The organism is Dactylosporangium sp. CA-152071, from assembly GCF_050936335.1.
In the GTDB taxonomy this organism is placed as follows: Bacteria; Actinomycetota; Actinomycetes; order Mycobacteriales; family Micromonosporaceae; genus Dactylosporangium; species Dactylosporangium maewongense.
This window is the reverse complement of record NZ_JBNJMZ010000001.1, coordinates 113,641-344,326: the sequence shown is the minus strand read 5'-3', so window position 1 is coordinate 344,326 and position 230,686 is coordinate 113,641. Positions and strand designations below refer to the sequence as shown.

186 protein-coding genes and 1 pseudogene (2 of these 187 running past the window's edge) are annotated in these 230,686 nt (G+C 72.0%); 87 read left to right on the top strand and 100 right to left on the bottom strand.

All coding sequences use genetic code 11. The features are described from left to right. Together ACQEVZ_RS01300 and ACQEVZ_RS01295 are read right to left on the bottom strand one after the other, a co-directional pair. Window positions 1-48, bottom strand: the beginning of a protein-coding gene (locus ACQEVZ_RS01300) for a hypothetical protein (protein WP_433360080.1). The gene continues 303 nt to the left of window position 1, outside the view; the window shows 48 of its 351 coding nt (coding positions 1-48); its start codon is at window positions 46-48; the stop codon falls past the left edge of the window. Window positions 49-81: 33 nt separating this feature from the next. Then, a complete protein-coding gene (locus ACQEVZ_RS01295) occupies window positions 82-426 on the bottom strand; it encodes a hypothetical protein (protein ID WP_433360077.1) in 345 nt (114 codons plus the stop codon). Window positions 427-755: 329 nt separating this feature from the next. Between ACQEVZ_RS01295 and ACQEVZ_RS01290 the strand changes: the two genes are divergently transcribed. Next, entirely contained in the window at window positions 756-1,100 is a 345-nt protein-coding gene (locus ACQEVZ_RS01290; protein WP_433360074.1) for a hypothetical protein, read from the top strand. A gap of 177 nt (window positions 1,101-1,277) precedes the next feature. Here ACQEVZ_RS01290 and ACQEVZ_RS01285 read toward each other — a convergent pair whose 3' ends face one another. Further along, the gene (locus ACQEVZ_RS01285) at window positions 1,278-1,952 is read right to left on the bottom strand and encodes a cytidylate kinase family protein (RefSeq protein WP_433360071.1); all 675 of its coding nucleotides are present in this window, start codon (window positions 1,950-1,952) and stop codon (window positions 1,278-1,280) included. A gap of 168 nt (window positions 1,953-2,120) precedes the next feature. Then, on the bottom strand, window positions 2,121-3,155 hold the full coding sequence (locus ACQEVZ_RS01280) for an AI-2E family transporter (protein ID WP_433360068.1): 1,035 nt from the start codon (window positions 3,153-3,155) through the stop codon (window positions 2,121-2,123). Window positions 3,156-3,688: 533 nt separating this feature from the next. On the opposite strand from ACQEVZ_RS01280, the gene ACQEVZ_RS01275 reads away from it, so the two are divergent. The 3 genes from ACQEVZ_RS01275 (at window position 3,689) to ACQEVZ_RS01265 (ending at window position 6,838) form a co-directional block, all read left to right on the top strand. Further along, window positions 3,689-4,570 (top strand): helix-turn-helix transcriptional regulator, encoded by an 882-nt coding sequence (locus ACQEVZ_RS01275; RefSeq protein WP_433360065.1) that lies wholly within the window; start codon window positions 3,689-3,691, stop codon window positions 4,568-4,570. 161 nt (window positions 4,571-4,731) lie between these two features. Next, window positions 4,732-5,766, top strand: a complete 1,035-nt coding sequence (locus ACQEVZ_RS01270) for a zinc-binding dehydrogenase (RefSeq protein ID WP_433360062.1) — start codon at window positions 4,732-4,734, stop codon at window positions 5,764-5,766. Between the two features lie 55 nt (window positions 5,767-5,821). After that, a complete protein-coding gene (locus ACQEVZ_RS01265) occupies window positions 5,822-6,838 on the top strand; it encodes an aldo/keto reductase (RefSeq protein ID WP_344506468.1) in 1,017 nt (338 codons plus the stop codon). On the opposite strand, the gene ACQEVZ_RS01260 is transcribed toward ACQEVZ_RS01265, so the two are convergent. Next, a complete protein-coding gene (locus tag ACQEVZ_RS01260) occupies window positions 6,824-8,365 on the bottom strand; it encodes an MFS transporter (protein WP_433360058.1) in 1,542 nt (513 codons plus the stop codon). The genes ACQEVZ_RS01265 and ACQEVZ_RS01260 overlap by 15 nt on opposite strands. A gap of 106 nt (window positions 8,366-8,471) precedes the next feature. Between ACQEVZ_RS01260 and ACQEVZ_RS01255 the strand changes: the two genes are divergently transcribed. From ACQEVZ_RS01255 to ACQEVZ_RS01245, 3 genes are all read left to right on the top strand, one after another. Next, window positions 8,472-9,041, top strand: a complete 570-nt coding sequence (locus tag ACQEVZ_RS01255) for a TetR/AcrR family transcriptional regulator (protein ID WP_344506465.1) — start codon at window positions 8,472-8,474, stop codon at window positions 9,039-9,041. A gap of 141 nt (window positions 9,042-9,182) precedes the next feature. Continuing rightward, the gene (locus ACQEVZ_RS01250) at window positions 9,183-9,506 is read left to right on the top strand and encodes a GYD domain-containing protein (RefSeq protein WP_433360055.1); all 324 of its coding nucleotides are present in this window, start codon (window positions 9,183-9,185) and stop codon (window positions 9,504-9,506) included. Window positions 9,507-9,609: 103 nt separating this feature from the next. Beyond that, window positions 9,610-9,933: a GYD domain-containing protein gene (locus tag ACQEVZ_RS01245; RefSeq protein WP_354902802.1), complete on the top strand. Its 324-nt coding sequence runs from the start codon at window positions 9,610-9,612 to the stop codon at window positions 9,931-9,933. A 65-nt stretch (window positions 9,934-9,998) separates the two neighbouring features. Here the strand turns inward: ACQEVZ_RS01245 and ACQEVZ_RS01240 are convergent, their stop codons facing one another. After that, window positions 9,999-14,576: a LamG domain-containing protein gene (locus ACQEVZ_RS01240; RefSeq protein ID WP_433360052.1), complete on the bottom strand. Its 4,578-nt coding sequence runs from the start codon at window positions 14,574-14,576 to the stop codon at window positions 9,999-10,001. A gap of 127 nt (window positions 14,577-14,703) precedes the next feature. Beyond that, the gene (locus ACQEVZ_RS01235; protein WP_433360049.1) at window positions 14,704-17,367 is read right to left on the bottom strand and encodes a DUF6493 family protein; all 2,664 of its coding nucleotides are present in this window, start codon (window positions 17,365-17,367) and stop codon (window positions 14,704-14,706) included. A 192-nt stretch (window positions 17,368-17,559) separates the two neighbouring features. On the opposite strand from ACQEVZ_RS01235, the gene ACQEVZ_RS01230 reads away from it, so the two are divergent. Continuing rightward, window positions 17,560-31,368: a hemopexin repeat-containing protein gene (locus ACQEVZ_RS01230; protein ID WP_433360046.1), complete on the top strand. Its 13,809-nt coding sequence runs from the start codon at window positions 17,560-17,562 to the stop codon at window positions 31,366-31,368. Between the two features lie 138 nt (window positions 31,369-31,506). Here ACQEVZ_RS01230 and ACQEVZ_RS01225 read toward each other — a convergent pair whose 3' ends face one another. Continuing rightward, window positions 31,507-31,779 (bottom strand): hypothetical protein, encoded by a 273-nt coding sequence (locus tag ACQEVZ_RS01225; RefSeq protein ID WP_433360043.1) that lies wholly within the window; start codon window positions 31,777-31,779, stop codon window positions 31,507-31,509. 3 nt (window positions 31,780-31,782) lie between these two features. Then, complete coding sequence (locus ACQEVZ_RS01220) at window positions 31,783-32,067, bottom strand: hypothetical protein (RefSeq protein WP_433360040.1); 285 nt, start codon at window positions 32,065-32,067, stop codon at window positions 31,783-31,785. Here ACQEVZ_RS01220 and ACQEVZ_RS01215 point away from each other — a divergent pair. Beyond that, window positions 32,048-32,455 (top strand): hypothetical protein, encoded by a 408-nt coding sequence (locus tag ACQEVZ_RS01215; protein WP_433377277.1) that lies wholly within the window; start codon window positions 32,048-32,050, stop codon window positions 32,453-32,455. The genes ACQEVZ_RS01220 and ACQEVZ_RS01215 overlap by 20 nt on opposite strands. Before the next feature lie 28 nt (window positions 32,456-32,483). On the opposite strand, the pseudogene ACQEVZ_RS01210 reads toward ACQEVZ_RS01215, so the two are convergent. Continuing rightward, a pseudogene (locus ACQEVZ_RS01210) lies at window positions 32,484-33,143 on the bottom strand (LysR family transcriptional regulator); the annotation flags it as partial. A 72-nt stretch (window positions 33,144-33,215) separates the two neighbouring features. Between ACQEVZ_RS01210 and ACQEVZ_RS01205 the strand changes: the two are divergent. Next, entirely contained in the window at window positions 33,216-34,439 is a 1,224-nt protein-coding gene (locus tag ACQEVZ_RS01205) for an MFS transporter (RefSeq protein ID WP_433360037.1), read from the top strand. Between the two features lie 5 nt (window positions 34,440-34,444). On the opposite strand, the gene ACQEVZ_RS01200 is transcribed toward ACQEVZ_RS01205, so the two are convergent. Then, window positions 34,445-35,713, bottom strand: coding sequence for an enoyl-CoA hydratase/isomerase family protein (locus ACQEVZ_RS01200; protein WP_433360034.1), 1,269 nt, complete (start codon window positions 35,711-35,713; stop codon window positions 34,445-34,447). Window positions 35,714-35,764: 51 nt separating this feature from the next. On the opposite strand from ACQEVZ_RS01200, the gene ACQEVZ_RS01195 reads away from it, so the two are divergent. Next, entirely contained in the window at window positions 35,765-36,136 is a 372-nt protein-coding gene (locus ACQEVZ_RS01195; RefSeq protein ID WP_433360031.1) for an ArsR/SmtB family transcription factor, read from the top strand. Window positions 36,137-36,305: 169 nt separating this feature from the next. Further along, window positions 36,306-36,962: a sporangiospore maturation cell wall hydrolase GsmA gene (gsmA, locus tag ACQEVZ_RS01190; RefSeq protein ID WP_433360028.1), complete on the top strand. Its 657-nt coding sequence runs from the start codon at window positions 36,306-36,308 to the stop codon at window positions 36,960-36,962. Between the two features lie 2 nt (window positions 36,963-36,964). Here the strand turns inward: gsmA and ACQEVZ_RS01185 are convergent, their stop codons facing one another. Beyond that, window positions 36,965-39,178 carry a S8 family serine peptidase gene (locus ACQEVZ_RS01185; protein WP_433360025.1) on the bottom strand — a complete coding sequence of 738 codons (2,214 nt, stop codon included), beginning with the start codon at window positions 39,176-39,178 and terminating at the stop codon, window positions 36,965-36,967. Between the two features lie 103 nt (window positions 39,179-39,281). On the opposite strand from ACQEVZ_RS01185, the gene ACQEVZ_RS01180 reads away from it, so the two are divergent. Beyond that, on the top strand, window positions 39,282-39,992 hold the full coding sequence (locus tag ACQEVZ_RS01180) for a helix-turn-helix domain-containing protein (RefSeq protein ID WP_433360022.1): 711 nt from the start codon (window positions 39,282-39,284) through the stop codon (window positions 39,990-39,992). On the opposite strand, the gene ACQEVZ_RS01175 is transcribed toward ACQEVZ_RS01180, so the two are convergent. Both ACQEVZ_RS01175 and ACQEVZ_RS01170 read right to left on the bottom strand, forming a co-directional pair. Then, the gene (locus tag ACQEVZ_RS01175) at window positions 39,974-40,552 is read right to left on the bottom strand and encodes a dihydrofolate reductase family protein (RefSeq protein WP_433360019.1); all 579 of its coding nucleotides are present in this window, start codon (window positions 40,550-40,552) and stop codon (window positions 39,974-39,976) included. The two genes, ACQEVZ_RS01180 and ACQEVZ_RS01175, sit on opposite strands and share 19 nt — an antisense overlap. A 152-nt stretch (window positions 40,553-40,704) precedes the next feature. Continuing rightward, window positions 40,705-41,187: a hypothetical protein gene (locus ACQEVZ_RS01170; protein WP_433360016.1), complete on the bottom strand. Its 483-nt coding sequence runs from the start codon at window positions 41,185-41,187 to the stop codon at window positions 40,705-40,707. A 103-nt stretch (window positions 41,188-41,290) separates the two neighbouring features. On the opposite strand from ACQEVZ_RS01170, the gene ACQEVZ_RS01165 reads away from it, so the two are divergent. From ACQEVZ_RS01165 to tal, 4 genes are all read left to right on the top strand, one after another. Continuing rightward, window positions 41,291-41,863 carry a peroxiredoxin family protein gene (locus ACQEVZ_RS01165; protein WP_433360013.1) on the top strand — a complete coding sequence of 191 codons (573 nt, stop codon included), beginning with the start codon at window positions 41,291-41,293 and terminating at the stop codon, window positions 41,861-41,863. Further along, window positions 41,863-42,750 carry a cytochrome c biogenesis CcdA family protein gene (locus ACQEVZ_RS01160; RefSeq protein ID WP_433360010.1) on the top strand — a complete coding sequence of 296 codons (888 nt, stop codon included), beginning with the start codon at window positions 41,863-41,865 and terminating at the stop codon, window positions 42,748-42,750. Before ACQEVZ_RS01165 ends, ACQEVZ_RS01160 begins: the two co-directional genes overlap by 1 nt. Before the next feature lie 152 nt (window positions 42,751-42,902). Next, window positions 42,903-44,966 carry a transketolase gene (gene tkt / locus ACQEVZ_RS01155; RefSeq protein ID WP_433360007.1) on the top strand — a complete coding sequence of 688 codons (2,064 nt, stop codon included), beginning with the start codon at window positions 42,903-42,905 and terminating at the stop codon, window positions 44,964-44,966. A gap of 80 nt (window positions 44,967-45,046) precedes the next feature. Beyond that, the gene (tal, locus tag ACQEVZ_RS01150) at window positions 45,047-46,120 is read left to right on the top strand and encodes a transaldolase (RefSeq protein ID WP_354902846.1); all 1,074 of its coding nucleotides are present in this window, start codon (window positions 45,047-45,049) and stop codon (window positions 46,118-46,120) included. 19 nt (window positions 46,121-46,139) lie between these two features. On the opposite strand, the gene zwf is transcribed toward tal, so the two are convergent. Together zwf and ACQEVZ_RS01140 are read right to left on the bottom strand one after the other, a co-directional pair. Further along, window positions 46,140-47,579 (bottom strand): glucose-6-phosphate dehydrogenase, encoded by a 1,440-nt coding sequence (gene zwf, locus ACQEVZ_RS01145; protein WP_433360004.1) that lies wholly within the window; start codon window positions 47,577-47,579, stop codon window positions 46,140-46,142. A 145-nt stretch (window positions 47,580-47,724) separates the two neighbouring features. Continuing rightward, a complete protein-coding gene (locus ACQEVZ_RS01140; protein ID WP_433360001.1) occupies window positions 47,725-49,074 on the bottom strand; it encodes a dihydrolipoyl dehydrogenase family protein in 1,350 nt (449 codons plus the stop codon). A gap of 228 nt (window positions 49,075-49,302) precedes the next feature. On the opposite strand from ACQEVZ_RS01140, the gene ACQEVZ_RS01135 reads away from it, so the two are divergent. Next, the gene (locus ACQEVZ_RS01135) at window positions 49,303-49,677 is read left to right on the top strand and encodes a DUF488 domain-containing protein (RefSeq protein ID WP_433359998.1); all 375 of its coding nucleotides are present in this window, start codon (window positions 49,303-49,305) and stop codon (window positions 49,675-49,677) included. 81 nt (window positions 49,678-49,758) lie between these two features. Here the strand turns inward: ACQEVZ_RS01135 and ACQEVZ_RS01130 are convergent, their stop codons facing one another. Next, a complete protein-coding gene (locus ACQEVZ_RS01130) occupies window positions 49,759-50,550 on the bottom strand; it encodes a hypothetical protein (RefSeq protein ID WP_433359995.1) in 792 nt (263 codons plus the stop codon). 108 nt (window positions 50,551-50,658) lie between these two features. Next, on the bottom strand, window positions 50,659-50,913 hold the full coding sequence (locus tag ACQEVZ_RS01125) for a hypothetical protein (RefSeq protein WP_433359992.1): 255 nt from the start codon (window positions 50,911-50,913) through the stop codon (window positions 50,659-50,661). 30 nt (window positions 50,914-50,943) lie between these two features. On the opposite strand from ACQEVZ_RS01125, the gene ACQEVZ_RS01120 reads away from it, so the two are divergent. The 11 genes from ACQEVZ_RS01120 (at window position 50,944) to ACQEVZ_RS01070 (ending at window position 62,168) form a co-directional block, all read left to right on the top strand. Then, window positions 50,944-51,201: a hypothetical protein gene (locus ACQEVZ_RS01120; protein ID WP_344506393.1), complete on the top strand. Its 258-nt coding sequence runs from the start codon at window positions 50,944-50,946 to the stop codon at window positions 51,199-51,201. A gap of 493 nt (window positions 51,202-51,694) precedes the next feature. Continuing rightward, window positions 51,695-52,888: a hypothetical protein gene (locus ACQEVZ_RS01115; RefSeq protein ID WP_433359989.1), complete on the top strand. Its 1,194-nt coding sequence runs from the start codon at window positions 51,695-51,697 to the stop codon at window positions 52,886-52,888. A 243-nt stretch (window positions 52,889-53,131) separates the two neighbouring features. Then, a complete protein-coding gene (locus ACQEVZ_RS01110) occupies window positions 53,132-53,851 on the top strand; it encodes a hypothetical protein (RefSeq protein WP_433359986.1) in 720 nt (239 codons plus the stop codon). Between the two features lie 108 nt (window positions 53,852-53,959). Then, the gene (locus tag ACQEVZ_RS01105) at window positions 53,960-54,922 is read left to right on the top strand and encodes an ATP-binding protein (protein WP_354901029.1); all 963 of its coding nucleotides are present in this window, start codon (window positions 53,960-53,962) and stop codon (window positions 54,920-54,922) included. A 15-nt stretch (window positions 54,923-54,937) separates the two neighbouring features. After that, on the top strand, window positions 54,938-55,330 hold the full coding sequence (locus ACQEVZ_RS01100) for an SCO5389 family protein (protein WP_433359982.1): 393 nt from the start codon (window positions 54,938-54,940) through the stop codon (window positions 55,328-55,330). Next, window positions 55,320-56,378, top strand: coding sequence for an LLM class flavin-dependent oxidoreductase (locus ACQEVZ_RS01095; protein ID WP_433359979.1), 1,059 nt, complete (start codon window positions 55,320-55,322; stop codon window positions 56,376-56,378). The genes ACQEVZ_RS01100 and ACQEVZ_RS01095 overlap by 11 nt, the downstream gene beginning before the upstream one ends. A gap of 173 nt (window positions 56,379-56,551) precedes the next feature. Further along, entirely contained in the window at window positions 56,552-57,505 is a 954-nt protein-coding gene (locus ACQEVZ_RS01090) for a metal ABC transporter substrate-binding protein (protein WP_433359976.1), read from the top strand. Next, window positions 57,498-58,313: a metal ABC transporter ATP-binding protein gene (locus tag ACQEVZ_RS01085; protein ID WP_433359973.1), complete on the top strand. Its 816-nt coding sequence runs from the start codon at window positions 57,498-57,500 to the stop codon at window positions 58,311-58,313. The genes ACQEVZ_RS01090 and ACQEVZ_RS01085 overlap by 8 nt, the downstream gene beginning before the upstream one ends. Further along, window positions 58,306-59,193, top strand: coding sequence for a metal ABC transporter permease (locus tag ACQEVZ_RS01080; RefSeq protein WP_433359970.1), 888 nt, complete (start codon window positions 58,306-58,308; stop codon window positions 59,191-59,193). Before ACQEVZ_RS01085 ends, ACQEVZ_RS01080 begins: the two co-directional genes overlap by 8 nt. Beyond that, window positions 59,180-60,124, top strand: a complete 945-nt coding sequence (locus ACQEVZ_RS01075; RefSeq protein ID WP_433359967.1) for a metal ABC transporter permease — start codon at window positions 59,180-59,182, stop codon at window positions 60,122-60,124. The genes ACQEVZ_RS01080 and ACQEVZ_RS01075 overlap by 14 nt, the downstream gene beginning before the upstream one ends. Before the next feature lie 43 nt (window positions 60,125-60,167). Continuing rightward, the gene (locus ACQEVZ_RS01070; RefSeq protein WP_433359964.1) at window positions 60,168-62,168 is read left to right on the top strand and encodes an amino acid transporter; all 2,001 of its coding nucleotides are present in this window, start codon (window positions 60,168-60,170) and stop codon (window positions 62,166-62,168) included. A gap of 63 nt (window positions 62,169-62,231) precedes the next feature. On the opposite strand, the gene ACQEVZ_RS01065 is transcribed toward ACQEVZ_RS01070, so the two are convergent. Further along, window positions 62,232-65,873 (bottom strand): hydantoinase B/oxoprolinase family protein, encoded by a 3,642-nt coding sequence (locus ACQEVZ_RS01065; protein ID WP_433359961.1) that lies wholly within the window; start codon window positions 65,871-65,873, stop codon window positions 62,232-62,234. Window positions 65,874-65,965: 92 nt separating this feature from the next. On the opposite strand from ACQEVZ_RS01065, the gene ACQEVZ_RS01060 reads away from it, so the two are divergent. Next, window positions 65,966-67,021 carry an NAD-binding protein gene (locus tag ACQEVZ_RS01060; RefSeq protein WP_433359958.1) on the top strand — a complete coding sequence of 352 codons (1,056 nt, stop codon included), beginning with the start codon at window positions 65,966-65,968 and terminating at the stop codon, window positions 67,019-67,021. Here the strand turns inward: ACQEVZ_RS01060 and ACQEVZ_RS01055 are convergent. The 3 genes from ACQEVZ_RS01055 to ACQEVZ_RS01045 form a co-directional block, all read right to left on the bottom strand. After that, entirely contained in the window at window positions 67,001-67,630 is a 630-nt protein-coding gene (locus ACQEVZ_RS01055) for a hypothetical protein (protein WP_433359955.1), read from the bottom strand. The genes ACQEVZ_RS01060 and ACQEVZ_RS01055 overlap by 21 nt on opposite strands. A 383-nt stretch (window positions 67,631-68,013) precedes the next feature. After that, window positions 68,014-68,358: a hypothetical protein gene (locus ACQEVZ_RS01050; protein WP_433359952.1), complete on the bottom strand. Its 345-nt coding sequence runs from the start codon at window positions 68,356-68,358 to the stop codon at window positions 68,014-68,016. 163 nt (window positions 68,359-68,521) lie between these two features. Next, window positions 68,522-68,986 carry an FMN-binding protein gene (locus tag ACQEVZ_RS01045; RefSeq protein WP_433359949.1) on the bottom strand — a complete coding sequence of 155 codons (465 nt, stop codon included), beginning with the start codon at window positions 68,984-68,986 and terminating at the stop codon, window positions 68,522-68,524. Between the two features lie 273 nt (window positions 68,987-69,259). On the opposite strand from ACQEVZ_RS01045, the gene ACQEVZ_RS01040 reads away from it, so the two are divergent. After that, the gene (locus ACQEVZ_RS01040) at window positions 69,260-70,711 is read left to right on the top strand and encodes an NF041680 family putative transposase (protein WP_433359946.1); all 1,452 of its coding nucleotides are present in this window, start codon (window positions 69,260-69,262) and stop codon (window positions 70,709-70,711) included. 31 nt (window positions 70,712-70,742) lie between these two features. Here the strand turns inward: ACQEVZ_RS01040 and ACQEVZ_RS01035 are convergent, their stop codons facing one another. After that, window positions 70,743-71,597: an IS5 family transposase gene (locus ACQEVZ_RS01035; protein ID WP_433376559.1), complete on the bottom strand. Its 855-nt coding sequence runs from the start codon at window positions 71,595-71,597 to the stop codon at window positions 70,743-70,745. Between the two features lie 141 nt (window positions 71,598-71,738). Here ACQEVZ_RS01035 and ACQEVZ_RS01030 point away from each other — a divergent pair, with 141 nt between their 5' ends. The 3 genes from ACQEVZ_RS01030 (at window position 71,739) to ACQEVZ_RS01020 (ending at window position 76,104) form a co-directional block, all read left to right on the top strand. Then, a complete protein-coding gene (locus tag ACQEVZ_RS01030; protein WP_433359943.1) occupies window positions 71,739-72,413 on the top strand; it encodes a response regulator transcription factor in 675 nt (224 codons plus the stop codon). After that, window positions 72,410-73,651 carry a sensor histidine kinase gene (locus ACQEVZ_RS01025; RefSeq protein ID WP_344506352.1) on the top strand — a complete coding sequence of 414 codons (1,242 nt, stop codon included), beginning with the start codon at window positions 72,410-72,412 and terminating at the stop codon, window positions 73,649-73,651. Before ACQEVZ_RS01030 ends, ACQEVZ_RS01025 begins: the two co-directional genes overlap by 4 nt. Window positions 73,652-73,758: 107 nt before the next feature. Beyond that, a complete protein-coding gene (locus tag ACQEVZ_RS01020; RefSeq protein ID WP_433359939.1) occupies window positions 73,759-76,104 on the top strand; it encodes a heavy metal translocating P-type ATPase in 2,346 nt (781 codons plus the stop codon). A 52-nt stretch (window positions 76,105-76,156) separates the two neighbouring features. Here the strand turns inward: ACQEVZ_RS01020 and ACQEVZ_RS01015 are convergent, their stop codons facing one another. Next, entirely contained in the window at window positions 76,157-76,939 is a 783-nt protein-coding gene (locus ACQEVZ_RS01015; RefSeq protein WP_433359936.1) for a polysaccharide deacetylase family protein, read from the bottom strand. Window positions 76,940-77,205: 266 nt separating this feature from the next. Here ACQEVZ_RS01015 and ACQEVZ_RS01010 point away from each other — a divergent pair, with 266 nt between their 5' ends. Continuing rightward, window positions 77,206-78,936, top strand: a complete 1,731-nt coding sequence (locus ACQEVZ_RS01010) for a tetratricopeptide repeat protein (RefSeq protein WP_433359933.1) — start codon at window positions 77,206-77,208, stop codon at window positions 78,934-78,936. A 76-nt stretch (window positions 78,937-79,012) separates the two neighbouring features. Here ACQEVZ_RS01010 and ACQEVZ_RS01005 read toward each other — a convergent pair whose 3' ends face one another. The 4 genes from ACQEVZ_RS01005 to ACQEVZ_RS00990 all read right to left on the bottom strand — a co-directional run bounded on the left by ACQEVZ_RS01005 (window position 79,013) and on the right by ACQEVZ_RS00990 (window position 83,502). Next, entirely contained in the window at window positions 79,013-82,234 is a 3,222-nt protein-coding gene (locus tag ACQEVZ_RS01005) for a BTAD domain-containing putative transcriptional regulator (protein ID WP_433359930.1), read from the bottom strand. 82 nt (window positions 82,235-82,316) lie between these two features. After that, window positions 82,317-82,715, bottom strand: coding sequence for a hypothetical protein (locus ACQEVZ_RS01000; protein ID WP_433359928.1), 399 nt, complete (start codon window positions 82,713-82,715; stop codon window positions 82,317-82,319). Then, window positions 82,712-83,128 carry a hypothetical protein gene (locus ACQEVZ_RS00995; RefSeq protein ID WP_344513778.1) on the bottom strand — a complete coding sequence of 139 codons (417 nt, stop codon included), beginning with the start codon at window positions 83,126-83,128 and terminating at the stop codon, window positions 82,712-82,714. The genes ACQEVZ_RS01000 and ACQEVZ_RS00995 overlap by 4 nt, the downstream gene beginning before the upstream one ends. Further along, complete coding sequence (locus ACQEVZ_RS00990; RefSeq protein WP_344513779.1) at window positions 83,128-83,502, bottom strand: hypothetical protein; 375 nt, start codon at window positions 83,500-83,502, stop codon at window positions 83,128-83,130. The genes ACQEVZ_RS00995 and ACQEVZ_RS00990 overlap by 1 nt, the downstream gene beginning before the upstream one ends. Before the next feature lie 246 nt (window positions 83,503-83,748). Between ACQEVZ_RS00990 and ACQEVZ_RS00985 the strand changes: the two genes are divergently transcribed. After that, window positions 83,749-85,212 carry an Hsp70 family protein gene (locus ACQEVZ_RS00985; RefSeq protein ID WP_433359923.1) on the top strand — a complete coding sequence of 488 codons (1,464 nt, stop codon included), beginning with the start codon at window positions 83,749-83,751 and terminating at the stop codon, window positions 85,210-85,212. 24 nt (window positions 85,213-85,236) lie between these two features. Here ACQEVZ_RS00985 and ACQEVZ_RS00980 read toward each other — a convergent pair whose 3' ends face one another. The 6 genes from ACQEVZ_RS00980 to ACQEVZ_RS00955 all read right to left on the bottom strand — a co-directional run bounded on the left by ACQEVZ_RS00980 (window position 85,237) and on the right by ACQEVZ_RS00955 (window position 93,751). Next, a complete protein-coding gene (locus ACQEVZ_RS00980) occupies window positions 85,237-86,967 on the bottom strand; it encodes a vWA domain-containing protein (protein ID WP_344513783.1) in 1,731 nt (576 codons plus the stop codon). A gap of 219 nt (window positions 86,968-87,186) precedes the next feature. After that, the gene (locus tag ACQEVZ_RS00975; protein ID WP_344513785.1) at window positions 87,187-87,516 is read right to left on the bottom strand and encodes a hypothetical protein; all 330 of its coding nucleotides are present in this window, start codon (window positions 87,514-87,516) and stop codon (window positions 87,187-87,189) included. After that, window positions 87,507-90,029, bottom strand: a complete 2,523-nt coding sequence (locus ACQEVZ_RS00970; RefSeq protein WP_433359918.1) for a thiopeptide maturation pyridine synthase — start codon at window positions 90,027-90,029, stop codon at window positions 87,507-87,509. The genes ACQEVZ_RS00975 and ACQEVZ_RS00970 overlap by 10 nt, the downstream gene beginning before the upstream one ends. Then, complete coding sequence (locus ACQEVZ_RS00965; protein ID WP_433359915.1) at window positions 90,026-90,967, bottom strand: lantibiotic dehydratase C-terminal domain-containing protein; 942 nt, start codon at window positions 90,965-90,967, stop codon at window positions 90,026-90,028. The genes ACQEVZ_RS00970 and ACQEVZ_RS00965 overlap by 4 nt, the downstream gene beginning before the upstream one ends. Continuing rightward, window positions 90,964-93,567, bottom strand: a complete 2,604-nt coding sequence (locus tag ACQEVZ_RS00960; RefSeq protein ID WP_433359912.1) for a lantibiotic dehydratase — start codon at window positions 93,565-93,567, stop codon at window positions 90,964-90,966. The genes ACQEVZ_RS00965 and ACQEVZ_RS00960 overlap by 4 nt, the downstream gene beginning before the upstream one ends. A gap of 4 nt (window positions 93,568-93,571) precedes the next feature. Further along, window positions 93,572-93,751 (bottom strand): thiomuracin/GE37468 family thiazolyl RiPP peptide, encoded by a 180-nt coding sequence (locus tag ACQEVZ_RS00955; protein WP_344513792.1) that lies wholly within the window; start codon window positions 93,749-93,751, stop codon window positions 93,572-93,574. A 134-nt stretch (window positions 93,752-93,885) separates the two neighbouring features. Here ACQEVZ_RS00955 and ACQEVZ_RS00950 point away from each other — a divergent pair, with 134 nt between their 5' ends. Beyond that, window positions 93,886-95,562, top strand: coding sequence for a TOMM precursor leader peptide-binding protein (locus ACQEVZ_RS00950; protein ID WP_433359908.1), 1,677 nt, complete (start codon window positions 93,886-93,888; stop codon window positions 95,560-95,562). Beyond that, on the top strand, window positions 95,559-97,238 hold the full coding sequence (locus ACQEVZ_RS00945; RefSeq protein WP_433359905.1) for a hypothetical protein: 1,680 nt from the start codon (window positions 95,559-95,561) through the stop codon (window positions 97,236-97,238). The genes ACQEVZ_RS00950 and ACQEVZ_RS00945 overlap by 4 nt, the downstream gene beginning before the upstream one ends. 86 nt (window positions 97,239-97,324) lie before the next feature. Here the strand turns inward: ACQEVZ_RS00945 and ACQEVZ_RS00940 are convergent, their stop codons facing one another. Both ACQEVZ_RS00940 and ACQEVZ_RS00935 read right to left on the bottom strand, forming a co-directional pair. Beyond that, window positions 97,325-102,835, bottom strand: coding sequence for a protein kinase domain-containing protein (locus tag ACQEVZ_RS00940; protein ID WP_433359902.1), 5,511 nt, complete (start codon window positions 102,833-102,835; stop codon window positions 97,325-97,327). A gap of 125 nt (window positions 102,836-102,960) precedes the next feature. Beyond that, complete coding sequence (locus ACQEVZ_RS00935) at window positions 102,961-104,451, bottom strand: hypothetical protein (RefSeq protein ID WP_433359899.1); 1,491 nt, start codon at window positions 104,449-104,451, stop codon at window positions 102,961-102,963. Window positions 104,452-104,794: 343 nt separating this feature from the next. Here ACQEVZ_RS00935 and ACQEVZ_RS00930 point away from each other — a divergent pair, with 343 nt between their 5' ends. Then, the gene (locus ACQEVZ_RS00930; RefSeq protein WP_433359896.1) at window positions 104,795-105,079 is read left to right on the top strand and encodes a hypothetical protein; all 285 of its coding nucleotides are present in this window, start codon (window positions 104,795-104,797) and stop codon (window positions 105,077-105,079) included. A 287-nt stretch (window positions 105,080-105,366) separates the two neighbouring features. Here the strand turns inward: ACQEVZ_RS00930 and ACQEVZ_RS00925 are convergent, their stop codons facing one another. The 10 genes from ACQEVZ_RS00925 to ACQEVZ_RS00880 all read right to left on the bottom strand — a co-directional run bounded on the left by ACQEVZ_RS00925 (window position 105,367) and on the right by ACQEVZ_RS00880 (window position 119,528). Continuing rightward, window positions 105,367-106,863: a cellulose binding domain-containing protein gene (locus ACQEVZ_RS00925; RefSeq protein ID WP_433359893.1), complete on the bottom strand. Its 1,497-nt coding sequence runs from the start codon at window positions 106,861-106,863 to the stop codon at window positions 105,367-105,369. A 230-nt stretch (window positions 106,864-107,093) separates the two neighbouring features. Then, the gene (locus tag ACQEVZ_RS00920; protein WP_433359890.1) at window positions 107,094-107,762 is read right to left on the bottom strand and encodes a hypothetical protein; all 669 of its coding nucleotides are present in this window, start codon (window positions 107,760-107,762) and stop codon (window positions 107,094-107,096) included. A gap of 137 nt (window positions 107,763-107,899) precedes the next feature. Next, on the bottom strand, window positions 107,900-108,958 hold the full coding sequence (locus tag ACQEVZ_RS00915; protein WP_433359887.1) for a polysaccharide deacetylase family protein: 1,059 nt from the start codon (window positions 108,956-108,958) through the stop codon (window positions 107,900-107,902). A gap of 231 nt (window positions 108,959-109,189) precedes the next feature. Then, on the bottom strand, window positions 109,190-110,188 hold the full coding sequence (locus ACQEVZ_RS00910; protein WP_433359884.1) for a S66 peptidase family protein: 999 nt from the start codon (window positions 110,186-110,188) through the stop codon (window positions 109,190-109,192). Between the two features lie 193 nt (window positions 110,189-110,381). Then, window positions 110,382-111,185: a hypothetical protein gene (locus ACQEVZ_RS00905; RefSeq protein WP_433359881.1), complete on the bottom strand. Its 804-nt coding sequence runs from the start codon at window positions 111,183-111,185 to the stop codon at window positions 110,382-110,384. Window positions 111,186-111,352: 167 nt separating this feature from the next. Further along, window positions 111,353-113,026, bottom strand: coding sequence for an allophanate hydrolase (gene atzF / locus ACQEVZ_RS00900; RefSeq protein ID WP_433359878.1), 1,674 nt, complete (start codon window positions 113,024-113,026; stop codon window positions 111,353-111,355). Continuing rightward, window positions 113,023-116,517, bottom strand: a complete 3,495-nt coding sequence (locus ACQEVZ_RS00895; RefSeq protein WP_433359875.1) for a 5-oxoprolinase/urea amidolyase family protein — start codon at window positions 116,515-116,517, stop codon at window positions 113,023-113,025. The genes atzF and ACQEVZ_RS00895 overlap by 4 nt, the downstream gene beginning before the upstream one ends. Before the next feature lie 4 nt (window positions 116,518-116,521). Continuing rightward, window positions 116,522-117,160 carry an urea amidolyase associated protein UAAP2 gene (locus tag ACQEVZ_RS00890; RefSeq protein WP_354900922.1) on the bottom strand — a complete coding sequence of 213 codons (639 nt, stop codon included), beginning with the start codon at window positions 117,158-117,160 and terminating at the stop codon, window positions 116,522-116,524. Further along, entirely contained in the window at window positions 117,157-117,954 is a 798-nt protein-coding gene (locus tag ACQEVZ_RS00885; RefSeq protein ID WP_433359872.1) for an urea amidolyase associated protein UAAP1, read from the bottom strand. Before ACQEVZ_RS00885 ends, ACQEVZ_RS00890 begins: the two co-directional genes overlap by 4 nt. Then, window positions 117,951-119,528 (bottom strand): amino acid permease, encoded by a 1,578-nt coding sequence (locus tag ACQEVZ_RS00880; RefSeq protein ID WP_354900918.1) that lies wholly within the window; start codon window positions 119,526-119,528, stop codon window positions 117,951-117,953. The genes ACQEVZ_RS00885 and ACQEVZ_RS00880 overlap by 4 nt, the downstream gene beginning before the upstream one ends. Window positions 119,529-119,718: 190 nt before the next feature. On the opposite strand from ACQEVZ_RS00880, the gene ACQEVZ_RS00875 reads away from it, so the two are divergent. Continuing rightward, entirely contained in the window at window positions 119,719-120,330 is a 612-nt protein-coding gene (locus tag ACQEVZ_RS00875; protein WP_344513826.1) for a TetR/AcrR family transcriptional regulator, read from the top strand. A 144-nt stretch (window positions 120,331-120,474) separates the two neighbouring features. Here ACQEVZ_RS00875 and ACQEVZ_RS00870 read toward each other — a convergent pair whose 3' ends face one another. Together ACQEVZ_RS00870 and ACQEVZ_RS00865 are read right to left on the bottom strand one after the other, a co-directional pair. Then, a complete protein-coding gene (locus ACQEVZ_RS00870) occupies window positions 120,475-120,672 on the bottom strand; it encodes a winged helix-turn-helix transcriptional regulator (RefSeq protein ID WP_433359867.1) in 198 nt (65 codons plus the stop codon). 221 nt (window positions 120,673-120,893) lie between these two features. Next, complete coding sequence (locus ACQEVZ_RS00865) at window positions 120,894-121,457, bottom strand: MarR family winged helix-turn-helix transcriptional regulator (protein WP_433359864.1); 564 nt, start codon at window positions 121,455-121,457, stop codon at window positions 120,894-120,896. A gap of 133 nt (window positions 121,458-121,590) precedes the next feature. Between ACQEVZ_RS00865 and ACQEVZ_RS00860 the strand changes: the two genes are divergently transcribed. Continuing rightward, the gene (locus ACQEVZ_RS00860) at window positions 121,591-122,841 is read left to right on the top strand and encodes an amidohydrolase family protein (RefSeq protein WP_433359861.1); all 1,251 of its coding nucleotides are present in this window, start codon (window positions 121,591-121,593) and stop codon (window positions 122,839-122,841) included. A 65-nt stretch (window positions 122,842-122,906) separates the two neighbouring features. Here ACQEVZ_RS00860 and ACQEVZ_RS00855 read toward each other — a convergent pair whose 3' ends face one another. Further along, on the bottom strand, window positions 122,907-123,485 hold the full coding sequence (locus ACQEVZ_RS00855) for a TetR/AcrR family transcriptional regulator (RefSeq protein ID WP_433359858.1): 579 nt from the start codon (window positions 123,483-123,485) through the stop codon (window positions 122,907-122,909). Between the two features lie 90 nt (window positions 123,486-123,575). Here ACQEVZ_RS00855 and ACQEVZ_RS00850 point away from each other — a divergent pair, with 90 nt between their 5' ends. From ACQEVZ_RS00850 to ACQEVZ_RS00810, 9 genes are all read left to right on the top strand, one after another. Further along, window positions 123,576-124,022 (top strand): anthrone oxygenase family protein, encoded by a 447-nt coding sequence (locus tag ACQEVZ_RS00850; protein ID WP_433359855.1) that lies wholly within the window; start codon window positions 123,576-123,578, stop codon window positions 124,020-124,022. A gap of 155 nt (window positions 124,023-124,177) precedes the next feature. After that, the gene (locus ACQEVZ_RS00845) at window positions 124,178-125,257 is read left to right on the top strand and encodes a hypothetical protein (RefSeq protein WP_433359852.1); all 1,080 of its coding nucleotides are present in this window, start codon (window positions 124,178-124,180) and stop codon (window positions 125,255-125,257) included. 535 nt (window positions 125,258-125,792) lie between these two features. Beyond that, window positions 125,793-127,058 carry an ABC transporter substrate-binding protein gene (locus ACQEVZ_RS00840; RefSeq protein ID WP_433359849.1) on the top strand — a complete coding sequence of 422 codons (1,266 nt, stop codon included), beginning with the start codon at window positions 125,793-125,795 and terminating at the stop codon, window positions 127,056-127,058. Between the two features lie 18 nt (window positions 127,059-127,076). Further along, complete coding sequence (locus ACQEVZ_RS00835) at window positions 127,077-128,057, top strand: carbohydrate ABC transporter permease (protein ID WP_344513843.1); 981 nt, start codon at window positions 127,077-127,079, stop codon at window positions 128,055-128,057. A 26-nt stretch (window positions 128,058-128,083) separates the two neighbouring features. After that, window positions 128,084-128,947 carry a carbohydrate ABC transporter permease gene (locus ACQEVZ_RS00830; RefSeq protein WP_425552447.1) on the top strand — a complete coding sequence of 288 codons (864 nt, stop codon included), beginning with the start codon at window positions 128,084-128,086 and terminating at the stop codon, window positions 128,945-128,947. Next, window positions 128,944-132,942 (top strand): NEW3 domain-containing protein, encoded by a 3,999-nt coding sequence (locus ACQEVZ_RS00825; protein WP_433359845.1) that lies wholly within the window; start codon window positions 128,944-128,946, stop codon window positions 132,940-132,942. The genes ACQEVZ_RS00830 and ACQEVZ_RS00825 overlap by 4 nt, the downstream gene beginning before the upstream one ends. 172 nt (window positions 132,943-133,114) lie before the next feature. Continuing rightward, complete coding sequence (locus ACQEVZ_RS00820) at window positions 133,115-134,518, top strand: MBL fold metallo-hydrolase (RefSeq protein ID WP_433359842.1); 1,404 nt, start codon at window positions 133,115-133,117, stop codon at window positions 134,516-134,518. Beyond that, window positions 134,518-135,096 carry a rhodanese-like domain-containing protein gene (locus tag ACQEVZ_RS00815; protein WP_433376555.1) on the top strand — a complete coding sequence of 193 codons (579 nt, stop codon included), beginning with the start codon at window positions 134,518-134,520 and terminating at the stop codon, window positions 135,094-135,096. The genes ACQEVZ_RS00820 and ACQEVZ_RS00815 overlap by 1 nt, the downstream gene beginning before the upstream one ends. A gap of 108 nt (window positions 135,097-135,204) precedes the next feature. Next, window positions 135,205-135,981: a sulfite exporter TauE/SafE family protein gene (locus tag ACQEVZ_RS00810; protein ID WP_433359839.1), complete on the top strand. Its 777-nt coding sequence runs from the start codon at window positions 135,205-135,207 to the stop codon at window positions 135,979-135,981. Window positions 135,982-135,991: 10 nt separating this feature from the next. Here the strand turns inward: ACQEVZ_RS00810 and ACQEVZ_RS00805 are convergent, their stop codons facing one another. After that, a complete protein-coding gene (locus ACQEVZ_RS00805; RefSeq protein WP_433359836.1) occupies window positions 135,992-136,261 on the bottom strand; it encodes a metal-sensitive transcriptional regulator in 270 nt (89 codons plus the stop codon). A 252-nt stretch (window positions 136,262-136,513) separates the two neighbouring features. Here ACQEVZ_RS00805 and ACQEVZ_RS00800 point away from each other — a divergent pair, with 252 nt between their 5' ends. After that, window positions 136,514-141,847: an AAA family ATPase gene (locus ACQEVZ_RS00800; RefSeq protein WP_433359833.1), complete on the top strand. Its 5,334-nt coding sequence runs from the start codon at window positions 136,514-136,516 to the stop codon at window positions 141,845-141,847. Between the two features lie 30 nt (window positions 141,848-141,877). On the opposite strand, the gene ACQEVZ_RS00795 is transcribed toward ACQEVZ_RS00800, so the two are convergent. Further along, on the bottom strand, window positions 141,878-143,752 hold the full coding sequence (locus ACQEVZ_RS00795) for a sensor histidine kinase (protein ID WP_433359830.1): 1,875 nt from the start codon (window positions 143,750-143,752) through the stop codon (window positions 141,878-141,880). Between the two features lie 386 nt (window positions 143,753-144,138). Here ACQEVZ_RS00795 and ACQEVZ_RS00790 point away from each other — a divergent pair, with 386 nt between their 5' ends. Continuing rightward, on the top strand, window positions 144,139-145,068 hold the full coding sequence (locus ACQEVZ_RS00790; RefSeq protein WP_433359827.1) for a phosphotransferase family protein: 930 nt from the start codon (window positions 144,139-144,141) through the stop codon (window positions 145,066-145,068). Between the two features lie 76 nt (window positions 145,069-145,144). Here ACQEVZ_RS00790 and ACQEVZ_RS00785 read toward each other — a convergent pair whose 3' ends face one another. The 5 genes from ACQEVZ_RS00785 to ACQEVZ_RS00765 all read right to left on the bottom strand — a co-directional run bounded on the left by ACQEVZ_RS00785 (window position 145,145) and on the right by ACQEVZ_RS00765 (window position 148,956). Then, complete coding sequence (locus ACQEVZ_RS00785) at window positions 145,145-145,876, bottom strand: phosphotransferase (protein ID WP_433359824.1); 732 nt, start codon at window positions 145,874-145,876, stop codon at window positions 145,145-145,147. A gap of 57 nt (window positions 145,877-145,933) precedes the next feature. Continuing rightward, complete coding sequence (locus ACQEVZ_RS00780; protein WP_433359821.1) at window positions 145,934-146,794, bottom strand: ABC transporter permease; 861 nt, start codon at window positions 146,792-146,794, stop codon at window positions 145,934-145,936. After that, window positions 146,754-147,542, bottom strand: coding sequence for an ABC transporter ATP-binding protein (locus ACQEVZ_RS00775; RefSeq protein WP_344513869.1), 789 nt, complete (start codon window positions 147,540-147,542; stop codon window positions 146,754-146,756). The genes ACQEVZ_RS00780 and ACQEVZ_RS00775 overlap by 41 nt, the downstream gene beginning before the upstream one ends. A gap of 68 nt (window positions 147,543-147,610) precedes the next feature. Further along, window positions 147,611-148,306 carry a CPBP family intramembrane glutamic endopeptidase gene (locus ACQEVZ_RS00770; protein ID WP_433359817.1) on the bottom strand — a complete coding sequence of 232 codons (696 nt, stop codon included), beginning with the start codon at window positions 148,304-148,306 and terminating at the stop codon, window positions 147,611-147,613. 122 nt (window positions 148,307-148,428) lie between these two features. After that, window positions 148,429-148,956: a hypothetical protein gene (locus ACQEVZ_RS00765; RefSeq protein ID WP_433359814.1), complete on the bottom strand. Its 528-nt coding sequence runs from the start codon at window positions 148,954-148,956 to the stop codon at window positions 148,429-148,431. Between the two features lie 164 nt (window positions 148,957-149,120). Here ACQEVZ_RS00765 and ACQEVZ_RS00760 point away from each other — a divergent pair, with 164 nt between their 5' ends. After that, the gene (locus ACQEVZ_RS00760) at window positions 149,121-149,879 is read left to right on the top strand and encodes a DUF4118 domain-containing protein (protein ID WP_433359811.1); all 759 of its coding nucleotides are present in this window, start codon (window positions 149,121-149,123) and stop codon (window positions 149,877-149,879) included. A 34-nt stretch (window positions 149,880-149,913) separates the two neighbouring features. Here ACQEVZ_RS00760 and ACQEVZ_RS00755 read toward each other — a convergent pair whose 3' ends face one another. From ACQEVZ_RS00755 to ACQEVZ_RS00735, 5 genes are all read right to left on the bottom strand, one after another. After that, window positions 149,914-150,099: a response regulator transcription factor gene (locus ACQEVZ_RS00755; protein WP_433359808.1), complete on the bottom strand. Its 186-nt coding sequence runs from the start codon at window positions 150,097-150,099 to the stop codon at window positions 149,914-149,916. A 74-nt stretch (window positions 150,100-150,173) separates the two neighbouring features. After that, the gene (locus tag ACQEVZ_RS00750; protein WP_433359805.1) at window positions 150,174-151,613 is read right to left on the bottom strand and encodes a carbohydrate-binding protein; all 1,440 of its coding nucleotides are present in this window, start codon (window positions 151,611-151,613) and stop codon (window positions 150,174-150,176) included. A 136-nt stretch (window positions 151,614-151,749) separates the two neighbouring features. Beyond that, the gene (gene modA / locus ACQEVZ_RS00745; RefSeq protein ID WP_433359802.1) at window positions 151,750-152,592 is read right to left on the bottom strand and encodes a molybdate ABC transporter substrate-binding protein; all 843 of its coding nucleotides are present in this window, start codon (window positions 152,590-152,592) and stop codon (window positions 151,750-151,752) included. Between the two features lie 93 nt (window positions 152,593-152,685). Next, window positions 152,686-153,402: a lytic polysaccharide monooxygenase gene (locus ACQEVZ_RS00740; RefSeq protein ID WP_433359799.1), complete on the bottom strand. Its 717-nt coding sequence runs from the start codon at window positions 153,400-153,402 to the stop codon at window positions 152,686-152,688. A 270-nt stretch (window positions 153,403-153,672) separates the two neighbouring features. After that, a complete protein-coding gene (locus tag ACQEVZ_RS00735) occupies window positions 153,673-154,509 on the bottom strand; it encodes a DUF4253 domain-containing protein (RefSeq protein ID WP_433359796.1) in 837 nt (278 codons plus the stop codon). Window positions 154,510-154,950: 441 nt separating this feature from the next. Here ACQEVZ_RS00735 and ACQEVZ_RS00730 point away from each other — a divergent pair, with 441 nt between their 5' ends. After that, window positions 154,951-157,848 carry an AfsR/SARP family transcriptional regulator gene (locus ACQEVZ_RS00730; RefSeq protein ID WP_433359793.1) on the top strand — a complete coding sequence of 966 codons (2,898 nt, stop codon included), beginning with the start codon at window positions 154,951-154,953 and terminating at the stop codon, window positions 157,846-157,848. Here the strand turns inward: ACQEVZ_RS00730 and ACQEVZ_RS00725 are convergent. From ACQEVZ_RS00725 to ACQEVZ_RS00705, 5 genes are all read right to left on the bottom strand, one after another. Next, window positions 157,785-158,267: a S26 family signal peptidase gene (locus ACQEVZ_RS00725; RefSeq protein ID WP_433359790.1), complete on the bottom strand. Its 483-nt coding sequence runs from the start codon at window positions 158,265-158,267 to the stop codon at window positions 157,785-157,787. The genes ACQEVZ_RS00730 and ACQEVZ_RS00725 overlap by 64 nt on opposite strands. Next, window positions 158,264-160,144 carry an ABC transporter ATP-binding protein gene (locus ACQEVZ_RS00720; protein WP_433359787.1) on the bottom strand — a complete coding sequence of 627 codons (1,881 nt, stop codon included), beginning with the start codon at window positions 160,142-160,144 and terminating at the stop codon, window positions 158,264-158,266. Before ACQEVZ_RS00720 ends, ACQEVZ_RS00725 begins: the two co-directional genes overlap by 4 nt. Further along, window positions 160,141-160,665: a hypothetical protein gene (locus ACQEVZ_RS00715; protein WP_433359784.1), complete on the bottom strand. Its 525-nt coding sequence runs from the start codon at window positions 160,663-160,665 to the stop codon at window positions 160,141-160,143. Before ACQEVZ_RS00715 ends, ACQEVZ_RS00720 begins: the two co-directional genes overlap by 4 nt. Next, window positions 160,662-161,243: a MauE/DoxX family redox-associated membrane protein gene (locus tag ACQEVZ_RS00710; RefSeq protein ID WP_433359781.1), complete on the bottom strand. Its 582-nt coding sequence runs from the start codon at window positions 161,241-161,243 to the stop codon at window positions 160,662-160,664. Before ACQEVZ_RS00710 ends, ACQEVZ_RS00715 begins: the two co-directional genes overlap by 4 nt. 165 nt (window positions 161,244-161,408) lie before the next feature. Next, window positions 161,409-161,606, bottom strand: a complete 198-nt coding sequence (locus tag ACQEVZ_RS00705) for a hypothetical protein (RefSeq protein ID WP_344513126.1) — start codon at window positions 161,604-161,606, stop codon at window positions 161,409-161,411. 215 nt (window positions 161,607-161,821) lie between these two features. Between ACQEVZ_RS00705 and ACQEVZ_RS00700 the strand changes: the two genes are divergently transcribed. The 5 genes from ACQEVZ_RS00700 (at window position 161,822) to ACQEVZ_RS00680 (ending at window position 166,647) form a co-directional block, all read left to right on the top strand. Continuing rightward, a complete protein-coding gene (locus tag ACQEVZ_RS00700) occupies window positions 161,822-162,751 on the top strand; it encodes an ABC transporter ATP-binding protein (protein ID WP_433359777.1) in 930 nt (309 codons plus the stop codon). 19 nt (window positions 162,752-162,770) lie between these two features. Beyond that, entirely contained in the window at window positions 162,771-163,493 is a 723-nt protein-coding gene (locus ACQEVZ_RS00695) for an ABC transporter permease (protein WP_433359774.1), read from the top strand. A gap of 20 nt (window positions 163,494-163,513) precedes the next feature. After that, window positions 163,514-164,773, top strand: a complete 1,260-nt coding sequence (locus tag ACQEVZ_RS00690) for a sensor histidine kinase (RefSeq protein ID WP_433359771.1) — start codon at window positions 163,514-163,516, stop codon at window positions 164,771-164,773. Next, on the top strand, window positions 164,770-165,399 hold the full coding sequence (locus ACQEVZ_RS00685; RefSeq protein ID WP_344513118.1) for a response regulator transcription factor: 630 nt from the start codon (window positions 164,770-164,772) through the stop codon (window positions 165,397-165,399). The genes ACQEVZ_RS00690 and ACQEVZ_RS00685 overlap by 4 nt, the downstream gene beginning before the upstream one ends. 129 nt (window positions 165,400-165,528) lie before the next feature. Beyond that, the gene (locus tag ACQEVZ_RS00680) at window positions 165,529-166,647 is read left to right on the top strand and encodes a hypothetical protein (RefSeq protein ID WP_433359766.1); all 1,119 of its coding nucleotides are present in this window, start codon (window positions 165,529-165,531) and stop codon (window positions 166,645-166,647) included. 117 nt (window positions 166,648-166,764) lie between these two features. Here the strand turns inward: ACQEVZ_RS00680 and ACQEVZ_RS00675 are convergent, their stop codons facing one another. Next, window positions 166,765-168,006: a COG4705 family protein gene (locus ACQEVZ_RS00675; RefSeq protein WP_433359763.1), complete on the bottom strand. Its 1,242-nt coding sequence runs from the start codon at window positions 168,004-168,006 to the stop codon at window positions 166,765-166,767. A gap of 243 nt (window positions 168,007-168,249) precedes the next feature. Between ACQEVZ_RS00675 and ACQEVZ_RS00670 the strand changes: the two genes are divergently transcribed. Beyond that, window positions 168,250-169,878: a sensor histidine kinase gene (locus tag ACQEVZ_RS00670; protein ID WP_433359760.1), complete on the top strand. Its 1,629-nt coding sequence runs from the start codon at window positions 168,250-168,252 to the stop codon at window positions 169,876-169,878. A gap of 82 nt (window positions 169,879-169,960) precedes the next feature. On the opposite strand, the gene ACQEVZ_RS00665 is transcribed toward ACQEVZ_RS00670, so the two are convergent. The 3 genes from ACQEVZ_RS00665 to ACQEVZ_RS00655 are packed head-to-tail and all read right to left on the bottom strand — an operon-like array spanning window position 169,961 to window position 172,779. Further along, on the bottom strand, window positions 169,961-171,004 hold the full coding sequence (locus ACQEVZ_RS00665; RefSeq protein ID WP_433359757.1) for an ABC transporter substrate-binding protein: 1,044 nt from the start codon (window positions 171,002-171,004) through the stop codon (window positions 169,961-169,963). Between the two features lie 28 nt (window positions 171,005-171,032). Further along, entirely contained in the window at window positions 171,033-171,986 is a 954-nt protein-coding gene (locus ACQEVZ_RS00660; protein ID WP_433359754.1) for an ABC transporter permease, read from the bottom strand. Next, a complete protein-coding gene (locus ACQEVZ_RS00655; RefSeq protein WP_344513105.1) occupies window positions 171,976-172,779 on the bottom strand; it encodes an ABC transporter ATP-binding protein in 804 nt (267 codons plus the stop codon). The genes ACQEVZ_RS00660 and ACQEVZ_RS00655 overlap by 11 nt, the downstream gene beginning before the upstream one ends. A gap of 377 nt (window positions 172,780-173,156) precedes the next feature. Here ACQEVZ_RS00655 and ACQEVZ_RS00650 point away from each other — a divergent pair, with 377 nt between their 5' ends. Both ACQEVZ_RS00650 and ACQEVZ_RS00645 read left to right on the top strand, forming a co-directional pair. Then, complete coding sequence (locus ACQEVZ_RS00650; RefSeq protein WP_433359750.1) at window positions 173,157-173,852, top strand: response regulator; 696 nt, start codon at window positions 173,157-173,159, stop codon at window positions 173,850-173,852. A gap of 42 nt (window positions 173,853-173,894) precedes the next feature. Next, entirely contained in the window at window positions 173,895-174,242 is a 348-nt protein-coding gene (locus ACQEVZ_RS00645) for a VOC family protein (protein WP_354902993.1), read from the top strand. A gap of 191 nt (window positions 174,243-174,433) precedes the next feature. Here ACQEVZ_RS00645 and ACQEVZ_RS00640 read toward each other — a convergent pair whose 3' ends face one another. The 3 genes from ACQEVZ_RS00640 to ACQEVZ_RS00630 form a co-directional block, all read right to left on the bottom strand. Further along, window positions 174,434-175,624 (bottom strand): IS4 family transposase, encoded by a 1,191-nt coding sequence (locus tag ACQEVZ_RS00640; RefSeq protein ID WP_433359745.1) that lies wholly within the window; start codon window positions 175,622-175,624, stop codon window positions 174,434-174,436. A 111-nt stretch (window positions 175,625-175,735) separates the two neighbouring features. Continuing rightward, window positions 175,736-176,518, bottom strand: coding sequence for an SDR family NAD(P)-dependent oxidoreductase (locus ACQEVZ_RS00635; protein ID WP_433359742.1), 783 nt, complete (start codon window positions 176,516-176,518; stop codon window positions 175,736-175,738). Between the two features lie 57 nt (window positions 176,519-176,575). After that, window positions 176,576-177,550 carry a DUF6292 family protein gene (locus tag ACQEVZ_RS00630; protein WP_433359739.1) on the bottom strand — a complete coding sequence of 325 codons (975 nt, stop codon included), beginning with the start codon at window positions 177,548-177,550 and terminating at the stop codon, window positions 176,576-176,578. A gap of 57 nt (window positions 177,551-177,607) precedes the next feature. On the opposite strand from ACQEVZ_RS00630, the gene ACQEVZ_RS00625 reads away from it, so the two are divergent. The 3 genes from ACQEVZ_RS00625 (at window position 177,608) to ACQEVZ_RS00615 (ending at window position 179,568) form a co-directional block, all read left to right on the top strand. Beyond that, entirely contained in the window at window positions 177,608-178,612 is a 1,005-nt protein-coding gene (locus ACQEVZ_RS00625; protein WP_433359736.1) for a hydroxymethylglutaryl-CoA lyase, read from the top strand. A gap of 96 nt (window positions 178,613-178,708) precedes the next feature. Beyond that, a complete protein-coding gene (locus ACQEVZ_RS00620) occupies window positions 178,709-179,158 on the top strand; it encodes an FAS1-like dehydratase domain-containing protein (protein WP_433359734.1) in 450 nt (149 codons plus the stop codon). 41 nt (window positions 179,159-179,199) lie between these two features. Further along, a complete protein-coding gene (locus ACQEVZ_RS00615) occupies window positions 179,200-179,568 on the top strand; it encodes a MaoC/PaaZ C-terminal domain-containing protein (protein WP_354903000.1) in 369 nt (122 codons plus the stop codon). A 31-nt stretch (window positions 179,569-179,599) separates the two neighbouring features. Here ACQEVZ_RS00615 and ACQEVZ_RS00610 read toward each other — a convergent pair whose 3' ends face one another. From ACQEVZ_RS00610 to ACQEVZ_RS00595, 4 genes are read right to left on the bottom strand one after another with little or no spacing between them, the layout of a single operon-like run. Continuing rightward, window positions 179,600-180,790, bottom strand: coding sequence for a thiolase family protein (locus tag ACQEVZ_RS00610; RefSeq protein WP_433359729.1), 1,191 nt, complete (start codon window positions 180,788-180,790; stop codon window positions 179,600-179,602). Window positions 180,791-180,803: 13 nt separating this feature from the next. Then, window positions 180,804-181,892, bottom strand: coding sequence for a CaiB/BaiF CoA transferase family protein (locus tag ACQEVZ_RS00605; RefSeq protein WP_433359726.1), 1,089 nt, complete (start codon window positions 181,890-181,892; stop codon window positions 180,804-180,806). Beyond that, window positions 181,885-182,766: an SDR family NAD(P)-dependent oxidoreductase gene (locus ACQEVZ_RS00600; protein ID WP_433359723.1), complete on the bottom strand. Its 882-nt coding sequence runs from the start codon at window positions 182,764-182,766 to the stop codon at window positions 181,885-181,887. Before ACQEVZ_RS00600 ends, ACQEVZ_RS00605 begins: the two co-directional genes overlap by 8 nt. Continuing rightward, on the bottom strand, window positions 182,763-183,974 hold the full coding sequence (locus ACQEVZ_RS00595; RefSeq protein ID WP_433359720.1) for a CaiB/BaiF CoA transferase family protein: 1,212 nt from the start codon (window positions 183,972-183,974) through the stop codon (window positions 182,763-182,765). Before ACQEVZ_RS00595 ends, ACQEVZ_RS00600 begins: the two co-directional genes overlap by 4 nt. A gap of 112 nt (window positions 183,975-184,086) precedes the next feature. Between ACQEVZ_RS00595 and ACQEVZ_RS00590 the strand changes: the two genes are divergently transcribed. The 11 genes from ACQEVZ_RS00590 to ACQEVZ_RS00540 all read left to right on the top strand — a co-directional run bounded on the left by ACQEVZ_RS00590 (window position 184,087) and on the right by ACQEVZ_RS00540 (window position 197,651). Continuing rightward, window positions 184,087-185,637, top strand: a complete 1,551-nt coding sequence (locus tag ACQEVZ_RS00590; protein WP_433359717.1) for an AMP-binding protein — start codon at window positions 184,087-184,089, stop codon at window positions 185,635-185,637. Then, window positions 185,634-186,803: an acyl-CoA dehydrogenase family protein gene (locus tag ACQEVZ_RS00585; protein WP_433359714.1), complete on the top strand. Its 1,170-nt coding sequence runs from the start codon at window positions 185,634-185,636 to the stop codon at window positions 186,801-186,803. Before ACQEVZ_RS00590 ends, ACQEVZ_RS00585 begins: the two co-directional genes overlap by 4 nt. A gap of 83 nt (window positions 186,804-186,886) precedes the next feature. Next, window positions 186,887-188,074 carry an acyl-CoA dehydrogenase family protein gene (locus ACQEVZ_RS00580; RefSeq protein WP_360567498.1) on the top strand — a complete coding sequence of 396 codons (1,188 nt, stop codon included), beginning with the start codon at window positions 186,887-186,889 and terminating at the stop codon, window positions 188,072-188,074. A 36-nt stretch (window positions 188,075-188,110) separates the two neighbouring features. Beyond that, entirely contained in the window at window positions 188,111-188,515 is a 405-nt protein-coding gene (locus tag ACQEVZ_RS00575) for a nuclear transport factor 2 family protein (RefSeq protein WP_360567497.1), read from the top strand. Window positions 188,516-188,522: 7 nt separating this feature from the next. Beyond that, window positions 188,523-189,476 (top strand): acyl-CoA dehydrogenase family protein, encoded by a 954-nt coding sequence (locus ACQEVZ_RS00570; RefSeq protein ID WP_433359709.1) that lies wholly within the window; start codon window positions 188,523-188,525, stop codon window positions 189,474-189,476. 17 nt (window positions 189,477-189,493) lie between these two features. After that, window positions 189,494-190,051 carry a VOC family protein gene (locus ACQEVZ_RS00565; protein WP_344513068.1) on the top strand — a complete coding sequence of 186 codons (558 nt, stop codon included), beginning with the start codon at window positions 189,494-189,496 and terminating at the stop codon, window positions 190,049-190,051. An 83-nt stretch (window positions 190,052-190,134) separates the two neighbouring features. Beyond that, the gene (locus tag ACQEVZ_RS00560; RefSeq protein WP_433359706.1) at window positions 190,135-191,349 is read left to right on the top strand and encodes an ABC transporter substrate-binding protein; all 1,215 of its coding nucleotides are present in this window, start codon (window positions 190,135-190,137) and stop codon (window positions 191,347-191,349) included. Window positions 191,350-191,364: 15 nt separating this feature from the next. Further along, window positions 191,365-194,874, top strand: coding sequence for an ABC transporter permease subunit (locus tag ACQEVZ_RS00555; RefSeq protein WP_433359703.1), 3,510 nt, complete (start codon window positions 191,365-191,367; stop codon window positions 194,872-194,874). Further along, a complete protein-coding gene (locus ACQEVZ_RS00550; protein ID WP_433359700.1) occupies window positions 194,867-196,399 on the top strand; it encodes an AMP-binding protein in 1,533 nt (510 codons plus the stop codon). Before ACQEVZ_RS00555 ends, ACQEVZ_RS00550 begins: the two co-directional genes overlap by 8 nt. Next, a complete protein-coding gene (locus ACQEVZ_RS00545; protein WP_433359697.1) occupies window positions 196,396-197,298 on the top strand; it encodes a phosphotransferase family protein in 903 nt (300 codons plus the stop codon). The genes ACQEVZ_RS00550 and ACQEVZ_RS00545 overlap by 4 nt, the downstream gene beginning before the upstream one ends. 14 nt (window positions 197,299-197,312) lie before the next feature. Beyond that, window positions 197,313-197,651, top strand: coding sequence for a DUF6285 domain-containing protein (locus ACQEVZ_RS00540; RefSeq protein WP_433359694.1), 339 nt, complete (start codon window positions 197,313-197,315; stop codon window positions 197,649-197,651). Here the strand turns inward: ACQEVZ_RS00540 and ACQEVZ_RS00535 are convergent. Continuing rightward, a complete protein-coding gene (locus ACQEVZ_RS00535) occupies window positions 197,648-198,274 on the bottom strand; it encodes a TetR/AcrR family transcriptional regulator (protein WP_344513056.1) in 627 nt (208 codons plus the stop codon). The genes ACQEVZ_RS00540 and ACQEVZ_RS00535 overlap by 4 nt on opposite strands. A 79-nt stretch (window positions 198,275-198,353) precedes the next feature. Between ACQEVZ_RS00535 and ACQEVZ_RS00530 the strand changes: the two genes are divergently transcribed. Beyond that, complete coding sequence (locus ACQEVZ_RS00530; RefSeq protein WP_433359690.1) at window positions 198,354-199,358, top strand: NAD(P)H-dependent flavin oxidoreductase; 1,005 nt, start codon at window positions 198,354-198,356, stop codon at window positions 199,356-199,358. Beyond that, the gene (locus ACQEVZ_RS00525; RefSeq protein ID WP_433359687.1) at window positions 199,355-200,134 is read left to right on the top strand and encodes an enoyl-CoA hydratase/isomerase family protein; all 780 of its coding nucleotides are present in this window, start codon (window positions 199,355-199,357) and stop codon (window positions 200,132-200,134) included. The genes ACQEVZ_RS00530 and ACQEVZ_RS00525 overlap by 4 nt, the downstream gene beginning before the upstream one ends. A gap of 180 nt (window positions 200,135-200,314) precedes the next feature. Here ACQEVZ_RS00525 and ACQEVZ_RS00520 read toward each other — a convergent pair whose 3' ends face one another. From ACQEVZ_RS00520 to ACQEVZ_RS00505, 4 genes are all read right to left on the bottom strand, one after another. Next, entirely contained in the window at window positions 200,315-201,139 is an 825-nt protein-coding gene (locus ACQEVZ_RS00520) for a crotonase/enoyl-CoA hydratase family protein (RefSeq protein ID WP_433359684.1), read from the bottom strand. After that, on the bottom strand, window positions 201,136-202,317 hold the full coding sequence (locus ACQEVZ_RS00515) for an acyl-CoA dehydrogenase family protein (RefSeq protein WP_433359681.1): 1,182 nt from the start codon (window positions 202,315-202,317) through the stop codon (window positions 201,136-201,138). Before ACQEVZ_RS00515 ends, ACQEVZ_RS00520 begins: the two co-directional genes overlap by 4 nt. 4 nt (window positions 202,318-202,321) lie before the next feature. Continuing rightward, window positions 202,322-203,506: a thiolase family protein gene (locus ACQEVZ_RS00510; protein WP_433359678.1), complete on the bottom strand. Its 1,185-nt coding sequence runs from the start codon at window positions 203,504-203,506 to the stop codon at window positions 202,322-202,324. 65 nt (window positions 203,507-203,571) lie between these two features. Further along, entirely contained in the window at window positions 203,572-204,330 is a 759-nt protein-coding gene (locus tag ACQEVZ_RS00505) for a 3-hydroxyacyl-CoA dehydrogenase (protein WP_344513047.1), read from the bottom strand. Window positions 204,331-204,440: 110 nt separating this feature from the next. Here ACQEVZ_RS00505 and ACQEVZ_RS00500 point away from each other — a divergent pair, with 110 nt between their 5' ends. Both ACQEVZ_RS00500 and ACQEVZ_RS00495 read left to right on the top strand, forming a co-directional pair. After that, a complete protein-coding gene (locus ACQEVZ_RS00500; RefSeq protein WP_433359675.1) occupies window positions 204,441-205,064 on the top strand; it encodes a TetR/AcrR family transcriptional regulator in 624 nt (207 codons plus the stop codon). Further along, complete coding sequence (locus ACQEVZ_RS00495; protein ID WP_433359672.1) at window positions 205,061-205,825, top strand: SDR family NAD(P)-dependent oxidoreductase; 765 nt, start codon at window positions 205,061-205,063, stop codon at window positions 205,823-205,825. Before ACQEVZ_RS00500 ends, ACQEVZ_RS00495 begins: the two co-directional genes overlap by 4 nt. A gap of 21 nt (window positions 205,826-205,846) precedes the next feature. Here the strand turns inward: ACQEVZ_RS00495 and ACQEVZ_RS00490 are convergent, their stop codons facing one another. Beyond that, entirely contained in the window at window positions 205,847-206,470 is a 624-nt protein-coding gene (locus ACQEVZ_RS00490) for a GNAT family N-acetyltransferase (RefSeq protein ID WP_433359669.1), read from the bottom strand. Window positions 206,471-206,632: 162 nt separating this feature from the next. Here ACQEVZ_RS00490 and ACQEVZ_RS00485 point away from each other — a divergent pair, with 162 nt between their 5' ends. Further along, window positions 206,633-207,289, top strand: a complete 657-nt coding sequence (locus ACQEVZ_RS00485) for a GntR family transcriptional regulator (protein WP_354903025.1) — start codon at window positions 206,633-206,635, stop codon at window positions 207,287-207,289. Between the two features lie 3 nt (window positions 207,290-207,292). Here ACQEVZ_RS00485 and ACQEVZ_RS00480 read toward each other — a convergent pair whose 3' ends face one another. From ACQEVZ_RS00480 to ACQEVZ_RS00430, 11 genes are all read right to left on the bottom strand, one after another. Then, a complete protein-coding gene (locus ACQEVZ_RS00480; protein WP_433359665.1) occupies window positions 207,293-208,414 on the bottom strand; it encodes a hypothetical protein in 1,122 nt (373 codons plus the stop codon). After that, entirely contained in the window at window positions 208,411-209,286 is an 876-nt protein-coding gene (locus ACQEVZ_RS00475) for an enoyl-CoA hydratase/isomerase family protein (RefSeq protein ID WP_433359662.1), read from the bottom strand. The genes ACQEVZ_RS00480 and ACQEVZ_RS00475 overlap by 4 nt, the downstream gene beginning before the upstream one ends. Beyond that, window positions 209,283-210,749, bottom strand: coding sequence for a 4-hydroxyphenylacetate 3-hydroxylase N-terminal domain-containing protein (locus ACQEVZ_RS00470; RefSeq protein ID WP_433359659.1), 1,467 nt, complete (start codon window positions 210,747-210,749; stop codon window positions 209,283-209,285). The genes ACQEVZ_RS00475 and ACQEVZ_RS00470 overlap by 4 nt, the downstream gene beginning before the upstream one ends. Window positions 210,750-210,783: 34 nt before the next feature. After that, the gene (locus tag ACQEVZ_RS00465; RefSeq protein ID WP_433359656.1) at window positions 210,784-212,319 is read right to left on the bottom strand and encodes a class I adenylate-forming enzyme family protein; all 1,536 of its coding nucleotides are present in this window, start codon (window positions 212,317-212,319) and stop codon (window positions 210,784-210,786) included. Between the two features lie 12 nt (window positions 212,320-212,331). Continuing rightward, complete coding sequence (locus ACQEVZ_RS00460) at window positions 212,332-212,607, bottom strand: hypothetical protein (protein WP_433359653.1); 276 nt, start codon at window positions 212,605-212,607, stop codon at window positions 212,332-212,334. Beyond that, window positions 212,604-213,770, bottom strand: a complete 1,167-nt coding sequence (locus tag ACQEVZ_RS00455) for an acyl-CoA dehydrogenase family protein (protein ID WP_344513143.1) — start codon at window positions 213,768-213,770, stop codon at window positions 212,604-212,606. Before ACQEVZ_RS00455 ends, ACQEVZ_RS00460 begins: the two co-directional genes overlap by 4 nt. 2 nt (window positions 213,771-213,772) lie before the next feature. Next, entirely contained in the window at window positions 213,773-214,990 is a 1,218-nt protein-coding gene (locus ACQEVZ_RS00450; protein WP_433359650.1) for an acyl-CoA dehydrogenase family protein, read from the bottom strand. 47 nt (window positions 214,991-215,037) lie between these two features. Then, complete coding sequence (locus tag ACQEVZ_RS00445) at window positions 215,038-217,743, bottom strand: ABC transporter permease subunit (protein WP_433359647.1); 2,706 nt, start codon at window positions 217,741-217,743, stop codon at window positions 215,038-215,040. Between the two features lie 2 nt (window positions 217,744-217,745). Next, window positions 217,746-218,453, bottom strand: coding sequence for an ABC transporter ATP-binding protein (locus ACQEVZ_RS00440; protein WP_433359644.1), 708 nt, complete (start codon window positions 218,451-218,453; stop codon window positions 217,746-217,748). Window positions 218,454-218,483: 30 nt separating this feature from the next. Continuing rightward, a complete protein-coding gene (locus ACQEVZ_RS00435) occupies window positions 218,484-219,692 on the bottom strand; it encodes an ABC transporter substrate-binding protein (protein WP_433359641.1) in 1,209 nt (402 codons plus the stop codon). 65 nt (window positions 219,693-219,757) lie between these two features. Further along, window positions 219,758-220,909, bottom strand: a complete 1,152-nt coding sequence (locus ACQEVZ_RS00430) for an LLM class flavin-dependent oxidoreductase (RefSeq protein WP_433359638.1) — start codon at window positions 220,907-220,909, stop codon at window positions 219,758-219,760. Window positions 220,910-221,244: 335 nt separating this feature from the next. Here ACQEVZ_RS00430 and ACQEVZ_RS00425 point away from each other — a divergent pair, with 335 nt between their 5' ends. Both ACQEVZ_RS00425 and ACQEVZ_RS00420 read left to right on the top strand, forming a co-directional pair. Further along, entirely contained in the window at window positions 221,245-221,973 is a 729-nt protein-coding gene (locus ACQEVZ_RS00425) for a TetR/AcrR family transcriptional regulator (protein WP_344513018.1), read from the top strand. Between the two features lie 20 nt (window positions 221,974-221,993). Then, window positions 221,994-223,169, top strand: coding sequence for a flavin reductase (locus ACQEVZ_RS00420; protein ID WP_433359635.1), 1,176 nt, complete (start codon window positions 221,994-221,996; stop codon window positions 223,167-223,169). A gap of 50 nt (window positions 223,170-223,219) precedes the next feature. Here the strand turns inward: ACQEVZ_RS00420 and ACQEVZ_RS00415 are convergent, their stop codons facing one another. Next, the gene (locus ACQEVZ_RS00415) at window positions 223,220-225,337 is read right to left on the bottom strand and encodes a cellulase family glycosylhydrolase (RefSeq protein WP_433359632.1); all 2,118 of its coding nucleotides are present in this window, start codon (window positions 225,335-225,337) and stop codon (window positions 223,220-223,222) included. Window positions 225,338-225,612: 275 nt separating this feature from the next. On the opposite strand from ACQEVZ_RS00415, the gene ACQEVZ_RS00410 reads away from it, so the two are divergent. The 3 genes from ACQEVZ_RS00410 to ACQEVZ_RS00400 all read left to right on the top strand — a co-directional run bounded on the left by ACQEVZ_RS00410 (window position 225,613) and on the right by ACQEVZ_RS00400 (window position 227,141). After that, on the top strand, window positions 225,613-225,915 hold the full coding sequence (locus ACQEVZ_RS00410; protein ID WP_433359629.1) for an STAS domain-containing protein: 303 nt from the start codon (window positions 225,613-225,615) through the stop codon (window positions 225,913-225,915). Between the two features lie 405 nt (window positions 225,916-226,320). Further along, window positions 226,321-226,608, top strand: a complete 288-nt coding sequence (locus ACQEVZ_RS00405) for a hypothetical protein (protein ID WP_433359626.1) — start codon at window positions 226,321-226,323, stop codon at window positions 226,606-226,608. A 32-nt stretch (window positions 226,609-226,640) separates the two neighbouring features. Then, a complete protein-coding gene (locus ACQEVZ_RS00400; RefSeq protein ID WP_433359623.1) occupies window positions 226,641-227,141 on the top strand; it encodes a GNAT family N-acetyltransferase in 501 nt (166 codons plus the stop codon). Here the strand turns inward: ACQEVZ_RS00400 and ACQEVZ_RS00395 are convergent. Next, the gene (locus tag ACQEVZ_RS00395; protein ID WP_433359620.1) at window positions 227,095-227,517 is read right to left on the bottom strand and encodes an NUDIX hydrolase; all 423 of its coding nucleotides are present in this window, start codon (window positions 227,515-227,517) and stop codon (window positions 227,095-227,097) included. The two genes, ACQEVZ_RS00400 and ACQEVZ_RS00395, sit on opposite strands and share 47 nt — an antisense overlap. A 7-nt stretch (window positions 227,518-227,524) precedes the next feature. Beyond that, window positions 227,525-228,151, bottom strand: a complete 627-nt coding sequence (locus ACQEVZ_RS00390; protein ID WP_433359617.1) for a class I SAM-dependent methyltransferase — start codon at window positions 228,149-228,151, stop codon at window positions 227,525-227,527. Between the two features lie 104 nt (window positions 228,152-228,255). On the opposite strand from ACQEVZ_RS00390, the gene ACQEVZ_RS00385 reads away from it, so the two are divergent. Then, entirely contained in the window at window positions 228,256-228,648 is a 393-nt protein-coding gene (locus ACQEVZ_RS00385; RefSeq protein ID WP_433359614.1) for a DUF5713 family protein, read from the top strand. A 304-nt stretch (window positions 228,649-228,952) separates the two neighbouring features. Here the strand turns inward: ACQEVZ_RS00385 and ACQEVZ_RS00380 are convergent, their stop codons facing one another. The 3 genes in view from ACQEVZ_RS00380 to ACQEVZ_RS00370 are tightly spaced (each overlapping or abutting the next) and all read right to left on the bottom strand, a layout consistent with a single transcriptional unit that may run on beyond the window. Next, window positions 228,953-229,750 carry an ABC transporter permease gene (locus tag ACQEVZ_RS00380; RefSeq protein ID WP_433359611.1) on the bottom strand — a complete coding sequence of 266 codons (798 nt, stop codon included), beginning with the start codon at window positions 229,748-229,750 and terminating at the stop codon, window positions 228,953-228,955. Continuing rightward, a complete protein-coding gene (locus tag ACQEVZ_RS00375) occupies window positions 229,747-230,667 on the bottom strand; it encodes an ABC transporter ATP-binding protein (RefSeq protein ID WP_433359608.1) in 921 nt (306 codons plus the stop codon). The genes ACQEVZ_RS00380 and ACQEVZ_RS00375 overlap by 4 nt, the downstream gene beginning before the upstream one ends. Continuing rightward, window positions 230,664-230,686 carry the final stretch of a hypothetical protein gene (locus ACQEVZ_RS00370; protein ID WP_433359605.1) on the bottom strand. 229 nt of this gene lie beyond the right edge of the window, so the window shows 23 of its 252 coding nt (coding positions 230-252); its start codon lies off the right edge, out of view — the gene reads right to left on this strand; its stop codon occupies window positions 230,664-230,666. Before ACQEVZ_RS00370 ends, ACQEVZ_RS00375 begins: the two co-directional genes overlap by 4 nt.

Here is a 230,686-nt window from a genome sequence, read left to right as displayed (position 1 = left end):
GGCCGGGCCGGTGAAGTCGGGGACGTCCCGGCGGTACAGCTGCGCCACCGGCACCAGAGGAACAAACTCGTCGATGAGATCCTACGGCTCGGAGAAGTCGTAGCGCGGCAGCTCCGCCCGCTCCTCGTCGGTCAGCTCGTACCGAGTGCCGCCCGCGGCCGCCCGAGCCTGCGCCGCCGCGTAGATCTCCCGGCTACGACGGACCATCGCCGGCGTCCGGAGATGGGAGACGTAGTGACCCGCCCCGTCCGTGCATACCGGCCAAGGCTCATCAGCCGGCCACAGCAGCGGGCCGCCGACCGAACTGTCGGCGATCCCAGGGTTGCCGGGCCGGGGATGCAGCCGAGTCGCCGTCGCCGCATGCTCGGCCAACTCGGGGAACAGTTCCATGAGGTCTACCCGGCGCGGCGGCGTCGTGCGAGTCATAGCGAGGATCGTAGGGCGCCTGACCATGCGGTTGAGCGGCCCCACCGAAGCAGTCGTTCGACGGCTATCCTCTCGGCGTGTTGATCAGCGTTACGACACTCGTCTGCCGCCGGTACGCCGTCGCCGGTCTCGCATGCTCGGTCTTCGCTCTCGCCGGGTGTGACGCCGCTGATCCGAAGGCGACGGGTCCGACGCCGGCATCAGCCGACCGCACGGCACCGCCGTCTGCCGGGCCGCCATCGATGGCCCCTCGCAGTCCCTCGCCGGCCGGGCGAGTCAGCCCCGCGCCGCCTCCCCGGAGACCCGCGAGTGTCCGCTCAGTCCGCGCAGTGCCCGACCAGATCAACCCCTTCGGGTGTACGCCACCCGCACCCGAGCGCCCCGAAGTCATCGCTGACGTCTGGCCCGGCGACTACCGCCCCGAGGAACTCACCGTGACGCTCGACTACAACGGTGATCCGACAGGCGACAAGTACCGCGGCACCGTACGCATGCAGTACAACACCGCCACCAAACGCTTCACCTACAGACTTCCGCCGGCCAGTCAGGCGACCCTGCCGCCGCGGGCACGGGACATCTCCCTGAACGTTCGCGTAGACCCGGGAGACGACTCGACACCGCCGCCGCCAGGGCAGTACATCCGAATCATTGAATACTGCCTGGTCCAAAACTGATCATCGCGCACAGCAGCACCGAGCCGCACGCAGCCGCCAATCGTGCGGGCAAGGTCCCAGACGCCGGTTCCTCAGTGCGACAGTCGTCCGGCGGAGGCCGGTATGCGTTCATGTCGATGAGAGGACTCCCGGACAGCTCGACCTCTGGTGAACCGTTCGCGCCGTAGTCGGGTGCGTTCAGTGTGTTTGGGTTTCCCAGGCTGGCTGCCGGGGTTCGTCGTTGTGCACGATGATGTCGGCGTGGTGGGTCGGGCGGGCCGTGGCGAAGTACAACTGTTGGGCGGGGATGTAGCGCTCGCGCCAGCGCCGTTCGATGTCGGCACGTGCTGACACCCCGTGCTCTCGGATGACGGCGCGTTCCACGGTCTTGTCGAGCGTCGTCGACACGAGGATGCGCAGTTCCCACCGATCGATCAGTTCCGGGCGCATGAGGAAGACGCCGTCGAAGAGCAGCACGGCGTCGGCCGGGGCGGTCGTGACCGGCGGGGACAGCACGGTATCCGCGACGTGGTCATAGACCGCGGGTTGGAAGCGTCGATCTCCGCCCGGGCCGAGCGGGTCGAGCAGGACCCGGTTCAGCGCGTCGTTGTCGTGGGTGTCGAAGTAGCAGCCTTCGGCCGAGTACTCGCCGCGCGGATAGCGCTGTGCCCGGGGGAAGAGGAAGTCGTCGATCGTCGCTCGGATGACCTCGCGGCCCTGCGCGCGCAAGATGACGGCCAGTTCGTCGGCGAGCGTGGTCTTGCCCGCTGCGGGCGGTCCGTCGACGGCGACCCGCGTCGGGTGCGTGACGGTGACGGACCCGACCGCCTCAGCCAGCCGGTCGAGCATCTCGTTGCGGGTACCTTGGTTCATGTCCGCCCCGTCCTGGTCTCACGAAGGTCGCCGTGTCGGGCCGACCCTATGCGTGTCAGGCCGTTGGCGCTTGCCCATGCCAGAGTGACGCGGAAGTGGCTGCGGTCGAACGCGTAGCCGTCGGTGGGGTCGGACGAGACGTCCGGCGGTTCCTTCACCGGCCTTCAGCTACGTTGCCGGGCCGGGTGGTGGCGTGTCGGCTGCGTCGGCCGCAGGAGGTGGCTCCCTCAGCAGTTCGATGCTGCGGGCCACGATCGCAGTCACCGGTGTGGCGAGCGCGAGGCCGGCGACGCCTGCCAGTGCGCCGCCGATCAGGGTGGCGAGGAGGACGACCGGTGGGCTCATGCGCAGCGTGGCGCCGAAGGCGATCGGGCTGACGAGGTTCTGGAGCAGGACGTTGGCGAAGACGACGACCAGGATCATCCAGAGTGCGGCCGATTGGCCGCCGCCGCCGAGGGCGATCAGCACGGCGAACAGGGCGGCGACCGCGGCGCCGAGGTAGGGGACGTACGCGCCGAGGAACGTGATGACCGCGATCGCGCCCACCAGCGGCACCTGCAGCAGCAGCGCGGCGAGGGCGACCACGGCGGCGTTGAACGCGCCGATGAGGGTCAGCCCGCCGTAGTAGCGGCGCACGACCATGGCGGCCCGGCCGAGCAGGCGCTGGCCCAGTTGTCCTGGCAGCGGGAGGTGGCCGGCGGCCCGGGCGGTGATGGCGTGGCCGTTCATGAGCAGGAAGAAGCAGACGAACAGCGCCACGAACAGGCCGAGCAGGACGTTGACGCCGGCGCCGAGCAGGTTGCTCAGTGCCGGCAGCAGGCCGGCCACGAGGATGTCACCCGACTGGTGCACGGACTGCCGGCCGGCCTCGGCAGCGTTGCCGTCGACTCCTGCCGAGTCGAGGATGCGGTGCAGCTGGCTGACGGCCGCAGTCAGGTTCCGGCTGATCTGTTCCCGCTGGCTCGCCACGCCCCACACGACCAGCACGATCGCGCCGGCGCCCAGCGCGACCACGAGCAGGAGCGTGGCGGCCGCGCCGGCAGCGCGGGGCACGCGGCGCCGCGCGAGGCCGTCGACGACCGGCAGGAACGCGATGGCCAGGAACAGCGCGACCAGCAGCGAGATCACGATGGGCCGCAGGATGACGAGCAGGAGGATCGCCCCGACCACCAGCAGCGCCATACCGACGAGCGCCCAAGCCACGGAGCCCACCGCCCGCAGGCGGTGCGACAACCGCTGTGACGGTGGGCGACGGGGTCCCGGTTGTTGATGCATGCGCTCGTTCGTGTGGCGTTGAGCTGAAGTCCTAGCTGCAAAGGTCATCGCTTCGTCGCCGGACCGCCTCGCTCTGAACGAGTGACGATACGAGTGACGATCGTGGCAGGGTGATGGCCGCGGCTCACTGAGGAGACGACCGACGGTCTCTCGTGTGAGCCTCGGTACGGTTTGATGAACTTGTGCTGGTGTCGTTGGGCATGCCGCATACGTTGTTCGCGCTGTCGGGCGAGCCGGGATGCGACGCGGAGCGACGCCACGGCGCAGGCGAACACGAGAGCCGCGAGGACCAGGACGCCCGTCAGGACCACCTTGACCACCTCAGCGGGTCGTCCCGGGCGGTGGCTGGGCCCGGGGATCGGCTACCACCAAATCTACTCGCGACCGGACCGGCGGCAGCTGGCGTTCGGGGTACTGGCAGAACCTCCCAGACCGGGCCCGGCGGTCGTAGCGTCGAGAGCGTGGACAGCCGAGCCGAGATCCGTGACTTCCTCACCACCCGCCGGGCCAAGGTCACGCCGGAGCAGGCGGGCCTGCCGGCCTACGGCGGGCACCGCCGGGTGCACGGGCTGCGGCGGGAGGAGGTGGCGCTGCTGGCCGGGGTGAGCGTCGACTATTACACCCGCCTCGAGCGCGGCAACCTCTCCGGTGTCTCCGACGGCGTCCTGGAAGCCGTGGCCCGGGCGTTGCAGCTCGACGACGCCGAACGGGCGCACCTGTTCGACCTGGCCCGCACGGCCAACACCACCGCCGCGAACACGCGCGGGCGGCGGCGTCCGACGTCGCAGCTGCGCCCGGTGGTGCAGCGGCTGCTGGACGCGATGACGATGGCGCCGGCGTACGTGCGCAACGGCCGCCTGGACGTGCTCGGCGCGAACGCGTTGGGTCGGGTGGTGTTCGCGCCGCTGTTCGACACGGCGGTGGCCACACCGAACATCGCCCGGTTCATCTTCCTGCACGCGGCGAGCCAGGAGTTCTACCGCGACTGGGAGACCCTCGCCGGGGACACGGTGGCGCTGCTGCGCGCCGAGGCCGGACGCGACCCGTATGACCGGGCGCTGACCGACCTGATCGGGGAGTTGTCCACCCGCAGCGATGTCTTCCGTACCTGGTGGGCCGCGCACAACGTGCGGCTGCACCGCTCCGGGGTCAAGCGCCTGCACCACCCGGAGGTCGGTGACCTGACCCTGGCCTACGAGTCCCTCGACCTGACCACCGACGTCGGGCTGCGGCTCAACGCCTACACGGCCGAACCCGGATCCAGCTCACAAGAGGCGCTGAACCTCCTCGCCAGCTGGACCGCGGCGCCGGACGAGCGGTCCGTCGCCCGCCCGGCCGACTGAGCACGCCGACTGACCACGCTGGCTGGGGGGTTCTGCCGGTACCTGGAACACCAGCCACTGCCACCTCGGCTTCGGTGCCGGTTGGATGGAAAGCACAGGGGTAGCGGTCACCGAGAGTGGCGCATCGCGGCCATCGAACGGACATTCCGGAGGAAACAACCATGCGTGCATCCCTGATCTACGGTGCCGGTGACGTCCGGATCGAGACCGTGCCCGACCCGGAGCTGCGCGAACCGAGCGACGCGATCGTCCGCGTCGTGCGCTCATGCATCTGCGGCAGCGACCTGTGGCCTTACGGGTCCCGGCCGGCCACCGGCGACGGCGAACGGATCGGCCACGAGTTCCTCGGCGTCGTCGAGGACATCGGCCGCGACGTGTCCGGCCTGGCCGCCGGCGACCTGGTCGTGGCGCCGTTCGTGTGGGCCGACAACACCTGCGACTTCTGCCGCGAAGGGCTGCAGACCTCCTGCCGGCACGGCGGGATGTGGGCCCGCGACGGGATCGACGGCGGCCAGGGCGAGGCGGTCCGCGTGCCGCAGGCGCAGGGCACCCTCGTCAAGCTGCCCGTCGGCGAGGACTCGGCGCTGCTGCCGTCGCTGCTGGCGCTGTCCGACGTGTTCCCGACCGGGCACCACTGCGCGGTCACCGCCGGCGTCGGCCCGCGCACCTCGGTCACGGTGATCGGCGACGGCGCGGTCGGCCTGTCCGCGGTCCTCGCCGCGAAGCGGCTCGGTGCCGAGCGGATCATCCTGATGGGCCGGCACAAGGACCGCACCGACCTCGGCCGCGAGTTCGGCGCCACCGACGTCGTGGCCGAGCGCGGCGAGGAGGGCGTCGAGCGGGTCCGGGAGCTGACCGGCGGCGACGGCACCCACACGGTGCTGGAGTGTGTCGGGCTGCGCCCGGCGATCGAGACCGCGTTCGCCGTGGTCCGCGACGGTGGCACGGTCAGCCGGGTCGGCGCGCCGCAGTACCCCGACGTGCCCGCCGACTTCGGGGTGTTCTTCCGCAACATCACGCTCACCGGCGGGGTCGCCCCGGCCCGCGCCTACATCGACGAACTGCTGCCCGACGTCCTCGCCGGCCGGGTCCAGCCGGGCAAGGTCTTCGACCGCACCGTCACCCTCGACCAGGTCCCTGACGGCTACCGGGCGATGGCCGACCGCAGCGCGCTGAAGGTGCTGATCCAGCCATGACTGGTTGAGCGCGCCCTCCCATCTCCACATCGACAGCATCCCGAAAGGAACCACCGTGAAGCAGCGAACTCTCGGCACCGGCCTGACCGTCTCGGAGATCGGCTACGGCTGCATGAGTCTCACCGGCGCGTACGGCAACACCGGTGGCCCCGCGCGCCAGGACTCGATCGCGCTGATCCGTCGCGCCGCCGAGCTCGGCGTCACCTTCTTCGACACCGCCGAGGTGTACGGGCCCTTCAGCAACGAGGACATCGTCGGGGAGGCGCTGGAACCGCTGCGGGACCAGGTGAAGATCGCCACCAAGTTCGGGTTCGCCTTCGCCGAGAACGGGGTGGAGCCGGGCGGGCTGTGCAGCCGCCCGGACAGTATCCGCCAGGCGGTGGAGCATTCGCTGCGCCGGCTCCGCACCGACCACATCGACCTGTACTACCAGCACCGGGTCGACCCCGACGTGCCGATCGAGGACGTCGCCGGCACCGTCAAGGAACTGATCGAGGCCGGCAAGGTCCTGCACTTCGGCCTGTCCGAGGCCGCCGCCGCCACGATCCGCCGGGCGCACGCGGTGCAGCCGGTCACGGCCGTGCAGAGCGAGTACTCGATGTGGTGGCGCGACCGCGAGCAGGACACGATCCCCGTCCTGGCCGAGCTGGGCATCGGCCTGGTGCCGTACAGCCCGCTGGGCAAGGGCTTCCTGACCGGCACCATCGACACCACGACCACGTTCGCCGACAGCGACTTCCGCGGCCAGACGCCACGCTTCCAGGGCGAGGCACTCGCCGCCAACCTCGCCCTGGTCGACGTCCTCAACCAGATCGCCGCCAAGGCCGGAGCCACCCCTGCCCAGCTGGCACTGGCGTGGCTGCTGCACCAGCATCCCTGGATCGTGCCCATCCCCGGCACCAAGACCCTGCGGCGGCTGGAGGAGAACACGGCCGCCGCATCGGTGGAGCTCACCGCCGACCAGCTGGCCGACCTGCGGGCCGCGGCCGATCAGGTCAGCATCGTCGGAGCCCGGTACCCCGAGGCCCAGGACGCCATGACCAACCGCGACGCGCCACTACCGACCAGATAGCCCCGGCTGCCGGCTGGACGGCACGACCTTCCAGGCGATGACGGCGGCGACGACGAGCAGCGCGGCGGCGATCAACGAGGTGACCTGCATGCTCTGTGCGAAGGCGTCCCGGGCGGCGGCGAGGATCTGCTGCTGCCCGGCGCCGGCCAGGGACTGGCTGCCGGCGGCGAGGGATTCGGTGACCGCCGTCCGGGCGGGGTCCGACAGGCCGGCCAGGTCGGGCAGGCCGCCGCGGTAGAACACCGCGTGCAGGGTGCCGAGCACCGCGATGCCCAGGGCGACGCCGAGCTCGTACGACATCTCGGAGATCGCTGACGCCGCCCCGGCCCGTTCGCGGGGGACCGCGCTCAGGACGGCGTCGGTGGCGGCGGTGTAGGCGATACCGATCCCGACACCGACCAGCACCAGCGCGAGTGCCAGCCCGAGGTAGCCGGTGAACCCCTCGGCGAGCGCGAGCACGCCGAAGCCGGCTGCGGTGAGCAGCAACGACGCGCCCAGCGTCGCGCCGACGCCGAGGCGGGCGATGACACGGACGGCGACGACCACGACCGCGATCGAGGCGAGGGTGCCGGGCAGCTCGCGCAGCCCGGCCTGCAGGGGCGAGTAGCCGCGGACGAGCTGCAGGTACTGGGAGAAGAAGAACAGCAGGCCGCTGAACGCGAACACCGCGACGAGCGAGGCGAGCACGGTGCCGGTGAACGCGGGCCTGGTGAACAGGGTGACGTCGATCAGCGGAGTGCGCAGCGCCCGCTGCCGGCGGACGAAGACGACCGCGGCGGCGGCACCGATGAGGACGGCGATCAGACCGGCGAGGTCGATGCCTGACGTGGCGCAGTGTTTGACCGCCCACACCAGCGGCACGATGGCGGCGATCGACAGCGCGGCGCTGAACGGGTCGAACCGGCCCGGTTCGGGATTGCGCGACTCCGGCACCAGCACGGCGACGCTGATCAGCACCAGCAGCATGATCGGCAGGTTGATGATGAACACCGAGCCCCACCAGTAGTGCTCCAGCAGCGCCCCGCCGACCAGCGGGCCGAGCGCCGCGCCGCCGGAGGCGCCCGCCGACCACACGGCGACCGCGCGCGTGCGCTGCCGGGGGTCGGTGAACATGTCGCGGATGATCGACAGCGTCGACGGCATCACGGTGGCCCCGGCGACGCCGAGCAGCGCACGGGCGGCGATCAGCCATCCTGCCGTCGGCGCGAACGCGGCGAGCGCCGACGCGGCGCCGAAGCCGGCGGCTCCGAGCAGCAGCAGCCGCTTACGGCCGATGCGGTCGGCGAGGGTGCCCATGCTGATGAGCAGGCCGGCGAGGGCGAAGGAGTAGACGTCGCCGATCCACAGCACCTGGCTGGAGCTGGCGGCCAGATCCGCGCTGAGGGCGGGCATCGCGAGCGCGAGCACGGTCCCGTCGACGGCCAGCAGGGTCACGGTCAGGGCGAGCGCCGCCAGCGCGGCCCACTGGCGGGAGCCGGCCTTCGCGGTCGGGACGTCGGCGGTGCGCGTCGGTGAGGGGATCGCCATGCGCTCGACTGTACTGACCATTTGGTCGGCTGAGCAATCCAGATGGTCGGTTAGTATGCTGTCGGTACGGTGCGCCGCACCACACCGAGCTGTGGAGGACGTCTGCGTGGAGGCCCGGGGACGCAACACGGACAAGACGCGCCGGATGGTGCTGGACGCCGCCGCGAAGGTCGTCGGCACGCAGGGCGCCGGCGCCAGCGTCGACACGATCGCGCGGCACGCCGGGGTGTCGAAAGGCGGCGTCCTGCACCACTTCAAGTCCCGCGACCAGATGCTGCTGGCACTGGCGGAGGACCTGATCGAACAGTTCAGGGCGGCCGTCCACGCGGCGATCGACCCCCACGACAACGCACCGGGCCGCCTGGTGCGCGGCTACGTCAACGCGACCTTCGACGAGCTCGTCAGCGGCGACGGGAACTCCGAGTTCGCGGTCCTCGTCGCGACGCTGTTCAGCGTCCCCGGCGTCGACGAACTCCTGCGGCAGGACAGCAGACGGTGGGCGGACGCCTTCGACGCGGACGGCCTGCACCCGCAGCGAGCACGCCTGATCATGCACGCGGCCGACGGCGCGTCCATCGCCGGCCTGTACGGGGGCGGCGACCTGGCTTCGCTGGAACAGTCCCGCCAGCTGCTGCTCGCACTGAGCCGCCAGGACGGCCCACTCATTGCACCGTGACAAGGCACCGTGACAAGGCACCGTGACACGGTGCTGAGAACGCGCCCTCGGAAGGTTTGTGCCGCCGGTATGAGGAAATTTCGGCCTTGGTCGCAGGTGGCCGCCGGCAGCGGAAACGAACCTGGAAGAAGGTGAGTCGCGATGGCGAAGTACCTGTTCCGAAGTTCCTACACCACCGAAGGCGTTCGGGGCCTCCTCGACGAAGGTGGCAGCGGCCGCGTCAAGCAGACCGAGGAGTTGGTCGGCCGTCTCGGAGGCAGCGTGGAGTCGTACTACTTCGGCTTCGGCGCTGCGGACACCTACATCGTCGTGGAACTGCCCGACAACTCGACGGCCGCCGCGGTTCGCCTTGCCGTCACCGCCTCCGGGGCGGTCGAAACGGAGGTGATCGCACTGTTGACGCCGGACGAGATCGATCGGGCCGCCCGGCAGAAGGTCGGCTACCGGCCGCCCGGCGCCCGGTAGGCCAGATACAGGACCGCTCTGTGGGGGCATCGGCGCCGGGGCGCTTGTCGGGGCCGCACTGTCGTCCCGCTCCCGGCAACGAACCTGGAAGAAGGTGACAGACGTGGCGAAGTACCTGTTCCGAAGCGCGTACACCGCTGAAGGTGTTCAGGGCCTCCTCGACGAAGGTGGCAGCGGCCGGCTCAAGGAATGTGAGCGATTGATCACCAGTCTCGGCGGCCACCTGGAGTCGTTCTACTTCGGCTTCGGCGGTGCGGACACGTACATCATCGCGGACCTGCCCGACAACGCGACGGCCGCCGCGTTCCGCCTTGCCGTCACCGCCTCTGGCGCGGTCGGCACGGAGACGGTCGTATTGCTGACATCGGACGAGATCGATCAGGCCACCCGGCAGAAGGTCGGCTACCGGGCACCCGGTGCCCGATAGGCAACTGGAGGCCGCCCGGCGGAGGACAGGGATGGATCACCTGTGCCCCCGCCGGGCGCCGGCGGTCAGGTGCTGGAGAAGTACCCCAGGCAGTCCACCACCAGATGTGTGCTGCCGCCGCCGGCGTTGTAGAAGTCCGTGACCCCGCCACCGGTCCTCGGCAGTGACAGTGCGGCGATCGTCTGGCCGGCGAACCAGTTGATGGTGGAGGCCGCGGGCGGGGTGGTGCCGCTGGCGTAGGCCACGGCGAACCCCGCGGTGGTTCCCTGGGTGACCGTGAAGTTCAGGACGAGGGTCGCGTCGTCGGCGATGACGTTGGGGCCCTGCCCGATGGACCGGACGCCGAACGCGGCGACCGGGGTGTTGTCCTGGCGGGTGTCCAGCAGCCGGGTGGCACTGACCGCGTGGTACTTGCTGCCGCTCGTGCCGGCGGTGAAGTAGCCGACCACGTCGCCGACGACGTCGGTGCTGCCGACCCCGCCCTGCATCGTGATGTCGATCTTGCCGTTGCCGGCCACGGCCACGATCGCGAGGTCGGCGAGCACGACACCGGTGGTCAGTTGCAGCCCGGAGACGGTGGGCAGGGGTGTGCCGTCGGCCCGGGTGATGAGGTGCCCGCCCGAGGTCGCGTTCGCCGAGGTGAGGTTGATCGCCACCGCGGTGATGCCGGTGGGGATGCCGTTGACGCCGCCGACCTGCAGCGCGATGGTGTTGCCTCCCGCCAGCGGAGCGGTCGGCGCCCCCAGCCCCGACCTCGTGTCGAGGATGCGGGTCGGGTGGAGCGAATGGTAGCTGCTGTTGCCCGCCTTCGCCTCGTCGGAGGTGAAGTAGCCCGACACGTCGACCACGACGTGCGCGGTCCCGCCGCTGCCGTTGAAGATGCTGATCGTGCCGTCCGGTCCGACCGGGACGATCGCGAAGTTGGCCAGCACGGCGTTCGCCTGGAAGTACACGTTCGACGTCACCGGCTGCGGCGTGTTGGACGGGTACAGCGTCAGGTAGCCGGATGCCGTCGGCGAGATCACGGTCGCGTTGACCGCCACGGCGGTGACGTCGGCGGCCGGGACGCCGTTCGCTCCGGCGATCGTCAGCCTGACCGTGCCGCTCGGCTGGATCGGCGCGGTGTTGCCGCCGTTGCCGAGACCGCTGCGGGTGTCCAGGAACCGGGTCGGAGTGATCGTCTGGTAGTAGCCGGCCGGGGTCTGCGTCTGTGCGACGCCGGTGACCACCCGGACCTCGTCGATGTCGCCGGCGAAGAACTCCGCGGCGGCGCCGGCCCGCAGCGTCCGGCCGATGTTGAACGTGCCGCCGGCGTTCCAGACCGCGGCGACGCTCGCCTCGCTCTGGAACTGCCGGTCGACGTACAGCCGGATCCGTCCGGCGTGGGCGTCGTAGACGGCCTGCAGATAGGTCCAGCTGTTGAGCAGCGGCGCCGCGAGCGAGTTCACCTGGACCACGGTCGGGGTGTCGGTGTCGGCGCCGGTGACCGCGAACGACCACCGGTTGGCGGTCTTGTCGTAGCGGACGGTGTACGCGGCGCCCCGGCTGCCCTGCTGGGAGAAGGCGGCACGGGACACGGTGGTGTCGGTGAGCCGGACCCAGCCCTCGACCGCGAACGACTGGTCCGTGCGCACCGCCGGGTCGGCCGTGGCGACGCCGGAGGTGCCGTTGAAGCAGAGGCCGGTGCTGAAGTTGTACCCGTCGCACAACGTCACGGTCGGGTCGGCGGACAGCGTCAGCGGGTGCTGGTACCTGCTGTTGTCGGTGACCTGCCGGGGCTCCGCGGTGGTGTAGTCCTCCATGTCCCAGTCGCCGGTGGTGACGGGTGCGGCGAGCGGCTTCAGGTCGAGCGCCGGGACGACCACGCGGTCCCAGACCTGGACCTCGCCGATGTCGCCGAGGAACGTGCCGGTCCGGGATCCGTTGAGCTTGCCGCGGCCGGCGAGGAGCGCCCCGGTGGCGTTCCAGTTCGTGGCGCGGGTGGACTGACCGGCCAGGATGCCGTTCACGTACAGCTTCGCGGTCTTCATGCCGGCGTCCCACGACGCCGCCAGGTGCGTCCACTGGTTGAGCACCGGCGGCGCGCCCGACGTCGTCTGCGCGACCGGCGCGTTGACCGTGTCCGAGCCGTACATGGTCAGCGTCCACCGGTTGACCGGCGCGGGGGCGTAGGTGACCGCGAACCCGCACGCGGAGGCGCCTTCCTGGCACAGGACGGTGCGGGTGGTGTCGAGGCCGCCGGTCGGCCGGACCCAGGCGGCGGCGCTGAAGCTCTTCGACGTGTCGAGCACGGCGCCGGCGGTGGCGGCGAGGTCGTCGACCCCGTCGAACCGCAGACCGCGGTCCTTGCCGGTGACGGCGTGCGTGCCCGGGACGCGGCCGTCGGTCCACGCCGGGCCGTTGGCCGCCGTCATGGCCGGGCCGCCGGCCGGCGACGTGGCCAGGCTGGTGCCGCTGCCCTCGTCCATCTTCCAGACGGCCTTCGGCGCGGCCGGGACGTCGACGAGGAACCGGTAGTCCTTCGGTGGCGACGCGTTCTGGGCGCCGTCACGGGAGCGGACCGTCAGGACGTGCTCGCCGACGTGGGTCGGGGTGACCCAGACCGTGGCCGTCCCGCCGGTGGTGACGGCGTTGACCCACGACTTCGGGCCGGCGTCGAGCTGGTACTCGTAGTCGACGACGTCGGTCTCGCCGTTGGCGCCGAAGGTGAACTGGCCGCTGCGCCCGGCCGAGCCGCGCATGGTGTCGTTGGGCGGCGACTCGAGGTACAGGCCGTCGGCCGCGGCGACGGTCGGTCTGGTGCCGGGCGGGGTGATGTCGAGCGTGAACTCGCACCACGGCGACCAGCCCGAGCTGCCGCCCAGGCCGTCGCTGACCTGCACCTGCCAGCGGGCCATCGACCCGGTGATCGCGCCGTCCTGGACCCCCACCTCGGCGAGGGTCCCGGACGGGACGCCGGTGTCGCTCTTCGGCCAGCCGGCGACGGCGGCCCAGGCGGTGCCGTTCCACTGCTGGAGCGCGAACGACGCGGACAGTTGGCCGCTCTGGTCGCCGTCGGGGTCGGAGACGCTGGCCTTGAGCCACGGCGCCGTCGACCGCACGGTTGGCCGGCCGCTGCCGGTGGCGCAGGCCTGCCCCGCGGCGGTGTAGTCGGGGTGTGTCGTCAGCGCCGACGCCTGCGGTGTGTTGGGCAGGGTGTTGTACTCGACGGACATGGCGGTGGAGGCCTGGTCGAACTTCTTCCAGCGGTTGCCGGTGCTCTCGTCGGTGCCGTCGCTGTCGCGGGCGGACAGGCCCAGGGTGTAGCTGCCGCGGCCCTGACCGAAGTTGATGACGTCGTTGACGAGGGTCTGGTTGGAGAACTCCATGTACATGTTCGGCTGCGGGTCGTTGCTGCAGCCGGCGCCGGTCGAGGGCTTGTGGGCGTTGCCGGACTTCGTCTCGACGAACAGGTTGAGGGCGGGGCCGGACCAGGTCTGTTTGCCGCTCGTGGTGAGGTCGCCGGTGCGGTACAGGCTGACGGGGGTGGCGGTGCAGGACCAGGAGTGGGTCATGGTGGTGATGAACTTGGCGCCGCGGATCTGTTTGCCGGGCAGCCAGCTGAGGTCGAACGCGAAGAACGACCGGTAGGTGCCGGACCCGTCGGTGTTGACGCCGACGCGGACGATGCCGTCGTCGCGGTTGGCGTTCGTGGAGTTGGTGTAGCCCCAGCGGGCGCGGCCGACACCGGTCCACGGGTCGATCACGACCGGGTACGTGACGCTCGGGTCGGCGAGCATCGCGGCGTCGGGGACGATGACGAGCGATCCGCCCTCGACTGTGGTCGGGAGGTCGGCCTTGCGCGCGTTGTCGGGCACGTGCCGCAGCGCCGAGTTCCGGCCCGCGGTCAGGGACCGCTGGGCACCCGGTACGCCGGCGGAGTCCCACATGAGCGCCTGCCCGGCGGAGGCGGTGACCTTCCCGGCGCTGTCGCGGGCCTCGTAGCCGCCGCCCGGCTTGTTCCGCAGCGACCAGCCGGTGCTGGTGAGACCGAACTTCAGCTTGGCGAGTGCGGGGTTCGCCGCTGCCTGGCGGGTCTTGACGATGAGGGAGTACCCGAAGCCCTCCACTGTGGACTGCACCTGCAGGTCGACATCGGGCAGCACCGACTCGTAGACCGCGGTGTCGCCCTCGATGCGGGGCGCGGGCAGCTTCGACGGCCAGGTCAGCTTGAGCGCGCCGCCGGCGCCGTTGAGGGTGACCAGGGGTTCGGTGCCGCCGGCGGAGAACCGCACGTCCGCCACCGACGCGGCGGGTGCGATCGTCGCGCCGTCACGGCGCAGGTTCAGGTCGATCTGCCGCCACGCGCCGTCCTTCTTCGTCCAGTGCGGCACCGCGTAGCTCTCCCGCACCAGCGTCCCGCGCGGCGTGGCCACGACCCGCGCGAGCTCGGACTTCGAACCCTGGACCTCGACGTCGCGGCCGCTGTCCACGGCCTGCCGGATGGCGGCGGTCTCGGCCGCCCGCTGGTTCGTGGTCGATTGTCCTGTTGGTGTAGGCGCGGGTTCCGCGCCGGCCGGCGCGCCGGCCGCGAGCGCGACCACGGTGCCGACCGCGGCGACCGTGAGCGAAGTGGTGACGGCGAATGAGCGGCTTCTGCGCACGGAACGACAGAACTTGATCACTATGAGCCCCCGCGAAAGTGAAAGTGAGCGAAACGTAGGGGCCACGCACCCGCCATGTCAATCGATGCCCGCGATGTCGGCACACCGCCGGCACCGTCCGGCGGGGTCAGTCAGGGTTCAGGTGGCTGAGAAGGGATCGCGCGGCGGCGGCGGTCTTCGACTTGCCAGTGGTCGCGAGCAGCCATTGCCGCAGGGCGGGATCGGTGACCGGCACGCCGGCGCGCAGGTGTTCGTCGCGGAGGAGCTCCACCAGGGTGTGCAGGCCGCGGCCGGTCCGATCGAGGGACGGCAACAGGGCGGTCAGCACCGCCCGGACCTGTGCGCCGTGCCCGGCCAGGGCCAGGTCACCCAACGCGTCGGCCCACCGGTGCAGCGGCACCGCGGGAGCCAGCGTCGCCATCGCGGATGCCACCGCCGCCGGGTCCATCCGGTGGGGCAGCAGCGCCGCGGCGGTGTCGACGGCGGCGGTGCGGTCGCTGAGGCCGGCGCCTCCAAGCCCGGCCGCGACGACGTACGGGCTCAGTGGCGGCAGCTCGGCGACCGTGCGGTCGAGCAGGTGCATGGCGTGGGCCGAGACGCCGCCGTCGACGGTGCCGTCGAGGGACGCGAGCTGGAACCGGAGCGCCATGGCCAGGAGCGGTTCGATGTTGCCGGGCCACATCGACGCCAGCCACGGGTGCCACGGCCCGCCGGGAAACCGGTCGAACGGTCCCGCGTAGGCGAGCGCCACGGTCGGCAGCGCCGGATCGGGGGGTTCCGGCGCGGCGGGCGGTCCGAGCGCGCCGACCCGGATGGGCCGGTAGGAGGACCATTCGGGATCGAACGACACCTGCCACGCGGGTGCCCGTCCCGCGCCGGCCGCGTCGAAGCCGGGTCCGCGGCCGATCAGCGGCGCGTCGTCGCCGCGCGGTGCGCGCGCCCGGGCCGCGGCGATCCACAGTGGACGGTCTGAGCGGCTGAGCGGCTCCGGTGGCGTGCCGCCGAGGGCGTACCGGAGGGCGGTGCCGGCGGCGCCGGGCACCGCGGCCGCCGCGTCGCGGACCGCCGCGGACGCGCCGGCCGGGTCGGGCCCGAGCCGCAGGAGCGCGGCGACCAGGTCGAGCGGATCCGGCGCGGCACCAATGGAGGGCGGGCCGGCGGTGGCGCCCATGGAGAGCGGATCCGCAGTGACGCCGGTGGTGAGCCGCTGGACGAGCACGTCCGGCGCGATCCAGCCGCCGGCGTGGGTCGGCTCCGCGCACGGGGCGAACCGGCGCCCGGCGCGCAAGGCCGACTCCACGGCGGCCACCCGCCCGGCGAGCAGCTGCACCTGCGGCGGTAGCGACGGCAGCTTGCGTACCGGCTTCGCGTGGGCGGCGGCGAGGACCAGTCCGGCGACGACGTCCAGGAGCAGGTCCCACTCGTACGCGGGGCCGTCGCGCAGCAGGCGGGCCGCCCGGCGGGCCAGGCCGGCGTACTCGCCGGGGTCCGGGCCGAGCCGGGCGGCCGCGCAGAGGGCGCGTTCGAGCAGCTCGGCGTCGGTCGGGTCGGCCAGCAGGATGGCGAACGCCTCGGCCAGCTCCGCCGGGTCCGTGATCGGCGCCACCGCCTCCAGTGCCGGCGCGGCGACCTCGGGCGAGGCGACCGGTGCCGTGGCCGTGGGTGGCGCGTCCGCGCCGAGCCAGCCACGGACCTCGGCCGCGACCGCGGGCGCCAGCGCCGGCAACGCGGACAGGACCGGCCCTGGCTCACCACGCAGCCGCAACTGCTGGACGGCGGCCGCCTGGACGTCGGGGTGCGGATGGCCGAGCGCGGCGACGATGACGGACGACTGCCCGTCGCCGGCCCGCGCCGCGAGGGCGAGTGCTTTCGTCGCGGTGGATTTCGCGGGCACGAGGACCGCGGCGCCGAGCCCGTCGGCGAGCGTGACGCCGTCGTGGTCGAGCCGGCCCGCCTTCTGCACGGCGGTGAGGGCGTCGACGGCGAGCGCGGCGGTCGGCCCGACGGAGCTGCGCAGCAGCGTCACGTAGCCGGCCTGGCGGGCGGCGAGTTCCTCGACGGACGGCGCCAGCGCGGCATGCAGGCGCGAGTACCAGCCGGCGCGGTACTGCGGGAACCCGAGCCCGAGCGCGGCGACGGTCGCGTCCAGCACCCGCGCGCGGTCGATGGTGGCGTCCGACAGCAGGTCGAGGACCGTGTCGTGCCACGTCTGCACGGACCGGCCACCGTACTTGTCGACGTTGGCCAGGCTCACCTGCCGGTTGCCCTCGATCTCGAAGATCCGCCAGAAGGCCCGGGCCAGCAGATCCGGGTCGGCCCGCAGCCGATCCGCCCGGCGCGCGCCGGCGCTGTACCGCCCACCGAAGTGGCCGACCATCGCCAGCACGTAGTCGTCGTCGGCGTCCAGCGTGATGAGGCCGTCGCGTTCCGCCGCGCGGATGACGTGGAAGTCCGGGCCGAAGTCCGCGGTCGCCATCGTGCGCATCGCGTGCCGGGCGAGCGCGTGCACGAACCGGCCGCCCCGCGCGCGGGCGATCCGCATCTGCTGGTCGTCCCGGGGCCAGTACAACCCGTCGGCGGGTGCCGCGGCCATGAGGATCAGCTCCAGCCGCCGTCCCTCCTCGGGCGTGTACCGATCCTCGCGCCCGTCGATCGCGTCCCGCCACGCGTACCGCTCCCAGGCGCGCTGCACCGGCCGGTGCAGCGCCGCCCGCTCGTCCGCGGTGAACGCACACACCCGGTCGAGCAGGACCCCGTCGTCGAGCGTCAGGAGTTCGGTCAGCGTCGCCACAGCACGCAGGGTAGCCGCCCCGTCGTGACGATCGCGTCCGGTGGCCAGCCGGGAGAACGTCCTTCCAATACCTCATCGCCCTCGGCCTTGTCAGGTCCGGAAGCGGCCTGTGACGGGAAACCGACTCGCCGTATCTGGCGCTGCCGCACATCCGTCCTTCGACCGCTGATTGCCCATCGGAGGAGGAGCGCAATGCATCCGTCCCTGCCCGACTACCAGAAGCTGTTCGGAGATCTGGACTTCCGCGGCAGCGATGCGTCGCGGTCCGTGTACTCGCCGGCCGCGTACCTCGCCGACCTGCTGCAGCTCCTCACCGGCAGCGACCTGCCAGGGCGGCGGCCGGACCTGCGCGACGTGCGGCTCGACGGCGCGAACAGCTACACCGAGGTGCCGTACCTCGACATCGTCAACGGGATCCTCGCCGACGAGCTCGACCCCGACGGCGGCGCCCACGACGCGCTCGCCGGGCTGCGCCACCCGTTCGGGCTGCCGTTCTCGCTGCGGCACGAGCGGCTGCGGCGGCTCCTGCACCACCTCGGCACCACCCCGCTGGAGCTGTACCGCCGGTTCGCGGTGGACGAGCAGCCCGACGTCGTCGTCCGCGAGTACCTGGGACTCAACCAGGACGAGGCCGACCTGTACTCCACCGTGCTGGACGACGCCGCGCTGCGGGAATGCTACGGGCTGCGCGACGGCGAGACGTTCACCGACCTGGCCGCCGTCGACCGGTTCCGCCAGGCCGTCGGCCTGACCCACGAGGAGCTCCTCGCCCTGCTGCACGGCGACCTCGCCGAGGCGGAACGCGGGGCGGCCAACCGGTGCTTCATCCACCATGACGACGAGGTCGTCACCCTCGACACCGACGAGCGCCGGCTGGTCCGCGCCGGCAGCAAGCCCATCCCCGTCGCCTGGTTCGAGCGCGTCAACCGGTTCGTCCGGCTGGCCCGGCGCGCCGGCCTGCGGTTCCAGGACCTCGACCTGGTGCTGCGGTCCTGCTGCGGCAACGTCCTCGACGCGACCGCGCTGCGCCGCATCGCCGCCCTGCGCTTCCTGCAGCAGGGCTACGACCTGCCGCTGGACGTCGTCGTCGCGCTCGTCGCGCCGGTGAACGCGCTCGGCGTCGGTGACGGCGACACCCCGCTGGACCTGTTCAACCGCGTCTTCAACGTGCCGTTCGTCGCCACCGAACGCACCGTGCTGCGCGGCGCCGCGCACCTGCCCGCCGCCTACGCGGGCCTGCCGGAGCTCGCCGCCCCGCACGACCTGCTGGAGAAGAAGCCGACGTACCGGCAGCGGACCGGGGTCGCCGACGCCGACGTGCAGACGATCGTCACCCGCTACCGGGACCGGTCGGCCGACGGTGTGTCCGGCCCGCTGGACCGAGGCCGTGCCGGCGTCGGCGCGCTGACCCTGCTGTACCGGGTCGGGCAGCTGACCGCCGCGCTGGACGTGACCGCCGAGGAGCTGTTCGACATCCTGGACGCGCTGCAGAGCGACCCGTCGCTGCGCCGCCACCCCGCCTTCCCGGTCCTGCTGAGCCCCGCCGAGCCCGTTTCCGCCGACGTGTACGACATCCTGGCCGGCACGGACGTCGAGGCCGGGCTGTGGCTGCTGCAGACCCTGCTCGGCGTGGTGCGCTGGACGCAGGCGACCGGCCTGGACAGCCGCGGGCTGCTCGAGGTCCTCGGCGTCGGCCCCGAGCGGCGTGGCCCGGCCGCCGACGAGGAGCGCGCCGCCCTGCTCGACGCCCTGCGCGCGCAGTTCGAGACCGTCCAGCTCACCCCGGACGCGTTCCGCTCGGCCCGCTTCGGGCCGCGCGCGGCACAGGTGATCCACGATGTCGTGGCCGGAGCCGAGGACGTCGGCTCGCCGGTGCTGCGCCTCACGCCGGGCGTCCGGGACGCCGCCTACGCCGCCGTCACCGACCTCGGCCGGGTGACCGCCGACGACTTCCGCGGCATCGGCCTCGACGAACGGTTCGCCACGAAGATCCACACGAACCTGGTCCTGCGCGGGTACCTCGACCCGTCCGGCACCCTCGACGCCGCCACGCTCCCCGAGACACCGGAGGAGCTGTGGCTCACCGGGGAATTCGGCGCGTACCGCGACGCGATCGCCGCCGACCTCGCCGCGGCGGTGGACCGCGCCGGCGAGGACGAACCCGCCGCGTTCTACCCGTCCGACCTCGCCAGGTACTCGGAGCTGACCGCCGCCGAGCAGGCGGAGCTGTACGACAACCTGGTCTTCAACGGGCGGATCGACGCTGAGGGCCGGATCCTGGCGTCCGACGACGACGCCGTGGACCCGGTGGACGCCGACCTCGCCGACCTGGTCTGGCCCGTGTACGAGCGGCTCCTCGAGGTCGCCGACCGGTTCCCGGGCGCCTGGATCACCCTCGACCCGGCGGTGTTCGCCGACGTGCCGCTGAACGACCAGCAGCGGGCCGCGCTCCTGGAGAGCCTGCGGTTCAACGGCTACCTCGACGACGAGGGCGCCTACACCGACCCGGTCGCCGCGCTCGGCCTGACCCTGCCCGAGCTCACCCTGGACGTGGCGTTCCACCCGTACCGGCGGCAGATCCTCGACGCGATCCAGGGCCAGCTGACGGCCGCGCTGACGGCGATGAACACCCTGATCCCCGACGACTTCCGCGACCTCGGCGACGACGCCGCGGCGCAGCGCGTCGCGGGCGTGCTCGACGCCGGGCTGCTCGTCGACGGACGGATCCCGGACGACGCCGTGCCCGGCCTGACCGACCCGGCGGCCGTGCTCACCCTCGCCGGGTTCACCGAGGCGGAGAACCTGCTCGTGCTGCAGCGCCTCGTCGAGGCCATCCGCGACGCGGCGCCGTTCCGGGTGGACGTCGCCGCCGTCGACGCGCTCGGCTTCACCGCCCAGGAACGCGACGACCTGCTGCGGGTGCTCGTGGAGGCGGGCGACCTCACGCCCGGGCTGACCGTGCCCGCCGACCGGCTGAACTGGTTCGGGCACGTCCACCACGCGCTGGACTTCGCGCTGCCGGGCCTCACCGACTACAGCCGCGACGTGTTCTTCCTCCTGCACGCCGTGGCCGTGGCCGTCGACGCCGCCACCGACGAGGTCGTCGCGGTGCTCACCGCCCGCGAGGCGGCCCAGCGCGCGGCGGTGTTCGCGACCCTGCAGGACGCGCTCGGCGTCCCCGCCGCGACCGCCGAGGCGATCTGCGCCGCGGTCGTCGGAGGCGCCGCCGAGACCCTCGACCTGCTCGTCGCGCCCGCCCTGGGCGACCCGTTCGCCGCCGCGGCGGACCCGGACGTGCGCCGCGCGGTGCGCCGCATCCGCGGCTTCGCCGCGCTCGCCGCGCGGCTCGGGCTCGGCGCCGACGAGGTCGCCGTCGCCTTCCAGGACCAGGACCTGACCGGCAAGTTCGCCGAACCGCTGACCCTGCCGCCCGGCGTCGACCGCATCGACGCGCTGCTGGAGAGCCCCGACGGCGACGTGTACCTGTTCCGCGGGCGCGGCTTCTGGCGGTACGAGCCGGGGGCGGACACCCCGGCCGACCCGCGGCCGCGGGCGCTGACCGAGCTGTCGGACCGCTTCGGCGGGCTCGCCTCCGTCGACGCGGCGTTCACCGACGCCGACGGCACCGCGTGGATCGTCGGCCGCGACGACGCCGGCACCTCCCGCACGTTCGTCCGCCCGCTGGAGCACACCCGGTGGACGCCGCGGACGCAGGCGTGGGGCACGGTCCGCAACGCGTTCAGCGACGGCACCCGCATCGACGCGGCGTTCGTCGACGAGGAGGGCCGCACGTACCTGTTCCGCGGCGACCAGTACGTGCGCTACTCCGGCCCCGGCTACGCCGCCGTGGACGAGGGCTACCCGCGCCGGCTCGGCGAGTGGTGGGAGGGCGAGCAGCGCCGGCCCGGCGACGCGCCGCTGCCGCCGAGGTTCCGTTCGGCGCTGGACGCGGCGTTCCTCGGCCACGACGGCGTCACGTACCTGTTCTCCGGCGACCAGTTCGTCGCGTTGGGCGGCCCGGCCGACCGGTCCGCCGCGGAGCGGCCGATCGCCGGCGCGTGGGGGACCGTCGTCAACAACCTCGCGACCGCGGACCGGGTCGACGCCGCGTACGTCGACGGCTCTGCGCTGTACGTGTTCTCCGGCGACCAGGTCGTGCGGCACAGCGACAGCGTCGAGAACGACGGCCTGCGCGCCGACGACGGCTACCCGCGCCGGATCGCCGCCCACTTCGACAACGCCGTCCCGGCGGTGTTCGAGCCCGGCGTCGATGCCGCGCTCGCCGAGCCGGGCGGCGGCGTCGTCCACCTCTTCCGCAACGGCAAGACGGCCGCGGTCGGCGCACCCGACCCGAGCGTCGTGCCGACCGCGCAGCGCTGGGGCGTGCTCGGCCCGGTCCTGCCCAGCGGCACCGTCGACGCCGCCCTCCTCGGCCTCGACGGCCGGACCTACCTGTTCAGCGGCGGCCAGTACCTGCGGTACACCGGCGCCGACTACACCACGGTCGACCCCGGGCACCCCCGCGCGATCCCCGACGACTGGGGCGGCCTGTGCCGGGTCGACGCCGCGTTCGTCATGGACGGCGCCACGTACGTCTTCGGCACCGGCGGGAAACTGTTCGACCTGCCGCTGGACGAGGGCCCGCGGACCGCGTGGTCCCGGGACCGGCTCGCCCCCGTGCACCGCGCCGACCTGGACGAGGGCCGGCCGCCGGGCGCGCTGCGTGACCGGCTCGCCGAGCACGGCATCCCCGTCGCCTCCGACGCCGCTGTCACCGCCGCAGTTTCTACCGCCGGGACCGCCGCCGGCGCGCAGTGGCGGCTGACCGCCACCGACGGGCTGAGCCTCACCCTGCGCAAGGCCGGGCGGCGCCTGCAGGTGCACGTCACGCCCGACAGCGAGGACCCGTCGCGCCCGTACTGGGAGGAGGTCCGCCCGCGGACGTTCTTCGTGAAGTACTCGACCCGCGACTACACCACCCCCGACGCCGGCTACCCACGGCCGATGACCGAGAACTGGTGGAACCTGCCCGACGACCTGATCGGCGGCGATGCGGAGGCCCCGTTCGCCCGCGTCGACGCGGTCTTCACCGCCGCCGACGGGCGCATCCACCTCTTCGCCGGCGGCCAGTTCGTGGTCTTCGACGCCAAGCGCCGCTGGTGGTCGGCGCCGAGGCCGATCGCCGACGGCTGGGACAGCCTGCCGTTCGGGCACGTCGACGCCGCGTTCGTCGGCGCCGACGGGCGCACGTACGTGTTCAGCGGCCCGCAGTACGTGCGCTACACCGACACGTACACCCGCGTCGACGACCGGTTCCCGGCGCGGATCACGTCGATGTGGGGGACCGTCGCCAACACGATCGCCCGGACCGGGCGGGTCGACGCGGCGCTCGTCGTGCAGCGCCCCGCCACCGGCGGCACCGCCACAGATCCCGGCACTGAGGCGCCGCTCACCGACGGCTCCCTCGACACCCCGGACCTGCCTGTGGACGGGCGCATGGTGCGGCGCACGTACCTGTTCTCCGGCGGCCAGTACGTCCGCTACACCGACACCGCCGGCGGCACCCGGCCGGCGACCGTCGACCTCGGATACCCGCGGCAACTCGCCGCGCTGCGCGAGGAGCCCGGCTTCGAGCACCTCGCCGCCGACCTCACGCGGGTCGACGCCGCCTTCGCCGACCGCGGCAACGTCTACCTGTACAGCGGCCGCGACTGCCACGTCGTCTCCCTCGACGTCCACCGCCGCCTCACCGACGTCGCCCGCGCGGACGTCGCCTGCGCGCTCGTCGAGGACGGCACGGTCTACCTGGAGCACCCGGAGGGCTGGCACCGCTACAGCTCCCTGGAGGGCACCACCGTCGCGTCGGAGCCGGCGTTGCCGCGCGGGCTGCGGACCGTGCCCGCCGAGTACCGGACCGGGCTCGACGCGGTCCTCGCCGGCACCGACGGCACCACCTACCTGTTCAAGGGCGCGACCTGCTACAACACCACCCTCGACCGGGCCTACCCGCTGGCCGAGGAGTGGGGCCGGCCGAGGAACACGATCTACCACGACAACGCCGTCGACGCGGCGTTCGTCGCCGCCAACGGCAAGACCTACGTGTTCAGCGGCGACCAGTTCGTCGTGTACGACGGCCCCGACTATCTGGAGGCGGAGGTCACGGCCGGCCCGCTGCCGATCACGGAGCACTTCGCCGGGCTGCGGCGGGTCGCCCTCGCCTACGTCCGCGACGGCGTCACCCACCTGTTCGAGCCGCCGGACAGCACCGGCCTGATGCGCCTGGTCACGTACTCCGGCAAGGAGTACGACCAGCCCGACGACGCCGAACCCCGCTTCGTCGACGCCGAGTTCTGGGGTGTACCGCAGGCGTACCGGCTGGCCGGGTTCACCGTACCGGACGCGGTCCTGTTCACCGGCGACGCCACGCTGCTCCTGACCGGCGGCACCGTCGTGCAGTACGACGAGGTCGACCGCGTCTGGTCCGCGCCGCGGCCGCTGGACCGCATCTGGCGCTGCATCGGCGACGTCGAGGAGCTCACGACCGCGTTCACCGGCCGCGACGGCGCGACGTACTTCTTCTTCGCCCACGAGTTCGCCCGCTACCAGGGCCGCGCGTTTACCCCGCGGCAGCCGATCCAGGACCGCTGGGGCCGCACCCGCAACACGTTCCTGAACGGCAGCGGCGTCGACGCCGCCTTCGTCCACCAGAGTGCCGTGAGTGGCGCCGTGACGTACCTGTTCGCCGGCGAGCAGTACGTGCGCTACTCCACCTCCGACTACCGCTGGGTCGACCCGGGCTACCCGAGGCCGATCGCCGGCAACCTGGGCACCGAGGAGCCGTTCGCGGGCCTGCCGGTGGCCGTCGAGGACGAGCTGGTCGCACGGGCCGGCACCGGCGGCAGTGCCGTGCTCGACGCGGTCGTGGCCGGCGGCCGCAACACCTACCTGTTCGCCGGCCGGACCTGCCATGTCGTCTCCGCCGCGCCCGCCGCCGTCTATGACATCGGCGGGGACATCAGCGGGCTCGGGCAGGTGCGCAACACGATCGCCGACCGGCGGCGGGTCGACGCGGCGCTCGTCACCGCCGGCTACACGTACCTGTTCTCCGGCGACCAGTACGTGCGCTACACCGGCGCCGACTACACCCGCGTCGACGACGGCTACCCGCGCACCATCGCCGGGTCGCTCGCAGAGGAGCTGGACGTCGAGCGGCTGCCGGAGGAGTTCCACGCCGGCATCGACGCGGCGATGCGCGCCCCCGACGGCTGGACCTACCTGTTCGCGGGCGGCGGGCAGAGCCTGCGGTTCCGGGACGGCACCGCCGAGGTGACCCCGATCGCCGGCGCGTGGGGCGCGGTCCGCAACGACCTCACCTCCGCCGGCGGCCCGCGCGCCGCGTTCGTCGCGCCGGGCGGCGAGCTGTACGCGTTCGCCGGCGGCCAGTACGTGCGCTACGCGCTGCCGCCGGTGCCCGCCGAAGGGGAGCCGGTGCCCGCCGCCACCGCGTACGCCACCGTGGACGACGGCTACCCGCGGCTGGTCCACGACGCGTGGGGCGCGCTGCCCACGGACTTCGAGGCGGCCATCGACGGCGCGTTCACGCTGCGCGGGCACACCTACCTGTGCAGCGGCGGGCGGTACGTGCGCTACGCCGGCGGCCGGTACGACCCCGACGGGCAGGCTTCCCCGCAGGCGTTCGCGGACCGTTGGGCCGACGTCGCCGACTACCGGCTCGGCGACCTGCGGACCGTGACCCGCTTCGCCGCGCTGGTCCGCACCCACCGCGCCGGCGGCGTCGACCTCGCCGCCGCGCTCGCCCCGGAGGCCCGTCCGAGCACCGACCTCTACCGTTCTGTCGCCGACCTGTTCGGCTGGGACGTCGACGAGCTGCGCTGGTGCCGGCGCAACAGCCGGTTCCTCACCGACGGCGCGGACGACGAGGACCGGTTCGAGCTCGAGTTCCTCCTGGAGCTGGTGGAGCTGTTCGGGTTCGTCGGGCCGCTCGGCGCCGGGCCGTCGAAGCTGCGCGCCGACGTGTGGACGAAGCTGCACCCGGCCGCGGGCCGGCCCGCCGACGCCGCGCTCGACGCCGCGGCCGCGGCCCTGACCCTGCTCCTGGCCCGCAAGATGGGCGCCGACCGGTGGCCGGTGCTGGCCCGCACGCTGCACGACGAGCTGAACCTGGCGCTGCGCGACGCGCTCGTCGGCGCCGTCCTCGCCCGCGACCCAGGCCCCGCCGCGCACCCGCGGACCGCCCGCGACCTGTTCGAGCGCTACCTCATCGACGTCGAGATGGGGGAGAAGGGCATGACGTCGCGGGTGCGGGAGGCGATCGCCGCCGTGCAGCTGTACGTGCACCGCTACCTGCTGAACCTGGAGCCCGCCGATGGCGGGGAGGAGCAGCGGCTGCGGGTCAAGCAGTGGTGGACGTGGATGCGCAACTACCGGGTGTGGGAGGCCAACCGCAAGGTCTTCCTGTACCCGGAGAACTACCTGCGCCCCGAGCTGCGCGACACGAAGACCCCCGCGTTCGAGGCCCTGGAACGGGACCTGCTGCAGGGCGAGATCACCGCGCAGGGCGTCGAGCGGGCGTACAAGCGCTACCTCGACGAGTACACCGAGGTGTCCCGGCTCACGATCGCCGGCGGCTACGTCTACACCAAGGACCAGCTGCCGGACGGGCCGCGCCGGCTGGTGCTGTTCGGCCGGACGAAGACCGACCCGCGCCGCTACTACTTCCGGCGGGCCGAGTTCGGCAGCCGGGAGAAGCTGTCCGCGACGTGGGAGCCGTGGCAGCCGGTCGGCGTGCGCATCGACGCCGACCTGGTGCACCCCGTCCACGCGTTCGGCCGCGTCTTCGTCTTCTGGACCGTCGTCGAGCCCGTCGCCGCCGACGACCCGGCCAGCGGCACCGTCGTCGCCCGCAGCGACGGCGCGGAGCAGCACGTGACGGCGTCGGCGAAGTCGACCCGGGTCCGGATCGCCTACTCGTTCCAGAACCTCAACGGGGAGTGGGTGCCGGCCCAGGAGCTCGGCACCGGTCCCGCGGAGGCCGGGACGATCGGCGACGTGCAGCTGCTGGTGCTGCCGCGGATCAAGCCCGACACGGGCCGGATGTCTGTCGTCGTGTCGTGCACGTACACGACCACCCCGCCGACCCCCGCGGGTGCGGAGACGCCGCCGGAGCCGAAGCCGGCCGCGGTGCTGTACGAGCTCAACCCCGAGCTGTACGCGGAGCGGATCCCGGTGCCGCCCAAGGCGGTCGCCGGCACCGGCACGACCCCGGCCGAGGTCGCGGCGTCGATCATCGCGTCCATCATGGCCGCCGCTGCCGCCGCCGCGGGCCTCCCGCTGCCGGCGGGGCCCGCCGCGGCCGACGCCGACACCGACGCGGCTCTCGCTGAGCTCGCCACCGCGGTGGCCGCCGCCGCGGCCGCCAAGGCCGCCACCGCCGACCGGGTCGCGCAGATCTTCCTCGACCAGGTCCAGCCGGCCGACGTGGTGCGCTTCGACGCGCCGACCGGCGCCGAGTCGTGGCCGTGGTTCAGCGTCGACCACAAGGGCGGCAGCTTCCTGTGCCGGCCGGTGACGATCGAGCAGGTCACCGTGGCCCCGGTGAAGCTGAGCACCACCGGGGTGCGCTTCCCGAGCTGGAGCGCGGTCGACGCCGCCGTCGAACTGCCCGACGGCACGGCCACCACCCCCGGCACGCAGCTGTTCTTCTCCACCGCCCGCAACCGGTCCGTGGTCGTCCCGCCGGCCGGGCGGATCCCGGGGGCGGTGCCGATCGGTGAGCAGTGGGGGCTGCCCCGCACCGTGCTGCCCGCCGCGAACAGTGCCGTCGACGCGGTCCTCGTCCGCGGCGAGCACACGTTCGTGTTCTCCGGCAGCCAGTACGTGCGGTTCACCGGCACCCTGTTCGGCAAGATCGACAAGGGGTACCCGCGGGCGATCCTCGGCAACACCGAGACGCTGCCGCAGTGGGACCGGGTCGACGTCGCGTTCACCCTGCCCGGAAACGTCGAGGTGTTCCTGAACCAGGCGCTGGAGCAGGTCGTCACCGTCACCGACGGAAAGCTCGGCACGCCCGCGACGTGGAAGGACCACTGGGTCCGCAAGCACCTCAACGGCCTGGACGCCGTCATGGTCACCGACACCTACGTGTTCCTGTTCGCCGGCGACCGGTACGCGCGCCTGGACCACACCAAGAAGCCGAACAAGGGCAACTGGTTCGACGCGCCGGACAAGGACTACCCGCGCCCGATCGCCGGCAACCCCGACAGGATCCCCACCGACGTCCGCGTCGACGCGGCGGTGTGGCGCAACGGCACCGCGTACTACTTCGACAACACCGACCACCGCTACGCCGAGGTGCCGGCCGCCGGCGCGCGCACGTACCGCGCGACCTACGCCGCGCCCAGCGCGATCGCCACGTCCCAGATCGTCGACGCGGCGTGGGTCGGCGGCGGCAAGCTGTACCTCACCCGCGCCGGCGAGTACGTGCGGTACACGCTGAACGCCGACAACACCGTCCCGGAGTGCATCGACGACGGCTACCCGAAGCCGCTGGCGGTGCCCGTCGACACCGTCCTGCGGCGCGGCGCCGACCTGTACGTGTTCAGCGGCCCGCTGTACACGAAGATGCCGGCCACGCAGGAGCCGTCGAAGATGCCGGGCTTCCGGCCGGTCGCCGGCGCGTGGGGCGAGCTGCCGGCGTTCGACTCGGCGCTGACCTCATCGACCGGGCTGTACCTGTTCGTCGGCGACACGTACCTGCTGCACGACCAGACCCTCGAACCGCCGCGCCCGTACGAACGCACGGCGCTGCCGTTCGAGATCGTCCGGCTGACCACCGGCACCGCCTCGGACCTGAACCGCAAGCTGCTGTCCGGCGGGATGCCGGCGCTGCTGGACCTGAGCACGCAGGAGACGGACGAGGTCGCCTTCAGCACCGACCCGCTCGACGTCAAGGCGATCCGGGTCAAGGCGGAGCTGGTCGACCCCGACCGGCTGCCGTCCGGCTCGCACCTGGACTTCCGCAGCGCCAACGGCCTCTACTACTGGGAGATCTTCTTCCACGCGCCGCTGCTCATCGCGAACGCCCTCAACGGCGCGCAGCGCTTCGAGGACGCGCGCCGCTGGTACGAGTACATCTTCGACCCCACACACCCGACGTCCTACTGGCGGTTCCTGCCGTTCCTGACCATCGACCCGGCGGCGCTCGCCGACAGCCTGACCGCCGAGTTCGCCGCGACCGGCAGCACCGGCCTGGACGTCGGGACCCTCGCACCGTCGCCGACGTCGACGAAGCTCGGGCCCGCGCTCGCACCGGTCGTGACCGCGCTGCGGACCCTGGCGCCGGCGGTTGCCGAGCACCGGGACCCGCGGACCGCGCAGGAGCTCGCCGCGCTCGGCACCGTCAAGGCGGCCGCGACGCACAAGCGGATCGCCGGCGCGCTGGCGGCGCTGCTCGCCGGCACGCCGACGGCCGCGCAGCGCGCAGCGGTCGCGGCGCTGGAGGAGCGGACCCTCATCGCCGCCGACCTCGGCGCCCTGTTCGAGGCCAACGGCGACGAGGAGGACCTGCTCAAGGCCTACCGGGAGGACCCGTTCGACCCGCACGCGATCGCCGCGTTGCGCCCGGTCGCCTACCGCCGCGCCGTCGTCATGGGCTACGTCGACAACCTGCTCGACTGGGCGGACATGCTGTTCCGGCAGTACACCCCGGAGAGCGTCGACGAGGCGCGGATGCTGTACGTGCTCGCCTACGACCTGCTCGGCGAGCGCCCCGAACGGCTCGGCGTCCGGCTCCTGCCGCAGGGCAAGAGCCTGGCCGAGCTCGGCACCGCGGACCTGACCGGCTACTTCAGCCGTGGCGGCGTGATGCTCGACGGCCCCGGCGAGGTGCACGCGGGCGTCGGCGACGCGTACTTCTCCATCCCCGAGAACAGCGTCTTCCTCGACTACTGGACCCGGGTCGAGGACCGGCTGCACAAGATCCGGCAGTCGCTGGACATCCTCGGCATCAGCCGGCCGCTGCCGCTGTTCGCGCCGCCGATCGACCCGATGGCGCTGGTGCAGGCCGTCGCGTCCGGGGCGGGCCTGGACCAGGTGACCGCGGCCGCCGCCGCCCAGCCGCCGCACTACCGGTTCGCCGCCGTCTACCGGCGCGCCCAGGAGGTCGTCGACAAGCTCGGCCAGCTCGGCTCGGAGCTGCTCAGCGTCCTGGAACGCGGCAGCGCGGAGGAGCTGAGCCTGCTGCAGAACCGGCAGGAGCACACCATCCTCACCATGTCCCTCGCGGTGAAGGAGGCGCAGGTCCGCATCGCCGAGGAGGGCGTCGCGGAGCTCGCCGCCGGCCGGGTCGGCGCGCAGGAACGGGCCGCACACTACGACGCGCTCATCGCCACGGGCATGACCGCGCTGGAACGGGCGCAGATCGCGACGATGTCCCTCGGCGCGACGATGCACATGTCCTCCAGCGTCCTGCAGATCGCCTCCGCCATCAGCCACGCGCTGCCGCAGATCAAGATGGGTCCGTTCATCATGGGCGCGGAGGCCGGCGGCGACCAGGCCGGCAGTTCGCTGGACAGCACGGCGCAGATCCTGCAGTCGCTCGGCGAGGGCTTCCAGGTGATCGGCGAGGTCCTCGGGGTGTCCGCGCAGTACGAGCGGATGTCGCAGGACTGGACGCTGCAGCTGGCCACCGCCCGCAACGATCTGGAGCAGCTGGAGCACCGCATCGCCGCGGCCGACCAGCAGCTCAGCATCGCCCGGCGGGAGGCGGACATCCAGGCGCGGCAGCTGGAGCACTCCGACGCCGTCGCGACGTTCCTGCAGGACCGCTTCACCAACGCCGAGCTCTACGGCTGGATGGCCGCGCGGCTGTCCGGCATGTACTTCCAGGCGTACAGCCTCGCCTACGACCTCGCGAAGGCGGCGGAGCGGGCCTACCAGTTCGAGCAGGGCGTGACCGACGAGTTCATCCGGGCGACGTACTGGGAGAGCCGGCGCAACGGCCTGCTCGCCGGGCAGAGCCTCGCGCTGGACCTGCAACGGCTCGGCAAGGCGCAGCTCGACGGCGACGCGCGCCCCCTGGAGATCACCCGCCAGGTGTCGCTGCTGGACACCGACCCGGTCGCGCTGCTGCGGCTGCGCACGGCCGGCAGCGCCGACTTCGCGCTGAGCGAGGCGCTCTTCGACCGGGACTTCCCGGGCCACTTCCGCCGGCAGATCCGCACGGTGACGGTGACCTTCCTGGACGCCGAGGGCCAGCCGGTCGGTGTCAACGCGACGCTGACCCAGCTGAGCAACAAGACCGTGCTGGCGCCGGACCCGGCCGCCGTCAAGCACCTGCTCGACCCGAAGGGCAGCCCGCCGGACGCGATCCGCGCCGACTGGCGGGCCAGCCAGCGCATCGCGCTGTCCCAGGTGGACTACGGCAAGGAGAACAACGGCCTGTTCGAGCTGCGCTACGACGACGAGCGCTACCTGCCGTTCGAGGGCACCGGAGCGGTGTCGACGTGGCGGCTGGAGCGCTCCGCCCACCGCGCCCCCGACGTGTACGACGTGCTGGTCACCGTGAAGTACACGGCCGAGTACGGCGGCGACCCGTTCGCCGCGGCGGTCAAGGGGATGCTCAAGCCCTTCACCGCCGCCCGGTTCTTCGACGTGGCGCGGGAGTTCCCCGAGCAGTGGGAGGACTTCATCGGCAACGGCGCGTCCCGGCTCGTGCTGCCCTTCTCCACCACCATGTTCCCCGACATGGCCGGCCGCCGGATCACCGGCGTCGTGCCCGCGTACGAGCTGACCAACGGCACCCCCGCCCGCCTGGTCATCAACGGCGATCCGAAGCTCACGCTCACCGAGGTGACGCTCCTGCCGACGCCCGGTCTCACCGTCCGCGACGACGGGCCGGGGTGGGCGTTCGCGCTCGACGGCGACAAGGCCGACCTCGGCAACGTCGGGCTCGTCCTGACCTACCAGGCCCGCGTCCAGTAAGGAGACTGCGATGACCAACCCATACCGTTCGAGCTCGTCCGGGTACAACCCGAGCCGGCGGCAGCAGCCGGTGCCCCGGTACACCCCCCGGACCACGTCCAGCATGAGCACGACCACCCGGATCGGGTCCAGCTACGGCTACAGCGGCTGGTACAGCCCGCCCATCACGGCCTCCTCCTCGTCCTCTTCGTCTTCGCGGTCGGCGTACGGGTACCGCCCGCGCCCGGCGGCCTCGTCCTCGACCTCGGTGTCCCGGTCGACGCCCGTGCGGTCGACCCCTGTGCGGTCGACGCCCGTGCAGTCGGCGTCGTCGCGGTCCACTCCGTCGCGCTCGACCTCGTCGCGGGCAACCCCGTCGCGGGCGACCGAGGTGTGGCGGCCGGTGGCGCGGACGACGACCGGGCGGTCCACCGCCTACACGCCGCCGCGGTCCACGCGGCTGCCGGACCGGTACCCGACGATCCGCGAGGCCGAGGCGTCGCGCTCGGCCCGTCCGACGAGCTCGACGCGCAACCCGGTCACGGTGTGGCGGCCGGTCGGCAGCACCACGAAGCCCTCGACGGTGCGTGACACGCCGGCGGACGCGGGCCCGCCGGTGGCCGCGCCGCAGCAGCCCTCGCCGGCGGCCCCGCCGCCGCCCGGCCCGCCGCCGCCGAAGTCGACGGTGAAGACGGGGTTCTTGTCGCGGGTCAAGGCCACGGGCGAGCCCGGCAAGACCAAGCACGGCGAGCTGCCGGTCAGCGACCCGCGCGAGGTCATGCGGGAGCAGACCGAGGTGATCAGGGACTTCCTGACATGGCACGAGGGCCTGCGCACCCCGGTCGCCGACGACATGGAGCTCGCCGCGCTGAAGAAGATCGGCGACGAGGCGGAGGCGCTGCTCGACAACAAGGGCCAGGCGCCCGACGAGGACCTGGTGGGCCGGGTCGCCCAGGCGTTCGCGACCACGATGGCGCTGAACGTCCGCCCGCTGCCGGAGAACGACGAGCTCGACCTCGAGGAGGAGTTGAAGCGCGTCGCGGAGGCAGGGTGGGCAGGGCGTCCGCGTCGTGGCAGGCCATGGCCGGCTCGAGGTTCGCGGGCATGAGCGCCGCGACACCGAGCCCGGCCCGGAGCGCGGCGAGCACACCGATCAGGCTGTTGCTCTCGAACGCCACCCGCCAGCGCCGACCGGTGCGGTGCAGCGTCTCCACCACCGACGTGCGCCACGCGCACGTGTTCGAGAACAGCACCACCGGCAGCGGATCGGCGGCGACGTCCACCCCGTGGCCGACCGCCCAGACCAGCGGGCGGCGCACCGTCCAGCGGGGCGGCCCGGGAAGGTCCGGCACCTCGTCGAGCACGAGGTGGACGCGGCCCGCGTCGTACGCCTCCCGCATCGCGGCCGTGGAGACGCTGAGCACCTCCAGGGTCGCGCCGGGGTGCAGCCGGGCGAGGTCGGCGAGGGCCTGCGGCAGCTGGGAGGCCGCGAGGTCCTCGAGCAGCCCGACGCCGCAGTGGCCGGTGAGCGCGCGCGAGGTCTCGGTGAGTGCCTGCGCGGAGAGCGAGAGGATGCGCTCGGCGTACGGCAGCAGCTCCTCGCCCGCCCGGGTCGGCGAGACGCCGGACGGTGACCGGTGCAGCAGCGGGCGGCCGACCACGCTCTCCAGCTTGCGCAGCTGCTGGCTGAGCGCGGGCTGGGTGTGCCCGAGCGCCGTGGCGGCGCGGCTGATGCTGCCCGCCCGCACGGCGGTGACGAACGACCGCAGCAAGACGATTTCGAGATCCCTTGCCATAAGCGTTCATTATGCCTGCCCCAACTGAATGAGGCGTTCCTATGGCGTACCGGATGACCTAGCGTCAGGTGAGTGACCGGATACCGGCAGGTGCTCGCCGTGCCAGGGATGGCCTCGTTGCTCGGCATCTCGCTGCTCGCCCGGACCGCGATCACCGCCGACGTGATGGCGCTGACGCTGTACGTCGTGCTGGGCCTGGACCTGAGCTACGCGGCGGCGGGTGGGGTCGCGGCGGCGCTGACCGCCGGGCTGGCGCTCGGCGGGCCGCTGCTCGGCCGCATGATCGACCGGCGGGGCACGCGGGTCGTGCTGCTGGCCACCGCCGCCGTGCAGGTCGTGTTCTGGATGAGCGTGCCGGTCCTGCCGTACGGCGTCCTGCTGGGCGCCGCCTTCGTGGCGGGTCTGCTGATGGTGCCGGCCCAGTCGGTGACCCGGCAGGCGATCGCCGCGATGACGACGGCGGGGCAGCGCAGGGCCGCGTTCGCGCTGGAGTCGGTGCAGGGCGAGCTGTCGTACATCGTGGGCCCGTCGGTCGTGATCCTCTGCGCGGCGCAGACGTCCCCCGACGTGGTGGCGTGGGGCGTCGGCGCCGCGATCGCGGCCGGCGGCGCCGGGATCGCCGTGCTCGATCCACCGGTGCGGGCCGAGGGCGAGGCGGATGCCGCCGCGGCCGGACGGCCCCCGCGCCGGCAATGGCTGGGCGCCGCCATGATCGCCGTGCTGATCATGGCGGTCGGCACCACGACCCTGCTCAGCGGCGTCGATCTCGCCATCGTCGCCACGCTCACGGAGGCGGGCCAGGTGTCCTGGGCCGCCGGCGTCGTCGCCGTGTTCGGCGTGGCGTCCGTCGCCGGCGGGCTGATCTACGGCGCGCTGCCCCGCCCGCTGCCCACGTGGCTGCTGCTCGGCCTGCTCGGGCTCGTGACGATTCCCGCCGGGCTCGCCTCCGGCTGGCCCTCGCTGTGCGTGGCCGTCGTCGGCGCCGGGCTGCTCACCGCGCCGACCCTGTCCACGGTCGCCGACACGGTGAGCCGGCTGGCACCGGCCGGCGCGCGGGGCGAGGCGACCGGTCTGCAGTCCTCGGCGCAGAGCGCGGGCTTCGCGCTCGGCTCCCCGGTGGTCGGCGTGGCCGTCGACCTCTCCACTCCGGCAGGCGGCTTCGCGGCGGCGGGGCTGGCCGGCGTCGCCGCCGCCCTGACCGGATGGCTGCTGTCCCGCCGCCCGCCGTCTCCGTCCAGCGACCCCGCCCGCGCCGAGGCACCGGACCTCGAACCGCAGGGACAGGGCCCCTGCTGACCTGCTCACCGGATGCCTCCGGCGTGCAGGACGCCGCCGGTCCAGGCGGGGAAGCCGGCCGCGAGCACCGAGGCGACGTCGGCGGCGGCCGGGTCGATCTGCAGGCCGTTGTCGAGGGCGTGGCGGGCGGCGGCGGCCATGGCGGCGGGGTCGGGGCCGGCGTCCAGGAGGGTCTGCACGAAGGAGACGTGACCGCGGCGGATCAGCACGGGGATGCCGCCCTTCGCGCGGATCTCGGGGACGAGGTCAGCGTCGGTGGTCTCGACGATCGGGGCGTCAGGCGCGAAGAACACCGCTGCCAGGGGGTTGGCGACGATCTGCGGGAACTCCCGAATGGCGGCCTGCGAGCCGGCCGGGGGACGCTCGGCGGGTGCCGTGGCGACCGCGCGCATCGCGAAGAAGAGATGCGCCAGGTCCGGGATCTCGGGCGCGCTCAGCAACGCCCGGCAGGCCGCCGTCTCGAGCTCGAACGCCTCATCCAGCGGCGCCGCCGCGCTCCGCGCCGCCACCTCCAGAACCGCGGCGAGCGCGCGTACCGGCGAGCCCGCCGATCGGCGTCCCACCTCGTCGGCAAGGCCCGGCGGCTCCGCGGTCCCTCCGGGAACCTCGTAGCCGGGCCGCTCCCACCGCTGCACGAAGTGCCCGGCCGGCTGCGCCAGCACCCAGGCCCGCGCCGCGGCGACCACGTCGTCGGCCAACTCGTCCACCAGGCCGGCGGCCAGCGCCTGCGCCGGGTGATACGCCGTGCCCGGCCCGACGATGTCCAGCACCGTCGCGGCGATCCCGAACATCCGCGTGGCCCGGACCGTCCCGCCACCGCCGGGAATGATGCCCATGCCGGTCTCGGCGAGTGCCCACACGACCGACGGGTCGTTCGGGCCGACCCGGTAGTGGCAGGCCAGCGCGAGTTCGAAGCCGCCGCCGAGGGCCGAGCCGTTGAGCGCGGCGGCGACCGGCCGCCCCAGGGTCTCCAGCCGGCGCGCCTGGTCGCGCAGCGGCGTCAGCAGGTTGTAGGTGCCGGCCGCCTCGTCCGGGGTGATCTCGCCGGGGACGAAGTCGGGGCCGGCGATGAACGAGCGCTTCGCCGAGGTGAGGATCACGCCGCGCAGCCGGCCGAGCTGCGAGGTGAGGTCGTCGAGGCAGGCGCCGAGCCCGTCGTGGTGGCGCTGGTTGAGCATGTTCGTGGTCCGGCCGGGGTCGTCGAGGGTCACGGTGACGACGCCGTCGGCGTCCCAGGACCAGCGCGCCGAACCAGATTGTTGGACATCCGTCATACCGTCAACATAGGCGATGGTATGACGGATATCCAACTGTAGGGTGGGGCTATGGCGCGGGAGGACGACGCGATGCCGGACATCGCCGACGTGACGATGGTCGACGTGCTGCGGGCGGTCGCCGACCCGATCCGCCTGCGCATCGTGCAGACGCTCGCCGACGGCCTGCCGCACGGCAAGTGCGGCACGCACTGGGACTTCGGCGTGCACAAGTCGACCATGACGCACCACTTCCGCACGCTGCGGGACGCTGGCCTGACCCGCACCGTCGTGGCCGGCCGCACGCACACCGTCGAGCTACGCCGCGACGAGCTCGACGCCCGCTTCCCCGGTCTGATCGACGCCCTCACCGCGACCATCTGGGCTCCGGCGCGATCGTCCGTCGGACCCGGCGGCTCTCCGGCCGACCAGCCGGGCCGCTGATCGAGCCCCCGGCCCGGCCGTGATGACAGTCCTCGGCCGGGCGCTCCGACGTATCGGGTAGCTGCCCTGATCGCGCGCAACCGGTCCGCAACGCCGGGCGAACCGTGGTGCGCCTCGCCTGTCCGACGGTTGGTGGAGCCGATCACCAGCCGTCCGACAGGAGCCGCCCATGTTGCCCGCAATCCGGCGTACGATCGCCGTCGCCATCGCGGCGACGTTCGCCTCGCTGGCCGTGGGGGCCGGTGTGCCCACGGTCGCGCAGGCCAGCGACCCGCTGTTCTCGTGCCGCTCGCGTGGACCCGAGTGCCGCCAGCCCGGCGGGCCGTCCGTGAGCCTGCCGGAGCCCGACGGCACCATGAGCCCGGCGGAGTTCATCGCCGCGTCCGTGCCGGGCGCCCAGCAGAGCCGCCGCGAGGACGGGGTGCCGGTGTCGGTGACGATCGCGCAGGCGATCCTCGAGTCCGGCTGGGGCAAGAGCGCGCTGTCTACTGTGGACAAGAACTTCTTCGGCATGAAGTGCAACGGGCAGGGCAAGTACGCGACCGGCTGCCGCAGCCACGCCACGAGCGAGTGCACCGCGGCCGGGGCGTGCTTCGGGACCACGGCGTCGTTCCGGGTGTACGCCAGCGCGGCGGACTCGTTCCGCGACCACGGCTACACGCTGGCCACGCTGCCGCGGTACAGCGTCGCCTTCCAGTACCGCAACGACCCGAACCGCTTCGTGGCCGAGATGCACAAGGCCGGCTACGCGACCGACCCCGAATACACGGTCAAGCTGACCGGCATCATGGCCAAGTACGGCCTGTACCAGTACGACCTGCCCTGAGGTCAGGCGGTCAGGTCGAGAAGGCCGGACCAGCCGCCCGCGTAGAACGTGTAGTAGGCGTGCCCGTCGCGCCCCGCCGTGTACGCCTCGGTGGTGCCGAAGCTCGGGTTGTACAGGACCGAGGGCGCCCCCGCCATCGCGCCGCCCAGGCTGTTCCAGCCCGACCAGCCGCCCAGGTAGTAGATGTACCGCAGCTCGTCGGCCGGCGTGTGGACGTACACCTCCGTGGTGCCGGAGGTGGGGTTGTAGACGACGCCGGGGTCGGAGTCCACGGAGCCGCCGAGGTCGACCCAGGAGGACCAGCCGCTGAGGTAGTAGCGGTACTTCAGGGTGCCGTCGGCGGCGCGGGTGTATGCCTCGGTCGTGCCGTAGCGCGGGTTGTAGAGGACGCCGGGAGTGCCCTCGACGGTGCCGCCGAGGTTGATCCAGCCCGCCCAGCCGTTGAGGTAGTAGCGGTACGCCAGAGCCGCGCCGACCTTCGCGTAGACCTCGGTCGTGCCGTAGCGCGGGTTGTACAGCACCGCCGGGTCGGCCGCGGCCGGGCCGCCCAGGTCGATCCACGAGGACCAGCCGTTGAGGAAGTAGCGGTACGCGAGGTCGCCGCTCGCGAGCCGGGCGTACACCTCGGTGGTGCCGAAGCGCGGGTTGTACAGCACGGCCGGGGTGCCCGTGCCGTCGCCGCCGAGGTCGATCCAGTCCGCCCAGCCGTTGCTGAAGTAACGGTAGGCGACGTGACCGTTGGCGAGGCGGGCGTAGACCTCCGTGGTGCCGAAGCGCGGGTTGTAGAGCACCGCCGGGTCGGCCTGGGTGGTGCCGCCGAGGTCGGTCCAGCCGGACCACTCGCCGGACCGGTAGGCGTAGGCGAGCGAGCCGCCGGTGGTGCGGGCGTACACCTCGGTGGCGCCGAAGCGGGGGTTGAACAGGCTCACGGTCCGCGAGCCCGGGCGCGGCGGGTCGGCCTGACGGACGTAGAGCAGGCGGTTGGCGGTGGACGCGGCGGCGTACGCCGGGTACGTCGACATGTCCAGGGCGCCGACGGTCGAGCTCTGCACGAGGGCGGCGCGGACCAGTTGCGGGCTGTAGTCCGGGTGCGCCTCGAGGATGAGCGCGGCGGCGCCGGCCACGTGCGGGGATGCCATCGAGGTGCCGTCGAGCCGGCGGGTCGCGCTGTTGTCGGTGTTCCAGGCGGACAGGATGCCCTCGCCCGGCGCGAAGAGGTCGACGCAGGGGCCGTAGTCCGACCAGCGGACGGGGTGGTCGGAGGAGCTCGACGCGCCGACGACGATGGCCTCGGCGACGTCGCCGGGCGAGTTGTCGCAGGCGTTGAGCGGGTTGTCGTCGGCGTCGCCGTTGCCGGCGGCGACGGTCCAGGTGAGGCCGGAGTTGATGGAGCGGCGCACGGCGGTGGCGAGGATCTCGGTCTTCTCCCCGCCGAGGCTCATGTTCACCACGGCCGGGCGGGCCGCGTGGGCGGTCACCCAGTCGACGCCGGCGACGACCTCTGAGAGGTAGCCGTCGCCGCCGCAGTCCAGCACCCGCACGGCGACCAGGTTGATGCCCTTGGCCACGCCGTACGTGGTGCCGCCGATCGTGCTGGCGACGTGGGTGCCGTGCCCGTCGCAGTCGTTGGCGTTGGCCGGGTCGTTGCTGTTGCCGGCGTTCGCCGGGATCGGGTTGGGGTTGGTGGCCCGGTCGACGAAGTTGCGTCCGTAGCTCGCCCGGCCGCCGAACTGGGTGTGCGCGATGCGGATGCCGCTGTCGACGCTGTACGCGGTGACGTGGCCGGCGGTGTTGGGGTAGGTGTACACCGTGTCGGTGCCGCTGCGGTCGTCGATGCGCCCCAGGCTCCACGGCGCGTCGGCCTGCGTCGCGGTGGCGTGCAGCAGGATGTTGCGCTCGACCCGGGCCACCCCGGCCGCGGCCGCGAGCCGCCGCGCGTCGGCCTCGTCGAGGCCGTCGATCGCGAAGCCGTGCACGGCCGCGCTGAACTGCTCCTGCACCTCGCCGCCGAACCGCCCGGCGAGGTCGGCGGCGGCAGCGGCGACGGCGGCCCGGGCCTGTCCGGCGCTCTGAATCCCTGGCTGCTGCTCGAGCAGCACCACGTAGCCGGCGGCGGCGCCGGTCGGCGCCTCGCCGTACACCACGCCCTCCGGCGGCGCCGCCGGGCCGGGGGCCAGCAACGCCGCGAAGGTGGCCAGAGCGAGGGTGCCGATCACGCGTCATCACCTCAGGTGCTCGTTCGACTACGTGGAGTCACCATACCCGAGGGTGGCAGGCTGACACCTGATCAGTGCTCCGTTCGGCGGGCACAATACGTCGGTGGGACTTCTGTTCCAGACGCGCGCGTCGGACTCCTCGTGGATCGGCACCGTGTGGACGTGCACGAGCGAGCGCGTCGCGGAGATGACCTCGGTCGCCGGCGTGTCGTGGGGTCTCGTCTTCTGGCAGCGCGACGGCATCGCGTACACGAGCATCAGTGGACCCGAGACCAGGACCGGCACCGCGCCCGTGCCCGAGGGCGCGACGTTCGTCGGCATCGAGTTCGCCGTCGGCACGTCACTGCGGGTCGTGCCGACGCCCGCCCTGGTCGACGGCGGCGTGGAGCTGCCCGACGCCCACAGCCGCAGCTTCCGGCTGGACGGCGCCCGGTGGGAGACGCCCGGCGCCGACGACGCCGAGGCCCTCGTCGCGCGGCTCGTCCGCGCCGGCGTCGTGATCCGGGACCCGCTCGTCACAGGCCTGCGCCGCGGCGACCGGCCGGTGGCGACCGCGCGCACCGTCGAGCGCCGCTTCCGCGAAGCGACCGGCCTCACACAGGGCGCCGTCCGGCAGATCGAACGCGCCCGCATCGCCGCCGCGTGGCTCGCCTCGGGCGTCCCGGTCGCCGAGGTGGTCGCGGGCCTCGGCTACTTCGACGAGCCGCATCTGGCCCGGGCGCTGCGCCGGTACGTGGGCCGCACCGCCCGCCAGCTCCGCGACGGCACCGGCGGGCCGATCGCCCTGGCCCTGGATCAGCGGGCGACGTCGTAGATCAGCTTGACGACGCCGTTCGGGTACGCCGCCGACTCCCGCAGCCGCAGCACCTGCTTGGCCTTGTCCGCGTCGCTGAACAGGCGCTTGCCGGCACCGAGCAGGACCGGGAAGACGAGCAGATGATACCGGTCGATGAGCCCTTCGTCCGACAGGCGCCGGGCCAGCTCCGCGCTGCCGTGGATGAAGATCGCGCCACCGTCGCCGCGCTTGAGCTCGGCCACGTCCCCGGCCGACCGCAGAATCGCCGTCGATCCCCATCCGTCGACGAGGGCGTCGCCGGCCAGCGTCGCCGAGACCACGTACTTCGGCAGGTCCTTGTACGCGGCGTGGTCCTCCGAGCCGCGCCACACCGGCGCGAACACCTCGTAGCTGCGCCGCCCGAACATCAGCGCGGTCGTCTCCTGCAGCTCCTCGCCCTTGAGCGAGAACGCCTCGGGCAGGAACTCGACGTCGTTGACCACCCAGCCGCCGCTGCGGTGCTCCTCACCGGGCCCGCCGCCGGGCGAGTCGACCACCCCGTCGAGCGACACGAACCCTGTGTAGACCAGCTCACGCATGACCCTGCTTCTCCTCAGCCCGGCAACGAGATCGACAAGGATGCTAGGACCCGCCGCCGTGACCGTCTTGTACAGAAACGACGCACCGCCGCCCCGTTGTCGAGAGCGGCGCCTGCCGGTCGGCCGGGTTGGTATGCCGAGGTGCGGGCGCGTCAGGAGGCGGGTTGTGACCGGTCGGCCAGGTGCGATCGGACAGCGCTGAGGAATGCCTCTGTCCGGGGCTCAGGTCCGGGGCCGTAGTTGATGTGACCGCCGTCCTCGGTCCACTCGCCCAGAACGGTGTACCTGGTGCCGTCGATCACTGAGCGAGCCTCCTCGAGGACGATGTACCGCACGCGGGCGTCATGGGCCGACACTGCCATGGCGGCGAAGTGCGCTTCGGCCGGATGCTGCGCGGCCGGGAACACCACGAGGAGCACGTGGTGGTCGGCAACGAGGTGGTGACTCACGGCCAGGCCGGTCGCGGGCAGCCGTTCGTGATCGGGCAGCGTCTGCCCCACGCGGTCCCAGACCGCGTCGAGGTCGAGCCGGCCATCCCGCCCGGCGCTCACCAGGTCGATGCCGAGCCGGAACAGCCCTGAGGGCAGCTCGCGATGCGCGAAGAGGTAGTGATGGCGGCGCGGACCGTCGGACATGCGCCGACGCTAGCAAGGCCCCTCATGGCTCGTTTCGGGGGGCGCGGCGAAAGGACATCGGTTCGTAAGAATCACGGCGGGGCGGGGATCGTAGGGTCGTGTCGTGGTCCTCAGACGTCTTGGCGCATCCGTCATTGCCGCGCTCGCCGTGCTCGTCGTCGCGGCCGGCTGCGCAGACGGCGCCTCCACCGGCGCGGCCGGGCCCGGGAGTCCATCCGCGCCGGCCCCGGCTGTCACGGCTGGCGCCTCACCCGCCACCTCCGGCGCCACGGCGGCCCCGCCGACGCTGTCGTTCACCGCGCGGACCGTCGGTGGCGGCGAGTTCAACGGCGCCAGCCTGGCGGGGAAGCCGGCCGTGCTGTGGTTCTGGGCGCCGTGGTGCCCGACGTGCGCCGGTCAGGCCAAGGGGGTGAAGGCGACCGCCGAGCAGCTGGCCGGCAAGGTGAACGTCGTGGGCGTCGGCGGCCTCGACGACGAGCCGGCGATGCGCCGGTTCATCACCGAGTGGAAGCTGGACGCGGTGCCGCACCTGTCCGACGAGGCGGGCACCGTGTGGAAGAAGTTCGGGGTCACCTCGCAGAGCACGTTCGTGCTGCTGGACAGCCGCGGGACGGTGGTGCACAAGGGCGTCCTGCGAGGCGATGACCTCCCCGGCCGGGCCGCCGCGCTGACCTGATGGCCGACCTCGGGCTCGCGCTGGCGGCGGGGCTGGTCGCCGCGATCAATCCTTGCGGGTTCGCGCTGCTGCCGGTGTACCTGACGCTGCTGGTCCTCGGTGACGACAGCCCCGGCCGGGCGGTGGCGGTGCGGCGGGCGCTCGGCGCCACGGCCGCGATGACGGCCGGGTTCGTCGCGGTGTTCGGGGTCGTGGGGTTGGTGATCTCGCCGGTCGCCGGTGCGCTGTACCGGTTCCTGCCGTGGTTCACCGTCGGGTTCGGGCTGCTGCTGGTGCTGCTCGCCGGTTGGCTGCTCGCCGGTCGGCACCTGCCGTCGTTCGGGCTGCGGCCGGTGCGGGGTCCGCGGGTGCGGCGCTCGGCCGGCTCGATGACGCTGTTCGGTGCCGCGTACGCGTCGGCGTCGCTGTCCTGCACCATCGCCCCGTTCCTGGCGATCGTCGCCTCCAGCTTCCGCGCGGGCTCGGTCCTGGCCGGGGTGGGCCTGTTCGTCGCGTACGCCGCCGGCATGGGCCTGCTGGTCGGTGTCGCGGCGCTGGCCGTGGCCCTGGCCCGGCCCACGGCGCTGACCGGGCTGCGCCGGTTCGGCCCCGCACTGTCCCGGATCGGCGGTGCGGTCCTGCTCGTCGCCGGCGGGTACGTCGCCTACTACGGCTGGCACGAGCTGAGCGGCGCGGTCGACGACCCGGTCATCGCGGCGGCGCAGCAACTGCAACAGGCGCTGGTCCGCGCGGTGGAAGCGTCCGGCACCGCGTGGATCGCGGCGCTCTTCGGCCTACTGCTCACCGGCGTTCTGACAGCACGAACGATCCGCGTCCGCCGTGCCGGACGGACCGCCGCCCCCGGACAGGAGCCTGGCGACGCCCCGCACACAGACGCAGGACGGTGACGTGCCCTCTCACCCGGAGCGCCGGACAATCGCTCGGTCCGGGTGAGTTTGGCGGGACCGAGCGGATATTGGTTTGTACGGTACGGCTCGGGGCGCCGACGCGCGGACCCGTGGCGCAAGGTCTACACCAAGATCTACGATCCTTGGAGGCCATGTTGACTACCACGGCCATCGATCTGGACACCCTTTCCGTCAACACCATCCGCGGCCTGTGCATGGACGCGGTCCAGCGGGCGGAGTCCGGACATCCGGGCACGCCGATGGGGATCGCGCCGGTCGCGTACACCCTGTGGCAGCGGTTCCTGCGGTTCGACCCGGCCGATCCGATCTGGCCGAACCGGGACCGGTTCGTGCTGTCCGAGGGCCACGCCTCGGCCCTGCTGTGGTCGCTGCTCCACCTGACCGGGGCACGGGCGGTCGACCCGGACTACGAGGTGCTCGGCCGTCCCTCGATCACGCTCGAGGACCTCAAGACCTTCCGCCAACTCGACTCGCGCGCTCCCGGCCACCCCGAGTACCGGTGGACGAGCGGCGTCGAGGCCACCACCGGGCCGCTCGGCCAGGGGGACGCGACCTCGGTGGGGATGGCCATCGCCGGCCGGTGGCTGGCTTCCCGGTACAACCGGGACGACTTCCCGATGTTCGACTTCGACGTGTACTCGATCACCGGCGACGGCGACATGATGGAAGGCGTCGCGTCGGAGGCCGCCTCGCTCGCCGGTCACCTGCGGCTGGCCAACCTGTGCTGGATCTACGACTCGAACCGGGTGACGATCGAGGGCTCCACCGACCTCGCGTTCACCGAGGACGTGGCCGAGCGGTTCCTGGCGTATGGCTGGAACGTCACGACCGTTGCGGACGCCAACGACCTGGACGCCGTGGAGCGGGCGCTGCACAACTTCCGGACCGAACGCGAGCGCCCGACGCTGATCGTGGTGCACAGCCACATCGGCTACGGCTCCCCGGTCGAAGGCACCGCGCAGGCGCACGGCAAGCCCCTCGGGGCGCAGGCCGTCCGGGAGACCAAACGGTTCCTCGGCATGCCAGAGGACATCGACTTCTACGTCCCCGACGACGTGTACGGGTGGTTCGCCCAGGGCATCGGTGCCCACGGTGGCGCGGCCCGCGCCGCCTGGCGGTCGAGCTTCGAGGGGTACCGGGCGCGGTATCCGGAGCTGGCCGACGAGATCGAGCGGATGCAGCGCCGCGAGCTTCCGGACGGCTGGCAGGACGCGCTTCCCACCTTCCCGGCCGATGCGAAGGGCATCGCCACCCGCGAGTCCTCGGGTCAGGTGCTCAACGCGCTGGCGCAGGCGGTGCCGTGGCTGTTGGGCGGGTCGGCCGACCTCTCCCCGTCCACCGACACGCGCCTTACGTTCCCCGGCGCCGGCGACTTCCAGGCCGACGAGTTCGGACGCAACTTCCACCTCGGTATCCGCGAGCACGCGGCGGCGGCGATCGCCAACGGGATGGCGCTGACCAAGCTCCGCCCGTACTGGTCGACCTTCCTGATCTTCTCCGACTACGCCCGTGGCGCGATCCGGCTGTCGGCCTTGATGGAGATCCCGACGGTGCACATCTTCAGCCACGACTCGATCGGGGTCGGCGAGGACGGGCCGACCCATCAGCCCGTCGAGCAGCTCGCCTCGCTGCGGGCCACGCCGGGGCTGCAGGTGTTCCGGCCGGCCGACGCGAACGAGGTGGTCGAATGCTGGCGGGTGGTCGCTGGACTGCGACGTGAGCCGGCAGCGCTCGTGCTCACCAGACAGCCGGTGCCGACCTTCGACCGCACCCGGTTGGCCGGCGCGGACGGGGTCGCGAGGGGCGCGTACGTGCTGGCCGACGCGCCGTCCGGCGAGCCGGACGTGATCCTGCTGGCCACCGGCTCGGAGGTCGCGCTCGCGCTCGCGGCGCGCGACGAGCTCGCCGCCGACGGGATCGGTGCCCGGGTCGTGAGCATGCCGTGCTGGGAGCTGTTCGACCGGCAGCCGCGGCAGTACCGCGACGAGGTGCTGCCACCGGCGGTGCGGGCCCGGGTCGCGGTCGAGCAGGCGTCCACGCTCGGCTGGGAACGGTACGTGGGCGACGCCGGCGCGATCGTCGGCATGCACACGTTCGGCGCCTCCGCACCGCTCAAGCAGCTGCAGAAGAAGTTCGGGTTCACACCAGAACGGGTGACGCAGGTCGCCCGGGAACAAGCGGCCGCGAACCCCTGACCGTCGAGGCGGCCTCGCCCGGCGCAGGCAACGAGGGGTTGTGGCAGGCAAGGAGGGGTTGTGGCAGGCAAGGAGGGGACGTGAAGGCAACCCAGACGCTGCACGAGCACGGGCAGAGCCTCTGGCTCGACAACATCACCCGGGGCATGCTCGACTCGGGCAAGATCCAGCACTACATCGACAAGTACTCGGTCACCGGCCTCACCTCGAATCCTTCGATCTTCGACAAGGCCATCGAGTCCGGCTACTACGACGACGCGATCCGGCAGGGGTCCAGGGCCGGGCTCTCCAGCGAGGAGCTGTTCTACGAGCTGGCGATCGAGGACCTGCGGCGGGCGGCCGACGAGTTCCTGCCGGTGCACGAGCGCACCGACGGCGTGGACGGGTGGGTGTCGCTCGAGGTGTCGCCGCTGCTCGCGTCCGACACGGCGGGGACGATCGAGGCCGCCAAGACGCTGCACGCCCGGGCCGCACGGCCCAACCTGCTGATCAAGATTCCCGGGACGGCGGAGGGCCTGCCGGCGATCACCGAGTGCGTGGCGTCCGGGGTGCCCGTGAACGTCACCTTGCTGTTCTCACCGGAGCAGTACGAGGCCGCCGCGGACGCGTACCTGGCCGGCGTCGAGCGCCGGATGGAGCGCCAGCTCGATCCCGCCGTGGGGTCGGTCGCCTCGGTCTTCATGTCCCGCTGGGACGTCGAGGTCGCCACCCGCGTGCCGGAGGAGCTCAAGGACGAGCTCGGGCTTGCCGTGGGCCTGGCCACCTACCGGTCGTACCGGCAGCTCATGGACTCCGACCGGGTGCAGCGTGTGCAGAACTCCGGCGGGCGGATCCAGCGGCTGCTGTGGGCCAGCACCAGGACGAAGGACCCGGCCGCCTCCGACACGCTCTACGTGTACGGGCTCGCCGCGCCGTTCACGATCAACACCATGCCCGACGTCACGTTGGAGGCGTTCTACGACCACGGCGAGATGGGGGCGCCGATGCCCGCCGACGGCGATGGCTGCGACGCGATGCTGGCCCGGTTCCGTGAGACCGGCCTCGACGAGGGTGCCCTCGCCGCGAAGCTGCAGTCCGACGGGGCGAAGCAGTTCGTCGCCGCCTGGAACGACCTCGTGGAGAGGATCTCCGCACAGCGTGCCGCGGTCGCCTGATGCCGGCCGGGCGGATGCGTCACCGGCCGTCCGGCAGGTACCAGTGGTGCGGCGCGATGAGCCGGTGAACGGCGTCCGGGCCCCACGACCCGGGGTCGTACGGCTGCACCGGTGGCGGATTGTCCAGCAACGGGCCGGACACCTTCCAGAGCCGCTCGACACCGTCGGCGCGGGTGAACAACGACTGGTTGCCCAGCATCGCGTCGAGGATGAGCCGTTCATAGCCGGCCAGCGCGCACTGGGTGCAGAAGGAGTCCGCGTACCGGAACGTCATGGCAGCCTCGGTGAGGCGCATGGTGGCGCCGGGCTCCTTGGCCAGGAAGCGGGCCGCGATCCAGCCCGGATCGTCGAAGTCGATCACCAGCTCGTTGTTGGACATCGCGCACGCCAAACTCGGGTCCAGCGCGAACATCCGCAGGGCCGGCTGCTTGAGCCCGAGGGTGACCACCTGCCGCCGCTGCCCGAGCGACTTGCCGGAGCGCAGGTAGAACGGCACCCCCGACCAGCGCCAGTTGTCCACCTCGACGCGGGCGGCGACGAACGTCTCGGTCTGCGAGCCGGGATCGACGCCGGGCTCGTCGCGGTAGCCGCGGTACTGGCCGCGCACCACCTGGGTGGGGTCCACCGGCGGCATGGCCTCGAAGACCTTGGTGGTCTCGTCGCGCAGCTGCTTGGCGGCCAGGGAGGTCGGCGGCTCCATGGCCACGAAACCCAGCACCTGGAACAGGTGCGTGACGATCATGTCGCGGAACGTGCCGGTCTGTTCGAAGAACCCGGCGCGGCCCTCGATCCCGATCGTCTCGGGCACGTCGATCTGCACGTGGCTGATGTGGTCGCGGTTCCAGATCGGCTCGAACAGTCCGTTGGCGAACCGCAGGGCGAGGATGTTGTCGACCGACTCCTTGCCGAGGAAGTGGTCGATGCGGAACACCTGGGACTCGTCGAAGGTGGTGTGGATGGCGTCGTCGAGCGCGCGGGCGGAGGCGAAGTCCGTGCCGAACGGCTTCTCGACGATGACGCGTGCGTTGCCCGCCAGGCCGGTGTCGCCGAGCATGCCGATCGTGGGCGTGAAACCCCGCGGCGGCACGGCCAGGTGGAACAGCCGGCGGGGGTGCCCGCCGATCGCCTGCTCGGCCGTCGCCACCGCGTCGAGCAGCGGTTGCGGGTGCGCCGGCTCCGCCGAGCCGTAGGACAACGACTCGGCGAACTCGTGCCACGCCTCGCCGGTCGGCTCCGCCGTGCCGAACTCGGCCACCGCGTCCCTGGCGCGCCGGCGGAACTCGTCGTCGGTGACCGCGGAGCGGGCCGAGCCGACGATCCGATAGCGGGGCGGCAGTAGACCCGCCCTGGCCAGGCTGAACAGCCCGGGTAACAGCTTGCGTCTGGCGAGGTCCCCGGTGGCGCCGAAGAGCACGATCACGTGATCCTCGCGGGGTGCGCCCTCCTGCCGCGGCGTCACCGACTCCCTGACACCAGGCGCTGCATACTGAACGCTCATGATCCCTGGTCACTCCGACCGTTGCGGATGTACGTGTACTCCTGACCGCTACCCGGCCCGGCGGCTCGTACACCGATGACCGCGCCGGTGGAGTCCGGCACCGGTGCTACACCATCCAGGCCATGTTCGAGGCCTGGGTCGGGTAGACGAACAGCGCTTCCCTCAGCGCGTCGGCGCGGATGTCCGCCCGGATGGCGAGCGCGAAGAGGTTCGAGAGCTCGTCGGCCTCGGGGCCCAACAGGTGCGCGCCGAGAATCCTGCCGCTGCCCTTCTCGATCAGGACCTTGTACATCGATGCCGGCTCGGCGACCCGTCGCGCCGAGTACCAGCTCGAGGTGTCCGCCTGCTTCACGTCGAAGCTCAGGCCCTCGGCCCGGGCCTCCTGCTCGGTCATCCCCACCGCGCCCAATGCGGGGATCGAGTAGACCACGCTCGCCCGGCCGCGGTAGTCCGTCGTGTGCTGGTCGCCGTTCAGGAGGTTCTCGGCGACGAGGCCGCCCTCGTACTGAGCGAAGGGCGTCTCGGGAAGACCGCCGCTGCTGGCCGCGTCCCCCGCCGCGTACACCGCTGGGTTCGAGACGCTCCGCAGGTAGTCATCGACCCGGATTCCGTGGCGATCGACCTCGATCCCGGCGGTGGACAGGTCGAGGTCGTCGATCTCGGGTGCGCGACCGGCCGCGTGGACGACCATGTCCGCCTCGAACACCTCGGATCCCGAATCGGTCGCGGCCGTGACCCTGAAGTTCCCCGGCGTTCCTTCGACCCCCGTGACCTGGGCGCCGGTCCGGACGTCGATGCCCGCGTCGTGGGTGCGCACCAGGAGCCGGGCCACGAGGTCCTGGTCGAACTGTTTGAGGGGCCGGTCGCCCTGCTGCAGGATGGTGACCGTCGCGCCGGCCCTGGCCGCGATGTGGCCGAACTCGAAGGCGATGTAGCCGCCTCCGACGAACACGATCCGCCGGGGCAGCTCCTGCAGGTCGAGGAACTGGTCGCTGCGGGTGAGGTGCTCCTCGCCCGGGATGCCCAGCTTTCTCGGCCACGCGCCGGTCGCCACGACCAGGTTCGCGGCGTCGAGCACGTCCTGGCCGACCTCGATCGAACGCTCGCCGACGAAGCGAGCCCGCCCGTGGAAGGTCTCCACCCCCTCCTTGACGAGCATCTCCTCCTGCTGCCGGGGAAACGGGTCCGTGAACGTGGCCTTGAACCGGATGAGCTCCGGCCAGTCGATGCGCAGATCCCCGGTGACGCCGCGGCCCTGCATGCGACTTCTCCGGTCGATGATCTCGGCCGCTCCCACCAGCACCTTCTTGGGGTCACAGCCGCGCAACCCACAGGTGCCGCCGTAGGGCCGGGAATCAACGATCGCCACGTTCCGGCCGGCCGCCTCGCATCGCGCGGCCACCGTTGAGCCGGCTTCCCCAGTTCCGATCACGACGACATCAAAGGACTTCTTCATGATCCTCCTTCTGAGGTACCTCGTCGTTGACGGCAGCAACGATCTGGCGCCGCCGCGTGAGTGCTGCCCGCCCGGCTGCCCGTGAGTGTGCTGCCCTACCCAGGTCCACGGCCCCCGACACATCCGCCGCCTCCCGCGCCCCCGCGGCCTGGTTACCATCGTGTCGGCGCATGATGGAAGACGACGTCCACCGGCTCATCCGAGTGCGCTCAGTGGGGGAGTACCGCCGTGACCAAGGACATCACGTACCGCAGGATCTACGAGGAGTCCTCGCCGGACGACGGCAAGCGGGTGCTGGTCGATCGCGTCTGGCCGCGGGGGATGCGCAAGGAGGCCGCGCAGCTCGACGAGTGGCTGCGTGACGTCGCTCCTTCCACCGAGCTGCGCCGCTGGTACGGCCACGAACCCGGCCGCTTCGACGAGTTCCGCCGCCGCTACCTCACCGAACTGCGCGAGCCCGAGCGCCAGGAGGCCACAGAGCATCTCCGAGCCGTCGCCGCCCACGACAAGGTGACGCTGCTGACCGCCACCCACGACGTCGACCACAGCCAGGCCGCCGTCCTCGCCGAGTGGCTGACCGGCGCCAGGACCTCCACGACCTGACCCGGTCAGGGTGCGTGACGATTCCTGACCGCCGGTGCGGTCCCGGCCGTGACGCCGCACGGCCGGGACCGGGGAGGAGGGCTACGGCGTGACGTCGGCGCTGTCGATCGCCACGTTCCATCCGCTGCTGGCCGCGTTCTTCGTGCCGGTCAACCGGATCCGCAGGGTGTGCGAGCCGGCCGCGAGCACCGGGCTCGTCCACGCCACGCCCGAGGCGTTGCGCGCCGCGGCGTAGTTGTCGACCAGGGTCTCGGCGCCGCCGTCGAGCGACAGGGCCATGATCTGCTGGTCGGCGTCGCGGACGGCGTGCAGCGCGACCTGGGTGCCGGTGAAGCGGAAGGTGGCCGTGGCGCCGGCGACGTGGCTCCAGTTCGCGGTGCCGTTGAACATGTCCGGGACCCCCGTCGTGACGCCCCAGTTCGCGCCGTACGAGAAGTCGGGGCTGTTGGCGTCGACGATGAGCGGGCCGCCTGTGGTGCCGCCGTCCAGCGGGGTGCCGAGCGTGACGGTGTACGCGTCCGAGCCCGACGTCATCGGCACCGCCACGTTCAGCGGGCCGCCCGTGACGGCGACGTCGGTGCTGGAGACGACCGCCGGGCCGGTCAGCGGGGACTGGTTGGCGATGCGGGCCACGGTGACGCGGGCGCGGCCGCTGGTGACGAGCCACGACGGCACGCCCCGGATCGCCACCGTGGTGGTGCCGGTCTGGCCCGTCTGGTTGCCCAGCAACGCGACCGCGCGGCCGGCGTTGCGGTCGATGCTCGCGGCGACGCCGATCGGACCCGAGCCGGTCGCCGCGACGAGGTTCCCGGTCATCTGGGCGTAGGCGCGGTACGTCCACCACTGCCCGGTGGGCTGCCCGTTCCACAGCACCGAGTCGAGCGTGCCGGCGACGCAGCAGTCCGACCAGATCGCGTGCGCCGCCGCGGAGACGTTGGACGCGGCCAGGCGGGACAGGAACCAGGCGAGGTACCCCGGCTGCTACTGCCCGGAGAAGAGGTACTCGTCGATGGTGAGCGGCAGCGCCGCCACCCCGCGCGCGGACAGGATCGCCGCCGCGTCGGCCGAGTCGGCCAGGGGGTCGTTGCCGAAGTGGTAGCCGGTGAGGTCGACGTCGGTACGGCCGTCGGGGGGAGGCGCCGGTGCGGGGGTGTCCACGCCGAGGTCCTCGTCGGGGACGCCGCTGTAGCCGCCGGCGAGTGCCGCCGGGTCACGCCAGGTCCAGGGATCGAACATATCCACGGGTTACCCCGATGGCCGCCGCTCATGCGGATCGAGTCCGTCGAACAGGATCTGGCGGTCGTCGATCACAATGAGAAACCGCCGTCGAGCGTCAGCAATCCGCAAACGACAAACGTGGGAATGGTGCCGTGCCGGCGCCGCCACGAATTCGGCCGGTCTATTCCGGCCCTCAATGCCGGAAGTTCTATTTCGGAATCGGTTTGCGGTCCAGCGGAATGGCGCAACCTTGACATGGGCCAACTGTCCGCCACGCCACAAGTCGACCTGCAGGTCCGGGAATGAGCCATCGGGCAGACTCCGGGAACTGAATCGACGGCTTGCTGGTCAGGCCTGGTGGCGCTAGCCAAACGGCTATGTGGCTGTATGATTTGCGGCATCGCCGAAACGACGAAGACCGTCATTCTCGGCCGCACCAATAGGTGTGATCTGGGTCACTCCAAGCCTGCGCCGATATGTCCGATCCGGGGCTTACGTGGGTTTTCTGAATCGTACTGCTTCTTAGCTTTGACTTAAGGCTGTTAAAGGTAGCGGTGTGTCTATACCTCAAGGATTCATTCCCTCGCCGAACCGTGGCATGCTTTCGAACGGAATGGTTACGGCAATGTCTCGGACGGCGCTGAACGCCGGTCATCACGCAGTCAATGAGCGTGTACCGCAGACAAAGGAAAGTTGTAGTTAGGTCTGGAACCCCGACCGAACTTTCATGCCGACAAGATCCGACAGGCCAATGGCCGTCGACGGACGGATGTCGACTGACCGGGAGGATTCCCACAGCATGAACCAGCACTCCACCTCGCATGACCTCACCGACGGGCTGCCCAGCGTCCCCGCCGACGAGTTCCCGCTCCACCCCGCGCAGACCTTTTCGCGTTCCGCGACCGGCCGCAGCCCGCTACGCCGCGCGGGCGTCGGCATCGTGGCGGCGGTGCTCGCCGCCGGCAGCCTGAGCGCGTGCAAGGATCTCCCCGACCTTGGCGCTCTCCCCGCCTATGGCGCGCAGCCCGGCGCCTCCGCGAGCACGGGCGTCGCCCCGTCCGCCTCCACCGGCCTGGGTAGCCCCTCCGCTTCGGCCTCGGCTTCTGCCTCGGCTTCGGCTTCGCCCTCCGGCTCCACGGCTCCCACGCCGACGAGCACCAGCACGACGCCGCCGGGCGCGGGCGGAAACCCGACCTACACGGTGGCCGGCTTCCCCGCCGCCAACAACACCGGCTACCCGCAGGGCCTGCCCGGTGACACGCGCAAGAAGGTGACGCTGACGCCGTACACCGGCCCGATGACGATCACGGTCGCCGGCACGGTCATCGACGGCAAGGACATCAACGGCCACATCGAGATCAAGGCCAAGAACGTGACGATCCGCAACAGCCGGATCCGCGTGGCCAACGTGCAGGCCGTGACCTCCACCGACGACAACGCCAACCTGCGCATCGAGGACACCGAGATCGACGGCCAGCTCAAGGACGCGTCGACCGGTGGTATCGCCCTCATCGGCCGCACCGGCTACACCCTCCTGCGGGTCAACGCCCACGGCTCCGGTGACATCCTGCGCATCGACGGCCGCGGCACGGTCCAGGACTCCTGGCTGCACGACCCGGGCGGCTCCGGCTCCGCCCAGCACAACGACGTCATCCAGTCGACGAACGCGACGTACGTCCGCATCCTGCACAACCGCCTGGAGAACCAGCACACCCAGACGTCGTGCATCCTGCTCAAGGCCGACATCGGCCCGATCAGCGACGTGGTCGTCGACAGCAACCTGATGAACGGCGGCGGCTACTCGTTCTACTGGTACGACGCCGGCTACAAGATCACCAACGGCAAGGTCACGAACAACAAGTTCATGCGCCAGTCCGGCGGCGGCTTCTGGCCCAAGGGCGGCTACTACGGCACCCAGGCCCTGAACGCCTCGACGCTCCCCACGTGGAGCAACAACACCTGGGCCGACAACGGCCAGCAGATCGGCAGGTAAGTCAGCGGGACCATCAGTCAGGGGGCGCGACCCGGAACTCCGGGCCGCGCCCCTGACTGTGTACGCAGACCCCGGCGTAGCGGCGGTGTGACACGCCGGATGCGCGGACCGTCCGATGGGTCGTGGCGTGTGTTGAACTGGGGCGTGCAGATGCGTCCGGCGGAGTTGGCGGCGATCCGTGCCGGTGATGTCGATGTGGCGTTCCGCCGGTGGGATCGGCCTCGTGTCAAGGTTGGTACCCAGATGCGTACGGCGGTCGGGCTGGTCGAGATCACGTCCGTCGACCGGGTGCCGGTGAGGTCGTTGACCGCAGCGGACGCCCGCCGGGCCGGTGCGGCGTCGCTGGTCGCGTTGCGGGAGGGGTTGGACCGTGTCCACCCGGAGCGTCCGGTGTACCGGATCGGGCTGCGGTACGCGGGCGTGGACCCGCGGCACGCGCTGCGGGAGTCGGTGCCCGACGACGCCGAGATCGACGCGATCGTCGTGTGGCTCGACCGGCTCGACCGTGCCTCTTCGACCGGGCCGTGGACCCGCCAGACGCTGCTGCTGATCGACGAGCTGCCGGCCACCCGGGCACCCGACCTCGCGCAGCGGATGGGGCGCGACACCCCGTCGTTCAAGCAGGACGTGCGCAAGCTGAAGGAACGCGGCCTGACCGAGTCGCTCGACATCGGGTACCGGCTGTCGCCGCGCGGCGCCGCCGTCCTGGACCACGAGGGCCATCCCCGGCCGTCCCGGGACCGACCGGTGCCCGAGCCGGGTATCCCGCTGCCGCACATCGGCGCGGCCGCGACGCGTGCGCTCACCGCACTCGGCGTGGTCCGGCTCGAACAGGTGGCCGGCCTCAGCGAACGCGAGGTGCTGGCGCTGCACGGCGTCGGGGCCTACGCCCTTCAACGCCTACGGGCGGCGCTGGATGAGGCCGGGCTGAGCTTCCGCGACGATCCAGGCGCATCGTCGTAAGGCCTCAGCGCAGTCGCAATTCAAGTTGTCACGTGGTCGAGGTGCCGGAAGGGCCGAATCCGGGCGAACCGCTTGACGGTGAAAATGAAAACCGATACCACTAACGTTGTGAAGACAGCGTTTGTGGGCAAGGGTGGCAGCGGCAAGACGACGCTGGCTGCGCTCTTCGCCCGGTACCTTGCCCAACAGCACGTCCCGCTCCTGGCGATCGACGCGGACATCAACCAGCACCTGGCCGTGGCGCTCGGCGCCGGACAGGACGAGGCCGCGCTGCTGCCGGCGCTCGGCGACCACCTCGACGAGATCAAGGAACACCTGCGCGGGGACAACCCGCGGATCGCCTCGGCCGCGGCGATGCTGAAGACCACGCCGCCCGGCGCGGGGTCGCGGCTGGTCGGCGTCGGCGACGGCAACCCGATCTACGACCGCCTCGTCCGGCCGGTCGGTGGCGTCCGGCTCGCAGTGACGGGCCCGTTCGCCGTCGACGACCTCGGCGTCGCGTGCTACCACTCGAAGGTCGGCGCGGTGGAGTTGCTGCTCAACCACATGCTCGACGGGCCGGGGGAGTACGCGGTGGTGGACATGACCGCCGGCGCCGACTCGTTCGCCTCCGGGCTGTTCACCCGCTTCGACCTGACGTTCCTGGTCTGCGAGCCGACCGTGCGCAGCGTCGGGGTCTACCGGCAGTACACCGGCTACGCCCGCGACCACGGGGTGCGCGTCGCCGTCGTGGGCAACAAGGTCGACGACGCCGACGACGTGGCGTTCCTGCGCGACGAGGTCGGCGACGACCTGCTGGGCTGGATCGGCCGGTCCGCGTTCGTGAAGGCTGCCGAACGCGGCCGGCACCTGCCGATCGGCGATCTGGAGGCGGGCAACGCCGAAGCCCTGCGCACCATGCGGGCCGCGCTGGACGGCTGCGGCAAGGACTGGCCCCGGTACGCCGCACAGGCCGCCGAGTTCCACACCCGCAACGCGACCGCCTGGGGCAACGCCCGCGCCGGCGCGGACCTGACCGCGCAGATCGACCCCGACTTTGTCCTGCAGCCGGCGACCGTCGCCGCGCACTGACCGAAGGAGCACACGATGTCACTCGACGTCCCCACCGCACTGCTGGAGCGGGCCGAGGCCGGCCCTGTCGACGATGCCGAGTTCGTCGCCTGCGTGCGCGACTCCCTGCCGTACGCGTGGACGGTCATCAGCGGCGTCGCCGGCGACCTGCACGCCACCGGCGTCGACTTCGCCGACCACGAGGTGCCGCCGCCGAGCGAGGCCGAACGCGGCCAGCTGCTGCGCGCCCTGGCCAGCGACGCGATCCGCGGCGGCCTGGAGCGGCACTTCGGGGTGAAGCTCGCGTTCCAGAACTGCCACCGGGTCGCCGCGTTCACCCCGGCGGCGGTCGGCGGCGATCGGTACCAGGCGTTCGTCTCCCCGCGCGGTCAGCTGCTCAACCAGTCACCGGAGCTTCGTGACTGCTGATCCGGGCACCGGCATCGGCCCGGCCGGCGGGACGTTGCGTGTCGACGCGTTCCTGCTGGCCGGGCAGTTCCCCGGCGCCGGCCACGGCGACGCGCTGCGCGCCGCGGCCACCTATGCGCAGGCGGCCGAGCGGGCCGGCTTCGACGGCGTCTGGCTCGCCGAGCACCACTTCGTCACGTATGGCACCTGCCCGTCCGCCGTCGCGATGGCGGGGTTCGTCCTCGGCCGGACGCACCGGCTGCGGGTCGGCACCGCCGCGGCGAACCTGTCCAACCGGCACCCGGTCGCCCTGGCCGAGGAGGCCGCGCTGCTCGACGCCGTCTCCGGAGGCCGGTTCGATCTCGGCGTCGCCCGCGGCGGCCCATGGGTCGACCTCGAGGTCTTCGGCACCGGCCTGGACCGTTACAGCCCGGACGGCTTCGCCGAGGCCCTCGACGTCCTGCTCGCCACGCTCGGCGGCGCCGGTACCGTCCGCGGCGACGGGCCACGGTTCGGCTTCCGTACCGTCCCTGTCGTACCGCGGCCGCCGCGTGCGCTGCCCGTCTGGGTCGCCGCGACCTCACCCTCCACTGTGGACCTCGCCGCCGGTCGCGGGCTGCCGCTGCTGCTCGGCGTGCACGACACCGACACCGGCAAGGCCGATTTGATCCTGCGTCACGCCCAGCCGGGCGCCGGACACGTCTCGGCGCATCTGGCGTACGTCGCGGACACCACCGCACAGGCCGAGGACATCCTCCGCGACACGCTACCCACCTGGCTGGCCAGGGCGGGCGAACACGTCCGCATCGACGGCACCACCACGACCCGGAACCTCGCCGACTACGTCGACCACCTGCTGGCCATCCACCCGGTCGGGCCACCCGACCGGTGCGTGCGGCGGCTCGCCGGCACGCTCACCGGCACCGGCGTCCGGCGGGTGCTGCTCATGGTCGAGGCCGGCGGCACGCCGGAGCGGACGATCCGCAACATCGACCGGCTCGGCGCCGAGGTGCTCCCCGTGCTGCGCCGCCTGCCGGCCGCCGCTCAGCCTCCAGCCGGGCAACGATAGCCCGCACCACCGGCCCACATCACCGGCCCACATCGCCTGCCTGCGCCGGCGTGCGTTCCGCATGCGCACATTGCGATGCGACGGCTCGTTATTGAAAATGAAAACGAGTATCGTCTGGCTCGCTCGGGCGGCTGACTGCCCGACGGACGACTCGAATCCGAGGAGCAACCGATATGAAGCTGCGAACACTCGCAGTCGCCGCCGCGCTCACCGGCCTGGCGGCCGGGCTCGCCGCGTGCGGCGACGACGCGGGCACGACGGCCCAACCGGCGGACGCCGCCGGCGCCAAGCTGGCCGTGGTCGCGACCACCACCCAGGTCGCCGACTTCGCCCGCAACATCGGCGGCGACCGGGTCGCCGTCACGCAGCTCATCAAGCCCAACATCGACCCGCACGACTACGAGCCGACCCCGGCCGACCTCACCGCCATCGGCGCCGCGAAGGTGCTCGTCAAGAACGGCGTCGGACTGGAAGGCTGGCTCGACGCGACCATCAGCTCCGCCGGGTTCAAGGGGACCACGGTCGACGCCAGCACCGGCGTGAAGATCCGCCAGGGTGAGGGCGACGAGGCCGACGGGGCCAACCATGGCGACCCGCACATCTGGCACGACCCGCGCAACGCCAAGCTGATGGTGCAGACCATCGAGAAGGCGTTCAGCGCCGCGGCGCCGGCGGACGCCGCGACGTTCGCCGAGCACCTCGCCGACTACAGCGCCAAGCTGGACCAGCTGGACGCCGACATCGCCGCGAAGATCGGCAAGCTGCCCGCCGGCGACCGCAAGCTGGTCACCAACCACGACGCGTTCGGCTACTACATCGACCGGTACCAGCTGCAGTTCGTCGGCTCGATCATCCCAAGCTTCGACACCTCCGCCGAACTGTCCGCCAAGGACGTCGACGACATCGTCGCGAAGATCAAGCAGAGCGGCACGAAGGCCGTGTTCTCCGAGAGCTCGCTGCCGCCGAAGACCGCCGAGGCCATCGCCCGGCAGGCCGGCGTCAGGGTCGTCGCGGGCGAGGACGCGCTGTACGGCGACACCCTCGGCCCAGAAGGCTCCGCCGGCGACACCTACCTCAAGATGGAAGCCCACAACACCGACACCATCGTCAAGGCGCTCGGTGGCTGAGCCCGCGTCGGGACCGGCGACGCCGACGGCCCTCCCCGTCGGCGTCGCCCTGCGCATCGAGCACGCCACCGTCGCCTACGACGGCACCCCCGCCCTGCAGGACGTCGACGCGCAGGTCCTTCCCGGCGAGACCGTCGCGCTGATCGGCCCCAACGGCGCCGGCAAGTCCACCCTCATCAAGGCCGTCCTCGGCCTGGTACCGGTCACCGCCGGCACGATCACGGTCCTGGGGAAGCCGCCGGCCGCGGCCCGCCGCGACGTCGCGTACGTCCCGCAGGCCGACACGCTGGACCCCGAGTTCCCGATCTCCGTGGCGCAGGTCGTGCTCATGGGCCGCTACCGCCGGACCGGCTGGCTGCGCCGGCCCGGCCGCGCCGACCGGCGCATCGCCGCGGAGGCCCTCGCCCAGGTGGGCCTCGCCGACCGGGCCAAGGCCAGGTTCGGCACCCTGTCCGGCGGGCAGCGCCAGCGCGTGCTGCTCGCCCGGGCCATCGCCCAGCAGCCCCGGCTGCTGCTGCTCGACGAGCCGTTCAACGGCGTCGACGCGCTCAGCCAGGACGCGCTGCTCACGGCGATCGAGGTACTCAAACACCGCGGCGCCGCCGTCGTCATCAGCACCCATGACCTGACCCTGGCCCACCTGGCCTGCGACGCCGCCTGCCTGCTCAACCGGCACATGTACGGGTTCGGGCCGGTCCACGACGTGATCACCCCAGCCCTGCTGCGCGCCACGTACGGCAGCCAGGCCCTGGAACTGCGCGGCGACCGCGTCATCGTCGCCCACCCGATCGCGAACCGCCATGCGTAGCGTCCTCGTCGAGCCGTTCACCACGCCGTTCATGGGCCGCGCCCTGGCCGAACTGCTGCTCCTGGCACTGCTCGCCGGCGTCGTCAGCACGTTCGTGCTGGTCCGGCGGCTCGGGTTCGTCGCCGACACGATGACCCACACCGTCTTCCCCGGCGTCGTCGTCGGGTTCCTCGCCGGCGGCGCCGGCGGCGTGTTCCCCGGCGCGCTCGTCGCCGCGGCGGTGACCGCGGTGCTGCTGACCCTGCTCACCCGGTCCCGGCGGGTCACCGACGACACCGCCCTCGCCGTCCTGCTCGCGGCGATGTTCGCCGTCGGGGTCATCCTCGTCTCCCGCCGCAGCTCGTACAGCGCCGACCTCACCGCCTTCCTGTTCGGCCGGCTGCTGGCCGTCACGCCCACCCAGCTCGCCCAGACCGCGGCCGTGACCGGGGTCGTCCTGCTCACGCTCGGCCTGCCGGCCAAGGAGCTTCGGCTGCGGGCGTTCGACCCGCAGACCGCGGCGGCCATGGGCTACCGCGTGTGGCTGCTGGACCTGCTGCTCAACCTGAGCGTCGCCCTCGTCGTCGTCGCGGCCGCCCAGTCCGTCGGCACCATCCTCGTCGTCGCGCTGCTCGTCGTCCCCGCCGCGACCGGCCGGCTGCTCTCCGACCGCCTCGCGGTGATCGCTGCCGCCGGCGTCGTCGCGGCGGCCGCCGCCGGCTACGCCGGCCTCGTCGTCAGCTACCACGCATCCGTCACCTACGGGCTGCGCCTGGCCAGCGGCGCCACCGTCGTGCTCGCCCTCGTCGCGCTGTACCTGCTCGCCCTGCTCGTCCCGCCGCTGCGCCGGCTCGCCGGCCGCGTCACGCACCGCAGGAGGCACGCCGATGCCGTCGCTTGACCTGGCCCTCAACCAAGCCCTCAACCAAGCCCTCAACCAAGCCCTCAACCAAGCCCTCAACCAAGCCTTCAACCGCGCCCTCGTCGAAGCGGTCCTCATCGGTGCCGCCACCGGCCTGCTCGGCGTCCAGGTCGTGCTGCGGCGCCTGTCGTTCTTCACCATGGCGATGACCCACGCCACCTTCCCCGGCGTCGTCATCGCCGCGGTCGTCGGTGTCGACCTGTACCTCGGCGGCGCCACCGCCGGAGTCCTCGCCGCCCTCGCCGTCGTCGCGCTGTCCCGGCGGCGCGGGCACGACCCGAGCACCGCGACCGCCGTGGCGCTCGCCGCCGGGTTCGCGCTCGGCGTGGTGCTGCTGTCCGCGCAACGCGGGTTCACCAAGGACCTCACCGCGTACCTCGTCGGCTCGATCCTCACCGTGACCACCGAGGACCTGTACGTCGCCGTGGCGGTCACCGTCATCGTCGCCGCGGCGCTGGGCGCCGGCCACAAGGCGCTCACGTACACGGCGTTCGACCGTGCCGGTGCCCGGGCCGCCGGCTACCGCACCACCGCCATCGACCTGGGGCTCCTGCTGCTGATCTCGGCGGTGGTCGTCACCGCCGTGCCTGCCGTCGGCACCATCCTCACCCTCGCGCTCGTCGTCGCCCCGGCCGGCGCGGCCCGGCTCTGGACCGACCGGATCGCCACGATGACCGCCGTCGCCGTGAGCCTCGCCGTTGCCAGCACCATCGGCGGCCTGCTGCTGTCACGCAGCTGGGACGTCGCGGCCGGCGCGGCGATCAGCCTGGTCGCCACCGGCTGCTTCGCCGCCTCGATGCTCGCCGGACCACGCCGCGGCCTGCTCGCCCGGTGGCTGCGCCGCCGCCACCGCGGACCGGACGAGGGCTTCCCCCCGGGCGGCGGGAGGGCGCGGATACTCGTACCGTGATCACGGCGGGAACCGCCGTTCGCACGGGCTGGGAAGAGGACGCATGGGGACCACGGAGGACGCCGCGGAGCTGGATGAATACGCGGTGCCGGCGGTGGTGCAGACACCGGCCCGACGGCCGCCGCGCGGTGGTCCGGTCGCCCGGTGGCTGTTGCGGCACCGGGTGCAGCCGGTCGGGCCGGCGGCGGGGGAGGCGCACGCCGAGCAGCACGCCTGGTGGAAGGTGATGTGCCTGACCGGCGTCGACTACTTCTCCAGCCTCGCCTACGTGCCGGCCATCGCGGCGACCGCCGCCGGGGCGCTGTCGCCGCTCGCGACGCTGCTGATCGTGGCGCTGACCCTGTTCGGGATGCTGCCGATGTACCGGCGGGTCGCGAAGGAGAGCCCGCACGGCGCCGGGTCGGTGTCGATGCTGGAGCAGCTGCTGCCGTTCTGGCGCGGCAAGATCTTCGTGCTGGTCCTGCTCGGGTTCGTCGCCACCTCGTGGATCATCACGATCACGCTGTCCGCGGCCGACGCGAGCCTGCACGTGCTGGAGAACCCGCACGCGCCGGGCTTCCTGCACGGCCACGCGGTGGCGCTGACCGTGATCCTGCTGCTGGTCCTGGGCGGGGTGTTCCTGCTCGGGTTCAGCGAGGCGGTCAGCGTCGCCATCCCGCTCGTCGCGGTGTTCCTGACCCTCAACGCGGTCATCGTCGTCGTCGGCGTGGTCGAGGTGGTCACCACGCCGGGCGCGTTCTCCACCTGGACGACCGCGCTGACCGCCGGCGGCACCGGCTTCACCGACCTCGCGCTGCCGGCCGTGCTGGCGTTCCCGCTGCTCGTGCTGGGCCTGTCCGGCTTCGAGACCGGCGTGAGCATGATGCCGCTCGTCGCCGCCGAGGGCGAGGACCCGCAGGAGCGGCTGCGGGCGCGCATCCGCAACGCCCGCAAGCTGCTGACCGTGGCCGCCGCCATCATGAGCGTGTACCTGCTGGCCAGCAGCTTCGTCACCACCGTGCTCATCCCGCCGGCCGAGTTCGAGCCAGGCGGCCAGGCGAACGGCCGGGCCCTCGCCTGGCTGGCACACGAGCAGCTCGGCGAGGTCTTCGGCAGCGTGTACGACCTCAGCACCGTGCTCATCCTGTGGTTCGCCGGCGCGTCGGCGATGGCGGGCCTGGTCAACATCGTGCCCCGGTACCTGCCCGGCTACGGCATGGCCCCGGAATGGGGCCGGGCGGTGCGCCCGGTGGTGCTCGTCTACACCGCGATCAGCGTCGCCATCACGATCGCGTTCGGCGCCGACGTCGACGCCCAGGCCGGCGCGTACGCCACCGGCATCCTCGCCATGATGGTCTCCGGTGCCTTCGCCGTCACCGTGTCCGCGTTCCGGCAGCGGCACAAGGCGGCCGGGTCCGGCTTCGGCCTGCTCACCGCAGTGCTGGCCTACGCCCTGGTGGAGAACATCCGCGACAAGCCCGACGGGCTCGCCATCTCGGGCATGTTCATCGCCGGCATCATCACCGTCTCGCTGATCTCCCGGGTGTCACGCACGACGGAGCTGCGCGCGGACCGCATCGAGTTCGACGACGCCGCCCGCCGGTTCGTCACCGAGACCATCGCCTACGACGGGCGGATCAACCTGATCGCCAACCGCCCCGGCACCGGCACGGCGGCCGAGTACGCGGAGAAGGAGCTCGAACAGCGCGGCGAGAACGCCGTCCCCGGCTCCGCCGATGTCATGTTCCTCGAGGTCACGGTCGTCGACCCGTCGAGCTTCAGCGACACCCTCACCGTCCGCGGCGCCGAGGTCGACGGGCATCGCGTCCTGCGCGCCGAGGCCCCGGCGGCACCGAACGCCATCGCCGCGATCCTGCTCGCCCTGCGCGACACCACCGGCGTCCGCCCGCACTGCTACTTCGCCTGGGCCGAGGGCAGCCCACTGGTCCACATGGTCCGCTACTTCCTCCTCGGCCGCGGCGACACCGCACCCGTCACGCGCGAGATCATCCGCGAGCAGGAACCCGACCCGCAGCGCCGCCCCGGCATCCACGTCGGCGCCTGACGCCCGACGGCGATGCCGGCGGCGCACCGGCGAGGGCGGCAGACGCATGCAGGCGGTCGAAGCTCATGGGGTTCCGTATCCGCCGCCGCCGGGTGTCTCGACGACCAGGACGTCGCCCGGCTGGACGTCGACGGAGCCGCAGCCGGCGAGGTGGACGACACTGCCGTCGGCGCGTTCCACCCGGTTGGTGCCGAGCGCGCCGGGTGAGCCGCCGGCCAGGCCGTACGGCGGCACGCGCCGGTGGCCCGACAGCGTGCTGACGGTCATCGGCTCGCGGAACCGGATGCGGCGCACCGCGCCGTCGCCGCCCCGCCACCGGCCGCCGCCGCCGCTGCCGTGCCGGACGGCGAACCCGTCCAGGAGCACCGGGAAGCGCCATTCGAGGACTTCGGGGTCGGTCAGCCGGGAGTTCGTCATGTGGGTCTGCACCACGGAGGCCCCGTCGAACCCGTCGCCGGCGCCTGAGCCGGAGGCGACGGTCTCGTAGTACTGGTGCCGCTCGTTGCCGAAGCTGACGTTGTTCATCGTCCCGGACCCTTCGGCCTGGACGCCGAGCGCGGCGTAGAGCGCGCCGACGATCGCCTGCGACGTCTCCACGTTTCCGGCGACCACGGCCGCGGGGTGCACGGGCGCGAGCATCGAACCGGCCGGCACCACGATGCGCAGCGGGCGCAGGCAGCCGTCGTTGAGCGGGATCTCGTCGGTCACCAGCGTCCGGAAGACGTACAGCACCGCCGCGGTGACGACCGACGAGGGCGCGTTGAAGTTCGTCGCCAGCTGTGGTGACGTGCCGCTGAAGTCGATCGTCGCGGCGCGGCCGGCGCGGTCCACAGTGATCCGGACCGCGATCGCCGCCCCCGAGTCCATCTCGTAGCGGTACCCGCCGTCGCTGAGGGCGTCGATGACGCGCCGTACCGCCTCCTCGGCGTTGTCCTGGACGTGCCGCATGTACGCCTGCACCACGTCGAGGCCGAAGTGGTCGATCATCCGTCCGACCTCTTCGACACCCTTGGCGTTCGCGGCGACCTGGGCGCGCAGGTCGGCGAGGTTGGTCGCCGGGTTCCGGGACGGGTACGGCGCCTCCATGAGCAGCCGGAGCGTCTCCTCTTCGCGGAACCGGCCGTCCTCGACGAGCGGCCAGGTGTCGAACAGCACGCCCTCCTCGTGGACGTCGCGGCTGTTCGCGGGCATGGAGCCGGGCGTGAGTCCGCCGATCTCCGCGTGGTGGCCCCGGGAGGCCACGTAGAACAGCACCTCGGACCGGTCGGCGCCGAAGACCTGAGTGCCGAAGACCTGAGTGCCGAAGACCGGGGTGACGACGGTGATGTCGGGCAGATGGGTGCCGCCGTGGTACGGGTCGTTGATCGCGTACACGTCGCCGGGCCGCATGCCGGCGCGGCGGCGACGGATGACCTCCTTGATGCTGGCGCTCATCGAGCCGAGGTGCACGGGGATGTGCGGCGCGTTGGCGATGAGACTGCCGTCCGGGTCGAACAGCGCGCACGAGAAGTCCAGCCGCTCCCGGATGTTCACCGACTGCGCGGTCGACTCCAGCCGGGCGCCCATCTGCTCGGCGATCGACATGAAGAGGTTGTTGAAGATCTCCAGCAGCACCGGGTCGACCTGGGTGGTCGCCTCGGAGGCCGTGTCGCTCGGCCCCATCCGTTCCAGCAGCAGGTGCCCGAACTTCGTCACCGCCGCCCGCCAGCCGCCGTCGACCACCGTGGTCGCGTCCGCCTCGGCCACGATGGCCGGACCGCCGACGGTGTCGCCGGGGCGCAGGCGTTCCCGCTCGTACAGCGGCACCTCCCGCCATGCTCCGCCGGTGTACAGGCGGGTCGTGCCGAGCGGCCGTGCGGCGGCGCGTCCGGGCGCGCCGGCGGGATCATCCGGCCGGGAGAGGTCCGGGGGCTCGGTCAGCCCGACGGCCTCGACCGAGACCGCCTCGACGATCAGCGGCCGGTCCATGAGGTACGCGTACATGCGCCGGTATGCCGTCCGGAACGACGTCACCATCGTGTCCAGGTCGGTGAGCTCGACCGGCAGCGCGGTGTCGGTGCCCTCGAAGCGCAGGTGCGCACGCCGGTGCACCCTGATCCGCCGGGCCGGCACGTCCTCGTCCAGCAGCTGCGAGCGGGCCGCCGCCTCCAGCGTGTCCGCGACGCCGGTCAGCTGCCGCATCGCCGCGGGCTCCAGGCGGCGCTCCACCGACTGTTCGCGCATCGCGGTGGTGTCGGCGAGACCGATGCCGAGCGCGGACAGCACACCCGCCATCGGCGGCACGAGCACGGCGCCGATCCCCAGCGAGTCGGCCACCGAGCACGCGTGTTGCCCGCCGGCACCGCCGAACGTCGTGAGCACGTATCCGGTGACGTCACGGCCCTGCTGCACCGAGATCCGTTTCACCGCGTTGGCCATGTTCGCGACCGCGATCTGCCGGTACCCCTCCGCGACCTGCTCCGGCGTGCGCTCGTCGCCGGTGCGCCCGGCGATGGCCGCGCTCAGCTCGGCGAACCCGCGTCGCACCACGCCGGCATCCAGCGGCTGGTCACCGTCGGGCCCGAAGACCTGGGGAAACGTCGAGGGCTGGATCCGGCCGAGCATCACGTTGGCGTCGGTGATGGTGAGCGGCCCGCCGTTGCGGTAGCAGGCCGGCCCGGGGTCGGCACCCGCGGAGTCCGGCCCGACGCGGTAGCGGGCGCCGTCGAAGTGCAGGACCGACCCGCCTCCCGCCGCGACGGTGTGAATGTCGATCATGGGGGCACGCAGCCGTACCCCCGCGATCTGGGTGTGGAAGACCCGCTCGTACTGGCCGGCGTAGTGCGACACGTCCGTGGAGGTGCCGCCCATGTCGAAGCCGATCACCTTGTCGAAGCCGGCCAGCTGCGACATGCGCGCCATGCCGACGATGCCACCGGCCGGACCGGACAGGATCGCGTCCTTGCCGCGGAAGTGCCCCGCCTCGGCCAGGCCCCCGTTGGACTGCATGAACATCAGCCGTACGCCGCTCAGCTGCTCCGCCACAGCTTCGACGTACCGGCGCAGCACCGGCGACAGGTACGCGTCGACGACGGTGGTGTCGCCGCGCGGCACCAGTTTCATCAACGGGCTCACCTCGCTGGAGCACGAGACCTGGTCGAAGCCGACCCGCTCCGCCAGCCTCCCGATGTCCCGTTCGTGGGCCGGGTACAGGTGGCTGTGCAGGCAGACCACCGCGACAGCGTGGATGCCGCTGTCGCGCGCCCGCCGCAGGTCGTCGGCCAGCCGGTCGAGGTCCGGCGAACGCAGCACGGTGCCGTCGGCCGACATCCGTTCGTCCACCTCGATCACGCGCTCGTACAGCACGTCCGGTGGCACGATCCGCCGGTCGAAGATGCGTGGCCGGTTCTGGTAGCCGATGCGCAGCGCGTCGCCGAAGCCCTCGGTGACGACCAGCGCGGTGCGTTCGCCCCTGCGCTCCAGCAGCGCGTTCGTGGCGACCGTGGTCCCCATCCGCACCGCCTCGATCCGGTCCACCGGTATCGGCACCGCGTCGGGAACACCGAGCAGCGCCCGGATTCCGGCGACCGCCGCGTCGGCGTAGCGTGCCGGGTTGTTCGACAGCAGCTTGCGCGTCACCAGCCGGCCGTCGTCCGGCCTCCTGGCGACGATGTCGGTGAACGTGCCGCCACGGTCGATCCAGAACTGCCACCGTCGGCCTACCATCGCGGGACCTCCTCTTCCGGTGCCGGTGACGCGTCGTCGCGGGGGCACGGACGGGATACCGTTGGCGGAGTCTGCGGGGAGGCGAATTCCCGGTGGCACACCAGACGGTCGGCGTCTACAGCGAGACCGCGCCCGGCGAGCGGCGCGTGGCGGTCGTGCCCGCGGCCGTCCGTTCCATTCTCGACCTCGGGCTCGTGGTCGTCGTCGAAACCTGCGCCGGGTGCGCGGCCTGGTTCCCCGATGCCGACTACGCCCGGGCCGGGGCGACGCCGGTGCCCCGCGCCGAGGTGTTCGACACGGCCGACATCCTCATCGGTGTCCGGCCACCGAACGTCGCCGCGACCCACCGGTTCCGTGCCGGGCAGGCGCTCATCTGTCTCCTGCGACCGCTGTGCGTGCCGGATCTGGTCCGCCGGTGGGCCGAGCAGGGTCTCACCATCATCGCCGCCGACCTGATGCCGCCCACTCCTGGCCATGCGGGGCCGATGGACTTCCTCGGTGCGCAGGAGCGGGTCGCCGGCTACCAGGCGGCGCTGACCGCCGCTGACGTCTTCGGCCGCGGCCTCTCCGGACCCGCTCGCGGCGGCGGCGCGGTCCGGCCCGCGCGGGTCCTCGTCATCGGCCGTGGACCCGCGGGTTACGAAGCCGCTGTCACCGTGCGCCGGTTGGGCGCGGAGGTCCACGTCTGCGAGGCCCGTCGACGCTCGTGCGCGGACATCACGGCGGGCGTCCGGGACAGCGACATCGTCATCGCCACGGCCGAGATTCCGGGTCGGCGGCCGCCGGTGCTCGTGTCCGCGCGAGACCTGCGGACCATGCGGCCGGGATCCGTCGTGCTCGACACCACGACCGACGGGTTCGGCCGCGTTGTCGAGCTCGCGGAGCCCGGCACCGCACGGGTGGTGGATCCCGGTGTCACGGTCGTCGGCGACGACAACCTGGCGTCCAGGACACCCACCGGCGCGTCGAATGCCTTTGCGACGGGCATCGCGGTCCTGCTCACGCATCTCGTCCACGACGGTCGGCTGTCGATCGACCTTGCCGATCCCGTCCAGGCCGAGCTGGTGGTGGCGCACCATCGGGACATCCTCAACGACGCGGTGTGGCGGCGGATCCTGGACGGGATCTCACTGGCGGGCCTGCCCTGATGCGTGCCGCGCCATGGAACCCGCGAGTTCGGCGCAGTGCGTGTAGTACTGGCAGGCCAGCACGGCGTCCAGCGCGGCGTCCACATCGACCGGAGCCGGCTCGTGCAGCAGCAGGTGGTCAAGCCGTCGCCGCAGCCGGCCAACCTCGGCACCGGCCGCCTCGATCCGCTCCTCCGTGCCGGCCGGCGGCGATGCCCCGGCGCCGCCCGCCGTGACCATCAGGTCGGCGCAGACCCGGCCCATGCGGCTGACGACGGCCCACACCTCGGCCGGCATCGCCGGCCGCGCCGGCCGCGACCCGGCGATCTCGGCCAGCCGCTTCGCCAGCCCTGCGACGCACTCCGCGTCGGCGTTCACCTGCGCGGCGGCGAGGATCGCCGGCACAGCGCCGGCCGGCGCCGCGTCCCGGGTCTCCTCGATCGCCAACGCCTGGTCGTCGACGGCCCGGTGCAGCGCGTACAACGCCTTATCGGCAGCCTGCAGCGCGTCCGCGGCGGAGGGGCCGGAGTCCGACAGCGCTTCGGTGACGTGCTCCACCGCGACGCGCGAGCGCTCGACCACCTCGGCCAGGTGACCGCTGAGCCCGCTCGTTTCCTGAGGATTCCACACGCTGGGCTCCCGCTGGATGGCCGCGACACCGGATCGTGTTGCGCCGCCCGGGGCGCGTGGCGTCGTGCACGGCCGACTACCCCGGACGCCGCGCGCCAATCACCCGCGGCCCCGCCGATGCCTCACGCAGCCCTCACGATGCCCCGATGACTCACCCCACGCGGTCACACCCTCGACGTAGGTTGGGCGGTAGGCCTACGAGACGTGCGGGAGAGCCCAACTGGGTGACAGTTGAGCTGAGAGGCTGAACGACCGAGAGGTCGACCGCGATCCCCACGACCTGATCCAGGCAATGCTGGCGAAGGGAAACCGCCTCGTAGGTCTCTTGCTGTGGCGTGCATTGTGACCTCGAGCGGTAGGGGCATTCGGCCGTTCCTGGACGGTCAGCGCCAGTCGAAGTGCTCGCGGTGGATGTTGCGGTTCGGGATGCCGGCTTCGCGGAACCGGCGCACGAACGCGCCGACCATGCCGGCGGGGCCGCAGTCGAACCATGCCTCGACCGCGGGCAACACCGAGATCAGCACGATCGCGACCGACATGAGCAGGACCGCTTCGGCGCCGGCGAGCTGACCCGCGAACGACAGCCACCCGCCGTCGGACGGGCCGACGATGATCCAGGCCGCGGCGTACCCGCCGGCCAGCGCCCACACGCTGGCCGGGCTGAGTCGTCGCGCCGGGGGCAGCACCGATCGCACCGATGCGGTGACCGGCCGGGCGAGCAGCGTCACCCCATCACCATCCCACCGCCGGCGACGACCGGCGCGAGATCCGGCAAAGCCGGCGGACCCGTCCCGCCGGCGACGGTCGCGGCGTGCCGCACGGGTCACAGCGGCAGCATGCTGACCCGGTTTCCTCACTGGCCGGCGATCCACGGCGCGATGCGGTGCCGGTTCATGAGCCGAAGTGCGCGGCGTCGAGCGCGGCCTGCAGGGAGCGGCGGTAGCCGTCGCTGGTGACGGTGGCGCCGGACACCGAGTCGAAGTCGGCGCTCTGCGCCCGCAGGACCGCATCACGCAGCGCCGGCACCGCATTCGAGTTGATCTCCCGGTCGCGCCGGTTGCCGCTGGGCACCTGCAGCGCCACCACGTCGGTGATCCGGCCGCCGGAGATGATCACCCGCACCTGCACCGGCCCCCACCGGGTCTGCGAGACGGTGCCGTTGACGACCGTGGAGCCCGGCGGGGCGGAGGAGCCGGCCGACGGCCCGGGGGCTGGGCCGCCGGGTACCACACCCGGCGCCGCGCCGACGGCGCCGGGCGTGTCCGGGGCCGTCGCACCCATCGTGCTGGTGCGGTAGCTGAACAGCAACACGACTGCCGCCAACGTGGACATCAGCCACAGCGTGATCCGCCTCATCCGTGCCCTCCCTACCAGCTGATCGCTCGGTGTGCACGCGCCGCGGGGTCACGCTGGACGCCGGCTACGGGCCGGGTCGGAAGAGGGCGAGGCACCGTGTCACTGTGCCGCGCGGTTCTTCGAGGATTCTTAGCTTGAGATTTAACCAACGGCCCGGGCGATCAGAAGATCGTCCGGGCCGTTTCGGTGTGTCGCAAGGATATGGGTACGGCCACCCGTGATCATTCGGAGTGCTGAAGCTTCGAAGGATGCGGGGTGGCCGTGGGGCCTACTATGCCAGGTTTGCAGGCTGTGGTGGCAACAGATGCCTCGGTGTGTCGTGCGGCATTGGTCGCGTTCCGAGCCGGATTGTATGCGTGCTTCAGCAGACGCGCGGACGCGTTGTTCGAGCTCGTGGATGCGGTGTTGACCGCTGATGGTCCGGTGGACTCCCTGGTGGAACTGTCGCAGGAGAAGGTGTTCCGGCGTGGACACGGGGCGTTGTATGACGCGCTGGCCTGTGGTGATCTCGACGTTGAACAGCTGGCTGGGCTGATCGCGTCGTCGTGGCAGCCCGCCGACGACGGTCCGGTGAAGATCGCGGTGGATACCTCGGCGTGGCCACGGCCGGACGCGGTGACCTCTGCGGGGCTGTGTCACTGCTACACCTCCTGCCGTTGCGACGGATCCCGCAAGACGATTCCGGGCTGGCCGTTCTCCTTCGCCGCCGGGTTGGAGTGGGGTGCGTCGTCGTGGACCGCGCTGCTGGACGTGGTGCGTATCGGCCCGGACGACGACGTGACGGTGGTGACGGTCGCCCAGATCGCCAATGTGCTGGCCCGTCTGGAGGAGGCCGGGACGCTCGCGCGGCGGCCCGCGCCGGTGTTCACGTTCGACTCCGGATACGACCTGACCCGCATCACCTATCTCGCCGGACTCGACGGTCTGGGTGTGCAGGTCCTGGGTCGGGTGCGCAGCGACCGGGTGTTCTACGCACCGGCACCCAAGCGACGCAAGGACGGTCGGCCGGGCCGGCCCAGGAAGCACGGCAGCCGGTTCGAACTGTCCAAGCCGACAGCGCTTCCGGCGCCCGATCAGCGGCTGCGTGGGCAGAACCCGCGATACGGCGAGGTGATGGTCAGCGCGTGGCACGGGCTGCACCAGAAACTGTCCAGACAGGCCGGCTGGACCGACTTCGAGGGGGTGCTACCGGTCGTGGCTGGCACCGTGATCCGCATCCAGGTCGAGCGTCTGCCCGGCAACCGGGCGCCGCAAGACCTGTGGCTGTGGCACACCGCACCACCGGGCACCGTCTTTGACCTGGACCTGCTGTGGAAGACCTACCTCCGCCGGTTCGATGTGGAACACACCTTCCGGCTGCTCAAGTCCACCCTGGGCTGGACCGCCCCGCAGATTCGTACTCCTGAGCAGGGTGAACGCTGGACATGGCTGATCCTGGCCGCGCACGCCCAGCTGCGGCTGGCGAAGACCCTCACGACTGATCTACGCCGTCCCTGGGAGAAGACGATCCCTGCGGGGCGGTCGATGACCCCTGGACGGGTCCGCCGGGGTTTCCGTAACCTGCGCCGGCATCTGGGCACTCCGGCCGGTAGGCCGAAAACCACCAATCCTGGTCCCGGCCGTCCCGTGGGTAGCACCCGGCCTCCGCGAACCCGCTACCCAGTCGGCAAGAAGAAGTCCACAGTGGACACACCAAAAGTCAACAATCAGGCACTCAAGGGATAAAACTCAAGCTTAGAGCGACCGGCGATAGGTGTCATTTGAGTCGGCGGGTGGTTGGTCGGGTGTCCCAGCGGTAGAGCGTGCGGGCTCGTTGGATGAGTTGACGGATGGTGACGATCGCGGCGGCCAGGTACAGGTAGAAGTCGACGATCGTGGCGTCGCGGTCGGTGCAGCGGCGGATCTTGCCGAAGCTGTTCATCCATGAGTTCGTGCGCTCGACGACCCAGCGTTTGCCGATCTGGATCGGGGCGGGTATGCCCTTGCGGGCGATCTGCGCGTCGAAGCCGAGTTCGTCGAGCAGGTCACGGCAGCGGTTGTTGTCGTAGCCGCGATCCAGGTGTGCGGTGACCTGCTCAGGCCAGCGGTGGCGCAGTTGGGTGCTGCACGCTTCGAAGGTGTCACGCAGCAACGGCGAGTCGTGCCGGTTGGCGCTGGCGCCGGTGATCCCGAGTGGGATGCCGTAGCCGTCCACGCCGGTCGAGCGTTTCATGCCGCCTTTGCCGCGGTCGACCGGGGACCGGCCGGCCCGGTCGCCGCCGCACGGCGCTTTCGTGATGGCGCCGTCGGCGCTGACATCGGTCAGGTCCAGCCCGATCATCCGGTCGTAGGCGTCCAGGGCAAGCTCGTGGACCTGTTCACCGAGACCGGCATCGGCCCACAACCGCAGACGCCGGCGGATCGTCCGGTCCGAGCAGGCATCCGACGCGACACGTTCATAGCCGGACCCGTGCACCAACGCAGCGATGACGTGCTCGAACACGACCCGGTCCGGGATCCGGCGGCGGTGGCAGCCCAGAGGATGCGACGGGTCGAACTCGGGTTGCTCAGGCCACAGCGCGGCGAACTGGACCCAGACAGGCTCGAACAACGAAGATGGCAGCGCAGGCACGGGACTCCATCGGTCACGAAGCGTAGAGAACTCCGATAATCGATGGACCCGTGCCTGTCCTACATCCCGGGCCTCAACCCGCCCGAATCCTGACACCTATCGCCGGTCGCTCTTAGCCCACCGCGTGCCAAGCTTGGGCCCGTGCTCAACACTCCCGCGCCGCCCAGGCTGCTGCTGGTCGAAGACGACCGGCGCATGGCCGGCGTGCTGCAGGAGTTGCTGGCCGACGAGGGCTACCTGGTGGAGTGGGCCCGCGACGGGCAGGAGGGGCTGCATCTCGGGCTGTCCCGCGCGTACGACGTCATCGTGCTCGACCGGCGGCTCCCGGCGATCGAAGGACTGGACCTGCTGCGCCGGTTGCGAGGGCGCGGCGTCACCACGGCGGCGCTCGTGCTCACCGCCAGGGGCACGGTCGCCGACCGGGTCGAGGGCCTCGACGCCGGGGCCGAGGACTACGTGACGAAGCCGTTCGACGCCGAGGAACTGCTGGCCCGGCTGCGGGCACTGCGCCGCCGCCACCGCGAGCAGGCCGACCAGCTGCCGATCGGGCGCCGGTGGCTCGACGCGACGACCCGCCAGGTGCACGGCCAGTCGGGTGACGTGGTGGCGCTGTCGGACCGAGAGTGCGCGCTCCTGCGGACGCTCGCCGCGCGGCCGCATCAGGTGTTCAGCCGCGACGACCTGCGCACGCTCGTCTTCGACGCCGCCGAGAACCCGGGCGTCGTCGACACCTACGTGCACTACCTGCGCCGCAAGCTGGGCCGCCCGGTGGTCAGGACGGTGCGTGGGCTCGGCTACCAGCTCGGCTCCGCATGACGGGCAGACCCGAGACGCGCCTGCTGCGCCGCGCCACCGCCGTGATCGCCGCGCAGGTCGCCGCCGCCGTCGCCGCGACCGTCGTCCTGGTCAGCGTGCTGGCGTTCTCGCTGACCATTCGCGCCGAGCACCGGGCCGAGGAGCGCACCGTCCGCGTGCAGACGCTTGCCGCCGGTGCGGATCTGATCGGCACCGAAGGCGTGCTGCTGTTGCGCCGCGCACCTGACGGTGCCGTCACGGCGAGCGGCGGCACACCGCCCGCCGTCGTCCGGATGGACGTCACCCGGCTGCGGCCCGGACGCGGCAACGCGACGGTCGGCGGCCGGCACTTCGAGGCGTACGCGGTGGACGGCGCCGACGGCAGCCGGACCGTCGGCCTGCTCGACGTCACCGCCCGCGAGGAGTCCGGCGAGCGCCTCATCGGATCCCTGCTGGTCGCCGGCCTGATCGGGATCGTCGCGGCCGCATCGGTCGGTGCCGTCCTCGGGCGGCGGGCGGTGCGCCCGCTGGCGCGCGCCCTATCGCTGCAGCGACGCTTCGTGGCCGACGCCAGCCACGAGCTGCGCACCCCCTTGGCCGTGCTGCACACCCGCGCCCAGCTGCTGCAGCGGCGACTCAACCGCGACGTCGACACCGCACGGGTACGCGCGGATGTGGCCGAGCTGGTGGCCGACACTCACGCTCTCGGCGAGGTGGTCGACGACCTGCTGCTGTCCGCGGAACTGTCGCACCGGCCCACCGGCGGCGTCGCGGTCGACGCCGCAGGCCTGGCGCGGGAGGTTGCCGCGTCCGTGGAGCCGCACGCCGGTGCGCAACACGTCACGTTGCGCACCGACATCGGTGCGGGGCCCCTGGACGTGACCGGGGTGCGGTCCTCACTGCGTCGGGCCCTCGCGGCGCTGGTCGACAACGCCCTCGGCCACGTCAGCGCGGGAGGCACCGTCACGGTCAGCGTCGGCCGGGCGGACGACCGCGTCTGCCTGGCGGTCGTGGACGACGGCGTGGGGCTCGACCCGGCCCGGGCCACTCACCTGCTGGCCCGCTTCGCGCGCGGCGAGGATCCCGTCGACCGGCCGGGCCGCCGCTTCGGGCTCGGGCTGGCGCTGGTGCAGGAGGTCGTCGTCGCGCACGGCGGGCAGTTGCGCATCGACGGCAGCCCCGGGCACGGCGCCCGCTTCACGATGATCCTCCCCGCGGCCCCCGTCCCCGCCGGTCCTGCGGCGGCGGCCGGGGAGTAGGAGCGGTTCGGGACCTTCGGCCTTGGAACGGTGGCCGCGGCGCGTGGACCATGAAATGTGGTCGGTCCGCGGTGCCGACCGGCTCCCCAGGTGGACGGAGGACCGGGATGTCCGTTTGGCGCGGGTCGCTCGTCGGCCGGCTGCGTCCGGCCTCTGTCACCCGGTGGTGGGCCGTCCGGGAGGCCATCCTGTTCTGCCTGGTGGCGCTGCTGCTCATCGCCGGTGTGGTGGCCGCCGCCGTGGGTGCCGGCGGCTGGGCGTCCGCCCTGTGGACCGGTGCGGCGCTGGTCGGGCTGGCCTGGTCGACGGTCACCATCGCCGTCGCGCTGCTGCGCCGCCGGCCCTCGGTGGATGTCATCGCGTGGCTGGCGCTGGCGGGCGCTCTGCTGGTCGGCGAGCCGCTGGCGGGCGCGGTGATCGCCGTCATGCTGTTCACGGGCGGCGTGCTGGAGGCGCGCGCGTCGGCCCGGGCCCGCCGGGAGCTGGGCCGGCTGGCCGCCGGAGCGCCGCGGATCGCCCGCCGGGAAGGCCCGGACGGCGTGGCGGAGATCCCGGTGGACCGGGTCGTGGCCGGCGACCGGCTGCTGGTCGGTGCGGGCGAGCTCGTCCCGGTCGACGGCCGGCTGCTCGGCGACGGCGTGTTCGACGAGTCGGCGCTGTCCGGCGAGCCGCTACCGGTCGAGCGTCGCGCCGGCGACGACATCCGCAGCGGTGTCGTCAACGCCGGGCCGGCGGCGCGGATGCTGGCCACCGAGACCGCGGCCGCGTCGACCTACGCGGGCGTGGTGCGACTGGTCGAGCAGGCCCAGGCGAGCAGCGCCCCCTTCGTCCGCCTCGCCGACCGGTTCGCGCTGGCCTTCGTACCCCTGACGCTGCTGGTGGCCGGGCTCGCCTGGGCGATCTCGGGTGAGGCGGTGCGGGCCGTGGCCGTGCTGGTCGTGGCGACGCCCTGCCCGCTGCTGCTGGCCGCCCCGATCGCGATCATGTCGGGGGTGTCCCGGGCCGCGCGGTACGGGGTGATCCTCAAGGGCGGTGCAGCGCTCGAGCGGCTGGCCGCCGGGCGGGTCCTGCTGTTCGACAAGACCGGCACGCTGACCCGTGGCCGGCCGGTCCTCTCCGCCGTGATCACGGGCCATGACCTGCCGGCCGACGAGGTCCTGCGGCTGGCCGCCGCGCTCGACCAGGCGTCGGCGCACGTGCTGGCCGCGCCCATCGTGACCGCGGCCCGCGAGCGCGGGGCCGGCCTGCCGACGGCGACGGACGTGCGGGAACGGCCCGGTTTCGGCATCGAGGGGACGGTCGAGGGTCGTCCGGTACGCCTCGGCAAGGCGGCCTGGGTCGTCGACGGCGCCGCACCGGAGTGGGTGCGCCGGGCCCGCCGCCGGGCCGCGCTGGACGGGTCGCTGACCGTGTTCGCGGCGGTGGACGGCCGGCCCGCCGGGGTCCTGCTGCTCACCGACCCGCTGCGGCCCGACGCGCCGCGCATGATGCGGACGCTGCGCAACGCCGGCATCGAGCGCACCGTCCTGATCACCGGGGACCGGGCGGACATCGCCGAAACCGTCGGGCGGATCGCCGGAGTCGACGCCGTGTACGCCGACCGCGACCCCGCGGACAAGCTCGCCATCGTCCGCGCCGAACAGGACGCCGCACCGACCGTCATGGTCGGCGACGGGGTGAACGACGCCCCGGCGCTGGCCGCAGCCGGTGTCGGCGTCGCGCTGGCGGCCCGCGGTGTCACGGCCGCCGCCGAGGCGGCCGACGTCATGCTCACCGCGGACCGCGTCGACGGTCTCGCCGACGCGATCCTCGTCGCCCGGCGCGCCCACCGCATCGCCCGCCGTTCGGCGGCGCTCGGCATGGCCCTGTCGTTGGCCGCGATGATCCCCGCCGCGGCCGGGCTGCTCACGCCGGTGGCGGGTGCGCTGTTGCAGGAGGTGATCGACGTCGCGGCCATCGGCCTGGCCCTGACGGTGCTGCTGCCGCAGCGTACGCACACCGTCACCATGCCGACCGCCGACCTCGCCGTGACCCGGCAGCTGTACGCGCAGCACACCGCCATCCGCCCGCTCGTCGAGCGGATCCGGGCCGTCGCCGACGACCTCTCCGTCACCGGAGGCGACCTCGGACCCGTCCGTGAGCTGGTCGACCGCCTCGAGACCGACCTGCTGCCGCACGAGCGGGCCGAGGAGGCGCAGCTGCTGCCGATCGTCGCGCGGGCGCTCGGCGGTCCCGACCCGATCGCGGCGCTCAGCCGTACCCACGCCGAGATCGAGCACCAGATCCGCCGGCTGCGCCGCATCCTGCCGGACAGCGCCGGCCACGCCGAGCCGGAGGACGTGATCGACCTGCGGGCCGGCCTCTACGGCCTGTACGCCATCATGCAGCTGCACAACGCCCAGGAGGAGGAGAACGCGTTCAGCCTCATGCCGGCAGCGTCCGCCCCGACCTGAGCCTGACGACGTGGGCCCCGGGAGGACCTCCCGGGTCCACATCCTGTGCTGGTCACAGTCCGGAGGCGGGCAGTCCCTCCAGCGTGAAGCGCTCCTGGAGCCAGGGCAGCAACGTCCGGTACGCCGTGATGGTGTTCGGCTGGCCGTTGTCGTGGGACAGCACGATCGAGCCCGGACGGGTGTGACCCTTCACGTGGCTCACCACGCGCGAGATGTGCGCCGACGCGCCGCTGTCGTGGGTGTGCTCCCAGTCGCGCGGATCCACGTCCCAGGAGATCGAGTCCATGCCCAGCGCGCGTGCCTTGGCCACGAGGGCGGGCGTGAAGTTGCCGCCGGGCGCGCGGAAGTACCGGATCGGCGCGTCCTGACCGACCACCGCGCGGATCATGTCGTTGGTGTGCTTGAGGTCCCAGTCGATGTAGGCGTCGTCGCGCTGGGCGAGGTTCAGCAGGTGCTGCCACGAGTGGTTGCACAGGGTGTGCCCGTCGGCGTAGATGGCCCGGACGAGGTCGGGCCGGTCGCGGACCCGGAAACCGACCATGCAGAACGTGGCGTGGATGTGCCGCTCCCGCAGCATTTCCAGCAGCTTGGGGGTGTTGATCGGGTCCGGCCCGTCGTCGAAGGTCAGCGCGACCGCCGGGCTCCCCGTGGTGATGAACGCGCCGAAGCGCCCGTCGCCGTCGTGGAAGGTCGGGCTGGCCGAGGGCGACGCCGCCGGCGTAGGGCTGGGCGAGGGCGCGGCGGCGACCGGCACCGCGGACACGGCCGGCCGCGGTTGCGCGGGCCGGTGCACCGGGACGCCGTCGCCGCCCAACGTGCCCAGCAGCAGTACCACGGCGGCCAGCAGGCCAGAGATCGTAGGGCGCACGCCTACCAGACGGCCGAACACCGCGACAGGGTTGCAACCGGTGCCGGCCCGAGTCAAGCCGGGTGCGGGTGCACGGTTCATGATCGCGGCACTCTTCCCATGTATCGATGAAGGGCTCTATGATGCTGATCAATTCATTGTGATCTCTGCCGGAGGTGGCAAATGCGGAAAATGACGATCCGCCACAAGAGTGCCGTTCGCCTGTTGTCCGGAGCGCGGCGGCTCTGGCTGGAATGGTGCTGGTAAGACGCGGCCGGGCGGGCGCCTCCGAGCGCCCGCCCTACAACTGCCACCGCGACCTCGGCCCGTATGCAGGGGTCGACGCATTCCTCGCCGACCTCGCCCGCGATCACCCCCGGCAGGCCGCCCGCCACTCCGTCGAGCTGCACTCCATCGTCCCGGCCCTGAATCCGGCCAGGACGACCGCGGCTGACGAGCAGCCGATCCGGTTCCACCCCGTTCGGCGCACGGCCGCCCTCTCGTTCGGGGCGGCGGAGTTCGTGGCCGCGTGCGCGGTACGCCGTCCCCTGACCGTCCACTTCGTCCACGCCGACGCGGCCGACGAGACGACCGCGGAACTGCTCGCGACGCTGACGCGGCGGCTCGCGTCGACTCCGATGGCCCTGCACCTCCACGACGGGGGAGCGCCCGAGCCGGAGGTCGAATCCCGGCCGCCCCACCTACGGGCCATGCTGGGCGACAGTCTGGCGCGCGGCTTCTACCACCACGCCGTGCGTACCGCGCGGCGCGGCCGGGCCGCTGTCACACCCGAGACCGACCTTGCCCTCTGGTGGTCGTTCACCACGGGACTGGCCACCGCCCTTGCCGCGGTCGGCCACGCCGTTGAGGCACTCCAGCTGTACGCCGAAGCCCGAGCCGTCACCGACGATCCGAAGATCACGATGTCGGCCGCATACTCCACGGCCATGCTGTACGCCCGCCACCTTCCCCCGGCGCAGCAGGACCCGGCCATGGCCAGACAATGGCTGGAGACGGCACTTCACCTGGCCGACGGCATCACCGACGAACGCCGGCGCGTCGTGTCGACCATCTTCTACGAGCAGGGCATCGCGCTGTTGGACAGCCGCGAGGGCCGGGCGGACGAAGCGCTGGAACTGGTGAACTCCGGTCTGGTGAAGCTGTCCACCGTCCTGGGCGCCGATGAGCGTCGGCAGGACCAGGCCCGCCTCCGGCACAACCGGGCCCAGCTCCACCTGGCGCTCGGCAAAGCCGCCGAGGCGCTGGCCGACCTCGACGACGTCATCGCCTACGACCCCGAGAACTGCGAGTACTACGTCGATCGGGCGGTCCTGCACCGTGCCGCCGGGCGTACGAGCGCAGCCTTGGGCGACTACGCGGCGGCGATCCGGCTGGGACCACACCTGCCAGAGGCGTACTACAACCGCGCGACGCTGTATGAGGAGACCGGACGGAGCGGGGCGGCACGTGAGGACCTGCGGCGCGTCCTGGCCATCGATCCGGCCCATCTCGACGCCCGCGTAGCCCTCGCGAACCTCCATCTCGCCCGGGGCGACCTCGCCGCCGCCGAAGAATGCGTACGCTCAGCTCCGGCCGAGCGGCGCGACGCACCCGCACTGCTGTGCACGCTGGGTCTGATCCGCTCTGAACGCGGTGCCCTCGACGAGGCCGACGATCTGCTGACGCGGGCCATCGACGCCGCTCCCGGGCTGGCCGAGGCGTGGACCAACCGGGCCGCCGTGCGCTTCGAACGTGGCGACGCCGCCGCTGCCGTGGCCGACCTCGACCGCGCGGTGGTGCTGTCGACCGCGGCCGAGCCCCGCTACAACCGCGCCACCGCGCTGATGCGGTTGCAGCGCTGGGGCGAGGCTGCCGACGACCTGACTGCCGCGCTGGCCGTGCCCGGCCTGGACGCCAAGCTCCGCCGCGACCTGCGCGCCGGGCTCAACCGCTGCCAGGCTCATGCGTCGTCCCGCCGGCGCTGACGTCATCTTCGCCGCTCAAACCCGCCTGACCAGGGAACGCTCGACGCAACGGACCCGTCGCGGCGAGCCGGAGCGGTCACGACGCCACCGCCCGGCGGTATCTGGGGGCGGTCTCTTGCAGCAGCGCGTCGATCACCGGGGTGCAGCGCTCGTCGCCGGTCGCCTCGCGCAGCACCACGAGCGCCCGGCCGCGGGCCAGGTCGCAGCCCAGTCGGCGCAGTGTGTCGGCGGCGGCACCGGCGAGCTCGGCCGCGCCGTCGCGGTCGCCGGTGCGCAGCAGTGCCAGCGCGCGGGCCGTGTCCGCGACCGCCGCTGGCTGCCGGTAGTCGCATGCCCGCGCCAGGTGGGCCGCCGCCCGGGCGTGGTCACCGGCCCGGTCGGGGGCGCCCGCGGCGAGGTCGGCGTGCGCGAGCCCGGTCAGCGCCGCCACCCGGCCCTGTGCCGTCTGCGAGACGGTGGCCAGGCGCAGCGCCCGCTCCAGGTAGCGCCTGGCTGTCCCGTGGTGGCCGAGCTCCAGGCGTACCGTGGCCAAACTGTGCAGCACGAGCGCCTCGGCGGCCGGGTCCGCGCCCGAGCGCAGGGCGGCGAGCCCGGCCACCGCCGAGGCCAGCGCGGCCCGTAGGTCACCCTGCAATGCCTGCACGACGGCGAGGTGCCCGGCGGCGGCGGCCTCGCCCTCGATGTCGCCGAGCCGCTCATAGCCGGCCGCGGCGTCCGCCAGGCAGCGGTGGGCGCGCCCGAGCTGGCCGCGGTGCAGGTGGATGACGCCGAGGTTGATCCGGGCGGACTCGGCGCCGAGCCGCGAACCTGACCGTTCGTGCAGCGTGAGCGCCTCCTGCAGCACTTCGGCCGCCGCGTCGAGGTGGCTGGTCAGGGTCCGGACCACGCCGAGGTTGTTGAGGGTGGTCGCGGCCCCGCTCGGGTTGCCGGCCGCGCGGTGCTCGGCCACGATCGCGGTGAAGTGCCGCGTGGCGCTGCGGGAGCGGCCCAGCCGGGACTCCAGCACCGCGGCGAGAGAGCGTGCGGCGAGCTGCCCGGCCGGCCAGCCGGCCCGGACGCTGAGCCGGCGGCCGTGCCCGGCGTGCCGCACCGCTTCGTCGGGGTCGCCCTTGATCGTGTGCGCGACCGCCAGGCTCACGTGGAGCGCCGCGCTGGCCCGCACGGCCCCGTCGCGCTGCGCGGCGGTGAGCCCGGCGGCGGTCACCGACAGCCAGCTCGGCAGGTCACGGTTGGCCATGAACGGCACCCTGAGCGGCACCGCGAGCCGCCAGGCCATGTCCGCGACCCCGCGGCCGGGGGCTGCCAGCGCCGCGGTGCACAGGTTCGGGTACTCCACGGCGAGCCAGGCCCGGGCGTCCGCGGCCTCGGGGAACAGGCTCCGGTCGGCGGGTTCGTCGTCGGCGCGCGGCACGTTCGGGGCGAGCCGGGCGGCTGCGGCCCGGCACCGGTCGACGTACCACTGGTAGGCGCGCCGGGTCGCCGCCTCGCGCCGGCCGGGTGGCTCGGTCGCCGCGGCCAGCGCGGCGGCGAACTCGCGGAGCAGGTCGTGCATCGCGTACCGGCCCGGGCGCACGGTGCTGAGCAGGTTCGCATCGGTCAGCCGGACCAGCAGGGGCGCCACCTCCGCCGCCGGCAGGCGACTGGCGGCGGCGCCGACCTCGCCGTCGAACTCGGCCGCCGGCAGCAGGCCGAGCAGCCGGAACACCTGCTGGGTGGCCGGGCCGAGCCGGCTGTAGGAGTGCCGGAACGCGGCGGTGACCGCGCTGTCGGCGTCGTCCCGGGTCCGCAGGGCCGGCAGGCGGGCGTCGCCGGCGAGCTGTCCGGCGCGCTCCGCGATCGGGTGCGCCACCCCCACCGGCAGGTCGACCGCGGCGATCCGCAGCGCCAGCGGCAGCCCACCACAGTGCCGGACCAGCTCGGTGACCGCGGCCGGCTCCGCGACCGCCCGCTCGGCGCCGACCATCCGGGTCACCAGGACGACCGCGTCGGGTTCGGCGAGCGCGGCCACCGGCAGGCTCCGCGCGCCCTCCACCGCGGCCAGGCTCAGCAGCCGCTCCCGGCTGGTGACGAGGACCTTGACCCCGGCGCCGCCGGGCAGCAGCGGGCGCACCTGCTCGGCGGAGCGCGCGTTGTCGAGCACCATCAGCAGCCGCCGGTCCGCGGTGACCGAACGGAACAGCGAGGCGGCCTGCGGCACGTCGGCCGGGATCTGGCCGTGCGGCACACCGAGGCCGGTGAGCAGGTGCCCGAGCGCCTCAGCCGGGCCGGCCTCGGGCTCCGCCCCGAATCCGCGGAGGTTGAGGTACAGCTGCCCGTCGGGGAACTGCCCGGCGGCCCGCCGCCCCCACCACACGGCGAGGCTGGTCTTGCCGCTGCCGGCCATCCCGGAGATGACGACGGTGGCGGGGCCGTCGGTGTCGGCGGCCAGCCAGTCGTCCAGCTGGGCCAGCTCGGTGCCCCGACCCACGAAGTGCAGGCCGACCACCGGCAGCTGGCGCGGTGTCGGCGGCTCCTGCTTGACCGCTTTGCGGTGCTCGGACCGCTGCTGTGGGGCACCGGCCGTGGCCAGCGTCGGGTCGTCGGTAAGGATCCGCTGATGCAGCCGGCGCAGGGCCGGTCCCGGGTCGATGCCCAGCTCGGTGCGCAGCAGGCGGCTGGCCTGCGTGTATGCGGCGAGGGCGTCGGCGCGGCGGTCCGCCCGGTACAGCGCCAGAATCAGCTGCCCGCGGAGGCGCTCGTCGAGCGGGGTCTGTGCCACCAGCCGACCGATCTCCGGCAGCAGCTCATGGTGCCGGCCGGTGGCGAGCCCGGCGTCGACCCTGTCGGCGAGGGCCGCGGCGTGCCGCTGGTCCAGCGCCGGCCGGGCGGCGACGATGAGCTCGTCGGTGACCCCGCCGAGGACCGGCCCCTGCCACTGCGCCAACGCCTCGGTGAGCAGCCCCTCGGCGGCGGCCGCGTCGCCGGTGCGCAGGGCCTCCCGGCCTTCCCGGGCCAGCCGCTCGAAGCGCAGCACGTCGACGTCGTCCTCGGCCGCTCGCAGCACGTAGCCGACCGGGTGCCGCTCGATCGACCCCGGCGGCAGGAGGCCTCGCAGTTTGGAGATGTACTGGTGGAGGATCCGCTGGGCGGAGGCCGGAGAACGCGGGCCCCAGGTCACGTCGATGAGCCGGTCCGCGGAGACCGGCTCGTTGGCGGCGAGGACGAGGGCCGCGAGGACGGTCCGGGGTTTGGTGCCACTGACCGGGACAGGCCGGCCGTCGAGCCACGCGCCGACGAGTCCCAGCACCCTGTAGTCCACCGCGCAGACAGTACCGATGCATCGAAATCTTTGCGGGACCGCGGTCGGGACCCGGCCGCCCCGAGGTGGCCGGGTCCCTTGCTCAGCTGATGCCCTTCACCGGAGGCGCGCAGTGCTGTGCGCCGGTCCAGTACCGCACGCAGGACTTGAAGTAGAACGCGGTGTCCTCCTTCGCATCCAGGTGCTTCCAGCGGATGCAGTTGCCTTCCGGCCCCGGGTTCCACAACTTCGACTGGACCGTCCGGTTGGTGGCCGCGTCGGTGTATTGGAACTCCACGTACGAGGTGTCCCCGCCGAGCTGGCAGTTCTCGATGTGCTCGCCGTACGGGAAGAACCTGGTGAACGACTGCTGAGCGAGCTCGGACTGGTAGGAGTCGCCGGGCTGGTCGGGCCCGATCGCGGCATGCGCCGGGGTGGCCAGGACGGCTGTCAGCGCCCCGGCCGCCGCAAGGACGACGACGGACTTCCGGATGATGCTCATACGATTCCTTGCCTCCAGGGTGAACACGGGTCCCAGAAGTTGTCGACGTCCGCGCAGACGCGCATGTCGATGAAGCGCTCCTCACCGAAGTCGTGCAGGTACGTCGCGCACGACGGCGCCGGCCCGGTGACCTTGTGCGTCCCCCGCTGCAGGGTGCCGTTGATCCGGATGTACTCGAACTCGATGTAGACGTCCCAGCGGTCGGACTTGCAGACCGTGAAGCTGTCCCCGATGTGCTGGAAGCTGCCCGAACCGGCGGCCATGCCGAGCACGTCGACGTACTCCAGCACGTTGCGACCGGTGTTGTTGTCCCCGGCGTGGGCGGGCGTCGCCACCCCGGCGAGGAGCGCCCCCGCCGCGCCCGCCACCAGGCTGATGCGGGCCAGCCGACTGCGCATGCTCCTGGTGCTCATCAGGTGATCGCCGCCACCCATGGCGTGCACCAGTCACCCGGCAGGCCTGGCGCGGGCGGTGGCAGCACCGGGTAGTCGAGGCACGCCCGGAACATGAAGGTACGGTTCTCCGGGAAGTCCAGGTTGTGGTCGTAGCACGTCCCACCCCCCAGCGCGTTGTACTTCTGGTAGTTCACGTCGTTCCAGATGTACTCGCCGTAGACCTGGAGCCCGTCTGTCGAGTCGTCGCACACGAAGAAGTGCTCGCCGTCGTGGTAGAAGATGGCCCGGACCCCTTCGCCCCGCGAGCCCGCGGTGCGGTTCGTCCCCGCGTACGCGGCGGCTCCCCAACCCAGCACCACCACCAGCGGCATGACAACCGCCGCCGTGAGCATCCTCAGCACCTTGGCCCTGGCTCTGCCCTGTCTCAGCACGCTCGATCCTCCCTCCGATGCACTGAACCGGTCCGGAGGGCCCCCACGGAAACCCGGCCCTCCTCGCCACCGATCCTGCGGACCAGCCGTTTCGACGTTGTTCGCACCGATGTTTGGCCCGCCTTGCACCGGCCCCCTGACCTGCGAGGACGCACCCACACGCCGATCAAGGCGGGACTGAATGCGGGAGCCGCGTACGCTGCAACGATGGCTCACGGCGTGCTGCTCGGGATCGACTTCGGCACCTTCAACACCGTGGCCATGGTGCGTCGCGGCGGCGGTGAAGCACGTTCCCTGCTCTTCGACGGGTCACCGTTGCTGCCGTCTGCGGTGCTCCTGGAAGGCCCCGGCGACGTGCTGTCCGGTGCCGAAGCCGTGCGGTCGGCGCGGGTGCAGCCGGATCGGTACGAGCCCAACCCGAAGCGGCGGATGGCCGACGGGATCGTCCTGCTCGGCGGCCACGAGACCGACGTGGTCGACCTGGTCGCCGCCGTGCTGGGACGCGTGGCGTCGGAGGCGCGGCAGGTCGTCGGCCGGCTCCCGGATCGTGTCGTGGTCACGCATCCGGAGATCTGGGGCACGTCGCGGTTGAGCCGGTTGACCGAGGCGGCCGTCCGTGCCGGCCTGCCGGACCCGATGCTCGTGGCGGAGCCGATCGCTGCCGCCGCCTACTTCCTCGGCCAGGTCGGCCGGGTCGGCGCGGGTCAGTGCGCGGTGGTGTACGACTTCGGGGCAGGCACGTTCGACGCCAGTGTGGTTCGCCGCGGCCCAGGAGGAGCGCTGACGGTGCTGGCCAGTGAAGGGCTTCCCGAGGTGGGCGGCCTGGACCTGGACGCCGCCTTGGTGGAGCACCTGGGCCGGCTGGTCGCGCATCGGGCCCGGGACGCTTGGGACCGGTTGCGGCAACCGGCCACCGCCGCCGACCGCCGTGCCCATCGGCAGCTGTGGGAGGACGTCCGGCTGGCCAAGGAGTCGTTGAGCCGGCGTTCGCAGACGCTGGTGCACCTGCCGGTCCTGGACGAGACCGTTCCGGTGAGCCGGGACGAGTTCGAGCAGCTCGCCGAGCCGGTCATCGCGCGGACGGTCGCGGTCACCCGCGCCGCGGTGCGGAGCGCGGGCATCGGGCTGTCAGACGTCGGTGGCATCTTCCTCGTCGGCGGGTCGAGCCGTGTCCCACTCGTCGCGACGCTGCTGCACCGCGCGTTCGGGATGCCACCGACGGTTCTGGAGCAGCCCGAGCTCGTGGTGGCGGAGGGTTCACTGATCCTGCTCGACGCGTGCGAGGAGCGCACGCCGACCGGCGTCACGATGAGGCTGCCCGCCGATGCCGGGTCGGAGGAGACCGTTGCGCAGGCGCGTGGAACGGCCGCCGGCCCGGCACCCGTGCCGCAGGGCTCGCCGCAGCGGGTCACGCAGCTGTCGCCGGCCTCGCCGACGGCAGGCCGCGCGTCGCGCGTCGACGAGGCCGTCGAACCGGGGCGGGGGCGATCGGTCCGCCGCCACCTCACCGATCCGTGGAGCGTGGCAGCGGCCGTGCTGCTCGGTGCCCTGAGCGGCACGGCCGGCGGCCTCGCCGGTGCGGGCACGGCGGCCGTGCTGACTGCGGGAGTCATGGTCGCCGTGATCGTGCACGTGGTGCGGGTGGCTCTCGGTATCGTGTTCGACCGCTGAAGACCCGGTTGTCAGACGTCGCCACTAGAAGTTGCTCAGCACCGAGCTGAAGATCTTGTCGACGCTGGCTGGGTCGCGCGCGTCGTAGGCGGCAGCCCGCGACACTTTCGCGATCTGTTCGAGCGTGTCCAGGTCGGCCTCCTCGCCGAAGGCGATACCGAAGATGCGAACCGAGTTCTCCAGGGGTGACCCGTCCAGGTCGTGGAGCAGCTTCGCCCGGTCGTTGTCGGCCGGATACTCGTTGCGCCCATCGGTGAGCAGCACGACTGCGTTGATGCGGTCGGCGTCCAGCCGTTCCCGCATGTACAGGTCGGCGGCCCGGGTCGTGTGGTAGAGGGCCGTGCCGCCATCGGCGCTCAGCGCCCGGATGATGCCGGTGAGTTGCTGTTTCGCGTCACCGACGCGCGACATCGGCAGCCGCTCGGTGTAGGGCTGCGCACCGTTCGGTCGCTGCCCCGTGAATGTCCACAGTGCCACCTCGTCGTCGGGATGCAGCAGGTCGAGGCTCGCGATTGCCGCGTTCTTCGCGGCTTCCAGCTTGCTGACGTCACCGGCCGCCTTCTCCTTCATCGAGCCCGAGACGTCGAGGACGAGCAGCACCCTCGCCTTCTTCCGCAGGTCGTCCCAGCCGGCGAGGATCTTGTCCAGGACCTCTCCGACGGGTGACTGGATCAGGCTGAGCTTCTGCCCGGCCGGGATCTGCAGGGTCTGCGTCAGTTCGGGGCCGGCGTTGCCCTGGTGGTCGCGGAAGCCCATCGCCGCGAACGCCGCCTGCTGGGCCGGCCGCTGCAGGAACGCGAGGAAGTCCGCGGCCGCTTCCCGTTGCGCGTCACTGGCCGAGGGCAGCACCACGTATGGGTGGTCGAGCATCAGAGTGCCGTCCCGCGGCACCATCGGCACGAGCGGCACCGTGGGCGCCTTGCCTGTCACCTTCGGGTCGCCGGTGGTGTTGCCCTTGTTGTACAGGAAGGTGAGTTGCTCCTGATGCACGACGGCGCTCACGTACGACATCGCGGCGCCCTTGGCGTCGGCTTCGGCCAAGTTGGCGAGGAACTTCACCGCATCGTCGGTGTAGTGCAGGACGCCGGCTTCGACCCCGCGAACGAAGTTGATCACGTTGGGCTGGGTGAGGTCGGCCGTCGTCAGCTCGCGGGACAGGCCGGTCGCCGCGTAGTACGTGGCCACCGTCGCGGCCAGGCCGGACGTGGACCGGTGCGGGTTGTCCTTGCCGAAGGAGAAGCGACCCCACTCGGGGTGGCCGTACCGGCCCCACCCCTGCGGATCGGACGCCAGCGCCAGCACGTCGCTCCACCCGAACTCGCGGTTCGGCCAGCCGAACGCCTCGGCCATCGGCTTCGGCATCGAGATGACCAGCGGGCTCTGCGCGATCGACGGCATCTGCGTGCCGGCCGGCGGCACCACCTGCTTGCCGCCGGCGGTCTCCTGCTGGCGGGCCAACTGGAGCCACAGCGATGCGGTGGGCGTCCACACCTGTGGTGGCGGCCCACCGTCGCGCTGTTCGTCCCACCCGGAGACAAGCGCCTGCGCCGCCGCGCCGGACGTGAGCCGGTGCACGGTCACCGACGCGCACCGCTTGCCGCCGTACAGCGTGTCGGAGGCGTTGTACCGGCGCGCCAACTCGATCATCAGGTCTGCCTTCTCGGTCGACGAACTGACCTCGATGGGTTCACAGCCGGCCCGCTTGTCGGCGCCCGCCTCCCCGGCGTCGCGACGGAGCACCACGTACGTCGCCAAGACGGCTATCAGACCGACGATCACCGCAATCACCAGCGGCATTCGCGTACGTGCACCCGCGACAAATCCCATCGACGATCTCCTGTTCACCAGCGGAACCCCGCATCGTAACCGAGGGCTACAACATCGCCGCCATCCGCCGGACGGGCCCGGTGCCGCTCCCGGCGAGGGACTGCCCGACCGAGCCGGAAGCGCTCGGTCGAGCCTGCCGGATGCCCCTCAGGCGTGCACGACGCCGCCGTCGAGGAGTTTGGACCAGTCCGCGCCCGCGGCCACGGCCTCCAGCGCGAAGACGCTGACCGACGTGGGCTCGTAGCCGATGAGTTCGACCGCCCGGCTCGGCAGTCGCGCTGGGTCGGCGTGGGCCAGGGTGGTCCACAGGTACACGGCACCCCAGATCTGGCGGGGCTCGTTGGAGAACCAGAACTTGCCCAGCATGCCGGGAAGACCGGTGAACGCGTCCACGGCGTAACCGCGCAGGTAGTCGCGCAGCGACGTGGTGGTCTGCTCGGAGCGGGCAAGGTCCCAGGCGACGATCATCAGGTACACGGTGGCTCCTCGGAGGGCGGCGCCGAGCCCAGGCAGAACTCGCCGACGCTCGACTCGGACAGGCGGTCGTGGCCGGTGGCCTGTGCGAACGCGTCGGTGTCGCCCGCCTCGACGGCGCACGGGGCCAGCCGCATCGCGGTCGCGACCGAGTACAGCGTCTGAGTGAGCACGCCGACGTGCTTCAGGGTCAGCGCAAGGGCCATCGATTCGTACTTCCACATCAGCCGGCCGAAGCGGGCGGCGATGACGATCAGTACCTGGGGCGGCTGCTCGGCGCCCATCGCGCGGGCGGCGGCCTGCAGCAGCCGCCGGCGTGGCGGTTCGGCGGCGTCGAGCACCTCGAGCTGGTGCTCGAAGGCGTCGTAGTGGTACATGCCGGGTTCCAGCCCGGCCGCCGAGCGGACCACGAGGTACAGCTCCAGTTCGTGGACGGCGCCACCGGCCGGGTACGGGCGATCGGACGTGTCCCATCCCTGGCTGTCGTCGGCGGAGCGCACCCGGGCGCAGCGGAACAGCAGCTCGCCGATCGCTTCGATGGTGACCGGCGACGACTCGTCGTACGCGCGGATCGAACGGCGCCCCTTCAGGACACCGGTGAGCGTCGGGTCCGTCTGGTGCAGCCGGGTCAGGTCGGGCCGCGCCAGCGCGACGGTGCGGGTGCTCATGGGCGCCGGTCGGCCGGGCAGGGGCGGGAACCGGTCCTTGGCCCACAGGGTCGCGCCGAAGTGGGAGAACCGGGTCGATCCGGCGCGCTCGTACGACTGGCGGCTGCTGTCGTGGAACCACAGTTCGTGCGGGCTCCATTGGGCCTCGTGGAACGGCTCGGCGTCCCCCGCGCCGACGAGGAGCCCAGCCCGGGCGAGGTCGGCGGTGAGGCGGGCGGGCAACGCCGGGCCTTCGAGGTCCGTGGTGAGCGGACCCGCGACGAGCGCGGCGATCTGCGGCGCGTGGATCCGGACCACGACCGGTGAGCGGGGCGAGGTGAGCTGCAGACCGTTGTGGTCCCGGCGCATCACCGCGAACCGGGACAGGGTCAGCGGTCCGGACCGCTCCACCGGTGGTAGGGGCCACCAGTTGCCCTTGGGGACCACCGTGTACTGGGCGACGCCGCCGTGCAGCACGGTGACGGCCAGCCAGCCCCGCTCGCGCAGCCGGTCGACGAGCCCGTCCACCGGTGCGGAAGGGGCATGGTCGGCGGCGATCTCGGCCAGCACCGAGGGGTCGCAGCCGCCCGCCGACAGCCGCCACAGCGCGGCCCGCTGGCCGTCGTCGAGGACGCCGAGCGGCTCCGCCCGAGGCCAGCTCACCAGGTGGTGCCGGCCGTCGTCGCGGGTGACGCCGTGCACGCCGAGGCGCAGGGCGAGGCGCTCGGAGAGCTGTGCGGGACCGTCGTCCGAGGGGCGCAGGCCCGGGACGAGACGGCCCATCGAGGCGCCGGTGGGGCTGCGCCGCGCTGTGTCGACCGCGGACACGCCGTGGAGGCGTTCGGCGGTGTTCGCCGCCACGTGGCAGAGCAGGAAGCGTTCCGACGGGGTCAGGCCCACCCGAGTGAGGAACAGGTACAGGTAGTTGAGCATCAGGCGGTGCTGGGCGAACCAGACGGTGTCCCGCACGTGCGCCTCGAACTCGGGACTGTCCGCGGTCTCCGCGTGGAACGCGCTGGCCCGGCCGAGCTGCGCGCTCAGCGCCGCGTGTTCGGCGCGCGCCTCCGGTGGCGGGTCCAGTGTGATCATGCCGGCGTCGACGAGGGCGCCGGCCCGGTCGCGGAACGGTGTGACGGTGCGGACCCAGCGTTGGACGAGGGCGTCGCCGTCGTCGTCGTGGACGGCGGCGGCGACCGCCTCGGCGCGGGCGGTGAGCCGTCCGGCGTTCGCCGTGAAGTAGCCGTCCCACGCGGGGCGCAGCCCGGCGCCCTCGGGCCAGGTCGACAGGAACGCCTCGGCGTGGGACCGGAACGACACGAAGCTCCAGCTGAGGTCCGCGCCGCAGAGCGCTTCGGCGGTGGCGATCAGCAGGTCGAACGCGATCGCGGGGAGCTGGCGGCCCTGGCGGCGCAACCGCAGCACGTCGAAGGCGAGGGCGGTGGTCCGCAGGTGGAACTCCGCGAGCAGGTCGGCGGCCGCCACGCTGCCGAGCATGTGCAGCCGCCGGTCATAGCGGGCATCGAGGACGGTGTTGTTCGCCGGCCAAGGCAGGAGCGGACCGGGGTCCTGTTCCAGCTCGGCCAGGCGCCGGTGGCTGTCCAGCACCGTGGCCGGGTCCAGGACCGTCCGTGACGGGTTGTCGCGCAGGTAGCCGCCGATGTGGTCGTGGACCAGCGGGGAGACGACGTCACGGAACACGTCGCCGGGTGCGCGGACGTGCAGCCGCAGGTGTGGGCCCTGCCGCCAGTGCGGCATGAAGTAGGCGTCGGCGTGCGGCGCGACCTGCGCGAAGAGCGGCTGCACGGCGTCGAGCAGCAGGTCGCGCGGGTCGTCGTGGTAGTGGATGTGCACGCTCTGCCACCCGGTCACGCCGCCTCCAACTCGTGCACCGCCCGCACCGCCATGTGCCGCACGTACGCCTCCTGTCCGACCGTGAGTCCGAGCCGGTTGCACAGCAGATGCGCGCAGATGTCGAGGACCGGCAGCACGCCGTCGCCGGCCGCGCCGGTGCCCTCCCAGCCGCGGGCAGGCGGCGCGAACCGGCCGGCGGTCAGCTCTGCGGTGAGGCCGTCGCGCAGCCGGGTCACCGAGGTGGCCCAGCCGCCGAGCACGTGCCCCGGCGGAAGGGTGCCGGTGCCGGCGACGACGCGCCGCACCTGGCCGGTGATCGACATGAGCCGATCATGTTGCCGCGCGTACGCGTCGTCGGTTGCGGTGACCGGGTCCGGCATGATCCGCAGCAATGGCGCGAGGGTCGCCGGATCCGGTTGGCAGACCAGCCAGGTGGTCAGGATCGCGCAGAGGGCGACCGTCAGGCGCTGGGCGGGTGGCGTCCTGGGCAGCACCCGGAGCGCCAGCAGGCTGGATTCGACGAAGTGTCGCTCGACGGCCTCCATCGCCGCGCCCGTGCCGTAGCGTTCGGTTTCGCGGCGGTACGGCACGAAGTGGGCCGTGTTCTCCGGCCGTAGCCGGCGTGCGTAGCCGGAGCGGCCCTCCCACCGGGCGGCGAGCGCGGCCCGGCGCGCGTATGCGGCCTGGGAGTCCTCGCCGGTGACCGGACGGCCGCTCAGGTGGTCGCGGCACCGGCCGCCGAGGCGCGCCGCGAGCTGTCGTCGCGACGCTTCGGGCGCCGGGCGGACGCGTAGCCGCAGGTGGTTGCCGCCTTCCCAGTACCGCAGGAAGAACAGGTCTTCGGCGAGCTTCTCCTCGCGCAGCTCGTCGAGCAGGGCGGGCACGAGGTCGATGAGCAGCGGGTCCAGGTCGCCGCGCTGGAACAGGTGGATGCTGAGCCAGTCGTGTCCGCTCACTCGGTGCTCCCCACTGCGGTCAGTTCGAACATGAGCTCGGCGACCCGCTCGGCGGCGTCCTGCGGTGCCGGCAGAGGCTCTTCGAACGTGACCAGGCCGGACCAGTCCGCGAGGAGCCGGTCGAGGTTCTGCACGGCGTACCAGTTGGCGAGGTCGACGTACACCGGCTTGCGGGCTTTCGTGAAAGCCCGCTGGCCCCAGACCTGCTCGGGGTCCCACAGCCGCACGTAGGAGGCGCGGGGGATGCCGGTTTCGCGTTGCCAGCCCAGCAGCCGTTGCAGGTGGCCGGCGCCGGTGTCGCCGGGGCGTTGCCGGGGCACCGCGGCGGCAGGCACCAGCCAGCGGGCCCGCTGCAGCACGACACGTCCGACCTCGACCCGGGGCAGGAGTGTGGGCGCGGTGACCGTCGCCGGGTCGAGGAGCGGGCACAGCACCGGCCAGGCCGGGTGGACGAGGTATGCCGGGCCGAACGCGGCGAGCAGCAACCGCGCGGCGGGCGGCAGCAGGAGGTCGGCCATCATGCCCGCGTGGACGGGGATCACCTGGCGGCCGGTGGCGGCGTCGAAGAGTTGCGGCAGCCCGGTTCCCGGATCCTGGCGGACCCGCAGCGCGCCGAGGGCGATCCGGTGCCGCGGCGGGCGGGTGTCCTCCGTGCCGGGGTAGGAGATCTCGTGGGTCGACAGGGCGACATGAAGGTTGAGTGCCGACCCGAACAGGCCGGCCAGTTCCGCGACGATCGGCCCGTCGGGCCGGTCCGCGGCCGGTGGGGCCGTGACCGGCGTGCCGGTCGCGCGTTCGGCGAGGTGCGCCCACCGGCCACGCCCGCGACCGTGCCCGCCGGTGATGACGTTGACCGCCAGGCGTGGCCCGTCGGCGCCGGGGACGGCCTGGCCGTAGCAGGTGATCGACGCCGGCGCGGTCACCCAGGCCGGCCAGCTCGCGGTCAGCCGCCGCACCAGCTCGGGGTCCACCCGCTGCGGCCCGGTGAGCTCCGCGATCGACTCGGTGAGCAGGGCGTGCAGCCGCGCGTGCCGTTCGACCGGGCTCGTCGCCAGGTCCGCGGCGCCGACGGTGTAGTCGCCGCGGAGGTACGCGGACAGCGGGGTCCGCGCGGCGAGCTCCCGCTGGACGCGCTCGTGCAGGTCCAGGAACGCGATGTCGGGGGCGGATCCGAACCACGGCGCCCAGCGGTCGGCGAGGGCGAGACGGGTCGGCAGCATCGGGTCGTGCAGCCCGAGCCAGCGCCGGACGACGTCGAGGTCGTCCAGCACCGGCCGCCACGCGCGGGCGTCCAGCCGGGCCGGCGCGCCGCTTTCCACGACGTGTTCGTGGCAGACGAACCGGTCGAGCCGGTCGGCGTCCGGCCAGTCCGGCACGGCGAGGTCGTGGCCGAGCCGCACGGTGTGCGCGACGGCGGTGACGAGCCGTTCGCGGTGCGCGGCGAGCTCGGTGTGGTCCCCGATCCGTGTCGGGACGCTCATCAGCCGGTCCAGTTCGCGCAGCAGCCGCACGTCGGCACCTGTCGCTTCGAGCCAGTCGGCCAGGGCGCCGAGCGGCTCCGCGCCTTCGACCTGCACGGGCGGACGGGCCTCCAGCAGGCCCACGGCGACGAGCCGGTCGACGAAGACGCCGACCTTCGCGGCCGCTGCACCGGTGGCCGCGAGGTGCCGCACGACGTCGGCGGTGGTGGCCTGCCGGTGGCGGACGACGTCGAGACAGGCCAGCACGGCGGGCGCGGCGGCCATGGTGACGATCGTTTCGCCCGTACCGAGGAAGCGCAGCGTCTCGCCGGCCCGGTGCAGGCTGGGGTTGACCCGCAGCACCAGCGTCGCCGCCAGGTCGGGACGGGTCGACACGGCGCGGACCAGCCGCGCGACGAGCACCCGGTCGAACTCCAGCACCGACGACGCCGGCACCGGGTGGGCGCCGGCCGGCGCCGACGGCCCGGTGTCGTCGACGTGGGCCAGGCCGATCCGGGCGAACGAGCTGTATGGGCTGGTCTTCGCGGCGGCCCGGCCGAGGAACGCGACCAACCCGCCGATCGTCCGGGCGCGGGGCCGGTGACCGTCCCGCAGCCAGCGCTCCAACGCGGCCGACAGGTCAGGACTCGCCTGGGCCAACGCCCGGCGGAACTCCGGGCGGCCGGCCGCGTCCCGGATGCGGGCGGCGACCGTGTCGGCCTCGACGCCGAGGAGCGGCTCAAGGTCGGCTTCCGCGCCGATGCGGGCGGCCCGTTCCGCGTGCCACGCGTCGATCCGGCAGACCATGGGTGCGGGCAGGGCACCGCGGATCTCCGCGTTCCACACGTGCTCCGGCAGTCGCCGGTCCTGGTGGATGGCCCGCCGCAGGGCGACGAGCCGGGTCTTCAGGGCGGCGTTGGCCGGGTCACCGACGAGTGGGTACAGCGCCTCGGACAGCACCTGTGCCGTGCGCCGGGCCCGGTCCTGCGCGTCGAGGAGTGCGTCGACGGCAGCGACCGTACGGGTGAACCGCATCGCGGACAGGACATCGACCGGCAGGCCCGCCACCCGGACCACCACCGGCCGCTCGACAGCGTAGCCGGCGACCGTCCGTGTGGTCAGGGCCTGCGGTCGTGTCATTGGATCAGGACGAGGACGAGCAGGAGAACACCGACGAGGCGCCGAACTCGCCCAGCCCGTGCCCTGCGGTGAGTGATTCGACCGTCAGGCCCTGTTCGGCCAGGTCGAAGATGTCCATCGGCACCTCGTCGAGCTCGAACCGCAGCTCGGGCCGGGAGTCGGTCAGGCCTTCCGTTGACTGCATCTGTTACCTCCTCAGCGGTGGTCGGCCCGTGCCCGGGCGACCTATGCCCACGGTGGGGGATCACCGCCCGGTTCGGCCGTCACGCTGGCTGGATCTAGTGGTTCCCCCAGATCGTCGCGGTGAGAATGCGCGTCATGGATGGACTGGTGACGGCTGTCGCCGCGATCCAGTCGTACGTGCCGCAGGCCGTGGTCGGCGTGCTCGGCGCCGACCCGGCGGCGACGGTGCACCTGACCGACGACGCGGTCCTGATCGGCTCCTGCGACACCTGCCTCGCGCTGCGCCGGGAGCGCCTCCAACCGGCCCCGCTGCGCCTGGCCGCCGACGCCGCGAGCTGGACACCCGGGCCCTGGCCACACCTCACCCCCGCCGTCCTGGAACTGATCCGCCACCTCCACGCGGTCGTCGCCGCCGGCACGGTGTTCCGGCTGGCCTGGGAGACCCTCGACATCCAGCGCCACGAACTGCTGCCCGACCCGTCCTGCCCGGCCTGCGGCACCCCCGCTCCCGCCGACCCGATCCGGTTCGTACCACGGCCGAAACCGTCCAGGTCGGCGTCCCGCCTCCGCGATCTCGACGCCGTCCACCTGCCGGAGCGGGCACTGGTCAACCCGGTGTGCGGGGCACTCGGCCCAGCCGCCGTCGCCCTCACCGACGCACCGATCGTCCCCGTGGTGGTCGGCGGCACCCTGGCCGGCTCCGGCAGGGGAGCGGACCGGGTCATCCCGGTGATGTGGAGCGGGCACGCCCGCAGCTACGGCCGTAGCCGCACCGCCGCGCTCCTGGAGGGCCTGGAACGCACCGCGGCCGCATGGCACACCGGCACCGCCCCGGTCGTCGTCGACACGTTCGAACGCGTCGCCGCACGTGCCGTTCCGGGCGACTGGCCGTCGTTCGACCCACGGTCACCGATCCGGTGGGTACCGGGACACTCGCTGCGCCACGATGCGCCGGTCCTCGTGCCTGAGCGGATGGCGTACTTCCTCGCGGGTCCCCGGGAGACGTCGAACGGCTGCGCCATCGGCACGTGCCTCGAGGAGGCAGCCCTGCACGGCCTGCTGGAGCTCATCGAACGAGACGCGTTCCTGATCGCGTGGTACGGCCGGGCGCACCTGCCCGAGCTCGCGCCCGGCACGGTCACGGATCCGGCCGTCGGCGCACTGATCGACCGCCTCGCCGCAGGCGGACACCAGGTACGCCTCTTCGACACCAGGATCGACCTGCCGGCACCGGTGGTCACGGCGGTCGCGGTCGCCACCGGCGGTGCGGCACCGGCGCTGTGCTTCGCCGCCGCAGCCGGTCTCGACCCGGATTCGGCCGTCGCCGGCGCCGTCGGTGAACTCGCCGCGCTCGTGCCGGCCGTCCGCGAACGCGCCCTCGCCCAGCGCGGCCGGATCGACGCCATGCGGCGCGACCACGGCCTCGTCGAGTCCGCCGCCGACCACGCCGCGCTCTTCGCGGACCCCGCGGCGATGGCGTACGCCGGGTTCCTGCTCGGCGACCGGCACGAAGTCCCCGGGGCGCCGCGCCCATGGCCCCGACCGTCCGACATGGACCTGCTCGAAGACCTGCAAGCCTGTGCCAGTGCGGTCATGGAGACCGGCTCGGACGTCATCGTCGTGGACCTGACCACAGTGGAGCAGCGGCGGCTGGGCCTGCGTTCGGCGCGGGTCATCGCCCCGGGGCTGGTGCCGCTCGACTTCGGCCCCCGGCAACGCGCACCAGGGCTCACCCGGATCAGCACCGCATTGCGGCACGCCGCCGCGCCCCCGTCGGAGGGCCCGCACCACGTGCCCCACCCCCTGTCATGACGGTGACGCCCGAGGACCGCCTGCGCCTGCGCGCCGACGTCCGGCTCACCCGGACAGCCGATGGCATGCTGGTACGGCGTGGGGAAACCGCGTTGCTCGTCCGGGGGCAGGCAGCGGCCACGCTCGAGCGCATCGCGCCCCGGCTCACCGGGACGTCGACGGTCCGTGGGCTCTGCGCCGGCCTTCCCGCCGACGAGCAGCGCACACTGGTGCAGCTCGCCGCTCTGCTGCTGCGCCACGACTGTGCCCGAGACGTGGCGCAGGACAACCGCGCCTCGCCGGCTGAGGACCCGCGCCGCCACCGGGTGCTGCTGAGGTGCCGGTGGCCCGCGGCGGCACCCATGGTGGCCGCGGCCGCTCGCACGTTGCTGCGCTCGGGGATGCCGGCGATCGACGTCGCGGCCGACCTGTCCGGCCGCGACTGCGCCGCCCTCGATGCCGAAGCCGCAACGGGTCACCCGGCGACGCTCAGGTTCGTATCAGGGCAAGCCGCCGGCCACGGGTACACGGCGATCGTCACGGTCGAGCCGATCGGGGGCCCGCACGAGGCGCCCGGCGAGGTGACGGTCGCGGCATTCGTCGGCGACGACGTCGCGGTCATCGGCGCCACCACCGGGGCCGATGGCGGGCCCTGCCCGAGCTGTACGCGGCTGCGGTTGCTCGCGAACCGTGACCCTGGCACCGTGGCCCCGGCCGCGCCGGACGGCGCCCGTGCCGCGATCGCAGGGACGCTGCTCGCCGCCGAGGTCCTGGCGGCCGTCAGGGGCGGCCGCCGGCCCTTCCCGGCGGTCCTGGTCCTCGACCTCGCCACCTGCGAGACCCACCGGGAGCGGCTGCTGCCGCACCCCGGCTGCGCCCATCCCCGTGGCGCGGCCGACGCGACGGCGGCGGATCTCGTCGCACCGCACGTCGGGGTCCTGGCCGGGTTCACCGACGACGCGGCGACGCAACTGCCGCTGCGGGTCGGTGCCGTCCGTCTGGCGTACCCCGCGCAGACCTTCGTCGCCTACCACCCGTTTACGGTGGACGCGGCCCGGGACGCCGCCGTCCGGGCGGCGGTGGCCCACTACGCCGAGGCGGTCCTCCCCGACCGGCCGCTGCGGTGGGCACCGGCCCGGAGGCCGTTCACCGGCGACCCGGCATCCTCACCCGCGGGCCCGTCCAGGGCGGGCGTCGGGGTGGGCGCCGGCCTCGCGGATGCGGTGACCGCCGGGTTGTGCCACGTCCTCGCGGGCGATGCGGCCCGAGCCGGGCCCGGCCGTCCCGTCGAGCCGGCGGCGCTGTATGCGGGCGCGAGCCGGCCGGACATCCTGGAACTGCTGGTGCGCACCGCCGCGCGGGCCGGGTTGCCCGTCCGGCTGTCCGTGCCGGCCGGCGCGGCCATCCCCGTCGTGGTGGCGCGGGTCCCACGGTCGACGCCGGCCGTGGGTTGGGGTGACGACCTGGCGGCGGCCGCGACGCAGGCGTTGCTGTCGCTGCTCGGCCCGCGGCAACTCGCCGGCTACGGCCGGCCGCACCCGGTGCTCGACACCGGTGCCCTGCTCCCCGCCGCCGAGCGGTGGTTGCGCGAACAGCACCGGGACGCGTGGTTCGCCGACATCACCCCGGTGGACGTCGCCCGTACGGGCCTCACGGTCGTGCGGGTGCTGCTCATGTGCCGTCGACCGGGATCTTGACGAACAGCGCTGCCCCGTTGGTCACGCACGTCGTCGCTGCCATGGGCATCGGTGTGCCCGCCACGGCTGCCGTTGCGGCGCCGGCGTCACCCGCAATCCGCGGGTGCGCCGGGTGAGCGGATCCTGCCCGACGCGGATCGGCGGCCGGCGTCCCACTCGGCCGGGGTGAGTGGGAGCTCCGCGCGCAGGGTGGTCCCGGCTCCGCGCGGGCTGTGGAGCACGATCCGGCCGCCGAGCGCTTCGGCGCGATCGTTGAGGCCGACCAGGCCGGTGCCGCGGGTGAAGTCGGCGCCGCCGACGCCGTCGTCGCGGACCACGATGCGCAGGACGCCGCCGGTGGTGTCGGTTTCGACGGTGACGGTGACGGCTGAGGCGTTCGCGTGTTTGGCCGTGTTGGTGACTGCCTCGGCGATGATGTAGTACGCGCTGACCTCGATGTGCTCGGGCAGCCGTCCCTGCATGCGGATGTCGAGGTCGACGGGGATCGGTGCGTGGCGGGCAAGCGTGCGCAGCGCCGTGCCGAGGCCGGATTCTGTCAGGATGGCCGGGTGGATGCCGCGGGAGATCTTGCGGAGTTCGTCCACGGCGCCCGTCGCCCCGGCGACGGCGCGGTCGAGTTGTTCGGCGAGCGTGTCGAGCTCGGGTGGCAGCGCCGCCTGCGCGGTGCGCAGCTGCAGGGCCAGGGAGATCAGCCGCTGCTGGGCTCCGTCGTGCAGGTCGCGCTCGATGCGCCGGCGGGTCTGGTCGGCGGCGGCGACGATCCGCGCGCGGGACGCGGTGAGCTCGGTCCGGCTCTCAGCGTTGGCGATGGCGGTCGCGATGAGCCCGGTGAAGTCGGCCAGCCGCTGCTCGGTGTCGTGGGGCAGCCGTTGGCGGCGCGACCCGACGCGCATGACGCCCCAGAGCCGCCCCTCGACCTCGATCGGACTGGCGACTATGGAGCAGATTTCGGGCTCGATCCCGGGCAGCGCCCCCGGCACCGGTTTGTCCACGTCGCGGCGCGCGGAATGGCCTGTGGCCTGTACCGTCGCCATGGCGGTGCGGGGGTCGGGCCTGCCGCGCCAACCCGGTGCGGTCTGCTTGAGTCCGTAGCCTCCCAGCACCGTCGCCTCCCCGTCCGGCTCGAATCGGAGGATCGACGTGCCGTCGGCGTGGAAGAGCGCGCCGACCTCGTCGGCCACCGCGGCGAACACGCGATCGGGTGCCGCCCCGCGGGCGACCAGCGTCGCCACCCGCCGCAACGCCGCCTGCTCGTCGGCGATCCGGCGGAAGGCCGTGTACAGGTGGGCGTTGTCGAGCGACACGGCGAGCTGACCGGCGATGAGTCTGACGCAGTCGAGCCGTTCGGCGGTGAACGCGCCGTGGATGAGGCGGTTCTCGAGCAGCAGCACCGCCCGCAGCATGCCGCGGTTGAGGATGGGCACGGCCAGTAGGGAGCAGGAGCTGAGGCCGGTGAAGTACGGGTCCCGGGCGAAGCGGTCGTCGCGGGTGGCATCGCCCACGACCAGCAGCTCGCGCATCCGCTCGGCGTATCGGAGCACGGACATCGGCACCGTGTGCTCATAGCCGGCGCCGCCGGCCGGGATGATGCTGCAAGCATCCCCGAGCGCGGGCAGTATCCATTCGTCCCGGTCGTCGCTCCACAGCAGCAGGTGCACTCCGGTGGCGCCGGTCATCGCGGAGAGCACCTGGACCAGGCGGGAGTACAGGCCTTCGGTGCTGGTCTCCGAGCTCAGCGCCGTCGACGCGGACAGGATGCCGAGCAGGTCGACGGTTCCGGTCGTCATGGTGGGGCGACGCTGGAGAAGGTCGCCGGGGTGGCGGGCGTCGTGCTTGTCGATCGGCTCGTCGTGCGGTCGCAACGCCGGGTAGGCCCAGTCCAGTTGGTCGACCTTCGCGGTCGCGCCCCAGGCGAGGTACCCCTGACGGGCCGCGGCGAGCAGTTCGAAGCCGGCGTGTTCGACGCCGTGGGCGAGGTAGAAGCGGGCCGCGTGTTCGGTGATCAGGGCCTGATGCCATGGCCGTACGTGGCGGGCGACCTCGTGCCGGGCGGCGTCGAAGCCGTGGACGGCGGCAACGAAGTCGCCGTCGGCCCAGGCCCGCTCGGCCTCGAGCAACCGTAGCCAGTGCAGGAAGTTGGCCGGTGCGTCCGCGGCGCGTGCTGCCAGCCAGTGCGTCACCTCGTCCAGTTCGGACAGCAGACCGTCGCGCTCTCCGGTGTGGCCGGCTCGGGCCTGCCCGGCGAGGGCCAGTCCACGCAGCACGTGCGCGGCGGCGGTCGGGTAGAAGGTGGCCGCGGCCGACAGCAAGGGCATCGCCGCCGCGGTGCACCGGGTCAGGCCGACCAGATCATCGAGGATGGCGGCGGCGATCGCGCGGGTGACCTGGAGGTGGAACAGCGCCCACGGGCTCTCGGCGTACCTGTCGGTGGGGGCCGTCGCACCGGCGATGGTGGCGCTTTCGCCGCACAGCACACCGGCCAGTCGCCGGTAGCTGTCGTACGATTCGCCGATGTGCTCGTCGCCGGTCTGCCGCACGAAGGCAAGCCCGGCCTCCACCTCGGGGACGTAGACGTCCAGCGACGGCACGCAGTCCAGCAGACCGACCATGTCCAGGTAGTAGGTGTATCCGGCGTTGGCCAGATCACCCCCCGCGATGAGGCCTTCACGGGCCCGCCGGCTCGCGCGGACACCGTTTTCGATCGGCTCGAACCAGCAGCTCAGCAGCGTGGACAGGAAGCGCACCTGCGAGGTGTCGGGCTCGTAGCCGCGGGCCTCGCCCAGTGCCAGGATTCGATGCATCGCCTGGTACGCGGCGGTGTAGTCGCCGCGCACCGACACGGCGGCGAAGCCGACGTGGCTCGCCGGGCCGAGGAGGGGGCCGGCGGGGCCGTGCTCGATCCAGATCCGCAGCGCTTCCAGGCTCAGCCAGGCGAGCCTGGCGTGGTCGGCGGCGAAGTAGACCGCCGGCAGGATCGCGTTGATCAGACGGGCCACGGCGAGCACCACCGGCTCGGTGACCTCCGGCCGGGTCAGCTCGTCCACGGCGTCCTCATGCTCCAGCCACCGGTACATGAGGTCGAACCGGCGGTCGAGCTCGGCCGGGAGCCGGTCCGCGGTCGGCACGGCGCTGTCCAGCTCACGCAGTGACTCCAGGCCGAGCCCGATCGCCTCGACGTAGCGGTTGCGGTGCGTCAGGCCGCGCACCTGCACCGCCGTGGCGGGCGCACATTCCAAGGCGGTGGGGCACAGCCCTTGGATCGTGCGGAACTCCTCGTCCGCCTCCTCCAGGAGCCCCAGGCTGTACAGGGCGGCGTGCCGGCCGGTGCGCACCTCGACGAGCGCGGCGGTCTCGTCCGGGCCGATCAGCCGCAGCGCGGCCGTCAGCAGCGCGTTCACCAGCGAGTATTCCCCGATCATCGTCGACTGTTCGGCGGCCCGCCGGAACAGCTCCACCGTTCGGCGCCGTTCCGCGGGGTCGTCGACCGCATCGACCACGGGCAGGTACTGTTCCGCCGCGACCGCGAACAGCTCCGCCACCGCTGCCAGCCGCCGCGCCATCGCCAACTGCAGGCTGCGCCGCCGGCGCGGTTCCACCCCGCGGAGGACCACCTCACGGATCCGGTCGTGGCGAAACAGCACCGCCTCCCGCACCCCGGGATCCAACACCAGCACCCCCTCGTTGAGGGCGGCCGCGAGTCGCTGTTCCATCACCTCCGCCGGCTCGCCGACGGCGGTCTGCAGCACGCCCAGCTCGGCCCGCCCACCGAGGCACGCCATCGCCTCCACCATCAGCCGCGTCTGCGCCGGCATGGCATCGACCCGCGCCGCCGACAGTCCCGCAACCTCCGGCCGGTCCAGGTGAGCGCGCACCTGCGCCACATCCCACCGCCACCTGGCCCCCGCCACCAGCACACCGTCACGGCGCAGCGCGTTGAGCAGCTCCACCGTCTCGTACGGATTACCGGACGTGTACGGACTGATCGCGTCGCCCAGGGTTGCCGCCGTGGCCTTGTCCACGTGGAGCATCTCCGCCACCATGGCGACCGTGCCGGCGACCGGCAGGTTGGCCAGCCGCAGCTGCCGCACCTCCGGCCGGTCGCACCACCGGGACCGCGCAGCCGCCAACGGATGCACCGCGTCCACGTCACCTTCGCGGTAAGCTGCCACCAGCAGCAGACCGTCGACCGGCTCCGCGCTCAGCACCAGGTCCACGAAGCCCATCGCCGTTCGTCCCGCCCACTGCAGGTCGTCGACGAACATCACCACGGGCCGTTTCTGTGAGGCGACCGCGCGCAACACGTCGAACGCCACCCGCTGTGCCCGCGCCTGGGCGGTCAGCGGATCCCCCGGATCGGGCGGCACCCGCAGCAGTGCCGCGAACTCCGGCACCGCCGCGGTCAGCAGGCCCGCGTTCGCGCCGGCCGCCGCCAGGATCCGCTTGCGGACGTCGGCCAGCTCGTCCTCCGACTCGGCCAGCAGAAGCCGACCCACCGCCCGCAACCCCTGGTGCACGGCGTCGCATTCCAGGTCCCGCCGGTACTGGTCGAACTTGCCCGCCACGAACCAGCCGTCCCGGCCGGTCACCACCGGCCGCAGTTCATCGACCAGCACCGTCTTTCCCACCCCTGGCGCCCCGCAGATCAGCACACCCTGACACCGGCCCGTAAGCGCCTCCTCGAACGCCGCCGTCAGCACCGCCACTTCCGCATCGCGCCACACCAGCCGTGACGGCGGCAACAGCCGCGGCGGAACGTCGCGCTCGCCGACCCGCATCGTCGCCGCGCGCGGGTCGGCGTCCCGTACCCGCTCCAGGTCGTAGAGCACGCCCTCCGCGGTCTGGTACCGCTTGTCCGGCTCCTTCTCCAGCAGATGCATGATGATCTCGGACAGCGGCGCCGGGATGGTCCGGTTCGCCTGCGCCGGCGGCACCGGCACCCGAGCCAGATGATCATGAGTGAGCCGCAGCGGGTCACCCCAGCCGAACGGCGGCGCGCCCGTCGCCAGTTCATACAGTGTCGCGCCCAATGCGTACAGATCGGCCCGCTGATCCACCGGCCGGCCGGTGCGCCCGGTCTGCTCCGGCGCCAGATACGCCAACGTCCCCGCGATCTCGGTGTGGTGCGTGAACCCGGGACGAAGCTCGGCGATCGACGTCGCCAGCGCGAAGTCCACCAGGCAGAGGGCGCCGTCGCGGGACACCACGATGTTCGCCGGCGTGATGTCGCGGTGCATCACGCCCCGGCGGTGCATCCCCGCCACCGTCCGGGCCAGCTTCACCGCGAGCCCGATCAGGTCATCGGCCGCCAGCGGCTTCGCCGCCCCGGCCAGGCTCGTGCCGGCGACATCCTCCACCACGACCGACCCCTGGCACCGCGGTGCCTCCAGCAACTGTGGGACACCGACCACGCCGCGCAGCCGCCCCAGGATCGCCACCTCGTGCCGCACCCGCCGGTCCGCGTCCGGTCCCGACAACTCCTTGCGGATGACCGTGCGCCCGGCGACGAGCAACCGGGTGACCCGCGTGTGCTCGCTCTCGTACAGTATTTCGATCCGACCGGGTGGATCGCGGCCACGCAGCATCCCGCCGTTCTGCATCAGACACCTCCCGGCACGATCCGATCCACCTCAAAGCGTACTTAGATCCTGTTCCCGGGCGAAGCCGACTATTCACGCAGACGCGATGTGGGTGAAACCGCCGGCCGCGGCACCGTGCGATGAGGTCAGCCGCCGCTGGTGGTCCACTCGTACTCGGGCTCGGGCCGGGCCGCCGGGCCACGGCCGAACAGGACGAGGACGACGGTGCCTGCCACGGCGGCGCCGGTCACCGCGCCGGCGATGCCGGCCGCCGCGGAGTACGCGTCGGGGTGGCCCGCCGACCAGCCGTAGAACGTCGCGATGACGCCCGCGGCGGCGGCTGCTGCCAGTGCCGCCTGCGTGGGCCACAGCCACGGCCGTGGTCGTGGGTCGCCGGCGACGGTGGCGATCCACCATACGAGGCCGGCGACGCCGACGCCCATGCCGATCAGGGTGAACCCGAGACCCAGGATCGAGTCCACCAGCTGGGCGAGCGCGACGACGACCGCGCCGAGGACGGTCGTGCCCGCCGCGAAGCCGGCCAGCACCCGCCGCCGGGACAGGGCCGGCAGCAGGCCCAGGACGTACAGTGCGGACCCGATCGCGACGGCGAGGGCGTACTCGGCCCAGATGTGTTTGCCGGGTGCGGTGAGCGGCGCCGGCGGCCAGGTCTTGCCGGCGTACGACAGGCCGATGCGCTGCCATGCCCCGTCCGGCTGCCGGACCGCGATGCCGTCGCGCCGGTTGGCGACGAACACGCGGTAGCCGCCGGCGACTGGCAGGATCGCGACCTCCGCGGCGCTGAGGTGTTCGCGGGGTGAGCGCAGGTCGCTGTCGCGCCGGGCGAGGAACGTGCGCCGCCCCTCCGCCACCTGCCACGACATCCGCCAGGTCCGCCCGGCGTCGGTGCTCTCCTCGACGGCGAGCCGGCCGGGCACGACCCGGTAGCACACGTCCGGCCGGTCCGGCACGCACGCGTTCGTGGCGCGCGGCGGGAGGTCCGGCGTGACGGGCGCCTTGAGGGCGGTCCAGGTCACGCCGTCGACGGTCGCCGCGGCGTCGTCGAGGTCACTGTCGCCGTCGGGCAGGCCGTGGAAGGCGTTGTACAGCATGGCCCGAACCTGCCCGTCGACGACCACGACCCGGTCCACCGCCGGGTAGTCCGGCGCGCTCGTCGCGGCGACGCCCAGCACCGCGAACGGCAGCACCACGGCGGCGCGGACACCGCGCGCGACCGGAGTGGACACCACCGGCGTCAGCGTCCGGCCCCGGACCCACCAGGCGATCCCGAGCGCGGGCAGCGCGAGCAGGTCGGTGGGGTCGGCGAGGATCGTCGACGGGCGGATCACGCTCCACGCCGCCGACGCGACATCGGCACCGCCGGGCACCGCCTTGACCGCGGCGAACGCCACGCCCACCAGTACCGTCGAACCGGCCGCCGCCCATCGCGTCGGAAGCCGGGGGACCAGCAGGCAGCACAGCGCCGCGACCAGTGCCGGGGCGAAGACCAGACCGGCGACGTCGCTGAGCTTGCCGGTCACCACGCCCGGCGCGGCCGCCTTGAGGAGGTGGTCGTTCACCAGCAGCACGAGCACCGCGACGGCGGACACGGGATGTGTCAGCCACGCCAGCGTCACCGAAACGTTCCTCATGGGCGATCAGACGCGATCCGCGCGCCGGTCGTTCCCACCGGTCCCAGGACCGCGAACCGCAGGCCACCACCCGACAACAGCCTCACCACCCCGCGCATCGATCGGCCCGGCCACCATGGACGCCACCAGCGCCCATTGTGGGTCCGTCCCGGGGGATTCGAGGGCCCCGGCGCGGGAATGGGGTCGCACTCACAGTGTCGACGACCCAGCCGCTCCCCGGAACCTCTGACGTTCTACGACACCACGCTGTCAGGGCAGCGAAGTCGCCCCACATGGGCAGGGGAACGCATCGTTCGCGGTGATCCGGCGGGGCCGTAACGTCGGCCCCATGAGGCGCGTGCTTGCCGCGGTCGTGGCGGTGATCGTGGTGGTCGCGCCGACCACCGCCTGCTCCGGCCGGAAGAAGCCGGCACCGCCGGCGGCGCAGGTGAGCGCTCAGGTCAAGGCCGGGGCGGTGACCACCCTGTCGGTCGCCGACGTGCAGGTGGTGCTGCCCGACGGCGCGGCCAAGGACGGGGTCGTCGCGAAGCTCGCGGTCGGCGGCGAGGCGCCGGCGGCGCCGGACGGGATGACGGTCGCCGGACCGGCTGGGGCTGCCTGCCGGGCATCATGAAGGCGCAGCTGAAGGACGTGAAGGTCTTCGCCGCCGGGGTGCTGCTGAACATGGTCGGCACGGCCGTCGGGCTGATCCTCACCGGCATCAACCTGCTGGTCACCGGCCTGCGAGAGCTGTGGGACCAGCTCGCCGGCTTCGGCGGCAAGAGCGATCCGGTGTACGACGTCGTCATCCGCCTCAAGGCTGCCACCGTCGCCGACGCCGACCTGCGCGCCAACAACTGCCCCGGCTGCCGCGTCAAGGGCCAGTTCGCGACCCGGCAGCACGTCCTTGTCGGCGGTCGGTCACCAGGCCAGGGGGAGTGTCGACAGGTGCTGGGACAGGGCGGCGGCGAGGACCTGGTGGTCGTGCCGCGACGGGTGCCAGTCGCAGCCCAGCAGGTCCAGGCCCAGGGCGGTGTTGTCGTAGTACAGCGCCGAGACCCGGGCGTCGCCGGCGCTGTTGCGGGCCTGGACGATCTGCTGGATCGAGTCGGCGAACGCCGTCGTCATGTACGTCAGGTCCGGGTATGCGAGCACGATGTGCGTACTCGTGCCGTACCGGGTGCGCAGCCTGTCGATGAAGGTCTGGTAGGCCGCGCGGTAGTCGGCAGCGAGCGCGGCGGTCGTCGACCACTTCTCGCCGGAGGTCAGTGCCGTGGAGAAGTCGTTGATGCCCAGGCCGACCACCACGACCTGCGGCCGCCACGTGCTCGGCACCGGCCACACACCGCTGTTGTACAGCGCCTGCAGGTCCTTGTCGTAGTAGCTCGCCGGGAAGTTGTACGCGATGTTCTGGCCGCCGTAGTTGCGGACCATGCCCATGCCGGACCAGGCGATGATCTGGTAATCGGCATTGAGGCCCTTCGCGGTCAGCGCACCGAACGACGCGTCGGCGTTGGAGTTGCGGGTCACGCCGCCGTTGCCGGCGCAGTCGCGGGTCGTCGACATGTTGCCGTAGCCGGCGGTCCACGAGTCGCCGATGAACTCGATCTGGCGGCTGCGCCGGCCGGCCTTCGCCAGGATCGCGCCGCCGGTGTCGGCGACCAGTCCGCCGAACTCGCCCGCGGCCCACGGGCTCTCGGTCCGCTTCGCCAGCCGCACGGTGTGCTCGCCGCCCGGCAGGCCGCGCACCCAGTACGTGGTCCGGCCCGGCGTCACCAGGTTCGCCACGGTGGTGCCGTCGACCTGCACGACGTAGTCGTTGTCGGCGTCGTTGAGCGCCAGGCCGACGCCGGTGCCGCGGAACCGGCCCTCGAAGTACGTGCCGGGCCAGGTGAACTGCGCGGCGGTCCCGGCCGCTCGGACCCGGCCCACGGTGCTGACCTGGTCCAGTACGGTCCCCGCCGGGCCACTGCCGGAGGCGGTCGGTGATGCCGTGCTTCCGGTACAGGCGACGCCGTTGAGCGCGAAGGTCCCCGGCACCGGGTTGGACGCGTTGTTCCAGGTGCCGCCGAAGCCGAAGTTCGTGGTGGCACCGGTGCCGAGGGCGGCGTTCCACGCGGCGTTGGTGACCGTCACCGTGGACCCCGACTGGCTCACCGTGCCGTTCCACAGCTGCGTGACGGTCTGCCCGGCGGCGAACGACCAGGTCAGCCGCCAGCTGGTGACGGGATCGCCGAGGTTGGTGACGTCCACGCTCGCGCCGAAGCCGCCCTGCCACTGACTCGTCACGGTGTACTTGACGCGGCATCCGGCGGCGGCATGCGCGGCCAGCGTCGTCGCGAGCACCCCGGTCGACCCGACGATGACCGTGGCGGCCGTGACGATCGTCGTACGGGACCACATCCGCGCTGATCGCATGAGCGCTCCTCCTCGATGACTGTCGATGCGCTTCGAATGCTGCCCCGATGCCGCCGGCCGCGCACGCCGCCGCGACCGGATCATGCATCCGGACGGCGTCCAGCAGCGGCGACGCGGCCCGCCGCCGGGAAACGTTCACGGCCATACCTGCCCCGGTCGGTGCTGACCCGCGACTGGACCCGATAGACCTGCACGTGGACGCGGCCTACGCTGCCGGTGCTTGGAGCTTGCTAAACCTCGCGGTCATGGCGGTAGGCGGAACCCGCAGGGGTAAAGGTGAACGTGTCGGCGAAGGCGCCGGTGCCGTACCGGACCGCCACGAGGACGGGCTGCGCCTCGGGCTGCGGCTGAGGCGCGTTCCAGTCGTAGGTGCTTGCGAAGTGCAGGCAGACCAAGCCTCTGGCGCCGGACGCGGCGGCATAGGCGAGGGTCTTGGCGTAACGCGGGTTGCTGCCGCCGAACAGGACGGACGGTGGCCCGAGCTCGGCGACGATCTCATCGAGTTGCCGGTCCCGGCCACTCCATCGATCAGTCTCAGCGCTCAGCCGCTGGTGTTCGTCGTCGGGCAGGGTCCGATCCACGGTCAGCCAGCCGAGTCGCCACGCTATGTCGGCGTAGACAGAGGCTACCGCCGCACCGTCGTCCTGGTAGCTGGGCAGGATCGCCGTGAACGCCCCGTGCACACCAAGCGGGTTGAACGCACCTCGGACCCGAAGGTCATCGTGTTCCTGCCGCCACAGCTCGTCTGTCCCGTCGACAAAGGCGACGTCGTCCATGAGCAAGCGGATGGACAGCTCCCGACCCCACATGCCCGGGCGGCGCAACGCTTGGTTGAGGCGGTCCAGGTGGTAGCGCCGAACCTCGTCCAGACTGGGCGCACGGCGGATGTCAGGGGCCACGCGAGGATCGTTCCAGGTCCCCAGCGCCTCATCGCCGTCGGACTGCCCACATCGTCAACGTGAACTGGACCGACCTGAGACCCGGCCCACCGCCGGGGCGGGCGCCTCGAGGTGAGGCGCCCGCCCGGTAGTCGCGTTTATACGGTGCAGGTCAGCGTGGGCACGGCGTTCGTGCCGTTCCAGGTGCCGGTGAAGCCGAACGAGGTCGTGCCGTTGGCCGGGACGCTGCCGTTGTACGACACGTTCGTCACGGTGACGGCCGAGCCGGACGTGCTCAGGGTGCCGTTCCAGAGCTGTGTGATCGTCTGGCCGTTGGCGAACGTCCACCTGACCGTCCACCGTGAGATGGCGGCATTCCCGGCGCGCACCGTGACCGAGGCCTGGAATCCGCCCTGCCACGAGCTGGTGACCGCGTACGTCGCGGAGCAGGCGCCGCCCGCCGGAGGGGGAGAGGTCGGCGGCTGCGACGTGCCGCCGCCCGGGGTGGTCGGCGGTGGGGTGGTCGGGTTGGTCCCGCCGTCCGGGGCGACCGCCCGGCCGGTCTGCGGGGAGATCATGCCCGCGCAGAGGTTGCGCGCCGCCAGGCCCTGGGCGATGCGCGGGATGGCGGCGACCGTGTTGGCCGGCCAGTCGTGCATGAGGATGATCTGGCCGTTGGTGAGCCGCCCGGCGGCCTGGACGATCGCGTCGACGCTGGCGTTGTTCCAGTCCTGCGAGTCGACGTCCCAGATGATCTGGGTCAGGCCGTAGCGCGACAGGACCGACTGCACGGTGGCGTTGGTCTCGCCGTACGGCGGCCGGAAGAGCTTCGGGGTGCCGCCGCCGGCGTTGGCGATGGCCTGCTGGGTGCGGGACACCTCCGAGTCGATCTGGGCCTGGCTCTGCTGGGTCAGGTGCGGATGGGTGTAGCTGTGGTTGCCGACCCACATGCCGGCGTCGACCTGCGCGCGGACCTGGGCCGGGTACTGGGCGGCGAACTGACCCTCGTTGAACATCGTGGCCCGCAGCCCGTTCTGGCGCAGGGCGTTGAGCAGGTTGCCGGTGTTGGTGCCCGGGCCGTCGTCGAACGTGAGTCCGACGTACCCGTTACAGGTCGCGGCGTTCGCCGGGGTGGCGGCCCAGGCGACGAACGTGGAGAGGGCCGCGGCCGCCGAGACGGCGACAGCGGTGGCGAGCAGACGGCTACGCGTGTTCATGGTGCGCGCGTTCCTCCTCATGTGGGCAGCGTGCGACGAACCGGTCGGCGTCCGGCTTTGACAGGTGTCGATGGCGCCAGTATTGGGCGACCTTCACGGCGGTGTCAAAGCTTTCGAAAAGCGCGGCGTCGACCGTGCCGGCTTCGCACGGGAACCGGTGACGGTCGCGGTGTACCTTTCCTGGCGCCATGGGGGGTAACGGGGGGACGGGCCGCGCGCCGGCGTGAGCGCTCAGCCGCGCACCGCCGGTTCGAGCAGCGACAGTGTCCGCTGCTGCGCATCGAGACCGACACGGATGCCGACCGGCATCGGCAGGTTCGGGCCGGCGTGTCCGAACTCGACGTTGCCGAGCACCGGGATGTCACGGTCGCCGAGCACGTCGAGGACGATCTCGGACAGCGTCGGGGACGCCTCGGGCGAGTCGAGTCCGGCGATCTCGCGCGGAACGCCCACGACCATGCCGGAGATCCGATCGAGGATGCCGCCGTGCCGCATCACCTGCAGATAGCTCCACACGTGCGACGCCTGGCCGCCCATCTCCTCCCAGAACAACACGGCACCGTCGAACCGGTCGAGCGGCACCGCGAAGCGCGTCGCCTGTACCAGCGCGATGCGGTTGATCACCCCACCGATCAGCGGGCCTTCGACCCGCCCGGCGCGCCAGCACTCCCACGACGAACTCGCAGGCAGCGGACCGATCGCCGCGGTGTCGGTCAGCAGCCTCGAGTACAGCTTCTCGAGCTCCGCCCGGCGGGTCGCCGGCGCCGTCTGCCAGTTGCCGCCGAAGCCGGGCACGGCCATGTCGGCATGGAACCCGACCAGGCCCGTGCGCGAGTACAGCACCAGATGCAGCAAGGAGATGTCGCTGTAGCCGAGGATCGGCTTCGGATCGGCCCTGATCGCCTCGATGTCGATCAGGTCGAGGTAGCCGAACGCCGTCTGGCCGCCGTCACTCGCGATGATCGCACGAACCTCAGGATCACGGAGAAGGCCGTTGAGCTCCGCGGCGATCTCCGCCGGCGTCGCCGCGCTCCACCACCGGTGCCGCCCGGCTTCCAGCAGCGGGGCCCGGCGCACGCGGAACCCCATCCGCTCGAGCACGACCTCCGTCTGCGCGACGTTGCGCTCGTACGTCGCGGGCAGCGGCCCGGACAGCGAAGCGATGACGACGAGATCGCCGGGTCTCAGCGCACGAGGCCGGAGCGGCTGAGGCGATGCGGAGCCGGTCACCGATGCAGTATCCGCATCCGCACCACAACCCGCGACACGTTTCCAGGCTCTGGCTCACTTTCGGTGAAGTCGTGACTCGCAGCGACGTTCGTCCATGATCTTCGGGTGCTCGATGCGAGCTCCGTAGATCCTCGGCCGGTTGAGGGTAGGCAGACCGGTACGCGCTCCTGCGAGCTGGGGACCTCTTGACGGGTCACAGACCGATGGCTGCGGCCGCGAGACCGTACCGCCGAGCTTCGTCCTGCAGGTCGACTCCCTCGCCTCCGGACAAAACGCGCTCGTTCGTCGTGGCCATCCGGAACAGCAGTGCGCGCGCTACCGCCGCTGCCGATACATCCACCGTCTCCCACAGAGACGATGGTGCGTCGTGCCAGCAGAGCGCATCAGCCACCACGATCCCGTCGGCGTACGCGGGCGCCCGCCAGTAGGGCGAGATGTCGATGATGGCCGGAGGGAGCCCCGGAGCGAACAAGACGTTCTTCGTCAGGTCCGCGTGCACGAGCTGCGGGCGCCCCAACGGCCGCAGTGCGTCCTCCAGCCGTCGTGCCAGGGCGGCGAACTCCGGTACGAACCGGATAGCCCGTTCTGCCCAGGCCGCTCTGTCCGCTTGTGCCCACCAGTCCCGTCGCGTATCGAGAAAGACCGGCCGGCCGAGATGGGCAACCGCCCGGTGAAACGCCTGGCCGGCCGTGAGGATCTCCTGCCACGTCGATACCGCGGTGTAGTCCGGTTCGCCACCCTGGACCCATCGCGTGGCCGACCACCCCTGCACGCTCCACGCGCCGTCACGGGTACGGACCGGCGCCGCAAGCCGGAAACCTTCACATGTGACGTCGGTGAACGCATCGCCCAGCCATTCGTGCAGGGCACCCCCGTCCGGCTTGAGTACCACATGGTCCGCAGCCCACGAGGTGCCTTGCCCGCCGGTCAGCCGTCGGGCAGGCCCGTCGACACCGAAGGCGTGCAGGACGGTCGATGAAGGGTGATCACGAGACACCCGGTGCACGGTAGACGCCCTCGATCGTTCTATCGACACGATTTGAGCGAGGAAGACATCCGCAGCGAGCAACCGAACCGGGCAACGGCCGCGGCGGCTCACGTGACGAGCCGCCGCGGCCGCTCACGGTGCGGCGGCTCGTGGTGAGAAGGACAGGCCGGGCGTGTTCATCGGTGCTGCCGCAGGGAGGCCAGGTAGGCGCGCCAGCCGCCGTGGGCGGTGATGTCGGGGGCGTCGGCGACGGCGACGGCTTCGCACAGGAAACCGGTGACGGTCGAGCCGTCGTCGAGGTGTACCTTCCCCAGCGCCATGGGGGAGGGCAGCGCGGCCAGGAACGGGCCGACCGCGGCGGGCGGCAGCTCCCACAGCTCGCCCTCCACGGCGGCGCCGCCGTCGAGGACGCGGACCAGGCCCGGTTTCGGCGGTTCGGTGGTCAGGCAGTGCAGCCGGTACTGCGGTGCGGTGCGGACCTGGCGGAGCAGGCGGCCCCCCGCCTCGGTGAGCTGGTGGTTGAGCGGCTGCCCGGTCAGGTGCGCGCCGACCACCATCATCGGCAGCCCCCGCCGGTGCGCGCCCGTCGGAGCCTCGCCGGCCAGCCGTGCGGCGATGTCGGCGGCGACGGCGTCGGCGAAGCCGCGGGCGACGACCTGGACGCCGAAGTTGGTGCCGCCGGCCTCACCGGCGGGCACGGCGACGGCGCTGAGGCCGAACAGGTTGCAGAAGTTGGTGTAGGTGCCGACGGTGGCGTTGACTCCGATCGGGTCGGCGGTGACCTCGGCGATCGTCGGGTGGATCGGGCTGGTCGGCAGCAGGAGCGCGTCCGCGTCGCCCCATGCGGTCATGGCCTCGCGGCGCAGGTGCGCGAGCCGTTCGGTGTCGGCGACGAGGACGTGGGCGGGGATGTCGCGGGCGGCGCCGATGATGGCCCGGACGGTCGGGTCGATGTCGTCGGGGTGCCCGTCGATGAAGGCGCCGACGGCGGCGTACCGTTCGGCGACGAACCCGCCGTTGTAGAGCAGTTTCGCCGCGGCGAGGAACGGCGCGAGCCGGATCGGCCGCAGCCGGGCGCCGTGGGTCTCCAGGGTTTTCGTGGCCTGTTCGAACGCGTCGAGCCACTGCGGTGACAGGCCGGTCAGGTCGTCGCGGTCCGGCACCGCGACGATCGGGTGTGGCGGCGCCGCGAGCGGTGCGTCCGCGGGGAGGACCGGGTCGCTCATGAGGGCGATGGCGTGCGTTCCCTCGGCGACGGTACGGGCGAAGATGGTGACGCAGTCGAAGCTGCGGCAGGCCGGCACGACCCCGTCGGTGGGGACGAGTCCCGGTGTCGGTTTGACGCCGACGATGCCCTGGAACGCGGCGGGCACGCGGCCGGAGCCGGCGGTGTCGGTGCCGACGGCCAGGTCGGCGATGCCGAGCGCGACGGCCACGGCGGAGCCGGAGCTGGACCCGCCGGAGACGCGGGCGGGGTCGCGGACGTCGCGGACCGCGCCGTACGGGCTGCGGGTGCCGACCAGGCCGGTGGCGAACTGGTCGAGGTTGGTCTTGCCGAGGATCAGCGCGCCGGCGTCGACGAGGCGCTGCACGGCGGGGGCGCTGCATTCGGGCTGGTAGGCGTAGGCGGGGCAGCCCGCCGTGGTCGGCAGGCCCGCGACGTCGATGTTGTCCTTGACCGCGACGAGGCGCCCGGCCAGCGGCAGGTGCTCGCCGGCGGCGAGCCGGGCTTCCACGGCGGCGGCGTCGGCGAGCACGTCGCGTTCGGGGCGCAGCGTGATCCATGCCTCGGGGCGTTCGCCGAGGGCGAGGCGTGTGTAGGCGGCGCGGACGCGGTCGGTCGGTTTCATGCGAGCACCACCAGTGGGCTGCCCGGAGCGACCTGGGCTCCGGGGGTGACGAGGATGTCGGTGACGGTGCCGTCCCGCGGCGCGGTGACGACGCTCTCCAGTTTCATCGCTTCCAGGGCGAGCAGCGACTGCCCGGCGGTGACCCGGTCGCCGGGGCGCACGTCGACGCGCCACACGCTGGCGACGAACGGCGCCTCCACGAGCGCGCCGCCGTCGGGTACGGACACCGCTCCGGCGGCGGGCGGCGCGGGCGGTTCGGGGCGGGGGTCGAACTCGCCCGCCGCCGCCCACGCGTCGCGTTCGGCACTGAACGCGGCGGCCTGCGTCGCCCGGAAGGCGGCGATCGAGGCGGCGTTGTCGGCCAGGAAGGCCTCATGCTCGGCGAGACGGAAGGTGCCGTCGTCGATGCGCAGCCGGTGCCGTCCAGCGGCGACGTCGGCGCGCAGGTCGAGCAGTTCCTCGGCGCCGACCGGGTACCACTGGATGCGGTCGAAGTGACGCAGCAGCCAAGGGTCGCCGGCTTCCCGCCGCCAGCGGGACCAGACCTGCACGGTACGGCCGACGAACTGGTAGCCGCCGGGGCCTTCCATGCCGTAGATGCACAGGTAGGCGCCGCCGATGCCGACGGCGTTCTCCGGGGTCCAGGTCCGGGCCGGGTTGTACTTCGTGGTGACGAGCCGGTGCCGCGGGTCGAGCGGGGTCGCGACCGGTGCGCCGAGGTACACGTCGCCGAGGCCGAGGACGAGGTAACTGGCGTCGTAGACGGTGCGGTGGACGTCGTCGACGGACGCCAGGCCGTTGACCCGGCGGATGAACTCGATGTTCCACGGGCACCACGGGGCGTCGTCGCGGACGCCGTTGATGTAGCGGGCGATGGCCTCGCGGGTGGCCGGGTCGTCCCAGGACAGCGGCAGGTGCACGGTCCGGCTGGGCACGGCCAGGTCGCGGGTGGCGGGCAGGTCGGCCTGCAGCGCGCGGACCAGGCCGAGGAGCCTGCGCACCGGCAGGCGGGCGGGGTCGGCGTGGACCTGCAGCGAGCGGATGCCGGGGGTGAGGTCGACGACGCCGTCGAGGCCCTCGGCGCGCAGCCGGTCCATCAGGGCGTGGGCGCGTAGCCGCAGGCCGAGGTCGAGGGTCATCGGGCCGTACTCGATGAGCAGGTTGTCGTCGCCGGACCGCCGGTAGGTGACGTCGTCGTCGCGGGCCAGGATGCCGTCGTCGACGGGTCGCACCAGCGGTGTGAAGTCGAGGTCGGACACGGGCACGAACCGCACGGTGTCGCCGGGGGCGAGCTGGCCGAGCTTCCATCGCTCGGCGGTGACGACGGTGGCAGGGCAGACGAACCCGCCGAGGCTGGGGCCGTCCGGGCCGAGCAGGATCGGCACGTCGCCGGTGAAGTCGACGGCGCCGACCGAGTACGGGGTGTCGTGGATGTTCGACGGGTGCAGCCCTGCCTCGCCGCCGTCGGTGCGCGCCCACCGCGGCTTCGGGCCGACCAGCCGGACGCCGGTGCGCGCGGAGTTGAAGTGCACCTGCCACTGCGCGGCGTAGAACGCGTCGATGTCCTCGCGGGTGAAGAACTCGGGGGCCGCGTGCGGCCCTTCGGTCACCTTGATCTGCCAGTCACGGCGGATCACCGGTCGCTGCGCCACCGGGACGGCGGCGGAGGTCGCGCCGGCCGGCGGTGCGGTGCGCAGGACGTCGCCCAGGCGCAGGGTCCGGCCGCCGTGCCCGCCGAACTGCCCGAGCGTGAACGTCGCCGCGCTGCCCAGGTACTGCGGGACGGCGAGCCCGCCGGCGAACAGCACGTAGGCCCGCAGCCCGCCCTCGGTCGCCCGGCCCACGTCGAGGACCGAGCCGGCGGCCACCCGTACCGGCTCCCACTGGGGCACCGGGACGCCGTCGACGGTGACGGGCATCGCGGCGCCGGTGACGCAGATCGTGGTGTCGGCGGTGAAGCGCAGCGCCGGCCCGTCGACGGTGCACTCCAGCCCGGGGGCGCCCTCGGGGTTGCCGAGCGCCGTGTTGCCGAGCCGGAACGACAGGTCGTCCATCGCCCCCGACGGTGGCACGCCGACCTCCCACAGCCCGGTGCGGCCAGGCCAGTCCTGCACGGCCGTCAGCGTGCCGGCCCGCTCCACGACGATGCGCGGCTCCGTGTCGTGCACGCCGGCGAGGGTCGCGGTCGAGTGCCGGGCGGCGAGCACGTCGCCGTTGCCGGCCGCCGCCCGCAGCAGGCCGAGGTTCGTCTCGATGCCGTCGACGCGGGTGGCAGTCAGGGCGTCGCGGAGGTTGGCGAACGCCTCGTCGCGGGTCGCCCCGGTCACGATGACCTTGGCGAGCATCGGGTCGTACGCCGTGCTCACCTCGGTGCCGGCCTCGACCCAGCCGTCGACCCGCACGCCCGCCGGGAACGCGACGTCGGTGACGAGGCCGGCGCTGGGCTGATGCTCCCGGGTCGGGTCCTCGGCGTAGACGCGGGCCTCGACGGCGGCGCCGGCACCGCCCCGGCGCGGGGTGTCCAGGACGTCGTCGTCGCCCTGGGCCAGGCGCAGCATCCACTCGACCAGGTCGACGCCGAGGACCTCCTCGGTGACCGGGTGCTCGACCTGCAGGCGCGCGTTGACCTCGAGGAACGACGCCTGTTCCCGCTCGGCGTCGTAGACGAACTCGACGGTGCCCGCCGACCGGTAGCTCACCGACGCGCACAGCGCCGCCGCCGAGTTGTGCAGCCGCTCGCGGACCGCGCCGGACAGGCCGGGCGCGGGCGCCTCCTCGATCACCTTCTGGTTGCGGCGTTGCAGGCTGCAGTCTCGGTCGCCGAGCGCGACGACGCGGCCGCGGCCGTCGCCGAAGACCTGCACCTCGACGTGGCGGGCGCGCTGCACGAAGCGTTCCAGGAAGACGCCGCCGCTGCCGAAGCTGGCCAGGGCGAGGCGTTCCACCCGGTCGAATGCGGCGGCGAGCTCGGCCGGCGTGTGGCACGCCTGCATGCCGATGCCGCCACCGCCGCCGGTCGCCTTGACCATCACCGGGTAACCGATCCGGTCGGCGGCGGCGAGTGCCTCGTCGAGACCGGCGAGCAGGCCGGTGCCCTCGATCATCGGTACGCCGGCCGCGCGGGCCAGCTCGCGTGCGGTGTGCTTGGCGCCGAACGCGGTGAGCTGCGCGGGTGTCGGCCCGACGAAGGCGAGCCCGGCCGCTTCCACGGCGGTGGCGAAGGCCGCGTCCTCGGAGAGGAACCCGTAGCCGGGGTGCACCGCACCGGCGCCGCTGGACAGCGCCGCGTCGAGCACGCGGTCCACCAGCAGGTAGCTCTGCCGGGCCGGGGCCGGGCCGAGCCGCACCGCCTGGTCGGCGAGCCGTACATGTGGAGCGCCGCGGTCCGGGTCGGAGAAGACCGCGACCGTCTTCAGGCCGAGCCGGGCGGCGGTGCGGATGATGCGGCAGGCGATCTCGCCGCGGTTGGCGACCAGAAGCGTGTCGAACACGCGGCTACTCCTCGGTGACGATCATGCGGACCGGCGTCGGGTCGAAGCCGTTGCACGGGTTGTTGATCTGCGGGCAGTTCGACACCAGCACCAGCACGTCCATCTCGGCGCGCACCGCGACCCGCAGGCCGGGCGCGGAGATGCCGTCGACGATGCCGAGACTGCCGTCCGGGTCGACCGGCACGTTCATGTACCAGTTGATGTTGCTGACCAGGTCCCGTTTGCCGAGCCCCCACCGGGCGCCCTCGATGAGGAAGTTCTCCACGCAGGCGTGCTGGTGCTTGGTGTGCTGCCCGTAGCGCAGGGTGTTCGACTCCCGGCTGCAGGCGCCGCCGACGGTGTCGTGCCGGCCGACCTCGTCGCCGACGACGGTCATCAGCGCCCGGCCCTCGTTGGAGCGCAGCACGCTCCCGGTGGTCAGGAAGATGCCGCCCTGCGCGGCGATCGTGTCCGGCGCCGAATAGCGTTCGGCCGTGTCGTCGGCGTTGTAGAGCAGGCAGTCGACGGCCTGGTTGCCGTGCAGGTCCACGATGGTCAGGACCTGGCCGCGGCGCACCACCGCCGACCAGGGCGCGCGCGCCGCGACGGTCTCGTCCAGCACGATCCGGCCGGCGGCCGGCGCCGGTGCTGCGGTGACGGTCATGCGATCCCCCGGGCGGTCAGGTAGTCCGCGGTGTTGAGCAGCGCGCGCTCGCCCTCCGGCGACCGCGACCACAGCGCGTCCGCGGGCGCGGTGGGTGCGCCGGGCCGGGCCTGCACGCGGACGGGTGTGCAGGTGTACGCCTCCCGCGGGTCGAGCGGGTGCGGCACGTTGGCCAGCAGCACGATCAGCGGCAGCTCCGCCCGCAGCTCGACCGTCGCCCCGGGCCCGGCCGACCCGAGCCAGGTGAACGTGCCGTCGTCGCCGACGCGGACCCCCTGGAAGAACGAGATGCTCGGCGGCAGGTCCCGGCGGGTCAGGCCGTGCTTGGCGGCGGCCAGGACGAACAGCTCCCGCCCGGCCGGTGTCGCGGTGTGCGGCGCGCCGCCGCCGTACCTGCCGGTGTTGCTCGCGAGTGTCGAGGTGCCGCAGAAGGTGTCCGAACGGTCCGGGGCGCCGGCCGTCACCGAGGCGAGGACCCGCCCCTGGTCGGACAGCAGCAGGTGCCCTTCGCCGACGTACGCCTGCCACAGGACCTTGACCGTGTCGGCGACGTTCAGGCGCTCCCACGGCTCGTCGGCGTTGAACAGCAGCACCGACACGCAGGCGTCGCCGTGCAGGTCGGTCAGCTGCAGCGTGGTGCCGCGGGCGAGCCGCTTGCCGGCGTAGCCACCGCCCGGGACCGTCTCGGCCCAGCTGAGGCCCTCACCGGCAGGGACGGTGGGCATGCACTCCACGACGGTGCCACCCTGGGCGCGGGCGTGCGCCCGCGCCCCAGCGGTGGTCGCGGTGCTCATGCCGTCTCTCCGGCGACGACGGGTGCGGTGAAGGCCAGCTCCGGGTGCAAGGCGGCGACCTTGGCGCGGTGGCGCAGGAACGCGGCGGCACCGGCGAGCAGGGCGGCGCCGACGAACAGCAGCGGGAAGTAGTGCAGGTACCAGTGGGCGCCGGCCGGGTCGTACACCTCCTGCCGGGGCCAGCCGAGGTTGAGGATCATGCCGATGCCGTAGACGACGGCGAGGGCGTTGACGACGATGCCGAACTTCCCGAGGGAGAACAGCTTGCCGCCGCGCTCCGTGGCGGCGGCCTCCTCGCCGGCCGGCCAGCCCTTGCTGCGCCGGATCAGCAGCGGGATCGTCACCAGGGCGTAGGCGATGTACAGCATGACGATGCAGACGCTGGTCAGGGCGGTGAACAGGGCGGCCTGGCCGATGTTGACCAGCAGGACCGCGGCCGCGCCGACCCCGACGACGATCGCCGGCCACGCCGGCGTCCCGGTGCGCGGGTTGACCTTGCTGAGCGCGCCGGAGAACGGCAGGACGCCGTCACGCGCCATCGAGAAGATCATCCGGCTGCCCGCGGTCTGGATCGCGAGGGTGCAGACCGCGACCGCGATCGCCACGTCGATCAGCAGGATCCGTCCGCCGGTCTCACCGAGGCGGCTGGTCAGCACGTACGGCAGGCCCTCGGTGGCCAGCCGGCCGTCGGTCAGGCTCGGCGCGGACATCAGCGCGACCAGCAGCATCAGGCCACCGCCGATGCCGGAGGCGGCGAGCGCCCGCAGGATCGTGCGTGGCGCGATGTGCCGCGGGTCGCGGGTCTCCTCGCTGAGCTCGCCGGCACTGTCGAAGCCGACCACCACGTACGCCGCCATGAGCGCCGACACCAGGAACGGCCCGACGTAGGACAGGCCGCTGCCCATCCCGCCGGTGTCGAATACCACGCCCGGTCCGCGCTCGATGTTGAACAGCAGCAGGATCACGACGGCCGCCACGCCGATGATCTCCAGGGTCACGCCGGCGCTGTTGACGATCGCCATGAGCCGCACGCCGATGACGTTCACCAGCGTGGTCAACGCGATCAGGATCGAGCCGAGGACGACGGCGTTGGTGGCGCCGCTGGTCGAGGTGAGCGCGGGGTCGCCGCCGACGAGCTGGAAGCCGGACCAGATCTGGGGGAGCACGACCTGCAGGGCGATCGCGGCGGCGGCGACCGTCACGATCTGCGCGACGATCATGACCCATCCGGCGAACCAGCCGACCGTGGCGTTCGACAGCCGCCGCGACCACTGGTAGATGCAGCCGGAGAGCGGGTAGCGGGCGGCGAGCTCGGCGAAGTTGAGCGCCACCATGAACTGGCCGGCGAAGACCAGCGGCCAGGTCCAGAAGAAGGCCGGGCCGCCGAAGGAGAACCCGAAGGCGAAGAGCTGGAAGACCGTCGTGAGGATCGAGACGAACGAGAACCCGGCGGCGAACGACGCGTAGCTGCCGATGCTGCGGCGCAGCTCGGGCCGGTAGCCGAAGCCACGGAGATCCGCGGCGTCGGCTCGATCGCTCGCCGGTGGTGTCGCCAGGGTGGGGGTAGTGGACAAGACCGCCTCCTCGACGCAGGCGGCAGCGGGTCTGGGGGTCCCGCCGCCCGAATACCTGTCGAGTGACAGATTTCTCGACGTGAGATCGACAGGCGTTTCTCCGTCGTAAACGTTCGGTTGCCGGACGTCTCGGCGCGGTTACGTCCCGCTCACATCGCCCCGGACCCCGGTTGCGTGCGACGATGCGAGCGTGAGCTCCGCACCTTCCGTCGGCCGTCCCCGCTCCGGAGCCCGGCGCCTGCCGGCCGGCACCGCCCGCGAGGAGATCCTCGACGCCGCGGCCGAGCTCTTCTCCGAACGCGGGTACGCCGCCACCTCGACCCGCATGATCGCCGAGATGGTCGGGGTGCGGCAGGCGTCGCTGTACTACCACTTCAGCACCAAGGAACAGATCCTCGCCGAGCTGCTCGAATCGACCGTCCGCCCGTCGCTGACCTACGCCGAGCAACTCGCCCAGCAGGCGCTGAGCCCCGCCGACGCCCTGCAGGCGCTCGTCCGGTACGACGTCGGGATCCTGCTCGGCGCGCGATGGAACGTCGGCATCCTGTACGCCCTACCGGAGATCGCGACCGAACCGTTCACCCGCTTCCGTGCCGAACGCGAGCAGCTCAGGTCCGCGTACCGCCGCCTGGTCGCCGCCGTCGCGGGCACCCCCACGGCGGACGTGACCGGCGACCTGGTCTTCGGCATGGTGGAGAGCGTCATCGGCATGCGCCGCGACCTGCCGGCCCTGCCACCGCCGGACCAGCTCGGCCAGTCGGTCGCCGACGCGGCCCTGCGCCTCGCCGGCTCCCCTCGCTGACCGGCACCCACTCAATGAGGTGCGACCTGCGGCGCAGCGACCGGGTGAACATCTTTCTGGCTGACCCCCGTGGATCACCACGACGGCCGCGGCGAGACCGACGCCGCGAAAGCCGGGTGCACTTGGGTGCCTTCGCTGTGGCAGCTACTCGGCGTTGCCGGTGAGTGGGATGCGGCGACGCCGAGCGGCTCCGGGCCGGGTGTACGCCTCCCGTACCTCGAACCGCTCCTGAGCGTCAAGGACCGCATCGGCGTACCGGGTGGCCCAGGCACCCATTGCCTGCATCGGCTCCAGCAGCGCGTTGCCCGCTTCGGTGAGCGCGTAGTCCACACGGGGTGGCACTTGCGCGGACCACGCCGAGGCAGCCGCGGCGACGGAGACCCTGATCAGCTCGATCGGCTGCACTCCGGCGCCCTGCGGCGGGCTGGCACGAGCGGCCTATCTGGAGGCGGCAGCGGCGCTTGCGATCGGGCTGTGGTGGGCAGGCCAGCGGCCGCGCACCGCGTTCCCCCTTCCGGCAGAGGCGCCGCCTCGCTGAGGTCGCAGGGCGCGGGGCCGTGTCGTCAATCGGCGGAATCGGTCTTCGCTGCCGTGCTCTTCCTGCGCGCGCCTTCGCCGGAGCGGCTTGGCTTGTCGCTGTCGTCGCTGCCGGGCGGCTCGGGGAGGCGGGACGTCGCTTCGGCGTACTTGATGAGCAGGCGGGCGAACTCCAGCCGCTCGGCTTTCGGCCAGTCGCGGGTGATGTATTCGAACGCCTGCCGGTGCTGGTGGCGGAAGTGGTCGAGCAGCGCGTTGCCTTCGTCGGTCAGCTGGATGATGGTGCGTCTGCCGTCTCGTTGTGAGGCCGCGCGCACGAGGTAGCCGTGGGTGATGCAGTCGCTGGCCATACGGCTGGCCACGGAGGGGTCGACCATGAGGTGGTCGGCGAGGTTGCCGACGGTCATCTCCCGGCCGGCAAGCTGCGCTTCCTCGACGAGGTTGAGGACCAGGTTGCGGGTGAGGTCCTTACGGCCGCTCGGCGGGTCGACCGGGGCCTGCATGGTGCGTCGCCGCATCCGGGCGAACGCCCCGCCAACCGCATCCAACAGGTCCCGTTCTCGCTGTTCGAGCGCGCTTTCGCTGGTCACCGGCATAGCCTACGCGAGGAAGTGCCGGTGAGCACATGTGTGCACTGTTGCACATAATTGCTGAACCGCATTATTCTTCGGTCCGGCACGTTGTGCGCCAGCTGCTCGAACAGTCCAGGAGACGAGGTACGGCATGGTTACCGCCATCACGAACGCGCGGGTGTTCGACGGTGAGAAGGTGCTCGAATCGGCAACGGTCGTCATCGACGGCACCCGGATCGCCGCGGTCGGCGGGGAACCGCCGGCCGCGGCAGAGATTGTCGACGCGTCCGGGGCGACGCTGCTGCCGGGCCTGATCGACGCGCACACCCACAGCTCCGATGCAGCGCTCGCCCTGGCGCTGCGGTTCGGCGTCACGACCGAGCTCGAGATGCAGGGCATGAACACGCGGCCCCACCGGTCGCGCATCGTCGGCGACGACACCCTCGCGGACGTACGCTCCGCGGGCTTCGGCATCACCCCGCCCGGCGGTCACCCCAGCGAACTGTTCCCGGACGACTTCGACTTCGGCCCTGGACCCGGCGGCGACGACCAGCACAGTGGACACGACGGACCGGTGCCGTTGATGCCGTTCGCCACCACACCGGAGGAAGCGGCCGGCTTCATTCCTCAGCTGATCGCGGCCGGCTCGGACTACATCAAGTTCATGGTCGACGACGGTTCCGTGGAAGGCCACCCCGGACTGCCGATGCTCGACCAGGCCACCCTCAACGCCGGCGTGGCCGAGGCGCGCCGGCACGGCATGCTCACCCTCGCCCACGCGCTCACGGTCGACGCGACCCGGATGGCGGTCGACGCCGGCGTCCACGGTCTCGCCCACCTGTTCATGGACCAGCCACACACCGACGACGTCATCGAACGGATCGCCACTGCCGGCGTGTTCGTCGTCCCGTGCGTCGTACTGGACGCGTCCATGATGGGCATCACCGCATCAGCGCTGGCCGACGATCCCCGCGTCGCCGCCCGCCTCGGCGAGGCCTGGACGGACCTCCTCCGCGGCAGCTACAACCGGTATCCGCAGGGCAGGCTGGAGGACGTGTTGCACTCGGTCAAGGCGCTGCACGACGCCGGCGTCGACATCCTTGTCGGAACCGACGCCGTCCCGTTCCCGCTGCCCTTCATGGCCGGAGTGGCACACGGTGCGAGCGTCCACCACGAGCTGCAGTACCTGGTCCGGGCCGGCCTCACCCCGCTCGAGGCGCTACGCGCGGCGACATCCACACCCGCTCGCCGCTTCGGACTCGACGACCGCGGGCGCATCGCCGCCGGCCTGCGCGCGGACCTGCTCCTCGTCGACGGCGACCCCACCACCCGGATCGGTGACACGCTGAACCTGCGTACGGTCTGGCGGCGCGGCACCCCCACCCGGCTCACGATCGACTGAACAAGGCCGGCGAGCCCGTGCTCGACGAGCGCCACGTCCTCGTCGCGCCGGCCGCCGACGGTGTGTCAGGCCACGGCGAGCCGGTCCACCAGCAGCTGCACCCTCAGCTCGGCGTACTCGGGTAGCAGGCGGCCCGCGCGGGTCAGGGTCGCCAGGCCGTGCAGGGACGCCCAGAACACCTCGGTGAACAGCCCTGGGTCGACGCCGTCCCCGGCGACCTCGCTCAGGCTCTCCATCAGCGCGGCGAAGGCGTCCTTCAGCGGCTCGGGGGTGTCCTCCTGCGCGTACGTCAGGCCGCCGTCGAGCTGGAACAGGGCGTCGTAGACCGCGGGATGGTGCGCGGCGAAGTCGAGGTAGGCGCGGGCCAGGGCGGTGACCCGGGCGCGCGGATCGTTCTCGGCGGAGGTCGCGGCCCGCATCGCCGCGGCCATCTCGGTGGCGCCTTGCAGGGCGACGGCGCCGATGATCTCCCGTTTGCCGCGGAAGTGGCTGTACAGCACGGGCTGGCTGTATTCGATGCGCTCGGCGAGCCGGCGGGTGGTGACCGCGTCCCAGCCCTGCTGCTCGGCGAGTTCGCGGGCGGTCGCCACGATGAGGCGCTCGCGGACCGCCTGCTCGCGCTGTTTGCGTTCCTGCGTCGACATGACCCGATCCTAGCACTGCTAGACAATCGAGCAGTGGCATTGCTAGCGTTGCTTCGTCAGCTAGCAGTGCTAGATTTCGGAGGGTCAGTCATGCTCAACGCACTTACGGTCGTCACCGTCGTCATCGTCGGGCTGATGGTGGGGGTGGAGTTCTCCGTCGCCTTCATCATGAGCCGGATTCTGGACGCACTTCCCGGGGACGCCGGCCAGCTCGGCCACGCCCACGGCGGCCGGATGCTCGGCGCCCTGATGCCGTTCTGGTACATCGGCTCGGTCCTGCTCAGTGCCGTCTGGGCCGTGGCCCGGTGGCAGGACCACGGCGCCGGACTCGTCGTCACCGCCGCAGGCCTTCTGATCGTCAGCGTGGTCATGTCGATCCTGCTGCTCGTCCCGATCAACAACCGGAACAAGACCTGGACCCCCGAGAACCGGCCCGCCGACTGGAAGCAGCAGCTGCAGAGGTGGAACCGCTACCACTACGTCCGCGTCGCCGTCATCATCGCCGCCTTCACCCTGCTGGTCGTCGCCCTCGCCTGATGCCGCCGCCCCCGGTCCCACGACTGCGATCCCGGCAACGCCCCTCGGTCAGGCCGCGATCCGCGCGGCCTGACCGGATCCCACCGTTTGACGGCCCGCGCGGCGCTGATCACCGCAGGCGGCGGCCGCACCCTCGCGGGTTGTACCGTGCGCGGATGTCCCAGACATCGCGCACCCCGGTCGCCCTCGGGCTGACCGCGGTGGGGCTCGCCGTCCTCGGCCTGGCGGTCCTGCTCTACGGCACCTACGTCGGAGTCCGGGACACCCACGTGGTCTTGGCCCGGGACATCGGCGCCGACCTCCCCGCCGACGTGCTCGAGGACCTGCTCACCGCCGCCGTGTTCGAGGCCATGCTGCCGGCGACCCTGCTGGTGGCGGGGCTGCTCGTGAGCGCGGGGCTGGTGCTGGCGGGCCGTGACGCCGGGCGCGCCGCGCTCGTGTGGCTGTGCGGCGTCGGGTCCCTCGTGACCCTGGTGCAGTACGCCAATCGCGGGCGCCTGTTGGCCATCTGGGACTTCGAAGTGCGAATCGGCCTACCGGCGTGGGCCGGTGTGCTCGGCGTGCTGGTGGCCATGATCGCGCTGGCCGGGGCGACGGTCAGCCTCGGCGTCCCGGCCGCCCGCCAGGCGTTCGTGGCCGACGGCGTCGACCAGGCCGGCATCGCGCAGGCGGGCCGGACCGGACCGCCGGCACCGTTGCGGGCGGCCGTGGCGCGGTTCGCGGTGGGCGGCGTGCTCAGTCTTGCCGGGCCCGTCTACATCAACATCGACGACCTCGTGGACGGCGACCTGGCGGACCTCACCAGCGTTGCCGGTCTCATCTTCCTGGCCGGCACCGGCGCGATCGCTGTCGCGGCCGCCGGCGCGTGCTTCGCGGCGTGGGTCGCCGGGCGCGGCTGGCCGAGCGGGGCGCACATCGCCCGGATCGCCGGGGTACTGCTGCTGCTCCTGCAGGTGTTGTCCCTGTATTGGGCCACCCGCACCACCGCCACCGGCCTGCGCCTCGACTTCATCGACAGCGACCTCAAGCTGACCGGCACCCTGATGCTCGTGACCGTCGTGGCCGGCATCGCGGCGACCCTCGGCGGGTTCGCCGGGCTGGCCGACCCGCGCAGCGAGCGGTTCCTGCGACCGGCCAGCCGCCCCTTGTATCAGAGTTCGCAGTCCTGGACAGCGGTCGATCCACGGCCCGCGGACGACCCGGCACCGGCGGACGGCTACACCGTTCCTTCGTGACCTGCCGAGGGCGTGATCGTCCGGCTCGACGTCCACCTCGGCCGCCGTCTGCAACGCGGTCATGACACGGTGCCAGGTGTCATTCCGGGCCGGCCGGACGGCCGTTTGCGAACCTCCTGGCGGCCGAGTAGCCGTACGCGGTCCAGTGTCCGGGCGGTTTCTTGACGGTGCTCGAACTTGAATGCGCAATAGTTGCGAAGCGGACAAAGCTAAAGTTTTCCTTAATTCGGTCTTTACACGCGTAAAGCGAGCGGGCTAGGGTTTCCGGCAGTTGGTGCCGCTCCCGCGAAGTTCGCTGCGGCCGGCGTCGACCGCCGCCGCGAGGCCGGGTGCACTGCGCTTTGACCGCATTGCACGAAGCCGTCGTCCTGCTAGCGCCTCCGCCGCGGCCTCGCGCCCGTGCCCGGGTCGACCGGGCCGGCGACGGCCCTCGGCCGATCCCGGATTCGATGACGCACTCGTCGTGTGGCGCTACCGCGCGCTGCGTTCCTCGCATCCGATCCTGCCAGCAGTCCGAACACCTGAAGGAGATCCGATGCGTACCCGCAGGCCCGCAGCGTTGACCGCGCTGATGCTGGGCTGCTTGGCGCTCGTCGCCTCGGTCGGCGCGTGCGGTTCAGTCAAGCCGGGCCAGACGGAGCTCGTGGTCGAGATCTTCGGCGACATGGGCTACCGCGACCTGTACACCAAGTACGAGCAGAGCCATCCCGGCGTCAAGATCGTCGAGCACGTGGTCTCGTACGACGACCACCACAAGAACCTGCAGGCGCACCTGCTGGGCGGATCGGGAACCGGCGACGTCGAGGCCATCGACGGCGGCTACATCTCGCAGTTCAAGGTCATGTCCGACAAGTTCGTCGACTTCCGCGACTACGGCGCCGACCCGGGCCAGTGGCTGGCGTGGAAGGCGCAGCAGGCGACCGGCCCCGACGGCAGCCTGATGGGGCTGGGAGCGGACGTCGGCGGCCTGGCGATGTGCTACCGCCGGGACCTGTTCGCGCAGGCCGGCCTGCCGACCGACCGCGACGAGGTGGCCGCGCTGTGGCCGGACTGGCAGTCGTACATCGCGACCGGCAAACGGTTCAAGGCCGACGCGCCCGACGGCGTCGCCTGGTTCGACTCCGGTTCCAACGTCTTCAACGCCATCATCAACCAGGCGCCGGTCGGCTACACCAACGCCGACAACGAGGTGGTGGTGTCGGACAATCCGGCCGTCAAGAAGGCGTTCGACCTTGCGGTCGAGGCCGTGCAGGCGGGCCAGTCGGCGAAGCTGGCGACGTTCAGCCAGCAGTGGAACGCCGGGTTCCAGCGGGGATCGTTCGCCACCGTGGCCTGCCCGGCGTGGATGACCGACACCATCAAGCAGAACGCGCCGCAGACCAGCGGCAAGTGGGACATCGCCAAGATCCCCGGCGGCAGCGGCAACTGGGGTGGCTCGTTCCTGACCGTGCCGAAGCAGAGCAAGCACCGCAAGGAAGCCGCGGAGCTCGCCAGATTCCTGACCGCCCCGGAGCAGGCGAGCTGGATCTTCCGCACCCAGGGCCACCTGCCCAGCCAGGCCGCGCTCTACGACGACCCGGCCGTGCTCGGCAACACCAACGCGTTCTTCAACGACGCGCCCACCGGCCGGATCTTCGCCGAGTCGGCGAGCACCCTGCGGCCCCAGTACCAGGGCCCCAAGGACGGCGACATCGGCCCGCTGATCGGCCTCGGGATCAACCGGGTCGACAAGGGCAAGCAGCGACCCGAACAGTCGTGGCGCCAGGTCCTCAAGGACGTCGCGAATGCCACCGAGCCGTAGAAAGGAACGACGAGCCTGATGGCAGTGATCGCACCCCCACCGGTGCTGCCCGAGCGACCGGAGGCCGCGCCGCCGGAGAAGGTCGAGCGGTGGCCGAGCCTGCGCCGCAAGTTCGACGTGAGCGGCACCCCGTACCTCTATATCGCACCGTTCTTCGTGGTGTTCGCGGCGTTCGGGCTGTTCCCGCTGCTCTACACGGGCTGGATGGCCGTCACCCAGTGGAACCGGGACATCCCCGGCAGTGACGACACGTTCGTCGGGTTGGGCAACTTCGTGCGGCTCATCCACGACGACTTCTTCTGGAACGCGCTGCGCAACACCGCCGTGATCGGCCTGCTGGGCACCGTGCCGCAGCTGCTGCTCGCGATGTGGATCGCCCACCTGCTGCAACGCAAGATGCGAGGCCGCACCCTGCTGCGGATGGGCGTGCTGCTGCCCAACATCACCTCGGTGGCCGCCGTCGGCGTGATCTTCGCCCAGCTGTTCGGGCGGGACGTCGGCCTGATCAACTGGGTGCTCAGCCTGGTCGGCCTGGGCAAGGTCGACTGGCAGGCGGGCACCTGGCAGTCGTGGGTGGCGCTGGCAGTCATCCTGACCTGGCGCTGGACCGGCTACAACGCCCTGATCTACCTCGCCGCGTTGCAGGCCGTGTCGGACGACCTCTACGAGGCGGCCGACCTTGACGGCGCCGGCCAGTTCCGGAAGTTCCGGACCATCACCGTCCCGGCGCTGCGCCCGACCATCATCTTCAGCGTGATCATGTCGACCATCGGCACGATCCAGCTGTTCACCGAACCACTGATGTTCAACCCGGGCATGAGCCCGACCGGCGGCGACTCCCGCCAGTTCCAGACCCTCGCCATGTACGTGTACGAGCAGTTCTGGACCCATGGCAAGTACTCCTACGCCGCCACGGTCTCCTGGGCCATGTTCATGATCATCGTGCTGGCGGTCGGCGTGAACTACCTGCTGTCCCGACGTATTCGGAGCTCCTCATGACGACCCTGATCCCGGTTTCCCGTGCCATGACCGGCGGCCGCCGGGTCCGCGGGCGGACCGCGGCGCCGGCCCAGCGCCGCGCCGGAAAGAGGACCTACCTGCTGCTGGGGCTCATCGCCGCGGTGTCGGCGTTCCCCCTGTACTGGTCGGTGGTCGCGGCATCCAACGACAACTCCGTGGCGGGGAGCTGGCCACCCCGGCTGCTGCCCGGCAGCCACCTGTGGGAGAACCTGCAGCGGGCGTACACCCAGGCGAACTTCAGCCTCGCACTGCTCAACTCGATCATCGTCGCGACCGTGGTCACGGTCAGCGTCGTGCTCACCAGCACGCTGGCCGGTTTCGCGTTCGCGAAGCTCAAGTTCCGCGGCCGCAACGCCCTGCTCGGGTTCCTGCTCGTGACGATGATGGTGCCGGTCCAGCTGGGCATCATCCCGCTGTACATCATGATGTCGCAGTGGCTGGGCTGGACCGGGCACCTGCAGGCGGTCATCGTCCCGGCGGCCACCTCCGCGTTCGGCGTCTTCCTGATGCGCCAGTACCTCTCCGACGCGCTGCCCGACGCGCTGCTGGAGGCCGGCCGGATGGACGGATGCTCGACGCACCGGCTGTACTGGCACGTCGTGCTGCCGGCGGCGCGGCCCGTCGCCGCGGTGCTCGCGCTGTTCACCTTCATGAACGCCTGGAACGACTTCTTCTGGCCGCTGCTGGCCCTGGGCCAGAGCAACCCGACCGCCCAGGTCGCACTGTCCACACTGGCCGGTGGCTACTACATGGACTACTCGCTCGTGCTCGCCGGGACCCTGATCAGCACGGCGCCCGTGCTGCTGGTGTTCCTCTTCCTCGGCAAGCAGATCATCGGCGGGATCATGCAGGGTGCGGTGAAGGCGTGACCTGGACGGTCTGGCTCATCCCGCACTTCCACTACGACCCGGTGTGGTGGAACACCCAGTCCGCGTACACCCAGACGTGGGACGAACCGCAGGATCAACAGGCCGCCGACGAGGGCCAGGCGCGCTACGCCTGGCCCGGGCACAGCGCGTTCAGCCTCGTCAAGGCGCACCTGGCGAAGGTCCAGGAGGATCCGCGGTACAGCGTGATCCTTGCCGAGGTCGACTACCTCAAGCCGTATTGGGACACCTTTCCCGAGGACCGGGAGCTCATCCGGCGACTGATCGCCGACGGCCGCCTGGAGCTGGTCGGCGGCACCTACAACGAACCCAACACCAACCTCACCGGCATCGAGACGACGATCCGCAACGCCGTGCACGGCACCGGGTTCCAGCGGCACGTCGTCGGGGGCGTCCCGGCCACGGCGTGGCAGCTGGACGTCTTCGGCCACGATCCGCAGTTCGCGCAGGTGATGGCCGGCGCGGGGCTGACCTCGATCGCGTTCGCCCGCGGCCCCTACCACCAGTGGGGGCCGATGCTGACCAGCTGGAACATCCGCGAGCACCGCAAGCCGTTCGCGCCGGTCCAGTTCCCCACCGAGTTCGAGTGGGTGTCGCCCGGCGGGGACGGCCTGCTCACCCACTACATGGCCGGCCACTACTCGGCCGGCTTCAGCCTCGACGCCGCCCAGGACCCGCAGACTGCGGCGGGGGAGCTGCACGAGCTGTTCACCCAGCTGAGTCCGGCCGCCGCGACCCGCAACGTCATGATCCCGCTCGGCAGCGACTTCAGCCCTCCCATGCGCTGGGTCACCGACCTGCACGCCGCCTGGGAGCAGCGGTTTCCGCAGGTGCGGCTGCGGTACGGCCTGCCACGCGACTTCTTCACCGCCGTGCGGGACGAGCTCGCCGCGCGCGGCGTGCACGCCACGCCACAGACCCGCGACATGAACCCGATCTACACCGGCAAGGACGTCACCGCGATCGACACCAAGCAGGCCCACCGCCTGGTGGAGACGCTCCTGCTGGATGCCGAGAAATGGGCCACGTTCGCCACGCTGCACGGCGCCGCCTACCCCGCCGCGGCCGTCGACAAGGCGTGGCGGCTGCTGCTGTTCGGCGCGCACCACGACGCGGTCACCGGCACCCAGTCCGACCAGGTCTACCTCGACCTGGTCGCCGGCTGGCGCGAGGCGCACGACCTGGCCGCCGGCGTGGACCGGTCGGCCCGCCGGCACCTGACCCGGCACGTCGACACCCGCGGGGAGGGCACGGCCGTCGTCGTGTTCAACCCCCTCGCGCACCCCCGGACGGACACCGTCGGCCTGGAGATCGACCTCGACCCGGCCGCGGGCGTCACGCTCACCGACGACGGCGGGGTCCCGGTCCCGTACCTCACCGAGGCCCTCACACCCGCCGCCGACGGCCGGCCGGGCCGGGCGGTGCTGCGGTGGGTCGCACGCGACGTGCCGTCGATGGGCTACCGCACCTACCGCGTGCTGCCCGGCACCACGGAACCGTCGGCGTCCGCGTGGCACGTCGTCTCGCAACTCGCCGACGCGACCGGCATCGCCAACGACCGCTACCGGGTCCGTGCGGATCCAGCGCGGGGCGGCGCCCTGACCGAGATCACCGACCTCGCCGCCGGCCGGGACCTCCTCCCGCCGGGCCGGGTGGGCAACGAGCTGGTCTGCGTCGCCGAGCACCGCGACCACCCCGAGTTCGGCGAAGGCCCGTGGCACCTGCTCCCGCACGCCGTCGCCTGGCGCAGCACGGACACCGCGGCGACCGTCACCGTCGAACGCTGCCCGATCGGCGAGCGCATCACGGCCACCGCGGAGGTCGACGGATGCCGCTACACGCAGCAGACGACCCTGTGGCACGGCATCGACCGCATCGACTTCGCCACGAACATCGACGGGTTCGCCGCCACCGACCGGCTCCTGCGGGTGCGCGTACCTTGCGACGTCCCCGGCGGCATGCCCGTCAGCGAGACCGCCGCCGCCGTCATCGGCCGCGGCTACGCCCTGCTCGACGCCGACGCGGCGGAGCACCCCCGGACCCTGGACAACACCGCGCACCAGTGGTTCGGCCTCGGCGCGGCGTTGACTGTACGACTGCACGCTCCACAGGAGCGCCCCGAGCGCTCGCGTGCGGTGTCCATCGCCGAGCTCGTCGTCCCCGACGGCGACGAGGGCCTGCCGTCGACCCGGCGGCTCGCCGTCGCGCTGGCCCGGGCGGGGGTCACCGCCACCGTGACGGGAGCGACGGGAAACCGGTACGGCGCGCTGGACACCGACTCCAACCTCCCCGACTGCCGCGTGGCGGTCGGCACCCCGCAGCGCAACGGGTTCGTCGCCGAGCTTCTCGACCGGGCACCGGCGCCGTACGCCGCCGAACTGGCCGCCCAGCTCGCGGCCACCGGCACGGCCCGCCTGTGGATCCCGGCCGAGCGGCCGCTCGGTGAGATCTGGCGGCCCGGCGCCGACGTGCGCGCGATCCGGGACCTGCCCGTCCTGCTGGTCGCCGGCACCGACGCGGACGCCGAACGGAAGGCAATCGCCGGGCTCCTCGACGACCTCGGCGACGCGAACGTGCACGTGACGCAGCCGTCCGAGCTGCACCACGGCGAGACGGCCGTCGAGGACTACGCCGTCGCGCTGCTCAACCGCGGCACCCCCGGCTTCGCGGTCGAGCCCGACGGCACGCTGAACATGTCGCTGACCCGCGCGAGCACCGGCTGGCCCACCGGAACCGCGATCAACTTCCCGGACCTCAACGCGCCGGGCGGGCGCAGCTTCCAGCACCTCACCAGCCGGCGCTTCGAGTACCACCTGGTGAGCGGCGCCGGCGGATGGCGTGCCGCAGGGTTCGTCGCCGCCGGCGAGTCCGTCAACCATCCGCTCGCCGCGACCGCCGCACCGGCCGGCGACGGAGCGCTGCCGGCCACCGGATCCCTGTTGAGCGTCGAGCCCGCCGGGGACTTCGTCGTCACCGCGGTCAAACCGCGGGGCGAGCCGCTCGCCACCGGCTCCGCGGTGCCCGCCGACCCGTGCGGCAGCCTGATCGTCCGCGGCTACGAGCCGCACGGCCGGTCCGGCAGCGTCGCGATCCGCCTCGCCGCCGGTATCGCCGCGGCCGCGACCGCCGACCTGCTCGACCGCCCCGGCGCGCCCGTTGAGCACGACGGCCGGCAGGTGCGGCTGGACGTCGAGGGGTACCGGATCACGTCGCTGGCCCTGTCACCGGCTCGCGCCGAACGGGGCGGGACGCCGCTCGCGGCGGCCACCGAACCGGTGCAGCCCGTGTTCACCCGCTACTGGCTGCACAACTGCGGCCCCGCCCCCATGGGGAACCTGCCGGTCACGCTCACCCTCCGGCCGGACGACCGGCCAGGGGACGGCGTGCGGATGTGCGCGCAGATCGTCTGCGACGACACCGACGCCGGCTACGGCGGGGACCTGCTCGTCGAGGCGCCGGAGGGGTGGACCGCCACCCCCCGGTCGAGGTCCGTGACCGTCGCCGCGGATGGCCACGTCAGCGTGCCTGTCACCGTCACGGCTCCCGACGACGCCGAGCCCGGCTGGTATGCGGTCGCGGCGAGCATCACCCACCAGGGCCAGCAGCTCCAGGACACCCTCGTCGTGCCCGTCGGCCGGCCCACGCCGGGACCGTTGCTGCACGCGAGCGCCGACGTCACGGAGCTCACCCTGGCCCCCGGGGCACGCGGTCACGTCCGCGTGCGGGTGAGCCACGACCTGCGTACGCCGCTGCGGGGACACGCCCAGCTCATCACCCCGCACTACATCTGGCCGCTGACGGGCGAGCCGATCCAGGGCTTCACCGTCGCGCCCGGGTCCACGCTGAGCGTTGAGTTCCCGGTCACCGTCCCGGTCGGGACGCCACCCGGGGAGTTCTGGGCCCAGCCCAAGTTCAGCGCCTACGGCCGGATCGCCTACAGCGAACCCGTCCGCATCGTCGTCCGCGCCGCCCCCTGATCCCGGCGGTCGTGTTCGCCGGTCTGTTGTTCACGTCGACCTTCGAGGTGATCTCCACACGTCACTTGATACCCCCGGGGGTATATTGAGACCAAGGCCGACGTGTGTTCCGCGTATACCCCCCGGGGTATCGTTGAGGAGTTCCGGTGACCGACGAAAGGTGACACACGCGATGACGATCGATGTCGAGGTCGTGGCGACCTCGTCCCTGGGTGACCGCAGCTACCTGGCCCACGACGGCCAGGTCGCGGTGGTGGTCGACCCGCAGCGCGACATCGACCGCGTCCTGGCGCTGGCCGGCCGGCTCGGCGTGCGCATCACGCACGTCGTGGAGACCCATCTGCACAACGACTACGTCTCCGGCGGGCTGGCTCTGGCGAAGGTGACCGGCGCGGCGTACCTGGTGGCGGCGGCCGACGCGGTGGCCTTCCACCGGGTGGCGGTTACCGACGGCGACGAGATCACCGTGTCCGGGCGGTTGCGGCTGGCCGTGGTGGCAACGCCGGGACACACGTTCCACCACCTGTCGTACGTGCTGCACGGCCCGACCGGACCCGTCGGGGTGTTCACCGGCGGATCGTTGCTGTTCGGTACCACCGGCCGGACCGACCTGCTCGGCAAGGAGCACGCCCACACCCTGGCCCGGCATCAGCACGCCTCCGCCCGCCGGCTGGCCGACCTGCTGCCCGACGGTGCGCAGGTGTGGCCCACGCACGGGTTCGGCAGCTTCTGCTCGGCCACCCAGTCCGACGCGTCGGAGTCCACCATCGGCAGGGAGCGGTCCGCCAACCCGGTGCTGCGGCTGGAGGCCGACGACTTCGTCACCACGACCCTTGCCGGGCTGGACGCCTACCCCACGTACTACGCCCACATGGGCGCCCGCAACGCCGACGGCGCCGACGCGATCGACCTGACCCCCGTACGGCCCGCGAGCGCCGACGAGCTGCGTGCCCGGATCGCCGCGGGGGAGTGGGTGGTGGACCTGCGCTCGCGCAAGGCGTTCGCCCGCCAGCACCTGACCGGCACGCTGAGCTTCGGCCTGGACGGGCCGATGTCCACCTGGCTGGGCTGGCTGGCCCCTTGGGGCGCCCCGATCACCCTGCTCGGGGAGTCACCGGAGCAGGTCGCCGCCGCACAGCGGGAACTGGCCCGGATCGGCATCGACCGCCCCGCCGCCGCGGCCACCGGCACCCCGCGGCAGCTGGCCGGCGGCGACGCCTCGCGGCTGGGCGAGCTGACCACCGCCACCTTCGCCGACCTGGCCGCCGCCCGCGACGGCCGTCCCCCGCACGGACTGCCCGCTCCCGACGTCGTGCTCGACGTGCGTATGAGCAACGAGTGGCGCGCCGGCCACATCGACGGCGCGGCGCACATCCCGCTGCCCGACCTGCCGCACCGCCTCGACGCCGTGCCTGACGGGGTGATCTGGGTGCACTGCGGCTCCGGCTACCGGGCGGCGGCAGCGACCAGCCTGCTGGTCCGCGCCGGCCGCCGCGTCGTGCACATCGACGACGCCTACGCGCAGGCCGCCGCGGCAGGCCTGCCCACCGTCACCACCGACAAGGAAGACATCTGATCGTGGCCAGCACCTCCACCCTGCCCGTCGACGACCTGCGCCACCTCGTGGAATCCGGCGGCACGCCCCGCCTCATCGACGTGCGCACCCCGGGCGAGTTCGAGACCGCCCACATCCCCGGCTCCTACAACGTCCCCCTCGACCTGCTCCGCGAGCACCGCGACGAACTGCTCGCCCACCTCGACGAACAGGTCGTGCTGGTCTGCCGTTCCGGACAGCGGGCCGGCCAGGCCGAACAGGCCCTCGCCGCGGCCGGGCTGCCCAACCTGCGTGTGCTCGACGGCGGGATGACCGCCTGGCAGGCCTCCGGCGGGCCGGTTCGCCGCGGCCGGGCCCGATGGGACCTCGAACGCCAGGTCCGGCTGGTCGCCGGCTCGATCGTGCTCGTCGCGGTCCTGCTCAGCGTGGTGGCGGCGCCGGTGAAGTGGATCGCCGGTCTCGTCGGCGCCGGGCTGACCGTCGCCGCGCTGTCGGGCACCTGCGTGATGGGGATGCTGCTGGCCAAGCTGCCCTACAACCGAGGCCCTCGCACCGACCTGGACAGCGTCATCAGGTCGTTGGCCGCCGACCGGCCGTGACCGCCACGAGAGCGGCCACCGCCGCGGCCGGCCGTACCGGCGAGAGCGGCGGGCACACCCCGCGAGGCGCCGCCGGCGACCTGCCGATCCCGCAGAGAGGAGCTCACGATGATCGCGGCACTCGGCCTGGGCGCCGTGATCGGCATCCTGCTCGGCCTGCTCGGCGGCGGCGGCTCGATCCTGGCCGTGCCGGCCCTCGTCTACGGCGTCGGACTGCCGCTGCGCGCGGCGGTGCCGACCTCCCTGCTCGTGGTCGGGCTCTCCTCGGCCGCCGCCGTGCTGCCCCGGCTGCGTGCCGGACAGGTGCGCCGGCGCATCGCCGCCGTGTTCGGCGCCGCCGGCGCGGTGTCGACGTTCGCAGGCGCTGCGGTCAACCGGCTGCTCGACCCTCGGATCGTGCTGATCGGGTTCGCGGTCATGATGGTCGCCGCCGGGATACGGATGCTGCGCCGGCAGGGCGGCGAGGGCGGGGACTGCGCCCTGCCCAGCGGCGGGGTGAACTGGCGCGGCTGCCTGCCCAAGTCCGTCGGTGCCGGCGTCGCCGTCGGGTTCCTCACCGGCCTGTTCGGCGTCGGCGGCGGGTTCCTCATCATCCCCGCCCTCGTCCTGCTGCTCGGCCTGCCGATGACCGCGGCGGTCGGCACGTCCCTGGTCATCATCGTGATCAACTCGGTGGCTGGGTTCGTCGCGCACGCCGGCGACACCACCATCGACTACAGGATCGCGGCTGGTTTCACCGCCGCGGCGATCGTCGGCTCGCTGGCCGCCGCCCGCGTCGCCACCCGGCTGCCCGCCGACCGGCTGCGCCGCTGGTTCGCCTACCTCGTCTTCGTCATCGCGGCGTTCGTGGTGACCCAGACCCTGCTCCACCCGGCCGCCGGCTGAGGTCGCGTCGTCAGGCCAGGGACAGGAACAGCTTCTCCAGCTGGGCGACGTCGATCGCCGGCTCCCGGTCGTCCGCCTCCGCGGTGACACACTGCCGCAGCCCGGTGGCGATGATTTTGAAGCCGGCCCGGTCGAGCGCCCGCGACACGGCCGCGAGCTGGGTGACCACCTCCGCGCAGTCCCGGCCGTCCTCGATCATCGCGATGACGCCGCGGACCTGGCCCTCGGCGCGCCGCAGCCGCTTGATGACGTCGCCGAGGGCGTCCTGGTCGATCTGCATGCCCGCTCCTCACCACGCTTTGCCGTTCAGGATACCCCCTGGGGTACACCGTGCGGCGTGTCGGCGGTCACCGCAGATCGCGTCGCGGCCCAGGGTGTGGGCGTCCCCTCGCCCGGAAAGTGGGCATCAGTACGGTAGAGGTGGGGATCAGACCGTCCGCGGAGGTGTCGGATGGGAGCAGGCGAAGTGCTGCCGGGCAGGCTTCCACCTGACCACGTCCTCCACGAGAGTGAGCGCACGCGGATCAGTCGGGTGTCGGTCGGTGGGCGCGTCGTCATCCGCAAGGAGCCGCTGGGGCCGGGTGCGGCGCGGCGGGTGCAGCACGAGGTGGCGATCCTCGAGCGCCTGCGCGGTGTCCGGGGCGTCGTCCAGGTGGCGGATACGCCATGGTGTCCGGGGGCGGTCAGCATGGCCGACGTCGGCGGCACGAGTCTGAGTGCGTTGGCGAAGCCCATGGCGGTCGCGGACCTGATCGCGGTGGCGACGGGGCTGGCCCGCGCGGTGGCGGGGATGCACCGCCGGGGTGTGCTGCACCGCGACATCACGCCGGCGAACGTCCTGGTCTGCCGGGACGGTGCGCCGTGCCTGGTCGACTTCGCCCTGGCGTCGTCGTTGGCGCAGATCCGGCCGGAGTTCACCCACCACAGCGAGATCGTGGGGACGCTGGCGTACCTGGCGCCGGAGCAGACCGGGCGCACCGGCTGGCCGGTGGATCAGCGGGCCGACCTCTACGCGTTGGGTGCGACGCTGTACGAGCTGGCGACGGGCGAGCCGCCGTTCGGCTCCGGCGACCCGCTGCGACTGACACACGATCATCTCGCGCGGGTGCCGGTGCCGCCGGCTCGGGTGAACCCGGCCCTGCCGGAGCCGTTGTCCGAGATCGTCATGCACCTGCTGGAGAAGGAGCCGGGCAACCGGTATCAGACGGCCGACGGCCTGGTGTACGACCTGGAGCGGCTGCGCGACGCCGGCCCGGCGGCGGCCGGGCTGCGGGTCGGCGAGCGTGACGTGCCGCTGCGGCTGATGCCGCCGTCGCGCCTGGTGGGACGCGACGCGGAGGTGGCGACGCTGGCCGCGGCGTTCGAGGAGGCGCTGGCCGGCCGGTGCCGTGGGGTGCTGGTCAGCGGCGCGCCGGGGGTCGGGAAGACGTCGCTCGTCGATGCACTGCGCCCGGTGGTGACCGGCGGCGACGGCTGGTTCGTGCGGGGCAAGTTCGACCAGTACCGGCGCGACCTGGAGTTCGACGCACTGCATCAGGCGTTTCGTGGGCTGGGTCAGCTGTTGCTGGCCGAGCCGGAGGAGGAACTGGCCGAGGTCCGCGAGCGGATTCTGCGCGCGGCGGGGTCGAACGCCGGCCAGCTGGCCGCGGTGGTGCCGGAGTTCGCGGCGCTGCTGGGGGTGCCGCCCGATCCGGGCGATCCGCTGACCGCGCAGACACGGGTGCAGCGCACGTCGGTGGAGGCGTTGCGGGCGGTCGCCTCGCGCAAGCGGCCGATGGTGGTGTTCGCCGACGACCTGCAGTGGGCGGGGCGCACGCCGCTGGGCATGGTCGACCTCATGCTGAGCGAGGAGCCGGTCGAGGGCCTGTTGCTGGTGGCCGCCTACCGGGACGGTGAGGTGGACGCGGCCCATCCGCTGGCGGCGCCGCTGGCGCGGTGGCGGGACCAGGCGGGGGTGCGGCACCTGCGGCTGGTCGACCTGCCTGTCCCCGGCACGGTCGCCATCGTCGCGGACATGCTCCGCGTGCCGCGGGCCGAGGCGGCCGGCCTGGTGCGGCTGATCGACCCGTTTGTGTCCGGCAATCCGTACGAGACGGTGGAGCTGCTCAACTCGCTGCGGCGCGACGGTGCGCTGACCGCGACCGCTGCCGGGTGGCGGTGGGACCCGGGGGCCGTGCGGGCCCGGCTGGGCCGGTCGGAGGTCGCCGGGTTGCCGGCGGCGGGTGTCGCGGCGGTCCCCGGGCCGACGCGGCGGGTGGTGGAGGCGATGGCGTGCCTCGGCGGGCGGGGTGAGCTGAGCCTGTTGCAGGCCGCCACCGGCGTACCGGCGGGCGTGCTGGAACAGCGGCTGGCGCCGGCGCTCGCCGAGGGGCTTCTGGTGGTGGAGCCCGGTGCGCATCAGGGCGTGCGGTTTCGTCACGACCGGATCCGCGACGGGGTCCTGCGCGGGCTGGCGCCCGGGCGTCGGGGCGCGTTGCAGCTGGACATGGCGCGGCGGCTGGCGTGCGTGCCGGAGTTGTTCGCGGCGGCGGCCGAGCAGTACCTGCCGGTGATCGACGCCGTCGAGGATGCCGCGGAGCGCAGGCGGGTGGTGGGCCTGCTGCGGCGAGCCGCCGGCCAGGCGGCCTTGATCGGCGACTACATCCTGGTCAACGCGCTGCTGGCCGCCGCGGTGCCGCTCGTCGATCCCGGCGACGTCACCACGCTCGTCGAGGTCAGCACCACACGCCACCGCGCCCTGTACAGCGTGGGCCGCCTGGAGGAGGCGGACGAGGAGTACCGCACGATCGCGGGGCTGTGTCCCACGGCCCTGGGCCGGGTGGACGCGACGGTGGTGCAGGCGCGCAGCCTGATGCACCGCAACCGCAGCCGGGAGGCGATCACGCTGGGCCTGGAGTCGCTGCGTGAGCTCGGCCTCGCCGTCCCGGCCGCGGACCGGCTCGCCGAGGAGGTCGACCGCCAGATCACCCTGCTGTACCGGTGGCTGGAGCACACCGAAGACGCCGATGAGCTGGCCCGCCCGGACCTCACCGATCCGACGCTGCTCGCCGTGGCCCGGGTGATCAGCGCGATCCTGGGGGCGGTCTACTTCGCCGCCGACCAGGCCACGTTCGACTGGTTGAGTCTGGAGTCGCTGCGGATCTGGATCGAGCACGGCCCCGCCCGCCCGCTGCTCGGCCCGGCCAGCCACACCGCCTTCACCGCCATGGCGACCTTCAGCGACTACGCCGCCGGGTGGCGGGTGATGCGGCGGGTCCTGGCACTGGGTGAGGCGCGCGGCTACGAACCCGAGACCTCCCAGGTGCGCTTCCTGTCCTCCCTGGTGGGCTGCTGGTCCGAACCGGTCGAACGCACCGTCGAGGAGGCCCGGCAGGCCCGGGAGGGGCTGATCACCGGGGGCGAGCTGGCCAACGCCCTGCACACGTACTTCGTGGTCAGCGGGGCACTGCTGGACTGCGCGCCGCTGGACACCTGCCTGGCCGAGGTGGACGCCGGGCTGGCCTTCGCGCAGCAGACCGGCGGCGCGCACATCCGCGAGACGCTCGACAGCTACCGGTGGCTGGCCGGCGTGCTGCGCGGCGACCGGTCCAGCAGGGCCGGTCGGGCACTCCCGGCGGACAGGTACGCCGACAACCCGCTGGCCGAGCTCCACGCGCACGCGACCCGCGCGCTCGCCGCCGCCGTCTTCGGTGATCCGGCCGGCCTGACCCGGCACGCCACGGCGGCGACGCCGCTGCTGCCGGCGTCCCCGGGCGTCTACACCGCGGCCCTGGTCCACCTGCTGCACGGGCTGGCGCTCGCCGGGCAGGTCCGCGCCGCCGCCGGGGCAGAGCGGGACGGCCCGCTGCGGGCACTGGATGAGGAGGTGCGCTGGATGGCCGCCCGTGCCAGGGACGTGCAGGTCAACTTCCAGCACCTGCTGCGGCTGCTCGAGGCTGAGCGGGCCTGGGCGGTCGGTGACTTCCGCGCCGCCGTCCTCGCCTTCGACGCCGCGCTGCGCCACGTCATCGAGCAGCAGCGCCCATGGCACCGCGCCCTGATCTCCGAACGCGCGGCCCGGTTTCTCCTCGACCACGGCGTCGAACGCGCCGGCTACGGCCTGCTCGTCGAGGCCCGCCACGACTACCTCGACTGGGGCGCCACCGCGAAGGTCACCCAACTGGACTGGGCCTACCCGAAACTGCGGCTCCAACCTGATCCGAGCGTCGGCCCGGCGGCCGACCTGTCCCGCCGCCGCGCCACCGTCACGACCGGAACGATCGACCTGCTCGGCATCCTGTCCGCCTCCCAGGCGCTCAGCTCCGAAACCAGTATCGACGGGCTCCACACCCGCCTGGTCAAGGTCCTCAGCGCGATAGGCGGCGCCACCGGTGTCAGTCTCCTCATGCGCAGCGACGACCAAGGCGAGTGGTTCCTGCCTACGCCCGGGCGCGTCACCCCCGTCGCCGGCACCGGCCACGAACAGCTCGCGCCACTGTCCGTCCTGCGATACGCCCAACGGATACCTGCCCCGCTCGTCGTCGACGACGTCACCCGCGACGACCGCTTCTCCCGCGACCCGTACTTCACCGACATCACCTGCTGCTCCCTGCTCGCCGTGCCGATCGTCGGCCGCGGCACGCTGCGCGCCGTGCTCCTGCTGGAGAACCGCCTCATCCGCGGCGCGTTCACCACCGAACGGCTCGACGCCGTCGAGCTCATCGCCGGTCAACTCGCCGTGTCCCTCGACAACGCCCACCTCTACGCCGAGCACCGCCGCATCGCCAACGAGCAGGCCGCCCTGCGACGCGTCGCCACCCTCGTCGCCCACGGCGTCGGCCCCGGCCCCGTCTTCACCGCGGTGGCCGAGGAGGTCGCGGCCCTCTTCGGCGCCGACAGGACGGCGATCGTCCGGTTCGAGCCGGACGGCGAGGCGACCGCCATGGGCGGCTTCCCGCACGAAGACCCATCACCGGCCGCACGTGCCAAACTCGACGCCGAGTCGGTGCTGGCATCGGTCCAGGCCACCGGCCGGGCGGCCCGCCGCGACGCGGGCCGGCCCGACTGGGCGGACCTTCCCATTCCGTGCCGCTGCGCGGTCGCCAGCCCGATCGCGGTCGAGGGCGCGCTCTGGGGCGCCATCGGCGTCGGATCCCGGCGCCACCGGCTGCCCCAGGACACCGAACGCCGCCTGGCCGACTTCACCGAGCTCGTGGCGACCGCGATCGCCAACGCCGAGAGCCGCACGGAACTCACCACGTCCCGCGCCCGCATCGTCGCCACCGCCGACCAGACGCGCCGGCGCATCGAACGCGACCTGCACGACGGCGCCCAGCAACGCCTCGTCGCGCTCGCCCTGCAGCTGCGCGCGACCCAGGCGACGCTCCCACCCGACCTCGACACGGTCGCCCAGCAACTCGAACAAGCCGTCACCACGGCCACGACCGCCGCCAACGAGCTCCGCGAGACCGCGCACGGCATCCATCCGTCGATCCTCACCGCCGGTGGGCTCCGTCCGGCGCTGCGGTCACTCGCCCGCCGCTCACCGATCCCCGTCGAGCTCAACCTCCAGACGGTGGGACGGCTCCCGGAACCCATCGAGGTCAGCGCCTACTACATCGTCGCCGAGTCACTCACCAACGCGGCGAAACACGCCCACGCCTCGAGCATCGCCATCACCGTCACCACGGACCCCGCCCTGCGTGTCAGCGTCCAGGACGACGGCATCGGCGGCGCCGACTTCACCCACGGCACCGGCCTGCTCGGCCTCAAAGACCGCGCCGAGGCGCTCGGCGGCCGCATCACCCTGTACAGCCCGCGCGGCGCCGGCACCCGTCTCAGCGTCGAAATTCCCCTCACGGCCGCGGACTGCCACCCCGGTCAGTGACGCGCCGGTCGTGCCGGGGTGCCGGTCGCTTCAGGTGCCACCGAACGACCAGCCGGCCTCCGAATCCTGACGGTCGCGGCCGCCCATCGGCAGCCGCGCGTTGACGGTCGTGCCGCGGCTGGCGGGGCTGGTCAGCGTCAGCGTGCCGCCGAGTGCCTCGACGCGGTCGCGCACGTCGGCCAGGCCCGGACCCGGGTCGGGGCTGCCGGCACTGTCGTCGCGGATGGTCACGCTGAGGACCTCGCCCTGCATGGTCGCGTCCGTCGCCGAATCCTCGATGATGTCGAGCTCGACCTCGATCGCCGAGGTGCCGGCGTGCTCGGCCGAGTCGGCGAGCGCCTCGGAGACCACGTGGTAGGCGGCGACCTCGACGAAGTCGGGCAGGCGACGGTGCGGCCCGCCGCGGACCGTCACCGGGACCGGGCAGCGGCGAGCGAGCGCCTTGACCGCGGGGACGAGCCCGCCCTGGGAGAGCAGCGACGGGTGGATGCCGCGGACGATCCGCTGGAGGGCCTCGAAGGCGCCGTTCAGCCCCGCGGTGGTGTCGGACAGCCGGGACCGCAGCTCGCCGAGATCCTCTGGGATCAGTGCCTCGGAGATGCGCAACTCGAGCCCGAGCGAGATGAGCCGCTGCTGCACGTGGTCGTGGAGTTGGCGTTCGATGCCGCGGCGGGCCTCGTCCGCGGCGAAGACGAGCCGGACCCGTGACGCGGTGAGCTCCGTCCGGCTCTCGGTGTTGGCGATCGCGGTCGCGACGAGATCGGTGAACTGGGCGAGCTCGTGCTCGGTGCCGGATGGTGGTGGGCCCTGGCCCCAGTGGCCGATGAGGACACCCCAGACCTGGCCGTCGACGATGATCGGCGCGCCGACGGAGGCGCGGAAGCCCTCGGAACGGGTGATGTCGACGACCAGGCCGCTGCTGTCCTGGTAGGAGTCCAGACGAGCCGGACGGGCGTCGCGCAGCACCAGGTCCGCGACCCCGCCCGAGCTGTCGAGCCGCTGGCCCAGCAGCACCTGGACCCCCGGCCTTCTGCTCCACTCGGCGACGACGCTCACCATGCTGGGGCCTTCCCGGCGCAGCACCCGGACGGCGTCCGCGTTGAACAGCTCAGCCGCCTCGGCGGCGACCGCGGCGACCAGCTTGGCGGGAGCGACGCCGTGGGCCACGAGCTCCGCCACCCGCCGCAGCGCCGCCTGTTGCGTGAGCAGCGCCTGCAGCTCCGTCCGGCTCGCCTGCAGCGACCTGCCGGCCCGTAACACGGTCGCCAGCCCGGGCACCACACTGTCGCGCAGGCGCCCCATGACACGCTCCGGCAGATCCGCGGACACGACGAGCGCGCCCGGGTGCAGCGGCAGCTGCACCCGGCCCTCGTACGGCGGGACGGTGTCGAGCTCGATCGCCGCGTACGGCAGGCGCATGGCCTCCGCGATCCGGGCGGAGGCCGCCGGGAGGACCGCTCGGACATCGTCGGCGCCGAGGATGAGCCGGGTCAGCTCGGCGACCGCGTCGCTCTCCCGGCGCCGCTTGATGGTCTCGATCGCCCCCGAGCGGGCCAGCTGCGCCACCGAGCTGGCGACCCCGGCCACCATGAGGTACACGGAGAGCCCGAGCCAGTCCCGCCAGTCCTCCGTCTCGAAATGCCAGAACGGCGGGGTGTAGAAGAAGTCGAACGCGAGCGTGCTGACGATCGACGTCGCCACGCCCAGCCACAAGCCCCACACGGTGGAGACGACGAGCACACCGGGCAGGTAGACGATGGCCACGGCCTCCACGGCGGCGAGGTGCCGGAGCGGGTAGACCAACAGCGTCTCCACGACGATGAACCCGACGCCGACCGCGATCCCTGCGGCGAGGGGCGGCGGACCCAGCCGTACCAGCCACGCCGCCAAGCGTGCCTGCATCATGGGTCCCCTTCTCCAACGGTCCCGTGGGTGGATCGGACGGAACCGGTCGAGCGGAGGCAACGATTCGATGGTAGGGCGGCCACGCACCGGACGCTCGGCCCCGTGGCGGTCCGGGCGCCGCGGGTCACCCCCTGAACCACCCCGTCCACCGGCGTGCGGTGCCGGTCGCTGGCCCAGGTGGCGTGACCGTCTGGTCAACCATCCAGGGCCGCTGTACAGTCAGCTGGATTGTGCTTGCACCGGTTCGCCAATCCCCCCTCGGCGAATCAGCACGTGGCCATGCGGCGCAGCCCACCCCCCCGGGTGCGCCGCACGGTCAACCCCTACCGATGCACCGGCCGGTAAGGCGGGTGCATCGACGAACTGCCAGTCCTAGAGTGCTCGGGGTGGATCTTTCACATCTCGGCGCGCCGATCGGTCCGATGATCCGTGTCCACGGCGGCTACGCCAACCGGATGTACCGGCTCGACACCGACCAGGGGTCGTTCGCGGTGAAGGAGCTGAACCTCGTCGACCGCCGCACGGCGTACCGCGTCGAGGACGTGTTCAGGTTCGAGCGGGCGGCGTTCGCCGCCGGCATCCCGATGCCGGAGCCGATCTCGGCGGGTCACGACACGCTCGTCCACCGGTGGGCCGAGGGCGAGACGGTGCCCGAAGCACCGGTGCCGGCGGCGTACGCGTTCGAGGTCGGTGAGATCCTCGCTCGCATCCACGCGCTCGACGTCGCGTGGACCGACGTCTCGATCGAGGAGCCGACGGCACGGGACTGGCCCGAGCTCGCCGAGCGGGCGACGGCGACCCGGCAGCCCTGGGCCGGCGAACTCGCCTCCCAGGTCGAGACGTTCCTCGCGATCGCCCACTTCGTCGACACCTGCGAGCGACCGGGCCCCGTCGTGTTGACCCACCGGGACATCCAACCGTGGAACCTGCTCTCACACGGGGGCCGGCCGGTGGTGCTCGACTGGGAGCTCTCGGGGATGCTCGACCTGGCCGGCGAGCTCGGCTCCACCGCGCTGAGCATCGCGAAGGGACCCGGCTTCGACGCCATCCAGCCCGCCGTCTTCCGCTCGGTCCTCGACGGCTACGTCGCGGGAGGCGGAGCGCTGCCGCCGTGGGGTCCGAGCTGGTTCGTGTTCATGATCGGCGGCTGGCTCGGGCACATCAGGTGGAACATCCTGCGCTGCCTCGCCGGTGTCGAGGTGAGCACCGGCCCCGAGCTCGCGCTGTCGCACGGGTCCGCGCGCAACGGTGTGCGTGGCCTCCCCGACCTGTTCGGCCGGCTTCCGCAACTGCAGGAGCTGCTCAGGTGCCCGTGACCGGGGCCGGCGTTCGTCCCGCCGCGGGGCAGGTACGACAGGTCGGCGCCGGCCACGCCGGGGCCTGATCGCCGCGTCAGACCGCTCGGACTTCGGCGAGCCGCTTGATTGAGTACTCGTCGTCCCAGCAGACGGCGGCCTCCCATGCGGCCGATGCCTGCGCGGCGATGTCGTACGCATCGTCGTCGAGGCCGGCGGCGTTGTCGGGCAGCGCGAGGTCGAGGTCAGGCACGTCGACGTGCGCCTCGTCCCAGTCGATCAGCGCGACCTGATCAGCGGTCATGCGGACGTTGCGAGGGTTGGGGTCGCCGTGCACGACGCAGGTCTGACGTCCGGCGAGCCGCGCCCACGCCGCCCGGCACCGGGCGACGCCCTCGACGGGCATCGCGCCGAGGTCGACCTTCGTCCCGGTCTCGGCGTGCAGGAGGTCGGTCGACGACCGCCAACCGGGGCGCTGCGGCCAGCCCCGCGTCAACCGGTGCAGCTCGCGGAGCGCTTCGGCCACGCGACGCCAGTCGGCCTGCGTCTCGGGCGGTCCACCTTCCAGGTAGGTCATCACGACCAGACCATCGGCGAACAACCGGCCGTCCGTGGTCGGGATCGGCACCGGCACGGTCAGACCTTCACGGTCGAGGTGCCGGAGCAGTTCGGTCTCCCACGCGAGATCGGCGTCGCTGCGGCGGCCGAGCCGCCCGACCGCGAGCTGCCCGTCGACACGCACGCTCCACACGTCGTTGGCGACGCCGCCAGCGAGCCGCTCGATGCGAGCGACGTCGTCACCCCACTGCCCGAGCGCCTCCCAACCCATTCGCCACACCTTACAGACCGGCGCCTCAGGAAGGACCCCGGCGAGGAACCGGCATCGTCAGAGCACGACTCGGGGATAGAGGTGCGCCGCCACCGCGACAAGGACCAGGAGCGTCCCGGTCAGCACGGCGAAGTCCAGCGGCAGCCCGAAGGCGCTGGTGCCGCCTTGCAGCATGAGGGTGCGCAGGATGTCCGTCTGGTACGTGAGCGGGTTGGCCTTGGCCAGCCACTGCAGCGCGGTGGGCATGATGGCGATGGGGTAGATGGCGTTGGAGGCGAAGAACAGCGGCATGGTGAGGATCTGCCCGATGCCCATGAACCGTTCGCGGGTCTTGACCAGGCAGGCGATGATCAGCGAGAAGGTGGCGAACACCGCCGCGCCCAGGACCAGCGCGACGACGACGCCGGCCAGCGGCGCCAGGGCGAACGCCAGGTTCACGCCCAGCGCGGCCGCGATCAGGTAGACGATGGCGGCCTGGGCGAGGGCCCGTACCCCGGCCGAGAGCGCCTTGCCGAGCACGAGTGACGCCCTGGAGGCGGGGCTGACCAGGAACTTGTTCAGCACCCCGAGGTCGCGTTCCCAGATCACGGCGATGCCGTAGAAGATCGCGACGAACAGGGTGCTCTGGGCCAGGATCCCCGGTGCCAGGAAGTCGAGGTACGGCAGGTCCCCGGTCGGGATCGCCCGGGCGTGGGCGATCACCTTGCCGAACACGAGCAGCCACAGCACCGGCTGGACCGCTCGGGTCAGCAGCTCGACCGGGTCGTGGCGCAGCTTGCGGATCTCGACGTCGACGATCGTGGCGGTGTCCTGAGCGAACAGCAGCGGCACGGCCAGGCGCCGCAGCGCCGCCTGTTGCGGGAACGAGAACTGGCGTTCAGCCGAGGCGCCGTGCGGTGCGCCGGGTCCGTTGGACATCGCGGAGCGCTCCTTCCTCCGTCTCCTCGGTCGCCGCGCTGTACGCGACGAAGACGTCATCCAGGTTCGCGTGCGCGCCCAGCCGGGCCTTCAGTTCCTCAGGGGTCCCGTGCACGACCACCGTGCCGCGGTGCATGATCGCCACCTGGCCGCACAGTTCGTCTGCCTCCTCCATGTCGTGTGTGGTGAGGAACAGAGTCGTGCCTTCCTGCGCGATCAGGTTGCGCAGTTGCTCCCAGATGCCGTGACGGGCGACCGGGTCGAGCCCGATCGTGGGTTCGTCCAGGAACAGCACCGCTGGACGGTGCAGCATCGACTGGACGATCTCGAGCCTGCGGATCATCCCGCCGGAGAAGTCGCGGACCAGCTTGTGCGCCGCGTCCTGCAGCCCCACCGACGCCAGCGCCGCATCGATGCGCGTCCGCCGCTGCGCCCGGGGAATGTGGTACAGGCGGGCGAAGACGAGCAGATTCTCCAACGCGGTCAGGGCACCGTCCGCGGAGAGCAGCTGCGGCACGTAGCCCACCAGGCGGCGTACCCGCGCCGGCTGCGTGCCGATGTCGAAGCCGGCGATCCTGGCCGTGCCCTCGGTCGGGGCCAGCAGCGTGGTCAACATCTTGATCGTCGTGGTCTTGCCGGCGCCGTTGCGTCCCAGCAGGCCGAACACCATGCCCTGCGGGACCAGCAGATCCAGATGATCGACCGCGAGCAGCTCCCCGAACCGCCGGGTCAGGCCCCGGGTTTCCACCGCGAGATCCGGGTGACACCCCACCATCCCAGCATACGAAGCGTTCACCGGCTCATCGTCGCGCCGCCTCAGCGGAGCAGCAGGGGTGCCACCACGATCGCGAGGAAGTCCAGCAGGAAGTGCATCACCATCGGCGCCACCAGACTGTGCCGCCAGACGTACACGGCGGCGAGGGCCAGACCGGTCGCACCCACGGTCAGGACTCCCGCGCTGCCTTCGTATCCGTGCCCGACGGAGAAGATCACGGAGGACAGCAGCACCGCCAACGTACGGCTGCGGAGGACACCGGCGATCCGCAGGATCAGGTACCCGCGGAAGACCGTCTCCTCGGCGACGGCGACCACCGCGACCAGCGCCACGGCGAGGAGCAGCTGTCCGACCCCGGGTGCGGGCTGCAAGCTCGCGCTGGACGGCCGCGGCCCGGACAGGCCCGCGCCACGCAGGACGGCGTCCAGAATTTGCGCCCCGACCAGGACCGGCACCGTCAGGGCGACCCCCCAGGCGACCTCCCGCCAGGCGGCACGGCCGGTCCAGCCGATGACCGCGACCGGTTGCCGGGCACGGGCGAGCAGCAGCAGGATCAACGCGACGAGGCCCGCGTCGCGCGCGATCGTCGCACTGGCCAGCAGGGTGAACGGCACGGCGGCCTGCCCGGCCGCGAAGTACGACAGCACCAGCGGCGGCACGAGCAGCAGCAGGAACACGCCCAACTCCGCCAGTTCCTGCCGGCGGGACAGGATGCCGGCGAAGGCCCGATCGTCCATCGGCGCTCCACCTACTTCGCGCTACCTCGTGCTACCTCCCACACAGCCGGACACGAACCCCGGCAACGTCACCGGGCCCGGGCCACCCCGGAAGGTGGCCTCAGGCCGGCTCGACGGTGGCGCTACATGCCGGATGGCGATGGCGTCGCGCCCGGCGACGGCTGCATGCCGGTGTGCTCGTGCAACCGGATGATCCGGGCGGTGTAGGTCTCGCTGGTGCCGGTGCCGCTGGTGGTGCCGGCGATGGTGATCTTCGTGCCGGTCGTCAGGGCGCCGGGCTGCAGGGTGTGCCGATGCTCGACGACCCGCAGGTTGTCGCCCATGGTCCACGTCCTGGTCCATCCGTCGGCCGACTTCACGGTGACCGACGACGCCGAGACGGCGGTGAGCGTGCCGTTCTGCATTGCCACGTTCACCTGTCCCTGCTTGGTATGGACGACACCCTCGCCGTGCTCGACGTCCCTGAGCATGCCCGCGTGCCGGTGACCCTGCGCGCAGGCCGTCGAGCCCGGGCTCGGCGCCACGGTCTCCGTGCCGCCGCCCGGGGCCGCCGGGCTGGGTTGGGCGCCCGCCATTGCCGGCACGCCCATCGCGCCGACTCCGGCGAGCACAGCAGTGCTGAGTGCGAGTCCGATCCGATGGAATTTCATGGCCCCTCCTCACTTGGACCAAGGCTGCCGATACCACCGCCGGACCGGCGACAAACCCGCTGCCGGCAGATCACAGACAACTCCCAGCCGCGTCGGTACGTCGCCCAGCCGGGAGACGTGCGCTGGAGGCGGTTACCGCTGGGCGAAGAGGCAGGCGGTGCACGATGTTCAGCTCCCTCAGCCGGGAACGGATCGCGCTCGCGGCGGCGATCTTCGGGCCGCTGGCCGTCGCCGGAGTCCTGATCCCCTTCCGCACCGCGATCTCCGGCGCGAACATGGCGCTGGTCCTGGTGGTGGCTGTCGTTGCGGTGGCCGCCATCGGCAACCGCCTGGCCGGCGCGCTGGCGGCCTTGTCCGCCGCGGTGTGGTTCGACTACTTCCTGACCGAGCCGTACGAGCGGTTCACCATCGCCGCGAACACCGACGTCCTCACGGCGATCCTCCTGCTCGTCGTCGGCCTGGCGGTGTCGCAGCTGGCCGCGCGGGCCCATCGCCTGCACCTCATCACCGTCACCGACGCCGACCAGCTGTCCTGGATTCACCGGACGACGCAGCTGGTCCAGTCCGGCGCCGCCCCCAACCAGGTCGTCAACCAGGTCCGCCCCGAGCTGGTCGACCTGATGCACTTGCGCGGATGCCGATTCGAGGAGGGACTCCTGCTCGGCCGTCCACCGCGGCTCGAACCCGACGGCAGCATCACACCGAAACCCGTTCACTCGTCGTCGCACGCAGGCGAGCTACCGGATGCGGACGTCGAACTCAGGGTCTGCGCGGACGGCGTGTACTACGGGCGGTTCATGCTCACCCCCACCCCTGGCCACGCCGTGCCGCTCCAGGCCCGGCTCGTCGCGGTCACCCTCGCCGACCAGGTCGCCGAGGCATTCGACGCCGTACACACCAGCAGGCCCGATCGCCGAACCTGACCGGAGCGGTGAGCCCGTACGAACGGCGAGGCGCTCACAGCCAGCCGGCGTCGCGGGCGATGCGGGCGGCGTCGATGCGGTTGTGGGCGCCCACCTTGCTGATGGCGTTCGACAGGTAGTTGCGCACGGTCGCGCCGGACAGCGAGAGACGCCGGGCGATCTGGTCGGTCGGCAGGCCGCTCTCCGACTCCCGCAGCATGTCCGCCTCCCGTGATCGCACTGCACGAACGGGCGGAAGCCGACAGTAAGAGGGCTGGCCCTGTAGGACCAGCCCTCCTACTTGAAGCGGTGTGCTTACCCGGTGAACGTGGCGGTGATCTGGGTGAACTGCCAGTTGTTCTGGGCGATGCCGCTGCAGTTGGAGACGACGCCGCCGCCGGGGCAGGGGCGGTCGCGGTTGACGGACCAGAAGGCGAGCCGGGCGAGGTGCTTGGACTGGGCCCAGTCGCGGATCTGCTGCCAGTACGCGACCGACGTCAGTTCCTGCTGGTCGGACAGGCCGTTCATGCCAGAGATGCCCATGTGCCGGTAGGCCTGGTCGTCGGTCCAGCCGAACGCGGTCTTGAGCATGGTTTTGAGGCCTTCGGAGGCGCTGACGGTGCTGTTGTACATGTTGGCGCCGCCGCCGAAGTCGAACGGCATGATGGTGAAGACGTCGATGTTGGCGCCGGTGGACGCGGCCCGGTTGATGAGCTGCTGGGCGTAGTAGCCGGGGCCGGTGGTGGCGGTGCCGAACGTGATGATGGTCTTCAGGTTCGGGTTGTTCTGCTTGACGATCTTGAGGGCGTCGACGATCCGGTTGCGGACGGTGTCGTTCTCGAACTCGTCGGTGTTCTCGATGTCGATGTCGATGGCTTTGAGGTTGTACGTGTTGATGACGGTCTGGTAGGCGGCGGCCAGTGCCTGTGGGGTGGAGCAGTTCGGGCCGAGTTTGTTGCCGCTCCAGCCGCCGAAGGACGGGATGACGTCGCCGCCGCCGGCGCGGACCTGGTTGATGACGGTCTGGTCGACGCCGCCGGTGAGGGGGCGGCTGCCGTCCCAGGCGGGGGTGCAGCCGCCGCCGGACAGGACGAACGCGAGGGTGAACCAGCGGATGCCGGTGGCGGACTGGATCGTCTGCGGGTTCGGCGGGTCGCCCCACTGGTAGAGGTAGGGGGCGGCCTGCATGCCGGACGGGGTGGTGGTGCCGCCGGTGGTGGTGGCGGTGATGCTGTTGGACGCCGCGGACTCGCCGACGTTGTTGTAGGCCTTCACGGTGTACGTGTGGGTGGAGCCGGCGGTCAGCCCGGACACGGTGGTGGAGGTGCCGGTGACGGTGGCCCGCACGGTGCTGCCCTCGTAGACGCGGTAGCCGGTGACGGTGCCGGTCGAGGCGTTCCAGGCGAGGGTGAAGCTGGTGTTCGTGGTCGCGGTCACCCGGAAGTTACCGGGAGCAGACGGCGTGCCGGCCGGCGTGGTCGGCGGGGGAGTGGTCGGGCCGCCGCCTCCGGTGCACGTGCCGAGGTCTGTCCACAGCGACGGCGTGGTGGACGGGGTCCAGCCGGTCCCGGGGTAGGCGGTGTGGGTCTGCAGCGCCCGGTACGTGTGGCCCTGGTACGTGACCTGGGTGCCGACTGTGTAGGTGTTGCCTTCAGCCCAGACCGGGGCGGTGCAGGCGGCCTGGACGGCGGCGCTGCCGGCCTGTGCCTGGAGCGTGGGGACGAGCACGATTGCCGTCATGACGGTGGCGGCCATGCCCGCTGCCAGTGCGAACTTACGACGTTGAGAGCTCATTGGACTCCTCGCCATCGATGGATCGATGGCGAGGAAACTATCAGTTAACACTGTTAAATGTAAGAGGCGGTTACTTTCCTGCTTGCTCATCCGTACGTCAGGTGGGTGACAGGCCGGCGTCGGCGAAGATGTGCCGGGCCAGGGCGGAGCCGAGGAACGCCACGAACGCGTCAGCGCCGACCGTGTTGGGGCCGGTCGAGACCTTGATGGCGGTGTACTGGTCGGCTATGAGCAGCGCCTGGGAGAAGTCGAGGGCACGCAGGTCGTTGCCGGACGCGACGACGTCGGTGCGGTAGACGAGCGCGGCGTCGGCGGCACCCGAGCGGACCCGTGTCAGCGCGGTGGCCGGGTCCGGATCGACGGAGACGGGGCGCACGTCGACGGCGGCGGCCGTGAGCGCGGCGCGGCTCACCCGGCCGCACGGAGTGGTCTCGGCGCACAACGCCACCCGCCTGCCGGGAAGGTCGGCGAGACCGGCGATCCCGGCGCTCGGCGCGACGGCGATGACGATCGGGTCGCGGGCGACGACGGCGGGCTCACCGCGGGCGTGCCCGGCCGTGACCTGGGTGGTGGCGACCGCGTCCGCGGACACGAACACGTCGACCGGCGCGCCGGCGAGGATGTGCCCGGCGTGCTCGGAGCCGCGGCCGTACTCCACCGCGACCCGGACACCCGGGAATGCCTCCTCGAACTTCGGCACGAGCTGCGTCAGCGTGGCGCGCAACTCGTCGGCGGCGTGCACGACGACCGTCCCGCCCGGCGCGCCGGATCCCACCGGTCCGCCGGCGGCGTGCTGGTGGTCGCTACCGGCGGAGGCCGGCGCCGCGGCGGGCGCAGGTCCGGAATTGGGCGACGGGCCGGAACACGCCGCCAGGCCGAGACCGGCGACAACCGCGGCCACCGCGACAACGGCCACGACGTTCTGGCTGCGCAGGTTCATCGGCGAGGGCTCCGCTCGATCGGGTGCTCGGAACCGTCCGGCCCGGGATGCCCCGGGCCGGACGGCCTGTTCTTCATCAGTACGTGTGCCGGATCAGCAGGCGCCGTTGTCCTGCCAGACGCCCCACTCCCCGGTGGTGCCCGGCTCCTCGCCCTGGGTCCACCAGCGCGCGGTGTACTTGCGACTCTTGTGCGAGACGGTCATGCCGCCGGTGTAGACGGCCGAGGCGCTCCACGCCGCGCCGCAGTCGCCGGTCGGCGGCGGGGGCGGGGTGGTGCCACCGCCGCCACCACCGCTACCCACGTTGACGTCGACGCAGGCGTAGAACGCCATCGCCGTGTCGTAGATGTTCCAGACGGCGAGGATCTTGTGCCGTCCGCTGGGCAGCCCGGTGACGTTGTGGTTGACGATCTGCGGCGGCTGCGCGTTGCCGTTCGTGAACGTCTGGTGCAGGTTGCCGTCGACGTAGTACTGCCAGTTGAGCGTGCGGTGCATGGCGGTGTTGCGCCAGGTGAACGTCTGCGAGCTGCTGATGTTCGTGACGCGCCAGCCCTTGTTGTCCTGGTCGAGCACCGTGTAGCTGCTCCCGCCGCTGCAGTTGCGGGAGCCCTTGGGCGCCTCGACGCTCTGCGGTTCGTACTGGATGGAGCCGCAGTTCGCGACGACACCGGTGGCGCACTGGTCCTGGCGGCTCGGTGGGCTGGTGACCCAGCCGTGAGCGCTGGCCGGCGTGGCCGAGAGGATCACGGTGAACAGCGGGGCGGTGAGGAGGGCGGCCGCCAGGACCGCCAGTCTTCTTCGGAGGGTCATGTTGCTCCTTCGGCAGACGTGAGTCATCCGTTGACGACCGGTCCGCCCACCGGCGTCGACCTTCCCATCAGGGAACGTCAATCAGTTAAGTTTGTCAACAGTTAACCGTCGCCGGTCCACGCCACGTTGCCGGCGCGTCCACGATCAGGTCGGCTCCTCGGTGGGCGGTGCCGGAGGCTGCCATGCGCGGCGTTCTTCGCTCGGACGGCCGAGCGGGGTGGTGCGTTCACCGCTGGGGGTCGCAAGCCACCCAGTGCCGGCGGCGGAGCCTCAGTCCCACCAGAATGACCAGATGGGCGCATCGATGAGTCGGCTGGCGTAGGTGGTGAAGTCCGGTGCGCTGCCCTGCCAGACGTTGTCGGGACAGAACGCGAAGTGCTCCGCCGCGATGGTGAGGGCGGCGGCGTGGTCGGTCGGTGGAGCTGCGACGCTCAGGTACAGCTCGGCGAACCCGACGCCGATGACGCGTGTGGCGAACCGGTGTTCCCAGGAGCGCAGTACGGCCGAGAGCTTCGCCGTGTCGTTGTCGTAGTTCGCCGGGCCTTGCCATCCGGCTGCGGTGATGGAGTCGGTGCCACGGGCGGTGGCGACCAGGCCGAGCCGCAGCCCGGGGTTGCCGGCCAGCATGACGCTCACGCACTCGTCGGCGTGCAGGTCAGGATCGTCGCCGACCGGTTGCGGCGCGGCGAGACCCGGCCAGCGCTGCCCGTATGGAGCGGTGACGGCGAGACGCTCGGCCGGCGACAGGTTGTCACTGTCGTCGATGCTGGTGTGGTCGGCCCACCAGCCGGCCATCAAGGCCTGCGCGTCCCACGCGCCGGGGTCGGACATGTCGGCCGGCCACAGCTCGCCGTCGTCCCACGGGCGGGCGGTGTCACCGCGGAGGTGGTCGAGCAGCAGTGGCCACAGGCCGGACTTCTCATGCGCGGCACGTAACGCGGTCCACAACTGCCTTGTGGCGGGACCGTCGCTGACCCACATGGTCGGCTGATCGTCTTCGCCCTCGTTGCCGTGCACCAGGCGGCCCTCGGGGAGTACGACGCCCGCAGCGGCGAGCGCATCAGGAAGGGCCGCCAGCAGACGGGGCAGTTCGGAAGATCCAGACATGCCAGGGAGCATAGGCACCCGGAGATCGGCGTCCGCCGCGGCAACCTGCACGGGTCACCGCCAGGTTGTAGTCCGGCGTTGTCAACGCCGCATTGGTCCTGCGGTTGATGTCGTGGTTAGGTCAGCACTGGGAAACGCGGCGCAGTTGCGCTGGACCATGTCGCCGTACCGTCCACATTGGATGACGGTGCGGCAGAAGCCCTCCTGCGGCGCGTGCCCGTCGACGCCGCGATGTTCGAGCTGACCGGAGACGGCGACGGCCGGCGGTTCGTGGCGGGAGCCGGTCGGCGGCATGGTGCCGGTGGTCGAACAGCGCCTATACAATGCAAATCACCTGAATCAACCAGCGACTATGGCTGAGGTGGATCTGCTGCGTACCCGGGTAGCCACAGGCGCGGCGGTCCCGGCCGGACCCGCTCTCGGTGACCCGGGCGCGTGCCGGTGAGCGAGCAGGTCGCGGGTGGACGGATCGACGTCTCCGTCCTGGGCCCCGTGCAGCTCCGCCGGGACGGTGTCCTGGTCCCGCTGGGGCCGCAGCTCACCACGCTGCTCGCCATCCTGCTGCTGGAGCTGGGCAAGCCGGTGCCGAGCCGGCGGCTGGCGACGCTGCTGGCCGGCGACGACGTGTCGGACGCCGCGCGGGCCACCCTCCGCAGCCACGTCGCCCACCTGCGGCGCGCCCTCGAACCCGGTGAGCGGGGGCAGCGCGGCAAGGGGCTCATCGCCACGGCCGGCCACGGGACCGCGGCGGGGTACCGGCTGGACCTGGAGCCGGCGTGCGTCGACGCCGTCCGGTTCGAGGAGTCGGTCCGGGAGAGCCGCCGGCTGCTGGCGCTCGGCGACGCCGAGCAGACCGACCGGGCCGTCGCGGTCCTGCGTACCGCGCTCGACGACTGGCACGGCGAGCCGTACGCCGACCTCGCCGACAGACCCTTCGCGTTGGTCGAGATCGCCCGCCTGAGAGCAGTGCACCGTGCGGCACTGCTCGCCTACGCGGAGGCGGTCAACGAGTCGGGGCGGCACGCCGAGGCGATCGGCGACCTGATCGGCGCGGTGGCCGCCGACCCGTACGACGAGGGCCTGCGCTGCATGCTCGCCCTCACCCTGTACCGCGACGGCCGGACCGACGAGGCGGCGGAGGTGTGCCGGCACGGTCTGGCGCTGCTGGGTGGCCGGGGCATCGACGCGCCGGAGCTGCACCGCCTGCAGCGCGACATCCTGCGGCGGGAGGTGCGGCAACCGGCAGGCGGGCCGGCCGGCCGGTCCTCGGTGCCCCGGATGCTGCCGCCGGACCTGCCGCGTTTCGTCGGCCGGGCGCAGGAACTGTCCACCGCGGAGGACCGGCTGGTCGGCCGCGACGAGCCGCGGTCGGCGGTGCTGCTGGTCCTCGGTCCGGCCGGGGTCGGCAAGACGAGTGCGAGTCTGCGGCTGGCCCACCGGCTGGCCCCACGGTTCCCCGACGGGCAGCTCTACGCCAACCTCCGCGGCTTCGACGCCAGTGCCGCGGCGCTGGCGCCGACCGAGGTGCTGCGCGTCTTCCTCGAGGCGCTCGGCGTGGCACCGGAGCAGATCCCGGCCAACCTCAACGCGCAGATGGCCAGGTACCAGGCCCACCTGCGGGACCGCCGGATCCTGATCGTCCTCGACAACGCTCACGACGCCGACCAGGTCCGGCCGCTGCTTCCCGCCTCGACCACGTGCGTGACGGTGGTGACCAGCCGGAACCGGATGTCGTCCCTGATCGCCGTCGACGGCGCCCACCCGCTCACGCTGGGCCTGCTGGACGAGGAGGAGGCCGGCCAGCTGGTCGGCGACCGGATCGGCGCCGACCGCGCCGGGAAGGAACCCGAGGCCGTCTCCGAGATCGCCCAGCTCTGTGCGGGACTCCCGCTGGCCCTGTCCATCGCGGCCGCCAGGGCCGCCGCCAACCCCCAGTTCACCCTCCAGGCCCTCGCCGATGACCTGGCCGGGGCCGGCGTGCTGGACCGGCTCGCCGACAGCGACTCGTCGGTGGACGTCCGCGCCGTGTTCTCCTGGTCCTACCGGGCGCTGACCCCGGCGGCGGCCCGGCTGTTCCGGCTGCTCGGCCTGCATCCCGGCCCGGAGTTCACCGCCGCCTCGGCGGCCAGTGTGGCCGGGGTGGGCCGGCGCGCGGCCAACGCCCTGCTCGCCGAGCTGACCGGTGCCCACCTGACCGGGGAACGGGTGCCGGGCCGGTACGTCATGCACGATCTGCTCCGGGCGTACGCGGGTGAACTGAGCGAGGCCGAGCCCGAGCGGGATGCCGCACGGCGCAGGATGCTGGACCATTACCTGCATTCCGCCGTCGCGGGGGACAGGGCGCTGATGCCGCACCGGCAACCGGTGGCGATGGCCGCACCGGAGGAGGGCGTGACGCCCGAGGACATCGCGGAGGTCGACCCCCTCGCCTGGTTCACCGCGGAGCACCAGATGCTGATCGCCATGGTCGGTTGCGCCGCCCAGGCCGGTCTCGACCGGCACGCCTGGCAGCTGGCCTGGGCGACGGCGACGTACCTCGGCCGGGGCAGCTACTGGCACGACGTGCTGACCACCCAGTCCCTGGCCCTGTCGGCGGCGACCCGCCTCGATGACCGGCCGGCGCAGGCCCAGTGCCGCAGGGAGCTCTCCCACGCGCTCGCCGGGCTCGGGCGGCCGGAACAGGCGCGGTTCCAGCTTCACCGGGCGCTGACCGACCTCGCCGATGCCGCGGATCCGAACGGCCAGGCGTACATCCACCTGAGCCTCGGCTGGCTGTGTGAGCTGCAGGGGGACCGGCGGGCGGCGGCACACCACGACCAGGTCGCGCTCGACCTGTTCACGCGGGGCGGAGACCGCGGCGGGCAGGCCCGGGCACTGAACGCGGTCGGTTGGGATCTCGCGCAGGTCGGCGACTACCGGCAGGCCATCGGATACTGCCGGCAGGCGCTGTCCCTGCACGCCGAACTGGGCGACGACGCCGGGGCCGTGAACACCTGGGACACCCTCGGCTACGCCTACCAGCACCTGGGCGAGTACATCATCGCCGTCGAATGCTACGAGCAGGCACTGGGCCTGAACGTCGGGCACCGCTTCAAGGAAGCCGAGGCCCTGGCGCATCTCGGTGACTGCCACCACGCCCTGGGTGACATGACGGCCGCCGCGGTCAGTTGGGGACGGGCGTACGCGATCATGACCGAGCTGCGCACCGACGGCGCCGAGGCCGTGCGGGCCAAGCTGGAGCTGTGCGGCACCCGGACCAGGCTGGCGGCCGCCGGTCAGGTCGAGGGCGAGCGACGGGCGTTGAGCACCGCGCCCAGCACCCGCGCGCCGGAGAAGTAGCCCATCCGCCGCGAGTCGAAGCTCGAGCCCGGATTGTCGCCCAGGAGCACGACCATGCCCGGCGGCACCCGCTCCCCGGCCAGCGCCGGCACCCGGTCTCGGGGCACCGGATCGCCGGGCACCGCCGCCACCCTCTTGATCAGCCACCGGCGCCGGCCCACCTCGTCCGCCGGGGCGCCGTCGGGCAGCAGCGGCAAGTGCCACGTGCCGTCGAGGGACGGGTACTCCACGACCACCACCTGTCCCACGGCCGGCGTGCCGCCCCGCCGGACCAGCACCCGGTCGCCGTCGCGGTACGTCGGCTCCATGCTGGCGCCGTGCACGGTCACCGCGACGAGACGACGTGCCAGGCACCGTCCGAGCAGGACCGCGCCGGCCAGGGCCGCCGACACCCCGTAGATCAGCATCCACACGATCATCTCGCCTCCGTCGTCAGCGCGCCCTCGGCGTGTTCGCCGTAGCCGGACGCCTGCAGGTCGAACAGCCTGCGGTAGGTGCCGCCGGCCGCCATCAGGGAATCGTGCGTGCCTCGCTCCGTCACGCCGCCGTCGGCGATGACGACGATCAGGTCGGCGTCGCGGAGGGCGCCCAGCCGGTGCGAGATCAGCACGCTGGTGCGGCCCGCGCGGTACCGCAGCAGGCGGTGATGGATCTCGTGCTCGGCCGCGGCGTCCAGCCCGGCCGAGGGCTCGTCGAGGATCAGCAGGTCCGGCCGGTCCCGCAGGAAGGCGCGGGCGAGCGCCAGCCGTTGCCACTGGCCACCCGAGAGGACCACGCCGGTGGTCGGGTCCTGCTTGTCCGCTTCCTGGTAGAAGATCCGGGACAGCAGGGTGTCATACCCGTGCGGCAGCGCGGTCAGCACGTCGTGGACGCCGGCGGCACGGGCGGCGGCGGTGATCCGCTCCCGGTCAGGTAGGGCGGTGAGATCACCCAGCGCGATGTTCTCCGCCGCGGTCAGGTCGTAGTGCATGTAGTCCTGGAAGACGGCGCCGATGCGGCGCCGCAGCTGGACCGGGTCGACCTCGCGGATGTCCACCCCGTCCCAGAGCACCTGGCCACGGCTGGGGTCGTGGAACCGGCACAACAGCTTGACCAGCGTCGACTTGCCGGCGCCGTTGAGCCCGACGACCGCGAGGGTGGCGCCGGCCGGGATCCACAGGTTCACCCCACGCAGGACCCACGGCGTCCCGGCGGAGTACCGGAACCACACGTCCCGCAGCTCGATGCCCCGCCGCAGCTGATCGACCGGCGGTGCGTCGGAGGTGACGGGCAGGTCGGGCGGGCTCGTCGTCACCGCCACGTAGTGGTCGAACATCAGCAACGCGTGGTGCGCGCGGGCGATCTCCGCGGCCAGTGAGGCCAGCGCGTTCTGTACACCGGCGACCGCTGCGACGAAGACGGTGACGTCACCGACCGTGATCCGGCCGGCCGCCGCGGCGCGGACCGCCCACAGCAGGCCGACGCCGGCGACGACCGCGGCCACGAGCGCCAGGCTGACCTGCGCCACCAGCTCGCGGCGGTCGTTGAGGTGCTTGGCCCGGTTGACCGTCCGGCGGTCGGCCAGCATCCGGGCCCGCAGGTGGCCGCCGGTGCCGAACAGCCGCACCTCCTTCGCCGCCGCGGCGGTGGAGAGCAGCTGGCTGTAGAAGAACTCGCGGCGCTCCGCCGGCCCGATCCGCCACTGCATCCCGGCCCGGTAGCGGGCGAGCAGCATCTCGGTCGTGAGCATCGGCACCGCCGACGCCAGCACCAGCACGGCCAGCATCGGGCTGAACAGGTAGAGCGACCCGAGGAAGCCGGTGACGGTGACCGCCGTCCGGGCGGTGCCCAGCACACCGTCCACGACCTGGCTCGGGGTGCTGCCACCGGTCTGCTGGGCGAGCCGGAGCCGGTCCAGGAACTGGGGGTCCTCGAACCGGTCGAGGCCGACGAAACGGTCGACCGCCGTGAACAGCCGTTCCTGCGCGAGCAGGCCGACCGACCGGTCCAGCTCCGCCCGCAGGAACTGGGTGAGCTGCGGCGCCGATCCCGCCACCATGCCGGCGACGGCGAGCGCCACCCCGAGCTGGGTCAGGGTCCTCGGCGCCGCGTCGCCGGCGAGCCCGTCCAGGATTCCCTTGGTCAGCCACGCCATCAGTACGGGCAGCGCACCGGCGCCGAGCGTGAGCACGACGTACCCCAGCAGGGTCACCGGGGCGGCGCGGCCGACGAGCAGGCAGGCCGTGCGGATCCGCCGTGCCGACCGCGCCGGTGGCGGCGCCTCGACGCCGCCCCGCCGTGTCCGCCACCCGGTCATGCCGGGGCCGGCGCCGTCTGCTTGATCCGGACCACCCGGCCGGCGTCGTCCGGGCCTACCCACATCATGGTGGGGTAGGTGAAGGCCCGGAACGCGTTGCTGAGGGGACCGCCCTTCGGCTCGACCACGACCCGCGCCACCGCGGCGAGCCGCTCGGCGAACCCGTCGGCGTCGCCGGCTCCGTCGGCGACGACGGCGAGCACCTGATCCCGGCCGCCGGGCACCCGCCGGGCGTGCTCGACGAGTTCGGGCAGCTTCTCCCGGCAGGAGTCGCAGGACGTGGAGACGAAGGCCACGAAGGTCTCCCCACGCAGCAGCTCGCGGCGTACCGGCACGCCATCGGTGTCGACCGCGGCGAAGTCGCCCACCGGGTCGGCGATGCCCAGCTCGGCGGAGGGCCCGGCATCGTTGGACAGCAGCGCCGTGTGCTCCCGCAGACGCTTGAGCACACCGAACGTGAGCAGGAAGTTCACCGTGCTGAGCAGGCCAACGACCAGAACGGCCGCGACAAGAACGGTCATCTGTTGCTCCTAAACGTAGTGGTGAGTCGCGGATCGTGCTCGACCCCGCGGAACACGGCCGCCAGGTCGTCGAATCTGGTGGCCAGGAAGCCCAGCAGCAGGCCGGCGAAGCCGGCGAGCAGCAGCCCCGCCGGCCGGAGGGAGCCGGATGGTGACGCAGCCGCCGCGAACGCCGCGGCGGCTCCCCCCGTCGCCAGACCGGTGAGCAGTATGTTGCGGACGACGTGCCGGCGGCCGAGCCGCTCGGTGGAGGCGCCGAAGCAGCGGCAGGTGCTCGCGGTCCCCCGTCGTACCGCGACCGCCACCCCCACCGTGAAGACGCCCAGCAGCAGGGCCGCACCGACCAGCGCGAGGCCGGGGACGAGCCCCGTGGGCACCGCCAGCGCCGCGCACAGCACGCCCTCCGCCACCACCAGGACGATCGCGGCCGGCCGGACCAGGCGTCGCGGCAGCAGGCCGACGCCGCGCAGGGAGGCGACGAACGCGGGGAACGCGCCCCGTCCCCACAACTTGCCGACCGAGGACGCCAGGAACACCAGCCCGATCGCGCAGCGCACGGTGATGGCCAGATAGTGCATCGGAGATCCCTTCGCTTCGACTCGTAGGCGCCCGGCCGCCCCGGCCGAGGCCCGACCACCCGTCTCCGACCGTGGATTCCACGTCGGAGCACCGGCGTCGCGACCTCGGCCGGAGACGGGAAGCCGCACGGCGGCAGCGGTCAGCCGCCCCGCGGCCTCAGCTGATCAGCAGCCCTTGCACAGGATCCATTCACCGGGCTTGTCGATCTCCCCGACGGTGCAGGCGTCGCAGGGCAGCGCCCGCCCGCACCGGCTGATGCACTGCCAGCACGACGGCCAGCTGCCACAGCCCGCCGACGCACTGATCTTGGGCACGAACATGGCCAGCAACCGGCCGCCCATGCCCTCGACGATTCCCCTCATCCGAGCCTCCTGACATACCCGAGGAGCACCGTGCTACCTCTGTGGAACACCCTGCCGAGCCGCGGTGCAAGCCCGGTGCAAAGGCCGTGGAAGCGGTGTGGAAGCACGTCACCGGACGGTTGAGCGCATCCACCGATCGGTTGATACGGAGGCCCACCGACTGAGGTGTCGCGCGGTCGATCCGCCGCGGCGCGCCGTGGCGCAGGCTGAAGGGCGTGGACATCATCACAGTCACCGACCTGCGGAAGCGGTACGGTGAGCGCGACGTGGTCGACGGCGTCTCGTTCGCCGTGCGGGAGGGCGAGATCTTCGGGATCCTCGGCCCGAACGGCGCGGGCAAGACCACCACGGTCGAGTGCATCGCCGGGCTGCGTCGGCCCGACGGCGGCACGATCAGCGTGCTGGGGCTGGATCCGCGCCGCGACGGGGGCGAGCTGCGGCACCAGCTGGGCATGCAGTTGCAGGAGAGTCACCTGCCCGACCGGATCACCGTCGCCGAGGCACTACGGCTGTACTCGAGCTTCTACCGCGACCCGGCCGACTGGGAGGCGCTGCTGTCCGACCTCGGCCTGTCCGAGCAGCGACGCACCCGCTTCGGCAAGCTCTCCGGCGGGCAGAAGCAGCGGGTGTCGATCGCGCTCGCGCTCGTCGGCAACCCGCGGGTGGCGGTGCTCGACGAGCTGACCACGGGCCTGGACCCGCAGGCCCGCCGCGACGCCTGGGACGTGGTCGAGCAGGTCCGCTCGCGCGGCGTGACCGTCGTGCTCGTCACCCACCTCATGGACGAGGCCGAGCGGCTCTGCGACAGGGTGGCGCTCATCGACGCCGGCCGGGTCGTCGCGCTCGACTCCCCGGCCGGGCTCGTCTCCAAGGTCGACGCGCCGCAGCGGATGCGGTTCCGCCCGGCGAGCCCGCTGGACGACCGGCTGCTCACCGAGCTGCCCGAGGTCACCGGCGTGACCCGGCAGGGCCCGCAGGTGATCGTGACCGGCACCGGCAACCTGGTGCACGCCGTGACCGCCGTGCTGGCCCGCAACCAGATCATCGCCGCCGAGCTGCGGGTGGAGCAGTCCGGTCTGGACGACGCATTCCTGGCGCTGACCGGGCGCCAGGCCGAGACGCAACCGGACGAGCGGGGAGCCTGAGGTGTCAGCACTGTACCGAATGACCACGGCAGAGCTGCGGCTGTTCCTGCGCGAACCGAGCGCCTACATCTGGTGCACCGCCTTCCCCGTGGTGCTCCTCGTGGCATTGGGCAGCGTTCCGCCGTTCCGCCGCGCAGATCCGGCGCTGGACGGGCTGCGCGTCATCGACCTGTACGTGCCGATCATCGCGATCATGGGCCTGGCCGCCATGGCGCTGTTCGTGACGCCGCTGTTCCTCGGGCAGTACCGGGAGAAGGGCGTGCTGCGCCGGCTGGCCACGACGCCGGTCGGCCCGGGGCGGGTGCTCGCCGCCCAGGTCGCGGTGCAGGCACTGCTCGCCGTCGCCACGCTGCTGGTGCTGTACGTGGTGGCCGGCCTCGCCTTCGACGTGCGCCCGCCGGGACAGGTCCTCGGGCTCGGGTTGGTGTTCCTGCTCACCGCGGCGGCGATGTTCGGGCTGGGCCTGCTCGTCGGCGCGGTGACGCCCTCCAGCCGTGCGGCGAGCGGCATCGGCACCGCGCTGTTCTTCCCGCTGATGTTCTTCGCCGGCCTGTGGGTGCCGCGCGAGGTGATGCCGGACAAGCTGGTGCGCGTCAGCGACTTCACCCCGCTCGGCGCGGCGGTCCAGGGGCTGCGCGACACCACGGACGGCGGCTGGCCGTCCGGCCAGGCCGTCGCGGTGCTGGCCGCCTACGCGGTGCTCGCCGCGCTGCTCGCGATCCGATGCTTCCGCTGGGAGTAAATCTACGGTGGGGTAGGGGCATGACGAGCGTGCCGGCCGAGCTGCCCGAGACGTCGGAGTCGCGGCTGCGCCTGCGGCGGCTCCTGGTGCCCCTGCCGTACATCCTGCTCGGCGTGTCGGCGGTGCTGGTCCTGCTGAGCCCGGGCCAGAGCGCGGGCGACCGGCTGGTCACCGTGGCCCTGGTCGCGGTGACCGCCGCCTGGGCGCTGGGTATGTACACCCTGCGCCCGCCGTCGTGGACGCAGCGGACCGGCCCGATGCTGCTGTACGTCGGCGGGCAGCTGGCCCTGGCGGCGGCACTGATGTCCTGGCAGCCGGCCTTCTTCGTCTTCGGCACCATCGGCTTCGTGCAGGCCTACGAGGTGCTGCCGCCGCGGTGGGCGTTCGTCAGCATCTTCCTGACCTCCTGCCTGGTCAACGTGCTGCCGGGCGGCGTGCCCGACACCCCGGAGTGGGCCACGATGGTGGTGCTGATCGTGGCCCTGCAGACGTTCCTCATCGGCTGGTTCGGCTATCTCGGGTACCGCTTCAGCGACGAGACCGAGCAGCGCCACCGGGCGGTGGCGCAGCTGCGGACCGCGCTCGCCGAGAACGCGGGCCTGCACGCGCAGCTGCTCGAGCAGGCCCGCGAGGCCGGCATCCACCACGAGCGGCAGCGGATGGCCCGCGAGATCCACGACACCCTCGCCCAGGGGCTGACCGGCATCATCACGCAGCTGCAGGCCGCCGAGCGGGTCCGCGACGACCCGCGGCTGTGGCGCCACCACGTCGACCAGGTCCACACGCTGGCCCGGGAGAGCCTGGCCGCGGCCCGCCGCTCGGTCGCCGCGCTCGGCCCGCAGGAGCTGGAGGACGTCCGGCTGCCCGACGCCGTCGCCGACCTCGCCGCGCGGTGGTCGCGGACCTCGGGCGTGCCGGTGCAGCTGGAGACCACCGGCGAGGCGCGCACGCTGCACACCGAGATCGAGGTCACGCTGTTCCGCGCCGCGCAGGAGGCGCTGGCCAACGTGGCCAAGCACGCCGGCGCCGCCCGGGTGGCCGTCACGCTGTCCTATCTTGACGACGTGGTGATGCTCGACGTGCGCGACGACGGCGCCGGCTTCGACCCGGCGGCGGTGCCACCCGGCGGCGGCGCGGACGGCAGCGGCTTCGGCCTGCACGGCGTGCGCCAGCGGGCGGAGCGCGTGCAGGGCACCCTCACCATCGAAAGCGAACCCGGCGACGGCACCACCCTCAACGTCACCGTGCCGGCCCTGACCCCGGAAACGAGGCCGACGTGACCCCGCCCATCCGCCTGCTCATCGTCGACGACCATCCGATCGTGCGCGACGGGCTGCGGGGCGCGTTCGCCGGCACCGCCGAGTTCGAGGTCGTCGGCGTCGCCGGCGACGGCGCCGCGGCGGTCGAGCGGGCCGTCGAGCTGCGGCCGGACGTCGTGCTCATGGACCTGCGCATGCCGGTGGTGGACGGCGCCGAGGCGATCCGGCGGCTGCGGCAGCGGGCACCGGAGGTCCGGGTGCTGGTGCTGACCACGTTCGACACCGACCACGACGTGCTGCCCGCCATCGAGGCCGGCGCCACCGGGTACCTGTTGAAGGACGCCCCCGTGGAGGACCTGCTGCGCGCGGTGCGCTCCGCCGCGCGGGGCGAGTCGGTGCTGGCGCCGGCGGTGGCCGGGCGGCTGATGGGCCGGGTCCGCCGCCCGGTGTCGGGCACGCTGAGCCAGCGCGAGCTGCAGGTGCTCAAGCTCATCGCCGACGGCGCCAGCAACCGCGAGGCGGCCGCCGGCCTGCTCATCAGCGAGGCGAGCATCAAGACCCACCTGCTGCACATCTACGACAAGCTCGGGGTACGCGACCGGGCCGGCGCGGTCGCCGAGGCGTTCCGCCGCGGCCTGGTCTCGTAACCACAGGGGAGCGGCCGCCCGGGCCGCCCGCCGTTAACCTACAAGTTGTAGGAGTATTGGTCGAGTGCCGCCGGGGCGTAACCGAGGCGGACGACACTCCGGGGGCAGATCGTTCCCGGAGGAGTCGCGATGCGTACCAAACTGTCCCTCGGCCTGACCGCGGCCGGCGCCGCCCTGATCCTGGGCGTGGTCCTGACGGGCGGCGGCCCGTCGCCGGCGATCGCCGACGGCGGTCACGACGACCGCGGCCACGGCGACACGTTCGACGTGGGCCTGTTCGGCGACATGCCGTACGGCGACTACGGCCGGTCCCACATCGGCAACGTCGTCGCCGACATGAACGCGAGCCACCTCGCCTTCTCGGTCTTCGACGGCGACATCAAGAACGGCAGCGAGCCCTGCTACGCCGACCCGCACCCGACCAACCCGGGCAACCCGACTCCGGACAAGGCGGTCGCCGACGCCGCCCACCCGGACGTGTACAAGGACGCGAAGGGTCTCTTCGGGCAGTTCCAGGCGCCGGTGGTCTACACCCCCGGCGACAACGAGTGGACCGACTGCGACCGCCCGAGCACCGTCGGCGGCCTGGTGTCGGACTCCAGCGACCGGCTCGCGTACCTGCGCTCGATCTTCTTCACCACGAACCTCAGCCAGGGCCGGCGCCCGATGAGCGTGATCCAGCAGAGCGCTGCCTATCCAGAGAACGCCCGCTGGACGCGCGGCCCGGTCACGTTCATCACCGTCAACATCCCCGGCAGTGACAACAACTTCGCCGACGGCGGCAAGAACGGCCCGGCCGAGCAGGGGCAGGCCGAGTACGCGGCCCGCAACGCCGCGAACCTCGAATGGCTGCGCGCCGGTTTCGCGGCCGCCAAGGCCGCCCGCAGCAAGGGCGTCATGATCATCACGCAGGCGGACATGTGGGACCCGACCGCGGTGCTGACCCACTACGCGGACACCAAGAGGGAACTGTTCCTGCAGACCACGACCTTCAACGGCCGGGTGGTCCTGGTCAACGGCGACAGCCACAGCTTCGAGACGGACAAGCCCCTCACCGACTACGCGACGACGAACGCGGCCGGTCTGGCGGGACCGAACGTGGTGGAGAACTTCACCAGGGTGACCACCTTCGGCGAGGCCCAGAACCACTGGGTGAGCGCCACCATCGACGCCCGCGACCCGAACGTCTTCACCTTCGAGCAGCACCTGGTGGCGGCCAACCTCCCGGCCTACACCCCGCCCGCCTGAGCGGGGCGCGTCTCTACGGCCGCAACGGCTGTACGTCGGCGGCATGACCGACGGGTCGTGCGTGAGCGGGTCCGCATCAGTCGGTGCGGACCCGCAGTCGGCAGACTGCCGCCCCCGTCAGACCCCGTCGAAGGTGTTCAGCGTCTTCATCAGGTCGGCCACCGCAGACGCGCAGGCGGTTTGGGTGGGATGCGCCGCGCGCAGGACGGTGAGCGCGGCGTCGATCCGGTCGTCGACCTCGTGCCACCTGGTGGCGTCCCGCGGCTTGAGCCCTGCCTCGGCGTTGTCCCAAGCCACCTCGAGGTCCTTGACGCGGGTCTTCGCGCCCGCGAGGTCGTTCGAGGTGACCTTGTCCTGGACGTCGGACACGATTGCCGCGAACTTGCTGAGGTTGCCGAGCCTGGTCGTCGGGTGTACGAGTTGGGCCACCGGGGCGGACGCGCTCGCCCCGGTGGCCGTGGTCTGGGCGGCGTCGGCCTGCGGTTCCGTGCCCGGCGACGATCCCTGCACCAGGCTGAGCCCGAACCCGGCCACGACGACCGCCAGGGCGCAGACACCGGCCCAGGCGTGGTCCTGGCCGCGGCCGCCGCTCGGTCCGGCGTTCTTCTCGGCGACTCCGTGGCGGCCGACCAGGAGCTGCTCGCGGACGACGAGCACGAGGATGGCCGCCAGGAACAGCAGACTGGTGACGCTCGCGCCGAGGGCCAGCCCGCCGAGGTCCTTGTCCTGGGTGAGCAGATCGCCGAGCGATGCCCCGAGCGGCCGGGTGAGCACGTAGGCGATCCAGAACGTCAACACCTGCCCGGCGCCGAGCCGGAACGCGATCCACGTCGCCAGAATCAGCCCGCCGAAGAGCAACGTGCCGTTGCGGAAGCCGAGGTTGAGCGCCTCGGTGGCGAAGTCGCCCGCGGCGGTCCCGAGCGCGAACGTGGTCAGGATCGCCGCCCAGTAGAAGCCCTCGCGGCGAGGCGTGTTGATGGAGGCGATGGCAAGCGTGCGTTCCTGCCGGTACCAGATCGCGAACACCGCCGCCAGCAGGACCGCGAACACGGCGGTGCTGAGATGGAGCGGCACGCCCAGGATGTCGGTGAAGAAGTCGGTGATCTGGGTGCCGACGATGCTCACCAGCACCACACAGAGCCAATAGATCCAGGGCGTGTACCTGCGGGTGCGGAACTGCACGACCAGCGCGGTCACCAGCAGGGCGAGCATGATCGCGTCGGTCACCGCTGGTCCGAGGCCGACGCTCACGGCGAGGTAGTCCGCGACGGTCTCCCCGATCGTCGTGGACAGCACCTTGATGACCCAGAATGTGGCGGTGATCGCGGGCACCTTGGTCTGCCACCCGCCTGGAGCCACGGGCCTGTTGGTGGTTACGGACACAGCTCTCCCTCATGACGGCGACGTAGGCGTCGAATCCGCAGAATGCCGTGGAACGTAGGCCCGCCGTCCTGAAGGTTCGCTGAAAGAGACGCGCCCTGTTCCGCCGCCGGCGGGGTGATGTCGCCGTAGCCGACGGCTGCGTGGCGCCCGGACGGGTAGCGCCGCCACTCGTTCTGGGGGCCGTTCGCGGCGGGTCGTGTGCCGCCGTACCGTCGTGGCATGCTTCGCCCGCGGTTGAGTTTCGCGCGCCAGACGCTGCTGTTGCAGGTCGTCGTGATCACGCTTGTGGTGAGTGTCGGGCTGTTCGTCTTCGGCTGGCAGCTGGATGGTGAGCTGACCACGCAGTACGGCGAGCGAGCCCTCGCTGTCGCGCATTCCGTCGCCACGGACCAGGACATCGTGGAGGCCGCGAGCCGGGTCGACCCTCGCACCGGCCGGCACGATCCGGACGGCGTGGTCCAGGCGCGGGCAGAGTCGGTGCGCCTCAGCACCCACGTGCTCTTCGTCGTCGTCACCGACAAGGACGGCATACGCCTGTCACACCCGATCCCGGGCGAGGTGGGGCACCGGGTGAGCACCGATCCTTCTGAGGCGTTGGCCGGTCGCGACGTGGTGACCGTCCAGCGGGGCACGCTCGGCGACTCCGCCAGGGCCAAGGTGCCACTACGCGATCAGACCGGCCAGGTGATCGGCATCGTCAGCGTCGGCATCGACCTGGACGACATCCAGACGCGCTGGCGGGGGATCGTGGCGGTGGCAGGCCTGTACACCCTGGCGGCGCTGGCGCTCGGCGTGGCGGGGGCGGCGCTGCTGACGCGGCGGCTGCGGCGGCTGACGCTCGGCCTGGAGCCCCATGAGCTCGCCGAGCTCCTGCAGGAGCGGGAGGCCGTGCTGCACGGCATCGGTGAGGGGATGCTCGCGGTGGACGCCGCCGACCGCATCTCCGTCTACAACGGGGAGGCCGAACGGCTGCTGGGCATCCATTCGCCGGTGGGTGCCACGCTGGCCGACATCGACCTGCCCGTGGGTGTCCGATCGGCACTGTCCGACGACGGCGATGCGGACAACCTCGTCACCGTCGCCGGCGATCGGGTGCTGGTCGCCACCCGCAGGCAGGTGTGGCGCGAAGGGCGAAGTCTCGGCCGGGTGCTCACGTTGCGTGATCGCACCGACTTCGAGAAGCTGGTCAGCGAGCTCGACGCCGTCCGGACACTGACGGAGGGCCTGCGGGCGCAGCGGCACGAGTTCTCCAACCGGCTGCACCTGATCGCCGGTCTGCTCGAGACCGGGCACCACGTTGAGGCGGTGGAGTATCTCCACATGGTGTCGGCCTCGTCGGTCGTCATGACGGATGCGGACGACCAGGCGATCCTGGACCCGTACCTGCGGGCGTTCCTGGCGGCGAAGCGGGCCATCGCCGCCGAGAAGGGGGTGGGCCTGGACATCAGTGAGGGCAGCTGGGTGGCCCGGCGGGTGACGGCCCCGGTCGAGGTGATCACCATTCTGGGCAATCTGCTCGACAACGCGATCGACGCCGCACGTCTGGGCGCGACGCGCCCGGCCTGGGTGGAGATCGTGCTCGCGGGCGAACAGGACACCCTGCACGTGAGCGTCGCCGACTCCGGTGACGGCATCGCGTCGTCGATGGTGGACCGCATGTTCGAACAGGGCGTGTCGACGCGGGCCGGCGACAGCCGGGGGCTCGGACTGGCCATCGTCCAGCAGTCGGTGCGCGCGCTTGGCGGCGCGGTATGGCTGGCCCAGTCCGGCGGCGACGGCGAGGGCGCGGTGTTCGCCGCCCGCCTGCCGGCCGTGCTGGCTGCCGACACGGGAGCCGACCAGGACTGATCGTGACAGGTCGGCGGGTCCGCAATGGTGGGACCCGCCGACCGTCGAGTGATCGCTGCGGATCAGGTCGCTGAACGACCGGTCACGCCTTCGGGACCTTGGTCACGAACTCGGTCGTGTACCCCTTCGCCACGTCGATGGACGCCTTGCCGCTGGCGACCTCGGGGATGCCGGCGGCGAGGACCTCGATGACGTTGCGGGCGCCGTCGGGGTCGATGACGCCGTCGGTGGTGAACCCCTCCTTGGTCTCCTTGATCGACGCCGCGTACAGCTGCGGGTTGCCTCCCGCGTAGTCGGCCGGCATCTTGGCGGCGATGTCCTCCGCAGAGCTGCTCCCGATGTACCGCAGGGTCTTGACGAAGGCGTTGGCCAGCTTCTGGGACTCCCGCGGGTGGGCCGCCACCCAGTCGCACGGCATGTAGAGGGAGCTGGCCGGGTAGAGCCCGCCGAGCGCCTTCCTCGTGCTGTCCACAGTGGACAGGTCGACCAGGGTCGTCGCGGTGCCCTTGCTCAGCAGGGTGGTCGACGTGGGTGGCGTCGTCATGCCCGCGTTGATGCCGCCGTTCTCGATCGCGGCGACGAACGTGGAGCCGGCGCCGGCCGCGACGCCGACGAAGTCGCCCTCCTTGACGCCGGCCTTCGCCATCAGCGAGTTGATCAGGGCGTTGGTGGAGGAGCCCTTGCTGGTGAACCCGACCTTCTTGCCCTTCAGGTCCGCCATCGTCTTCACCGTCGCCGCGTCCTTGGACGACAGCATGACCTTCTCCAGCGGCGTGTTGGCGAACTGTACGACGCTCCGGACGCACTTGCCCTTGAGCTGCAGGGTGTAGGCGTGGTCCATGAACCCGACCACCCCGTCAAGGTGCCCGGCCAGCATCTCGTTCTCCTGGTTGACACCGTTCTGCTCGTCGGAGAGCTCGACCTCCAGGCCCTCGGCGGCGAAGTAGCCAAGCCGTTCGGTGAGCATCGCGGGCAGGTAGATGACCTTGTTGATGCCGCCGACGCCGATCCGGACCTTCGCCAGCGGACCTTCGGTGTTCGGGGCCGTCGGCCTTTCGGCCGTGCTGCAGGCCGCCAGGCCGGCCGAGAGGCCGACGGCGAGGACGGTTGTCAAGAACTTCCGCATGTTCCAGTCACTCCTTTGTGGATGGTCGCTAGACATGGCTGGCTTCGCTCGCCGAAGGCGGGCGCCAGCGGAGCAGGCGTTTCTCGAGCGCGGTGAGCAGCCACTCCGCGCCGAGGGCGACGACGGTGATGATGATCATTCCGGCGTAGATCCCGGCCGCGTCGAAGGTGCCCTGGGAGTGGGCGATCAGCAGGCCGAGGCCGCGCTTGGCGCCGATGACCTCACCGACGACGGCGCCGATCAGCGCGAAGCCGAAGGCGACGTGCAGCGAGGCCAGGATCCAGGATGTGGCGCTCGGGATGACGATGGAGGTGAGCACCTTCGTCCGGCTCGCCCCCAGGATGCGGGCGTTGTTGACCAGGTTGCGGTCCACCTCGCGGGCGCCTTGAAACGCGTTGAAGAAGACCGCGAAGAAGACGAGGACGACGGCGGTGGCGATCTTGGAGGACAGGCCGAGGCCGAACCAGATGACGAACAGCGACGCGAGCACGATCCGCGGAATGGCGTTGGCGGCCTTGATGAACGGGGCGAGCACCTCCGCGGCGAAGCGGGCCCGGCCGAGCAGGATGCCGAGCACGACGCCGGCGATCGATCCGATGACGAAGCCCGACGTCGCCTCCCAGAGGGTGACGCCGATGTGCTCCCAGATCGGGCCGCTGCTCGGCCCGACGGTGAACCAGTCGTGCAGGCGTTGCCAGATCTGCGAGGGCTGGGAGTAGAAGAACTGGTCGATGCCCCAGCGTTGGGCGTTGTCCTTCCAGTCCAGCGGCTTGCTGAAGTGGGTCCGCCCGTCGAAGTCGACCCAGTAGCGCGCGGCGAGCTCCCACGCCGACAGGCCGACCGTGACCAGCAGGATCCGGACGCCCCAGACCAGTGCGAGATGGCGGTGCCGTGATCTGCGCGCGGCCGCGACCGCCGCGCGTTCGGCGTCTGCGGACGGTGCCCGCGTCGGGTGCCGCGGTGCGTCGGTGTCAGGCAGCATTGAGCGTCGCTCCCCTTCTCGCTCGGGCGACCTCTTCGCGCAGGCAGTCCCAGATCTCGCGGTAGATGTCGAGGAACGCCGTGGTGAGACGGATCTCCTCGACGTCACGGGGTCGAGGAAGATCGATCACGAAGTCGGCCTTGATGGTCGCCGGGACGGCGGTCAGCACGACGACCCGGTCGGCGAGTGCGATCGCCTCCTCGAGGTCGTGCGTCACGAAGATCACGGCCGCGCCGGTGCCGGCCCACAGTCGCAGCAGCTCGTCCTGCATCAGGCTGCGCGTCTGTACGTCCAGCGCGCTGAACGGCTCGTCCATCAGAATGATCTTCGGTTCGTTGACGAGTGTCTGCGCGAGCGCTACCCGCTTGCGCATGCCACCGGAAAGCTGATGGGGGTAGTAGGACTCGAAACCGGCGAGGCCGACCCGCTCGACCCAGGTCGTCGCGACGGCCCGCGCGTCAGCCTTGCGCACGCCACGGAAACGCGGTCCGGCGGCGACGTTGTCCAGCACGTTCTTCCACGGCATGATCGCGTCCTGCTGGAACATGTAGCCGATGCCCGCCGGGATTCCTTGCACCGGCTTGCCGCCCACCAGAACCTCGCCGGAAGATGCCGGTTCGAGGCCCGAAACCAATGACAGCGTGGTGGATTTGCCGCAGCCGGTCGGGCCGACCACCGCCACGAATTCGCCGGGGCGAATGGTCATGGTGAGGTTCTGAACCGCTGTCATGATTCCGGTCGAGCCGCGGAAGCGCTTGGTCGCCTCCCTCAACTCGATCACGGGTTGGGTCACGTCTCCTCCTTGTGTTGCCCGGCGATTTCAGGGGTGTTTCACCGGGGTGTTGCGAGGAGGTTAGGGAGCCGGCCAGCTGGCTTCCAGCCTTGCCGTTGTTGCGAAGGCAATTGACGTTCTGGAGGTTTCGCGCGTTTTGCTCGCGGCGGCTCACGGGTGGCAGATGGCCCGGGATCCGGCCCCTGCGTCGCACGTCGTGCCTGCATGACGAGCGACGCGATTGACACGACGCGACGTGCAAACCTAATCTGGGCCCGCTGCAGCCGACGCGCGGTTCACGAACTCAGCGGCGAGGCGTGGCTGGTTCAGCCGGAGATGTGGTCCCGTCGCACACCCGCTGACCGAACAGCGGAGGTCGACTGATGATCCGAGTCCTGGTGGTGGAGGACGACTTCCGGGTCGCGAAGGTCCACGTGAGCTACACCGACCGGGTGCCCGGATTCCGGGTCGTCGGAACGGCCCTGACGGCGACCGACGCCCGCCGGATGCTCGCCCATGAGCAACCTGACCTGATGCTGCTCGACACCTACCTGCCCGACGACTCGGGCCTCACGGTGCTGGCCGAGACCGACGTCGACACCATCATGCTGACGGCGATGTCCGATGCGGCCGCCGTCCGCAAAGCGTTCGCACACGGCGCATTGAACTACCTCCTCAAGCCGTTCACGGCCGAACAGCTGGTCGACCGCCTCACCGCGTACAGCCGCTACCGAACAGCGCTCGCCATGTCGTCCGGCGGCACGTTCAACCAGGAAGACATTGACCGCTGCCGACGCCACCTGCACTCCGGCGACCGGACGGTCACGCCGAAGGGACACTCAAGCGTCACCGCCCGGCTCGTCGCGGAACGCCTCCAGGTGCTGCCCCACACGGCACGAACCGCCGCGGAGATCGCAGCCGAACTCGGCATCGCGCGGGCCACCACGCAACGCTACCTAGCCGCTCTCGAGCAGGACGGTCTGGCATTGATGAGCCTGCGCTACGGCGCGACCGGTCGCCCCGAACACCTGTACCGCTGGAAGGGCCCAACCGGCGGCGATTCCGGACCCGGGCCAAGCCTTCCTGGGCGCTGACATGCCGGTGCCTGCTCATTCGTCGCGCCATAGACTCGGGGCATGGCTGTCAAGCGGATCAAGCCCAACATCCGATCCGATCGCTTCGATGAGAGTCGGGCCTTCTACACGACGGTGGTCGGGCTGCAGGAGCAGGCCGGTCTCGACTGGATCCTGTTCTTCGGGACGGACCGTCGTGAGGTGCAGCTCAGCGTCATGAGCTTGGACGTCAAGGCCGGCGTGCACCCCGACATCTCCATCGAGGTCGACGACGTCGACGCCGTGTTCAGCCGCGCTGTCGAGGCCGGAGCCGAGATCGTCTACCCCCTCACGGACGAGGAGTGGGGTCTGCGCCGCTTCTTCGTCCGAGACCCGAGCGGCACGGTCATCAACGTGACACAGCACGAATGACCTCATCGCAATGAAGCCTCGCGGATGTTGAGCTCAGGCTCCTGCGGCATCATGACCACATGAGCGGGCAAGATCCTATTTCCTACGTTGACGGGCCTGACGCGTTGACGTGGCTTCAGGGCTGGTACATCCCTGGGTTGCTGACAGCAACCGGGGTACGTCTGGGCCCAGTGCCGGGTAGCTCAAGGTGATCATTCTGTGATGGCTGCGAGGTCGGCGCCGGTGGCAGCCCGGCAGATCAGGGCGCTGATCGCGTGCTGGACCAGCAGGTGGGCCCAGACCTCTTGATGAACCAGGTCCGGGCTGCGTGAGCGCAGCACCCTGCCGGGACCGCGCAGCCGCATCTTGAGCTGGCCGTTGGATGCATCGGCTTCCCAGCGTTGCTGGTAGCTGCCGGCCAGCTCGGCGGCGGTGACATCGGCCGGGTCGTGAATGTTGGTGATCAGAACGATCAATTCGCTGCTGTCGCGATTCGGGATGTCGTGCTCGATGATGCGGACCACATGCGCGGCAGCGGGATCCGGCTTGGCGCCGCTTTTCGCCTCCGCGAGCAGCCGCGCACGGTGCTGACCCCGGATCTGTGGGTCGATCAGCACGGACAGGTAGGTGCCATCGGACAGAACTTCCAGCACCGGCAGACGCAGCTGGGTCGGCGCCCGCCAACACAACGCCGCGCCAGTAAGCGCTGCCGCGCTGAACGCCTCGAAACTGTAGAAGCACCGGTCGGCCATCAGCAACCAGTCCGACGACAGTGTGGGCAGCAGCGTGGCGGCCATCGCCTTCTCACTGTGCGCCCACGGACCCACCTCAGCGTCAATGAACGCCTGCGAGCCGCATTCGGTCAACGCGACCACTCGCACCTTCGGAAACGCCGACCGGGCTTGGGCGTTGCCGGCGTAGCCGAACTCGGCGGCGTTCTCGGCGGTGTCGGGCACATCGACATCGAACCCATCGATGGCCACCAAGCGTCGGCCTCGAAGCCACGCCCCGCGGGTGGCCGGCTGCGCGATCGGCTCCGCGACCCGGTAGAACGTCTCCCGCAACACATCGCGGCCCAGCCGCTTCCGCGCCTGCGTGATGCCCGACGACGTGGGCGGTGCCCACCTGGCATCCCACACCCCGAACGCCGACAGCGAACCGGTCACCTTCTGCGCGACCTCTTCGGTGCCGTCCTCGGCGAACAGACACAACGCCATCGTCAGATACGCCGTCACGTGCGGCGGCAGCTTGCCGCCCCGACGCCTCTCCGCCACCCCGCACACCGCGACCGCTTCGTCGATCTTGAACCGCGGAACCGCAGCGACCAACACCCCCAACGACACCTGATCCGGTCGGCTGACCACGCCCACGTCATCAGTCGAAGTATCCGAATCCTGTGTCACCCTGCCACAGTAGAACCCCGCAGTCAGCCACCATCACCACCGCGCCATCGAACCATCAAGATCAACTTAAGCCACGTGGCATTGCGTCTGGGCCTTGAGGTGTCGCGGTTGCTAAAGGTGCTGGTGAAGGGTGTCGGGTGGGCTCAGGTTGATGGGGTTGGGGCCGGTCAGTACGCCGCCCTCGACGGGGAGGGTGTGGCCGGTGATCCAGGCGGCGTCGTCGGAGCCGAGGAATGCGACCGCCGCGGCGACGTCCTCCGGTTCGCCGACGCGGCCGAGCGGGTACATCGGTGTGAGCTGGTCCAGCGCGCCCGGCTGGTCGTCCCAGTTCGGTGTCCGGATGGTGCCGGGGGCGACGACGTTGAAGCGCACGCCGAGCGGGCCGTACCGGGCGGCGTAGTTCTGCGACATCGCGATCTGGCCGGCCTTGGCTGCGGCGTACTCCACGTTGCCGAAGGCCGCGATGGCGTTGACCGAGCTGATCGTGACGACGTTGCCGCGGGTCTTCACCAGGTGCGGGATGGCCGCCTGGATGCAGCGGGCGGCGCCGACGAGGGTGAAGTCGAGCTGGCGGTGCCAGTCCTCGGCCGAGGTGTCCTCGGGCATCGTGGTGACGATGCAGCCGCCCGCGTTGTTCACCACCAGGTCGAGCCGGCCGAACCGCTCCACCGTCGCGGCGACCGCGGCGTCGACGTCGGGGCGTGAGGTGACGTCGACCTTGACGCCGAGCGCGTGCTCCGCGCCGATCTCCTCGGCCAGCGCTGCGACCGCGTCCTCCTGCAGGTCGGTGATGACCACCGCACCGCCCTCGGCGGCGATCCGCCGGACGACGGCCCGCCCGATGCCCTGTGCCGCCGCCGTGACGAGCGCGACCTTGCCCTCGAACCGCCGCATCAGCACTCCTCCAGAATCGTTACCGCCATTCTTCCCGCGATCCAGCCGTGAGCCGAGCTACCACCCCTCCAGGGTGGCGCGGGCGTCGCCGTACTGCTGGCGGAACTCGGCCTGCTTCCCCGCGAGCCAGTCCCAGTCGAAGTTCTCCTCCCATTCGCCGACGGTGATGGTCACCTCGTACCAGTCCAGCTCGCCGGGGCGCTCCCGGACCTCGACGATCTGGGTGAGGCCGCCGTGGAGCTCGGCGCCGGGGGCGAGGTCGCGCCAGAACCGTGACGGCACGTAGACGTCGTCGCCGGCCCGTGGCGGGGGTGGCAGGGTGCGGTCGAAGCCACGCTGCAGGATCTGGTCGAGGCTGCCGGGCCGTACCGGGGACGTGCGGGTCGGCACCATCGGGTCGGCGAGTGTGGGGGAGTCGTGCGCCCGGAGCGCCGTCATGAGCTCGTCGGCGTCCAGGTGCCACCCCTGTCGCGCCGGCAGTGACAGGTCGCCGGCGAGCGCCCGGGCGATCCAGCCGGCGACCGCGGCCGGTTCGGGGAGGAGGCCCTGCTGCCAGTACACGGACCGGCCGCGCCGCCCGTCGGAGTAGGAGACGGTGCGGCGGTCGAGGCGGTATGACCAGCCGCCGGTGCCGTCCCAGACGACGTCGAACCGGCGGCTGTCGGGGAACGCGGGCACCGAGGCGGCCAGGTCGACGGTGAGCTGACCCTGCAGGGAGTGGGCTGTCTCGACGGTACGGGCGATGACCCGCACCCCGTGCTCGGCGAGCGCGCGATCCACGGCGAGGAGGTAGCCGTAGTGCGGCTGCTCCCGCAGCGCCTCGGCGTGGTCGGTCACCACCTCGCCGCGTCCTGGCTCGTCGATGCCGCGCAGCACGGTGAGCAGCTCGGTGATCGTGCCCGCCCAGCCCGCGTCGAGCGCACGCTGCGCCGCGTCGAGCCGGAACGCGCTGGCGCCGAGGTCCGGCTCGGCGAGCACCAGCATCGCCCGCGTTCGCTGGGCCGGGTCCGGCACCGCCGTCGATCCGCTCACCGACGCACCGTACCCGGATTCGGTACCGCCGGAGGTGGCCGACGCCGGACGATTCTTGTGCCGGCATGCCATGCCGGCCTAGATTGTGTACAAACCAGCGAGCGGGCGGTAGGTTGGCGGCCGTTGGTGGTCAAGAGGGTGTCGTGCGGATGCCCGCCAGCACGAAACCAGGGGGAGCCCGTGACCGTCAGAATCTGCGAGGTGGGCCCACGTGACGGCCTGCAGAACGAGCCGGACCATCTGAGCCCCCGGGTGCGCGCGGAGTTCGTCGACCGGCTGTCGGCCACCGGGCTGACGAGCGTCGAGGTGGTCAGTTTCGTCAATCCCGCCCGGGTACCGCAGATGAGCGGCGCGGAGGAGGTCTGCGCCGCGATGCGGCCGGTGGACGGCGTCGACCATGTCGCTCTGGTGCTCAACGAGCGCGGATACACACGGCTGGCGGCGACGCGGTGCGTGGAGGCCCGGATGGCCTTCTGCGTGACCGAGACGTTCAACCAGCGCAACCAGGGACGTGCCGTTGAACGGTCGCTCGCCGAGGCCGCCGCGATCGTGGCCGCGGCGCACGCCGACGGCCGGAGGGCCAGCATCACGCTGGCCGCGTCGTTCGGCTGCCCCTTCGAAGGAGTGGTCGACCCGGGACGGGTGCTGGCCATCGCGGAGCGGGCCGCGGCGACCGGCGCGGACGAGCTCATCTTCGCCGACACGATCGGTGTCGGGGTGCCGCGGCAGGTCACCCGCCTGCTCACCGGCGCGGCCGGGCTCGGGATTCCCCTCGGGCTGCACCTGCACAACACCCGGAACACCGGGTATGCCAACGCGATCGCGGGACTGGAGGCGGGCGCATCGGTGCTCGACAGCTCCGTCGCGGGTATCGGCGGCTGCCCGTTCGCGCCGAACGCGACCGGCAACATCGCCACCGAAGACCTCGTCTACCTGCTCGAAGGTCAGGGCGTGAGCACCGGCGTCGACCTCGACGCGCTGCTGTCCGTCTCGGCCTGGATCACCGAGGTGCTCGGCCGGCAGCTGCCCGGTCAGCTGCTGCGCGCCGGGCGGTTTCCGTAGGCACGACGAGGTGCTGCAAGGCTGATAGATTGTGTACAATCGAGCACGGCTGCATGGCTCAACCGTGTGGGAAGAGGCGATGTGCACATGGGTCAGATGTCGAAGTTCGAGGGCCGGTCGGGTGCCGAGTTCACGATGACGGTCGAGCGGGGCAAGATCCGTGAGTTCGCCGCGGCCGTCGGCTCGGAGCATCCGCTGTACTCCGGCGACGACCCGATCTCCCCGCCCACCTTCCTGGCGTCGAGCGCCTTCTGGACCACGGACGCCAGTTCACCGTGGGGTGACGAGCCGCCGGATCTGTCGCGGGTCCTCCACGGCGGCCAGCAGTACGTGTTCCACGGGCCGCCGCCACGGGCGGGCACCGTGCTGCACGGCCGCCAGCGCATCGATCGCGTCTATTCCAAGCAGGGCCGGCGCGGCGGCATGCTCGAGTTCGCCGACATCGTCACCGAGTTCCGCGACGCCGACGGACGGCTGGTCGCCGAGGCCCGGGCCACGCTCGTCGTGACGGAGCAGGCCCCGACGGCATCGGCGCCGGCCGAATGACGGCGTCGCGCCCGGCGGTGGGCCCTCTGGGGGCGCCGTTGGTGCAGGGCCCGCTCACCGTCACCGACTTCGTGCGCTACCAGGGCGCGTCCGGCGACATGAACCCGATCCATCACGACGCCGAGTTCGCCCGTGCCGCCGGGTTCCCGTCGGTGTTCGCCGTCGGGATGCGGCAGGCCGGTGTCCTGGCCGCGTTCGTCGCGGACCGCCTCGGCCCCGACAACGTCCGCCGGTTCGAGGTGCAGTTCCGCGCCATCGCGTGGCCGGGCGACATCATCACCTACACCGGTGAGGTCACCGCCGTCGAGGAGACCGCGACACACACCGTCTGCACGGTCGCGGTCCAGGCGACCCGGCAGACCGGCGAGGTCCACCTCGCCGGCACCGCGGTGTTCGAAGTGCCGTTCTAGAGCCGTTCCACGGTGGTGGCGTTGCGCCGTTCTAGAGCCGTTCCACGATGGTGGCGTTGGCCTGGCCGCCGGCCTCGCACATGGTCTGCAGCCCGTATCGGCCGCCGGTCTGTTCGAGGTGGTTCACCAGGGTCGCCATGAGCCGCACCCCGGAGCCGCCGAGGGGATGGCCGAGCGCGATCGCGCCGCCGCGCGGGTTGAGCCGCTCCGGGTCCGCCCCGAGATCGGCCGCCCAGGCGAGCGGGACCGGCGCGAACGCCTCGTTCACCTCGTAGGCGTCGACGTCGTCGATGGTCAGGCCGGCCCTGGCCAGCACCTTGCGGGTCGCCGGGATCGGCGCGGTCAGCATCATGACCGGATCGTCGCCGGCCAGGGCGAAGGCGTGGAACCGCGCCCGGGGCCGCAGCCCGAGCTCGGCCGCCCGCGTCGCGCTCATGATCAGTGCTGCGGCCGCCCCGTCGGTCAGCGGCGAGGAGTTGCCGGCGGTGATGTGCCAGCCGATCTGCGGGAACCGTTCGCCGGAGGCGGCGTCGTAGAAGGCGGGCCTGAGCCCGGCCAGGCCGTCCGGCGAGGTCGCCGGGCGGATGGTCTCGTCCTGCGTCAGCGGAGCGTCGCGGCCCGGCACGTCGACCGGGACGATCTCGTTGGCGAAGGCCCCGGCGGCGGCGGCCCTCGCGGCCAGCGCGTGCGAACGGGCGGCGTAGGTGTCCAGCTGCGCGCGGGTGAGGCCCCAGCGGGCGGTCACCAGCTCGGCCGCGATGCCCTGCGACACGAGGCCGTTCCCGGCCAGCCGCGCGGCCACCCCCGGGCCGAACGGATCGGCGCCCCCGACCATCGCGGTGCCCATCGGGACCCGGCTCATCGACTCGACCCCGCACGCCACGACGATGTCGTACGCCCCGGCCATCACGCCCTGAGCGGCGAAGTGCATCGCCTGCTGGCCCGAGCCGCAGGCCCGGTCGACGGTCGTGCCCGGGACGGTGAGCGGCCAGCCCGCCGCCAGCACGGCGTTGCGCCCGATGTTGGCCGCCTGCTCGGCGGCCTGGCCGACGCAGCCGGTGATGACGTCGTCGATCAGCGCGGGCTCGATTCCGGTGCGCGTGACGAGCGCGCGCAGCACGGTGGCGAGCAGGTCCACGGGGTGGAGTCCGGACAGCGCGCCGCCGGGCTTGCCGCGGCCCGACGCGGAGCGGACGATGTCGACGATCACCGCGTCATGCATGTGGATCCCCTTGTCAGCGAGTTGGAGTCGACGGCCACTGCGCGACCGCGGCGGCCAGTTCGGGTGTCGCACCCCAGGCCCGCACGACGTCGGCGGCCGACGCCGTCGCCGCCGCCCGGCCGAGGGGAAGCCGGGGCATCCCGTCGGCGAAGGCCGCGCGGGCCACCGCCTGGCCGTGCCGCGGTGCCTCGCTGAGGGTCAGCACCGGCGCGAGGCAGGCATCGGTGCCGGCGGCGAGGGCGGCCCACTCGTCGCGGGTCCGGGTGAGCACCGCCGCGGCGATCGCCGCGCGCAGCGCGGGCCAGCGGGCCGGATCGTCGCGATCCTCGCGCAGCTGCGGGCCGAGCCCGAGCAGGTCGGCCAGCGCGGCGAAGAACTGGGGTTCGAGGGCGCCGATCGCGACGTGGCGGCCGTCGGCACAGGCGTACACGTCGTAGTAGGGCGCGCCGGTGTCGAGCAGGTTCGTGCCGGCCTCGTCCCGCCACTGCCCGTCGCGGTGCATGCCGTACAGCATCGACGCGAGATAGGTGGTGCCGTCGGTGATCGCCACGTCCAGCACCCGTCCGGTGCCGGTGCGCGCACGTTCGACGAGCGCGGCCAGCACCGCCGTGACGAGGTACATGCCACCGCCGCCGAAGTCGCCGAGGAGGTTGGCCGGGGGCGTCGGCGGCTGGCCGGCCCGCGCGGCAGCGTGCAGGGCTCCGGTGACGGCGATGTAGTTGATGTCGTGCCCGGCCGAGGCGGCCAGCGGTCCGGTCTGCCCCCATCCGGTCATCCGGCCGTAGACGAGCCGCGGATTGATGGCGTGGCAGTCCTCCGGGCCGAGCCCGAGCCGCTCGGCGACGCCCGGGCGGTATCCCTCCAGGAGCACATCCACCGAGGGCAGCAGTCCGCGCACGACATCCGCGGTCCCGGCGTCCTTCAGGTTGACGCCGGCCACGGGCCGGCCCCGCTCCAGCCCGCCGCCGCCGGGCACCTGGCCGGGGCGGCGCAGCGCGAGCACGTCGGCGCCCAGATCGGCCAGCAGCATGCCCGCGAAGGGCTCGGGGCCGATCCCGAGCAGCTCCAGGACCCGTACACCGCGCAATGGTCCGTCAGTCATGACGCTGTCCTTCCATGTCCGCGGCGGGCGGGGCGGCCGCGATGGCCGACCGCAGGGCCCGGTCGAGCTCGTCGAGGTCGTCGGGCTGGGTGAAGGTCGGCTCGAGGTGCCAGCCCGAGGCGATGCCGACCTGCGGGCCGCGGACGTCGAAGACGCGGCCGGTAATGTCGCGCGTGTCCGGCCGGCAGAGCCAGGCGACGACGCGCGCCACCCAGTTCGGGTCGAGCTCCGCGCGCCGGCGGTCGGTGATCTCGCCCTCGTAGCGGCGCAGCGGCGCCTCGGTCAGGCGGGTGAGGGCGCTCGGGGCCACGCAGTTGGCGCTCACGCCGTACGGCCGCAGCTCCTGGGCCGCCACGAGCGTGAACGCGGCGATGCCGGCCTTGGCTGCCGCGTAGTTCGACTGTCCGATGTTGCCGAACAGGCCGGAGGCGGAGGTCGTGGTGATCAGCCGGCCGTCGACGTCCGCGCCCGCCTTGGCCCTTGCCCGCCAGTGGGCGGCGGCGTGATGGGCGATGGTGAAGGTGCCCTTGAGGTGTACCGCGATGACGTCGTCCCATTCGGCCTCGGTCATCGACGCCAGGGTCCGGTCGCGCAGGATGCCGGCGTTGGCGACCACCACGTCGAGCCCGCCGAAGGTGTCGACGGCGAGCCCGACGAGTTCGCGGGTGGCGGTGAAGTCCGTCACGTCGTGCCGGCTCAGGACGGCGGTGCCGCCCGCGGCCTCGATCTCGGCGACGACCGCTCCGGCGGGTCCGTCGTCGGCACCGAGGTCGTTCACGATGACGGCGTGGCCGGCGGCGGCCAGGGCCAACGCGTAGGCCCGGCCCAGGCCGCGCCCGGCCCCGGTGACGACGGCCGTCCGGCGCGGGCTCACTGGGCCACGATCCCGCGCTGCAGGAGGTCGTCCCAGGCCTTGTCGTCCACCCCGGCCAGTTCATCGAGCACGGCGCGGGTGTGCTCGCCCAGGCGCGGCCCCACCGCGGACACCTCGCCCGGCGTGCGGCTGAACTTCGGGACGATGCCGGCCATCGGCCCCGCGGTGCCGCCGGCGGTCTCCGGCCGCAGCACCATCTGCCGGGCGGCGTAGTGCGCGTCGGTGACCATGTCGGCGGCGGTGTAGATCTTTCCCGCCGGCACGCCGTTGTCCGCGAGTATCCGCAGCAGGTCCGGTGCGGGGAGCGAGGTGGTCCAGCGTTCGATCTCCTCGTCGAGGATCGCCGAGTTGCGGCCGCGGGCCTCATGGTCGTCGAAGCGCGGGTCGGTCGCCAGCTCCGGGCGGCCCATGGCGTCGCAGAGCCGGCGGTAGACCGCGTCGGCGTTGCCCGCGATCGCGATGTCGGCCCCGTCGGCGGTGCGGTACACATTGGACGGTGCAACACCCGGCAGGACGCTGCCGGTTCGCGTGCGCAGGATGCCGGCCCGCTCGTAGTCGACCATCGTCGACTCCATGAGCGCCGCGACCGCCTCGTAGATGGCGACGTCGACCTCCTGGCCGCGGCCGCTCGCCGCCCGCTCGACCAGCGCTGTGGAAGTTCCCACAACGGCGAACAGCGCGGCCAGGGAGTCGCCGAGGCTGATGCCGGTCCGGGCCGGGCGCGACCCGGCGTCACCGGTCGTGAACCGGATGCCGCCCATGGCCTCGCCGATGCTGCCGAAGCCCGCCTCGCGCGACCGCGGGCCGGTCTGCCCCAGCCCGGAGACGTGCACGACGATGATGCCGGGATTGATGTCGGCGAGGGTCTGGTAGCCCAGGCCCCAGGCGTCGAGGGTGCCTGGCCGGAAGTTCTCCAGGACCACGTCGCAGCGCGCGGCGAGGGCCCGCAGCACGGCCTGGCCGTCCGGGTCGCGCAGATCCAGCGCGACCGACTTCTTGTTCCGGGCGATGGCCGGCCACCAGAGGCTCTGGCCGTCCTGCACGACACCCCAGCGGCGCATCGGGTCGCCCCCGGTGGGCGGCTCGATCTTGATCACCTCGGCGCCGTAGTCGGCCAGCAGCTGACCCGCGAACGGTCCCGCGATGAAGCTGCCGAGCTCGAGGACCCGGACGCCCGACAACGGACCTGAAGAACCGTGCTTCGTCACGATTGCTCCCCTGAATGTGCACAATCTGATGGCAGGAGCACGTAGAACTGGCGTTTCGGCGGTGCTCGTCTGCACTATTGCACACAATCGACGACTGCGGCACACTCCGATGATGTACGCCGCACACATCGCGCAGGACCGTCCGGACCGGGTGGCGATCATCATGGCGGAGGCCGGCACGCGGATCACCTACGGTGAGTACGAGGCGGAGGCGAACCGGTTGGCGCATCTCTTCCGGCGCAGCGGCCTGCGCTTCGGCGACCACGTGGCGATGCTCATGGAGAACAACCCACGCCTGCTGGAGAGCGAGGCGGCCGCCGAACGCAGCGGCCTGTACTACACCTGCATCAACCACTATCTGTCCCCGGACGAGGCCGCGTACATCATCAACGACAGCTCCGCCCGGATCGTGGTCACGTCGGCCGCCAAGCTCGACCTCGCCCGGCAGCTGCCGGAGCGGTGTCCCCGTGTCGAACGGTGGCTGATGGCCGACTGCGCCGACCCGCCGGCGCCGTTCGAGTCCTACGACGGGGCCGTCGCCGGCCTGCCGCCGGATCCGATTCCCGACGAACAGCTGGGCATGGCCATGCTCTACTCGTCCGGCACCACCGGGCGCCCGAAGGGCATCTACCACGCGCTCGCGGTCGCGCACCCGTCCGAGGAGCCCCTCGGGTCACGCATCCAGAGCCAGCGGTGGGGGCTCGACGGGTCCAGCGTCTACCTGTCGCCCGCTCCGCTGTACCACTCGGCCCCGCAGGGCAGCGTGTCCATGACGCTGCGGGCGGGTGGGACCGCGGTCATCATGGAGTCGTTCGACGCGGAGCGGTACCTGGACCTCGTCGCCGCCCACCGCGTCACGCACTCGCAGCTGGTCCCGACGATGTTCTCCCGCCTGCTGAAGCTGCCGGCGGAGCGCCGCCGCCGCGCCGACGTCTCGTCGCTGCGCACGGTCATCCTCGCGTCGGCCCCGTGCCCGCCCCAGGTGAAGCGCCAGATGATCGACTGGTGGGGCCCGATCATCCTGGAGTTCTACGCCGCCAGCGAGGGGATCGGCTACACGTTCTGCACCTCGCGGGAGTGGCTCGACCACCCGGGCACCGTCGGCCGGGCCGCGAGTGGCGAACTGCTCATCCGGGCCGAGGACGGGAGCCTGTGCCCGCCCGGCGTGACCGGCACGGTGTGGTTCCGGGGGCCGGCCGGCTTCCAGTACTTCAACGACCCCGGCAAGACGGCGGCGACGCGTGACGTCGAGCTCGGCGCCAGCTCGGTCGGCGACATCGGCTACCTGGACGACGAGGCATACCTGTACCTCACCGACCGGGAGAGCTTCATGATCATCTCGGGTGGGGTCAACATCTACCCGCAGGAGACGGAGAACCTCCTGATCACCCACGAGAAGGTGTACGACGCCGCGGTGATCGGCGTCCCCGACGACGATCTGGGGGAGGTGGTCAAGGCGGTCGTGCACCTCGCCCCCGGTGTGGATGCCGGGCCGGCGACCGCCGCGGAGCTGATCGCCTTCTGCCGGGCGTCGATCGCCCACTACAAGTGCCCCCGCTCCGTGGACTTCGTGACCGAGCTGCCCCGGCTGCCCACCGGCAAGCTCTACAAACGGAAGCTGAAGGACCAGTACTGGGCCGGACGGGAGTCACTGATCCGGTGAACGAGGACGAGCTCCGGCGGCGCGTCGCCGGCTTCATTCGTGACACCGATGGCGCCGACCGGGCCGCGGCGCTGGGGGCCCAGTTCGACGCCGGACTGGCCTGGGTCCACCACCCGGCCGGGGCCGGTGGGCTCGGCCTTGCCCCGGACCGGCAGGTCGAGGTGGACGCGCTGCTCGCGGCGGCCGGACGGCTGGAGTCCTGGGAGCGCAACCCCATGGGCATCGGCATGGTCGCGCCGGCGCTGATGGCCCACGGCACGCCGGCCCAGCGGGCGCTGCTCCGGCCGATCTTCACGGCCGAGCACATCTGGTGCCAGCTGTTCTCCGAGCCCGGCGCCGGGTCGGACATCGCCGGGCTGGCCACTCGGGCCGTACGCGACGGCCCTGACGGCAGCGACGACGGGGGGTGGGTCGTCGACGGGCAGAAGACATGGACGTCGCTGGCGCACACCGCCCGCTTCGGGCTGGCCCTGACCCGCACCGACCCCGGCGCCCCGAAGCACGCCGGGCTGACCGCGTTCCTGATCGACATGCGGGCCGCGGGCGTGCAGGTGCGGCCGTTGCGCGACCTGACCGGGGGTGCGCACTTCAACGAGGTCTTCCTGGACGGGGTGCGGCTGGGCGACGACGCACGGCTCGGCGACGTCGGGGGAGGATGGGCGGTCGCCACCACCATGCTCGCGAGCGAGCGGGCCGCGATCGGCGGGTCGGTCGGGGAGCGCGGGTCGGGGGCCATCGCCCTGGCGGTCGACACCTGGCGCCGGACCGGGTCCGACCCGGACCGGCGGGTCGAGCTGACCCGGCTGTGGGTCGAGGCCGAGGTGCTGCGCCTGTCCGCGCTGCGGGATCAGCGGACGCGGGCCGAAGGTGGGCCGGGGCCGGGCGCGTCCGGTCTCAAGCTGCGCCGGGCCCTGCTGGAGCAGCGCATCGCCCGCTTCACGATGGAGCTGCTCGGCCCGGCCGGGCTCGTCTATGACGCCGACGCCGTGCGGTCCGGCGGGCCGGCCCCGGACGACCCGGTCTGGACCTGGCTGCAGTCGCAGGCCTACACGATCGCAGGCGGAACGTCGGACGTCATGCGCACGATCATCGGGGAGCGACTACTGCGGCTTCCCAAGGAGCCCGGCCTGCCCCGAGACACGCCCTGGGCGCAGATCCCGCGCTGACCGTTACGGCCATTGACCAGCGCGGCAGCGTCGATGTAAAACTAAAACTGATGTTAGAATTAGCTAATTCGGAGGTGGCGTCCGTGCCGAGCCGAGACTTCGCCCAGCAGCGCCACGACGTGCGGCGGTTCGTCGACGAGGAGCTGATCCCGCGGGAACCGGTCCTGGATCGCAACGACGCGAGCAGTGCCGAGGCGATGGCGGAGCTGAAGAGCCTGGCCAAGCAGCGGGGCGTCTGGGCGCTCGGGCACCCGGCCGCGATCGGCGGCGGCGGCCTGCCGTTCATGGACTACGTCATGGTCAACGAGATCGTCGGGCGTTCGTACTGGGGAACAGAAGCCCTCGGCACACTGTCCTTTCAGGACTGTCTGATGCTGCTGGAGTTCGGCACCGAGGCCCAGCGGAAGCAGTGGATCCCGCTGCTGTTCGAGGGCGTGACCGGACCGACGATCGGCATGACCGAGCCCGAGGTCGCCGGCTCCGACCCGACGCTGATCCAGACCACCGCGGTGCTCGACGGCGACGAGTGGGTGATCAACGGGCACAAGTGGTTCACCTCCGGCGCCAACCGCGCCATGTACACCACCCTCTTCGCCAAGACGGACCCGGACGCGCCCAAGCACCAGCAGTTCTCGATGATCCTCGTGCCCACCGACACGCCCGGCTACAACATCGAGCGGGTCGTGCGGACCATGGGCCACTACGGCGGCAACCACTGCGAGGTCCGCTACGACAACGTGCGGGTGCCGGCCGAGAACCTGCTGGGGCCCCGGGGCGGCGGCTTCGCCGTGGCCCAGGCGCGGCTCGGGCCGGGCCGGATCACCCACAGCATGCGCTGGCTCGGGCAGGCCCAGCGCGCCTTCGAGTTGATGTGTGACCGCGTCAAGACCCGCTTCGCGCACGGCTCGCTGCTGTCGGAGAAGGGTGAGGTCCAGCGCTACATCGCCGAGTCGGCCGCGCACATCCAGGCGGCCCGGCTGATGACCTTGGACGCGGCGCGGAAGATCGACGCCGGTCAGGACGCCCGGATCGAGATCTCCCTGATCAAGTTCTTCGGCGCGCAGATGCTGCACGACGTCGTCGACCGCGCGCTGCAGGTGCACGGCGCGCTGGGCGTCACCGAGGACACGCCGCTCGAGCGCATGTACCGCGACGCCCGCTACGCGCGCATCTACGACGGCCCGGACGAGGTGCACCGGATGGTGGTCGCCAAGCGACTGCTGCGCGGCGACTACCGGGAGCAGGCGCCGTGGTCGGAGATCGTGCGCTGACCACGCACCGCGACAACTGACGGAAAAGGAGTTTCGATGACGACGAGCGACTACCGAACCAGCCCGGCGGATGTCTCGCTCGCGCTGGCCGAGCGACTGGCCACGGCGATCGACGCCAACGACCTCGACGCCCTGCGCGACGAGATCTACACGCCCGACGTGGTGGTCTGGCACAACGACGATCAGCACGAGCAGCGCGTCGACGAGAACCTCAAGGTGCTGAACTGGCTGCACCGCAAGGTCGGCAACAAGCGCTACGAGGACGTGGTGCGCCACGCGACGCCGACCGGCTACGTGGAGCAGCACGTGCTGCGGGGGACCGCGCCCAACGGCACCGAGCTCGAGATCCCCGCGTGCCTGGTGGTGACGGTGACCGGTGGGCGGATCTCGCGCATCGACGAGTACCTCGACAGCCGAGCCGCCGCCGCGCTGCGGTCATGAGCCGGCCATGAGTCAGCTCAGCGCTGCCGAGCGCGACCAGTGGCGCTCCTCGGTGGCCGCCGTGGTCGCCCGCTGTACACCCAGCGGGAACTGGGATGCGCTGTTCGACCTCGGTGTCGCCGAGCTCGGGCTCGAGGACCTGGCGGTGGCGATCGAGGAGTGCGGCGCCGTGCCGGCCGCCACGCCGTTGCTGGGCCACATGTTCGGCCTGCGGGCGCTGCGTGCCGCGCCCGCGTCCCCGGAACGGGACCGGCTCCTGGCGGGCGCGGTCAGCGGCCGGCATCGGGTCGCGCTCGTGCCGGCCGACGGCGGGCGGACCTACGTGCTCGAGGGGGGAGCGGCCGACACCTTCGTGATCGCGACGGGTCCGGATCTGTTCGTGGTGCCGGCCGATGCCCGCGGCGTCGTGCGGCGCCCGCTGCCCACGCTCGACCCGTCGCGCGTCCTGTGGCACGTCGAGTTCCACGGGGCGGTGACGACGCCGCTCGGCCGCGACGGCGAGTGGAAGGCCGAGCGGCTGCGGTCGGAGCTCGCCGCGCTGGTCGCGGCGGACTCGATCGGCGGGGCCCGGGCCGTGCTGCGGGGCGCCGTGGACCACGCCCGGCAGCGCATGCAGTTCGGCCGCCCCATCGGCTCGTTCCAGGCGGTCAAGCACCGCCTGGCCGACGTGTCGAGTCAGCTCGACGGGACGGTGGCGGCGGTCGACCACGCGGTGCGCCGGTTGGATGCCGACGCCCCGGACTCGGCGCTGGCCGCCGCGGTCGCGAAGCTCGCCGCCGCCGACGCCTATCTGGCGGCGGCCGAGGGCGCGATCCAGACGTACGGCGGCATCGGCTTCACGTGGGAGCACCCCGCGCACATCTTTCTCAAGCGGGCCCACACCAACGGTCAGCTCGCCGGCGGTGCGGCACTGCACCTGGAACTGGTGGCCGACCGGGCCGGGATCGGCTCAATCAACTGAACCCTGGAGGGCGCATCATGGCCGAGCGAGAATTCGAGATCGGCGGCATCAACCACCTCGCGCTGGTGTGCAGCGACATGCGCCGCACGGTGGACTTCTACACCAACGTGCTCGGCCTGCCGTTGATCAAGACGGTCGAGCTGCCGAACGGGATGGGGCAGCACTTCTTCTTCGACTGCGGCGGCGGCAACGCCCTGGCCTTCTTCTGGTTCCCGGGTGCGCCGGACAAGGTGCCCGGTGTGACCCATCCCGGTGCGCTGCCCGGGGTCGGTGACATCGCCAGCGCCGTCGCGTCGATGAACCACGTCGCCCTGCAGATTCCGGTCGACAAGTTCGACGAGTACCGCGAGCGGCTCCAGGCCAAGGGCGTGGAGGTCGGGCACGTCGTGTTCCATGACGACAGCCCGTCCACGATCGCGCGGCGCATGCACGACGGCGTCTACGTCGGCTCGCTGTACTTCTTCGACCCGGACGGCATCCTGCTGGAGTTCGCGGCCTGGACGCGGAAGCTGACCCCCGACGACGTCCGCCACGAGCCGGCCGCGCCTGTGGTGAAGACGGCCGCGAAAGCCTGAGCGGTCTCCTGTTCCCTTTATCTGAAACTGATGTCAGTATCAGCTCACACCCCCCAATCCCCTTTGCCTTGATGGAGGCATCCATGAGGACGCTGCGGACCCGCCTCGCTGCGGCGATGCTTGTTCTGCCACTCGCGTTATCCGCCTGCAGCAACGACAAGACCAAGTCACCCGCCGCCGCCCCGGGCGGCGGCTCATCGGCCGGCAACCCGGTGAAGGTCATGCTGATCTACGACGAGACCGGTTCGGGTGCCGCCCCCGAGCTCGTCGACGGCGCGAACGCCGGTCTGGCGCAGGTGAACGCGAACGGTGGCATCAAAGGACGGCCGATCGAGATGACCGTCTGCAAGACCGGCAACGACCCGAACATCGCGGACAACTGCGCCCGCCAGGCCCAGAGCCTCGGGGTGTCGGCCGTGGTCGGCGAGCTCACCCTGCAGAAGGGCCACGAGAAGATCCTCCGGGAGGCGAAGATCCCGATCATCGGTGCCGTCACCTCCGGCACGGACCTGACGGAGATCGCGCAGTTCCCCCTCGACGGCAGCACGCCGATCCAGACCGCGTCGCTGGCCAACGCGCTGGCCGCGCAGGGCTTCAAGAAGATCAGCATGGCCCGCATCCAGATCGACGGCGGCGGGGCGTTCAGCGGCTTCGCCAACCAGGGCCTCACGTCCGCCGGTCAGAAGATCCTCAACGACGTGCCCGTGCCGACCGGCGCCGCGGACATGGCGCCCTACGTCCAGGCCGTCCTCGCGGGCGGCACCGACGCCATCCTGACCGTGCTGCCGGGCACCGACTCGACCGCCTTCATCAAGCAGCTCAAGAAGGACGCGCCGAACATCGCGATCGGCATCATCGGCACGCAGAAGGAGAAGGTCGCCGACGCCCTCGGGGCAGCCTCGGACGGACTCTACGAGGCACTGGGCTACCTGCCGCCGTCGTACGAGAACACGGCCACCAAGAACTACGTCGCGGCCATGTCGAAGCAGGGGATCAGCGAGACGCGGGGCTTCCGGCTCAACGCCTACGCCGCCGTCCTCGCCTTCGCCGAGGCGGCCAAGAAGGTGCCCGACCCGACCAACACCGCCCTGTGGGACGCGCTGCCGACGATGAGCGGCATCGACATCGGCCTCACCCCGCCGATCCAGTGGCAGAAGGGCAACGTGGGCGGATACCCGCGGATCTTCACCTCCTGCGCCTTCATCGTGAAGTACAGCGGCGGCAAGGAACTGCCGGTGTACGACACCTTCCGCGACGCCTACACCGGCCAGAACTGCACCACTCCGCCGAAGAGCTGAGGACCGGGCCCACACATGCTGACTGACGTGATCAGGTTCGCCGTACTCGGGCTCGGGGCCGGCGCGATCTATGGCCTGTCCGCCCTCGGAATCGTGCTGATCTACCGCGGCTCCGGGATTCTGAACTTCAGCCAGGGCGCGGTCGGCATGGTGGGCGCCTACGTCTTCTACCTGCAACGCGAGGCCGGCATGGCCACGCCGGTGGCGGCGCTGCTCGCCATCGGCGTGGGCCTGGCCATCGGCGCGCTGATCCATCAGCTCGTCATGCGACCACTGCGGGACGCGCCGCCGGTGTCGCGGCTCATCGCGACACTGGGTGTCTTCGCGTTCCTCTTCGGCCTGGGTCAGTACCTGTTCGGCGTGGGGAAGGCCCGGATCGTCTCCTCGATCCTGCCGGACGGGTCGACGACCGTGCTGCCGGGCATCCGGATCGGGACCGACCGGCTCGCCATCCTCGGCGTCGGGCTGGTGCTGGCCGTCGTGCTCACGGTCGTGTACCGCTCCACCCGCTTCGGCCTCGCCACCTCGGCCGTGGCCGAGAACGGGCGGGCGAGCTCGGCGCTGGGCATCTCCCCGGACACCATCGCGACCGTGAACTGGATGGTGGGCTGCGCGCTCAGCGTGGTGTCGGCCGTGCTCATCGTCAGCATCGGCACGCTGCAGGTGGAGAACCTGGCGATGCTCATCGTGCCGGCCCTCGCCGCCGCCCTGCTCGGCGGCTTCAAGTCCTTCCCGCTGACGATGGCCGGCGGGCTGCTGATCGGCATGCTCGAGTCCGAGGTGGCCTGGATCGGCACGCGCCAGCACGCCGACGGCTGGGGCCAGACGGTGCCGTTCATCGTCATCATCCTCGTGCTCGTCATCTCCGGGCGTTCCCTGCCGCTGCGGGGCGAGGCGATCCAGCGCCCGCCCCAGCTCGGCACCGGCGTCGTGCGCCCCCCGGTGCTGCTCGGCACCGGGCTCGTCGCCCTCGGGCTGCTGTACTTCGTGTTCCCGCCGGCCCTGCTCAGCGCCACCGAGATCACCCTGGCGCTCGGCCTCGTCGTGCTGTCCCTCGTGGTCGTCACCGGCTACACGGGACAGTTGTCGCTGGCGCAGATGGCGCTCGCCGGTATGGGCGCCTGGATCGCCGCCCGCCTGGTCGCCGATCACGGCGTGCCGTTCTGGGCCGCGCTCCTGATCGGCGTCGTGGGCGCGGTCCCGGTCGGCATCATCGTCGGCCTGCCCGCGCTGCGGACCCGGGGCATGAACCTGGCCGTGGTGACGCTGTGCCTGGCCGTGGTGCTGGAGCACCAGATCTTCTCCTCGACCGAGCGCACCGGTGGGTTCACGGGCATCAACGTGGGCTCGCCGAAGATCTTCGGCATCGACATGGACACGTACTTCTGGCCCAGCCGCTACGCGATCTTCTGCCTGGTGCTGTTCATCCTGGCCGCCCTGATGGTCGCGAACCTCCGGCGGGGCCGGGCCGGCCGCCGTCTGGTGGCCGTCCGGTCCAACGAGCGCGCCGCCGCCAGCATCGGCATCAGCGTGGCCCGCGCCAAGATCTTCGCCTTCGGCATCTCGGCCGCCCTGGCCGCGGCCGGCGGCGTCCTGCTGTCGTTCCGGCAGCCGAACGTGACCTTCGTGCCGACGTACACCGCCTTCCAGTCCATCTTCGCGGTCGTGTTCTCGATCATCGGCGGCATCGGATACCTCGTCGGTGCCGTCATCGGCGCCATGTACGCCCCGGCCGGACTGCTCTCCGGGGTGATCTCGCAGCTCTTCCCCGGCACCGCGTTCGCGCAGTTCATCTCGCGCAACGAGGTCGGGCAGATGATCCTCGGCCTGACCCTGCTCATCGTGCTGCCGCAGCTGCCCAACGGCCTGGCCACGCAGCGGCTGCCCGCCGGGCTGATCCCCAAGTGGATCACGGCGCGCAGCGGCCGCCGGACGCGCCGGCGGGATGTCGCGGAGCTGGAGGGTGAGACGGCGTTCAGCGTCGTCGAGCGGCCGGTGGAGGTGAGCGGGCTGACGGTGCGGTTCGGCGGCGTGACCGCGCTCGACGACGTGGCGCTCAACCTCGTGCCGGGCCAGGTCCACGGGCTCATCGGGCCGAACGGGGCGGGCAAGACGACCCTGATCGACGCGTTGACCGGGTTCGTCGACGGCCCGGGCGCCACGATGACCCTCGACGGCCAGGACATCGGCCGCTGGCCGGCCCAGCGCCGGGCCGCGGCCGGCATCAGCCGCTCCTTCCAGAGCCTCGAACTGTTCGAGACGATGACGGTCCGGGAGAACCTGCTCGCCGCGGGCGACCGCCAGGACTGGCCCGCGTTCCTGTCCAACCTCGTCCTCCCGGGCCGGGACCGGTACTCGCCGGCGGCGCTCGCCGCCATCCGCGAGTTCCACCTGGAGGACGACCTCGAACGCAAACCCGACGAGCTGCCGTACGGCCGCCGCCGGCTGCTGGCCATCGCCCGCTCCGTCGCCACCGGCGCCTCGGTCCTGCTGCTCGACGAACCGGCCGCCGGCCTGGACGACACCGAGACCGCCGAGCTCGGCCACCTCATCCGCCGGCTCGCCACCGAGCTGCGGATGGCGGTGCTGCTCGTGGAGCACAACGTCTCCGTCGTGCTGGACGTGAGCGACCAGGTCTCGGTCCTCAACTTCGGCAAGGTGATCGCGACCGGGACGCCCGCGGAGATCCGATCCGACCCGGCCGTCATCACCGCCTACCTCGGCACCCAGGACACCGCTGACGGCTCTGCCGACGAGGCTGCCGCACAGACTGGTCCGATCGAGGTGATCGAGCGCGAACCGGCGCCCGCGACCAGGGCGGCCGCGGACGGCGAGCCGCTCATCGAGGCCCGCGGGCTCAGCGCCGGATACGGGGACCTGGCCGCGCTGCGCGACCTCGACCTGGTGGTGCGGCCCGGCGAGATCGTGGCGCTGCTCGGACCCAACGGCGCGGGCAAGACCACGACGCTGCTGACCCTGGCCGGCGAGCTGAAGCCGCTGGCCGGCACCGTGCGGTGGCGCGGCAGACCGGCCTCGGCCCGGCTGCACCGGCGAGCCCGCGAGGGCATGGCCTTCGTGCCCGAGGAACGCTCGGTGTTCATGCAGCTGAGCGCGGCCGAGAACCTGCGTCTCGGCCGCGGGCCACGCTCCCTCGCGCTCGACGCGTTCCCCGAACTGACCCCGCTGCTCGACCGTCGGGCCGGCCTGCTGTCCGGTGGCGAGCAGCAGATCCTGACCCTGGCCCGGGCGCTCGCCGGACGGCCCGCCCTGCTGCTCGCCGACGAGCTCTCGCTCGGCCTGGCGCCGCTGGTCGTCGACCGGCTGCTACGGGCCATCCGGCAGGCCGCCGACGAAGGGCTGGGCGTCCTGCTCGTCGAACAGCAGGCGGCGCGGGCACTGGAGGTGGCCGACCGGGCGTACGTGCTGCGGCGCGGCCGGGTGATCACCGAAGGGGCCTCGGCCGAACTGTCCAGGGACTGGTCGAAGCTGGAACGCAGCTACCTGAGCGAGGTCGCGAGTGGGTGAGACCGCGCCTCAGGAGCTGGACCCGGCCCGCGTGCTGCCCGGCCTGCTCCGCCGGCGGGCGACCGAGCTGGCGGACCAGGACTTCCTGATCGACGTCGAACGGGGCCGGGTCACCTACGGCGCGTTCCAGCGGCGGGTCGAGCAGTTCGCCGGGCTCCTGCTGCAGCAGGGTGTGCAGCCGTCGGACCGGGTCGCGGTCCTGCTGCCCACGTGCGTCGACGAACAGGCGTTGTGGATCGCGTGCGGGTGGCTGCGCGCCGTGCAGGTGCCGATCAACCCGGCCTACCGCGGCGACATGCTCCGGCACGTGCTGCACGACTCCGGGCCCCGCCTGATCGTCACGGTCGGGGCCCGCGCCGACGAGCTCCGGCAGGCCGCGGACGCCGACGCCGCGGTCTTCGTCCTGGAGATCGGGCAGCCGCTGGTGTACGGCCCGCCGGTGCTGGCCGGGCTCGAGGATCCGAAGCCGTGGGACACCGCCGCCATCATCTACACCTCCGGCACCACCGGGCCGTCCAAGGGCGTGCTCACGCCGTGGGGCCAGCTCATCACCGGCATCGACACCTTCGACGACGTCGGCCCCGGCGACGTGCTGTACGCACCGTTCGCCGCGTTCCACCTGGGTGGCAAGGTGCCGCTGCAGATCGTCGCGCACTGGGGCGGGACGTTCGTCTTCCGCGACGGCTTCAAGACCGACCGCTTCTGGCCGGACGTCCGCGCGCACGCCTGCAACCGGGCCTGGGCCTTCTACGCGATGGCGAACTTCCTCTGGCAGCAGCCGCCCCGCCCGGACGACCGCGACAACCCGGTCGAGAGCATCACCGGTGGCCCGCTGCTGCCCGACTACGCGGCGTTCGAGCAGCGGTTCGGGCTGCGGATGCGGACCAACTACGGGATGACCGAGGCAGGCTGGCCGATCGCGACCGGCGATCACGTCGTCGACCACCGCAGCTGCGGTCGCGCCCGGGACGGATACGAGCTGCGCATCGTCGACGACTTCGACGCCGAGGTCCCGGCCGGCCACATCGGTGAGCTGATCGTGCGCTCCGACCGGCCGTGGACGATGAACCAGGGCTACCTGGGCCGGCCCGCGGACACCGCGCGGGCGTGGCGCAACGGCTGGTACCACACCGGAGACGCCTTCCGCCGGGACGAGACAGGCAACTACTACCTCGTCGACCGGGTGAAGGACGCGGTGCGGCGGCGGTCGGAGAACATCTCGTCGTTCGAGGTCGAGTCGATGGTCACCGCCCACCCCGATGTCCTGGAGTGCGCCGCCATCGGCGTGCCGTCCGACGACGGGGAGGAGGAGATCAAGATCTGTGTCGTGCCGATGCCGGATGCGACGCTCGCTGCCCCGGCGCTGTCGGAGTTCCTCGCGGCCACGATGCCGCGGTTCATGGTCCCCCGCTACATCGAGTTCCTCGACGATCTGCCGAAGACCCCGACCAGCAAGGTGCGCAAGGTGGAGCTCAAACGCGACCCGTTCACCGCGGGCACGTGGGACCGGATGGCCGAACGATGAACGAGACAGCCCTCACCGCTGCCCTCGGCGAGCCGGTGACCGGATTGGAGCGGCTGACCGGCGGCTCGTCCCGCGAGGTCTGGGCCCTGGAGGCCGCGGGCCGCAAACTCATCCTCCTGGCCGATCCGCCCGGTGAGCGCCGCGGCGGTGGCGCCACCTTCGAGGCGAGCGTCATCCGGGCCGCCCGCTCGGCCGGCGTCGCGGCGCCCGAAGTGATCGCGGTCGTGCCCGGCGGACTCGTCCTGCAACGGCTCGACGGCGAGACGGTGCCGCGGCGGATCCTCGACGTGCTGACGACCGGCTCCGCCGGACCACGGCTGGCCCGTCAGTGCGGCGACGCCCTCGGCCGGCTGCACACCGTCGATCCGGGCGCCGTCGCGGCCCTGCCGGACGAGGACCGGCTCGTCGAATACCGGGCGACCCTCGACCGGCTCGACCCCGACCGGCCGGTGCTCGAGCTGGCCTACGGTTGGCTGCTGGAGCGCCGGCCGCCGCGCCGCCGGACGACCCTGACCCACGGTGACTTCCGGCTCGGGAACTTCGTGGTCGACGGCGACGGTCTCGTCGGGGTCCTCGACTGGGAGTCGGCCCACCGCGGCGACCCCCTCGAGGATCTCGGCTGGATCGCGGTGCGCAGCTGGCGGTTCCGCGGGCCGGGCGTGGTCGGTGGCTTCGGCGACGTCCAGGACTTCCTCGACGGATACCGGGCGTCGGCGGGCGTGGACGTGTCCGACGCCGACTTCGCGTGGGCGGTCGTGCTGGGCACGTGGATCTGGGCGGTCGGCTGCCTGCAGCAGGCCGACCGGCACCTGTCCGGGACGACCCGCTCGATCGACCTGGCGCTGGTCGGCCGGCGGGTGGTCGAGGTGGAGCACGACCTGCTCGGGCTGCTCCGGTGACAACGGGAGTACACATGCCATCGCACGCCGCGGTTCCCGACCACAACGAGCTGTTGACGGCCGTCGTGGAGACATTGCGCACGGAGCTCCTGCCGCAGGTCAGCGGGCGCTCCCGATACCTGCTCAAGGCGTGTGCCGCCGCGCTGGAAGTGGTGCAGCGAGACCTGACCGCCGGGACCGAGCGCCACCGGGTCGACGGGGCGGTCTTCGCGGAGCTCGGCGTGCCGGACGAACGGGCCCTCGTCGCCGAGATCAGGGCCGGCCTCGCCCCGGACCGGTTCGCCGCGATCCTCGCGGCGCTTGGCCCGCGCACCGAGGTCGAGCTGCGCGTCCTCGGCCGCGCCGATCGTTAGGCCGGGCTTTGGTCCTCCGGGCGCCAGTAGATGGCGTGATACCAGATGCCGGCGAGCGAGTCGATCGCCGCCTCCTCGTCGACGACGGAGTCGCCGTTGTCACCGCCCTGAGCCAGCCACACGTAGCAGGAGAGCTCGAGCATCGAGGACAGCGCGGACGAGGTCATCCGCACGTCGATGCCCGGGCAGTAGCCCTCCTTCTGGGCGTGTTCGACGCCGTGGGCGATGAAGTCGATGGCCGACCGCCGGATGTCCCGCCAGCTCTCCAGGAATGCCGGGTCCGCCATCGACGCCTGGAACACGCCGCTGAGCGCGCCGAGCCGGTCGCGGTAGGTCTCCCAGAAGATGGTGATCGCCATCCGGATGGCTTCCTTGGGCGGGCGGCCCTCCTGGTACGGCACCGCGATCTGGGCGCGGGTGTCCTCGTGGAAGGCTTGGGCGAGGGCGGCGAGCACGTCGGCCTTGTCGGTGAAGTAGTTGTAGAAGCTCGCCGACGACCGGCCCGCGGTACGCGCGATGTCCTCGACCTTCGTCGACAGGTAACCGCGGGTCGCGAACTCCTTGCGGGCCGCCTCGAGGAACGTGGCCGCCGTGCGCGCCCCTTTGGAGTACTGGCGTGGCATCGCCCCTGCCCCCGTCCGACACCGAGCTCTGAGAACTAAAAGTGATATTAACATCAAGTTTTGCGCCTGAATTCGGGGCGTGCGACAGGAGACGAACGGCATGATCGAGACCCGCTTCACCCGCGAGTTCAACGTCAGGCACCCCATCGTGCAGGGCGGGATGCAATGGGTCGGCCGAGCCGAGCTGGTGGCCCCGGTGGCGGACGCCGGCGCACTCGGATTCCTCACCGCGCTCACCCAGCCGACGCCAGAGGCGCTCGTCAAGGAGATCGCCCGCTGCCGGGAGCTGACCGACCAGGAGTTCGGCGTCAACCTCACGATCCTGCCGGCGATCTCGCCGCCCCCGTACGCCGAATACCGGGCCGCGATCATCGAGTCGGGGATCCGGACCGTCGAAACGGCCGGGTTCAGCCCGGCGGAGCACATGCCCGCCTTCAAAGCCGCGGGCATCAAGGTGATCCACAAGTGCACGAGCGTGCGGCACGCGGTCAAGGCCGAGTCGCTCGGGGTGGACGCCGTGAGCATCGACGGCTTCGAGTGCGCCGGTCATCCGGGGGAGGACGATGTGCCCGGGCTCGTGCTCATCGCGGCCGCGGCCCGCCGGGTCTCCGTGCCGATCGTCGCGTCGGGCGGGATCGCCGACGCCCGCGGCCTGATCGCCGCGCTGGCGCTGGGAGCCGACGCGGTGAACATGGGCACCCGTTTCCTCTGTACCGCGGAGGCCCCGGTGCACGAGAACGTCAAGCGGAAGATCGTCGAGGCGAACGAGCGCGACACCACCCTGATCTTCCGGACCCTGCACAACACCGCCCGCGTCGCGACGAACACCGTCAGCCGTGAGGTCGTCGAGATCCTGCGGGCCGGCGGTGAGTTCGCCGACGTGCGCGACCTCGTCGCCGGGGTCCGCGGCCGCGAGGTCTACGAGACGGGCGACATGGAGCGAGGGCTCTGGACCGTGGGGCAGTCGCAGGCGCTGATCGACGACATCCCGACGGTGGCCGAACTGGTCGCACGCATCGTCGCCGAGGCCGAAGACCTCATCACCACCCGTCTCTCCCCGCTGGTGTCGGGGGAGGGACGATGACGGACGACGCAGTCCTGGTCACGACCGACGGCCCGGTCGCGACCGTCACCCTGAGCCGCCCCGACCGGCTCAACGCCCTCGACCTCGCGGGTATGCGACTGCTGGGGAGCCGGCTGCACGAAGCGGCCGGCCGGCCCGGCGTGCGCTGCATCCTGCTCACCGGGAAAGGGCGAGCCTTCTGCGCCGGCGCCGACGTCTCCCCGTCCGGCGCGGCGACCGGCGGCGCGGACGGCCGCGCGATCGTCGCCGCGGCCAACGACGCGGTCCTCGCCGTGATCCGCGCCGACGTCCCGGTCGTCGCCGCGGTGAACGGGCCGGCGGTCGGCGTCGGCGTCTCGTTCGCCCTCGCCTGCGACGCGGTCGTGGCGGCCGACACGAGCTGGTTCCAGCTGCCGTTCGTCAACATCGGGCTGGTGCCCGACGGGGGCGCGAGCCACCTGCTCCCGGCGGCGATCGGGCGGGTGCGGGCGAACCGGATGGCGCTGTTCGCCGAGCGCGTGCCGGCGCCGACGGCGCTGGCGTGGGGCCTGGTCTCGGACGTCGTCCCGGCCGCCGACCTGCTCGACACCGCCCGCACACTGGCGGCCGGGACCGCCGGCGCGTCACGCGAGGCGCTCCGGCGCGCCAAACTGGCCCTCCGGCAGGCGGCGGCCGACGAGCTCGAGGCGGCCATGCGCCGCGAACTCGAGGACCAGGGCGAGCTGCTGGACGGACCCGACTACACGGAGGGCCTGGCCGCACTGCGGGAGCGACGACCGCCGGCCTATCCCGCGTAGGAGCGTTCGCGGCGGAGTGCTTCGCGGGCGATGCGCCGGACCCACGACTTCGCGCCGCCCATGGTGAGGGTCGGCGCCCGCTCGGCCAGGCCGGCCGCGGCCCGCATCGCGTGACGGACCGGCCCGGCCCGAGGCGGGCCTCCGCGACGCCGACCCGGGCGCACCAGCTGCCGTACGGACCTACTGGCCTTCCCAGACCGGCGCCCGCTTCTCGGCGAAGGCGATCGGCCCCTCGACGGCGTCCCGGCTGCCGAACACGAGCGCGGCCGCCTCGTCGTTGACGGCCCACGGCTCACGGCGCGACCACTCCGGGTCCCAGGCCGAGCCGGACTCGGCCACCTGATGCATGACCCGCTTGGTGTACTGCACTGACAGCGGCGCGTTCGCGGCGACGCGCCCGGCCAGCACCATCGCCTCATCGAGCGCGGCTCCGGGCCGGGCGACCACGTTGACCAGGCCCCACTCGGCCGCCTCCTGCACGTCGACGGCGTCACCGGTGAGCGCCATCTGCAACGCGCGCTTGAGCGGAATCTGCCGCTGGAGCCGCACCACCCCGCCCGCGGCGGCGACCAGGCCCCGCTTGACCTCGGGCAGGCCGAGCCGGGCGTCCTCGGCCGCGACCACCAGGTCACAGGCGAGGGCGATCTCGGTGCCGCCGCCCATGGCGAACCCGTTGACGGCCGCGATCAGCGGCTTGTCGATCCAGTGCCGGGCGATACCGGCGAAGCCCCACTCCGGGTGCTCCGGCGCGGCGATCGACCGCCCGGCCGCCAGCTCCTTGAGGTCGGCGCCGGCGCAGAAGGCCCGGCCGTTGCCGGTCACGACCACGACCCGCACCTCGGGGTCGGCCGCCGCCCGCTCCAGCGCCTCCCCGGCCGCGGTGGACAGTGCCGCGTTGACGGCGTTCAGTGACGCGGGCCGGTTCAGCCGGATCACGGCGATGTGCCCGGCCCGCTCATACAACGCGGCCGGTTCGGTTTCGACGGTCGTCTTCGTGTCTGTCATCGTGTCTCCAGGACGTCGCGCGCGATGATGTGTTTCATGATCTCGGTGGTGCCGCCGTAGATGGTGGTGACGCGGGTGTCGGCGTACGCCCGGGCGATGGGGTACTCGAGCATGTAGCCGTAGCCGCCGAACAGCTGGACGCAGCGGTCGACGAGGCGCTTGTGCATCTCCGTCGCCCACCACTTCGCCTTGGCCGCGTCCACCGCGTTCAGCTCGCCGCGGTTGAACCGCAGCACGGCGTCGTCCACGTACGCCTGGGACACCTCCAGCTCGGTCAGCATCTCGGCGATGGCGAACCGGGTGTTCTGGAACGACGCGATGCGCTGGCCGAACGCCTGCCGCTGCGTGACGTGTTCGACGGTCCAGCCGAGCGCCGCCCGGGCCCCGGCGCATGCGGCGACCGCGATCCCCAGCCGCTCCAGCGGCAGGTGGCTCATCAGGTGGTGCAGCCCCCGGCCCACCTCGCCGAGCACGTTGCCGGCGGGGACGATCACGTTGTCGAAGAACAGCTCCGCGGTGTCCTGTGACTTCAGGCCGACCTTGGCGAGCTTGCGGCCGCGTTCGAAGCCGGGCATCCCGCGCTCCACGACCAGCAGGCTGAACGCGCGGCTCCCGGCGTCGGGGGCAGGATCGGTCCGGGCGACCACGATCACGAGGTCGCTCAGGATGCCGTTGGTGATGAACGTCTTGGCGCCGTCGAGGACCCAGCCGTCGCCGTCGCGCCGGGCCGTCGTCCGGATGCCCTGCAGGTCCGAGCCGGTGCCGGGCTCGGTCATGGCGATGGCGCCGACGGTCACGCCCGAGCAGAGGGCGGGCACCCATCGCTCGGCCTGCTCCGGTGTGGCCAGGTCGAAGAAGTACGGCAGCACGATGTCGGCGTGGGCGGAGAACCCCGAGCCCAGCGACGCGGCGCCGACCTTGGCGAACTCCTCCATCATCGCGCAGCGAAAGCCGAAGTCGCGCAGGGCTCCGCCGCCGCCGTGCTCCTCGGGCGCGTTGATGCCCAGCAGCCCCTGTCGACCGGCCTCGAGCCACGGCTCGCGCGGGATGATGCCCGCCTCGTCCCACGACTCGATGTGCGCGGTGACGTGCCGGCTGAGGAACTCGGCGACGGTGGCGCGGAACGCCTCGTGGTCGGCGGTGAAGAACGGGCGGCGGGCCCACAGGTCTCTGCTCATGTCGTCACAGGCGTTCGATGACGGTGGCGTTGGCCATGCCGCCGCCCTCGCACATGGTCTGCAGCCCGTAGCGGCCGCCGGTGGCCTCCAGGTGATTGAGCATCGTGGCCATCAGCCGGGTGCCGGAGGCGCCGAGCGGGTGGCCTAGCGCGATGGCGCCGCCGCGGGGGTTGAGCTTGTCGAGGTCGCCGCCGACCTCGGCCAGCCACGCCAGCGGAACCGGGGCGAAGGCCTCGTTCACCTCATAGGCGTCGATCGCGTCGATGCCCAGACCGGCCCGCGCCAGCACCTGCCGCGTGGCCGGGATCGGCGCCGTCAGCATGAGCAGCGGGTCGTCGCCGGCCACCGCGAACGCGTGGAAGCGGGCCCGCGGGCGCAGGCCGAGCTTCGCGGCCACGTCCTCGCCCATGATCAGCGCCGCGGAGGCGCCGTCGGTCAGCGGAGAGGAGTTGCCGGCAGTGATCCGCCAGTCCAGGTCCGGGAACCGTTCGCGCATCTCGGGGACGTCGAAGGCGGTGCGCAGCCCGGTCAGGCTCTCGGGGCTCGTCGCCGCGCGGATCGTCTCGTCCGCGGCGAAGCGGCGGTCGTCCTCGCCGATGGTCACCGGCACGATCTCGTGGTCGAAGCCGCCGGCCTCCGCGGTCTCGGCCGCGAGGCGGTGCGACCGGGCCGAGTACTCGTCCAGCCGCTCCCGCGACAGCCCCCACTTCTGGGCGATGAGCTCGGCGGAGACGCCCTGGTTGACCAGCCCCTCCGGATAGCGCTGGGCCAGCCCGGGCCCCTGCGGGTCCTGGCCTATCGTCGAGACGCCCATGGGCACCCGGCTCATCGACTCCACACCGCCGGCGACGACGATGTCGTAGGCCCCCGCCATCACGCCCTGCGCGGCGAAGTGCATCGCCTGCTGGCTGGACCCGCACTGCCGGTCGATGGTCGTGGCCGGCACCGACTCCGGCCAGCCCGCGGCGAGCACGGCGTTGCGGCCGATGTTCATCGCCTGCTGGCCGGCCTGGCCGACGCAGCCGGTGATGACGTCCTCGACCCGCCCCGGGTCCAGGTCGTTGCGCTCGGCGAGGGCGCGGAGCACGGTGGCGTAGAGGTCGACCGGGTGTACCCCGGACAGCGCTCCGCCCGGCTTGCCCTTACCGGAGGCTGTCCGGACGATGTCGACGATGACCGCTTGACGCATGATCTCTTCCTTCCGTCGGTGAGGCAGTCGGTGAGCCCGTCGGTGGGCCCGTCGGTGAGCACTGCTCAGCGCGGGGCCATGCGGATGGCGCCGTCGAGGCGGATGGTCTCGCCGTTGAGCATCGGGTTGGCGACGATCGCCGCGACCAGCTGCGCGTACTCCGCCGGGCGGCCGAGCCGGCTCGGATGCGGCACCTGGGCGCCGAGCGAGTCGCGGACCTCCTGCGCCAGCTGGCCCAGCAGCGGGGTCTCGAAGGTGCCCGGGGCGATGGTGACGACGCGGATCTTCAGTGTCGCCAGGTCGCGGGCGATCGGCAGGGTCATGCCGACGATGGCGCCCTTGGACGCCGAGTAGGCGGCCTGCCCGATCTGGCCGTCGAACGCGGCCACCGACGCGGTGTTGACGATGACCCCGCGCTCCTCGCCGGTCACCTCGTTCTCCGCCATCGCCGCGGCGGCCAGGCGCAGCACGTTGAAGGTCCCGAGCAGATTCACCCGGATGACCCGCTCGAAGTCGGCGAGCGGGAACGGGCCCTGCTTGCCGACGGTCCGGATCGCGTTGCCGATGCCCGCGCAGTTGACCAGGACGGCGAGGCCGCCGTCGTCGTTGGCGAGCGCGACCGCCGACTGCACCGCCGCTTCGTCGGTCACGTCGGCGCCGGCGAACCGGACCGCGTCGCCCAGCGCGTCGAGCCGGCCGCGGTCGGCGCCCGGCAGGTCGAGGGCCACCACCCGGGCCCCCGCGGCCGCGAGGGTCTCCACCGTCGCCAGGCCGAGCCCGGACGCGCCTCCGGTCACCAGCGCCTGCTTGCCCCGGACATCCATGCCACGACCTCCGTATCTGGTCTACTTAGTTAGCGATCGCTAAGCTAGCCTTCGAGGGCCTGCGAAGGCAATCATTCGTGACGGATTTGGCGAGCGGGACAGAGGCGGGGATGACAGTGAGCGACGACGCGTCCGGCTGGCGGGAGTACCCACCACTCGAGCTGCATCCGCTGCTGGCGCTGGCGTTGGACGAGATCGTCGAGCACGGCTACGACGGCACGTCGGTCCGCAAGATTGCCAACCGGGCGGGCGTCACCGTGCCGGCGCTCTACTACCACTTCGAGAACAAGCAGGCGATGCTCCGGGAGCTGCTCGACCATGCGATGCGGATCGTGCTCACCCACGCCCGGGCCGCGCTCGACGAGGCCGGCGCCGACTGCACGGCCCGGCTCGGCGCGCTGGTCGAGGCCATCGTCCTGTACACCGCCCACCATCGCGACCTGGCGTTCCTCGACTCCGAACGGCGCAGCCTCACCCCGGAGAACCGGGCGCACTACGTCGCCCAGCGCGACGAGCTCGAGGGCGAACTGCGCGACGCGATCCGCGGGGGAGTGGCGCAGGGCGTCTTCCGCACCCCGCACCCGGACGAGTGCGGCCGGGCGATCCTGTCGATGTGCCAGGGCGTCGCCGGCTGGTTCCGGCCGGGTGGTCCGGTCGACGAGGCCACCATGGCCCGCCGGTACGCCGACCTCGCGCTCGCCACCGTGCAGCACCAGAAAGGGACAGGACGATGAGCGGACCTCTCGACGCGTTCCGGCTCGACGGGCGGGTGGTCGTCATCACCGGCGCCAGCTCCGGGCTCGGGCTGGGTTTCGCCCGGGCGGTCGCGGCCGTCGGCGGCCACCTCGTGCTCGGCGCCCGGCGCCTGGACCGGCTGCAGGCGGCCGCGGACGAGCTGCGGGCGCAGGGCGCGACCGTGCTCGTCCAGGCGGCGGACGTCGCGGTGCCCGAGCAGTGCCAGGCCCTGGTGGACGCGGCGACGGCGGAGTTCGGGCGCGTCGACGTGCTCGTCAACAACGCCGGCCTCGCCGTCTCCGTGCCGGCCTCGAAGGACACCCCCGACTCCTTCCGCCAGGTCATCGACGTGAACCTCAACGGCTCGTTCTGGATGGCGCAGGCCTGCGCCCGGGTGATGCCGGCGGGCTCCTCCATCGTCAACGTGGCGAGCGTCCACGGCGTCGTGGCCTCGCGGTTCCCGGGGGCCTCCTACGCCGCGAGCAAGGCGGGCGTGATCGGGCTGACCCGCGATCTCGCGCAGCAGTGGTCCCGCCGCAAGGGCATCAGGGTCAACGCCCTGTGCCCCGGCTACGTCGCCACCGAGATGACGGCGACGGGTGAGGACAAGCTCCGCGCCATGGTCGCCGAGCACAGCCTGCTGGGCCGCTTCGGCGAGCAGTCCGAGATCGACGGGGCGCTGCTGTTCCTGGCGAGCCCGGCGTCGTCCTACGTCACCGGCACGACCCTCGTCGTCGACGGCGGCCTGTCCGCCATCTAGTACATGATCGCCTCACCTGGATCATGACGACCCGCCAGCAGCGCCGCCTCCCGGACCTTGTTCGCCCGCACGCCACGACGCGATCTGAGCTTCCACCTGCTCCAGCTCGGGGTCACGCAGACCGACCGTGCCAGTGGTCCAGAACGCCTCGGGATAGACCAGCTGGCCGACCATCCACGGCTGGTACGACGAAAGAAGCGCCACCTGGAACCCCGGGTCCGGGATGCGCGTCGAGGGCCGGTCGAACCCAAGGGCGGAGGCGGAGCTGAAGCCGCGGCGTCCGTAGTAGTGCGGGCTGCCCTCAAGGAAAACGGCTGGCGCGCCACGATCTCCGGCGGTCTCCAGCGCCGCCGCGACCAACGCGGTGCCGACGCCGCGGCCTTGGAAGTCGGGACGTACCGACAGCGGGGAGAGCACCACCACCTCGACCAGCTCGCGTCGAGCGTCCACCCAGCCGCGTGAGAGACCAACGTGCCCGACCAGCTCCTCGTCGACAACAGCGACCAAACTCGCCCGAGCTGCTCCGCTGGTCTGCAGAGCCCGCATCATCTGCACAACGCGCCCGTCCCTGGGCTCGCCGAATGCCGCCGAGACGACCGTCTCGGCAGCCAGCTCTTCGGCCGGCATCACATTTCGGATCTCCATGGCGCGACCTTAGTGTCAGTGGTCGGCCGGCGCACCGCAGTTTCCCGGGCTCCATCTCGCGCCCATCAGCGGGCGTGGCGGTCTGGGTGTACTGCAGAGATCTGTCGCTCTATCGCATTAGACTCGGCCGGATTCATGCTGACGAGTGACCGGGGAGTGCCGATGGCCAAGGCGGCCGAAACGGCGTATGAGGCCGTCCGCGCCGGCATCCTGTCCGGCGAGTTCGCCCGCGGGCAGCGGCTGCGCGAGGAGGAGCTCGCGCTGCGGGCCGGGGTGTCGCGAACGCCCGTCCGTGAGGCGCTGCGCCGGCTGGACGCGGAGGGCCTCGTCGAGTTCACGCCGAACCGGGGCGCGCGGGTGGTCGCCTGGTCCGAGCAGGAGCTCGAGGACAACTACGAGCTCCGCGCGATGCTGGAGAGCTACGGTGCCCGGCTGGCCGCGGAGCGCATCACCGACGATGAGCTCGACACCATCGCGCAGATCGCGGCCCGGATGACCTCGTTGAGCCGCAAGGGCGCGGCCGCCGCCGACGAGCTCACCGTGCTCAACGGCGACTTCCACCGCGCGATCCTGCGGGCCTCCCGGCACACGCAGCTGGACAGCATGGTCCGCGGCATCATGGACACGCCGCTGATCTTCCGCACCTTCCAGCGCTACGACGCGGAGCGCATGCGCACCAGCGTGCGGCAGCACGCCGAGCTCGTCCAGGCGCTCCGGGTCCGCGACGGCGGGTGGGCGGAGGCGGTCATGCGCGCGCACATCCTCGCCGCGCGTTCGACGATCGTGCTGTCACTGCGCGACGAGGAGGACGGCGACTGACGGTCAGGGTTGCGCCCGCCCCTTGAGCCAGTCCGCGAGCGTGTCGGCCACCGTGTCGCGGGCCGGCGCCGGCTCCATGAAGTAGTGGTCGCCGGGCAGCGTCACGAACTCCTTGTCCGCCGTCGCCGCCCCGTCGTAGAGGCCCTGTGCGTCGGCGGGGAAGACGCCGCTGTCGGCGTCCGGCTGCACCACGAGGGTGGGCAGGTCGAGGCGGGCCAGGTGCGGTGCGGCGACGCAGTCGGACTCCGCCAGGCTGAACATGTTGAGCCAGGTGCGCATCGTGCTCACCACGCCGACGCCGAGGACGCCGTAGTTGGCCCGCTTGGGATCGCCGAAGTAGCACAGCGGCGTCGGGCGGTTCGACGGGTCGATGCCCGGGTCGACGTACCGGGGGTCGGCCCACGTGCGGCCCATCGTGAAGATCCGGTCGCGGGCCGGCCTGTCCCGCGCGGCGTCGAGCTGCTCCTTGCACCACGCGGTCAGCCGGTGGTTGCGTTCGATCTGGGCGGCCCGGTAGCGGTCGAGGAACTCCGGCGAGAAGGAACCGCCGTGGCGCGGGTCGTACATGTCGAGGTCGGCGTCGACCGCGTTCGGGTCGTTCTCGTCGATCACCGACGGGTCCATGGTCCGCGTGATCCACTCCGGCCGGCCGGGGTGCGCCGCCAGGAACACCATCAGGTCACCGGGCGGCAGGTGCAGCGCCGGCTCGAACACCTTGGACCGGCCGTACGGCGGGCGGATGTTCGGCTCGCGCGACTGGGAGTGGTACGCCGCCATCAGGGAGCCGCCGCCGGAGTTGCCGAGCAGGACGACCTTCTCGACGCCGCGGTCGCGCAGCAGCTGCACGCCGACCCCGATCTCGGCCAGAGCGTGGTCGAGGGTGAAGAGGTGCTCGGCCCCGCGGAACCGGGTGTTCCAGCCGAGGAAGCCGTAACCGCGCTCCGCCATGCGGGTCGCCATGTAGTGCTCGGAGAAGTCGACGTTGTAGTGCGCGGCGATGAAGGCCGTGCGCGGCGCCCGGCCGGACGGGGTGTAGTAGATGCCCTGGCACGGGTGGCCACCGGCGCCCGCCCGGCCCAGCGCCGGCGACGGAACCCCGATGAACTCTTGGTCGATGCTGGTCACGCGGAGTCCTCCCCGTGTTCGTTGGGCCATGGTGGAAGATCGGTTGACGGGCGCCCGGTCCAGACCGGGCGGCGTTTCTGCAGGAACGCCTCGACCCCCTCGCGGGCGTCGGGGCGGTCGAGGAGCGCCTCCATCACCAGCCGCTCCTTGCGGCCGTGCTCGAACGGGTCGGCATCCACCGCCTCCCAGAGCAGGCGCTTGGTCGCCGCGACCGCGACCGGCGCGGCGTGCTCGACGATGTCGCGGGCAAGGGCCTGCGCGCGCGACAGGACGTGATCGGCCGGCAGCGCCGCGATGGCCAGCCCCCACTCGACCGCCTCGGGGCCGGTGAAGCGGCGGCCGGTGAGCAGCAGCTCCTGCGCCCGCCCCAGGCCCACGTGGCGGACGAGGTTCCAGTGGCCCATCCACTCCGCGGTCACGCCCAGCCGCACGAAGGGAAGCGCGAGCACGGCGTCGTCGGCGACGAACCGCACATCGCACTGCATCGCCAGGGTGAGCCCGGCGCCCACTGCCGCGCCCTGGATGGCGGCGACCACCGGCTTGCGCACCTGGTGCGGCGCGATCCACTCGGCGCCCGGGCCCTCCGGCGCGGCCCCGCCGAAGCCGTCCCCGGTCATCTCCGAGCCGGCCGAGAAGGCCCGCCCGGCGCCGGTCAGCACGACCGCACCGACCTCGTCGGCGGTGTCGCACCACCGGAGCACGGCGCTGAGCTCGTGGTTCATCGTGCGGTCGATCGCGTTGAGCCGCTCGGGCCGGTGCAGGGTCACGGTGGCGACGCCGTCGTCGGTCGCCAGCCGCAGCCGCGTGAGCCGTTCGGGCCGCTGGGCGGCGGACGTGTCGGTCCAGGCGAACGTGGACTCCTCGTACCTCACGCGCTTGTTTCCGCGGGGTACGCGGCCGCGTCCGACTCGTACCCGTGCGGGCCGAAGCGATGGAGCCCGCTGAGCACCTCGCCGGATTCGGTGATGCCGGCGGTCTCGCGGGCGAGCGCCTTCGCCGTCTCCATGTCGAAGTGGTTCGTGACGACCACCTTCTGGGCGTAGAGGCCCCCGCCGGCCTGGATCACGGTCACGTGCTTCCAGCCGCCGTAGGCGTCGGCGGTGAAGTCGCGGATCGTGTGGAACAGGCGCATGCGGTAGCCGGCGTCGACGCCGTCCATCGTGCGCATGTACTTGCGCAGGTCGGCCTCGGTCTCCGGGTTGCTCAGGTCGCGCAGGGACGGCGCGGTCAGCACCGAGCCGCCAGCGATGTCGTGCAGGTTGCGCACCATCGTGCTGAACTGCGCGGCCGCGTGGTACTTCGCGGCGTTGGTGAACAGCTCGTCGGGCGAGGCCCAGCCCTCCGGGGTGAAGGTGGCGTGGGTCATCGCGGCCTCGAACCCGGCCCGGATGAGCGTCGCGTAGATGATCATCTCGGCGATCTTGTCCTTGATGTGCCCGATCTTCAGCAGCCCGTTGGCCTCGGCGACGAGGTGCGCGAGCCCGACGAGGGTGTCCGCGAGGCGCACGTAGCTGCCGACGCTGCCGAGACGCTCCCACAGGCCCAGGGAGTGCACGAAGGTCGCGGAGTGCTCCAGCTCTCCCGCCAGGAAGAGGCGTTCGTTGGGGACGAAGACGTCGTCGAAGACGATGAGTCCCTCGGTCATCACGTGCCGGGAGCTGTAGGGGTAGAAGTCCGGGTCCAGGTCGGGCCGGGGCGCGAACGAGGCGTTGATGACCCGCACCCCGGGGGAGTTGACCGGCACCGCGGCGGCCACGCTCCAGTCCTCCTCGCCGGGCTTCATCCGCTTGGTGGGCATGACCATGAGGTCGTGCGCGACCGCCGCCGAGGAGATGTGCAGCTTCGCGCCGCGGATGACGACCCCGTCGGGTCCCCGGTCGACGATGCGGACGTAGAGGTCGGGGTCGTCCTGCTTGCCCGGGGACAGCGCGCGGTTGCCCTTCGAGTCGGTGATCGCCTGCACGATCCGGATGTCGCGGCGCTTGCTCTCCTCGAAGTAGGCCAGGGCCCGCTCGGCGTACTGGGGCTGCTGCGCGCGCATCCGGCTGGCCGCGGTGAGCACCATGAGCAGGCCGTTGGCCGTGGAGATGGTCGGGAAGTCCCAGTGCAGCTGCCGCTGCTGGGTATCGCGCAGCTCCTCGACGGAGGTGGGGATGAAGAAGTACGGGCCGTGGACGTCGTCGCCGGGCCGGTAGTGCTTGTCGTAGCCGAGCGCCGCGGCCTGGGCGGGCCCTTGCAGCAACGGTTCGGCGGTCACGTCGGGCACCGAGTGGCCGTTGACGAAGATGCGGCGGCCGTCGCGGAGGGATTCCAGGTACTGGTCTCCGGTGAGCATCAGGACGGCTCCTCAAGGTAGTGATCTGGTGAAGTCATGAGATCCGGCCTTCCGCCAGGAGCTCACGCAGCCGGAGTTTGTCGATCTTGCCGGCGGGGTTGCGCGGGAAGTTCGCGACGACGACGATGCGCTGCGGCACCTTGTAGCTGGCCAGCCGGCCGCGGCAGTGCTCCTTCACCTCGGCCGCCGATGGCGTGCCGTGGCCGTCGCGCAGCGCCACGACCGCGGTCACCACCTGCCCCCAGTGCGGGTCCGGCTCGCCGACGACCGCGATCTCGGCCACGGCCGCGTGCCCGCCGAGCACGTCCTCGATCTCGACGGGATAGACGTTCTCGCCGCCCCGGATGATCATTTCGTCGGCCCGGCCGGCCAGGTGCAGGAAGCCCTCCGGGTCCTTCCAGGCCAGGTCGCCGGCGATGAACCACCCGTCGCGGACGGCGCGGGCAGTGAGGTCGGGCCGGTCCAGGTAGCCGCTCATCACCGTGTCGCCCCGGCTGGCGATGACCCCGACCGCACCGTCCGGCACCTCGGCGCCGTCGGGGTCGAGGAGCCGGACGTCGCAGCCGAACGCCGGCCGGCCGATCGTGCCGAGCAGCCACTCGTCGCCGGCGAGGGCCCGCCGGTGGTCCTCGGGCCGCAGGACCAGCTGGCCGCCCGCCTCGGTCCCGGCGCCGAACCCGTTGTGCAGGTCGCAGCCGAAGACGTCGGCCATGCGCCGCACGACCGAGGTCGGCATCGGCGCGCCGCCGTACATGATCGAACGCAGTCCGGAGAAGTCCGCCTCCACGAGCTTCGGATGTTCGAGCAGCTGGATGATCATGCTGGGGACGAGCGTCGCGTGCCGCACGCGCCCGGATCCGAGCCACGACAGCGCCAGATCGGCGTCCCACTGCGGCATGATCACGGAGGCTCCGCCGCGGGCGACGCCGTAGAGCACGTGCCCGAAGCCGGCGGCGTGGAAGAGCGGGGCACCGGAGTAGATCAGGTCGCCCGGCCGGAGGCCGAGCTCGAGGACCCCCGACTGCGTGATCGCCTTGATCATGCGCTGCGACTGCAGCACGCCCTTCGGGGTGCCGGTCGTCCCGCTGGTGAAGGAGATGCTCAGGATGTCGTCGTCCGTGGTGACCGCCGGGAGCTCGCCGCCGTCGGGCCCGCCGGCCAGGAACTCCTCATACCCCGACTCGAACTGGATGGCGTCCCGGAGCCGGCAGCCGTCGACGATCTCCTGGTACCGGGCGCTGTGAAAGATGACCTGGGCGCCGCTGGCGGCCAGCACCGTGCGGATCTCCGCCGGTGACAGCCGGAAGTTGAGCGCCACGTAGGTCGCGCCCAGCTTCATGCAGGCCAGCAGCACCTCGACGTACTCGGGGGAGTCCACGGCGAGCAGCGCCACCCGGTCGCCGCGGCCGATCCCGAGCTGCCGCAGCGCCCGGGCGAGCCGGGTGATCCGCTGCTCGCCCTCGGCGTACGTGCGGGTCCGCCCGTCCGCGGCCACCAGGAATGCGGCCTGCGGGGTGAAGCGAGCCTGCACGGTGACCCAGTCACCGGGCGCCAAACCGGAAAGCTGCACGGGGGTACCTCCTCATTCGCCGACGACGTGCATGCGGACCTCGTCCCCGTCCACCCACCCGTGCTGGCGGGCGTAATCGATCATGCCGTCGAACCGGCCGCGCCACCGCTGATCGCCCGCCCGCGCACCGGCCAGTTCCAGCAGCGTCTGCGTGCTCACCCAGAGGTGGCCGTCCTCGAGGCGGCCCCGGTCGCCGATCGTGGCGTCCCCGAGGATGTGCGCGCTCAGCGACGTGAGGTCGTCGAGGTCCACCAGCGTGACGCCGCCCCCCTCGACCCGCAGGATCATCGGCCGACCTTCCCGGCGTAGAACGAGGCCAGCTGGGTGTCCTCGCCGTGGGCCGCCAGCACGGACGCGGTGAGCAGCCGGGGCTGCTGACCCGTGGAGTCGAGCAGCTGCCGGTTCGACACGGCGCGCCGGTAGTACAGGTGGGCCGGGTGCTCCCACGTGAACCCGATGCCGCCGTGCAGGTGGATCGCCTCGCGGGTGATCTCGGCGCCGATCCGCCCGCAGTACATCCGCGCGACGGCCAGCCCGGCCAGCGACTCCGGCCGCCGGCCGATCGCGTCGTTGTGCCGCACCGAGCGCACGGCGACCGACAGGGCGGAGCGCGCCCGCTCCAGCGAGACCAGCAGGTCGGCGCACTTGTGCTTGACCGCCTGGAACGACCCGATCGGCCGGCCGAACTGGGTGCGCACCTTCACGTAGTCGACCGCCATCTCCAGCGCGCGCTCGGCGGCGCCGACGCACTCGGCCGACATGCCGAGGATCGCGCCCTGGCGGATCGCGGCCACCCCGGCGCGGGCCCGGTCGTCCTCGGCGAGCAGTTCGGCCCGGGCGCCCGTCAGCCGCACCGCGCCCATCCTCCGGGTCAGGTCGAGCGTGGCCAGCGGGACGACCTCGACGCCGGGGTCGCTCGCGTCGACCCAGAAGAACGCGTGGTGGCCATGGTGCTCGGCGAGCACGAGCAGGGCGTCGGCGGCGGTGGCGTCGACCACGCAGGGCAGCTCGCCCTGGATCTCGAAGTCGCCGCCGGTGCCGGCCTTCGCGTGCGGATACTCCAGCGGGAACTTCTCCTCGATCGGCAGCACCGGCACCGCGACGAGATCACCGGCGGCGATCCGGCGGAGCCGGCCGTGGTTCTCCTCGTCGTCGGCGAGGGCCACCAGGGCCGCGGCCACCAGCGAGGTGGTCAGGAAGGGCCCGTCGTCGAGGGCCCGGCCGAGCTCGGTGTGCACGGCGACCTCCTCCGCCAGGCCCATGCCCGCGCCGCCGTACTCCTCGGGAATCCGGACCCCGGGCAGGCCCAGCTCACTCGCCTGCCGGCGCCAGCGATCGCGGTCGAGGCGCCGGGCCTCGGCCGGGTCGAGCGCCCCGCCGCGCAGGGCGGCTCCGGGGTCCCGCTCGAGGTGGGCGCGGACCACCTGCCGCAACTGCTCGATGTCGTCCATGCTCAAGCACTCTTCTCGGGGACCGGGCGCTCCTCGCGCGGAAGACCGAGCACGCGCTCGGCGAGGATGTTGCGTTGGATCTCGTCGCTGCCACCGGCGATCCGGTGGGACGGCGCGCTGAGCAGCAGCTGCGACCATGAATAGGTGCCCCAGGCGCCGGTGTCGGCGACCATCCGGTACCCCAGGAGGCGGGCGGCCACGTCGGAGTAGTACTCCATGTCGGAGGTCGTCATGAGCTTGACCACGGAGCCCGGGGCGGGCCCGCCGGCGTCGCGCAGCCGCGTGGCGGTCTCGTGCAGCACCTGCTCGCGGGCCCAGCACTCGGCCAGCAGGTCCTGGATGGCCGGATCCTCGATGGCGCCGGTGGAGCGGGCCAGGGCGAACAGGCGGATCACCGGCTCGATCATGATGCCGTTGTGGGCCCGGCCGAGCACGGAGCGCTCGCTGCCGACCGTGGTCATCGCGATGTTCCAGCCGCCGTTCACCGATCCGAGCCGCCGGGAGTCCGGCACCCGTACACCGTCGAGGAACACCTCGTTGAAGTGCTCGGAACCGGTCACCTGGCGCAGCGGGCGGACATCGATCCCGGGCGAGTTCATGTCGATGAGAAACACGCTCAGGCCACGGTGCCGGCTCTCCGGCGGTCCGGTGCGCACGAGGAGCTCCCCGAGCTGCGCGACGTGCGCGAAGGACGACCAGACCTTCTGGCCGGTGACGATCCAGTCGTCACCGTCGCGGACCGCGGTGGTGCGCAGGCTGGCGAGGTCGGAGCCGGCCTCCGGCTCGGAGAAGAGCTGGCAGCAGATCAGGTCGCCGCGCCAGATCCCCGGCAGGAAGGCCCGCTGCTGCTCCTCGGTGCCGTGCGCCAGGATGGTCGGCGCCACGATGCCGTGGCTCACCATGTAGGTCGACGTGGACGGCACCTGGTATTCCGCGGCGATGCCGGCGACCAGCTCGACGTAGTCGTGGGAGAGCCCGCGCCCGCCGAACCGGACGGGACCGTCGAGCCAGGCGAGCTTCGCGTCGAACAGTTCCCGCTGCCACTGCTGGGCCCGGGCGACCTCGGCCGCCTCGTCGTCCGGCTGGGTGAGCCCGACGCCGACCACGTCGTCGTCCCCGACGCCGTGCAGCATGCCGCGCCGCTCGCGCCGCGGCGCCCGGGCCGCGAAGAACGCGTGCGCTTCGGCCGCAACGGACTCGTGCGTCGCTGGCGTGGTCATCGGCTCCTCCTGCGGGCTGCGCTCTGGTGCGTTGACCGGGCCGGCGTTCACACGCGGGCCCCGTCGTCGGACTCGTCCGCTTCGCGACCGAGGTAGGCGGAGATGACCCGGGGATCCCGGGCGACGTCCTGGGGCGTTCCCCGGGCGAGCACGGCGCCGGCCTCGAGCACGGTGACCCGGTCACACGTGCTGAGCACCAGGTCGACGTTGTGCTCGACGAGCAGGATGCTCATGTCCCAGTCCCGGGCGAGGGTCCGGATGAGCGTGCCGAGCTCCCGGGCCTCCTCGTCGCTGAGCCCGGCCGCCGGCTCGTCCAGGAGCAGCACGCGCGGGTCGGCCGCCACCGCCCGGGCGATCGCGACGAGCCGCCGCTTGCCGAACGCGAGCTCGCCGGGCTTGCGGTCGAGGTCGTCCTCGAGCCGGAACTCCCGGATGGCCGCGAGGGCGGGCGGCGTCAGCTGGATGCGCCCCGGCACGACGAGGTCGCTGACGTAGCGGCGGGCACTGTCGTCATCACACGCGACCGCGAGGTTCTCCCGGACGGACAGGTCGGCGAAGAGCTCCAGGGACTGGAAGGACCGGGCGACCCCGGCCCGGGCCCGGCGCCGCGCGCTCCACGGCGCGATCGAACTGTCGTCGAGCCTGATCGTGCCGCGGGTGGGTCGCACGAACCCGGTGAGCGCGTCGATGACCGTCGTCTTGCCGGCCCCGTTCGGGCCGATCAGGCCGTGGACCTCGCCCGGGACGAGGTCCAGCGACACGTCGTCGACGGCCACGACGCCGCCGAACTGCACCCGCAGGTCGGACACGTGCAGCGACCGCGACGGACGGCGGTCGTGCGCCGGCGTGACAGGCTGCTCCCGCTCGGCCCGGGGGCGGGACGGGAAGGAAGGCACCCGCAGGAGCCGGCCGATGCGACGCACGAGGTGGGCGTTCATCTCGTACAGGCCGTTGCGGCCGCTGCGCAGGACGTAGAGCAGGAACAGCCCGCTGACCAGCGGAAGGTAACGCTCCAGGTTGTCGACGCCGTGCAGGACCTGCGTGCCGACGCCGCCGGGCAGCAGCGTGGACGCGAGCAGCGCACCGCCGATGGTGCCGATGCCGCCGACGACCGAGACGCCGATGACGGTGATCGAGGTGAGCACGTCGAACTGAGCCGGGAGGACCGTGGCGCCCTGGAAGGCCAGCAGGACACCGGCGAGCGCGGCGAGCGCCGACGCGAGCGCGAAGGCGTAGAGCTTGCCGACGAACACGTTGACGCCGAGGGCGGCCGCCGCCCGTTCGTTGGACCGGACCGCGAGCAGGCGCCGGCCGACCCGGCCGCGCCGCAGGTTGGCCACGGCCAGGGCGCTGAGGGTCAGCGCCGCGAGCGCCACGAGCCCGTAGTTGTAGGGATGCCTGATCGCCCCGAAGTCCCAACCGAGGATCGACGGCTCGCCGATCGGGATACCGGTGTCGCCGCCGGCGAACTTGAAGTCGCTGAGCACCAGACTGAACAGCACGATGCCCATGCCGAGCGTCGCGATGGCGAGGTTGATGCCCCGGGTCCGCAGCGCCGGCAGCGCGACCAGCACGCCGACGAGCGCCGCGGCCACCATCGCGCCGATCAGCGCCGGCAGGAAGCTCCAGCCCGCGCGGGAGACGAACGTCGCCGCGGCGAAGGCCCCCGACCCGGCGAGCACGTACTGGGCCAGCGACAACTGCCCGGCGTACCCGGTGACGACGGTGACCGACAGGGTGAGGATCGCGAACGCCATCGTGACCGTCAGCGCCTGCGCCCACACCGGCGAGACCACGAAGGCGATGAGGAAGGCGAACACGCCGACGACGAGGACCGCCGGCACGACCCGGATGCGGCCGTCGCCGACACTGGGCAGGCGCTCCAGCACGTGACTGCGCAGGGGCAGCGAGCTTCCCCGCAGCACCAGGTAGGCCACGATCACGATGAAGGGCACACTGTCGCCCCAGCCCGTCACCGTGACATAGCGGGTCGTCAGCGACTGCACGACACCGATCGCCAGCGCGCCGGCGAAGGCGATCGGAAACGAGACGAACCGGGCCAGCAGCGCGGCCGCGAGGGCCGGCACGATCAGCAGGGTGAGCTGCGTGGGCTGCAGGTAGGTGATCGGGCCGATCAGGGCGCCGGCCAGCGCCGCGATGCCGGCCGCGAGCGCCCAGTTGGCAGTCGCGATCCGGTCCGGTGAGTGGCCCAGGCTCGCGACGGCCCGCTGGTTCTCGGCCATGGCGCTGGCCACCCGGCCGAACGACGTCCAGCGGAAGACGGCGTACAGCGCCGCCGTCAGTGCCGCCCCGATCAGCAGGATGATGAGCCGGTCGACGCCGAGCGTCGCGCCGGGGAGCGGCTCGACGGCGGTGGTGGGCAGGAACGAGGGCACGCTGATGGGGCCCACCCCGTACCGCAGCACGGCGGCGGCCTGGAGGGTGAGCAGCACGCCCAGGGTCGCGATCACCCGTTCGATCGGTGACGAGGTGCGCATCGGCCGAAGGATCAGCAACTGCACGGCGACGCCGAGCAGGACGCCGACCGCGGTCGCGGCGACGACGGACGGGATCGCCGGCCACCCGGCCGCCACACGGATCTCGTAGTACGCGTAGCCGCCGACCATCACGAACGAGCCCTGCGCGAAGTTCACGATCCCGGAGCCCCGGTAGATCAGCACCAGCCCCTGGCCGAGGAGGCTGTAGATCGCGCCGATGCCCAGGCCGAGCAGGAGGAACTGGACGATTTCCACGGTTAATCCGTTCCGGTTGCGGTGGCGTTACCGAGGTAGAGGGACTCCACGGCCGCGATGCCGTCGGCGGCGTTCCCGGTCGCCGCGACGGCACCGCGCCGCAGGAGATACCAGCGGTCGGCGACCGCCATGGCCCGGCGGGCCTGCTGCTCGACCAGCAGCACGGCCACCCCGTCCCGGTCGGCCGCCTGCCGCAGCGCGGCGAACAGGCGGTCGACCACGAGCGGTGCGAGGCCGAGGGACAGCTCGTCGAGCAGCAGCGCGACCGGGTTCGCGGCGAGGGCCCTGGCCAGCGACAGCATCTGCTGCTCGCCGCCGGACAGCAGCCCGGCCCGGGTCGCGAGGAGCGGCTGGAGCTCGGGGAAGAGCTCCGTGGCCCGTTCGATGCGTCCCGACCCGAGCAGCAGGTTGTCGCGCACGGACATGCTCATCAGCACCGAGCGCTCCTCGGGCACGAAGCTCATGCCCATGCGGGCGCGCACGTGGAGCGGGGCGGTCGTGGCCGTCCCGCGCCACAGCACCTCACCCCCGATCGGCGGCAGTTCGCCGGCCGCGGTGAGGATCGTCGTCGACTTGCCCGTCCCGTTGGCCCCGAGGAGCGCGACGATCTCGCCGCGCATCACCTTGAGGTCGACGTCGCGCACCACAGCCAGGTCGTCGTACCCCGCGCTCAGTCCGCGCAGCTCGAGGACGGGGGCGTCCTCGGACACCACAGCCGCCACTGCCGCCGATGCGTTCATTTACTTGGCGCCCAGCGGGTCGATCGCGTCGCCGTCCTGCTTGAGCGTTCCGCCCACGGCCTCGGACACGTACACCTTGAAGGTGGGCACCCGCGGGTAGGTCTGGACGACCGGCGGGTTGGGGATGCCGGCGTAGTCAGGCACGGTGCCCAGCACGATGGGCTTGTCGAGCTTGTCCAGCAGGCCGGTGATCGCGGCGGCGGAGACGTTGCCGCCCAGCCGCTTCACGATCTCGACGAGGAACGTGATCGAGGTCCAGGTGCCCAGGGAGCCGTTGTCGGTCACGGCCTCCGGGTGGTACTTGGACATGTCGGCCAGGAACTGCTGCACCTGCGGGATCGAGGTGTTGGTCACGGGCACCGCGGACGACGTGATGAACACCTTGTCGGCGAGGTCACCGAGCGCCTTCTGGTCGGCGGGCTTGAAGATGTTCGCCAGGGTCGCGATGTTGCCCTTGAACCCGGCCTGGCGGACGGCCCGGATGATCCGCGGCGCGTCGGTCGCGGTGGAGGCGACGGCGATGGCGTCGGGCGTCTTGGCCAGCGCCGAGGAGGCGACGGCGCTGAAGTCGGGCGCGCCGAGCGGGGCCAGGATCCGGTACGACTGGGCGCCGCCGGCCTTCGCCCCGTTGGCGATGTCGTCGGCGGCGGCGTAGGCGGCGGCCGCGTCGGCGACGATGACCGCGATGTTCTTGCCGCCCTTGTTGGCCAGCAGCCGGCCCAGGCCGACCTGCATCGACTGGGTGCCGCCGGTGATCGGGTACGACACCTTGCTCGTGCCCTCGGTGGGGCCGCCCGATCCGGCGCCGGCCAGCCACGGGATACCGGCGGCCTCGAGCACGGGCAGTTCCGCGGGGGCCTGCGAGCTGGCCGCGCCGACCACGGCGACGACGCCGTCACTCACGGCCTGACGGGCGCAGGCCGCACCGGTGTTGGCGTTGTACGCGTCGTTGCAGTACGTCACCTCGATCTTCCGGCCGTCGATGCCGCCGGCGGCGTTGATGGACTGCACGTGCGCATCGAGACCGGCCTTGGCGTCCTTGAGCGAGAGGTTCGGGCTCTCGAAGGTCCCGATCTGCATGATCTTGATCGGGCCGCTGCTGCTGGCGGTGGTGCTCGGGGTGTCCGCGCCGCGGCAGGCGGCGAGGCCGGCCACGAGCGCGAGGGTGGCTAACGGGACGAGGACATGACGGGGTGTGAGGAAGGGCATGTCGGTCCTTTCGGAAATATCCGAGCTGTCTCCGGCTTGGAGGGGGTGTCCAGCTCGGGGTCAGGTCAGCGCAGGCTCTGGATGTTCACGCCGGCCGGCAGTTCGCGGCCGGAGTCGGAGTAGGCCTTGGAGATCGCGGCCTGGGCCAGTGGCTTGTAGGACGGTCGCTTCTCGGTGACGACACGGGCGGACCGCTGCGCGGCCGTGAGCGTGCCCTGGAAGTGCGGCATGACGAAGCGGGCGAAGAGTTCGAGGCTGGTCAGCGACTTCTCCCGGCTGGCCCAGTCGTGCGTCATGATCATGAATCCGCCGAAGCCGCCGGTCTGATCGAGCATCCGCTCGATCGCCGCGATGGCGTCCGCGGGCGTGCCGATGATGGAGCTGTCGTCGGCGATCTCGTCGGCGAGGGTGTAGTCGTTCTCCAGGCCCAGCACCGGCTTGAAGTAGTTCTCCCGCTCCTCGGCCCGTCCCTTCTCGACGTCGCGGATCGCCTGCTCGCGGTCCTCGGCGAGGTGGACCCGCACGACCATCCGCCACTCGTCCCGGCTGATGGTCGTGCCGGCGTCGGCGGCCGCCTGCTCGGCGATCTCCCACTGGGCCTTCATGTCCTTCTTCCCGCCGATGAAGCCGGCGCTCAGCGACAGGACACCGACGCCGTGCTTGCCGGCGGTGGTCACGCCCGAGGGCGAGGTCGTGCTGGCGACGGCGATCTGGACGCCGTCCGGACTGAGCGGCAGCCAGGCCAGCTGGGCCTCGCGCAGCTCGAACCATTCGGTGGACGCGGTGACGGTCTCGCCGTCGAGGAGCCGGATGATCACGTCCAGCGCCTCGTTCATCCGGGAGCGCTGGGTCACCGGCGCGATGCCCATCATGTCGGCGTCGGAGATGAGCGCACCCGGGCCGACGCCGAGCATCGCGCGGCCGTAGCTCAGGTGGTCCAGCAGGACGACGCGGTCGGCGACCAGCAGTGGGTGGTGGTACGGGAGGCTGACCACGCCCGTGCCGAGCCGGATCCGCGAGGTGCGGACGGCCGCCGCCGACAGTGCCATGAACGGGTCGGCGATGCGCTCGACGCCGGTGGAGTGGTGCTCGCCGACCCATGCCTCGTCGTATCCGAGCCGGTCGGCGAGCTCGATGAGCGCCAGGTCGTGGCGCAGGCTGAGCGTCGGACTGTCGTTGTTCGCGTGGAACGGGGCGATGAACACACCGAAAGTCATGGGCGCCGGACGAGCCATGGGGATCCCCCTCATAAGCGGGTGTCGATCGAGAGCGGAGAAGGTGGAGCCGGGCGCGTGTGACGCCGGTCTCAAGCAAGTGATTGCTGAATCTACTCAGAAACTCGCCGAGCGCAAGAGACTGCCGGAAACCGGTTCGGCTCGGTTCGGCGGCGTGCGGTTCAGTGGAAATGCCCGAATCTTGTCTCGTTGGGCGGTACCTCGGGGCTTGGAAGCGTTCCTGAATCTATTCAGATTCAGGGTGGCGTACGCCACAGAGATGGCGCTATGGTTTTCCGGCGTTCACCAGAGAGCGCCGGCGAGGAAGAGGGGGCGGCATGCCGGAACTGTCCGACGAGCCCGACGCGGCGCGCACCAGGCGCCTGGAGCGAGTCGCCGCCAACCTGCGGGGAGCGGTCCGGCGCCAGGACGGGCGGGAGACGCCGGTCGGCCCGCGCGCCATGCGCACCCGCAAGAAGCTGCTCGAGGTCGCCGAGCAGCTCTTCGCCCGCGACGGCTACGCGAACCTGTCCCTCAACGACATCGCCCAGCAGTCCGGGGTGAGCCTGGGGACCGTCTACCAGTACTTCGCCGACCGCGACGACATCGTGGCGACGCTCGCCGGCGAGAGCGCCCTGCGCATGCTGAACCGCGGCGCCGACTTCTGGGACGCGGCCACCGGCCGCCTCGGCCTGCGCCGGGCGATCAGCGCGATCGTGACGACGCAGTGGGAGAACCGCGACTTCTTCAGCCTCTGGGAGACCGCCAGCCACAGCGATGCCCGGCTGGCCGAGCTGCGCCGGGAATGGGTCGGCGACTTCCGCCGCTCCTTCGCCCGGTCCCTGGCCCGCGGGATGAAGAGCGGGCACGTCCGATCGGGCCTCGACCCGGAGGAGACGGCGCGCGCCCTGAGCCTCATGGTGAGCGCGTACTGCTACGACGCCTTCGTCGCCGACCCGCCCGACCCGCCCCTGGATCCCGAGGGCGTGATCGACCACCTGACGACCCTGTGGGCGGACGCGATCGGCCTGCGCGAGGACCGCGAACTGCGGCCCGCGGACGCGTGAGACCGACGGAGAGGACGACGATGTCGCTCAGCACCGCACACCGGACGGCCGGCTCGGCCGACGACCCCGCCTGGTTCCGCCACGTCCTCGGGCAGTACCCCACCGGCGTCTGCGTGATCACCGCCCAGCCGGAGGACGGCCCGCCGATCGGCATGGTCGTCGGCTCCTTCTCCTCGGTGTCGCTGAACCCTCCGCTGGTCGGGTTCTATCCGAGCGTCACCTCGGAGACCTGGCCGCACCTGCAGCGGGCCGGCAACTGGTGCGTCAACATCCTCGCCGCCCACCAGACCGACGTGTGCCGCCGGATCGCGACCGCTCCGCTCGCCGAGCGGTTCGACGGTGTCCCCTGGCGGCCGGCCCCGTCCGGCGCCCCGATCATCGACGGCGCGGTGGCCTGGATCGACTGCGTCCCGGTCGCGGTGCACGACGCCGGTGACCACAAGATCGCGCTTGCCGAGGTGCGGCACCTCGACACCGCGAGCACCGAGCTGCCCCTGCTGTTCTTCCGCAGCGGCTACGGCAGTTTCGCGCCGCTCACCCTGACCGCCTACGACCCGGAGATGCGTCTCACCCGCCCGCTGCGCCACTTCGAGCTCATCCGTTCAATCGCGCAGGAGCTGCCCGACCACGGCCTGCGGTGTCTGGTGACCGCACCCGTCAGCGACAGCGTCGTCGTGGTCGGCCAGCTCGACCCGCCGTCCGCGACGCCCTCGGCGCAGCCCACCACGCTGGTCGGCCAGCGGCTGCCCTTCCGGCCGCACGGCCCCTCGATCTTCGAGGCGTGGGCGCCCGAGCGGGAGCAGGAGGCGTGGGTGGCCCGGTTCGCTCCGGACTCGCAGGAGGCCGAGATCCGGGCCCTGGCCCGCATCCGGGAGCGCGGGTTCTCCATCGGCCTCGGCAGCGAGGGGCACCGGCGCTTCGCCGCGGCCCTGGAGCGGCTCGCCGCCGAACCCGGCGCCGTGGGCAACGAGGAGCTCGACGCCCTGGTGGCCTCCCTCGACTACGAGCCCCCGGAGCTGTCCGACGAGGTCCTGGCGCAGGCGCGCGTGATCTCCGCGCCGGTCTTCGACAACGAGGGAAACCCGGTGCTGGCGCTCACCGTCTTCGGCTTCAAGGCCCGGCCGGATGTCGTCCGGGCCGCGATCGCCGCCGTCGCCGCGTGTGCCGGAAGGGCGACGAGTTCGCTCGGGTCGTGATGTCCGGCCCGCCGTGGGGTTCACGGCGGGCCGGTTCGCCGGCGACAGGGTCAGGCGGTGGTGCCGGTGACGGTGCTGCCGGACTTCGTCACGTAGTACGTGACCTTGGTGCCGCTCCAGAAGTGGAACGTCAGGGTGACCCTGGCATTGTCGTTGACCTCGGCGAAGAAGGCCGGGCGGAGCGTGATCGTGTTCGCGGTGGCGTCCGGGGCGAACGTCACGTCGAACTCCTTGAACGGGGTCCAGTTCTGCGGTCCGGCGTTGCTGCCGTCGGCGTACTTCGCCTCCATCGTGGCGAGCTGGTCGCCGCGGAACTGGGCCGGCAGCGAGAACGCCGCCGTGGTGCCGGTCGCGCCGGCGAGCACCGGCGGGTCGAACGTGATGATGTTGATCCGCCACGGTACGCCGGCGGAGAAGCGCGCCTGGAGGGTCGTGTTCACGCCGTACGAACGCGAACCGACGAGTCTGGTCAGCGCGGCCGCGGTCAGGGTGAGCTGGTTGCCGGAGACGGTGTAGTCGGTGCCGCGGACCAGGTCGGTGCCGCCCTGGCGCAGGCTCTGGAACGTGGTGCCGTTGAGGTTGAGCGTCAGGGTCTGCGCCGCGACCGAGCCGGCCTTCGGCACGTAGACGAAGTCCGCGGAGGCGGTGCCGGAGCGGGTGGTCCAGCTCGACCTGATCTGCCCGAACAGCTCCGGGTCGCTCCAGGCGAACGAGGTCCGGCCGAAGTGCTGGCCGTTGTCCCACAGCATGGTGGTGAGCTTCTTCGTGCGGGCGTAGTGGCCGAGGTACTCGAAGAACTTGAGCTTCTCGCCCTGCTCGATGGTGCCGGTGTGCCGGTCGAAGCCGAGCAGCCCGTACTCGCCGATGATCACCGGGATGCCGCGGGCGACGAACGCGTTGGCCACCCGGTCGAACTGCCCGACCAGGTCCTGCTCGACGGCCGAGTCGAACCTGGTGCCGCCGGCGACGTTGACGCTGAACGGCCAGTAGCCGTAGAAGTGCACGGTCGCGATGAGGTTCCGGTCGTTCAGCTGGTTGAACGTGGTCGTGAGCTCGTCGATGCGGGCCTGGTCGGCCGACGTGTGCAGGGTCGGCAGGACGAGCAGGCGGGTCGCGTTGGTGCCGCCCGAGGCGCGGACGATGCGGTGGAACTCCTTGTTCAGCGCGGCCAGCAGTTCGGCGTTCTGGGCGTCGCCGGAGGAGCCGGTGAACTGCGGCTCGTTGACGCTCTCGAAGACCAGCTTCGGCGACGAGCCGCGGAACGCCGCCGCGAGCTGTGTCCACAGGGCGTTGTACTTGTTCTGGATGTTCGTCCGGTCGCCCGGCATCGTGTTGATCCACTGCCACGAGTCGTGGTGCACGTTGATCATGACGTAGAAGCCGTCGGCGAGCGCCCAGTCGACGACCTCCTTGACCCGGGCGAGCCAGGCCGCGTCGACGGTGTAGCTCGGCGCGCCGCCCATGTGCTGGCCCCAGGTGACCGGGATGCGGACGCTGTTGAAGCCCTGGGCGCGGATGTTGTCGAGCAGGGCGGCGGTGACCCGCGGGTTGCCCCATGAGGTCTCGTCGGCGCCGGTCGCGTCCAGGCTGTTGCCGAGGTTCCAGCCCGGCTGCATGGCGGCGACCGCGGCCATGGCGTCGCCCGGCTGCGGCGGCGTGCTCGGGCTCGGGCTCGTGCTCGTGCTCGGTGAAGGGCTGGTGCTGGCGCTGCTGCTCGGTGAGGCCGACGTGACGCTGCCGGTGCAGGCGGTCCCGTTGAGCGTGAACGACGACGGCACCGGGTTGCTGCCGGTCCACGACCCGTTGAAGCCGAACGACGCGGTGCCGTTCGTCGCGATGGCGCCATTGTACCCGGCGTCACGGGCGGTGACCTGGGCGCCGGACGCGGTCACGGTCGCGTTCCAGGCCTGGGTGACGGTCTGCCCGGCGTCGAACGCCCACCGCAGCGTCCACCCGTTGATCGGCTCGCCGAGGTTCTTCACCGCCACGTCGCCGGTGAACCCGCCGGGCCACTGGCTGGCGACCCGGTAGGTCACCTGGCACCCCGCCGCCGCGTAGGCGCTGGTCGTCACGGCCGCGACGAGGCCCGCCAGCATCGCGACGACCGCACCGATCGCCAACGCCAGCCGGGCCCGGAGTGTGTGCCTTGCGCCGAGCGAACCGGCCATGACGCCTCCAAGTGGTTTCGAAACCCGCCCAGTCCGGACGGCGGGCCGGACGGTAGGGAGGCGTACGAACAGCTGTCAATGCGTCGAAACCCCGCGAACGGCATGGCCGCGCTCCGGGCGTGAACGTTTCACGCACCGGCGCCGTCATCCGGCCCGCGGGGCGAAACGTCGATGAACTTTGTCCGCCGGGTTGCTACCGGCGCGTAGCGTTTTGGGCGTAGGTTGAGCGAAGCGACACGGACGCCGTATTGACCACCTCATGCATCGGAGCAGACGTGGGAACCGTCTCCGTCATCGAAGGCCACGACGCAGTCCACACCATCCAGGTCCGCGGGCGGGTGGAGGCCGAGACCTCCGTCTCGCTGCGGCAGGCGCTCGTCACCACCATGCTGCACCGCCAGGCGGCCGCGGTCCTCGTCGACCTCGGCGGCGTCACCGAGATGGATCCGATGGCGGTCGGCGCGCTGAGCGCGGCGCACGACGTCGCCCGCGACCTGCGCCTCGCGTTCACCGTACGGGTGGCGCAATCGCCGATCGCCGGGCAGCTCGCGACCGTGGACCTGCCCTTGTCACCCTGATCCGCGTCCCGGCTGGTACACCGCAGCGACGGTGACCGGCCACATCGCCGACCGCAAGTATCCACATCCGTCGAATAGCTTCCGTCAAGGTCAACCAACCCTGACGGAGGCAACGATGAGGTTCTGGCGGTTCACGGCGGCGGCGCTGGTCGCCGGCGCGGCGGCGATCACGCCGGTCACCGTGGCGGACGCGGCGGTCAGCGACGCCGAGCTCGCCTACCGCTGGGCGCCGGTCCACTACCAGGACACCGCGTCGTCGTTCCGCGCCGACTACCTGGCGCCCGTCGACTACGACGGCGACTGGAACACCCTCAACAACTGGAACAACCTCGACGCCTACGCCCAGAACCTCAGCGGCACCGCCTACTACTCGGTGGTCGAGACGGGCACGCACTGGTTCATCTCGTGTACGCCTTCTACCACCCACGGGACTGGAAGACGTTCCTGCCGCACGAGAACGACATGGAAGGCCTGCTCCTCACGGTCCGCAAGGACGGCGGCACCGGCGCCTTCGCCGGCGACGACGTCCAGCGCAACGCCGCGCACGCCCCGTGGGCCTGGGACGACAAGACCGACGGCAGCGACCTGCAGGCCGGCGTGATCGCCACCGACCCGGCGTACCTGGTGTCGCAGTACTTCAGCGGCCTGGGCACCTTCAGCCTGACCTACGTGCGCAACGCGTACCGCGCCTGATCCCGAGCCCCGGCGCCGGTAGCGTCGTGGGCATGGTGACCCTGGCCCGGCTGACCGAGGTGGACCCCGCCGACCTGATCGACCTCATGAACGACCCCCGGGTCCGCCGGCACATGCCGCTCGCCGTCGGCAGGTTCGGCCCGGAGGACTGCACCGCCTGGGTGGCCGCCAAGGAGGCCATGTGGCGCGACCACGGCTACGGTCCGTGGGCGTTGCTGGTCGACGGTGCGTTCGCCGGGTGGGGCGGCCTGCAGCCCGAGGACGGCGAGGCCGACCTGGCCCTCGTGCTGCGCCCGGCGTACTGGGGCCACGGGCGGGCGATCGCCGAGCGCATCCTGGCCGAGGCGTTCGGCCCGCTCGGCCTGCACGACGTGACCGTCCTGCTGCCACCCAGCCGGGGCACCGCCGCCGCCGTACGACGGTTCGGATTCCGGCCCGATGGAGAGGTCGAGCTCGCCGGTCAGATGTTCCTGCGCTTCCGGCTCATCAGGGAACCTCGCCAGCGCTGCCCAGATGGAGTGGCAGGACAGTAGCGGTCGTCACGGCCAGGTCGCGGTTGAGAAGCTGTTCCCGCGGGACGAACACCATCGCGCGTCCTTCGCCGACCACCACGTCCCGCTGCGTGGCGTCGGTCGTGCCGTGGAAGACGTGGACGGTGACCGTGTGCGGGAAGCCCGCCTCGTACGGACGCGGGCCGCTCCACAACAGACGCAGCTCTCCCACCGCCAGGCCGGCCTCCTCGAGCAACTCCCGGCGCGCCGCCTGTTCTGGCGTCTCGCCCTGCTCGACATGGCCGCCCGGCAAGCTCCACTGATTCGGAGAGACCGAGGTCCGATCGTCGCGATGCTGCATGAGTACCGCCCCGGAGGCGTCGACGAGAAGCACCAACGCGACTTCATAGGTGGCCATGCTGAGATCATGCCAAGCCGCGTCCGCCGTCGTGATCGCGCACTTGCCGGCTGAGCAGCAGATAGCGCTCGTCGGTGATGGTTTTGCCCCAGAGGACGTCATCGTCGAGCAGCCGCAGCTCGGCGTTCCGGCCATGACGTCGAAGGAGCGCGCTCGCCTCCGCCGCTGACAGTCCGGCACCTGTCGTCCACCGGCCTTCGATGAGCACGAGCCTTCCCGACGGCCGGAGGAGCCTGATCCATCGGGCGAGCGTCGCGTCGCGCTCCTGAACCGCCCACAGGACGTGCCGGACCAGCACGACGTCGAACGATCCGGGCGCGAGCGGTGGCCGCGACACGTCGCCACGGATCAGCGGCACCGCAACGCCATGGTCCGCCGCCTTGCGTCGCGCCACGGCGAGCATCTTGGCGGACGCATCCAGGCCGCAGACGCGGTGCCCGGCCTCGGCCAGCAGGGTCGTCAGGCTGCCCGTTCCGCAGCCGAGATCGACGATCGATGCGGGAGCCGGGGGAAGGACGCCTGCCAGGAGCTCGGCCCATCCGCGGCGGACGAACGGATCCCGAAGTCCATGGTCGGGCTCCTCATCGAAGGTCGCGGCGTGTGCATCCCAGATCGCGCTTCCGTCGTCAGCCACGTACGGACTGTGCCATAAGCGATTCCGGCGTCTGGGTCCCGTCGGTCAGCCTCGCGCTTCAGCCTGGGACGTCAGGACCCCTGCGGGCTACCTATGCTGTCGCCATGATCGAACGTCTGACCCACCGTTGGCGGCAGGAAACAGCGGAGCAGGAGGCAGCGATCGCCGCAGGGACGTTGTCGCCGGACGATGCGTACGCGCTGGCGTTCTTCCCGCCGGCGTTCGTCGCGGCCGTCGACGCGGCCCTGGAGGCGTACGAGCAGGAGATCGCGAGGCTGGATCCACCGACGGACGAGGCGGTGTGGGCCGCGGTCGAACGGGTCGTGGTCGCCCTCAACGACATCGACGTGGAGTTCGGTCAGCACATCGAGACCATGACCCGCGAGGAGCTGTGCGCCTACATCGAGGAGGTCCTCGCCGACGCCGGCATCGATGTCGATGCGCTACTGGAACGACGCGGCGTCGACGAGGTAGCCGGTGAGTGGCGCGACTGGTGACCAGCACCAGCCGCTGGAGGCGCCGATCGCCAGCCCGAACGCATCGTCGTCCTGGTACGTGGTGACGACCACGGCGGATGGTGCCGTGGACCGTCATACGCTTGCGGGGTGCGGCTGCTGAAGCAGCGCGCGGCCCACGTCAAGCGTCTCGCCGAGGCTTGTGACGGCAGACGCGACCCTTGCTGAACGTACGCATGGCCGTCGATCGTGCGCAAAGCTCAAGGACGCCGATCACGCAGCACGACTCCAAGTGGACCGGTTGCAGGTGCGCGCTTCTTCCGGTCCGCGCCCGGTGCGACGTTGATCAAGTAATGTCGCGGCGCATGGGCAGGACGACGGCGATCAGGGATGCGGCGAGTGCGTAGAAGGTGAGTAGCAGCGCGCCGGCGGCTGGCGGTAGCAGGCGGACGGCGGTACTGCCGACCTCTTGCGACATGGCATCGGCGAGGTAGGTGAAGTCGGTGAGGGAGGCGGTGGCGCCGCCGGGCAGCACCGGGTAGAGCAGGTTCACGCCGGGGATCATCATGAGCAGCGGTTCGCCCACGTACAGGTAGCCGATCACGACGCACAGGGCCGCGACCTGGTTACGGATCAGGGCGCCCATGCCGACACCGATCAGGAGGTAGACGACCATGGCGAGGCCGATGCGGGCGAGTAGCGCGAGCACGGTGCCGGTCGGCAGGCCGAGCGAGATGCCGCGGGTGGCGGCGACGGTAAACAGGGCCGCGGCGGCGGTGCCGGCGAGGATCAGCCCGTAGGCCAGCCCGGCCACGCCGTGGACGGCGAGTTTGGCGGCGAGGACCTGCCAGCGGCGAGGTGCGAACAAGAACGTGAGGGCGGCGGTGCGGTGCCGGTACTCGGAGGTGACGGCGAGTGCACCGGCGGCGGCCGGCACGAACGCGGTGTAGCCAAGGATGCCGAGGATCGAGCGGACGCCGCTTTCGGTGTGCAGTCCGGGCATGGGTGGGTCGAAGTTCTCCGGCCCGACGAATGCCATCGCGGCCATCATGCCGCCGCCGAGCACGGCGGCGGTGAGCAGCAGCCCGCTCCACATACGGGTGGCGAGCAGCCGACGGGCTTCGGCGCTGATCAGATGTTTCACGTTACGGCCGCCTTGTCGATGGTCAGGTGCAGAAACAGTTGTTCGAGGCTGGCGTTCTCCGTGACCAGTTCATGGACTCGCAGCTGGTGCGCGGCGGCGAGCTCGGCGATGCCGGGTGCGTCCAGTCCGTGGACGCGGAGACGGCCGCTGTCGGTGGCTTCGACCTGCGGTGGATGGCCGGTCGGCCCGCCGGCCCGTAGGACGGCAGTCAGCCGGTCGGCGTCCGGAGACTGCACCAGCACTGCCGGTGGTCCGGCGAGCCGCGACCAGGGCCCGGCCGCGACGAGCTCGCCGTTGCGGATCACCACGACGTCGTCGACGAGCTGCTGTACCTCGTTGAGGACGTGGCTGGAGATCAGCACGGTGCGTCCTTCGTCTGCCAGCCGTCGCAGAAACCCGCGCAGCCACAGCATTCCTTCGGGATCGAGGCCGTTGCTCGGCTCGTCCAGCAGGAGTACCCGTGGGTCACCGAGCAACGCTGTGGCGAGGTTGAGCCGCTGTCGCATGCCCGTGGAGAACCCTCGGGTACGGCGGTCGGCGGCATCGGTGAGGCCGAGCAGTTCGAGCAGGTCGCTCACTCGGCTGTCCGGGTAGCCGCCCATCGCGGCGTAGACACGCAGGTGGTCACGGGCGGTGTGGCCGGGGTGGAACGCGCTCGCGTCGAATACCGCGCCGACCGTGGACGACGGCCGCCGCAGCTGCCGGTACGGCCGGCCACCGATCGTCGCGGTGCCGGACGTCGGTGAGGCAAGGCCGGTCAGCAGGCGCATGGTAGTGGTCTTGCCGGCACCGTTCGGGCCCAGGAAGCCGGTGACGACGCCCGGCGCGACGGTGAACGTAAGGTCGCGGACCGCGGTGACCGTGCCGTACCGCTTGGTCAGGTGCGAGACCTCGATCGTCTGACGGTCGCCGCTCATGCGCGGGCCGCCATCACGC

Coding starts and splice junctions, on each gene's coding strand:
- ACQEVZ_RS00660 (WP_433359754.1), bottom strand. CDS start 171,986: ATGCTGCCTGACACCGACGCACCGCGGCACCCGACGCGGGCACCGTCC.
- ACQEVZ_RS00495 (WP_433359672.1), top strand. CDS start 205,061: ATGAGCGGACCTCTCGACGCGTTCCGGCTCGACGGGCGGGTGGTCGTC.
- ACQEVZ_RS00560 (WP_433359706.1), top strand. CDS start 190,135: ATGAGGACGCTGCGGACCCGCCTCGCTGCGGCGATGCTTGTTCTGCCA.
- ACQEVZ_RS00425 (WP_344513018.1), top strand. CDS start 221,245: ATGCCGGAACTGTCCGACGAGCCCGACGCGGCGCGCACCAGGCGCCTG.
- ACQEVZ_RS00490 (WP_433359669.1), bottom strand. CDS start 206,470: ATGGAGATCCGAAATGTGATGCCGGCCGAAGAGCTGGCTGCCGAGACG.
- ACQEVZ_RS01230 (WP_433360046.1), top strand. CDS start 17,560: ATGCATCCGTCCCTGCCCGACTACCAGAAGCTGTTCGGAGATCTGGAC.
- ACQEVZ_RS00555 (WP_433359703.1), top strand. CDS start 191,365: ATGCTGACTGACGTGATCAGGTTCGCCGTACTCGGGCTCGGGGCCGGC.
- ACQEVZ_RS00430 (WP_433359638.1), bottom strand. CDS start 220,909: ATGACTTTCGGTGTGTTCATCGCCCCGTTCCACGCGAACAACGACAGT.
- ACQEVZ_RS00820 (WP_433359842.1), top strand. CDS start 133,115: ATGACGATCGATGTCGAGGTCGTGGCGACCTCGTCCCTGGGTGACCGC.
- ACQEVZ_RS01100 (WP_433359982.1), top strand. CDS start 54,938: ATGTCACTCGACGTCCCCACCGCACTGCTGGAGCGGGCCGAGGCCGGC.
- ACQEVZ_RS00955 (WP_344513792.1), bottom strand. CDS start 93,751: ATGCAGTCAACGGAAGGCCTGACCGACTCCCGGCCCGAGCTGCGGTTC.
- ACQEVZ_RS00455 (WP_344513143.1), bottom strand. CDS start 213,770: ATGGACGACATCGAGCAGTTGCGGCAGGTGGTCCGCGCCCACCTCGAG.
- ACQEVZ_RS00990 (WP_344513779.1), bottom strand. CDS start 83,502: ATGCTCACGGCGGCGGTTGTCATGCCGCTGGTGGTGGTGCTGGGTTGG.
- ACQEVZ_RS01080 (WP_433359970.1), top strand. CDS start 58,306: ATGCGTAGCGTCCTCGTCGAGCCGTTCACCACGCCGTTCATGGGCCGC.
- ACQEVZ_RS00525 (WP_433359687.1), top strand. CDS start 199,355: ATGACGGACGACGCAGTCCTGGTCACGACCGACGGCCCGGTCGCGACC.
- ACQEVZ_RS00760 (WP_433359811.1), top strand. CDS start 149,121: ATGTTCAGCTCCCTCAGCCGGGAACGGATCGCGCTCGCGGCGGCGATC.
- ACQEVZ_RS00485 (WP_354903025.1), top strand. CDS start 206,633: ATGGCCAAGGCGGCCGAAACGGCGTATGAGGCCGTCCGCGCCGGCATC.
- ACQEVZ_RS01010 (WP_433359933.1), top strand. CDS start 77,206: ATGGTGCTGGTAAGACGCGGCCGGGCGGGCGCCTCCGAGCGCCCGCCC.
- ACQEVZ_RS01125 (WP_433359992.1), bottom strand. CDS start 50,913: ATGTTCGATCCCTGGACCTGGCGTGACCCGGCGGCACTCGCCGGCGGC.
- ACQEVZ_RS00570 (WP_433359709.1), top strand. CDS start 188,523: ATGAGTCAGCTCAGCGCTGCCGAGCGCGACCAGTGGCGCTCCTCGGTG.
- ACQEVZ_RS00505 (WP_344513047.1), bottom strand. CDS start 204,330: ATGGATGTCCGGGGCAAGCAGGCGCTGGTGACCGGAGGCGCGTCCGGG.
- ACQEVZ_RS01065 (WP_433359961.1), bottom strand. CDS start 65,873: ATGGTAGGCCGACGGTGGCAGTTCTGGATCGACCGTGGCGGCACGTTC.
- ACQEVZ_RS01285 (WP_433360071.1), bottom strand. CDS start 1,952: ATGAACCAAGGTACCCGCAACGAGATGCTCGACCGGCTGGCTGAGGCG.
- ACQEVZ_RS00985 (WP_433359923.1), top strand. CDS start 83,749: ATGGCTCACGGCGTGCTGCTCGGGATCGACTTCGGCACCTTCAACACC.
- modA (WP_433359802.1), bottom strand. CDS start 152,592: ATGAACCTGCGCAGCCAGAACGTCGTGGCCGTTGTCGCGGTGGCCGCG.
- ACQEVZ_RS00620 (WP_433359734.1), top strand. CDS start 178,709: ATGTCGAAGTTCGAGGGCCGGTCGGGTGCCGAGTTCACGATGACGGTC.
- ACQEVZ_RS00520 (WP_433359684.1), bottom strand. CDS start 201,139: ATGACAGACACGAAGACGACCGTCGAAACCGAACCGGCCGCGTTGTAT.
- ACQEVZ_RS00850 (WP_433359855.1), top strand. CDS start 123,576: ATGCTCAACGCACTTACGGTCGTCACCGTCGTCATCGTCGGGCTGATG.
- ACQEVZ_RS01175 (WP_433360019.1), bottom strand. CDS start 40,552: ATGCGTGAGCTGGTCTACACAGGGTTCGTGTCGCTCGACGGGGTGGTC.
- ACQEVZ_RS01120 (WP_344506393.1), top strand. CDS start 50,944: ATGCGGATCGAGTCCGTCGAACAGGATCTGGCGGTCGTCGATCACAAT.
- ACQEVZ_RS00765 (WP_433359814.1), bottom strand. CDS start 148,956: ATGAAATTCCATCGGATCGGACTCGCACTCAGCACTGCTGTGCTCGCC.
- ACQEVZ_RS00940 (WP_433359902.1), bottom strand. CDS start 102,835: ATGCAGAACGGCGGGATGCTGCGTGGCCGCGATCCACCCGGTCGGATC.
- ACQEVZ_RS01075 (WP_433359967.1), top strand. CDS start 59,180: ATGCCGTCGCTTGACCTGGCCCTCAACCAAGCCCTCAACCAAGCCCTC.
- ACQEVZ_RS00510 (WP_433359678.1), bottom strand. CDS start 203,506: ATGCGTCAAGCGGTCATCGTCGACATCGTCCGGACAGCCTCCGGTAAG.
- ACQEVZ_RS01295 (WP_433360077.1), bottom strand. CDS start 426: ATGACTCGCACGACGCCGCCGCGCCGGGTAGACCTCATGGAACTGTTC.
- ACQEVZ_RS00740 (WP_433359799.1), bottom strand. CDS start 153,402: ATGACCCTCCGAAGAAGACTGGCGGTCCTGGCGGCCGCCCTCCTCACC.
- ACQEVZ_RS00725 (WP_433359790.1), bottom strand. CDS start 158,267: ATGATCGTGTGGATGCTGATCTACGGGGTGTCGGCGGCCCTGGCCGGC.
- ACQEVZ_RS00670 (WP_433359760.1), top strand. CDS start 168,250: ATGCTTCGCCCGCGGTTGAGTTTCGCGCGCCAGACGCTGCTGTTGCAG.
- ACQEVZ_RS01000 (WP_433359928.1), bottom strand. CDS start 82,715: ATGAGCATCATCCGGAAGTCCGTCGTCGTCCTTGCGGCGGCCGGGGCG.
- ACQEVZ_RS00925 (WP_433359893.1), bottom strand. CDS start 106,863: ATGCGATCAGCGCGGATGTGGTCCCGTACGACGATCGTCACGGCCGCC.
- ACQEVZ_RS00840 (WP_433359849.1), top strand. CDS start 125,793: ATGCGTACCCGCAGGCCCGCAGCGTTGACCGCGCTGATGCTGGGCTGC.
- ACQEVZ_RS00610 (WP_433359729.1), bottom strand. CDS start 180,790: ATGCATGACGCGGTGATCGTCGACATCGTCCGCTCCGCGTCGGGCCGC.
- ACQEVZ_RS00810 (WP_433359839.1), top strand. CDS start 135,205: ATGATCGCGGCACTCGGCCTGGGCGCCGTGATCGGCATCCTGCTCGGC.
- ACQEVZ_RS00470 (WP_433359659.1), bottom strand. CDS start 210,749: ATGCTCACCGGAGACCAGTACCTGGAATCCCTCCGCGACGGCCGCCGC.
- ACQEVZ_RS00995 (WP_344513778.1), bottom strand. CDS start 83,128: ATGAGCACCAGGAGCATGCGCAGTCGGCTGGCCCGCATCAGCCTGGTG.
- ACQEVZ_RS01110 (WP_433359986.1), top strand. CDS start 53,132: ATGCGTACGGCGGTCGGGCTGGTCGAGATCACGTCCGTCGACCGGGTG.
- ACQEVZ_RS00830 (WP_425552447.1), top strand. CDS start 128,084: ATGACCGGCGGCCGCCGGGTCCGCGGGCGGACCGCGGCGCCGGCCCAG.
- ACQEVZ_RS00720 (WP_433359787.1), bottom strand. CDS start 160,144: ATGACCGGGTGGCGGACACGGCGGGGCGGCGTCGAGGCGCCGCCACCG.
- ACQEVZ_RS00705 (WP_344513126.1), bottom strand. CDS start 161,606: ATGAGGGGAATCGTCGAGGGCATGGGCGGCCGGTTGCTGGCCATGTTC.
- ACQEVZ_RS00715 (WP_433359784.1), bottom strand. CDS start 160,665: ATGACCGTTCTTGTCGCGGCCGTTCTGGTCGTTGGCCTGCTCAGCACG.
- gsmA (WP_433360028.1), top strand. CDS start 36,306: ATGTTGCCCGCAATCCGGCGTACGATCGCCGTCGCCATCGCGGCGACG.
- ACQEVZ_RS00855 (WP_433359858.1), bottom strand. CDS start 123,485: ATGTCGACGCAGGAACGCAAACAGCGCGAGCAGGCGGTCCGCGAGCGC.
- ACQEVZ_RS00780 (WP_433359821.1), bottom strand. CDS start 146,794: ATGTCCAACGGACCCGGCGCACCGCACGGCGCCTCGGCTGAACGCCAG.
- ACQEVZ_RS00805 (WP_433359836.1), bottom strand. CDS start 136,261: ATGCAGATCGACCAGGACGCCCTCGGCGACGTCATCAAGCGGCTGCGG.
- ACQEVZ_RS00665 (WP_433359757.1), bottom strand. CDS start 171,004: ATGCGGAAGTTCTTGACAACCGTCCTCGCCGTCGGCCTCTCGGCCGGC.
- ACQEVZ_RS00545 (WP_433359697.1), top strand. CDS start 196,396: ATGAACGAGACAGCCCTCACCGCTGCCCTCGGCGAGCCGGTGACCGGA.
- ACQEVZ_RS00420 (WP_433359635.1), top strand. CDS start 221,994: ATGTCGCTCAGCACCGCACACCGGACGGCCGGCTCGGCCGACGACCCC.
- ACQEVZ_RS00860 (WP_433359861.1), top strand. CDS start 121,591: ATGGTTACCGCCATCACGAACGCGCGGGTGTTCGACGGTGAGAAGGTG.
- ACQEVZ_RS00835 (WP_344513843.1), top strand. CDS start 127,077: ATGGCAGTGATCGCACCCCCACCGGTGCTGCCCGAGCGACCGGAGGCC.
- ACQEVZ_RS00690 (WP_433359771.1), top strand. CDS start 163,514: ATGACGAGCGTGCCGGCCGAGCTGCCCGAGACGTCGGAGTCGCGGCTG.
- ACQEVZ_RS00960 (WP_433359912.1), bottom strand. CDS start 93,567: ATGACACGACCGCAGGCCCTGACCACACGGACGGTCGCCGGCTACGCT.
- ACQEVZ_RS00415 (WP_433359632.1), bottom strand. CDS start 225,337: ATGGCCGGTTCGCTCGGCGCAAGGCACACACTCCGGGCCCGGCTGGCG.
- ACQEVZ_RS01250 (WP_433360055.1), top strand. CDS start 9,183: ATGGCGAAGTACCTGTTCCGAAGTTCCTACACCACCGAAGGCGTTCGG.
- ACQEVZ_RS00930 (WP_433359896.1), top strand. CDS start 104,795: ATGAGGCGCGTGCTTGCCGCGGTCGTGGCGGTGATCGTGGTGGTCGCG.
- ACQEVZ_RS00845 (WP_433359852.1), top strand. CDS start 124,178: ATGTCCCAGACATCGCGCACCCCGGTCGCCCTCGGGCTGACCGCGGTG.
- ACQEVZ_RS01195 (WP_433360031.1), top strand. CDS start 35,765: ATGGCGCGGGAGGACGACGCGATGCCGGACATCGCCGACGTGACGATG.
- ACQEVZ_RS01090 (WP_433359976.1), top strand. CDS start 56,552: ATGAAGCTGCGAACACTCGCAGTCGCCGCCGCGCTCACCGGCCTGGCG.
- ACQEVZ_RS00605 (WP_433359726.1), bottom strand. CDS start 181,892: ATGACTGACGGACCATTGCGCGGTGTACGGGTCCTGGAGCTGCTCGGG.
- ACQEVZ_RS01270 (WP_433360062.1), top strand. CDS start 4,732: ATGCGTGCATCCCTGATCTACGGTGCCGGTGACGTCCGGATCGAGACC.
- ACQEVZ_RS01040 (WP_433359946.1), top strand. CDS start 69,260: ATGCCAGGTTTGCAGGCTGTGGTGGCAACAGATGCCTCGGTGTGTCGT.
- ACQEVZ_RS00395 (WP_433359620.1), bottom strand. CDS start 227,517: ATGGCCACCTATGAAGTCGCGTTGGTGCTTCTCGTCGACGCCTCCGGG.
- ACQEVZ_RS01140 (WP_433360001.1), bottom strand. CDS start 49,074: ATGAAGAAGTCCTTTGATGTCGTCGTGATCGGAACTGGGGAAGCCGGC.
- ACQEVZ_RS00635 (WP_433359742.1), bottom strand. CDS start 176,518: ATGCGGCGGTTCGAGGGCAAGGTCGCGCTCGTCACGGCGGCGGCACAG.
- ACQEVZ_RS00950 (WP_433359908.1), top strand. CDS start 93,886: ATGGATGGACTGGTGACGGCTGTCGCCGCGATCCAGTCGTACGTGCCG.
- atzF (WP_433359878.1), bottom strand. CDS start 113,026: ATGAAACCGACCGACCGCGTCCGCGCCGCCTACACACGCCTCGCCCTC.
- ACQEVZ_RS00915 (WP_433359887.1), bottom strand. CDS start 108,958: ATGAACACGCGTAGCCGTCTGCTCGCCACCGCTGTCGCCGTCTCGGCG.
- ACQEVZ_RS00710 (WP_433359781.1), bottom strand. CDS start 161,243: ATGCACTATCTGGCCATCACCGTGCGCTGCGCGATCGGGCTGGTGTTC.
- ACQEVZ_RS01260 (WP_433360058.1), bottom strand. CDS start 8,365: ATGGCGATCCCCTCACCGACGCGCACCGCCGACGTCCCGACCGCGAAG.
- ACQEVZ_RS00680 (WP_433359766.1), top strand. CDS start 165,529: ATGCGTACCAAACTGTCCCTCGGCCTGACCGCGGCCGGCGCCGCCCTG.
- ACQEVZ_RS00890 (WP_354900922.1), bottom strand. CDS start 117,160: ATGACCGTCACCGCAGCACCGGCGCCGGCCGCCGGCCGGATCGTGCTG.
- ACQEVZ_RS00500 (WP_433359675.1), top strand. CDS start 204,441: ATGACAGTGAGCGACGACGCGTCCGGCTGGCGGGAGTACCCACCACTC.
- ACQEVZ_RS01045 (WP_433359949.1), bottom strand. CDS start 68,986: ATGAGGCGGATCACGCTGTGGCTGATGTCCACGTTGGCGGCAGTCGTG.
- ACQEVZ_RS00885 (WP_433359872.1), bottom strand. CDS start 117,954: ATGAGCACCGCGACCACCGCTGGGGCGCGGGCGCACGCCCGCGCCCAG.
- ACQEVZ_RS00540 (WP_433359694.1), top strand. CDS start 197,313: ATGCCATCGCACGCCGCGGTTCCCGACCACAACGAGCTGTTGACGGCC.
- ACQEVZ_RS00750 (WP_433359805.1), bottom strand. CDS start 151,613: ATGGCCGCCACCGTCATGACGGCAATCGTGCTCGTCCCCACGCTCCAG.
- ACQEVZ_RS00770 (WP_433359817.1), bottom strand. CDS start 148,306: ATGGACGATCGGGCCTTCGCCGGCATCCTGTCCCGCCGGCAGGAACTG.
- ACQEVZ_RS00590 (WP_433359717.1), top strand. CDS start 184,087: ATGTACGCCGCACACATCGCGCAGGACCGTCCGGACCGGGTGGCGATC.
- ACQEVZ_RS00385 (WP_433359614.1), top strand. CDS start 228,256: ATGATCGAACGTCTGACCCACCGTTGGCGGCAGGAAACAGCGGAGCAG.
- ACQEVZ_RS00400 (WP_433359623.1), top strand. CDS start 226,641: ATGGTGACCCTGGCCCGGCTGACCGAGGTGGACCCCGCCGACCTGATC.
- tkt (WP_433360007.1), top strand. CDS start 42,903: ATGTTGACTACCACGGCCATCGATCTGGACACCCTTTCCGTCAACACC.
- ACQEVZ_RS00945 (WP_433359905.1), top strand. CDS start 95,559: ATGACGGTGACGCCCGAGGACCGCCTGCGCCTGCGCGCCGACGTCCGG.
- ACQEVZ_RS00785 (WP_433359824.1), bottom strand. CDS start 145,876: ATGGGTTGGGAGGCGCTCGGGCAGTGGGGTGACGACGTCGCTCGCATC.
- ACQEVZ_RS00435 (WP_433359641.1), bottom strand. CDS start 219,692: ATGCCCTTCCTCACACCCCGTCATGTCCTCGTCCCGTTAGCCACCCTC.
- ACQEVZ_RS01160 (WP_433360010.1), top strand. CDS start 41,863: ATGGCCGACCTCGGGCTCGCGCTGGCGGCGGGGCTGGTCGCCGCGATC.
- ACQEVZ_RS00735 (WP_433359796.1), bottom strand. CDS start 154,509: ATGTCTGGATCTTCCGAACTGCCCCGTCTGCTGGCGGCCCTTCCTGAT.
- ACQEVZ_RS01070 (WP_433359964.1), top strand. CDS start 60,168: ATGGGGACCACGGAGGACGCCGCGGAGCTGGATGAATACGCGGTGCCG.
- ACQEVZ_RS00645 (WP_354902993.1), top strand. CDS start 173,895: ATGGCTGTCAAGCGGATCAAGCCCAACATCCGATCCGATCGCTTCGAT.
- ACQEVZ_RS00460 (WP_433359653.1), bottom strand. CDS start 212,607: ATGATCCTGCGGGTCGAGGGGGGCGGCGTCACGCTGGTGGACCTCGAC.
- ACQEVZ_RS01115 (WP_433359989.1), top strand. CDS start 51,695: ATGAACCAGCACTCCACCTCGCATGACCTCACCGACGGGCTGCCCAGC.
- ACQEVZ_RS00795 (WP_433359830.1), bottom strand. CDS start 143,752: ATGATGCAGGCACGCTTGGCGGCGTGGCTGGTACGGCTGGGTCCGCCG.
- ACQEVZ_RS00375 (WP_433359608.1), bottom strand. CDS start 230,667: ATGAGCGGCGACCGTCAGACGATCGAGGTCTCGCACCTGACCAAGCGG.
- ACQEVZ_RS01020 (WP_433359939.1), top strand. CDS start 73,759: ATGTCCGTTTGGCGCGGGTCGCTCGTCGGCCGGCTGCGTCCGGCCTCT.
- ACQEVZ_RS00695 (WP_433359774.1), top strand. CDS start 162,771: ATGACCACGGCAGAGCTGCGGCTGTTCCTGCGCGAACCGAGCGCCTAC.
- ACQEVZ_RS00535 (WP_344513056.1), bottom strand. CDS start 198,274: ATGCCACGCCAGTACTCCAAAGGGGCGCGCACGGCGGCCACGTTCCTC.
- ACQEVZ_RS00565 (WP_344513068.1), top strand. CDS start 189,494: ATGGCCGAGCGAGAATTCGAGATCGGCGGCATCAACCACCTCGCGCTG.
- ACQEVZ_RS00450 (WP_433359650.1), bottom strand. CDS start 214,990: ATGACCACGCCAGCGACGCACGAGTCCGTTGCGGCCGAAGCGCACGCG.
- ACQEVZ_RS01200 (WP_433360034.1), bottom strand. CDS start 35,713: ATGACGGATGTCCAACAATCTGGTTCGGCGCGCTGGTCCTGGGACGCC.
- ACQEVZ_RS00515 (WP_433359681.1), bottom strand. CDS start 202,317: ATGAGCAGAGACCTGTGGGCCCGCCGCCCGTTCTTCACCGCCGACCAC.
- ACQEVZ_RS01170 (WP_433360016.1), bottom strand. CDS start 41,187: ATGTCCGACGGTCCGCGCCGCCATCACTACCTCTTCGCGCATCGCGAG.
- ACQEVZ_RS01025 (WP_344506352.1), top strand. CDS start 72,410: ATGACGGGCAGACCCGAGACGCGCCTGCTGCGCCGCGCCACCGCCGTG.
- ACQEVZ_RS00575 (WP_360567497.1), top strand. CDS start 188,111: ATGACGACGAGCGACTACCGAACCAGCCCGGCGGATGTCTCGCTCGCG.